The following is a 226,984-nucleotide window of genomic DNA, read 5'->3' on the forward strand; positions in this document are numbered from 1 at the left end:
GTCGGTGACCAGCGGCACGCCGTAGGTCTTGCCCTCGTACTGGGCCTGCTTGATCAGGTTGGGCTCGAACTTGTCCTGCTCGGCCAGGGCGTCGGTGCCGTCCAGCGGCAGGAAGAAGCCCTTCTTGGCGAAGGCCGGGGTCCAGCCGACCTCGGACCGCAGGATGTCCGGCGCGCCCTTGGAGCCGGCGGCGGTGTCGAACTTGTTCTGCGCCTGGTCGAAGGGCACGTTGACGTACTTGACCTTGATGTTCTTGTTGGCGGCCTGGAACTGCTCGACCAGGGCCTTGTACGTCGGCGCCTCATTGGTGGCGTTGGAGGTGTCCCACCAGGTGAGGGTCACCGGGCCCCCCGCCTTGCTGTCGCCGTCGTCGCTCCCGCCGCACGCCGTCGCCGTGAGGGCGAGGGACGCCACGAGCGCGGAGGCCGCTATGCCACGCCGCATGAGTTCTCCTTGAGGGTGAAAAGCCCGAGATTGCAGGGGCGGCCCCGTCTGCCGCCGCCCGCGTCGTGCCGACTGCGCCATTGCCGCGGCCGGGCGACTCGGAACGTAACAGCGTTGTAAGCGCCGCGAAAGACCTTGCAGAAAAAAAGTGCAAGAAGACGGCCGGGTTACCGTGTCGTGACCTGCGCCAGACCTTGTCGAAATACTGGTCTACCGCCGGTAGGCGGGTTGACGGACACTTGTGCAAGACTCTGCAAGCTCTTGCCGCGGGGGGCCGCCGCCGGGATCATCCCCTTGCGGCCGTGCGCCGGGCGGACCGTCCGGCGGGCACGAGCGACGACATGGCCATGACGGGCCACGAGGGGCAAGGAGCGCGATGACGCGGCAATCCACGGCGGGCCGTTCGGCCGCCCGCGCACGGCGTCCCGCCGGTGCGCCGGGCGCGGTTCGGCCGGTACAGTCCACAGGCGTGACCACACGGCTTGCGGACATCGCTGCGCAGGCGGGGGTGAGCGAAGCGACCGTCAGCCGGGTCCTCAACGGGAAGCCGGGCGTCGCCGCCACCACCCGCCAGTCCGTCCTGGCCGCGCTGGACGTGCTCGGCTACGAGCGTCCGGTGCGGCTCCGCCAGCGCAGCGAGGGCCTGGTGGGCCTGATCATCCCCGAGCTGGAGAACCCGATCTTCCCGGCGCTGGCGCAGGTCATCGGCCAGGCGCTGACCGGGCAGGGCTACACCCCGGTGCTGGCCACCCAGACCCCCGGCGGCTCCACCGAGGACGAGCTGACCGAGATGCTGGTGGACCGGGGGGTGGCCGGGATCATCTACGTCTCCGGGCTGCACGCCGACACCACCGCCGACATGCAGCGCTACGAGCGACTGCGCGCCCAGGGCGTGCCGTTCGTGCTGGTGGACGGGTTCTCGCCGAAGGTCCAGGCGCCTTTCATCTCCCCCGACGACCGGGCCGCGACCACCCTGGCGGTCACGCATCTGGTGTCGCTGGGCCACACCCGGATCGGGCTGGCGCTCGGGCCGAAGCGGTTCGTGCCGGTGCAGCGCAAGATCGAGGGCTTCGTCCGCGCGATGCAGGACCAGCTCGGGCTGGGCGCGGACCTGGTCGCCGAGGAGCTGGTGCAGCACTCGCTGTACACCCTGGAGGGCGGCCAGGCGGCGGCCACCGCGCTCATCGAGCGGAAGTGCACGGCCGTCGTGTGCGCCAGCGACATGATGGCGCTCGGCGCGATACGGGCCGCCCGGCAGCTCGGCCTCGACGTGCCCCGCGACGTGTCGGTGGTCGGCTTCGACGACTCGCCGCTGATCGCGTTCACCGACCCGCCGCTGACCACCGTCCGCAAGCCGGTCCCGGCCATGGGCCAGGCCGCGGTGCGCACGCTGCTGGAGGAGATCGGCGGCACACCCGCCCCGCACAGCGAGTTCGTCTTCATGCCGGAGCTGGTCGTGCGCGGGTCCACCGCCTCGGCGCCGGGCGAGCGTTCACGGGGCTGAGCCCCCGCCCCTGCCAGGCGTTTTCGCGCAGAACATGCGTGGGGGCACCGGCCTTGGGATGATCTGTCGAGCATCCCTTGTCTGGCAGACTTGGTAGCTATGAGTGACTCGACCGTGACAGGCCCGGACGGCCACCGCGACGAGGTGGCCGTACCGCGGACCGTCACGGGCCGGGGCGCCGGCGGGGCGCGGGCCCTGCGCGACCGGGTCCGCCGTCCCCGGCGCCCTCGGCTGTGGTTCGAGATCCTGCTGATCGGCGCGAGTTACTGGACGTACTCGCTCATCCGCAACGCCGTCCCGGAGCAGAAGCACGCGGCGCTGCGCAACGCGGACGCGGTGTGGTGGCTGGAGCACCATCTCGGCATCGCCGTGGAGGCGACCGTCAACCACGCGGCCGACTCGGTGGGTTGGCTGATCATCGGCATGAACTACTACTACGCCACGCTGCACTTCGTGATCACCATCGCGGTGCTGGTGTGGCTCTACCGCCGGCATCCCGAGCGCTACGCCCCCATCAGGCTGGTGCTGTTCGCCACCACGGGCGTGGCCCTCGCCGGGTACTACCTCTTCCCGCTCGCCCCGCCCCGGCTGATGCGCGGCGGCCACTTCATCGACACCGTGATGGTGCACCAGACCTGGGGCTCGATGGCCTCCGGCGACCTCAAGCACATGTCCAACCAGTACGCCGCGATGCCGTCCATGCACATCGGGTGGTCGCTGTGGTGCGGGCTGACGGTGTTCGCGCTGGCCTCGGTGCCGTGGGCGCGGGTGCTGGGGCTGGCCTACCCGGCGCTGACGCTGCTCGTCATCGTGTCCACCGCCAACCACTTCTGGCTGGACGCGGTGGGCGGGGTGTTGTGTCTCGCCTTCGGGGTGGGCGTGGCCCGGCTCTGGTACGGGGGGTGGCCGCAGGTGCCCAGGGCGGTGCTGGGTTCCGGGGCGGGTCAGCCTGCGGTTCAGGGGCCGGGTCAGCCCGCGTAGAACAGTTCGTCCACCACCGTCCGGGCCCGGCGGGCCGTACGGCGGTACGCGTCCAGCATGTCGCCGGCCCGGCCCTCGCCGTAGCCCAGGTAGCGGCCCACCGCCGCCAGTTCGCGGGACTCGGTGGGGAAGGTGTCGCCCGCCCTGCCCCGGACCAGCATCACGGCGTTGCGGACCCGGCTGGCCAGCACCCACGCCTCGTCCAGCACGGCCGCGTCCTCCGCGCCGATCAGGCCGGCCTCGCGGGCCGCCGCCAGCGCCTCGCGCGTCCTCGGGGTGCGCAGACCCGGCACCTCCCAGGCGTGCCGGAGCTGGAGCAGTTGGACCGTCCACTCCACGTCCGACAGGCCGCCGGGGCCCAGCTTGGTGTGCAGCTTGGGGTCGGCGCCGCGCGGCAGCCGCTCCGACTCCATCCGGGCCTTCAGGCGGCGGATCTCGCGTACCGCGTCCTCGTCCAGGCCGCGGGCCGGGTAGCGCAGGGGGTCGATCAGCGCCATGAAGCGGCGGCCCAGGTCCTCGTCGCCCGCGACCGGCTCCGCCCGCAGCAGCGCCTGCGACTCCCAGCCCAGGGACCATCTGCGGTAGTACGCCTCGTACGACTTCAGGGTGCGGACCAGCGGGCCGGACTTGCCCTCCGGGCGCAGGTCGGCGTCGATCAGCAGGGGCGGGTCGGCGCTGGGGAGCTGGAGCAGGCGGCGCATCTCGGCCACCACCTTGTTGGCGGCCTTCGCGGCCTCGTGCTCGTCCACGCCCTCCCTCGGTTCGTGCACGAACAGCACGTCCGCGTCGGAGCCGTAGCCGAGTTCGTGGCCGCCGAACCTGCCCATGCCGATGATCGCGAACCGGGTGGGGAGGGTGTCGCCCCAGGTCTCGCGGACGACCGCGCGGAGGGTACCGGCGAGGGTGGCAGCGGTGAGGTCGGAGATCGCGCTGCCGGTGCGGTCCAGGAGGATGCCCTCGTCGGGTTCGGCCGGGGTGGTTTCCGTGCCGTACGAGCCGACGATGTCCGCCGCGGCGGTGCGGAAGAGTTCTCGGCGTCTCACGCCTCGGGCGGCTGTCACGCCCTGTTCCGCGTTCTCCGCGCGGTTCACCGCCGCGGTGATCTCCTGTTCCAGCTGGGCCCTGCCTCGTGGTTCCAGGCCGCCCGCGTCTCCGTCGCCGAGGAGGGCCACGGCTTCGGGGGCGCGGAGGAGGAGGTCGGGGGCGAGGCGGCCTGCCGAGAGGACCCTCGCCAGGTTTTCCGCCGCCGCGCCCTCGTCCCGGAGGAGGCGGAGGTACCAGGGGGTCTTGCCCAGGGCGTCCGAGACCTTGCGGAAGTTCAGGAGGCCGGCGTCGGGGTCCGCCGAGTCCGCGAACCAGCCGAGGAGGACAGGGAGGAGGGTGCGCTGGATGGCCGCCTTGCGGGTCACTCCGGAGGCGAGGGCTTCCAGGTGGCGGAGGGCCGCCGCGGGGTCGGCGTAGCCGAGGGCCACCAGGCGTGCCCTTGCCGCTTCCGCGCTCAGCCTTGTCTCGCCGGGGGCGAGTTGGGCCACGGCGTCCAGGAGGGGGCGGTAGAAGATCTTTTCGTGCAGGCGGCGGACTACTCCTGTGTGGCGCTTCCATTCTCGGCGCAGGCCCGCTACCGGGTCCGTGCGGAGGCCGAGCGAGCGGCCGAGGCGGCGGAGGTCCTCTTCCGCTTCGGGGACCAGGTGGGTGCGGCGGAGTTGGAACAGTTGGATGCGGTGTTCCAGTTCGCGGAGGAAGCGGTATGCCTCGTCCAGGCGGGCGGCGTCTTCTCGGCCTACGTAGCCGCCGCTTGCCAGGGCTTGGAGGGCCTTCAGGGTGGTGCCGCTGCGCAGCGTCTGGTCCGTGCGGCCGTGGACCAACTGGAGCAACTGGACTGCGAACTCGACGTCTCTCAGGCCGCCTGGGCCCAGTTTCAGTTCCCTGTCGATCTCTGCCGGGGGGATGTTCTCCACCACCCTGCGGCGCATCTTCTGTACGTCCGGGACGAAGTTCTCGCGGTCCGCCGCTTGCCAGACCATCGGGGTCAGGGCGTCCGTGTATGCCTCGCCCAGTTCCTTGTCGCCTGCCACCGGGCGGGCCTTCAGGAGGGCCTGGAACTCCCAGGTTTTCGCCCAGCGCTGGTAGTAGGCGAGGTGGCTGCTCAGGGTCCTCACGAGGGGGCCGTTGCGGCCCTCCGGGCGGAGGTTCGCGTCCACCGGCCAGATCGAGCCCTCGATCGTGGTCTCCGAGCAGATGCGCATCATGTGGGAGGCGAGCTTTGTGGCCGACCTGAGTGCTTTGGTTTCGTCCGTGCCCTGGGTGGGCTCCGCTACGAAGATCACGTCCACGTCGGAGACGTAGTTCAGCTCTTGGCCGCCGCACTTGCCCATGGCGATCACTGCCAGGCGGCAGGCTTGGGCGTCCTGGGGGGCTTCGGCTTCCGCCATGGCCAGGGCTGCGCGGAGGGTTGCCGTTGCCAGGTCCGCGAGTTCCGCTGCCGTCTGGGTTACGTCCGTGGTGCCGCAGACGTCCCTCGCGGCGATGGAGAGCAGGCAGCGGCGGTACGCCACTCTTAGTTCCACCGGGTCCGTCGCTTCTGCCAGGCCGCGTTCGAACTCCGTCACTCCTGGGTGCAGGTCTCTTGGTTCGTAGGTGACCAGTTCCTGCCAGTCGTGGGGGTGGCGGGTCAGGTGGTCCGCCAGCGCTGCTGAGGCGCCCAGTACGCCCAGGAGGCGGTCGCGTAGAGGTTTCGCCGCGATCAGGGTGTCCAGGAGTTCCCGGTGGTCCGTCGGCGCCGGCTGGGCCTCCAGCAGTCTCACCAGGCCACGCAGGGCCAGGTCCGGGTCCGCCGTCGCGCCCAGCGCCTCCAGGAGGACCGGGTCCGCCTTCACCGGGGCCAGCTCGGGGCTGTCCAGCAGGCGTTCCGCTCCTGAGGGGTCCGTGAAGCCGTGCCGAAGCAGTCTGGTGAACGTACTGCTCCTGCGCCCCGGCGTCATCCGCGGCCTCCCCTCGGGATCGGTCCTGGCCAGAGCCTAACCGGGCCGCTGACCTCCGGTCGTTGCCGCGCCCCCGCGTCGTCGTGGGTCGGGGCCGCGCCGGGGGGTATCCGTCCTCGGTCCGGCGACTTGCGTTTCTACGATGCGTTCAACTTGCCTTTTCGCCGGCCGCTGCGGGCGGACACCCCCCGACACGTCCCCTTGCCGCCGTTTGCGGGTGCGGCGCGGTGGCGGGTCGTCGCGGTTTCGGGTTCCGTAGAGGGGGCTTGCCCCGGCCCGTTCTGGTCTACGGAGGAGTTGCCGCGTGGAGATGAGTCTTGCCCTGGTGGAGGGGATGGATATGCCCACTGGGACGCCGGTTCCTGGGTCTTATCACGGGCTTCAGTTGTGTGTTGCCGATGCTGATGCCGCTTATGCCGAGCTTCGGGGGCGGGGGCTTGAGGTGAGTGAGCCCGTGCGGTATTCGGAGCATGACGGGGGGACTTTTATGTACTTCCGCGATCCTGATGGTAATGGGTGGGCCATTCAGGAGTATCGGCGGCGGGCCGCTGAGCCGCTTCATCGGGTGCTCGCTCAGCTTGCCGCAGGGGAGGCGTCGTGAGCGGGGCCTTGAGTCGCGGGTCCGTTGCTACTCGGCTGCCTGCTCAGGATCTTGAGCGGGCTCGGCGGTTCTATTCCGAGAAGCTGGGGCTGGAGCCGTTCGACGAGCGGCCCGGTGGGCTGCTTTATCGGTGCGGGGATTCGTTCTTCGCGCTGTTTCAGTCCACCGGCTCCTCCCCCGGCACCTTTACTCAGATGGGGTGGGAGGTCGACGACCTCGAAGCCACCCTCGCCGAGCTTCGGGGGCGAGGAGTTGTCTTCGAGGACGTCGAGGCTCCTGGGTTTCGGACCGAGGGCGGGATTGCCGAAGTCCAGGGGAATTATCCGAGCAAGGGGGCTCGGGGGGAATGGGCTGCCTGGTTCCGGGACAGTGAGGGGAATTTGATCGGGATTGGGCAGCCCATTCGGTGAACTTCCCCGTTACAGGACCGGGAGGTTCTTGCGGAGTTCGAAGGCTGTTACCTCGCTCCGGTACTCCTCCCACTCCTGGCGCTTGTTGCGGAGGAAGAAGTCGAAGACGTGTTCGCCTAGGGTTTCCGCCACCAGGTCGCTGCGTTCCATCAGGGTGAGGGCCTCGCCCAAGTTCTGGGGCAGGGGTTCGATGCCCATCGCCCGGCGTTCCGCATCGGAGAGGGCCCAGACGTCGTCCTCGGCGCCCGGGGGGAGTTCGTAGCCCTCTTCGATGCCCTTGAGGCCGGCGGCCAGGAGGACGGCGTAGGCGAGGTAGGGGTTGGCGCCGGAGTCCAAGGAGCGGACTTCCACTCGGGCCGAGCCGGTCTTGCCGGGCTTGTACATCGGGACGCGGACCAAGGCCGAGCGGTTGTTGTGGCCCCAGCAGATGTACGAGGGGGCCTCGCCGCCCGCGCCCGCCGTGCGCTCCGAGCCGCCCCAGATGCGCTTGTAGGAGTTCACCCACTGGTTGGTGACCGCCGAGATCTCCGCCGCGTGCCGCAGCAGGCCCGCGATGAAGGAGCGGCCGACCTTGGAGAGCTGGTACTCCGAGCCGGACTCGTAGAACGCGTTGCGGTCGCCCTCGAAGAGGGAGAGGTGGGTGTGCATGCCCGAGCCGGGGAACTCCGAGAACGGCTTCGGCATGAAGGTCGCCTGGACCCCCTGCTCCAGCGCGACCTGCTTCATGACCAGGCGGAACGTCATGATGTTGTCGGCCGTGGAGAGCGCGTCGGCGTAGCGGAGGTCGATCTCCTGCTGGCCGGGGCCGCCCTCGTGGTGGGAGAACTCCACCGAGATGCCCATCGACTCCAGCATGGTGATCGCCTGGCGGCGGAAGTCCATGCCGACGTTCTGCGGGGTGTGGTCGAAGTACCCGGAGTTGTCCGCCGGGGTCGGCCGGCTGCCGTCCGTCGGCTTGTTCTTCAGCAGGAAGAACTCGATCTCCGGGTGGGTGTAGAAGGTGAAGCCCAGGTCGGAGGTGCGGGCCAGCGCGCGCTTGAGGACGTAGCGCGGGTCGGCGAAGGACGGGGAGCCGTCCGGCATCAGGATGTCGCAGAACATGCGGGCCGTACCGGGGGCCTCCGCGCGCCAGGGCAGGACCTGGAACGTGGACGGGTCCGGCTTGGCGATCATGTCGGACTCGTAGACGCGGGCGAAGCCCTCGATGGCCGAGCCGTCGAAGCCGATGCCCTCGTCGAACGCCTGCTCAAGCTCCGCGGGGGCCACGGCGACGGACTTGAGGAAGCCCAGCACGTCCGTGAACCACAGGCGTACGAACCGGATGTCGCGTTCCTCCAAGGTCCGGAGCACGAACTCCTGCTGCTTGTCCATCTTCCGCTTCCCCATCCTTGCTGGTCAGGCCGCCTGTCCGTGGTGCGACGGGAGGCGGTCGGCACCTGAGCATCCCACCACATCGGCGTTTCGCGCGCGTTGCGGACCTTGATCGGCCGGATGCCGGGGGACTGAACGTCCCGCGTACGCCGGGCGCACCTCTCCCCTGCCCATCTTGCATGCTCACCGCCCCCTCCGTAACGGGTGGCCGCGAGGCATGCGCTTTAATTGGTATCTGAGATGCCAATTAAAGGAGGAGCCCCGATGCTGTCCCCGTCTTCCGCCGCGACCGTCCGCGCCACCCTGCCCGCCGTGGGCGCGGCCATCGGCGAGATCACCGAGCGGTTCTACGCCCGGCTCTTCGCCGCCCACCCCGAGCTGCTGCGGAACCTGTTCAACCGGGGCAACCAGGCGTCCGGCGCCCAGAGGCAGGCCCTCGCCGGGTCCATCGCCGCCTTCGCCACGATGCTGCTGGAGCACCCGGACCAGCGCCCCGACGCCATGCTCGGCCGCATCGCGCACAAGCACGCCTCCCTGGGCATCGCCCCCGAGCAGTACGAGGTCGTCCACGAGCACCTCTTCGCGGCCATCGTCGAGGTGCTCGGCGACGCCGTCACCCCCGAGGTCGCGGCCGCCTGGGACGAGGTCTACTGGCTGATGGCCCGCACCCTGATCGGCCTGGAGCGCGGGCTGTACGAGGAGAGCGGCGGGAGCGGTACGCGCGAGTGGGAGGTCGTGGAGCGGGTCCCGGAGACGGCGGACGTGATCACCCTGCGGCTGCGCCCGGTGGACGGCGGGCCGGTGTCCGGGTTCCGCGCGGGGCAGTACGTGTCCGTGGGCGTCGACCTGCCCGACGGCGCGCACCAGATCCGCCAGTACAGCCTCTCCGGCGCCCCCGGTGCCGGGCTGCGGCAGATCAGCGTGAAGCGGATCGAGGGCGAGGTCTCCGCCTTCCTGCACGCGCACGCGGAGGTCGGTGACAAGCTCACGCTGTCCGAGCCGTACGGCGATCTCGTGCTGGAAGGCGGCTCCCGGCCCCTCCTGCTCGCCTCCGCCGGTATCGGCGTGACCCCGATGGTGGCGATGCTGGCCTCGCTCACGGCGGACGGCCACCCCGGCCCGGTCACCGTGGTGCACGGCGACCGCTCCCCCGCCGACCACGCCCTGCGCGCCGACCACGAGCTGTACGCGGAGAAGCTGGCCGACTCCGCCTGCCACTTCTTCTACGAGCGCGACGCGGCCGACGGCGCCCGTACCGGCCTGGTGGACCTGGCCGGCATTCCGGTGCCCTCCGGCACCCGTGCCTACCTGTGCGGGCCGCTGCCCTTCATGCGGGCGGTGCGGGCGCAGCTCATCGGGAAGGGCGTGGCCCCGGCCGACATCCACTACGAGGTGTTCGGGCCGGACCTCTGGCTGGCCAGCTAAGAGCCGGGCGGGCCGCTGGCTATGCCCAGCAGCAGGGGGCCGGTGGGGTCGGCGACCATGTCTCCCACCGTGACCGGGTCCAGGGCGGCGTAGAACGCCTCCTGGGCCCGGCGCAGGGCGCCGCGCAGGCGGCAGGCGGAGTTCAGGGGGCAGGGGGTGGGGCCCTCGCAGTCGACCACGTCGCCGTCGCCCTCGAAGACCCGGACGACCGCGCCGACGGAGGCGGTACGGCCCTGGTCGGTCAGGGCCAGTCCCCCGCCCCGGCCCCGGCGGGCCGCCAGCAGGCCGAGGTGCTGGAGTTCGGCGACGACCTTGGCGGTGTGGGTGTACGGCACGCCCATGTCCTCGGCCACCTGCCGGGTCGTGGGGCTGGCGTCGCCGCTCACCGCGAGCCGCATCAGGACACGCAGGGCGAGATCGGTGGAGCGCAACAGCCGCATACCGGAAGCGTAGGTAATACGCATCCTCGGTTCAAATTATCCGGTTGTCGCACCTGCCTGCCTGTGGCCCGTTCTCCCGATTACGATCAGCGGGCCTCACGACCGCTCCGCGGAAGGACACGCCCCATGGGTACCGACCAGCAGACCCCCGTCTCTCCGCGCGCCGCGCGCATAGAGGAGATGCGGCGCGCCGAGCGGGCCCGCGCCCGCCGCAACCGGGTGCTGGCCGTCGCCGCGAGCGTGGTGGTCGTCGCCGGGCTGGTCGTGGGCGGGGTGGCGCTGGTGCGCTCCCAGTCGGACTCGGGCGGCGGCAAGGACACGGCCGCCGACGCCAAGGGCGGCTCCGGGCACTTCACCACGGGCAAGGAGGGGGTGCGCACCTGGTCCGGCAAGCTGTCGCGGACCCACGTCAGCACCAAGGTGACGTACCCGATGCACCCGCCCGTCGGCGGGAACCACAACCCGGTCTGGCTCAACTGCAACGGTGACGTCTACCAGGAGCCGGTGCGGGACGAGAACGCGGTGCACGCGCTGGAGCACGGCGCGGTCTGGGTGACGTACACCGACCAGGCGAAGAAGGCGGACGTGGACGCGCTCGCGGCCAAGGTGAAGCGGACGCCGTACTCGCTGATGAGCCCGTACGCGGACCAGGACGCGCCGCTGATCCTGTCGGCGTGGGGGCACCAGGTGAGCGTCAAGGGCGCCTCCGACCCCGAGGTCGACAAGTTCTTCGCCGCCTATGTGCAGGGCAAGCAGACTCCGGAGCCGGGCGCCTCCTGCACCGGCGGGGTCATGAAGTGAGGCGCGGGTACGCCGGGTTGGCGGCCGGTGCCGCCGTGCTGGCGGTGCTGGGTGCCGGCGCGGCGGGATACGCGGTGGCCGGGGACCAGCCGTCCGCCTCCGTGAGGGTGCCGGGCGCGGAGTCGGCGGACGCCGGGTTCGCGCGGGACATGGCCGTGCACCATCAGCAGGCCGTGGAGATGTCGTATCTGGTGCGCGACCGCACCGGTGACGAGGAGGTGCGGCGGCTCGCGTACGACATCGCGCAGACCCAGGCCAACCAGCGCGGGATGCTGCTGGGCTGGCTGGATCTGTGGGGGCTGCCGAAGGTGTCCGCCGAGCCGCCGATGACCTGGATGGGCATGGGTGACATGCCGCCGGGGCAGGACGGCGCGCTGATGCCGGGCATGGCGACCAACTCCGATCTGCGCAAGCTGGGTTCACTGAAGGGGCGCGCGGCAGAGGTGTTCTACCTCCAGCTCATGACGGAGCACCACAAGGGCGGGGTGCACATGGCCGAGGGGTGTGTGGCCCGGTGTGCGGCGGGGCCGGAACAGCGGCTCGCGCGGGGGATGGTGGACGCCCAGCGGTCCGAGATCCGGCTGATGGCGGACATGCTCAAGAAGCGGGGCGCACACGCCCGTTCGTGACGGCTCCCGATTAAGTCAGCTCTTTTCACGGTTACTTGAGCTTCTCTTGACCTTTTGCTTCCCCTGACATGAACGGTTCATCGGCCAGAGTGGCCCCCATCGTGTGATCTCCACGCCGGTCGACACCGCCGCTTCACCGGCGCGCATCCGCGACGTACCGACCACGACATGCATGCGCAACGCATCGCAGGGGGTTCTATGAGATCCAACCGCGCCAAGACGCGCGCCGGTGTGAGCATGGCGGCGACGCTGCCGATGATCGCCGGGGCGCTGGCGCTCGGCATACCCGCGGCCCACGCGGACGGACCGGCGCGCAACGCGCTGACCGGCACCCGGCCGCTGTGGGCCACGGCGAACGCGGACAAGGGCGCCGCCGCCGACAGCGCCCGCGTCAACGCCCGCGTCTACCTGGCGGGGCGGGACGCGGCCGGGCTGGCGGCCTACGCCAAGGCCGTCTCCGACCCGTCCTCGCCGCTGTACGGCAAGCACCTCAGCGCCAAGCAGGCGCAGGCCCGCTTCGGGGCCACCAAGGCCCAGGTGACCGCCGTCAAGTCCTGGCTGAAGTCGGCCGGTCTGACGGTCACCGGGGTCACCGCGCACTACGTCTCCGTCTCCGGTGACGTGGCCGCCGCCGAGAAGGCGTTCGGCACCCAGCTCCACAACTACGCCAAGGGCAAGCACACTTACCGCGCCCCGGCGAAGTCCGCCTCCGCGCCCGCCTCGCTCAAGGGCGCCGTGCTCACCGTGTCCGGCCTGGACAACGCGCCGCACAAGTCGGACCACGACGAGCAACTGCCGCCGCCGGACGCGGTGTTCAAGAACGCCGGTCCGTTCTCGAGCTACTTCGGCTCGAAGACCGCGAGCAGCCTGCCGTCCGCGTACGGCCACAAGATCCCGTACGCGATCCAGGGTTACACCGGCAAGCAGCTCCGGCCGGCCTACGGCGCGGGCAAGTACACCGGCAAGCACGTGCGCATCGCCATCACGGACGCGTACGCCTCGCCGACCATCGCCTTCGACGCGGGCTCCTACGCCAAGAAGCACGGCGACGCGGCGTGGAAGACCGGCCAGCTCCACCAGGTGCTGCCGGCCGACTACACCAAGACCGAGGAGTGCGGGGCCTCCGGCTGGTACGGCGAGGAGACCCTCGACGTCGAGGCCGTGCACGCGGTCGCGCCGAACGCGGACGTCACCTACGTGGGCGCCGCGTCCTGCTACGACGACGACCTGCTGGACTCGCTCAGCAAGATCGTCGACAACCACCTCGCCGACATCGTCTCCAACTCCTGGGGCGATGTGGAGGGCAACCAGACGCCCGACCTGGCCGCCGCCTACGACCAGGTGTTCCAGTTCGGCGCGGTGCAGGGCATCGGCTTCTACTTCTCCTCCGGCGACGACGGCGACCAGGTCGCCGCCTCGGGCGTGAAGCAGGTCGACACCCCCGCCAACTCGGCCTGGGTGACGGCGGTCGGCGGTACCTCGCTGGCGGTCGGCAAGGGCGACACATACCAGTGGGAGACCGGCTGGGGCACCCAGAAGGCCAACCTGTCGGCCGACGGCAAGAGCTGGGACGCCTTCCCCGGCGCCTTCACCTCGGGCGCGGGCGGCGGCACCAGCAAGACCGTGCCGCAGCCGTACTACCAGCAGGGCATCGTCCCGAAGAAGCTGGCCACGGCCAACAACAAGGCCGGCAACCGCGTCGTCCCGGACATCGCGGCCATCGCCGACCCGAACACCGGCTTCCTGGTCGGCCAGACCCAGACCTTCCCGGACGGGACCCAGCGCTACAGCGAGTACCGCATCGGCGGCACCTCGCTGGCCGCGCCGGTGATCGCGGCCGTGCAGGCGCTGGCGCAGGAGGCGCGCGGCGGCAAGGCGATCGGCTTCGCCAACCCGTCGATCTACCAGCGGTACGGCAAGAAGGGCGTCTTCCACGACGTCACCGACAACCCGACGGGCTCCGGCCTGGCGGTGGCCCGTACCGACTTCGTGAACGGTCTGGACGCCTCGGGCGGCCTGGCCACCTCGGTGCGCGTCCTCGGCAAGGACAGCTCGCTGCACGCGGTCAAGGGCTACGACGACGTGACCGGCGTGGGCTCGCCCTCGAACGGCTACGTGCAGTCGTACAAGGGCCACTGACCGGCTTCGGCCGGTGACGGGGGCGTGGGGTGTCGGACACCTCACGCCCCCCATCGCGTCTTAGTGACGATTACACTGGCGGGGTGCCTCAACTTCGTCTCGCCCTGAATCAGATCGATGCCCGGGTCGGCGACATCGCCGGCAACACCGAGTCCGTCGTCCGCCGGGTCCGGCAGTCGGCCGAGGCGGGAGCGCAGCTGGTCGCGTTCCCGGAGATGGTGCTGACCGGGTATCCCGTGGAGGACCTCGCCCTGCGCTCGTCCTTCGTCGAAGCCTCCCGCGCCGCCGTGCGCTCGCTGGCCGCCCGGCTGGCGGAAGAGGGGCTCGGCGAGGTGCCGGTGGTCCTCGGCTACCTCGACCGCTCGGCGACCGCGCAGCCGAGATACGGCCAGCCGGCCGGTGCCCCGCAGAACGCGGCGGCCGTGCTGTACCGGGGCGAGGTGGCCCTCACCTTCGCCAAGCACCACCTGCCGAACTACGGCGTCTTCGACGAGTTCCGCTACTTCGTGCCCGGCGACACCATGCCGGTGATCCGGGTGCGCGGGGTGGACGTGGCCCTCGCCATCTGCGAGGACCTCTGGCAGGACGGCGGCCGCGTCCCCGCCGCCCGTTCGGCCCACGCGGGTCTGCTGCTCTCGGTGAACGCCTCGCCGTACGAGCGGGACAAGGACGACACCCGCCTGGAACTGGTCCGCAAGCGGGCCCAGGAGGCGGGCTGCACCACCGCCTACCTCGCCATGACCGGCGGCCAGGACGAGCTGGTCTTCGACGGCGACTCCATCGTGGTCGGCGCGGACGGCGAGGTGATCGCGCGGGCGCCGCAGTTCGAGGAGACCTGCCTGCTGCTCGACCTGGACCTGCCCGCCGCCGACCCGGACGCGCCCACGGGGGTCGTGGACGACGGTCTGCGCATCGACCGCGTGGTCCTCTCCACCGAGCCCGTGCCGTCGTACGAGCCGGAGTACCTCGGCGGCTACGCCGAGCGGCTGGACGACGACGCGGAGATGTACGGCGCGCTGGTGACGGGACTGCGGGCGTACATCACCAAGAACGGCTTCCGCTCGGTGCTGATCGGGCTGTCCGGGGGCATCGACTCGGCGCTGGTGGCCGCGATCGCGTGTGACGCGGTGGGCGCGGAGAACGTGTACGGGATCTCGATGCCGTCCAAGTACTCCTCCGAGCACTCCCGGAGCGACGCGGCCGAGCTGGCCCGGCGTACGGGGCTGCACTTCCGTACGGTGTCGATCGAGCCGATGTTCGACGCGTACATGGGCGCGCTGGATTTGAGCGGGCTCGCGGAGGAGAACCTCCAGTCCCGGCTGCGCGGCACGCTGCTGATGGCGGTGTCCAACCAGGAGGGCCAGCTCGTACTGGCACCGGGCAACAAGTCCGAGCTGGCGGTGGGGTATTCGACCCTGTACGGCGACTCGGTGGGCGCGTACGGCCCGATCAAGGACGTCTACAAGTCCTCGGTCTTCCGGCTCGCCCGCTACCGCAACCGCGCGGCCGAGGAGCGCGGCGAGACCCCGCCGATCCCCTCGAACTCCATCACCAAGCCCCCCAGCGCCGAGCTGCGCCCCGGCCAGGTCGACACGGATTCCCTCCCGGACTACCCCGTCCTCGACGCCATCCTCGACCTCTACGTCGACCACGACCAGGGCGCCGACGCGATCGTCGCCGCGGGCTTCGACCGCGACCTCGTCGTCCGCATCCTCCGCATGGTCGACACGGCGGAGTACAAACGGCGGCAGTACCCGCCGGGTACGAAGATCTCCCCGAAGGGCTTCGGGAAGGACCGGCGACTGCCGATCACCAATGGGTGGCGGGAGAGGGCGTAGGTATTCGGGGCGGGTACGCAGGCGGGAGCGGGCGTGCTCGGGCGGGGGCGCGAGCGGGTGTAGCTGGTCGGGGCGGGCGGCCGGAGCTGGCGTCGCTACGCCGGGTGGGTACGCAGGCGGGAGCGGGCGTGGCTGCTCGGGCGGAGGCGCGAGCGGGCGTGGCTACTCGGGGCGGGTGCGTAGGGCGGTGTCCAGCAGGCGGGTCAGTTCGCCCACCCGGCCGCCGCCGTCGGGGGCGGGCGGGTAGCGCCTGAGCACGTCGATGACTTCGGGTGTCGCCCGCCGCACGGTCCGCTCGAGGTGGCCGCTCTCCACGGCGGCCAGCTCGGCCGCCCTCGCCGCATGGGCCCCGGACCCGAGGATGTGCTTGACCTGCGTGGCCTTGGCCAGCGGATGCAGGTAGGCGGCCCCGGCCGCGGCCATCGCCGCCCGCGCGGCCTCCTGTCCAGCGGCGGTGTGCGCGCTCCGGGCCGCCTTGAGCGCCGCCCACGCCGTGTCGCGCAGCGCCTTCCCCCGTTCGCCGCCGCGCGCGAACGCCCAGGCGGCGGCGATGGCGTCGCGGGGCCGTGAGTCGTCGGGCTGATCGGCCTCGAAGATCCCGAGCACGGTCTCGGCGGAAGCGGCGGCGAAACCGGTGACCGCACGAAGATCGTCCTTGCTCAGCACGGCCTCCGCACTCATCGCCCCTCTTCCGGCGCCGACCGCCGGTCCGCGAGCCGGTCCTGATCGGCGGCGTTCCCGGTACGGGCCTCCGTGCGGTGCCCCCGTTCGAGGTAGTCCCGGACGATCAGCTCAACCGCGTCCTGCGGACTCTTCGTACCGGCCAGCAGCATGACCTCGATGGCCAGATCGGCGTCCAGACTGATGGTGACCTTCGCCATGACCCCTCCTGAACAGGCTTTCTGGGCAGCGTACTTGGGTGTGTGGACTTGCCGCGTTGTCGGCGCTCACGCAACCGGGGCGGGGGTGTGGGTACCGGTGGCGCCTCGGGCAAGTGCTCGCTGGGCCAGTGCCAGTCGGTCGATCGCCTGGGTCAGTCGGCCGGGCGGGAGGGTGTAGGGCAGTCGGATGTTGCGTTCGAACGCGCCGCCGATTCCGAAGCGTGGCCCGGCCGCGATGGTCACTCCGTGGTCCGGCGCGATCGCTGCCAGCCGTGAGCTGATGGGCTCGGGGAAGGTCGCCCACAGGGTGACGCCGCCGTCGGGTCGGCGGGTCCGGACCTCCGGCAGGTTCTCGGCGAGTGCCTCGCACAGTGCGTCGCGTTGCGAACGCAGTTGCCGGAGTGTGTCTGGGCGCCGGGTCTGGTGCTCGTTCAGGAGTACGGCCGTGGCGAGCTGTTCGACGACCGGGGTGCCGAGGTCCGTGGCGTGCCGGGTCTGCTGGACGCGTTCGAGGAGAGACGGGGTCGCCCGAATCCAGCCGATGCGCAGGCCGCCCCAGATGCTCTTGGACACCGAGCCGATGCTGATCGCGGTCGGCATGTGCAGCGCGAAGGGTTCCGGGCTTGCTCCCTCCAGGGCCAGGTCGGTCATGGTCTCGTCGACGACCGTGGGGCAGGCGAGCCGGAGCCTGGCGCGGGCGCTCGTGGGCATGCACAGCCCTGTCGGATTGTGGAAGTCCGGTATCAGGTAGGCCAGGTTCGCACTGCGGGCCGCTTCCTGGAGATGTGCGGTGTCCCAGCCGGAAGGCGTCACGGCGACCGCGAGCAGCCGGGCACGGGCCTCGGTGAACGTACTGATCGCATGCGGATAGGTCGGATGGTCGATCAGGACCCGGTCGCGCGGAGACAGAAGGGTACGCGCGAGAAGGGCGAGCGCGTGCTGCGCGCCATTGGTGATCAGGATGTGGTCGGGGGCTGTGGGCAGGGAGCGCCGCCGGTACCAGCCGGCCACCGCTTCCCGCAGCTCCGCGATGCCGTACCGGTCGTAGCCGTGCCGCTCGAAGTGCCGTGGCAGTTGTTCGAGCGCGGTCGCGAACGCGGTGTGGAGGATCTCGACGGGCGCGGGCGGAGCGGCGAAGGACAGGTCGATGGCCGACGGACCCGCGGCGCTCCTGCGCTCGGGCGGTGGGTCGTCGGGCAGCCGCACCGTCGCCCTGGCCCGTGCCCGGGTGGCGACGTATCTCTGATCGACCAGGGTGCGGTAGGCGGCACCGACGGTGGTTCTGCTGGTGGAGAGCGCGGTGGCCAGGTCACGCTCGCCCGGCAGGGCCGACCCGAGAGGGAGACGTCCGTCCAGGACCAGGAGCCGCAGCCGGTCGGAGAGGCGCTGATGCGCCGGCCCAGGCCCCTCCTGCCATGTCCCGAGCATGCGTGCCACGGCGTGCGCACTTACCTTCACGGCGCCAGCATAAGCAATCTGGCCATGGAATCGAGGTCCAGATGCTCGCAGGCTGGCCGCATGCCATCTCCCGCCTCCGCTGCGGACGTTCCTGTCCGGGCGCCTCATCACCAGCCTGTGCTCACCCGATTGAACGCGCTCGCCCAGTTCAGAGCGGGCCGTACGACGCGTCGCGTACTCCAGCTTCTGGTGGGCCTGGTGGGGTACGGGGCCGCCGTGATGACGCTCGTCCGGTCCGGGCTGGGAGCAGCCGGCTGGAATGTGCTGACCGAGGGCACCGCCACGACCCTCGGGGTCTCGTTCGGGTGGGCGACGAACCTCATCTCCCTGACGGTACTTCTGGCGTGGATTCCGCTGCGGGAACTGCCCGGCCTCGGCACACTTCTCAACGTCGCCGTCGTCGGCTTCGCCGCGGATGCCACCGCGGCCGTCCTCCCGCGCCCGCAGGGGACACTCACCGGGATCGCGTACCTCGTACTCGGCCTCGTCGCTCTGGCCTTCTTCGACGCGCTCTACCTCGGTGCGCAGTTCGGCTCCGGCCCCCGCGACGGGATCATGACCGGCCTTGTCCGGCTCACCCGCCTGCCCATCGCCGCGGTACGCACCGGCATCGACGTCGCTGTCGCCGGCGCCGGCTGGCTCATGGGCGGAACCCTCGGGGCCGGGACCGTGCTCGTCACGCTGTGCATGGGACCCCTCGTCGGCCTCTTCCTTCCCCGGGTGACGGTTCGCCTTCCCATCGGCGAGGCGGACGGCGGGCCCACCCGATGAACACTCCCCCTGTGAGAGGACGAAGATGACGCTGCTACTCGCCCAGATCAGTGATCTGCACCTGGACGGCAGCGAGCGGGCCACCCGGCGCGCCGAGCGCGTCATGGACCACCTGCGGGCCCTGCCTCGCCCGGTCGACGCGGTCCTGGTCACCGGGGACATAGCCGATCACGGCGAGGAGTCCGAGTACGAGCAGGCAGCCCGCATCCTGACGGCCCCCTTCCCGGTGCTCACCCTGCCCGGAAACCATGACGTGCGTACGGCCTACCGCAAAGCTCTGCTCGGCGAGGCGCCCGACGACGCTCCCTTCAACCGGCTGCACGACATCGCCGGGACCGCCGTGCTGATGTGCGACTCCAGCATCCCCGGCCGTGACGAGGGACGTCTCGACGCGGCGACGCTCGACTGGCTGGACACCACTCTCGCCGGCCTGCCACGGGACACCCCGGCACTGGTCGCCTTCCATCACCCACCGGTCGAACTCCACCACCCGTTCCTCGACTCCATCAGGCTGGAACAGCCCGGCCAACTCGCCACCCTGCTGGAGACGCACCCCCAGGTCGTCGCCGTCCTGACCGGCCACGCCCACACGGCGGCCGCCTCCACCTTCGCCGGCCGCCCCCTGATCATCGCCCCCGCGGTCACCTGGACCCTGAGAATGCCCTGGCAAGGCAACGACCTCACAGACCACGACCAGCCCCCCGGCATCGCCTTCCACGTCCTGCACGACGACGGACGCCTTACCACCCACTACCGGGTCGTGGTCTGAGAGAGGGACGCTTGGCGAAGTGACCGTCGCCATCGGCGAGTACGGGCGCTACTCGGCGATCCGGGACTGGGACCTGGGCGACGGAATCGAACCCGGCTACTTCTCCGGGCGCCCGAGCTGGTGGACGGTCCAGCCCGCCGCTCGCCAGGGCTCGGGGTCCAGGGTGGCGCGGCAGTCGACGAGGAGGGTGCTGGCCGGTCGGCCGGCCAGGGAGCGGGGGTCGGCCTGCCGGTACTCGGGCCACTCGGTGGCGAGTACGACGAGGTCGGCGCCGTCGAGGGAGTCCGCCAGGTGGTCGGTGTACTCCAGTTCCGGGTTGCGGACCATCGCCGTGGGCACGGCCTGCGGGTCGTGCACGGTGACGACCCCGCCCGCCTGCTGGAGAGCCTGGGCCAGGGCGAGGGCGGGGGATTCGCGGACATCGTTGGTGCCCGGCTTGAACGCGGCGCCCCACACGGTGATCCGGGCACCACTGACCGGCCGCTCGCCCAGGGCGCGGGTGATGAGCCCGAGGGCGACATCCGTACGCTGCTCGTTGATCACCTCCGCTGCCCGCAGGAGGGAGGCTGCGGCGTCTGCGCCCAGGGCCCGCGCGGAGGCGGTGAAGGCGCGTACGTCCTTGGGCAGGCACCCCCCGCCGTAGCCGATGCCCGGACGCATTCCCCCGCTGCCGATCCGCGGGTCGATGCCGAGGATGTCCACGATCCGGGCGACGTCGCCGCCCGCGGCCTCGCACATGTCGGCGACGGCGTTGATGTAGCTGATCTTCAGACCGAGGTACGTGTTCGCGGCGCCCTTGGCGAGTTCGGCGGTCTCCGGGTCCGTGATGAAGATCGGCACACCGGCGTCGATGATCCCGGCGTACACGGCGCGGATCGCCTTCTCGCCCTCGGCGGTGGTGACACCGGCGATGAGGCGGTCCGGGCGGAGGGTGTCCTCCACGGCGTGGCCCTCGCGCAGGAACTCGGGGTTCCACACGACCTCCACGCCCTTCCCCGCCGGGGCGAGCCGCTGGGCGAGGGCGATGACCTGCGCGGTGGTGCCCACGGAGACGGTGCTCTTGCCCACGATGGTGCAGGGGCGGCCAAGATGCGGGGCCAGCCGGCGGATCGTGCCGAAGACCTGCGCGGTGTCGTACGAGCGGCCGTCGGCGTCGATGGGGGTGCCCACGCCGATGAAGTGCAGCTCGGCGAAGCCGGCGGCCTCGCCCATGTCGGTGGTGAAGCGCAGGCGTCCGCTCGCGGTGTGACGGGTGAGCAGCTCCGGCAACCCGGCCTCGTAGATGGGGCACTCACCGGCGTTGAGCCGGTCGACCTTGGCCCGGTCGACATCCACGCCGATCACCTCGTGGCCGAGTTCCGCCATCGCCGCCGCGTGCGGGATGCCGAGGTGTCCACAGCCGATCACGGAAACGCGCATCGCAGTTCGTCCTCGTCTGGTCGGGGGCCCACCGGACTCGGCGGACCCCCGCACGCTATCGGCAGGACTGGACCGGGAGTTCCACGCCGAGTTGGCGGCACAGCTCGACCAGCGTGGGAATGGCCTCGGCCCGCACGATCACGTCGCCGTCCTGCGGGCCCTCCAAGGGGTAGGGCAGATATCGGCCGAACTCCTGAAGTCCCTCGGTGTCCACGAAGAACACCTTCATCCCCCGCTCCCGGGCACGCTTCTCGATCGACCGGCGGTCGGCGTGCAGACCGATCACCAGGAGTGCCTTGGCCTCGGCCAGGAGCGGTACGGGCGGGATCTTCTGGTCGTAGCGGCGTACGAAGCACTCGGTGAGCCCGGCTCGCGCGGCGAGCAGGTCGAAGTTGTGCTGGAACACCGGGCCCACCAGGTGCCCGGCGTCGTGCAGGGCCTTCAACGCATGGTGCGCGGCCGTCGGCCGGGCGAGGAAGCTCGCGCGGAACATCGCGACCAGTTCGTCCGTCTTCGCGGTGGCGTCGAGCAGCATCTCCCTGACCAGGGAGTCCTGCTGCGGGCTCAGGACAAAGGGGTGCGTCTCCTTCATGACGTCGTCGGTGCGCTCGGTGACCCGGTACACCCGGTGCAGGAAGTGCAGCGGGGGCACCCCGGCCTCGACACTCGTGCCGCAGCCCAGCTCGACCTGGAACGGCAGATGGTTCTTCAGTTCGCCCAGGTCGTCCGCGTACGTCGGGTTGCCGCGCCTGTCCCTGACGCGGATGCCGCCCGACAGCACGTTCCACGGCATCTGCCGGACGGTGCGCGTCACTTGGAAGTCCTCGGACACGAACACCACGTCCAACGAGCGGAACCCCTCGGGGGTGTCCCGCGAGGCACGCTCGTCCTGGGGGTGGACGTCGTAGGGGGTGACGGTGACCCGCAGGTCGCCCTTGGACCACACGTCGTCGCCCGTCTGCCGCCAGCGGCCCTCGGCGAGCCAGGCCCGCACGTCACTGCGGTACGCGTCGATCTCGGCTTTCGGGGCGCGTACCGACGCGTACAGGTACAGGTCGGCGAGGACCAGGCGCGGGACGGGGAAGGTGTAGTCGATGTCGAACCGGTAGCGGTAGTGGACGACGCGCCGGCGCCCGTTCTCGCCCTCGGTCCAGCCCGATTGCCCCGCGTTGGCCGGGTCCTGTGTCCGGCGCCAGACTCCCTCCTCGATCGCGCGGGGCCGCTCGCGGCCGGTGCCTGCGAAGTGCTCGTGCCAGGCCGCTTCCTGGCTCTCGTCGAGCTGATCGATCACGGGGTGGGGAAGGAACATCTCGTTCTCCTCGGTGGGTGAGTGACACCTCTGGGCGCTGTCCGAGGACATCACCGGCATGACGGCCGTGGTGATCGACTGGCAGGGCGTGCAAACGCCTTGCAGCATCTGCAAGTTCGGGCAGGAAACCTGCGGACGGCGTACACGCAGAGCCGCCGAGTCTCTACGGTGGGTGCCCGTACGGTGTCGGGTCTTCGCGCGGGAGAAGCCGGATGAACGCGGTTCGTCTCTGGGTGTCCGAAGAGGCCCGTTGCTGTGTGCGGCAGCAGGACCCCGGCGGACTGATCCGGATCGGCCGGGTGGGACGTGGCTGGCGTCTGGAAGACCTCGGTGCCCGGATCGGATGCTCGGCCGCCACCGTCTCCCGGCTGGAGCGAAGGGGACGGAAGGCCGACTTCGACATGCTCATGAGCGCTGCCAGGGCCGTGGAAATCCCGGCGCATGTCCTGGCTGCGTCACTCGGCTTAACCGGCTTTCCAGCGACTAGAGTTGCGCCGGACGGGCCACGCTGTGCCGAGGAGGACCCCATGCGCCGCCGCAGGTTGCTCACCGCCACCGGCCTGGCGGTTCCGGCTTCCCTTCTGGCGGGGGTGAGCGACGCGCTGGCGAGCATTCCCGATCCCACCGGGTCGCCCGTACCTCTCGACTCACGGCTTGCCGCCGCCCGCGGCCTCTTCGACGCCGGACAGAACGCCGAGTTGCTGCGCGTGCTGCCGGGTCTGCTCGCCGATGCCAGTCACGCCGCGTCACCCGCGCACGAGGAGCTGGCGCTCGCCCGCCTCTCGACCGCCTACAGTCTGGCCGGCCGGGTGCTGACGAAGGTCGGCCGCTACGGGGACTCCCGGCTCGCCGCGGATCGTGCGGCGCTGTACGCGGAGTGGTCGGGGTCGCCGCTCGCCGCTGCCGCCGCGGCTCGGGAGCTGAGCATCGTGCTGCGCCACCAGGACCAGCCCGCCGCTGCCGAGCGCCACATCCTCGATGCCGTGGCCAAGGTCGAGGAGACCGGGCTGCGTACGGACGCGCAGCGCTCGGCGTACGCGCAGATGCTGTGCACCACCTCGTACACCGCGGCACGCGCCGGGGCTCGTGACCAGGCCCTCACCATGATCCGCGACGCCGCGCTGGCCGCTCGCGCGCTTCCCGGCGTGTCCCCACGGGGGCGGCTCTTCCCCATCACCCCGGCAGCGGTGGACCTGTACTCCGTCGGCGTGCACTGGGCCCTCGGGGACGCGGGCGCCGCACTGGAGGCCGGCCGGGGGCTGCGCGAGGGGCAGTTCACCACCGCCGAGCGCAAGGGCAGGATGCACACCGACCTGGGGCGGGCGTGGTGGCAGTGGGGCAAGGCGGAGCAGACGGCCGCCGAACTGCTGTCGGCGGTACGGGTCTCTCCGGGCGAAGTCCGCGACCGGCCCGCGATCCGGCAGATCGTCAGCGACCTGCGGTCCCGACACCCGAAGGTGACGGGCGTACGCGAACTGGTGGCGGCCGCGGGCCCGGCGGAGTAGCCCGCCGAGCCCGGCACCCACAGGGCAGCCCGCCGGTAGGGGGAAGGGCCGGCGGGCTGCCCGTTGGTGGTGCGGCAGTGGCTAGTGGACGGAGTGTTCGTCGAGGGGGAACGTTCCGCCGACGACGTCCTCCGCGAAGGACTTGGCCGCGTCGCCCATGACCTCGCGCAGCGCCGCGTACTTCTTGACGAACTTCGGGACGCGGCCCGAGGTCAGGCCGAGCATGTCGGTCCAGACGAGGACCTGCGCGTCGGTGTCCGGGCCCGCGCCGATGCCGACCGTCGGGATGTGGAGGACACGGGTGACCTCGGCGGCCAGTTCCGCCGGGACCAGCTCCAGTACGACGGCGAACGCGCCCGCGTCCTGGACCGACTTCGCGTCGCGGAGCAACTGCTGGGCCGCCTCCTCGCCGCGGCCCTGGACCCGGTAGCCCATGGCGTTGACGGACTGCGGGGTGAGGCCGATGTGGGCCATCACCGGGATGCCGGACTCGACCAGCAGCCGGATCTGTTCGTGCGACCGCTCGCCGCCCTCCAGCTTGACCGCGCCCACCCCGGCCTCCTTGACCAGCCGGGTCGCCGAGCGCAGCGCCTGCACCGGGCCCTCCTGGTAGGAGCCGAAGGGGAGGTCGCCGACGATGAGGGCGCGGCTGGTGCCGCGTACGACGGCGGCGGAGAGCATGGTCATCTCGTCGAGCGTGACCGGCACGGTCGTCTCGTAGCCGAGGTGGCAGTTGCCCGCCGAGTCGCCCACGAGGAGGACGGGGATGCCGGACTCGTCGAAGACGGAGGCGGTCATCGCGTCGTAGGCGGTGAGCATGGGCCACTTCTCGCCCCGCTCCTTGGCGAGGGCGATGTCGCGGACCGTGATGCGGCGGGTGCCCTTTCCTCCGTACAGCGTCTTGCCGTCGGAGGGCTTCGTCTGGGCAGCCGAGAGCTGCGTCATGGCAACGGCTCCTTCAGTTCATCTCGAGGCGCCCTTTCGGCGTCCCCGGATCGTCTCCATGGTGGCACTTCGTGCCGGAGGTGGCCAGAGGGGCCCCACACCGGGCGTCCCGCCGCGCAATACCTCGGCAAAGGAATTCAGATACGAGACGGTGCCGTATTGAAATGGGCCTACGATCGGGCACATGACAACCTCCCCTGCCCCCCGGATACCGGAAGCCGTGCACCGGCGCCGCTGGGCGATCCTCGGCGTGCTGATGCTGAGCCTGCTCATCGTGGTGCTCGACAACTCGATCCTGAACGTCGCCATCAAGACCATCGCCACCCCGGCGCCCACCGGCCTGGGCGCCACGCAGAGCGAGATCGAGTGGGCGATCAACTCGTACACCCTGGTCTTCGCCGGCCTGCTCTTCACCGCCGGACTCATCGGCGACCGGCTCGGCCGCAAGAAGGTGCTGCTCGGCGGGCTCGTGGTCTTCGGCATCGGCTCCGCGCTCGCCGCCGAGTCCGGCTCGCCGGGCCAGCTGATCACCTACCGCGCGGTGATGGCCCTCGGTGCCGCCTTCGTCATGCCCGCCACCCTGGCCGTGCTGATGAACGTCTTCGAGCGCTCCGAGCAGCCCAAGGCCATCGGCATCTGGGCGGGCGGGGTGGGCCTCGCCATCGCCATCGGCCCGATCACCGGCGGCGCGCTGCTGGACCACTTCTGGTGGGGCTCGGTCTTCCTGATCAACGTGCCCATCGTGCTGATCGCCCTCGCCCTGATGGTCTGGCTGGTCCCCGACTCCCGCGACCCGAAGCCCGGCCGCCTGGACCCGGTCGGCGTGGTGCTCTCCGTGCTCGGCCTGGTCCTGCTGGTCTACGGCATCATCAAGGGCGGCGAGCTGGCCGACTTCACCGACGCGAAGGTGCTGGCCACGATCATCGCCGGTGTCGTCGTACTGATCGGCTTCGTGGTCTACGAGAAGCGCAGCGACCACCCCTCGCTGGACGTGACCTACTTCCGCAACAAGGTCTTCTCGGCCGCCATGGCCGCCATCGCGCTGGTCTTCTTCGCGCTGATGGGCGTCACGTTCTTCGGCGTCTTCTACACCCAGAGCGTGCGTGGCTACTCCCCGCTGGAGTCCGGTCTGCTGATGCTGCCGCTGGCCGCCGCCCAGATGATCTTCGCGCCGCGCGCCCGGCTGCTGGTCGACCGGTTCGGCAACCGGGCGACCACCACCGCGGGCATGCTGCTGATCGCCGCCACCCTGGCCGCGTTCGCCGGCTTCGAGGCGGACACGCCCATCTGGCTGCTGGAGGTCGTCTTCTTCCTCATGGGCACCGGCATGGCGCACATCATGACCCCGACCTCGGTCGTCATCATGCAGGCCCTGCCCCGCGAGAAGGCCGGCTCCGCCTCCGCGCTCAGCAACACCTTCCGCCAGGTCGGCGGCGCCCTCGGCATCGCCGTACTCGGCTCGGTGCTCGCCACCTCCTACCGCAACGGCATCGAGGGCAAGCTCGGCGCACTCCCGCCCGGCCTGCGCGACACCGCGGGCGAGTCCATCGAGGCCACCCTCGGCATCGCGGAGAAGCTCGGCCCGCGCGGCCAGGCCCTGGTCACCCCCGCCTACGACGCCTTCCTGCACGCCATGCACGTCACCGCGCTGTGGGGTACGGGCGTGGCGCTGATCGGTGCCGTCGTCGTCGCCGTGTTCCTGCCGGGCAGGCCCCCGGCGGCCGAGGCCGGCGAGCGCGAGCCGGAACTGATCAGTACCGGAGACTGAGTCACCCGGCGGGGGAGGCTGCCGCTGCGGGAGAATCCTCCGCAGCACACCGAGAGGACGACACAGACGTGAGCCTTGCCGCAGACCCGCCCGCGCAGCCCGCCCCCGCCCGGGGCAGGCCCCGCAGCGAGGCCGTGGAGCGCGCCATCATCGAGGGCGTGATGAAGCTCCTGGAGGACGGCGTACCGCTGGCCGACCTCTCCATCGAGCGGGTCGCCCGTACCGCCGGGGTCGGCAAGGCCACGATCTACCGCCGGTGGAGCGGCAAGGAGGAACTGTTCGTCGACGTCATGCGCGCCGCCGAACCCCCCGACCCGGAACTCCCCGGCACCTCCATGCGCGACGACCTCGTCGTCCTGCTGGAGACCCTGCGCCGCCGGGGACTGGCCAGCCGGTCCTCGGCGATCATGCACAACGTCTACGTCCAGGCGAAGTGCAGCCCCCGCATCTGGGCCGCGTACGAGGCGAGCGTCATAGCGCCCCGGCGGGCCCTCGCCCTGGACGTGCTGCGCCGGGGCCAGCGGGACGGGGAACTGCGGACCGACATCGACGCGGAGCTGGCCAACGACATGTTCGTCGGTGCCATGCTCGTACGCACCGTCCTGCGCCCCGACGCCGGCCTCCCGGAGGGGCTCGCGGAGGAGATCGTCGACACGCTGCTCGCCGGCCTACGGCCCGTCAGGCCCCCGGCGCCGTAGCCCGGATGTGCGGGTTTCGTCACAGAAACCCCGTGTGGAGGGCCTTTCCGGAACTGATCGCGCCGCCTCGCACGTCCTCGACTTCCGAACGGCCGTCATGGGACGGCGGAACGGAGCCCGGCATCCCCTAGGGTCGTACAGACACACGGGGGGATGACGGAGTGCACGGCAGGCAGTGAGGCACGGTATGGCGCAGCAGGCGTACATGACGGAGACGGACAACGGCGGCTCGGGGCCCGAGCGACCAGTGTCCCGGCTTCGGCGCCTGGCGCACCGCCTGTTCGGCGGCTGGCGCGGAGACCCGCACATCTGGCGGCGCGGGCTGGTCACCGCCGTGCTCGCGCTGCTGCTGGCACTGGTGATGGTGGTGCACTCGCGCATCCCGAACCGGCTCGGCAACCTGGGCAGCCTGATCGAGACCTTCCTGCCCTGGCTGGGCCTGGCGATCCCGGTGCTGCTGGTGCTGGGGTTCGTCCGCCGTTCCGCCACCGCGCTGATCGCGGTGCTGCTCCCGGCGATCGTCTGGCTGAACCTGTTCGGCGGGCTGCTGCTCTCCGACAAGTCGGGCACCGGCGGCGACCTGGTCGTGGCCACCCACAATGTGAACGCCGACAACCCGGACCCGGCCGCCACCGCCCGCGACGTCTCCGCCTCCGGCGCCGACATGGTCGCCCTGGAGGAGCTGCCCGCCTCCGCCGTGCCGGTGTACTCCTCCGCGCTCAAGGCCACCTACCCCTACCACTCGGTGGTCGGCACGGTCGGGCTGTGGAGCAAGTACCCGATGAGCCAGGTCGAGCCGGTCGACATCAAGCTCGGCTGGAAGCGGGCGATGCGGGCCACGGTCTCCACGCCGGACGGGCTGGTCGCGGTGTACGTCGCCCACCTGCCCTCGGTGCGGGTGAAGCTGGAGGCCGGGTTCACCGCCCGGCAGCGGGACAAGAGCGCCGACGCGCTGGGCGAGGCCATCGCGGACGAGACGCTCACGCGGGTGGTGCTGCTCGGTGATCTGAACGGCACGATGAACGACCGCTCGCTCAACGCCGTGACCTCCCAGCTCCGCTCCACGCAGGGCGCGGCGGGCAGCGGGTTCGGGTTCAGTTGGCCGGCCGCGTTCCCGATGGCCCGGATCGACCAGATCATGGTCAAGGGGGTCGAGCCGGAGAGTTCCTGGACCCTGCCGCGCACCGGCAGCGACCATCTTCCGGTGGCGGCTCGTGTGAAGCTCGACATGCCCTCGTAACCCGCAGGAATACTGGCCTTGAAAGACTTTGTTCCGTACGGGAACATAGAAGATTCCCCCTGAGCCCTGTACGGCACTTTCGTTCTGAGAGGTCCCCTCATGCCCCTGGCCCTGCTCGCCCTTGCCGTGGGCGCCTTCGGCATCGGTACCACCGAGTTCGTGATGATGGGCCTGCTGCCCGACGTCGCGGACGACCTGCACATATCCATCCCGACCGCCGGACACCTGGTCTCGGCGTACGCGCTGGGCGTGGTCATCGGCGCTCCGCTGCTGGCCGCGGTCACCGCCCGGATGTCCCGCCGCACGGTGCTGATCGGCCTGATGGCCGTGTTCGTCGCGGGCAACGCGCTCTCCGCGTTCGCCCCCGGTTACGAGTCCCTGCTCGCCGCCCGCTTCCTGAGCGGCCTGCCGCACGGTGCCTTCTTCGGCGTCGGCGCGGTCGTCGCCACCGGCATGGTCGCGCCGGAGCGCAAGGCCCGCTCGGTGTCCCTGATGTTCCTGGGGCTGACCGTGGCCAACGTCGCGGGTGTGCCCGTGGCCACGCTCATGGGCCAGCACATGGGCTGGCGGGCCACCTTCCTCGGGGTCAGCGCCATCGGCCTGGCCGCGATCGCCGCGCTGGCCCTGCTCATACCGCGCGACCACACCCACGCCACGGCGGCGGGGCTGCGTCACGAGCTGGCCGCGCTGAAGTCCCTGCCGGTGTGGCTGGCGCTCGGTACGACGGTCGCGGGCTTCGGCGCGCTGTTCGCCGCGTACAGCTACGTCACCCCGATGCTGACCGACTCCGCCGGGTTCGCCCCGGCCAGCGTGACGCTGCTGCTGGCGCTGTTCGGCGTCGGCGCGACCGCGGGCAACCTGCTGGGCGGACGCCTCGCCGACCACGCGATGCGGGGCACGCTGTTCGGCGGGCTCGCCGCGCTCGGCGTCGTCCTCGCGCTGTTCCCGGTGCTGATGCGCGCCGAGTGGAGTGCGGCCCTCGGAGTCGCCCTGCTCGGCATGGCCGCCTTCGTCACCGGCTCCCCCCTCCAGCTCATGGTCATGGAAAAGGCCGCCGCCGCCCCCTCCCTCGCCTCCTCCGCCAACCAGGCCGCCTTCAACCTCGCGAACGCCGGCGGCGCGTGGATCGGGGGCCTCGCCCTGGCAGCGGGCTTCGGCGCGACGTCGCCTGCGCTGGCGGGGGCGGTGCTGGCGGTGTTGGGCCTCGGTGTCGCGGGCGTCGCGTACGGGGTGGACCGACGGCGGGCGGGCGCGCCTGCGGGGCGGCTGGTGGCGGCACATGTTCCGGAGACGCAGGAGCAGGTGCACCGCTGATCCCCGCCGACTTACGGCTTGAGGCCCCGTTCATCCCTTTCCACAGGGGGTGTACGGGGCCTTCTGCATGCCAGGTGTCCTCAGGGTCGTCCAGTTTCGTGATGCGGAGGGGGCCGTATTGGCGAGGCCCGGCTCCGCTGGCGCGCGGGCCGCACGGCGCGCAGCGTTCAGTGCGCTTCCCCCCGGGTCCGTGGACGCGGTTCGCGGGGCGATCCGGGGTGCCATCGGTGACGTACTGGGCGAGGTGCCCGAGAGTGCCACCGGCTTCAGGCCGCACGTCTCGGTGGCCTACAGCGCGAGCGACGGTCCGGCCGCACCCGTTGAAGAAGCCCTCGCCGCACGGGAGTTCAGCCCCGCTAGGGCACGGGTGAGCAGCGCCGAGCTGATCGTCATCCACCGGGACAACGAGATGTACGAGTGGGAGACCTTCGCCACCGTGCCCCTGGGGTAGCGCGGATGTGTTTCAGCGGCCGACCACGGCGAGCAGGTCCATCAGACTGTCGATCCGCCAGTCGGCCGCCCCCTCGGCCTCCTGGTCGGCCCGCAGGTGGGCGGTGCCCGCGCAAGCGAGCGATAGCGCTCGGCTACGGGTGCAGCTTCTCGCCCCTCGTCAGCATCGCCACGTACTTCTCGATCCGGCGTGCCCGGGTCTCGGGTTTTTTGGCGTCCTGGACCCGGTACAGGATGGCGTAGCGGTTCTGGCGGTCCAGGTTTTCGAAGAACTGCGCCGCGGCCGGGGCGGCGGTCAGGGCTGTCAGGAGGTCGGTCGGCACGGTGGCGGTCTTCGTGCCGTCGTAGGCCGCCTCCCAGCGGCCGTCCGTCTTGGCGCGGTCGATCTCGGCCTGTCCCGGTGGGCGCATACGGCCCTGTTCGGTCAGGGCGGCCACCTTCTCCCGGTTGACCTTGGACCACTTGCTGCGCGGTGTGCGCGGGGTGAACCGCTGGAGCCACCACTGGTCGTCGAGCTTGGCCTTCTGGCCGTCGATCCAGCCGTAGCAGAGCGCCACCTCGAGAGCCTGGGCGTAGTCCAGCGCGACGACTCCGGGGGCCTTCCTGCGCAGCTTGAGCCAGATGCCGGGCGAGACGGCGTGGTTCTCGCCGAGCCATGCCTCGAATGCCTCGGCGGATACGAACGCGACGGTCTCCAAGTCCTGGGTCACCCGAGCAGCGAACCACACCCGTCCGATCGTCGTGACGCATTCGGCGCGGCCCGAATCCCGCCGCGAGTCTGCTCCTCGTCACGGACGCTGCCGTCACGAATCCAGCGCGCGGGGAGTCTCGAGCGTGACCATCCCGTCATCCTGCCCCGCTGTCGGCCGTCTGTCGGTGGATTGTCGGTGCCCCCTGGCACAGTCCTCCTCATGACGCGAATCGATGAGAACCCCGGCGGCGGCCGTTCCGCCGTGTCCGTGCGGGGGATGGTCAAGCACTACGGCGAGACCAAGGCGCTGGACGGGGTGGATCTGGAGGTCCGGGAGGGGACCGTGATGGGGGTGCTCGGGCCGAACGGCGCCGGGAAGACCACCCTCGTACGGATTCTGTCGACCCTGATCACCCCGGACGCCGGCGAGGCGCTCGTGGCCGGGTACGACGTGGTGCGGCAGCCCCGGCAACTGCGCCGGGTGATCGGGCTGACGGGGCAGTACGCCTCGGTGGACGAGAAGCTGCCCGGCTGGGAGAACCTGTACATGATCGGCCGGCTGCTGGACCTGTCCCGCAAGGACGCCCGCCGCCGCGCGGACGAGCTGCTGGAGCGTTTCTCCCTGACCGAGGCGGCCAAGCGCCCCGCCTCCACCTACTCCGGCGGCATGCGGCGGCGCCTGGACCTGGCCGCCTCCATGATCGGCCGCCCGCAGGTGCTGTTCCTGGACGAGCCCACCACCGGCCTCGACCCCCGCACCCGCAACGAGGTCTGGGACGAGGTGAAGGCGATGGTCGGCGAGGGCGTGACCGTGCTGCTCACCACCCAGTACATGGAGGAGGCCGAGCAGCTCGCCTCCGAGCTGACCGTGGTGGACCGGGGCAAGGTCATCGCCGGCGGCCGGATCGAGGAGCTGAAGGCGAAGGTCGGCGGCCGCACCCTGCGCGTACGCCCCGTCGACCCGCTCCAGTTGGAGCCGCTCGCCACCACGCTGGACGAGCTGGGCATCACCGGCCTGGCGACCACCACCGTGGACCACCAGACCGGCACCCTGCTGGTGCCGATCCTCAGCGACGAGCAGCTCACCGCGGTCGTCGGCGCGGTCACCGCGCGCGGCATCACCATTTCCTCCATCGTCACCGAACTCCCCAGCCTGGACGAGGTGTTCCTCTCGCTCACCGGCCACCGCGCCAGTGCCCCGCAGGACGCCACGCCCGCCGATTCCCGCGAAGAGGTCGCCGTATGAGCGCCACCACGACCGTCCCGCCCGTACCGCTCGCGGACTCCCGCATCACCCTGCGCGGCCACCTGCGGCACACCGGCGCCCTCGTCCGCCGCAACCTGCTGTGGATCAAGCAGGACCCGGAGTCGATGTTCGACGCGCTGCTGATGCCCGTCGTCTTCACCCTGCTGTTCGTGTTCGTGTTCGGCGGCTCCATCGGCCAGGCCCTCGGCGGCGGCCAGGAGCAGTATGTGCAGTACGTCATCCCCGGCATGCTGGCGATGATGAGCATGACGATGTCGCAGGGCGTCGGCACCGGGTTCAGCCAGGACTTCAACAGCGGGGTCATGGACCGGTTCCGCTCGCTGCCCATCGGCCGGGGCTCGGTGCTGTTCGCCAAGCTCGCGGTGGAGCTGGGCCGGATGCTGTTCGCCACGGCCGTGCTGATGGTCGTCGCCGTGCTGGTCGGCTTCGACATCACGAGCTGGCCGGGGCTGTTCGCCACCGTGGGACTTGCCACGCTGTTCGCGTCCTCGATCATGTGGGTCTTCCTCACCCTGGGCGTGGTGATGAAGAGCGCGCAGTCCGTGCAGGCGATGGGCTTCCTGGTGCTGTTCCCGCTCCAGTTCGGCTCGTCCATCTTCGCGCCGACCAAGTCGATGCCCGGCTGGCTGCAGGCGTTCACCGACTACAACCCGCTGTCCACGCTCGCCGACGCGGCGCGCGGTCTGATGGTCGGCGGCCCGGTCGCCCACGACCTGTGGGTCACGGTCGCCTGGTCGGTGGCGATCACCGCCGTGATGGCACCGGTCGCCATCCACAAGTTCCGCACCAAGACCTGACGTTCACCGACGCACAGTTCTCCGGTTCACTGTGAACCGGCTTCACACCAGGGCGGTGGCCTCCACGAGGGAGAGGCCACCGCCTTCGGCGTACGCGGCGCGGTACGCCGTCTCGTCGAGCACTTCACGGATACGCGCCGCGGCCCGGTCGTACGACCGCTGCTCCACCTGCGGCCGCAGATGCCCCTCCGGCATCAGGGCCGACGAGGCGCCCAGGCAGCGGGCGGCGTCCAGGGCGCGGGAGCCGTCGGGGACGAGGGCCAGGGCGAGCGCGGCGACGGTGAGGCAGACGGTCGGCATCTGCGGGACGACCACCTCGCACAGCGAGTCACCGGCCAGCTCCAGCGCCCGGCGCACGCCCTCCAGCGCGTGCTCGAAGTTCCCCTCCTCGGCGTCCAGCCAGGCTTCCTGCGCCAGGATCATGGTGTCGAAGACGATGAACCGGGAGAGGACGAACTCCTCGCGCAGCAGGGTGAGTTGAGCCCGCGCCTGGGCGGTGCGGCCGGTGGCCAGGAGCCAGGACGCGAGATGCAGCCGGGCCACCGGCATGGCCTCGCTGTGCCGGCCGTCCAGCTCGTGCACGACCTCGTGCAGCAGCCGTTCGCCGCGCTCCTCCTCCCCCGCCTCCATCAGCACGTTGCCGAGGCGGGCGCCGAGGACGGCCATCTGGGCGCGGGCGCCGAGGTGCTCGGCGTGCGCCATGGCGCCCTCGTAGTCGGCGGCGGCCTCCCGGTACATGCCCTTGCGCTCATGGGCCTCGCCGCGCGCGGACAGCGCCTCGGCCAGCCCCCAGTCGTCGCCGAGACGCCGGTAGATCTCCAGCGCCTCGTCCGCGTCGCGGGTGGCGTCGCCCGCCCAAGTGGCCCGGTTGGCCAGCAGGTTGGCGCGGGTCTGGAGGGCTCCGGCCAGCTCCCACTCGTAGCCGGGGGTCTCCCGGCAGGTGCGTACGGTGGCGTCGGTGATCTCGGGCAGCCGGCCCACGCCGTTGACGAGCATCTCCGCGAACCACCAGAGCATGCCGGGCGAGCGGCAGGTCTGCGGCAGGCCGGGGCGGTAGACCTCGGTGACGACGGTCAGCTTGTCCCGCGCCGCCGGGCTCTGCCACGCCTCCATGTCGGTGTCCATGCAGGCCAGATGGGCCAGATGCAGCCCGCGCCGGGCCTCGGCGAGGTCCTCGCCGGTGAGCGGGGGCGGGTTCTCGGTGCTGCGCCGCCACACCGGCTCGGCGGGCGCGGCCGGTTCCTTGAACGGGTCGGGGCCGAGTGCCATGACCTCCTCGCACCAGGCCCGTACCTCCAGGCGCTGGTCGCGCATCTGCCAGTACCAGAGCAGGGACAGCACCATGCACAGCCCCTCCTGCTCGTCACGCAGGGCGACGGCGTGGCGGAGGGCGGTGCGCAGGTTCTCGTACTCCACCTGGATGCGTTCGATCGCCTCGCGTTGGTGGCGGCCGCGCAGCAACGGGTCGGTGGTGCGGGCGAGTTCGCGGTAGTACGTGAGGTGGGCGCGCTCGGCGGCGGCGCGCTCGCCACTCTCGTCCAGCCGCTCGGCGGCGTACTCGGCGACGGTCTCCAGCAGCCGGTAGCGCATCCCGGAACCGGCCGAAGGGGCCGCCACCACCAGGGACTTGTCGACCAGGGAGCCCAGCGCGTCCAGCGCGACGGGCCCGCAGACGGCCTCGGCGGCGGCCAGGTCGCAGCCGCCCGCGAACACCGACAGCTTGCCCAGGACCTCGCGTTCGTCGGCGTCGAGCAGGTCCCAGGACCAGTCGACCACCGCGCGCAGCGTCTGCTGGCGGGGCAGTACGGTACGGCTGCCCGAGGTGAGCAGCCGGAACCGGTTGTCCAGCCGGTCCGCGATCTGACGTGGCGTCAGCATGCGCAGCCGGGCGGCCGCCAGCTCGATGGCCAGCGGCAGGCCGTCCAGGCGGTGGCAGATCTCGGCGCACGCCTCGGGGTCGTCGGCCACCGTGAAGCCGGGCCGGGCGGCCGCGCCGCGATGCCCGAGCAGCCGCAGCGCGACCGGCTCGGGCAGCGGCTCGACCGGACGCAGCAACTCCCCCGGTACGCCGAGCGGTTCGCGGCTGGTGGCGAGGACGGTGAGCTGCGGGCAGTCGGCCAGCAGACGTTCGGTGAGCCGGGCGGCGGCGTCCACGACGTGCTCGCAGTTGTCCAGGATGATCAGCATCCGGCGCCGTCCGCAGTGCTCCACCAGCCGCGCGACGGGGTCGCCCCAGCGGTCGGAGGCCGCGCGCACACTGTCGACGCCCGCGCCGTGCAGCACGGTCTCGCGGGCGCCGATGGCGGTGAGTACGGCCTGCGGTACGGCGTCGGGGTCGTCCACGGGCGCGAGTTCGGCGAGCCAGGCCCCGTCGGGCGCGGTGTCCCGGACCGCCTCGGCGGCCTCGATGGAGAGCCGGGTCTTGCCCGCGCCGCCGGGCCCGAGCAGCGTCACCAGGCGGGAGCCGGAGAGGTCGGCGCCGATGGCATCGATGTCGGACTCCCGGCCGACGAACGAGGTCAGCCGGGCGGGCAGGTTCCCCGGCGCGGGCCGGGGCGCGGCAGAAGCGGCAGACGCAGCCGGGGCGGGCGTCACCGGTTCGGGCCCGGTGTCCGCCAGCAGCTCGGTGTGCAGCGCGCGCAGCTCGGCGCCGGGGTCGGAGCCCAGCCGGTCGGCGAGGAGCTGCCGTACGTCCTCGTAGGCGGCCAGCGCCTGGGCGGTGCGGCCGGTGTCGCGCAGGGCGCGCAGCCGCAGGGCCTGCAGGGGCTCGTCCAGGGGGTGCTCGTCGCACAGCGCGGCCAGCTCGGGGAGGGCGGACTCGGCGTGGCCGAGGGCGAGCGCGGCGGTGTGCCGGGCGCGCAGCGCGTCCAGCCGGCGGGTCTCCCAGCGGGCGGCGTCGGCGGTGCGGTCGGGCAGGTCGGCGAGGACGGGCCCGCGCCACAGGGCGAGGGCGTCGTCGAGGAGGACGGCGGCCTTGGCGGGGTCGGCGTCGTCCAGGGCGCGGCGGCCGTCGCCGGTGAGCCGGTCGAAGCGGGCGAGGTCCACGTCGTCCGGGGCGGCGGTGAGCCGGTACCCGCCGTCGACGGAGGCGATGGCGTCGGCCCCGAGGGCCCGGCGCAGCCGCCCGACGAGCGCCTGGAGGGCGCCCGGCGCGTCGGCGGGCGGGTCGGCCCCCCACACCTCGTCGACCAGCACCCCGGCCGGTACGGTCCGCCCCGCGCGCAGCGCGAGCACCGTCAGCAGGGCGCGCAGCCGCGCGCCGCCGACGGGGACGGGGGTGCCGTCCGGACGGAGAGCCTGGGTGGTGCCGAGAAGCCGATAGCGCACGGGGTCCATTGTCCCTGGGGACGCGGCCCGGGCGCCTCCGGGTTTCACGGAGACGTGAACCGGCCCGCGCGCGGCCCGGAACCCGGGGGCGGGGCCGGGACGTTCCCCCCACATCACCGGTACGGTCGACCCCCAGCACTTATCCGTAGGCAGGAGCCCCATGACCACCGCCCTCTCGCGTGCCGGCGACCGCCGGATCAGTCCCGTGTTCGCCGGAATCGTGGCCATCGCGGCGGTGACGGGCTGGGCGACCTGGACGGGGTTCGCGGCGCAGCCGGGGCTCGCGGTGTTCCTGTTCGTGACGGCCGCGTGGATCGTCTCGCTGTGCCTGCACGAGTACGCGCACGCCCGTACCGCCCTGCACAGCGGGGACATCTCGATCGGTGCCAAGGGCTATCTGACGCTGAACCCGCTGAAGTACACGCACGCCCTGCTCAGCGTCGTACTGCCGGTGCTGTTCGTGATCATGGGCGGGATCGGTCTGCCGGGCGGCGCGGTGTTCATCGAGCGGGGCCGGATCAGGGGCCGCTGGCGGCACAGCCTGATCTCGGCGGCCGGTCCGCTGACCAATGTGCTGTTCGCGGCGGTGTGCACGGCGCCGTTCTGGCTGCACGCGCTGGACGGTGTCCCGCGCGACTTCCGGTACGCGCTGGCGTTCCTCGCGCTGCTCCAGGTCACGGCGGCGATCCTGAACTTCCTGCCGGTACCGGGCCTGGACGGCTACGGCGTGATCGAGCCCTGGCTGTCGAACGGGATCAAGCGGCAGGTGGAGCCGATCGCCCCGTTCGGCCTGCTGATCGTGTTCGCGCTGCTGTGGGTGCCCTCGGTCAACCGGGTCTTCTTCGACGTGATCTACGCCCTGCTGAGCGCGCTGGGCGTGGACGGCGCCTTCTCGGACTGCGGCTACTACCTGTACCGCTTCTGGACCGAGACCCCGCAGGTGTGCTCGGTCATCCCGTAGCGGAACCGGTGCCGGACTTGGCCCGCTCGCGCCGGATCGCCAGGAACGTCATGTTGGACGTCAGGCCCGCCAGCAGCACCCAGACGATCCCCAGCCAGCTCCCCTGGACGAAGGACACGACGGCGGCGGCCACGGCGAGCACGCAGACGGCGAGGGTGACGAGGGCGATGCGGGGCATGGGGTCGGCTCCTGTCGGGGGACACTGCTACGCCGACCAGTGTCCCCCATCGGGCCGGGCCGCTGTCACACGTCGGTGACGCGGAGCCCGGCGTGCGCCTTGTAGCGGCGGTTGGTGGAGATCAGGTTGGCGACCAGCCCCTCCACCTGGTGGGCGTTGCGCAGCCGCCCGGCGAAGACACCCCGCATGCCGGGGATGCGCCCCGCCAGAGCCTGCACGATGTCGGTGTCGGCCCGCTTGTCGCCGAGGACCATCACATCGGTGTCGATCTCGTCGATCTCCGGGTCCTCCAGGAGGACGGCGGAGAGGTGGTGGAAGGCGGCGGTGACGCGGGAGTCCGGGAGCAGCGCCTCGGCCTGCTGGGCGGCGCTGCCCTCCTCGACGGTGAGCGCGTAGGCGCCCTGCTTGTCGAAGCCGAGCGGGTTGACGCAGTCCACGACGAGCTTGCCCGCGAGGTCCTCGCGGAGCGACTTCAGGGTGTCGGCGTGGCCGTCCCACGGCACGGCGACGATCACGACGTCGCTGCGGCGCGCGGTCTCGGCGTTGTCCGCGCCCTCGACGCCGTGGCCCAGTTCCCCGGCGGCCGCGTGCGCGCGGTCGGCGGAGCGGGAGCCGACGATCACCTTCTGGCCGGCCTTGGCGAGCCGGTAGGCGAGGCCCTTGCCCTGCGGCCCGGTGCCGCCGATCACGCCGACGGTCAGCCCGGAGACGTCGGGCAGGTCCCAGGGGTCCTTGGCGGGGGCCTTCGCGGGGTCCTTGGCGGAACCGGTACCGCTCTGCTGTGCGCTGTCGCTGGAGGTCATGGGCCGACTCTACGTCCGCAGGGGCGCCCGTACCCGGCGAGGGTGGGCCGCGTCACGCGCTACCCGCAGGGGTGAACCGCGAGTGAACTGCGGTGCGGGAGTGACCGGTTGCGGCAGGATGCGGCCGCATGGACGCCGTACGGGTCGCGCTGCTGCGCGAAGTGCTCGCCGGGACCGAGTGGTTGGGCGCCACCCGGCGGTTCGCGGGGGTGCTGCGCGGCTCGGTGACGGCCCACGGCGGCGGCCTGCTGCTGGCGGGCACCGAGGAGTACGAGCCCTGGCACCTGGCCGCGCACCTGGTGGACGAGGCCGCCTGGTCCGGCACGCCCGAGCTGGCCCCCACCCTGGTCCGGCACCACGCCCGCCCCGGTGACCCGGCGCATCTGGCGGTGGGCCCCGGCCGGATCGCGGAGGCCCGGCGCGGCGAGACCCTGCTGGTGGTGGCGCCTCAGGAACCGGCCGAGCTGCTGGAGCGGGTGCACAGCGCGCGGCGGGCCGGGGTGACGGTACTGACGCTGGGGGCGGGCGGCGGCGAGCTGGCGGCGATGGCCCACGAGACGCTGGCGGTGCCGGACGGCGCGGAGCTGGACCTGGACAGCGTGCAGCACCTGGTGAGCGCGGCGGCCGGGGAGAACGCGGGGCCGCCCAGGGCCCGCCGGGGGTTCAGGGATCGGCTGTCCCGGCTGGCGGAGACGCTGACGGCACCACCCGCGGCACCCTGGTGAGCAACGCGAGGCCGCCCCCACCAGCGGCAGGGGCGGCCCGAAGGTCACGTGCAAGAGAGCTGTCTCAGTCCTTGTCGGACTCGTCGGCCGGGGTGTCGTGCCAGCGCGGGTCCGTCTCCCAGTCGACGTTGCGCTCGCGGGCGGTCTCCATCGCGTGGCGCGCCTCGTCCGGGGAGGCGTAGGGACCGAAACGGTCCTTGCCGGGACAGTCGGGGCCCTCCTCGACCTTCTTGTGCTCCAGGCAGTAGTACCATTCGCCCGGCTTGCCCTGGGTGCGCTTCTTGAACACGGACATCAACGGCTCCTCTCGCCACCCTCATGTTCCCTCATGCGCCGCTGGTTAGACTCGCTGGCATGTCTGGCCAGTCGCTGCTCGTACCAGGGGAGCTCTCCCCCACCCGCCCGGTGCCCGGGAACATCCGCCGCCCGGAGTACGTCGGAAAGCCCGCGCCCACGCCGTACACCGGTCCGGAGGTGCAGACGCCCGAGACGATCGAGGCGATGCGGACCGCCGGCCGGATCGCCGCGCGGGCCATGGCCGAGGCGGCGAAGATCATCGCCCCCGGTGTCACCACGGACCAGCTCGACAAGGTCGCGCACGACTACATGTGCGACTACGGGGCCTACCCGTCGACGCTCGGTTACCGGGGCTTCCCCAAGTCGCTGTGCACCTCGGTCAACGAGGTCATCTGCCACGGCATCCCGGACTCGACCGTGCTCCGGGACGGCGACATCGTCAACCTGGACGTCACCGCGTACATCGGCGGGGTGCACGGCGACAACAACGCCACGTATCTCGTCGGCGAGGTGGACGACGAGTCCCGCCTGCTGGTCGAGCGCACCCGCGAGGCGCTGAACCGGGCGATCAAGGCGGTCAAGCCCGGCCGCCAGATCAACATCATCGGCCGGGTCATCGAGTCCTACGCCAAGCGCTTCGGCTACGGCGTGGTGCGGGACTTCACCGGCCACGGCATCAACTCGTCGTTCCACTCCGGGCTGATCGTGCCGCACTACGACTCCCCGCACGCCACCACGGTCATCCAGCCCGGCATGACCTTCACCATCGAGCCGATGCTGACGCTGGGCACCCACGAGTACGACATGTGGGACGACGGCTGGACCGTGGTCACCAAGGACCGCAAGCGCACGGCCCAGTTCGAGCACACCCTCGTGGTGACGGACACCGGCGCGGACATCCTGACCCTCCCCTGAGGCGTCAGCGCTCCAGCACCACCCGGCCGCCGACCTCCACCCAGCCGTGCGGCTGGGGGGCGGTGAGGAGCTGGGAGCCGCGACCCTGGGTGATGTTGAGGGCGCGGCCCAGGCGGTCGGTGAGCAGCAGGGCCGCCGCGCCGGTCGCCTCGTCCTCGTCGATGCCGTCGCCCCGGCCGGGGAAGGCGCGGGCGCGCACCCGGCCCGCCGCCTCATCTTCCCAAGCCCAGGCGTAGAGCCACTCCCCCGGCGGCGGCACCTCCAGCGCGTCCACCTCGGCCGCGCTCGCGTACTGGCGCAGGGTGCGCGGCGGGGCCCACTCCGCGCGGGCCTCGATCCAGGTGAACTCGCCGTCCAGCCGGGTGCCGACCTCCCCGGCGGGCGTGACCAGTTCGGGTACGTCGAGCAGCCAGGCGGTGCCGACGCAGGGGTGGCCGGCGAAGGGCAGCCGGGAGGCGGGGGTGTAGATGTCGATCACTCCGCGCTCGGGGTCGTCCACGAACACGGTCTCGCTGAAGCCGAGTTTGGCGGCGAGCGCCTGCCGGTCGTCCCGGCCGGGCAGGAGCGAGCCCTCGCGGATGACGCCCAGTTCGTTCCCGTAGCCGCCCGAGGGGCCGCAGAAGACCCGGAGCACGTCGTAGTCAGTCACCGGTGCATTGAAGCATCGCGGGCGCTTGGGCTGCTCTTTGCTGTTGCTTGAGATCGTTTTTTGGGCGCCGACATCAAGTCGTGTCTGTGATCTTTTCGTGCCGTTCGAATCCGGTATCGGACGGGGACGGGCGGACTAAGGCTCGGGTAAGTTAGGCAAGCCTCACCAAACCGAATGGGCGGATTCGTGCCGTCCTGACCGCATGGAGCCCGTTATGCGAGCCGTCCGTCCGATCGCGATCGCCGCCACCGCGGCTGCCGCGCTGACCGCCCTGTCGGCGTGCACCGCCAAGAGCGACGCCAAGGACGGCGACGCCATCCAGGTCACCGCCGCCGACACCACGTGCGACACCTCCGCCAAGTCCGTGCCGGCCGGCCAGGTCACCCTGAAGATCGAGAACAAGGGCTCGCGCGCCACCGAGGTCGAGATCGTCTTCCCCGACGACCGGATCGTCTCCGAGAAGGAGAACATCGGCCCCGGCACCAAGTACACGCTGACCGCCGAGGTGAAGGCGGGGTCGTACGAGATCGCCTGCCGTCCCGGCATGAAGGGCCACGGCGTGCGGCAGAAGCTCGACGTGACCGGCTCCGGCAAGTCCGCCAAGCGGAACCCGGCGCTGGACGCGGCGGTCGCCGGGTACCGCCAGTACGCCCAGGACCAGGCCGACGAGACGGTCCCGCTCGCCGAGACCTTCGCCAAGGCGGTCCAGGCCGGCGACCTCGACGCCGCGAAGAAGGCGTACGCGCCCTCGCGGCTCGGCTGGGAGCGCACCGAGCCGGTGGCCGAGTCCTTCGGCGACATCGACCCCAAGGTCGACACCCGCGCGGACGGCCTGGAGGACGGCCAGAAGTGGACCGGCTGGCACCGACTGGAGAAGTCCCTCTGGCAGGACAAGAAGATCGGCGCCGGGGACAAGAAGCTCGCCGCCGAGTTGGTCACCGACCTGAAGGACTGGCAGCGCCGGGTCGGCAAGGCCGAGATCACCCCGACCTCCATGGCCAACGGCGCCAAGGAGCTGCTGGACGAGGTCGCCACCGGCAAGGTCACCGGCGAGGAGGACCGCTACTCGCACACCGACCTGGTCGACTTCAAGGCCAACGTCGAGGGCGCGCAGAAGGCGTACGAGCTGCTGAAGCCGGTCGCCGCCAAGAACGACTCCGCGCTCACCGGTGAACTGGACAAGCAGTTCGCGGCGTTGGACAAGCTGCTGGACAAGTACCGCCCCGCGAAGGACTCCTACGACTTCGTCTCCTACGACAGGGTCGGCAAGGACCAGCGCAAGGAGCTGTCCGACGCGGTGAACGCCCTGGCCGAGCCGCTGTCCAAGCTCGCGGCCGCGGTCGTCAAGTAGGCACGGGAGCAAGGGCGATGACCGAGAACGAGCGCGGCGGACCCTCGCGGCGCGCGCTGATCGGCTGGGGCGGTGCCGGGCTCGCGCTCGGCGCCGCCGCGGCGGGCGGCGGAGTGGCGCTGTCCGAGGGCAGCCTGGGCCTGGCGTCGGCGGCCCCGGACCATGCCGTCGCCTTCCACGGCACCCATCAGGCGGGCATCGCCACCCCGGTGCAGGACCGGCTGCACTTCGCCGCGTTCGACGTGAAGACCGAGAACCGCGCGGAGTTCGTCCAGTTGCTCAAGGACTGGACGGCGGCGGCCCGGCTGATGACCGCCGGGAAGCCGGTCGGCGAGGGCGCGTACGGCGGGCTCGCCGAGGCCCCGCCGGACGACACCGGCGAGGCGCTGGGACTGAGCCCCTCCCGGCTGACCCTCACGGTGGGCTTCGGGCCCTCCCTCTTCGAGCGGTTCGGCCTGGCCGACCGGCGTCCGGCCGCGCTGGCGGATCTGCCGAAGTTCCCCGGCGACAACCTGGACGCCGCCCGCACCGGGGGCGACCTCTGTGTGCAGGCGTGCGCGGACGATCCGCAGGTGGCGGTGCACGCCATCCGCAATCTGGCCCGCGTCGGCTTCGGCAAGGTCGCGGTGCGCTGGTCCCAGCTCGGGTTCGGCAAGACCTCCTCGACCACGCCGGACGCCCAGACCCCGCGCAACCTGATGGGCTTCAAGGACGGCACCCGCAACATCGCCGGCACCGAGACCGCCCGGCTGGACCAGCACGTCTGGGTGTCCGCGTCGGACGGGGACGCCAAGTCGGCCTGGATGACCGGGGGTTCGTATCTGGTCGCCCGGCGCATCCGGATGAACATCGAGACCTGGGACCGGACTTCGCTCCAGGAGCAGGAGGACGTGTTCGGCCGGGACAAGGGCGAGGGGGCGCCGGCCGGGAAGGCGAAGGAGCACGACGCGCCGTTCCTGAAGGCGATGAAGCCGGACGCCCATGTGCGCCTGGCCCACCCCGACTCCAACGACGGGATCACCATCCTGCGCCGGGGCTACTCCTTCACCGACGGCACCGACGGGCTCGGCCGCCTGGACGCGGGCCTGTTCTTCCTGGCCTACCAGCGTGATGTGCGCGAGGGGTTCATCCCGCTCCAGCGGCGGCTCGCCGCGCACGACGCGCTCAACGAGTACATCCAGCACGTGGGTTCGGCGGTCTTCGCGGTCCCGCCCGGTGTCCGTGACTCCCACGACTGGTGGGGCCGGGCGCTGTTCTCCAAGGAGGCGTAGTCCGTGTTCTCCAACTACCTGATCGGTCTGCGCGAGGGTCTGGAGGCGTCGCTCGTCGTCTGCATCCTGATCGCCTATCTGGTCAAGACCGGCCGCCGGGAGGCGCTGAAGCCGATCTGGACCGGCATCGCCATCGCCGTCGCGCTCGCCCTGGGCTTCGGCTGCGCGCTCGAATTCGGCTCCCAGGAGCTGACGTTCCAGGCGCAGGAGGCGCTGGGCGGCTCGCTGTCCATCGTCGCGGTCGGGCTGGTGACGTGGATGGTGTTCTGGATGCGGCGCACCGCCCGGCACCTCAGGTCCGAGCTGCACGGCCGTCTCGACGCGGCCCTCGCCATGGGGACGGGCGCGCTGGTCGCCACCGCGTTCCTCGCGGTTGGCCGGGAGGGGCTGGAGACCGCGCTGTTCGTCTGGGCGTCGGTGCACGCGGCGAGCGACGGCACTCCGCGCCCGCTGATCGGCGTCGCGCTCGGCATCGCCACGGCGGTGCTGCTGGGGTGGCTGTTCTACCGGGGCGCGCTGCGCATCAACCTGGCGAAGTTCTTCACCTGGACCGGCGGGATGCTGGTCGTGGTCGCGGCGGGCGTCCTCGCGTACGGCGTCCACGACCTCCAGGAGGCGGGCTGGGTGCCGGGGCTGACGAACCTCGCCTTCGACATCAGCGACACGATTCCGCCGGACAGTTGGTACGGGACGCTGCTGAAGGGTGTGTTCAACTTCCAGCCCGACCCCACGGTGGTCCAGCTCGTGGTGTGGCTGCTGTATCTGGTGCCGGTGCTGACGGTGTTCCTGCTGCCCGCCCGTGTGCCGGGGCGTACGGGCGAGCCGGCCGCCGGCGCCGCGAAGTAGGCGGCCCCTCGGGGGGTCGGGCGTTCCTCCCCTCCCGGTAGGGTTCGCCTCCGGGAAGGGGAAGGTGACGTCGCCTGATGAGCAGGGAACGCAGCGGTCGTGGGCCTCGCGGCCGGAACCGGCGGGCACGGATAGCGGCCTCGCTGGCCGTCTGCGCGCTGATGACCAGCGGGTGTGTCGTGGTGCACGGCGAGCGCGAGGTGCTGCCGGCGGCGAGCCGTTCGGAGGCGGCGCGTGCGCTGGCTCGCTTCACGGACGCGTACAACAAGGCCGACCGGGCCTACGACTCCTCTCTCGACGCCGGGTATGTCACGGGGGCGTTCGGGGCGATCGACTCCGCGCGGCTGAAGGCGGGGCACGCGAACAATCCGGGCGGGAACTCCCGCCATACTCCGCTGACGCTGACGGACGCGAAGTTCACCATTCCGGCGAAGGCGGGCTGGCCTCGGTGGTTCGTGGTGGACGCCCAGGGCAACAAGGGGGGTTCCGCGCGGTGGTTGATGGTGTTCGTGCGGGATGGGCTCGGCGAGGCTTGGCGGGTGGCGTATCTGACCCTCGTCCCTGCGGGGCAGGTGCCCAAGTTCCGGGTGGGGGCGGATGGTTGGGCCGAGGCCGTACCGGCCGCTGATCTGAGTGCGCGGTACGCGTCCTATCTGCGGGACGGCGGCAAGTCCTTCGCCGACGGCCCCAGCACGAGCGGCCTGCGTGCGGTCCGCGCCCAACAGGCCCGCAAGCCGGGGCTGGTACGGCAGTACATCGACGAGCCCCTCACCCGCGACACCTTCGCCCCCCTGGCCCTCCGCACGGCAGACGGCGGCGCGCTCGTCTTCTACGCCTCGCACCACTACGAAAAACGAACGGCTGCCGCCGGCACGTCGGTAGCCGTCCCCAACCGAGACGTCCAGGCCCTCACCAAGGGCGAGGTCAAACAGTCCCTGACCCTGGAGTTCATCGCCAACCAGGCAGCGATAGACCCTCCGGGCGAGGGGCCGGTATCGGTGCTGGGCCGAGTACAGGGCCTGACTGCCGCACAGGGCGAGTAGCGCGGGGTCTTCCCCCGTACAGCCCGTGCGGGTCGCGTGGTGGCCTCCCGGCCTTCGGCCGGATCGGATTCCCACCCGCACCACCCGTACAACTCTCGTCGCCGGGTGCGGGTGGCCCTGGTGGGGCGAAAGCAACATCGGCGGCTGCGGGCCCCGGACTGCCGGGCATCGGCCCGACTTTCGTCGTCGCGTGCGGGTGGGAACGCGGCCGGAGACCGGACACTTGTCGCCCCACCCCGCACCCGCCAACGGCGACTCCGCCCCACGGGGACCACCCGCACCCGACCACGAAAGCCGCACGGGCGGTGCGGGTGGGAACCCCATCCGGCCGAAGGCCGGATTTCTGCCGCCCCACCCGCAGCCGCCAACGGCGAGTCCGCCAGGCGGGGGCCACCCGCACCCGACCACCAAAGCCGCACGGGCGGTGCGGGTGGGAACCCCATCCGGCCGAAGGCCGGATTTCTGCCGCCCTACCCGCAGCCGCCAACGGCGACTCCGCCCCACGGGGACCACCCGCACCCGGCCACCAAAGCCGCACGGGTGGTGCGGGTGGGAACACGATCCGGCCGAAGGCCGGAGTTCTGCCGCCCCACCCGCAGCCGCCGACGGCGAGTCCGCCAGGCGGGGGCCACCCGCACCCGGCCACCAAAGCCGCACGGGTGGTGCGGGTGGGAACGCGATCCGGCCGAAGGCCGGAGTTCTGCCGCCCTACCCGCAGCCGCCGACGGCGAGTCTGCCCGGCGGGGGCCACCCGCACACGACGACGAAAGTTGTACGGGTGGTGCGGGTGGGAACCACGGTCCGGCCGGAGGCCGGGGCGGTCAGTGGCGAGAAGGCCAGGCTGTCGCTGCGTGGGGGTCGGGCTCCGTACCCGCGTGGCGGGCGCAGGCGTCTGTCAGAGACTCGAGCAGGGTCAGGGGCTCGGGGAGCGCGTGTTCCGGGCCCCGGACCCAGCGGACGCCGCGCGTCGGGGCGCCGGGGAGGCGGGCCGGGGGGACGAGGACGTAGGAGCCTCGGCAGTGCCAGCGCAGGCCGGGGTGTTCGTCCATCGTCTCGGGGTGACAGTCCAGCTCACACGGCCACCACTCGTCCTCGTCCTCGGGCGTACCCCGAGTCTGGGTGAAGAAGAGCATCCGCCCGTCATCACTCTCGGCAACCGGCCCGACCTCCACACCCTCACCGAGCAGCCGGTCGAGAGCAGCACGCCCGGCGTCCAGCGGAACATCAAGCACGTCGTTGGTCATCCCCGTCGCGGTGATGAAGTTGGCCTCGGGCTGATCCCGTACCCACCGCTCGACCTGCGCCCGATCCGTCGTCGACTGGGTCTGCCACGCGAAGGACACCGGATGCCGAGCGGGAGTCGGACAGCCGACCCGGTCACAGGAACACCCGTACCCCGGCGCGGGATACGCGGCAGGCGCCAACGGCAACCCCGCCCCGGCAGTGGCAACCAGCATCGCCTCACGGCCACCGTCGTCGGCGGCCTCGCCCTTGGGACGCCGTCCACGCAGCCACTGGGAGATCCTGCCCTGCCGGCCGGACCGGCCGCCGAACGTCGCGCTCATCTGTCCCCTCGCCTCGCTGTGGTGCGGACAGCATGCCTCATCGTCCCACCATCCTGCGCCGCGGGGAGCCCGAGCACGGATATGAAGGAACCTGGCGAGACATACCTCACAATGAAGGGGTATGCACGATTTTCCCCTTTCTTTGCCAGGGGAAGCCGCTCGGGAGGGCTACTCATCCCCCAGCGGCGGCCACGCATCGCCCCACTCGGCATCCCGCGCGGCCTTGTACAGATCACCGTGCCGCTTGGTGACGGTCGTGCGCCGCAACTGCTCACCCGCCTCGCACAGATCGAGCAACACCTGCCCCTTACGGATCTGCGGCCGCCGCACGACACGAGCGGGAGCCGGCTCGGCGGGCAGCCGCGTCGCCGCGACGTAACTGAACTTCTCGTCCTCGTACGCCAGCGAACCCCCCTTGACCTGCCGGTGCAGCGAGGAGCGGCTGACCCGCGCCGCGAAGTGGCACCAGTCGGTGCCCGGCACGATCGGGCACGGCGCGCTGTGCGGACACGGCGCGGCGACCCGGAACCCGGCCGCGATCAGCCGGTCACGGGCCTCGATGATCCGCTCGTACCCCGCCGGCGTCCCGGCCTCCACGATGACGACGGACCGCGCGGCAGCGGCGGCCGCGTCGACGAGGGCGGCACGGTCGGTCTCGGCCAGCTCGTTGAGGACGTACGACACGGTGACCAGGTCGGTCGACGGCAGCTCCAGCGCCGCCCCGATCCGGGCCCGCCGCCACTCGGCGTCGCGCAGCGCGGGGTGCGAACCGGCGATCTCCCGCCCGAGGGCGAGCGCGGGCTCGGCCCAGTCCAGCACGGTCACCGGACGTGCCCCGTCCCAGGTGGCGGCCACGGCCCAGGTCGCGGCGCCGGTCCCACCCCCGATGTCCACATGGCTCCCCGGCACCCACTCGGGCACCGCGTCCGCGAACGCCTCCAACGCCGCCCGCACCGCCTCGAACGTCGCCGGCATCCGGTACGCCGCGTACGCCGCCACATCGGCCCGGTCCCGCAGGATCGGCGCGTTCGTCGGGGTGTCCCCCCGGTAGTTGGCGATGAGCCGCTCGACGGCGGAGGCCGCCTGCCGAGGCGGCAACCCGTCCAGCACCCCGGCAAGGGTGGAGCGGAGCGTATCGGCGGCGGAGGCGGGGGCGTTCACCCGACGATTCTCTCAGGTGCGGCGAGCCACCCCCTAGGCGTCCCGTACCGCCTTGGCCAGGCGTGAGGCCAGGGCCGCTCGGGGGTGGCTGTCGGGTGGGCGGCGGACCGGGTGGACCGTGTTGGCCAGGAGGACGAGGAACGTGTCCGTGGAGGGGTCGAGGACCAGGGACGTGCCGGTGAAGCCCGTGTGGCCGGCCGCGCCGTGGCCCGAGAGGGTGCCCATGAACCACGGCTCGTCCAGCGCGAAGCCGAGGCCGGGTGGGGTGAGGAGGAGTTCGACGAAGTCGGGGCCGAGGATGCGGGCGGGCCCGTACGCGCCGCCCGCGAGCAGCGCGCGGCAGAAGACGGCGAGGTCGGGGCCGGTGGAGAAGAGGCCCGCGTGGCCCGCGACCCCGCCCAGCGCCCAGGCGTTCTCGTCGTGGACGACCCCCCGCAGCATCCCCCGGTCCGCCTTGGCCCAGGGCCGCCGCTGGTCCTCGGTGGCCGCCGCGTCGGGGCGGGGCCCGTACGAGGTCGCCGTCATGCCCAGCGGGCGGGTGATGCCGTCGGCGATGAGGACATCCAGGGTCCGCCCGGTGATCCGCTCCAGCACGAACTGCAGGAGCAGCATGCCGAGGTCGGAGTACAGGTACTCCCCCGGCTTCGACGTCGGCGGCTCCGCGCAGAGCCGGGCCAGGCGGGCGGTGAGGTCGGGGTACTCGTACAGCGGGAGTTCGGGCGCGAGTCCGGCGGTGTGGGTGAGCAACTGCCGTACGGTCACGCCGTGTTCGGATGCCCCGGTGAACTCGGGCAGGTACGCGCCCACGCGGGCGTCGATCCCGAGGGTGCCCCGCTCTATCTGCTGGAGCGCCGCGACGGACGTGAACAGCTTGGTGAGCGAGGCGAGGTCGAAGGGGGTGTCGAGGGTGACCGGTACCCGCCGGGCGGGCGGCAGTTCGACGCCCGTGCCGGACTTCGCGTCCCAGGCCGCGTACCGTACGGCCCACCCCGACGCCTCGGCTACCGCGATCACCGGCCCGCGCCCGGCCACCGCGACGGCACCGGCCGCCCAGGGGTGCGCCCCGGCGGTGAGGGCGTGCAGGTCGTCGGTGAGGCGGGCCATCCCCGCGGGGTCCAGCCCGGCCCGCTCGGGGGTGCCGGGACGGAGTCTCGGTGCGCTCAGTGGTCCCCTCCTCCTGGTCCTTCTGGTCCCTCCGGGCCCGCGCCCGCCTTCCAGGGACGGCACAGTCCCATGAAGCAGACGCCCGCGACCAGCGCGGCCGCCAACTGGACGACGGCCATCGGGACGGCGGTGCGCTCCCCGGCGATCCCGACGAGCGGGGAGGCGACCGCGCCGATGAGGAAGGAGGTCGTACCGAGCAGCGCGGAGGCGGAACCGGCGGCGTGCCGGGTGCGCAGCAGGGCGAGGGCCTGGGTGTTGGGCATGGTGAAGCCCATCGCCGACATCAGCACGAACAGCGCGGCGGCGACGGGCGCGAGCCCGACCTCGCCGAACACCCCGGTGGCCATCAGCAGCAGCGCGGTCGCGGCCAGCACGATCACCACGAGGCCGCAGCCGAGCACCCGGTCCAGCCGGACCCTCCCCACCAGCAGCTTGCCGTTGATCTGTCCGGCGATGACCAGGCCGACCGAGTTGAGCCCGAACAGCAGGCTGAAGGTCTGCGGGGAGGCGCCGTAGACCTCCTGGACGACGAACGGGGACGCCGAGACGTACGCGAACAGCGCGGCGAAGGCGAAGCCGCCCGCGAGGAGGTAGCCGGTGAAGGGCAGGTCGGCGAGGAGGCCGCGCATGGTGCGCAGGGACTCCTTCACCCCGCCCCGGTGCCGTTCGGCGGGCGGCAGCGTCTCGGGCAGCCGCAGCCAGACCAGCGCGGTGAGCACGGCCCCGATGCCGGTGAGGACGACGAACACGCCCCGCCAGTCGGTCACCCGGAGGATCTGCCCGCCGATCAGCGGGGCGACGATCGGGGCGACCCCGGATATCAGCATCAGGGTGGAGAAGAAGCGGGCCATGGCGACACCGTCGTACAGGTCGCGTACGACGGCCCGCGCGATGACGATCCCGGCCGCGCCCGCGAGTCCCTGCGCCAGCCGGAAGGCGACCAGTGTCTCGACGGTGGGCGCGAACGCGCACAGGGCGGTGGCGACGAGGTACACCGCGAGCCCGGTCAGCAGCGGGCGGCGCCGCCCCCACCGGTCGCTCATCGGGCCGACGACCAGTTGCCCGAGCGCCATCCCGGCCAGACAGGCGGTGAGGGTGAGCTGCACGGTGGCCGCGGGCGCGTGCAGGGTGCGGGTGACCTCCGGCAGCGAGGGCAGGTACATGTCCATCGCCAGCGGTGTGGTGGCGGTGAGCGCCCCGAGCAGGAAGGTGACGAGCACCCCCCGCGGCCGCTCCGCGACTCCGGCCACCCCTCCTGGAGCGGCCTCCACCCCCGGAACGGTCACGACATCCCGCTCACCCATACAACCCCTCCCAGCCAGAACCCCGGACGACGCCCACCATGGTCTCAGCTCGGGGAGGGTGTGGGGGACGTGTGTACGAAGGTCGCCGACGGTTCGGCGGAAGGCCGGCCTGTGCCACGCCCGTGGTGCGGGCCGCTCGGCGCACGCCCGCCGGAGGCGTCAGCGGCGGTGGCGGCCGCCCTGCGCTGCTTCGGCGGGGGCTCCCGCCGTAGCGGCCCGGCGGCGGCGCAGGATCGCCCAGGCGCCCGCGCCCAGCAGGGCCGCCGTGCCCGCCGCGCCCTCGGCGAGGCGGAGGGTGGAGGGGCCGGGCGGGGTGGTCGATGCGTGGGCGGAGTGTTCGGTCGGGAGGGGGCTGACGGTCGGGTGGGTGGGGTGCGGGCCGCCAGGGGTGGCGAGCAGGCCGACCGGCTCGGCCGCGCGGCCCGCGCCGAAGCCCCAGTCGAGGAGGGCGGCGGTCTGCTCGTACACCGCGTTACTGCCCTCGGCGGGGTGCATGACGGTGACCAGCAGGGTGCGACCCCCACGCGTGGCGGCGCCGGTGAAGGTGTTGCCCGCGTGGCTGGTGTAGCCGTTCTTGACGCCGAGCAGCCCCGCGTACGGCCGCAGCCCCCACGCCCCGGTGAGCAGGCGGTCGGTGTTCTGGATCTGGAAGGTCTTCTTGCCGCCCGCCGGGAAGTCGGCGGTACGCGTCCCGCAGTGACGCCGGAAGTCGACGTTCTTCAGCCCGGCGCGGGCGAACAGCGTGAGGTCGTACGCCGAGGAGATCTGCCCCTTGTGGTCGAAGCCGTCCGGGCTGACCACATGGGTGTCGAGGGCGTGCAGGTACTCGGCCCTGGCCTGCATCTCGGCGACCGTACGGGCGACCCCGCCGTTCATGTGGGCCAGCACATGCACCGCGTCGTTGCCCGAGCGCAGGAACACGCCTTGCCAGAGCTGCTCGACGGTGTACGTGGTCCCGGCCTGCACGCCGACGAGGCTGGACCCGGACGGTATGTCGGCGAGGTCGGCGTCGGTGACCCGGTACCGCTGCTCCGGCGCGAACTTGGGCAGCACGGTGTCCGCGAACAGCATCTTCAGCGTGGACGCGGGCGCGAGCCGCCGGTGCGCGTTGTACGACGCGAGCACCTCCCCGGTGTCCCGGTCGGCGACGAGCCACGCCTGCGCGGTGAGCTTCTTGGGCAGCCCGGCCGCCCGCACCTGGACCCCGCCGAGCCCGAGCCGCTCCCCGCCGACGACGCTCGTACCCCCGGATCTCGCCCCGGCGGCGGAGGCGGGGGTGGCGGTCAGGGGCACGGCGGCCGCCGCGAGACCGAGAAGGGCACGTCGGCTGAGCGGGGAACTTTCACGCACCCGGGGACCGTACACCGGCTCCGAACGGCCCTTACCCGGGGGAGGTGTATCCCCGGCCAGGACTTTGCACTCTTATGAAAGTCCGATGGCCCGATCGTGCGACCGCCGTCGCCGTCTTATGCCTGACCCGTCTCGAAACGCGAGATCCGACCGTCGTCGGCCACGGTGAACGTCCACCGGGTGCGCATCTCGCCCCAGGTGTCGTTGCGGTACCGGGCGACGAGCGCGCGCCCGCCACGGGACTCGTTGTCGACCTCCAGATGACCGTGGCTGGAGAAGATCTCCTGGTCGATCCAGACGGCGAGGTCGCGGTCGGCGCCGTCGTCGGCCATGGTCGCGCCGGGCGCGAGGAGGGACATGAAGCCTTCGCGGTCATGGGAGTTGACGGCGTGCACGAAGGCCCGTACGGCCGGGTCGCGCAGCTTGGCGGGCTGAATCGTCATGGCGTCAGGCTCACACCGCTCCCCGCGCCCTGCCACCGGGCGCCCCTCGCCATACCCCCGTCCGCACCACCCGGACGCCCGGTCCGGGAGGCCGGACGGGGTACCCGGTGCCACGGTGGACGCAAGGGAAAGGGAGTCACCATGACCTGTTACGACCGACGCGACGTGGGCCTGCTGCTGCTCCGGCTGAGCACCGGCGGCGTACTGGCCGCGCACGGCGCGCAGAAGCTGTTCGGCTGGTTCGGCGGCCACGGGCTGGTGGGCACCGGCCAGTTCATGGAGTCCGTGGGCTTCGCCCCGGGCAAGGCGAGCGCCACGGCGGCGGGCGTCGCGGAGGCGGGCGGCGGCGTCCTGCTGGCCCTCGGCCTCGCCACCCCCGTGGCGGGCGCGTCGGCGGCCGGCGCGATGGCCGGCGCGGCGGCCCTCCACGTCCCCAACGGCTTCTTCGCCCAGGAGGGCGGCTACGAGTACGCCGCGAGCCTCGGCCTGGCCGCGGCGGGCCTCGCCGTCACCGGCCCCGGCCGCCTCTCCCTGGACCACCTCCTCGGCCATGTCTTCGACCGAAACTGGATGGTCCCCGCGGCCCTCGGCGTCACGGCGGCGGCCACGGCGCTGGTGATCGGCGCCCGGAACCGGCGGCTGCGGGAGACGGTGATCACGGAGCAGGAAGTGCTGTTCGAGGAGTAGCGGCTCCGCCGGACGGCGGGCGACCGGTCACGCGCCCCTCACCCCTGCGCCGACGGCACGGGGGTGAGGGCGAGAAGCGTGGCCAGGCGGTCTTCGAGAGGGCCGGTGACGGTGTGGACGGGGGCGCCCGCCGTGCGGAGGGTGTCCAGCAGGAGGCGGTCCGACAGGGCGCGGAAGTGTTCGGCTATGGGCGGCGGGTCGTCGTGGAGCGGGAACTCGACGGGGAGGTGGACGAAGACGTCGTACGAGGCCAGCGCGCGGTGCAGGAACTCGCGGCCCAGATGGTCGAGCACGCTGCGGTAGGGGCTGTCGGCGTCGGCCGTCACGATCTGCGGTCCCGGGTCGGTGCCGGGGTGGAGGCCGACCGCGAGCCGGACCGTGGCGTAGACCCACTCATGCAGGAGGGAGCCGTCGGAGAGGAACCCCTCCGGGTGCGCGGCCTCGGCGAGGAGCCGCTCGGCGTGGCGGCGCACGACGAGTTGGACCAGCTCGGGTTCGGTGGCCTCCTCCAGCGACTTGGGCCGGCCGCCGGCCGGGTCCCGCATCGGGGTGCCGTGGGCGGCGGGCAGCCCGGTGCGGGCCGTGGCGGCGGTGATCAGAGTGGTCTTGCCGGCTCCGTAGGCGCCGACGACGGCGATCTTCACAGCATGGCTCCTGGCGGGGCGGGATTGGGTTCGGGCAGCGGTACGGCGGGGGGAGGGGATGGCTTGGGCAGCCGGTGCCAGCCGTGGTGAGCGGCGAGGCGCCGCAGGTCCGGGTCGTCACCGACGATCACGGCACGGTCGGTCAGGGAGAGCAGCGGGGCGTCGGAGACATGGTCGCCGTAGGCGATGGAGGAGGCCAGGTCGATACGCTGGGCGGCGGCCAGTTCCCGTACGGCCTCCGCCTTGGCGTTGCCGATCATCGGCTGGTGGGGGCGGTCGGCCAGCCGGCCGGTGTAGGTGCGGGAGACCGGGGTGATCTCGGGCTCGGTGCACAGCACGTGATGGGCGCCGATGTGTTCCAGAACGGGCAGGAGCATGGCGGGGAACGAGCCGGAGACCAGGACGACCTGGTAGCCGTCCCGGCGGTGGGTGTGCAGCGCGTCCAGGACGGGTTCGTGGAAGAAGCCGCCCCGGACCAGCTCGGCGCGGAACCACGCCTCGGCGACTCGGGTGATCTCGGCCGCGGGGGCGCCGGCCAGAAGCCGGAAGTAGGCGCGGTTGGTCTCCGTCCGGCTGATGCCGGCCGTGGTCATGGCTTTCAGGCGCTGCCGTTCCCGTACGGCGTCGTGCGGGGGCCTGCCCTGAGCCGCGTACCAGTAGGCCAGGAAGCGGAAGAGCGCGGCGCCGCGGGTCAGGGTGTTGTCGACGTCGAAGAAGGCCGCGGGGCGGTGATCGCTGGAGGTCATGGCGGGTCCTTCCCGGTGGAGGAACGCGGCCGGCCCGGTGGCGGGCCGGCCGCGTCGTGGACGGAAGGCCGGACGAGGAGACGGCGGGGTCAGACGCCGGCGCCCTTGGCCACCAGGAGTTCGGCGACCCCGGCGGCGGTGCCCGCCTCCTGGAGCTCGTCGTCGGCGACTTCTACGCCGTAGCGGCCGCTGAGGTCCACGGCGACCTCGACGAGGATGAGCGAGTCGAAGCCGATGAGTTCGAACTCCGTGTCGACGGCGGTGGTTTCGGCGGGGGCCTCGTACTTGTCGACGAGGAGGGCCAGGACCGCGTCGGCGAGGGCGGAGGCGGACGTGACGGAGTTGCTCATGGAACGGTGTTTCCTCTCCGGTTCGGTGTGGTGCACGGTTCCGGTGCGATGCGGGCGTCAGACGGGGACGATGTCCGGCCAGGTGAGGGCGGCGGAACCCCAGGTGAGGCCGCCGCCGAAGGCGGTGAGCAGCAGGCGCTCGCCGGTCCGGAACGTTCCTGCCGCCGCCGCGTCGGCCAACGCCAGGGGAATGGACGCGGCGGAGGTGTTGCCGACCTTGTCGATGTTGGTGACGGTCCGGCTCGCGTCGAGCCCGAGTTGTTCGGCCACGGCCCTGAGGATGCGGAGGTTGGCCTGGTGACCGACCAGGTGCCCGACCTGGTCCGCCTGCCAGCCGACGCTCTCGAGCAAGGTGCGCGAGGAGTCCGACATACGGCGGACCGCGTAGGCGAACACCTTCTTGCCCTGCATGGTGAAGTAGTGGTCGTCCTCGGCCGCGGGCAGCCCGCTGGAGCGCTGCCGGGAGCCGCCCGCCGGAATCCGGATGAGGTCCTTGCCGGTGCCGTCGCTGCCCAGGTCGAAGCCGAGCAGACGGCCCGGCTCGTCGCCGGCCCCACAGCCCAGTACGACGGCCCCGGCTCCGTCACCGAAGATCACGGAGGTGGTGCGGTCGTTCGGGCTGAGGATGGTGGAGTAGGTCTCGGCCCCGATGACCAGCGCCCGCTCGACCCGGCCCGCCCGGATGGCGTTGGCGGCCGCTTCGAGGGCGTAGACGAAACCGGAGCACACCGCCGCGATGTCGTACGCGGCGGCCTTCCCGAGTCCCAGCCGGGCCGCCACGTCGGGCGCGGTACCGGGGCAGAGATGGTCGGGTGTGGTGGTGGCGACGATGAGCAGGCCGACATCGGCGCCCTCGTCGAGACCGGCGGACTTCAGGGCCGCGCGGCCCGCCTCGGTGGCCAGATCGCCGGTGGACTGGCCGGGCGGGGCCCAGTAGCGCTCCCTGATGCCGGTGCGGGTGGTGATCCACTCGTCGGACGTCTCGAAGAGGGTGGCGAGTTCCGCGTTGGTGACGCGTCTCGACGGCAGATGGGCGCCGAGCCCGCGCAGGACGGCGTACGGCATGTGTTTCCCCCGAACTTTCCTGGATGGTGTCCTGTGCTGTGTCCTCGCTGTGGTGGCTCTGTTCTTCGGTGGATGTCGTGGCGCGTGCGGGGCTCGCGCGGCGGCCGGGTTCAGGCGGCGGCGCGGGCGATCTCCGACGTGGTGTCGATGAGCGCGTACTCGGCCTGGGCCTTCTCGATCGCCGCGTCGATGCTCATCACGGGCTTGAAGCCGTAGATGTCGATGATCTTCTGAAGGCGCTCGGGTATGGAGCCGCCCACCGTGTGGTAAGGGATGTTCAGCTCGTCCAGGGTCTTGAGCATCAGCTCGTCCGCGAGGGACCGGAAGCGCTCGTTGACGGGGCGGTGCCCGTCGGGGACGAGCGGGAACTCGATGGGCAGGTGGACGAAGGAGTCGTAGGTGGCGCGGGCGTGCTGCTTGGCGGGCACGGCCATCTGCGACAGGACCTTGCCGTAGAAGCCGATCTCCTCGCTGACCTCGATGGTGTCCAGGTTCACCGACTCGTTGGGGTTGATGCCGACCAGCACGCGTACGGTGCCGTACGCCCACTCGTGCAGCGAGGACCCGTCGGAGACGAAGCCGTCGGACAGGTGGGACTCGTTGACCGCGCGCTCCTGGTTGCGTCGCATGATCAGCATGATCAGCTCGGGCGGGGTGCACTCCTCCAGCGTCTTGCCGGGGATGGAGATGGGCAGCAGTTCCCGCATGGTCTTGGCGGCGGAACGGGGCAGGCCCGTCAGGTGCGAGACGGCCATCGTGGTGAGCGTCTTGCCGACGGAGTAGGTGCCTGCGATGGCGAGCTTCATAGGACTCTCCCGTGGTTGACGGACGGCGCCGGAGCTCTGGTGCCCGACTGCCGTGGGGTGGGGGCTGGTTCAGCCGGCGGACGGCGGCAGGCGGTGGGCCACCGAGCAGCCGACCGTGATGTCGGCGAGCTGCGCGGCGATGTCCGCGCGGCGCCAGGTCTCGCCGTGGCGGTTGTTGAGCAGGACGGCGTCGCGCAACTCCGCGCGCATGGGCAGCGGACCGCCGTCGGCGGTGGCGCGTGGCCGGTGCGGGGTGGTGGCCACCAGCAGCGTGCTGCGCATCCACAGGGTGTCGGAGGCGGCACGGGGCACCCGGTCCAGCTCGTACAGCAGGACCTGCCCGACCTGGAGGGCCGTCACGAAGGCGTCGACGAGGTGCACGGACGGCTGGTGGTCGCCCTCCATGCCGCCGAGCGTGCCGTCCGGGCCGCCGGTGAGGCGTACGTCGGCGGTGGCGACGTTGGTGTCCGGCCTGACCTGCATGCTCTCGACGCGCTGGGAACCGAGCCGGCGGGTGTCGCCGTAGCCGCCGTCGCGGACCACGGGCTCGGTGCGGGGCCGCTCGCCGGGACGGACGTCCGGGTGGTCGGCCTCCAGACGGATGCGCAGCGTGCCGACCTCGGCTTCGACGGCGGTACGGGCGCGGCCGGGCCGCGGGGCGGGCAGCCGGCCGGCGACGTACGCCCTGACCGGGAAGCCGGTCAGGTCCTCTTCCACCGGACGGGTACCGGCCTTGATACGGACGCGGGCGAGCCAGACCGTGGCCAGCTCCCGCTCGGTCAGCCCCAGATGGCCGGTGAGCAGCGCCTCGGTGAGCTGGGCGCCGAGCAGCAGGACGTCGACGGTGGACAGGTGCGGCCGCTGGTCGGTGTCGCCCTTGCGCGACCAGTCGCTCGGGTAGCCGACCCGCGCGGTGGCGGCCAGCCGGGGTGCGTCGGCGGCCGCGCCGTCCGCCTCGGGTGTGTGGAAGCCGGTGAGGAGGTGCCGGGCGCGTCTGTATCCCTCGCCGAAGAAGCGGCGTTCGGGGGCGCCCAGGTAGTCGGAGACGTCGGGGAGATAGGGGGGAGCGACGGGCAGAAGGGACGAGGCAGACTGAGCAGACATCGGGTTCCTTCCTTGTGCTCGGGGTGGCCGGGATGGCCGGTCGGGACGGGTGCGGGGCGGCGGGCCCCGCACCCGGTGGGCGGCCGGGGCGCCGGTTACGGGGTGACCGTGAGGCTGGGTTCCTCCTCGCCGTCACCGACGCGCACCGCGGCGAGGGAAGCGGGCTTCGCCGAGCGCAGCAGGACGCTGATGACGAGGGCGCTGGCGAGGACCACCAGGCCGTCGACGAGGATGCCGAAGGTGGTGCCGTCCAGGACACCGGCCACGGAGGCGACGCCGTTGTCCAGTTCCCCGTACTGCGAGGCGGCGACGGCGGACATCACCGGGATGCCGAGGGTGAAGCCGATCTGCTGGGTCATGGCGGCCAGACCGGTGGCCAGGCCCTGTTCGCGGTCCTCGATGCCGGAGGTGCCGACGACGGTGTAGGCGACGATCGCCAGGACGTGTCCGAACCCGCCGACGAACGTGGTGACCAGGACCGCGGCGATGCCCACGGTCTTGTCCTGGCCCAGCCAGAACAGCACGCCGGTCATCACGCCCTGCACGGCGAGGCCGAGGACCAGACTGCCCTTGGCGCCGGTACGGGCGATGATCTTCGAGGCGAAGGTGCCGCCGAGGAACGCGCCGAGTCCCAGGAAGCCGAACATCAGGCCCGTCTGGAACGGGGTGAGACCCAGCACCTGCTGGAGATAGAGGGTGAGCAGGAAGGAGAGCGCGGACTCCATGGAGAAGGTGGCCAGGCCACCCAGGTTGCCCCACTTGACGGAGTTGGCCTTCAGGATGCGCACCGGGGCGAGCGGCGCGGCGGCCTTCAGCTCGATCACGTAGAAGGAGATCAGCAGTACGGCGGCGACCAGCAGCGTGGCCCAGGTCTGCGCGGAGCCCCAGCCCTCGCGCTCGGCGCTGGTGACGCCGTACACGAAGGCGAGCAGGCCCGCGGTGACCGTGATCGAACCGGGCACGTCCAGCTTGGGCCGGTTCTCGGCCACCGAGTCGACGATCACCAGGGCGCCGCCGATGAACAGGGCCACACCGACCGGGACGTTGATGAAGAAGTCCCAGCGCCAGGAGAGCAGGTCGGTGAGCACACCGCCGAGGACCGCGCCACTGGCGAACCCCAGCGAGAGCAGCGCGCCGTTCAGCCCGAGCGCCTTGGTGCGCAGGGGGCCTTCCTCGAAGCTGGTGGTGATCAGCGCCATGCCCGACGGCGTGACGATCGCCGTGGCGAGACCCTGGAGCACCCGGGCCACGATCATCAGCTCGGGGCTGGTGGCCAGACCGCCGAGCAGCGAGGAGGCGGTCAGCAGCGCCATACCGACGAGGAAGAGCTTCTTACGGCCGATCAGGTCGCCGATGCGCCCGAAGAGCAGCATGAAGCCGGCGGCGGTCAGGGCGAAGGCGGTGGAGATCCACTGGAGACTGTCGAGCCCGAATCCGAGGTCAGAGCCGATCTCCGGCAGCGCCACGGTGAGGATGGAGAAGTCGACGGCGAACATGAACTGCGCGCCCAGCAGAACGACGAGGACCGTCTTCTGCTTCCCTGTCATGGAGAGCTCTGAGGAGTGTGTCTTCGGCATGGCCAGAAGCCTCACGCCGATCGCGATCACCAAACAGTGCGCGCTCAACATATTGGTCGCCGCCAACAGGCTCGGCCCCTCCCCCGTTCACTCCCGTCACTCCCGGGCCTGCCACCGGTAGCCGCCGTCGGTGACCTCGACCCGGCCGAAGACCACGTCGGCGAAGTGCCCGGCGTAACAGAGGGTGCCCGGCCGCGCGGCTTCCTCGAGTACGGCCCGGCGCGTGGCCACCGCCTTCTCGTCCGAACCGTCGAAGAACACCCGCCACTCGGGGTGCGCCGCCTGGGCGGGTGAGTGCAGCGCGTCCCCGAGCACCAGGACCCGGCGGACGCCGTCGTCCCCGGAGTCCTCGTCGGCGACCTCCACCACGTATCCCGCGTGGCCGCCGGTGTGTCCGGGCCACTCCCGGAGGGTGACTCCGGGGAACACCTCGCCGCCGTCCGGCACCGTACGGACCCGGCCCGCCGGGCTCGCCGGCAGCAGGCTGCCCGCCTCCCGCCACTCGGCCGCCGACAGCACGAAGGATGTGACGCCCTCGAAGTGGGCGCCGTCGGCCGCCAGCACCCAGCCGATGTGGTCGTCGTGCAGATGGGTGAAGGCGACGGTGTCCACGGCTTCCGGACGCACCCCCGCCGTCCCGAGCTGTGTGATCAGGTCGCCGCCCGCCAGCGCGCCCAGGGCGGGATGTGTCTGCGCCGCCTCCAGGCGTCGCGGGCCGAATCCGGCGTCGATCAGCAGGGACCGGCCCCGGTGCTCGACCAGCAGGCCGCCCACCGAGGCGACCAGGAAACCGTCGGGGTCCCGGTAGGGAGCGAGCGCGGCGAGGTCGTCCGGGCCGAGGCCGGAGAACCAGCCTTCCGGCCTCAACTGGACCATTCCGTCCGGGACATGGGTCAGCCGCCAGTCCCCGAAGGTGAGCGACCGCAGCGGCGAGGGACGTGTCAGCCGCTCGAGCGGCAGTACAGCAGACATGGCGAAGGCACTTTCGGCAGCGGGGAAGAGAGGGAGAAAGGAGAGAAGGAGGAGAAAGAAGGAAGGAGAGAAGAAGAGAGGCCGGGTTGTTCCGCCTGACCGGCGGGACAACCCGGCCCTCAGGCCGCGGAGCCTCTTACTTCGCGCGGCAGGGTGAGCCGCGACAGCGCTTGCTCGGCGCGGGTTCCGGGGACCGGCATGAACACGGTGAGCCGCAGTCCCAGCCGGGGGGTGAAGTCCAGTGTCGTCCGCCGCAGGGACAGCTCACCGGCCCGCGGGTGCTGGAGCAGGTCGATACCGCAGGAGTCCTCCTGCACCTCCTGCGCGTTCCACAGCTTCGCGAACTGCTCGCTGCGCGCGAGCAGCCGGTCCACCATCGCCTCCAGCAGGGGGTCGCCGGAATGGTTCGCGGTGTGCGCCCGGAACCGGGCCACCACCGTCGCCGCGTCCTGCTCCCAGTCCGGATACCGGTGACGTGTCTGCGGGTTGAGGAAGAAGTCCTCGACGAGGTTGCCGCGGCCGGAGTCCAGCGCGAGCAGTTCGCGGGCCGCGGCGTTCGCCACCACCACGTTCCACACCCGGTCGGCGATGTAGGCCGGGTTGGGCAGCCAGTTGTCGACGAAGGGCCTGAAGGACTCCCCGTCCGGTGCGGGCGAGGAGGCGAAGTGGGACGAGCCCAGACCGGCGAGGCGCCACACGTACTGGCGCTGGGTGTCGTCCAGGCTGAGGACCCGGGCGATGGCGAGGAGGACCTCGGCGGACACATTCTCGGCCCGGCCCTGCTCGATCCAGGTGTACCAGGACACTCCCACACCGGCCAGGAGTGCCACTTCCTCACGGCGCAGCCCGGGTGTTCTGCGCACTCCGGCCCGTGGCAGACCCACCTCGGTCGGGTTCACTTCGGCCCGGCGCACCTTCAAGAACTGTCCGAGTTCCTTTAATTGACGGCCAGTCGGCATGACTTCCCGCCCCTTTGTCCAGCCGTAGGTACTGAGATATACGCCACCTTACCCACCTGTCCCCCTGTCGTGCGCGGCACGTGACAGGGGTTACACCTCCATGGTCGGACACCGAGGTGCCCCTGGGGAAGGGGGACTTGAAGCACGGCATCGCCGCGCGGCGGCCAACGCGTCACGCGCTGTCACCTCCAGGTCCAGGTCGGACTCCGACTCGTGTGCGTCGTGGCGTCGATGACGCCCCCGTGCATGGAGGGTTCTAACCGGGCGGGCCAAAGCACGGCTTAAGAAGCAGCTCCGGCCCGGCCCCGCTCTTCCCCGGCGCCCCCTTAGCGCCCCTTTAGAGAGGTCGCCGACGATGGCGCGGACGTGGCCCGGCGGCTTCCCGCCGGCCGGGGGCGGCGGATCGCGTCCCGCGGGCGCGGAGCCTGGGAGGGCTGAACCGGTGACGACCGTCGATGACCGTGCTTCAGGGGCCGGAACCGTCCCGCCCTGCCTGCTGCCCTGGCAGCGGCTGCCGGACAGGGCGGCGATCCGGCTGCTGTGTTTCCACCACGCGGGCGGGGCCGCTTCCTCCTTCGCCCCCTGGCAGGCCGCGCTCGGTCCGGACATCGCGGTGGTCCCGGTGCAACTGCCGGGGCGGGAACGCCGGGTACGCCAGCCGCGGTTCCGCGACTTCGGCCGGCTGCTGGACGAGCTCGACGAGCAGCTCGACCCCCTGCTGGACGGGCACTACACGCTGTACGGGCACAGCCTGGGCGGTCTGATCGCCCATGAGCTGACCCGCCGCCGCGTGGCGACGGGCCGGCGCGCGCCGGAGCTGCTGATGGTGGGGGCGTGCGCGCCACCGCACCTGCCGCACTCCGCCGTCGCCCCGGAGAACGCCACCGACACTCAACTCATGTCATGGATGCGGGAGTTGGGCGGTGTCCCGGACAGTGTGGTGCGGCATCCGGAGTGGCTGCGGAGGTCCGTCGAGCTGCTGCGGGACGATCTGAGTCTGGTGCACAGCCACCCGCGTCGCCCCGCCGAGCCGCTGCCCGTGCCGCTGCGGGTGCTGGCCGCCGAGAGCGACCCGCTGCTGACACCGGCGCGGGCCCAGGAGTGGGCGCGGCACACCTCGTACGACTTCCGGACGCACATCCTGCCCGGCGGCCACTTCTTCCACCGGGAGCACCCCGAGGCCACGCTGCGGGTGATCTCCCGGCTGCTCCCGGTCGCCACCTGAGAAGAGATGAGCGAGGTCCGGCCGCCAGATGTCGAGGTTGTAAAAACAATGCTTCACAGACCGACCGAAGACAAAGACTTGGCCAAGAAAGCCGGTCGGGAATAGCCCGTTTCGCACGCCATCGATTGTTTTACCGCAGATAAAACCATCCCCTTCATTCGAACAACAGTCGTTATCGTGGAAGCGATTGAACAGTTCGGGGGAAAGGTTTCAGTCATTGTGGAAGCATCTTTGGCCACCACGGACACTCCACGAGCGGCATCGGTGCGCTGCGGTGAGTCACTGCGGCTCCTGCAGGCACTCCAGCGGGCGCGGGACGGCCACGGCGGGGTCGTCGAACTGCACGGGGACCCCGGGTCCGGGAAGACCCGGCTGCTGACCCAGCTCACGGCGGCGGCCCGGCACCAGGGAGTCCGGGTGCTCGACGGCCGCTGCTACCCGGCGGAACGGGACGCGTTCTGTGTCTTCACCCGGGCCCTCGGCGACCTGGTGACGTCGCAGCGGCTGGCCCGGCTCTCACCGGCCCACGCGGAACTGGTCCGGGCGGGACTGTGCGCCCGGCGCAACCGCACGGACCCCCCGCCCCAGCCGCTCCCGCTGTCCCAGGCGGTGCACGCCCTGCTGGCCGACGCCGCGGACGGCGGGCTGCTGCTGGTGCTCGACGACTTCCACTGGGCCGACCCGAAGTCCCTGGAGTTCGCCGACCACTTGGTGCGCTGGCCGCTCAGGGCGCCCCTCCTCATCGTCATCGCCCACCGGCCCAGGCAGGCCGGCCCGGCCCTGCTCAGCACACTCGCCTACGGCGCCGAGCAGGGCCGGGTGACCCGCGTCGGGCTGGGGCCGATCAGCCCGGAACAGGCGGCCCGGCTGCTGAACGTACGGCCCGACACCGGCTGGCTGCGGTCGGCGTATCCGGAGAGCCAGGGCAACATCCTGAATCTGCTGGTGCTCGGTGAGTCCGCGCCGCTCCGGCCCTCCCTGACCGCCGACCTGGTCACCGGCCGACTGGCCCCGCTCACCGCCGAGCTGGAGTTGCCGAACCCCGTCGAACGCCTCCTGGCCGAGTCCGCGGCGGTGCTCGGCGACCGCTTCACCCGCGAGGAACTGGCCCACGTCAGCGAGCTGCCCTACGACGAGGTGTGCGCGGCCGTCACCGGGCTGGTCCGGCTTGACATCCTGCGTCCGCTGCCCCACTCCGCCACCCAGTTCGTCTTCCGCCACCCGGTGCTGCGCGAGCTGGTGCGCGAGCGGACGGACCACTGCCGACGCCGGGGCGCCCACCGCAGGGCGCTGACCGTCCTCAACCGCCGCGCCGCCCCGGCGGCCGAACGTGCCGTGCACATCGAGCTGTCCGCCCACACCTTCACCCCGGAGGACCTGGAGACGCTGGCACGGGCCGGCAAGGAGGCGGCACTGAGCGCGCCCGAGGACGCCGTGCGCTGGCTGCTGCTCGCGCTGCGCGGCCTCGCCTCGGACGACGGCCCGCCGGGCCGGCTGCTCGGCCTGATCCCACCCCTGGCCCGGGCACTCCAGGCACTCCGGACGACCGGCCACCTCGACGACAACGAGGCGTTGCGGCACCTGCTCACCCAGGATGCCGGGATACCGCCGGACCAGGCGCACCACGCGGCGATACGCGTCTGTGTGCTGGTGGAGTGCCTGCACGGACGGTTCGCCGAGGCCGACGCGTTGCTGCGCTCCGAACTCACGCGGGCGGGCTCCGCCGCCGACGCGGATCTGCGCGCCCGGCTGACGATCTTCCGGGGCATCGTGTCGTCCCTGTGCAACGACGGCGAACTGGCCTCCCTCGCCTCCGCCGCGCTCCGGCTCGCCCGCTCCGGTGGCCGGGAGGCGACGCTGGCGGGCGCGCTGTCGCTGCACGCCCTCGCCGAACTGACCGCCGGCCGCACCGCGCGGTCCGTCACCGCCTACGACGCCGCGGTCCGGCAGTTGGACAAGCTCCCGAACGCCGAGATGCGTCCGCACCCGGAGTACCTCGCCCTGCTCGGCTGGTGCGCCCTGCTGCTGGGGCGGCCGCAGGAGGCGGAGTCCCGCTACACACGCGGTATCGCCGTCTCGACGGGCCGCTCCCCCGACATCCTGCTCCCCGCGCTGCTCAGCGGACTCGCCGAGGCCCAGCTACGACAGGGCAGGCTGAACAGCGCGCGGCGCTTCGCCGCCGACGCCGCGGACCTGGCCGGCCACCTGGGCGCGGACCGGCTGCGGGCCTACGCGATGGCCCAGGAGGCCCTCTGCGTCACCTACGCGGAGCCACCGGGCAGCAGCCGCGCCTCGGCCCGTACGGAGGAGGCGCTGCGGGCCCTGCACCACTGGAACGACACCTGGCATTCCCTGGCCGTGCTGACGGTCGCCGAATCCCTTCTGCTCCAGGGCAGTCAGGAACGCTGCCTGGGCCTGCTGCTCGATCTGGGCGCCCCCGACCTCGGCACCCTGAGCCCTCCGCTACGGCCCCGGGCCTACGAGCTGCTCGCCCTGGCCTCGGTCTCCAGCGGCACCCGCGCCGCGCTGTGGGCCGAGCGCGCCCACCGGGTGATGAAGGTCTGTCCGCTGCCGCACACACGGGCCTACGCGCTCCTGGCCCGCGGCCATGTGCTCACCCAGCAGAACGAGCCGGCTGCGGCGATCACCGCCTACCGGAAGGCCGAACGGCTCTTCGACGGGGCGCAGTTGAGGCTCCAGAGCCTGCGCGCGGCCGTCGGGACCGCCCGGACGGCGAGTTCCGGCGCCCGGCCCGAGGAGGCGGAAGGGCTGTGGACCGCCGCACGGGAACTGGCCGATCACTGGCACGTGCCGCTCTTCGCCCAGCTTCCGCCGGGCAGCCCCCAGGAGGGCCCCGACCTCGCCCCCCTGACCCGGCGCGAGCTGGAGGTGGCCCGCCTGGTCGGCGCCGGCCGACGCACCCGCGAGGTCGCCGAGACCCTGCGGGTGAGCCCGCGCACGATCGAGGTCCACCTCTCCCGCATCTACCGGAAACTGGAGATCGGTTCCCGGGCGGAGCTGGCCAGGCTGATGGCCGTACGTATTTCTACTGATGCACGCACACAGGCTTCCTGAGAGGCTGAAATCAGCTCTACGAGCACAGCGCGGGATAGGGCCGAAATGGACGCACCTTCAGTCGGAGGAAATATTCCGGAAACATTCGGCCGGCAGGACGACGATTGCAGTGGAAATCTTCCGGAGCCCCCCACCAGGAAGGCAGCGTCATGCGATTCGAGATCTTGGGAAGCCTGCGCATCACCGACGGCAAGGACGTCTTCACGGTCACCGCTCCGAAGATGGAGGCCCTGCTCGCGGCCATGGTGGTGCGGGCCGGCGATGTCGTCTCCATGGACCAGATGTGCACCGAGATCTGGGGTGACGCGCCCCCGCGCCGTGCCGTCGCCACTCTGCACGTCTACATATCGCAGCTACGCAAGCTGCTCGGCGGCGCGGACCGGGGCCACGGTCCGATCGTGACCCGGTTCCCCGGTTATGTCCTGGAGCTCGGTGACGGCAGCCTGGACGCACACGAGTTCCAGCGGCTGGCCGGGCAGGCCCGGGCCGCGTTCTGCGCCGGGCGGTATCAGGACGCCTCCGTGGCCTGCGGCCGGGCACTCGCGCTGTGGCGCGGCACGGTGCTCGGCGAGTTGCGCGGCGGCCCCATCGTGGACGAGTTCGCGACCTGGGCCGAGGAGACCCGGCTGGAGTGCGTCGAGCTGGGCAACGAGGCGGACCTGATGCTGGGGCGGCACCGCGAGCTGGTGGGGCCGCTGTACGCGCTGGTGAACAAGCATCCGCTGATCGAGGCGTTCCACCGACAGCTCATGCTCGCGCTGTACCGCTCCGACCGGCGGGCCGACGCCCTGCGCGCCTTCCAGCGGGTGAGGTCCGTGCTCGACCGCGAGCTGGGCATCACGCCGTGCCGGTCCCTGCACGAGCTGCACCAGCAGATCCTGGCCGACGACGAGTCGAGGGTGCCCGCGGCGGCGTGAACCGCCCCCGGCCGGTGTCCTGTCCGCTGTTGGGTCCTCACCCCGCCGAGACGAGGTCCAGCAGGCTCCCGGCCAGGTCGAGGGTGTGGTCGACCGTGCCGGCCACGAAGGTGAAGTCGACGAACACCTCGGACGCGGGCAGCACCGAGCGCATCCTCAGCACCTCCTGGGCGACCACCGTCACCGGTGTGCCGGCGGCCACGTTGACCCGCAGGATCACCCCGATCCCGGCCGGGTCCCGCCCGGCCTCCTCGGCCGCGTGCCGGACGGTCGCCCACCCCTCGGTGAGCTGCGCCGCCGGAAACGCCTCCGGCGCCCACCACACCGGCATCCAGCCGTCGGCCCGCGCACCGACCCGCCGCAACGCCCGTCGTCCGAACGCGCCGAGATAGACCGGGGGATGCGGCCGTTGCACCGGCTTGAGCCCGACGTGGCCGGCCGGGATCGTGAACAGCGGGCCCCGGTGCTCCACGGGGTTCGTCGTCCACCAGGCCATGAGCACGTCCAGCAGTTCGTCCAGCCGCGCACCGCGCCCGTCGAACGGCACCCCCGCGGCCTGGTACTCCTCGGGCGACCAGCCGCTCCCGAACCCGGCGACGAGCCGGCCGCCGCTGGCCACGTCGATGCTGGCGAGCGCGCGGGCCAGCAGCGCGGGCGGGTACCACGGCGCGTTGATGCCGCTGCTGCCCAGCCGGACCTCGCCGGTGACCGCCGCCGCGACCGCGAGGGCCGCGAGCGGGTCGGCCGCCACCCGGAATTCGTCCGGAATGGCGGGGGAACCGGGCGAATATCCGACACTCGGGTCCACCGGGGTCAACAGTCGGTCGCCGACCCAGAGGCTGCTCGCACCGAGTTTCTCCGCGTCGGCGGCGAACCGGGCGATCCCGTTCACCTCGTTGGCCGCCGGACCGAATGTCGGAAGACCGAAACCCAAACGCATATGTCCGCTCCACCCGCTCTGGAATGTCATCGGCAAGGAAAACGCGAGAACGCACCGGAATCCTTCCGGTGGCTTCATCCACGTTAGGCGAGCGGAATGCGGTGCTCCAGAGCGCGATGCCCCCCCTGCCGCCGGCACTGGTGGTGCGACCCATAGGAGAAACTGACTCCCCCCTGTGGCGCCACCCAGCCCATATATTCGTTCGGACGGCGAATCATCCATGACGGACAGGGGATTTGATGCACACGGATCGACTTAAATTCGGTGCGTTTCTGGCACCGTTCCACCCGCTGGGCGAGGACCCCACCCTTCAGTTCGAGCGGGACCTGGAATTGATCGAGCTGTTCGACCGGCTCAACTACGATGAATTCTGGATCGGCGAACACCATTCGCTGGGCTGGAACAGCATCGGCGTCCCGGAACTGTTCGTGGCCGCCGCCGCCGAGCGTACGCGCCAGATCAAACTGGCCACCGGTGTGATGACCCTGCCGTACCACCACCCGTTCATGGTGGCCACCCGTGCCATGCATCTCGATCATCTGACCCGTGGCCGCTTCATCCTCGGGGTCGGGGCGGGCAGCAGTCCGGTGGACGCGCACATGCTCGGCCGCGAGTGGGGCGAGATGCGCCGCATGTTCGGCGAGTCCCTGGAGGCGGTCGTGGAACTGCTCCACGGAGACCAGCCGGTCACCAGGAAGACCCCGTGGTTCACACTTCAGGACGCCAAGCTCCAGCTCGCGCCGTACCGGGCGGGCAAGGTGGAGATCGCGGCCGCGAGCGTCGCCTCGCCCCACAGCGTGCGGCTGTCCGGCCAACTCGGCATCAGCACCGTCTCGTTCGGCGTGTCACGCCCCGGCCACCGGCCCCCCGACATGAAGACACAGTGGCGGTACGCCGAGGAGGCCGCCGCGGAGCACGGCAGGACGGTCGACCGGCGGAACTGGCGGATCACGCTGCCGATCCACGTCGCCGAGACGCGGAAGCAGGCCATCGACGACGTCCGCGCCGGTTACCAGCGCTGGGCCTACGAGTACTGGGGTGATCTGCGCGGGCTCGACGTGAACATCCCCGGCGTCGCGCCGGAGAACGCGATCGAGGCGGCGATCGAGGCCGGCAGCGCCCTCGTCGGGTCGGTCGAGGACTGCGTGGCGGGCATCCGGCGCATGCAGGAGGAGACCGGCGGCTTCGGCACTCTCCTGGTGTATCTCCAGGACTGGGCCGATCCGGAGCGGACCAGGCGCAGTTACGACCTGCTGGCCCGCTATGTGGCTCCCCACTTCACCGGTTCGGCGCGCCCGCTGGCCGAGTCCGCGCGGTGGTACCAGGAGAACCGCGACCTGTTCGGCGGCAAGCTCACCCTGCCCGATCACGGAGCGCGCCCGCGTGGCGCGGCGGCCGGCTGAGCGATCGTCAGCGAACGCCGCTGCCGCACCGGGCGATGTTCGCACCGGTGCGGCGGCGGACGGTCAGGCGGTGGCGGCCTCACGCTGTTCGGCGCGGGCGATCATCAGCCACGCGCCGACGGCGGCGGCGAGATACGCGACGCCGATCACCGCGAAGCACAGCGCCGGCCCACGGTTCCAGTCCGAGACGGTGCCGAGTACGACGCTCATCACGGCGATGCCCACGAGCGTGCCGATCTGACGGTTGGCGTTGAGCACCGAGCCGGCCGCGTTCGCGTGCTCGGGGCCGGCGGCGTCCACCAGGGCCGCGGTCATCCCCGGGGAGATGATGCCGGCGCCGATGTTCGCCAGGCCGACGGCGACCGCCAGCACCCAGTAGGGCGTCTCCTCGGACACGGTGACCATGGTCAGCGAGGAGACGCCGGCGACCAGCAGGAAGACCGTCAGCAGTGCCCCGTTGGAGAACCGTGCGGAGATGCGCGAGTAGACGACGTTGGCCAGCGGGAACCAGATCGTCATCGGCAGCAGTTCGAGCCCGGCCTGGAAGGGGGTGGCCCCACGGGCGTGCTGGAGATACAGGCTCAGCATGAACATGCTGCCGTACAGCGCGAGATTGAAGAGGAAACCCACCAGGTTCGCGCCGGCGAAACTCGGCCGGCTGAACAGGCTCCAGGGCATGACCAGGTTGTCGGCGCGGCGTTCGCGCACCAGCAGCGAACCGGCGGCGACCACCAGCACGGCATACGACGCCAGCATCCCGCCGGCCCCCCAGCCGAGCCGCGGTCCCTCGATGAGCGCGAAGCTCAGGGCGGCGAGCGCCACGATCCACAGGACATGGCCGGGCACCGCCAGTTTGGTGGCACGCACCTCGGAGGGGGCGATGAAGCGCTTGGTCAGCAGCATGCCGATGATGCCGATGGGCAGGTTGATGACGAAGATGCTCTGCCAGCCGAACGCGCTGACCAGGAGTCCGCCCACGGTCGGGCCCAGGCCGGCGGAGGTGGCCACGATCGCCGACCACAGGCCCAGCATCCGGGTGCGCTCCCGCTTCTCCGGGAACGAGAACACCAGAAGGGACAGCGAACTCGGCATGAAGAGCGCGGCTCCCACGCCCTGGAGGAGACGCGCGGCGATCAGCACGGCCGCGTTCGGCGCGAGCGCGCAGCCGAGGGAGGCCACGAAGAAGACGGCCATGCCCCCCAGGTAGACGTTCTTCGCGCCGAGGCGGTTGGCCAGGCCGCCGGCCAGCAGCAGCAGCGAGCTGAAGACCAGGACGTATCCGTCCACGATCCAGGTGAGTTCCGGCAGCGAGGCGTGCAACTGCTCCTGGATCGCCGAGCCCGCGACGTTGACGACGGTCACGTCCAGGGCTGCCATGACGAAGCCGGTGGCGAGGGCGGTCAGCCGCAGTGCCGGTGGCACGGCCCGTTGATCCGGTGTCACCTCACCGGGCAACGGCACTGCTGGGGACTCAGCACGGGGCATCGTTCTCTCCTCCGGGAGGGCTCGCTGGGGCGAGGAACGACCGCAGACCACCGACGACCGCGGCCGGGGATCTCTCCCCGTGTCCATTGAAACCATAATGACGATGACGGTCAAACTTGATGGCCATCATCGTATGACTGCTGTCGTACGATGAAGGCGCCACGCCGGAACGCAGGGAGGCCGAGTCACGTGACCGCACAGTCCACCGAGCGCATCACCGATCACCTCGCCGCCGAGGACATCGCGCTCCAGGGCGTACTGGAGGCGCTGGCCGACCCGGTGCGGCGCAGCATCGTGCGTCAACTCGCCGACTCGGAGCGGAACATGGCGTGCGGGACCTTCGACATCCATGTCACGCGCTCCACCAGCACGCACCACTTCAAGGTGCTGCGGCGTGCCGGAATCCTCCGGCAGCAGTACGAGGGCACGGTGAAGACGAACTCGCTGCGCCGTGCCGACCTGGACCGGGCCTTCCCCGGCCTGCTCGACGCGATCATCGAGGCGGCCCGGCGCGAGGCGGACCGGTAGCCGATCCGCCCGGGCCCGTCCCCCGGCTCCCGGCGCTCACCCGGCCCGGTCGCCGGGGAGCTGGGTCGGCATGTAGAGCATGAGCAGCGGCTCGGACCTCTGGTGCAGACCCATGACCACATGGTGGAAGGCCGCCCTGCGGCCGGGGGCGGGCCGCACCTCGACGGTCGCGATCCCCGTGTCCCGGGTCTCGTGCCGCGCCCACAGCCGGTCGAAGTCCGGACTGGCGGAGCACAGCCTGCGCGCCAGGAGTTCGAAGTTCGGATCGTCGAGGAAGCGCACGGCCTGGACGCGGAACTGGCCGACCAGGCGGCTCGCCACGTCCAGCCAGTGGGGGTAGCGGCTCCGGTTCAGGCCGTCGGTGAAGAACGACCAGAGGTAGTTGGAGCCCGTCTCCTGCACACCGAGCAGCGTGCGCGCGGGGGCGTTGCTGACCAGGACGTTCCAGTACCGGTCGGCCACGAAGGCCGGAGCCGGCTGCCACCCCTCGACGGCGAGCCGGAGCCGGGCCAGCTCCTCCGGGGTGACTTCCTGGCGGGCGGCCGGCGGGTTCACCCCGGCCAGCAGATACAGGTGCGCGCGCTCGGTGCGATCCAGGTTGAGCGCCTTGCTGACCGCGTCGAGCACGTCCTCGGACACCTTGATGTCCCTGCCCTGTTCGAGCCACGTGTACCAGGAGGCGCTCACCCCGGCCAGCACGGCGACTTCCTCGCGCCGCAGCCCCGGCGTGTTCCGGCGCCCGCCCACCGTCAGCCCGACGTCTCCGGGCGAGAGCCGCGCCCGGCGGGACCGGAGGAAGTGGCGCAGCGCGGCCCGCCGCTCTCTGCCCGCGTCTCTGACGTTCCTGGTCTCCTCCTGGACCGAGGCGACACCGCTACCCCTCATTCAAGCCACCCTTCACACACGAAGAACCAGTCCGAGTCACCGGGAACGGCTGTTCAGAAGGCGAGGATCAGACGCCCCCGGACCCCGCCGGCCTCCAGGCGCCGGTGAGCTTCGGGAGCCCTCTCCGGAGCGAGTACCTCCGCGGTGCGCAGGGTCAGTACGCCCTTCTCCGCCAGGGCGGCGAGCTCCTCCAGCGCGGGGCGCGTGGCGGGATGCGTCAGCACCAGGACCCCTTGGACGGTGATGCCGCGCTCCGAGGCCAGCTCGTGGGGGCGGCACTTGACGAACTGGCCGCCGTCCTTCACCACGCCCAGGGCGTCGGCGCCGATGACGGCGGCGTCGACGATCGCGTCCGCCCCCTCGGGAACCGCGGCGCGATAGGCGCCGGCGAGATCGGCGGTGGCCTCGGCACGCGGTACGACCAGGTCCGCGCCCAGCCCATGGACCAGGTCACGGTCGCGCGCGGCGGCGTCGGCGACGACGCGGAGCCCTCGGTGCTTGGCGAGTTGCACCACGTACCCGCCCAGCGCGCCCGTCGCTCCGGTGACGGCCAGCGTCGCCGCTTCGGGCAGGTCGAGGAGGGAGAGGGCCAGGTTCGCGGTGAGCCCGTTCATGGGCAGGCCGGCGACGTCACGGAGGTCGAGCCCCCGGGGCGCGGCGACGACCTGGTCGCGGGGCACCACGACGTACTCCGCCTGGGCTCCGCCCCCGGCGTGGAAGGGGTTGACGAATGCCATGACCGGCTCACCGACCCCGAGGTCGACACCGTCACCGACCGCGTCGACGACTCCGGAGGCGTCCATGCCGGGGGTGTGGGGCGGCTCCTGCCCGGCCATGGCGGCGGCCAGATCCCCCGCACGCAGCAGCAGGTCGGTGGGGTTGACCGCGGCGGCGGTGACCCGCACACGGACCTGTCCCGGACCGGGGACGGGCAGGGGGCGGTCGACGACCTTCAACACATCGGGTCCGCCGAACTGTTCGAATCCGACAGCGCGCATGATGCGGGTTCCTTTCACGAATCGGCTCAGGGGTCGTACGGAGGGGGGTGCCCGGCCGGCGATGCGGTGGCCGCGGTCAGAGTGCGGCGGTCCCCATGAAGCGGGGTCTCTGTGCGTCCGGGAACGCGGCGGGAGTGGTCAGCCGCTTCACGGTCATGCGCTGGAAACCCGAACCGGGCCTGGTCAAGCCGGACATGACCACGATGATTCACCGAGTGGCGGAACCGAACCAGTTCGCAGATGTCATATTGGCAGCACCAACACGAACGAGGCGCGGGTGTGGTGGTGTTGCTCCCAGGTGGACGGCAACCGGCACAGACTCGCCCTCTCCGCCCGCTGGTCCAGCTCCTACGCTTTCCCCATGCGCGATCGACCGCCGTACGACTGTGCGGCGGTTACCTTCTCATGAGGAGAGCGATGGCGACTCGTCCGGATGTCCCGGCCTTCGACTCGGCGCACTTCCGCCGGGTGCTCGGACACTTTCCGACCGGTGTGGTGGCCGTCTCGGCGATCGACGGGGACGAACCGGTCGGTCTGACCGTGGGTTCCTTCACATCGGTGTCACTGGAGCCGCCCATGGTCGGCTTCTTCCCCAGCGCGACCTCCACGAGCTGGCCCCGTATCGAACGAGCCGGGTCCTTCGTGGCCAACGTGCTGGCGGAGCACCAGGCGAACCTGTCCGCGGTGTTCGCGGCGAGTGGCGGCGACAAGTTCGGCCGGCTCGGCTGGCACCGGGGGGTCACCGGCGCCCCGATCCTCGACGGTGTCGCCGCGTGGATCGAATGCGAGGTGGCGGATGTCGTCCCGGCCGGCGACCACCTCTTCGTCCTGGGCCGCGTACTCGATCTGGCGGTCGCCGGTGATCCCCGCCCGCTGGTCTTCTTCCAGGGGGACTACGCGCGACTGGCCGGGCAGTGAGGCGGGTGGATCGTCCGGCCGGGCCGGGCGTGGAAAAGCGGCAGACGAGTCGGGCTGTACGCCGGGTTCTGTACCGGGGGCCCTCGCGGGCGTCCCGGTGACGGCCATCCATCTAGGGCCGGTGTTGCCACCGGCCTCGTGCGGTCTACCCGCGGACTCGGGCGGGCAGCCCTCGGTCGTCCGCGCAGAAACACCGGGGTGTTTCCTTTTGACCTTGCTCCGGGTGGGGTTTACCTAGCTGCCCAGGTCACCCTGGGCACTGGTGGTCTCTTACACCACCGTTTCACCCTTACCCCGCGCCGAGGCGCGAGGCGGTCTGTTTTCTGTGGCACTGTCCCGCGAGTCGCCTCGGGTGGCCGTTAGCCACCACCCTGCCCTGTGGAGCCCGGACGTTCCTCGGGAAGCCCCGTAAGGGACTCCACGCGGCCGTCCGCCCGGCTCGTCTGCCGTGCCGACCATGGTACCGGGCCGGACGGGCGGCACGGACCGGCGGCCGGGGCCCGTACGCTGGCGCGGAGGCCGAGAACGCCGAGAAGAAGGAGTCCGTCCGTGCTGGTCCTGCTGCCCCCGTCGGAGGGAAAGGCGCCCTCGGGCCGGGGTGCCCCGCTGAAGCCCGAGTCGCTGTCCCTGCCCGGTCTCGCCGCCGCCCGGCAGGCCGTGCTCACCGAACTGGTCGAGCTGTGCGCCGGGGACGAGGAGAAGGCGCGCGAGGTGCTGGGGCTGAGCGAGGGGCTGCGCGGCGAGGTCGCCAAGAACGCCGGGCTGCTCACGGCCGGCGCCCGCCCGGCGGGCGAGATCTACACCGGTGTCCTCTACGACGCCCTCGGCCTGGCCACCCTCGACCCCGCCGCCAAGCGCCGCGCGGCCCGCTCGCTGCTGGTGTTCTCCGGCCTCTGGGGCGCGATCGGCGTCACCGACCGCATCCCCTCCTACCGCTGCTCCATGGGCGTCAAGCTGCCCGGTCTCGGCGCGCTGGCCGGGCACTGGCGGGCCCCGATGGCCGAGGTGCTGCCCGAGGCGGCCGGGGACGGGCTGGTGCTGGACCTGCGCTCCGCCGCGTACGCCGCCGCCTGGAAGCCCCAGGGCGAGGTCGCGGGGCGCACCGCGACGGTACGGGTGCTGCACGCGCCCACCCGCAAGGTGGTCAGCCACTTCAACAAGGCGACCAAGGGCCGTATCGTCCGCGCGCTGCTCACCGAGGGCGTCGCGCCGAAGGACCCCGCCGAGCTGGTCGTCGCGCTGCGGGACCTCGGGTACGAGGTGGAGGCGGCGGCGCCCGAGAAGGCCGGGAAGCCGTGGGCGCTGGACGTGCTGGTGGACGAGGTTCACTGAGGCTCGCATTGCAGCATGTGCAACGTTCGTTGCGCACACTGCTTCCCCTGGGCACGATGGCGTCCATGACCTCACCCGCGCCCTCCCCCGCCTCCGTACTGGACCTCGCGCCCGTCCTCCCCGTCGTCGTCCTGGATGACGCCGCCGACGCCGTGCCGCTGGCGCGGGCGCTGGTCGCCGGGGGGCTGCCCGCGATCGAGGTCACGCTGCGTACGCCGGCCGCGCTGGACGGCATCCGGGCCATCACCGAGCAGGTGCCCGAGGCGGTGGTGGGCGCCGGGACGGTGATCACGCCGGAGCAGGTGGGCCGGTGCGTGGCGGCGGGGGCGCGGTTCCTCGTCTCCCCCGGCTGGACCGAGTCGCTGCTCGCCGCGATGCGGGAGGCCGGGGTGCCGTTCCTGCCGGGGGTGTCGACCACCTCGGAGGTGGTGGCGCTGCTGGAGCGCGGGGTGCGCGAGATGAAGTTCTTCCCGGCCGAGGCGGCGGGCGGTACGGCGTATCTGCGATCCCTCGCCGGACCGTTGCCCGACGCCCGCTTCTGTCCCACGGGCGGCATCGCGGAGGCCAGTGCGCCGGAGTATCTGGCGCTGCCCAACGTGGGCTGCGTGGGCGGCAGTTGGATGGTCCCGGCGGACGCGGTGGCCGCCGGGGACTGGGCCCGGATCGAGGAGCTGGCGCGGGGTGCGGCGGGGCTCAGGGACGCAGGTGGGACGTGTCGTTGAACAGCCGTACGCTCGCGTTGCCGTCGGCGTAGTACGCCACCGCCGACAGCGAGGCGGCCGACAGTTCCATTCGGAAGAGGGACTCGGGCGGGGCGCCCAGGGCGAGGCGCAGCAGGGTCTTAATCGGGGTGACGTGGGTGACCAGCAGGACCGTACGGCCCGCGTACTCGGCGACCAGCCGGGCGCGGGCCTCCTCGATGCGCTCGGCGGTCTCCGCGAAGCTCTCGCCGCCGCCGGTGGGGCGTACCTCCGGATCGCCGAGCCAGGCGGTCAGATCGTCCGGGTGGCGCTCGCGGACCTCCCCGAAGGTCAGCCCCTCCCAGGCGCCGAAGTCGGTCTCCCTGAGCCCGTCGTCGACGCTCACGTCCAGTCCGAGCCGGGCGGCGACGATCCCGGCGGTCTCCCGCGTACGCGCCAACGGCGAGGCGACGACCGCCTGTACGGTCCCCCGCCGCGCCAGCGCCCCCGCCACCAGCCGCGCCTGCTCCCGCCCCACCTCCGACAGCGCGGGATCACTCCCCCCACTCCCGGAGAACCGCTTCTGCGGAGTCAACGGCGTCTCCCCGTGCCGCAACAGCACAAAGGTCGCCGGCGCCCCGAGATCGGGAGCCGCACTCCAGCCGGGCGAGGAGGTGGCGGCAGAGGCGACGGTACGGGCGGCACGGGCGTCGCTCTGCGCGGCATCGGCCGACTCCACCGGCTCGGAAGCGGGCGCGGACCGCCCCTGGGCCAGAGCCGCCCGCGCGGCCGCCGCGCCTGCGCGGGCATCGCCGGGCGGACCCTCGGGGTCGACGACAACCGGTGCCCGGGGCGTCCACGTCTCGCCCCTCGCCCCCGCGTCCATCGCCTCGTTGGCCAGGCGGTCGGCGTGCTTGTTCTGCTCGCGGGGTATCCACTCGTAGGTGACGCGGCCGGGTGGGAAGACGGCGCGGGCCTGGGTGGCCAGGGGCTTCATGTCGGGGTGCTTGATCTTCCAGCGGCCCGACATCTGCTCGACGACCAGCTTGGAGTCCATGCGGACGGCGACCCGCGCCTCGGGGTCGAGGGCGTGGGCGGCGCGCAGGCCGGCGAGGAGACCCCGGTACTCGGCGACGTTGTTGGTGGCGACGCCGATGAACTCGGCGGCCTCGGCCAGGGTCTCCCCCGTGGCCGCGTCGCTCACGGCGGCCCCGTACCCCGCCGGGCCGGGGTTGCCCCGCGACCCGCCGTCGGCCTCGACCACGAACTCCCGCACGCCGAACGCTCCTTACAGACCCGACTCCGACGTGCGCACCAGGATGCGGTGGCAGTTCTCGCAGCGGACCACCGCGTCCCGCGCGGCCGCGCGGACCTCGCTCAGCTCGGTGATCGCCAGCTCCTGGCGGCAGCCCTGGCAGGTACGGGCGTACAGCTTGGCCGCGCCGATCCCGCCGCCCTGGACGCGCAGCCGGTCGTACAGCTTGAGCAGATCGGCCGGGACCGAGGCGGAGACGACCTCGCGCTCCTTGGTCACGGCGGCAGCCTCGTCGTCCAGCTCGCGGAACGCGGCGTCGCGGCGGCCGGTGGCGTCGTCGGACTTGGCCTGCACGGAGGCGACCCGTTCGGTCAGCTCGGCGACCCGCGCCTGCGCGGCCTCGCGGCGCTCCATGACCTCGAGGACGACGTCCTCCAGGTCGCCCTGGCGCTTGGCGAGGGAGGCGATCTCGTGCTGGAGGCCGGTGAGGTCCTTGGGCGAGGTGACCATGCCGGAGTCCAGGCGCTGCTGGTCACGGGTGGCGCGGCGGCGCACCTGCTCCACGTCCTGCTCGGCCTTGGTCTGCTCGCGGGCGCAGTCGCTCTCCTCGGTCTGCGCGGCCACCAGCAGGTCGCGGAGCTGGACGAGGTCCTTGCCCAGCGTCTCGATCTCGGCGTGCTCGGGGAGCGACTTCCGCTTGTGCGCGATCTGCTGGAGGCGGACGTCGAGGGCCTGGACGTCGAGGAGTCGGATCTGGTCGGCGGGCTCGGCGTTCAGTTGGGGGCTCCCATGGGGCTAGTGGTGACGGGGGACGCCGCGTGGGCGGTCCAGGGGTCGGTGACCGTCTTGGACACGTGGACCCGAAGGCCCCAGCCGTGACGGTCGGAGATCTGGTCGAGTTCGGCCGCGGCCAGCTCGCACCAGGGCCACTCGGTGGCCCAGTGGGCGGCGTCGATGAGCGCGAGCGGGCGCTCTCCGACGGACGCGGCGAACTCGGATGCCGGGTGGTGGCGCAGGTCGGCGGTGAGGAACGCGTCCACACCGGCCGCGCGGACCCGGTCGAAGAGGCTGTCGCCGGAGCCGCCGCTGACGGCGACCGTACGGACGACGGCGTCGGGGTCGCCGGCCACCCGGATGCCCTGCGCGGTGGCGGGCAGCCGCTCGGCGGCGCGCTCGGCCAGCTCGCGCACGGTCAGCGGGTGGTCCAGCTCGCAGATCCGGCCCAGCCCCCGGCGTCCGTCCGGGTCGTCCGGGTCGGGTACGAGGGGGCCGGTGACCCGCAGGTCCAGCGCGCCGGCGAGGGCGTCGGAGACTCCGGGGTCGGCCTTGTCGGCGTTGGTATGCGCGACGTGCAGGGCGATGTCGTTCTTGATCAGCGTGTGCACGACCCGGCCCTTGGGGGTGCCGGCCGCCACCGTGGTCGTCCCCCGCAGATAGAGCGGGTGGTGGGTGACGAGGAGGTCCGCGCCGAGCCGTACGGCCTCGTCGACGACCTCTTGCACCGGGTCCACGGCGAACAGGACGCGGGTGACCTCCTGGCCGGGGTCGCCCGTGACCGTGCCGACCGCGTCCCAGGGCTCGGCCCGCTCGGCGGGCCACAGGGTCTCCAGCGCGGCGATGACTTCAGACAGACGGGGCACGAGGAAAGGCTACCTGTCCGGCCAGGGGAGGCCGTACCGCGTACGGCGGCCCCGGGCCGGTACGCCCACACCCGCCCTTTCCTCAGAGGAATCGCTTCTGCGCCACCCGTATGTGTGAAGTGGTCCGGACCCGGCCCCCGCCTGTGCGTACGAAAACTAGCTTCGTCGCCGGAGGTGACCGAACCATGACGGCCTGTGCGATCGAATCCCCGTCGACCGGCGCGGAACACGAGGCGCCCACGACGCGGTACGCCATCACGGCGGACGGCGCGTACGCGGCCCGGCTGGCGCCGGCCGGGGAGAGCTGGTTCCCGGAGCGCTGGACGCTGGACGGACCGGAGCCGTACGCGGTGCCGCTGCCCGGCGGGCAGCCGGAGGAGCCGGGCACGGAGGTGCAGCCGATGGGGGACGGGCGGGTGCTGATCCACCGCCTGGTGGAGCGGCGGCACTCCTTCTCCCTGCTGTACCCGACCGGGCCCGGTACGGGTGAGCTGGCGGTCGGCGCGGTGGAGTGCGGGTCCGACACCTACGTCACGCTGTTGCCGCCCGCGCCGGGGGGCGAGCGGGCGTACGCGCTCGCGGTGTGCGAGACGTCCACGGCGGTGTGGCTGGTGGCCGGGGGCGCCGCCGGGCCGGAGCGGGTGGCCGAGGTGCCGGGGCGGTGCTCGGGCGGGGTCTGGCTGGAGCGGGCGGGGCGGATGCTGGCGCTCGACCGGGAGCTGGGGGGCCGGACCAAGACGGTCGTGGTGGACCTGGGGCGGGACGGGGAGGTGTCGCCGCTCCTCGAGATCGCGCCCGACAGCGACGACCGGCTGCTGCTGGCCGACCCCGACAGCGGGCTGGTGGTGATCTCCTCGGACGCGGCCTCGCCGGGGCAGGAACGATTGGGCTGGGGCGTGCTGGGCAGCACTCTGCCGGTCCGCTTCCCCGCCGCGCTGCGGCTGCCGGACTGCACGGTGACCCCCTTCGCCATCCAGCCGGGGCAGGTCCTGACCCCGGAGACCTGCGCGGTGGCCCTCCGGGTGGACGGCCCCCTCGGCACCTGGATCGCCACCTGGCACCCGACCGACCGCCAGGCCCGCCACCTCCCGGCCCCGCAGGGCTGGCTGGCGGGCTCCGGCGTATGGACCCCGGAGGGCGTACTGCGCCTGCCGTACTCGACTCCCCAGACCGCGTGCGGAGTAGCCGAACTGACCCCTCCGACGGCGGCCCCCGCCGAGCCTCCGAAGACGGAGGAACCGGAGGCCCCCCGCCCGGTCCCCCTGCAGAAGGCCCCGCTCGCCAAGGCGGCCGCCGAGTAGCGGCCCCGGGGCCCGCCGCCCGCCTGGACCCCGGCCCCCGGGGGTTGGTTAGACTCTCCCGGCTGCAAGACGATCATGTTGACGGGGTGAATGCTTCCGATGACCGAGACCAGCACGACGCAGCCGCTGTCCGCGCCCGCGGATTCCGGGGTCTACCAGCCGGAATCCGTCTCCGCCGAGGCGGACGGGCACGGGCGGCACCGGGGACCGGTCGCGGACCGGGACGGGGAGAGCGCCCCCAGCGGGCGCCATCGCCGCCCGGGCGGCGGGACCGCCGGGACGGCTGCCTGATCGATACGGCGAGGGGCGGGGCACGGGCCACAGGGCTCGTACCCCGCCCCTTCGTCATGTCCGGCCGTGACATTTGTACTGCCGGAGTCCGTACGTACGCCTCTGCCCGCGGCGGCGCCCCGCTCCTACCGTCGTAGGCATGACACAGACGCGAGCGGCCCGGCGCGGGCAACGGTTCTCGTTCCCTACGCTGGAACGTCGTCCCGCCGGCCGGCCGGACGCGGTGGAGCGGGAGAGGCCGAAGGACACGGACATGACGTGGTGGGCGCGGGCACGGCGGCGGCGCTCGGCGAGGTGTGCGCGGGGCGCCGACCACGCGGGGCCCCCGCCGACCGGCTTCGCGCTGCTGCCCTGGCTGCTGATGGGGCTGGGCTCGTTCTCCAACCTGCTCCAGGGCAAGGCGGAGAACCCGTGGATCGGCGGCCTGGGCCTGTTCGTGTTCAACTCGCTCTACGTCTACGTCACGTTCCGCGCCTTCCACCGCGAGAAGCGCCAGTCCCTCTCGACCCGGCTGGCCCTGCTGACGATGGGCCTGGTGACCACGGGCCTCGCGGTCGGCTACGGCGGCAACTGGCTGCTGTTCTTCCCGCTGCTCGGCCTCGCCACCGGCGCCACCCTGCGTGGCCGGCACCTCGGCCGGATCGGCCTGCTGCTCGCGGCGTACGCGGCTGTCCTCGCGGGCCTGCGCGAGGGCTGGCGGGAGGCGCCGAACATCGGGTACGCGACCTTCCTTTCCTGCATGGTCACGGCGGCGATCCTCAGCCTCTCGGAGGCGGTACGCGAACTGCGGGCCGCGCGGGAGGAGTTGGCACGGCGGGCGGTGGAGAAGGAACGGCTGCGCTTCTCCCGCGATCTGCACGACCTGCTGGGCCACACCCTCTCGGTGATCGTGGTGAAGTCGGAGGCCGCGCGGCGGCTGGCCGGGCGGGACCTGGACGCGGCGCTGGCGCAGATCGGGGACATCGAGTCGGTGGGCCGCCAGGCGCTGACCGAGATCCGCGAGGCGGTGACCGGCTACCGCGAGGGCAGCCTGTCCACCGAGCTGACCCGCGCCCGCTCGGCACTGGCGGCGGCGAGCGTGGAGCCGGTGGTACGGCAGTCGGGGGCGCCCCTGGCCCCGCAGACCGAGGCCCTGCTCGGCTGGGTGGTGCGCGAGGCCGTGACCAACGTGGTCCGGCACAGCCACGCCACCCGCTGCGAGATCACGGTGGAGAGCGCGGAGGAACGCGTCCGCCTCACCGTGACCGACAACGGCACCGGCACGCCCGTCACGACCACCGGCGGCACCGGCCTGACGGGCCTCACCGAACGCCTCTCCGCAGCAGCCGGCTCCCTGACAGCGGGCCCGGCGCCGGCGGGCGGCTTCACGGTGACGGCAGAACTCCCGGCGACCCCGTCCACAGCGGACGCGGTCCCGGTAGCCCTGGAGTCCTGACGGCCCGGCGCCCCCTCGTTACCCTGACGCCGTGCATAAGATCCGGCTTCTCCTCGCCGAGGACCAGGGCATGATGCGGGGCGCCCTGGCCCTGTTGCTGGGGATGGAGGACGACATCGAGGTGGTCGCTCAGGTGGCCGCGGGGGACGCGATCGTGGCGGCCGCCGTCGAGCACCGGCCGGATGTGGCGCTGTTGGACATCGAGTTGCCGGGGCTGAGCGGTCTTGACGCGGCCGCGTTGCTGCGGGAGCGGGTGCCGGGGTGCCGGGTGCTGATCCTGACCACGTTCGGGCGGCCGGGCTATCTGCGCCGGGCGATGGAGGCGGGGGCGGCCGGGTTCCTGGTGAAGGACGGGCCGGTGGAGGAACTGGCGCAGGCGGTGCGCCGGGTGCTGGCCGGGGAGACGGTGGTCGACCCCGTACTGGCGGCGGCCGCCCTGAGCGCCGGACCGAACCCCCTCACGGCGAGGGAGTGCGAGGTGCTGACCGCCTCGGTCGACGGCGCGACGGTCGCCGACATCGCCGCCCGGCTGCACCTCTCGGAGTCCACCGTCCGCAACTACCTCTCCTCGGCGATCGGCAAGACCGGCACCCGTAACAGGGCCGAGGCCGTACGGGAGGCCCGGCAGCGCGGCTGGCTGTGACCAGGAACAGAGACAAGCACTGACACCCGGTCAGAAACCCATCTCTCGGTCAAGGATTCATTAGCGTCCCGAAGCAACGGAATAGTTTCCCGTGCATACGAGGTTCACCCTGCACGTATTCACGCGGGAGGACCCCATTTCCATGACCCACACCACGCCCGACCACGCCGGCCGGAAGGCGGGCGGGGCCGTAGTCCCGGTGCTCGCCTTCGCGGGCATCGTGGTCGCGGTGATGCAGACCCTGCTCGTGCCGGTCATCAAGGACCTGCCGCAACTGCTCGGCACCGCGCCGAGCAACGCGACCTGGGTCCTCACCTCCACCCTGCTCTCCGGCGCCGTCTCCACCCCGATCATGGGCCGCCTCGGCGACCTGTACGGCAAGCGCCGGATGCTGATCCTCAGCCTGTCCGTGATGGTGGCCGGCGCGCTGGTCAGCGCGGTCACCAGCCAGTTGCTCCTGATGATCGTGGGCCGCACCCTCCAGGGCTTCGCCATGGGCGCGATCCCGCTGGGCATCGGTCTGATGCGCGACATGCTCCCGCGTGAGCGGCTCGCCTCCGCGATGGCGCTGATGAGCTCCTCGATCGGCGTCGGCGGCGGACTCGCGCTGCCCGCCGCCGCCCTGGTCGCCCAGCACACCGACTGGCACGCCCTGTTCTACGGCGCCGCGGGCGTGGGCGTACTCGCCATCGGCCTGACCCTGCTGGCCGTCCCCGAGTCCCCGGCCCGCGCCAAGGGCTCCTTCGACTACCCCGGCGCCGCCGGCCTCTCCGCCGGTCTGGTGCTGCTCCTGCTGCCCATCACCAAGGGCAGCGACTGGGGCTGGTCCTCCGGCACCACGCTGGGCCTCTTCGGCGCCGCGCTCGCCGTCCTGCTGCTGTGGGGCGTGTACGAGCTGCGCATACCGGCCCCGCTGGTCGACCTGCGCACCACCGCCCGCCGCGAGGTACTGCTCACCAACCTCGCCTCGATCATGGTCGGCGTCAGCTTCTACGTCGTCTCGCTGGTCCTCCCCCAGTTGCTCCAGCTCCCCACCGCCACCGGCTACGGCCTGGGCCAGTCGATGGTGGTCGCCGGTCTGTGCGTGGCCCCGCTGGGCCTGACGATGATGTTCACCGCCCCGGTCTACGCCCGCCTCTCGGCCCGCTACGGACCCCGGACGACCCTGATCATCGGCCTGCTGGTCATCGCGGTGGGCTACGCGGGCGGCCTCGGCCTGATGCACGCCGCCTGGCAGACGATCATCACCTCGGTGGTCCTCGGCGCCGGCATCGGCCTGGCGTACTCCTCGCTGCCCGCGCTGATCGTGGGCGCGGTCCCGGCCTCCGAGACGGGTGCCGCCAACGGTCTCAACACCCTGATGCGCTCCATCGGCACCTCGGTCTCCAGCGCCGTCATCGGCATGGTGCTGGCCAACACCGCGCACGACCTGGGCGGCGGGGTCGCGGTGCCGACGATGCACGGGTTCCGGGTGTCGTTCCTGATCGCCACGGCCGCCGTGCTGGTGGGCCTGGCGCTCGCGGTGTTCCTGCCGCGCACCCCGCGTCCGGCCGCGCAGCACACCCAGTTGCGGGCCAGCAGCGAGGAGGACGCGGTGCTGGAGCGTGCCGAGGAGGTGCTGCGCGGCTTCCGTGGCCGGGTGCTGGACGCCTCCGGCGCCCCGGTGGCCCGCGCCAAGGTGACGCTGATCGACCGCCGGGGCCGCCAGGCCGGCTCCACCCTCTCCGGCCACGACGGCGGTTACGCCCTCCCGGTGCCGTCCGAGGGCCCGTACGTCCTGGCCGCCCGCGCCGCCGGACACGGCCCGCTGGCCTCGGCGGCGACGCACGCCGGGGACGAGCGCCCGGTCGAGCTGGACCTGCCGCTGCCGGGCGAGACCGTCACGGCGTAACCCGTACAACTCCCCCACCACCGCACCCCCCACCCGGCTCCGGGCGGGGGGTGCGGCAGCATGAGGCGCCGAGAAGGACGTACGACGAGAGGAACCCCCATGCCCGCGGCACCCAAGCCGGAGATCCTGGCCGCTTTCGAGGCCGCGAAGGGGTTCATGCCCGTGGACGAGGGGCTGGCGCTGTACGCGGCGGCGGTGGAGGCCGGGCGGCTGGGGCTGCCGCTGCTGGAGGTCGGCACCTACTGCGGGCGCTCCACCGTGCTGCTCGCGGACGCGGCCCGCGAGGCGGGGGTCACCGCGCTCACCGTCGACCACCACCGGGGCAGCGAGGAGCAGCAGCCGGGCTGGGACTACCACGACCCGGAGACCGTCGACCCCGAGGTCGGCCTGATGGACACGCTGCCCGCCTTCCGCCGCACCCTGCACCGGGCGGGCCTGGAGGACCATGTGATCGCGCTGGTCGGCCGCTCCCCGCAGGTCGCGAAGGTGTGGAACTCCCCCGTGGCGCTGGTGTTCGTCGACGGCGGCCACACCGACGAGCACGCGAACGCCGACTACGAGGGCTGGGCCCCGCACCTCGCCCCCGGCGGCCTGCTGGTCATCCACGACGTGTTCCCGGAGCCGGAGGACGAGTTCACCGGCCAGGCGCCCTACCGGGTGTACCTGCGCGCGCTGGCGTCGGGCGCCTTCGCCGAGGTCTCCGCGACGGGCTCGCTGCGGGTGCTGAAGCGCACCGGGGACGGTATCTGACGTACCGTCAGAGGTGCGCGGGCCGGGCCGGTCGGGTCCGTTAGGGTGGCTGCGTGTCGTACGAAGGCCCGGAAGACGAAGCCCCCCAGCCGCGCTCCCGGCGCGCGCTGACCCTCACGTTCGCCGCGCTGGTGCCGGTCGCCCTGCTCGGCTGGCTGGGCTGGTCGGCGCTCGGCGACGAGCCGGACCGCCCGGCGAGCGCCGCGAGCCCGTCGGCGTCCGCGGCGCCGGGCGGCACGAGCAGTCCCTCGCCGAGTGCGGGTTCCCTCGCCGGGAAGGTCGTGGTCATCGACCCCGGCCACAACACGGGCAACTTCCAGCACACCGCCGAGATCAACAAGCAGGTCGATGTCGGCAACGGCAAGAAGGAGTGCGACACCACCGGCACCGCCACCAATGCCGGTTATCCGGAGGCCAAGTTCACGCTCGACCTCGCCCACCGGCTGCGGGCGCTGCTGGAGAAGCAGGGCGCCACGGTGAAGCTGACGCATGACGGCGACCGCAAGTGGGGGCCGTGCGTGGACGAGCGGGCCCGGATCGGCAACACCGCCCACGCGGACGCGGCGATCTCGCTGCACGCGGACGGCTCGGCCGAGGGCAACCGGGGCTTCCATGTGATCATGCCGGGCGCGGTGCACGCGGGCGGCGCGGACACCCGGCCCATCGTCGCCCCCTCCAAGAAGCTGGGCGCGCGGGTCGCGAGCGGCTACCGCCACGCCACCGGTGAGCCCTTCTCCAATTACCTGGGCGACGGCACCGGGATGGTCACGCGCACGGACCTCGGCGGTCTCAATCTGTCAACGGTTCCGAAGGTGTTCATCGAGTGCGGGAACATGCGGGACAAGTCCGATGTGGCCCTGCTGACCAGCGGTCCCTGGCGGCAGAAGGCCGCTCAGGGGATCTCTGAGGGAATCGTGAGTTTCCTGCACGAGTCGTGACCGCAGGGCGAAACCGTCCGCACACCGGATCACGCGGACGGTACTGTCTACGGACGACGAGACGACCTACGAAGGACCTGATGAAGTGAATATCCGATCCCTCACCAGAGGCGACGGCGTGGTGATCGGAGCGGCGCTGCTGCTGCTCATCGCGTCGTTCTTCGACAACTTTTCGTACGACGACCTTGCCGGCGACGTCGACATGCCGAACCTCTGGGAGAGCGGCCCGGTCCTGCTCAGCGTCGTCCTGGCAGGTCTGATCGCCGCCGGGCTCGTCGTCGCCGCCCGCGCGCTGCCCCAGCCCCGCAAGGTCGCCGGTCTTGAACTCGGCGCCTTCGGCGTGGCGTTCGCGGTGTTCGCCGCGTGGAGCGCGCTGGGCAATGTGATCGACCCGGTCGGCGGCCTGGACAACATCGCCGCCGGCTCCAAGTCGCCGAGCGCGGGCACCGGTCTGATCCTGGCGCTGGTCGCCACGCTGATCCTGGCGGGCGCCGCCGTCGCCACCCCGCTGGTCCCGGCGCTACAGGCCCCGCTCATCCCGGCGCCCAAACCCGCCGCCCCGCAGCCCTACGGCGCGCAGCCGCCCCAGGGTTACGGCTACCCCGGTGCCCCGGCCGCGTCCTTCGGCGGCGGCCAGCCGCAGCAGGCCCAGGCGTTCGGCCAGGGTGCCCCGCAGGGCGCTCCGGCGCCCCAGCAGCAGGCGCCCGCCGCGGACTTCTCGCCGTTCTGGTTCGCCGTGCCGGTGACCCGTCCGCTGTTCGCGGAGGACGGCTCGCCCAGCCCGGTCGCCGAACTGGCCCCCGGTACCTGGTACCTGGCGGTCGAGCAGCGCGGTGCCGCGCTGCTCGCGCAGACCCAGGACGGCCGCCGTGGCGTCCTCCAGGACACCTCGGGCATCCAGCGCGGCTGAGCCCCGAAGCTGTCACCTGCGGCCCCTCGCCCTTACCGGGCGGGGGGCCGCAGTCGTGTCAGCCCTTGGAGAGGTCCGAGGAGGAGGGCACCTGGTCCTTGACCGGTGCGCCCGCGCTCGCGCCCGCGCTCTTCACCTTGTTGATGGTGTCCTCGAAGGCGCCCATCGCGTCGGTGTCGCCGCCGCGCAGCTTGGACGGCAGGTTCTTCAGGCTCTCGATGCCCGCGGTGAGCGGGGCCAGCGCCTTGGTCAGGGTGGGGTCGCCCTGGGCGTTCTTCTGGGCGGCCTTGAGCCGGTTGTAGGCGAAGGCACCGGCGAGGCCGGCCTTGACGAGGGCCACCTTGCGGCCGTCGGCGCCCTTCTTGAAGGTGCCGGCCCGCCAGGGCTTCACGATCCACTGGTACGTCGCCCCGGCCGCGAGGCCCGCGTTGGCGACGAACCGGGTCTTGGCGAGCTTCTGGTGTTCGGCGGAGGTACTGGGGCTCGGGGAGGCCGCGGCGGGGGTCTTGGTGCTGGTCTTGTCGTCCCTGCCGCAGGCGGCGGTACCGGCCAGCAGGGCGCAGCACAGGATGAGCGCCACCCAGGTGCGGCGCAGCGGAACGGGCACGCGGTCCTCCGGACGTGATTCCCCGAGCGGGTGTCTCTGGTCCGAAGCCTCGCCCGCCCTCCCGGCCGCCGCCAGCCGGGAGGCCCGTACGGGTCGTCGGGCCCGGTATTACGGGCCTGTGGCCGGTTTCAGCGGGCGTCCGGCGGCAATTCGAACACCATGTCTCGATACCACTCAGGCACCAACCAGGCCGGCCGTGTCATCGCCGTCGTAGCGGACGTGATGGCCCTCATCCTCGGTCTGTGGATCTTGATGTACCTGTTGGACGCGAACCGGGGCAACACCCTGGTCGAGTTCGTCCATGACACGGCCTCCTGGCTGGCCGGCTGGTCCCACGACCTCTTCACCTTCGACGAGGCATGGGCCCGCGTCGTCGCCGGCTACGGCTTGGCCGCCGTGGTCTACCTCTTCATCGGCCACGCCATCGCCGGCCGCATGCACCGCTGACGCCGGCGCACGAACCGGGGGGCGAGTGACGCCCGCTCACCCCCCGGCCGTTACGGCTCTGCCGCCGTGTCAGCCGCCTCGCGTGGTGGCCGACTGCAACACCGTGCATCGGGAGCTCCACGACGGCAGGTCGTGCCGGACCTGGTCGAGTTCGTTCCCCGGGTAGGCCGGTGGCGCCGGGGAGAGCCCGGGGACGTCCAGGACGTAGAAGTCGGCGCGCTCTCCGCTCACCGAGTGCTCCCCGTCGGGGAAGAACTCCAGCTCCAGCCGGAACCCGCCGTCGGCGCCGGTGGCAACCCGGCTGGACATCACGGAGAACGCCATCAGCTTCTGCTCCTGCGGCGATCCGCTCTACTGGAACGACTTCAGCCCGTGGACCACGAGCAGAGCGGCGTTCCCGTCCGGGAACCACTCCGCCGTGCGCGTGTCGAAGAGCAGCGCCGCACGGTTCGCGGTCGGACAGACGCGGGCGTCCAGGAGCTGCGCGTCGAACAGGGCGTCCGGCTCCCTCAACGGGTCCCGGTCGGCGGGCTGCGGAGCCTCGCGGTGCTCCTCGGACGTGAAGAGGTCTTCTATACGGAGCATCGGATCTCAGGACGACGGTGGGGGCCGGACGGACCTGCCGTTCGACCGGGGGGGGAGGGAGTCCTAGTCGCAGCAGTCGGGGTCCAGGCCGCGGGGTAGGAGGTCGCCGCCGAAGACGGCGCCGGTCGCGTCGTGGCCGCCCAGGGCGGCGACCGCGAGCAGGAGCGAGCCGGCGGTCCAACTGGTCAGTTCCCGGGGCCAGATGGCGTCGTCGTCGAAGACGTAGCCGGTCCAGTACAGGCCGGACTCGTCGTCGCGCAGGTGCTGGATGGACTGGAGGATCTCCAGCGCGCGGTCGGACTCGCCCATCGCCCAGAGGGCCAGGGCGAGTTCGCAGGACTCGCCGCCGGTCACCCAGGGGTTGGGGACGACGCAGCGCACGCCCAGGCCGGGCACGACGAAGCGGTCCCAGTTGGCCTCGACGCGTTCCTTGGCCTCGGCACCGCTGACAGCGCCGCCGAGGACGGGGTAGTACCAGTCCATCGAGTACTGGTTCTTGTCGAGGAACCGCTCGGGGTGCCTGCGGATCGCGTGCCGCAGCGCGCCCACCGCCAACTCCCAGTCGGGCTGCGGTTCTTCGCGCTGGTCGGCGATGGCGAGCGCGCAGCGCAGGGCGTGGTGGACCGAGGAGCTGCCGGTGAGCAGGGCGTCCGCGGTGGGGGTGCCGTCCTCGGCGCGCCGCCAGCCGATCTCGCCGCCGGGCTGCTGGAGCCGGAGCACCCATTCGACGGCCGCGTACACGGTGGGCCACATCCGGTCCAGGAACGTGTCGTCCCCGGTGGACAGGTAGTGGTGCCAGACGCCGACGGCTATGTAGGCCACGAAGTTGGACTCGCGGGCGCGGTCGGTTATGTCGTCGTGGGCGCCGTCGGCGTAGGCGGCGTACCAGGAGCCGTCCTCGTTCTGGTGGTCGGCGAGCCAGCGGTAGGCGCGCTCGGCGGCCGCGTGCTCCCCGGCCGCGTCGAGGGCCATGGCGGCCTCGGTGTGGTCCCAGGGGTCGAGGTGGTGGCCGCGGAACCAGGGGATCGCGCCGTCGGGGCGCTGCACCGCGAGGATGCCCCGGACGGTGTCGGCGGCCTGCTCGGCGGTGAGGACCCCGGTCAGTACGAGGTGGTCGGTCCGGGGCGTGGTCACGGGGCGTCCGTCCCGGCCTCGTCGAGGCGGGGCAGGTGCGGCTTGGTGGCGTAGGCGACGAAGCTCTTGCCGATCAGCGGGTTGAGCGCCTGCTCGGCCACGCGGGTGGCCAGCGGCTTCTTCATGATGTCCCAGACCAGCAGCTTGTGGTACGCCCGCACCGGCAGCGCCTTGTCGTTGTCGACGCCGAAGGCGCACTTGAGCCACCAGTACGGCGAGTGCAGGGCGTGCGCGTGGTGGGTGCCGTACGGCTTGAGGCCGGCGCCGCGCATCTTGGCGAGGAGTTCCTCGGCGCGGTAGATGCGGATGTGGCCGCCCTCGACCTCGTGGTAGGCGTCGGACAGCGCCCAGCAGACCTTCTCGGGACCGTACCGGGGCACGGTGACGGCTATCCGGCCGCCGGGCTTGAGGACGCGGACCATCTCGGCGAGGACGCCCTTGTCGTCGGGGATGTGCTCCATCACCTCGGAGATGATGACGACGTCGAAGGACTCGTCGGGGAAGGGCAGCGCGAGCGCGTCGCCCTCCATCGCGGTGGCGGTGGCGCCCTCGGGGGCCTCGCCGGCCTCCTTCATCGCCGCGAACCACTTGGCGACCTCGCGGATTTCCTCCGCGTTCTGGTCCAGGGCCACGACCCGGGCGCCGCGCCGGTAGCACTCGAAGGCGTGCCGGCCGGCCCCGCAGCCGAGGTCCAGGACACGGTCGCCGGGGGCGAGCGGGAACCGGGAGAAGTCGACGGTCAGCACGTGGCCCTGCTTTCGGAGGAGCTTTCGGAAGGTGCGGCGACACTCGCCGCGGCGGCGACGGGACGGCCGGGGACGGCTGCGGGAAGGGGTCCGACGCGCGGGCGCGCCCGGTCGATCTCCTCGCGGTAGCGGGCCACGGTGCCCTCGGCCGCACGGGCCCAGGTGAAGCGGGCGAGCACCCGCTCGCGGCCGGCCGCGCCGAGCCGGGCGCGCAGTTCACGGTCGCCGAGCAGCCGGGTCAGGGCGGCGGCGAGCGCGCCCGCGTCACCGGGGGGTACGGCCAGGCAGGTCTCGCCGTCGGTCCCGGCGACCTCGGGGATGGCGCCGCCGGTGGTGGCGACCAGCGGGGTGGCGGTGGCCATGGCCTCGGCGGCGGGCAGCGAGAACCCCTCGTACAGCGAGGGCACGCAGGCGACTTCGGCGGAGCGGATCAGGTCGACCAGCTCGGCGTCGGAGATGCCCTTGACGAACTCGACGGCGTCCTCGAGGCCGTACCGCTCGATGGCCTGGGCGACCGGGCCCTCCTCGGGGCGCTTGCCGACGACGACGAGGTGGGCGTGCGGCTGTTCGGCGCGCACCTTGGCGAGGGCCTCGACCAGGAACACCAGGCCCTTGAGGGGCACATCGGCGCTGGAGGTGGTGACGATCCGGCCCGGTATCTCGGGCACGGCCGGATTCGGCGCGAACAGGGTGGTGTCGGCGCCGATGTGCACGACGTGCACCCGCTCCTGGCGTACGCCGAGGTGGTCCACGATCTCCGCGCGGGAGCTGCCGGAGACGGTGAGCACGGAGGGCAGCCGGCGGGCGACGCGCTTCTGCATCCGGGTGAAGGCATACCAACGGCGCACCGAGAGGCGGCGCTTGAGGTCCTCGGCGGCGTCGAGTTCGAGCTGCCGGTCGACGGTGATGGGGTGGTGGATGGTGGTGACCAGGGGGGCGCCGAGGTCGCCGAGCAGGCCGTAGCCGAGCGTCTGGTTGTCGTGGACGACGTCGAACTCACCTCTGCGGGCGCGCAGTTGGCGTCCGGCGCGCAGGGAGAAGGTGAGCGGCTCCGGGAAGCCGCCGGTCCACATGGTCGCCACTTCCAGCGCGTCGACCCAGTCCCGGTACTCGCCCCGCCCCGGCGTACGGAAGGGGTCGGGCTGGCGGTAGAGGTCGAGGCTCGGCAGCTCGGTGAGGCTCAACCGGCCCGCGTAGTCGTCGTGTTCGTCGAGCACGGGGTAGGGCTGGGAGCCGATGACCTCCACCCGGTGGCCCAGGCGGGCGAGTTCACGGGAGAGGTGGCGGACATAGACGCCCTGGCCGCCGCAGAACGGGTTGCCCTTGTAGGTGAGGAGCGCGATGCGGAGCGGTCGCTCGCCGTCGGCGGCGGTGCCCGGGGGAGCCGCCTGACTGGCCTCAGCGGTCACTCTGGGCCCCCTTCTGCCTGCACGGTCCCGCGAGACTACGACGGGACGACAATCCGGAACAAGTTTCAGACTTGATCATCCAAGAGGCTCTGAATCTACCGGCAGGTAGGGGCGCTGTGAGCAGTGGATCAGGTGATTCACGCCACGACCGGCGGCTTTGCGGCCCCCGGTAAAGTGGCGTGGTCGTCATACACCCGTACGGGGGGAAGCCGGTGCGATTCCGGCGCTGACCCGCAACCGTCATCCGGCGCCCCCGGGCCCGGTGAGCCGGAACGCCCCGACGGGAGGTTGACCGGCTCACGTGCGGGGCGCTGTGCCCCGCACGGCACCGTCGAGGCATACGGGGCCGGGCCGCCGGGGTGGTTCCCGTGCGCGTCGGCTCCTCGCAGGAGAGGCAGTCGCCGACCATGAACGTCCGCCGCAGTGCCGCGGCTCTCGCCGCCATAGGCGTGCTGGCCGCAGCCGCGCCCGCCACGGCCGCCCCGTCCCCGAAGGCGACGGTCCCGGCCGGGCTGTTCGGCAAGGGCGACCCCACGTACGACGGCGTCTGGCGCCAGTCCCTCGCCCTGCTCGCGCAGCACACCGCCGGTGAGAAGCCCGCGGACCAGGCCGTGACGTGGCTGACCGGCCAGCAGTGCGCCGACGGCGGTTTCGCCTCCTTCCGCGCCGACACCGGCAAGCCGTGCGGCGGCAAGGGCGCGCAGACGGACACCAACAGCACGGCCGCCGCCGTCCAGGCGCTCGCCGCGCTCGGCGGCCACGAGGACGTGACCGGCAAGGCCGTCACCTGGCTGAAGGCTCAGCAGAACAAGGACGGCGGCTGGGGCTACTCCCCCGGCGGCCCGAGCGACACCAACTCCACCTCCGTCGTGGTGGGCGCGCTGGCCGCCGCAGGGGAGAAGCCGGCCGGGCTGCGCGGCAAGGGCAAGACCCCCGACGACGCGCTGGCTTCGTTCGCCGTGCCCTGTGCCCAGAAGGGCGGCGGCGCGCTCGCCTTCCAGCCGGACAAGAAGGGCGAGCTGGAGGCCAACGCGGACGCCACGGCCGCCGGTGTGCTCGGCGCGCTCGGCAAGGGCTTCGTCGTGGAGTCCGGCAAGGCCCGCGACAAGGCCCCCGCCTGTGCCTCCGACGGCAAGGCGACCCCGGCCCGCCTGGCCGACAACGCCTCCGCGTACCTCATCGGCGCCGTCTCCAAGTCCGGCCACCTGATGTCCGCGATGCCCGGCGCCGAGAACCAGCCCGACTTCGGCAACACCGCCGACACCGTGGTGGCGCTGGCCGCCGACGGCTGGACCGAGCAGGCGAAGAAGCCGTACGCCTGGCTGGAGAAGAACGCCGCGAAGTGGGCGGAGCAGAGCGGCCCGGCCGCCTACGCCCAGCTCGTCCTGAGCGCGCACGCCATCGGCGCCGACCCGCACGACTTCGGCGGGACCGACCTGGTCCGCGCCCTGGACAAGCTGGGCCCGGCCCCGGCGAAGCAGGCCGCCGCCCCGGAGAAGAAGGCCACCGAGAAGTCCGGCAACAGCGTGTGGTGGATCATCGGCGTGGGCCTGGTCGCCGGTATCGGCGTCGGCTTCCTGTTCAGCGGCCGGAAGAAGAACCGCCCGTGACCTCGGTCCGCCGTGCCGCGGCCCTGCTGGTCGCGTCCCTCCTCGTCCTCGCCGTTGCCGCCGAGGCGCAGGCCGCCGGATACCGGTACTGGTCCTTCTGGGACCGCTCCGGCGACCGGTGGACGTACGCCACCCAGGGCCCGGCCTCCGAGCGTCCCGACGACGGCTCGGTGCAGGGCTTCCGGTTCGCGGTCAGCGCGGACTCCTCGGACGCCAACCGGCCGCGCGGCGCGGCGGACTTCGGCTCGATCTGCGCGAAGACACCCGCGAAGGCGGGCACCAAGCGGGTCGCACTCGTCCTCGACTTCGGCACCAGGGCCGACGCCCCCTCCGGGGAGACCCCGCCGGCCACGCGTACGGTCTGCGCCCGCGTCGCCCCCGACGCGAGCACCGCCGAGGCCCTGGCCGAAGCGGCCAAGCCGCTGCGCTACGACAGCAACGCCCTGCTGTGCGCGATCTCCGGGTATCCGGCGCGGGGCTGCGGGGAGCAGGTGGCGGCCGACGAGAAGCCGTCGGGCAAGCAGGCCGCTCCCAAGGACGACGGCCCCTCCCTGGGCCTCCCCCTCGGCATCGGCGTCGTCGCCGTGCTCGGCGGGGCGGCGTTCTGGCAGGCGCGGCGGCGCCGGAATGCCTGACACCGGCGTCCGCGCCGCCCGTACCGCCGTGCCCGTCCGCAGGCGGGCACGTTTCGAACTGCACCCCGGCGCCTGGTGGTTGTGGTCGCTGGGGCTCGGCACGGCCGCCACCCGCACCACCAACCCGCTGCTGCTCGCCCTGCTGATGGCGGTGGCGGGCTATGTGGTGGCGGTCCACCGCTCCAGCGCGCCGTGGGCCCGCTCGTACACGGCGTTCGCCAAGCTGGCCGTCGCCGTGCTGCTGATCCGGCTGGCGTTCACGGCCGTGCTCGGCTCGCCGGTGCCGGGGACGCATGTGCTGTTCACGCTGCCCGAGATCCCGCTGCCCGCCTGGGCGCAGGGCATCCGGCTGGGCGGACCGGTGTCGGCGGAGGCGCTGCTGTTCTCCGGCTACAACGGCCTGAAACTGGCGGCCCTCCTGGTCTGCGTCGGCGCCGCGAACGCCCTGGCCAGTCCGGCCAAGCTGCTCAAGTCGCTGCCGGGCGCGCTGTACGAGGCGGGGGTGGCGGTGGTGGTCGCGCTGACCTTCGCGCCGCATCTCATCGCCGACGTACAGCGGTTGCGTGCCGCCCGCCGCCTGCGCGGGCGCCCGGACCGGGGGGTGCGGGGGCTGTTCCAGGTCGGACTCCCGGTGCTGGAGGGCGCGTTGGAGCGCTCGGTCGCACTGGCCGCCGCGATGGACGCGCGCGGCTACGGCCGTACCGCCGAGGTGCCCGCGCCGGTGCGCCGGACGACCACCGCGCTCACCCTGGGCGGACTGCTCGGGGTCTGCGCGGGCACCTACGGGCTGCTCACCGCCGAGGGCGGGGTGTACGGGATGCCGCTGCTGCTCGCCGGGGCGCTGGCCGCGCTCGCCGGGCTGCGCCTGGGCGGCCGGCGCTCGCCGCGCACCCGGTACCGGCCGGCGCCGTGGGGGGTGCGGGCGTGGCTGGTGGCGGGGTCGGGCGCGGCCGTCGCCGCGCTGCTCGCGCTGGCCGCCGTACGCGATCCGGGCGCGCTCAATCCCGGTGTCGTCCCGCTGGCCGCGCCCGCGCTGCCGCTGTGGCCGGCCGCCGCCATCCTGCTGGGCCTGCTGCCCGTGCTCGTCGTACCCCAGGACCGCAAGGAGCCGTCGTGATCCGCTTCGAGGACGTCGCCGTCACCTACGACGGCGCGGCCGAACCGACCGTCCGGGGCGTGGACTTCGAGGTGCCCGAGGGTGAACTCGTGCTGCTCGTCGGGCCGTCCGGGGTGGGCAAGTCGACGATCCTGAACGCGGTCAGCGGACTGGTCCCGCACTTCACCGGGGGCACCCTGCGCGGCCGGGTCACGGTGGCGGGCCGGGACACCCGCACCCACAAGCCGCGCGAACTGGCCGACGTGGTCGGCACGGTGGGCCAGGACCCGCTCGCGCACTTCGTGACGGACACCGTGGAGGACGAACTCGCCTACGGCATGGAGTCGTTGGGCCTCGCTCCCGAGGTGATGCGGCGCCGGGTGGAGGAGACGCTCGACCTGCTGGGCCTCGCCGATCTGCGGGACCGTTCCCTCGGCACCCTGTCCGGCGGGCAGCGCCAGCGGGTCGCCATCGGCTCGGTGCTCACCCCGCACCCCCGCGTCCTGGTCCTGGACGAGCCGACCTCGGCGCTGGACCCGGCGGCGGCGGAGGAGGTCCTCGCGGTCCTGCAACGTCTGGTGCACGACCTGGGCACCACGGTCCTCATGGCGGAACACCGGCTGGAGCGGGTCGTCCAGTACGCCGACCAGGTCGTGCTGCTGCCCGCGCCCGGTGCTCCCCCGGTCCTCGGCGCCCCGGCCGAGATGATGGCCGTGTCCCCGGTGACACCCCCGGTGGTCGAGCTGGGCCGGCTGGCCGGCTGGAGCCCCCTGCCGCTGACCGTCCGGGACGCGCGGCGCAGGGCGGGGCCGCTGCGGGAGAGCCTGGCCGATCTCATCAGGGAGGAGCGGAGTTTCGCCCGAGCCGCCGTCCCGGCACCCCGCCGCCGTTTCCGGCGCGCAGCCGCCCCCGCCGAGCCGCAGGTAGCCGAGGTCCGGGAGCTCGCCGTACGCCGGGGCCGGGTCGACGCGCTGCGCGGTGTGGACCTCACCGTCGCCCCCGGCGAGACCGTCGCCCTGATGGGCCGCAACGGCGCCGGAAAGTCCACCCTGCTCGGCTCCCTGGTCGGGCTCGTCGCGCCCACCTCCGGTTCCGTCCAGGTCGGCGGGGCCGCCCCGCACCGGCTGAAGCCCGCCGAACTGGTGCGCCGGGTCGGCCTGGTGCCGCAGGAGCCGCGCGATCTGCTGTACGCCGACACGGTGGGCGCCGAGTGCGTCGCCGCCGACAAGGACGCGGACGCCGCCCCCGGCACGTGCCGGGCGCTGGTGACGGAGCTGCTGCCCGGCATCACCGACGACACCCACCCCCGCGACCTCTCCGAGGGCCAGCGTCTCGCCCTCGCGCTCGCCGTCGTCCTGACGGCGCGCCCCCCGCTGCTCCTGCTGGACGAGCCGACGCGCGGCCTGGACTACGCGGCCAAGGCCCGCCTGGTCGCCGTGCTGCGCGGGCTGGCGGCCGAGGGGCACGCCCTGGTGCTGGCCACGCACGACGTGGAGCTGGCCGCCGAGATCGCGCACCGGGTGGTGCTGCTGGCGGACGGCGAGGTGATAGCCGACGGCGCCACGGCCGACATCGTGGTCTCCTCCCCCTCCTTCGCACCCCAGGTCACCAAGATCCTGGCCCCGCAGCCCTGGCTGACGGTGTCCGAGGTACGGAAGGCGCTGGCATGAGCCGTATAGCCGTCCACGCCGTCCGGCTCGGTCCCCGGTCCGTCGCCGCGCTCGTGCTGGTCGGCGCGGTCGGGGTGGCCGCGTTCGGGTGGCCGTTCCTCGCGCCGCCGGACTCGCAGGTCAGCGCGCATGCCGAGGACGCGCCCTGGCTGTTCGCGGGGCTGCTGGTGCTGCTGGTCGCGGTGGTGGCGGCGACCATCTCGGAGTCGGGGCTCGGTCCCAAGGCTGTCGCCATGCTGGGGGTGCTCGCGGCGACGGGGGCGGCCCTGCGGCCGATCGGCGCGGGGACGGCGGGCATCGAGCCGATGTTCTTCCTGCTGGTGCTCAGCGGGCGGGTGCTCGGGCCCGGCTTCGGGTTCGTACTGGGCTCGGTGACGATGTTCGCGTCCGCGCTGCTGACCGGCGGGGTCGGGCCGTGGATGCCGTTCCAGATGCTGGCGATGGGCTGGTTCACCATGGGCGCGGGGCTGCTGCCGGGCGCCGCCCGCCTGCGCGGGCGTTCCGAGCTGGCACTGCTCGCCTGTTACGGCTTCCTCGCGGCCTTCGCCTACGGGACGATCATGAACCTGGCGGGGTGGCCGTTCATGGGGACCATGGCCTCGAACATCTCCTTCGACCCGCACGCGGCCGTCCCCGCCAACCTGGCCCGCTTCCTCGCCTACTGTCTGGCCACCTCCATGGGCTGGGACCTGGGCCGGGCCGTCTGCACGGTCGTCCTCACCCTGACCCTCGGCCCGGCCGTGCTGCGTGCCCTGCGCCGGGCGACCCGCCGGGCCGCCTTCGAGACGCCGGTCACCTTCGAGGCGCCCGGTGCGTGAGGCAGCCCATATGACCGAGGTCACCTACGGCCTCGGATCGTAGACCTTTCTGTCCTTTATGCACCTTCTTGCAGCACCGCTGACCTGCACTTTGAGAGGCCGGTCACACAAGGGGGCACTCCCGGCGGTCCGGCCACAACTAGTAAAAGGGGGGATTGCGGACGTTTCGGAAGCTTGCTTCTCTGGAGGCCGTCGCCTGGCGCCACGGTCCTCAACGGCCGCGGCGCCGACGCATGCGGCCACCACGCGGAGCGTGCTGGAACGCGAACGGCGACCCGTCGTCCCCAACGTAAGAGGTTTTCGTGTCGTTCTCCGCCATCCGCCGCATCGCTTCTCCGAAGAAGGCCGTCACCGTGGCCGCCCTGGCCGCCGGTGTCGCCGGTGTCGCCCTCGGCACCGCCCCCGCCCAGGCCGCGACGAACCCGTCGCCGTCCTCGGCGCAGTCCGTCGCGCACAAGATGATCCCGGACTCGGCGCAGTACAACGCGTTCAGCAAGATCGTCGAGCACGAGAGCGGCTGGAACGTCTCCGCCAAGAACAGCTCCTCCGGCGCGTACGGCCTGGTGCAGGCCCTCCCGGCCTCCAAGATGTCCTCGGCCGGTTCCGACTGGAAGACCAACCCCGCGACCCAGATCAAGTGGGGCCTGGACTACATGAACTCCCGCTACGGCAGCCCCGTCCAGGCGTGGAACTTCTGGCAGGCCAACGGCTGGTACTGAGCCGCCCCCCTTCCTTCCCCTTCTTCGCGCACCCTCGCCACCGCTCGGCGAGGGTGCGCGCGTATGTCCGCACCCCCGTGGTCCACTGGTCCGGCCCCCGCCCGCCCGACCGGAGGACGCGATGCCGAGGACGATGCGGCTCCCGTGGGTCCTGCTCGTACTGACCGTGGTGAGCGGGCTGATCGACGCGGTCGGCTATCTGGGCCTCGGCCGCGTCTTCACGGCCAACATGACCGGCAACGTAGTCATCCTCGGCTTCGCCGCCGTCGGCGCCCCCGGCTTCTCCGTACCGCTCACGGCCACCTCGCTGGGCTGCTTCCTGATCGGCGCGGCAGCGGGCGGCCGCCTCACCGCCCGCGTCCGGCGCGCGACCCGGCCGACCCTGATCGTGGAAGCCCTGCTGGTAGGCGCCGCGGCGGCCATCGCCCTGACCTGGCCCGAACGCCCCGGCACCCGCTACGCCCTGATCGCCCTGACCGCGCTCGCCATGGGCCTACGCAACGCCACCGTCCGCGCCCTGGGCGTCCCCGACCTCACCACCACCGTCCTCACGATGACCCTGACGGGCCTGGCCGCCGAGTCCCGCCTCGGCAGCGGCACCGCGAACCGCTCCCCCCGCCGCACGGCCGCAGTCGTGTCCATGTTCGCAGGCGCCTGCCTGGGCGCCTGGCTGGTCCTCCACCATGGCTTGGGCATCCCGCTGTTGCTTGCCGCCGTGGCGTCGGCGGTACTGGCGGTCCTGGCCCCGGACGGCGAGTGAGCCGCACCCCCGCTAATCCCGGCAGCCCTCAGCCGAGCCGGGGCCCGGCTCGCGTACGTAGACCACCACCTGGGCGCCCCACACCCGCACCCGCTCGCACTCCTGGAAGTGCTCCCGCAGCGTCCGGCGCTTGACCGACTCCTGCGGAAACGGGTCGAGGGGCTGGCCCTCCGGGTCGGTGAGGGCGATCACGCGGGACGCGGCCAGGAGGTGGGAGCGGATGGTGGCTGAAGGGAGTTCCGTGCCCTCGAGGGTGTGGGAGGCGGCCGGGGAACGGGCCAGGGCCAGGTCGTCCAAGCGGGCGTACACCGTGGGATACGACAGCAGCCATTCGCGGCGGCGGGACGGGAGGAACAGTACGCCGTCGCCGGGGCGGGACAGCTTCCGTACGGTGTCGGCGACCGCCACCACGTCGTCCTTGCGGCTCTCCGGGGTGCGGACCGACAGGGACGCGGGGAGCAGGACCACGGCCAGCACGCAGGCGGCGATCCTGCCGAGGTGCGCCGGTAAGCGGTCCAGCGCGAGGCCGCCGAGTAGGGCCAGGCCCGCCAAGGCGTACAGGACGTACCGGTCGACGTACCACGGCTTGAGCAGGGAGGCGGTGATCAGCAGGCCGGGCGGGACGATCAGCAGGGGCAGGGCGAGGGCGGTCACCGTCCGGTCGGCCAGGACGCGGCTCAGTAGTAGGCCCAGCGCCGATACGGCGAGGAACGCGAGCCACATGGCTGCGCTCGGGCGGCCCAGCCAGCCGAGTTGCCGGTCGGCCTGCCGGGCGCTGACCACCGCCAGGGGAGCCACCGACATCAGTACCCCGGCTGCCGCCACAGCCCATCTGCGCCACGGCACCCCCAGCAGCCGCAGCGTCACCGCGTGGGCGCACAGCACCAGTGCGGCGAACTCGTGCACCCAGCACGCGACCGCCAGCACCATCCCGTACCCCACCCACCGCCCGCGCAGGAAGAGGTACGTCGCCCAGACCACACCGGCGGTGACGAGGGCGTACGACCGTCCCTCCTGTGCGTACTGCTGCGTCGCCGGGAAGAGGGCGAACAGCACGCCCGCGAGGACGCCGGTCCGGGGGCCGGCGAGACGGGTGCCGAGGGCCCCGACCCCGGCGGCGGCGAGGGCGGTGGCCAGTACCGAGGGCAGGCGGAGGGCGACCAGACCGCCGTCCCAGAGGGCGAAGACGGCGTGCATGAGCAGGTAGTAGAGGCCGTGCACGGCGTCGATATGGCCCAGCAGCGCGAGGAGTTGGCCGAGCGGGCGGTGGGCGACCTGGTAGGTGACGGACTCGTCGCGCCACATGCTGCTCTGGCGGGTCAGGCCCCACAGCCCGAGGGCCGTGGCGAGTACGGCGGGCACGAGTACCGGTGCCGTGGTGCGCCGCTCCGGAGCGCGGGGCGGCGCGAGCGGGCGGTCCAGGTCTCGCGTCGGGGCGTTCACCGCCTCAGCCGGAGGTGACCGACTGCGACTGTTCCTGCGGCTTGCGCGGCCCCGGCGGCCGTCCGATCTCACCGGAGGCGGCGATTCCCCGGGGCCCGACCAGCACGTACGTGAGCGCGAAGCCGCCGCCCACCACCAGTGCCCCGCCGACCGCGTCCAGCACCCAGTGGTTGGCCGTGGCCACGATCGCCGTGACGGTGAACAGCGGATGCAGCAGCCCCAGCCCCTTCATCCACCAGCGCGGCGCGAGTACCGCGATGACCACCCCGCACCACAGCGACCAGCCGAAGTGCAGCGAGGGCATCGCCGCGTACTGGTTGGTGATCGCGGTCATCGCGCCGTAGTCCGGATTGGCGAGGTCCTGCGCGCCGTGCACGGTGTCCACGAAGCCGAGCCCCGGCATCAGCCGCGGCGGAGCCAGCGGGAACAGCCAGAAGCCGATCAGCGCGAGGAACGTGGCGAAGCCGAGGGAGGTCCGGGCCCAGCGGTAGTCGACCGGGCGGCGCCAGTAGAGGACGGCGAGCACGGTCAGCGGGAGGACGAAGTGGAAGGACTCGTAGTAGAAGTCGAGGAACTCCCGCAGCCAGCCCACCTGGACGACCGCGTGGTTGACGGCGTGCTCGATGTCGATGCGCAGGACCCGCTCGGCGTCGAGCACCAGCCGCCCGTGGTGCTCGGCGGTCGCGCGCCCGAGTTCGTTGCTGCCCCCGGTCGCCGCGAGCCGCACCTGCGCGTAGGCGGCGTAGGTGACCCGGATGAGCAGCAGCTCCAGCAGCAGATTGGGCCGGGTGAGCGCGCGCCGCAGGAACGGCAGCAGCGGTACGTGCCTGAACCGGGCCGGGACCTGACGGGCGTACGCGGTGGGCGCCGGGACGTCGTAGTACGGGGAGCTGCACGGCAGGAAGGGGACGGCGGTCGCGGCGGCCAGGGCGGCGAGGAGAACGAGGTTGTCCCGCAGCGGGTACAGCACCGGCGTGTTCGGCAGCATCATCGTCGCCGGGAGCGTGGTCACCAGGACCACCGCGACCGGCCAGACGGTACGGTCGGCGGCCCGCGTCCCGACCCGGCCGACCACCGCGAGCAGCACCCAGAGGAGCTGGTGCTGCCAGGTCGTCGGGGAGACGGCGACGGCCGCGCACCCGGTGACGGCGACGGCGAGCAGGAGCTGCCCGTCACGGGCGTAGCCCACGGCCCGGCGCAGCGCGAGCACGGCGACGGCCGCGCCGAGCAGCAGGAAGAGCGCGATCTCCAGCGGTCCGCTGAGCCCGGACCGGAGCAGGGCGCCGTGCAGGGACTGGTTGGCGAGCGCGTCGGCGCTGCCGCCGAGGCCGACGCCCGCCATGTGGTGCACCCAGTAGGTGAGGGAGTCGCCCGGCATCGCGGCCCAGGCGAGCAGGGTGCCCCCGGCGAAGGTGGCGGCGGCGCTGAGCGCGGCCCGGCGGCGGCCGGTGAACCAGAGCAGCGGGGCGAAGAGCAGCACCGTCGGCTGGAGGGCGGCGGCCAGGCCGACCAGCACGCCCGAGGTGCGTTCGCCGCGCACGCTGAAGCAGCCCAGCAGGACGAGCAGGACCGGGATCACGCTGGTCTGGCCGAGCCACAGGGTGTTGCGGACCGGCAGCGACAGCATGAGGAGGCTGATGGCGACCGGGGCGGCCAGCAGGGCGGTACGGCGCCCCACGGGCCGGGGCAGCGCGCGGGCGACGACCAGGCCGAGGGCGACCACCAGCAGCAGGGTGCCGAAGGTCCAGCCCCAGCCGAGGGCCTGTTCGGCGGCGCGGGTGAGCGGCTTGAGGACCAGGCCGGCGAAGGGGGTGCCGGTGAACCGGGTGGAGTCGTACAGGGAGCCGTTGACGTGCAGGACGCCCTCGGGGCCGACCCAGGTCTCCAGGTCGGTGAGGCGCTGCCCGCTCGGGGTGGTGAGGACGAGGGCCATCTGCCGGGCGGCGAGGATCGCGGCGACCGCCCACAGGGCGAGTCTGGCGGCGCGCAGCCGGGCTCTGGGGCCGGCTCCGGCCGTCGTCAGGGTGTCCGCCGACCGTCCGCCGTGCTCCACGTCCACCACGCCTCGTGGCCTCCCGCCCCATCGCGTCACCGGATGTCCGTCCCCCATTTGTCCGGATGACGATAGTCCGAAGGGGGTGCGGTTTCCGCTCCGGAGCGCGATATGGATCACATTTTTGCTGCGGATCATGCTCGGCGAACAGGGCAGACGTACCAGCGTAGACGCGGTTTCTTTGCAGAACGCAACGTTCCGCGCACAGGACGTAAGGGGCTGAAACTCTCCTATCGTCGTATTTCTGCCTGACGCACGTCATCGCCGTCGTCCGTCCGGCGTTGCCCGTGTCCCCGTCGAAAGGCAGGCGAGTTCCGTTTTGGCCGCCACCGCTGTCAGTCCCCGTCCGAAGTCTCTTCGGACCCCGAAGGCCCAGGCAGAGCCCACGGTCACCGACCCCGCGCTCGTCAAGCGCGCCGTCAAGGCGGCTGCACTCGGCAACGCCATGGAGTGGTTCGACTTCGGCGTCTACAGCTACATCGCCGTGACGCTGGGCAAAGTCTTCTTCCCTTCCGGGAACGCGACTGCACAGCTCCTCTCGACGTTCGGCGCCTTTGCCGCGGCCTTCCTCGTCCGTCCCCTCGGCGGTATGGTCTTCGGCCCGCTGGGCGACCGGGTGGGGCGCCAGAAGGTCCTTGCCGTCACGATGATCATGATGGCGGCGGGCACGTTCGCCATCGGCCTGATTCCTTCGTACGCCTCCATCGGTGTCGGCGCCCCGCTGCTGCTGCTGGCGGCCCGGCTGGTGCAGGGCTTCTCCACCGGCGGTGAGTATGCCGGTGCCTCGACCTTCATCGCCGAGTACGCGCCCGACAAGAAGCGCGGCTTCCTCGGGAGCTGGCTGGAGTTCGGCACGCTCGCCGGTTACATCGGCGGCGCCGGTCTGGTCACGCTGATGACGGCCCTGCTCTCCAGCGACGACCTGCTCTCCTGGGGCTGGCGCATCCCGTTCCTGATCGCCGGTCCGATGGGCATCATCGGTCTGTACCTGCGGATGCGCCTGGAGGAGACCCCGGCGTTCGCCGCCGAGGTCGAGAAGGCCGAGAACAACCGGCCGAAGGTGCCGCTGCGCGAGATGGTCGCGGGCCAGTGGCAGTCGCTGCTGCTGTGCATGGGCCTGGTGCTCGTCTTCAACGTCACCGACTACATGCTGCTGTCGTACATGCCGAGCTTCCTCACCAGTGAGCTGAAGTACGACGAGACGCACGGTCTGCTGGTCGTGCTCGGTGTGATGGCGCTGATGATGATCGTCCAGCCGTTCGCGGGCGCCCTGACCGACCGCGTCGGCCGCCGTCCGGTGATCGCCGCGGGCTGTGCGGGCTTCCTGTTCCTGTCGATCCCGGCCCTGCTGCTGATCCGCCAGGGCAGCCTGCTCGCCGTCGCGCTCGGCATGGGCGCGCTGGGTCTGCTGCTGGTCTGCTTCACCGCCGCCATGCCGGCCGCGCTCCCGGCGCTGTTCCCGACCCGCGTCCGCTACGGCTCGCTGTCGATCGGCTTCAACGTCTCGGTGTCCCTGTTCGGCGGTACGACCCCGCTGGTGGTCACCGCGCTGATCGGGGCGACCGGCAACCTGATGATGCCCGCGTACTACATGATGGCGGCCGCCGTCATCGGTGGCTTCGCGGTGTGGCGCATGAGCGAGTCCGCCGGCCGTCCGCTGCCGGGTTCGCCGCCCGCGGTGGAGGCCAAGCAGTAGGGCTTCTTCTCCGGGCGAGGTGGGCGCGGGAACCGTACGTACGGTTCCCGCGCCCACTTCTGTCTGTCCGGGGGCACCATGGACCCTGGCAGAGGCTTTGAGCGGACACTCGGGAAAGGCAGCACACGCATGAGCGAGTCGCAGCGGTGGGACGACGTCGACCTCTACTTCACCAGCCGGCTCGCGCCGGACGACGACGTCCTGCGGGCCGCGCTGCGCGACTCGGAGGCGGCCGGGCTGCCGTCCATCGCGGTGACCCCGACCCAGGGCAAGTTCCTCCAGCTCCTCGCGCAGATCCAGGGCGCGCGTACGGTGCTGGAGATCGGCACCCTCGGCGGGTACAGCACCATCTGGCTGGCGCGCGCCCTCCCCGAGGACGGCCGCGTGGTCACGCTGGAGCACAGCCCGAAACACGCCGACGTGGCCGTCCGCAACATCGCTCGCGCGGGCCTGGACCGGATGGTCGACGTACGGGTCGGCCCGGCCCTGGAGTCCCTCCCCAACCTCGCCGACGAGAACCCGGCCCCCTTCGACCTGGTCTTCATCGACGCCGACAAGGCCAACAACCCGCACTACGTCGAATGGGCCCTCCGCCTCACCCGCACCGGCAGCCTCATCATCCTCGACAACGTCGTCCGCGACGGCCACGTGGCCGACCCCACCAGCACCGACCCCGCCATCACCGGCACCCGCACCGCCATCGACCTCATCGCCGACCACCCCCGCCTGACGGGCACCGCCCTCCAGACGGTGGGCAACAAGGGCTACGACGGCTTCGCACTGGCACGGGTGGTGGGCTGACCTCGGCGCGGGGGCGGGAGCCCGCCAACGCGAGCGGCCCGGCCACCCCGCTGAGCCGGGTACACCGGTCGGCCGACAGAGCGCCGATGCGCCCGGCGGACAGCCTGGCCCCCAGGGCCGACAGCACCGGCCCGCCGTCAGCGCCCTGGGGTCCTGACGGCGGGAACGCCGTCCGCACGACCCGGCCGACCTCGATCCCGGCACTCACGCCGCACGGGCGCCCGGCGGGCAGCCAGCCCCGCAGGAGCCGGGGGCGGGTCGACCGACAGCGCACCGGTGCGCCCGGCGTACGCCTCCAAGGCCACGGGCCCCCGGCCAGGGGAACCACCCCGCTGTGGCATCTCAGCACCGCCCCCGGCGAAAGCCTGGCCCACAAAGCCGACAGCGGCACGGAACGCCGTTCCCACGCGAACCCGCCGACCTCCGGCTGAGGACCCGCTCGGCACAGGCGTCCCCGCAATGCCCCGGAGGGGACACCTCACCTCGCGGAACGGAGGGCCCCCTCATCCCTACGCCGGCGGCAGCCACGCCTCATCGCTGAGCAGGCGGCAGCTACACCTCGCCAAGCCGCCGGCAGCTACACCTCGTGGTAGAACCCCACGTTCACGCTGCGCGGAGCCGTGCGGTCCTGGATGACGACCTCGCCGGAGGCTCCTCGGGGGAGGCGGACGGAGCCGCCGTAGGGGACGGTCTGGGCGTATTCGCCGACCGTGAGGCGGACCTCGGAGGAGGGGTCGGGCTGGGAGCCGTGGAGCCAGGAGAGCTGCCAGCCGCCGTCGGGGCCGCAGAGGAACTCCAGGTGGACGCGGGAGACGAAGAGCCAGTCCTCCGGGGTGACCAGCCGGCACACCGCGCCGTCCCGGCCCACGCGGAGCGCCGCGCCCGGTTCGCTGGGTGCCTCGGCCATGGTCATGCCGGCCGTGGCACCCGCTTCCTCGCTGGAGACGGCGGCCATGGTGAGTTCGAGCACGCGTGTTCCCCCTGAAGCCCCTTGGCGCGGACCCCTGATCGCCGCACCGCCGCCGCATGATAGAACGCCCGGCTCGTCCACGTCCGGCACAATGGGGGGCATGACCGAGCGAAAGCCACCGGGTGTCCCGTTCGAGTCCTGGGTCGACCACCAGATCAACGCCGCCCAGCGCCGGGGCGAGTTCGACGCGCTGCCCGGCACCGGCGAGCCCCTGCCCGCCGGCCTGGACTCCGCGTACGACGAACTCTGGTGGGTCAAACGGAAGATGGCCCGCGAGGGCCTGGCCGTACTGCCCCCGTCGCTCGCCCTGCGCAAGGAGGCCGAGGACGCCCTCGCCGCGGCGTACGCGGCACCCTCGGAGCGTGCCGTCCGGGAGATCATCACGGCCGTCAACGTCAAGATCAAGGACATGATGTTCCGGCCCCCGCCGGGCCCGCCGCTGGGCAAGAAGCCGTACGACGTGGACGAGGTCGTGGCCGAGTGGCGGCGCCTGAGGGCCACCGGCGCCTGAAACCCGCTTGCCCGCGCCCCGCGCCCCGGCTGGGATGGCCCGCATGACGACGTGGACCATCGCCCCGGAGCCGTACGACTCCCCCGTGGCCGCCGCCCTCTGGCGGGCGTACTACACCGAGGTCAGCGACCGCTGGTACCTCCTCCACGAGGGACACCGCACGGACCCGGCCGAGCTGGAGCGGGAGATCGCGGCCCGCACCGGCGCCGAACTCGCCCTGCCGACAGGCGAGTTGCTGGTGGCGCGGTACGGAGGTGAACCGGCCGGCTCGGCGGGCGTACGGCTGCTCGCCCCGGACACCGCGGAACTGACCCGCGTCTTCCTGTACGAGCACACGCGCGGCCGGGGCGGCGCCACCCCCCTGGTCCGCGCCGCCGAGGACGCCGCCCGCGCCCTGGGCGCCCGCCGGATGATCCTGGACACCCGCACCGACCTGGTCGAGGCCCGCACCCTGTACGCCCGGCTCGGCTACACCGAGACGGAACGGCACAACGAGGACCCGTACGCCGAGCACTGGTTCACCAAGGACCTCAGCCCGGCTTCCGCACCTGCGGCCGCTCCCGCTCGGAACCGCACAGCTCGGCGGTGAGTTCCTTCACCAACTGCACCAGATCCGTGGGCCGTCCGGGCTCCCACCAGTCCCCCAGCAGCTCGGAAAGCGAGTCCTCGCGGGCCTCGGCCAGCCGCCCGGCGACCTCCGCGCCGGCAGGGGTGAGCGACAGCTCCAGCCCGTCGCGCGCGGCGAGCCGCCGCTCCTCGACCTGCCGGGCGGCGGCCAGCACCGTACTGAGCGGCACGGGAGCGCGCTCGGCGAGGACGTACGGCTCCACGGACCCGTACTTGCGCATCCGCAGCAGCATCCAGCTCGCGGCGGGCAGCAGGTCGTACCCGGCGCGGGCGGTGATCTCCTCGTAGATCTCCCGCCGCCCCTCGCGGGTGCCGAGCGTGGACAGCGCGCGGCACACCTCCTCGTAGGAGGAGCGGTGGACGGGGTTGGGCGGGATGGTCTCGGAGGCGTCCGGCGCGGTGACCGAGCCGCGCAGCCGGTCCTCCTTGAGGAACCAGGCCAGCACGAAGCCGAGGAACGCGACGGGGGCGGCGTAGAGGAAGACGTCGGTGATGGACGAGGAGAAGGCGTGCAGCGCGGCCGGCCGCAGCGGGGGCGGCAGCGCGCCGATGCCGCGCGGGTCGGCCTCCAGCGCGTCGGGCGAGACGCCGGGCGGCAGCCGGACGCCCCGGAAGGCTTCCGCGAGCTTGTCGCCGAGGCGGCCCGAGAAGACGGTGCCGAAGATGGCCACGCCGAAGGAGGCGCCGATGGAGCGGAAGAAGGTGGCGCCGGAGGTGGCGACGCCGAGGTCCTCGTAGGAGACCGCGTTCTGCACGATGAGGATGAGCACCTGGAGGACGAGGCCGAGTCCCAGGCCGAAGACGAAGAAGTACAGGCTCATCTCCAGCGTGGAGCTGTGTTCGTCGAGCTGGTGCAACAGGAGCAGGCCGAGCGCGGTGACGGCGGTGCCCGCGACCGGGAACACCTTCCAGCGCCCGGTGCGGCTGACGATCTGCCCGGAGACGGTCGAGGTCAGCAGCAGTCCGACCACCATCGGCAGCATGTGCACGCCGGACATGGTGGGCGAGATGCCGTGCACGATCTGGAGGAAGGTCGGCAGGTAGGTCATCGCGCCGAACATCGCGAAGCCGACAATGAAGCTGATCACGGCAGCGAGGGTGAAGGTGCGGATGCCGAACAGCTTCAGCGGCAGCACCGGCTCGGCGGCCCGCCGCTCCACCGCGACGAACGCGACCGCGAGCAGTACGCCCAGCACGGCGAGCCCGATGATCTGCCCCGACGCCCACGGCCAGGTCGTCCCGCCGAGCGAGGCGACCAGCACCAGGCAGGTGGCGACGGAGGCGATCAGCAGGGTGCCGAGGTAGTCGATGGTGTGCCGGGAGGTGCGGCGCGGGATGTGCAGCGCGGTGGCGATGACGACGAGCGCGACGATGCCGATGGGCAGGTTGACGTAGAACACCCAGCGCCAGCTCAGTTGCTCGGTGAACAGCCCGCCGAGCAGCGGCCCGAGCACGCTGGTGGCACCGAACACGGCCCCGAACAGCCCCTGGTACCGGCCGCGTTCACGGGGCGGGACGATGTCGCCGACGATCGCCATCGACAGCACCATCAGCCCGCCACCGCCGAGCCCCTGCAACGCCCGGAACCCGATGAGCTGCGGCATGTTCTGCGCCATCCCGCACAGCGCGGACCCGATCAGAAAGATCACAATGGCGAGCTGGAACAGCCGCTTCCGCCCGTACTGGTCCCCCAGCTTCCCCCACAGCGGGGTCGCCGCGGTCGACGCCAGCAGATACGCCGTGACGACCCAGGACAGATGCTCAAGACCACCCAGATCACTGACAATGGTCGGCAACGCCGTAGACACGATCGTCTGATCCAACGCGGCCAGCAACAGCCCGAGCAACAGGGCCCCGATGGACACGAGCACACTCTTGTCGACCCGCTCCCCCCGGCGCACCCCTTCGGCAGCACCATGCGTATCCAGGGCCATGAAGACCTCCCGAGGCTCGTCTGCCCGGCTTCCATGGTCGGGGGTGGGGGCGGTTACGGCCTGTTGGGGGCGGTGACGGAGGAGGCCCCCGGGGCTGCGGAACCGTGGGTCAGGCGGGGCAGGCGGGCGGGCGTGGGGTACGGCCGTATGGGGGACGGGCAGGTGCTGGAGCCGGCCGGTGCCTCAGGGGTTCCTGATCGAGGCCAGGATGTCGGACGCGCCTTGGGCAAGGAGGTCGGTCGCGACGCAGGTGCCGAGTTTTTCGGGGCTGTCGGCCGGGGCCTGGCCGGTGGCTGTGAGCTGGTGGGTGCCGTTCAGGGAGGTCACGGTGGCGGAGAGGTGGAGGAGGCCGTCGGGGGCGATGCGGGCCCGGGCGCCTACCGGGACGGAGCAGCCGCCGTGGAGTTCGGCGAGGAGGGCGCGTTCGGCGCGTACGCAGGCGTCGACCTGCGGGTCGCCGGTCGGCGCGAGGAGTTCGGCGGCCGGGGAGGCGGCGCGGACCTGGATGCCGAGGGCGCCCTGGCCCGGGGAGGGGGGAAAGACGGCGGGGTCGAGCACCTCGTGAACCTCCGGCAGCAGGCCGAGGCGGTTCAGGCCCGCTGCGGCGAGGACTACGGCGTCGAGGCCGCCCCTGGTCGTACGGGCGAGCCTGCCGGGGACGTTGCCCCGGATCGGCACCACGTCGAGGTCAGGGCGCAGGGCGAGGAGCTGAGCGACGCGCCTCGGGGCGCCGGTCCCGACCTTGGCACCCTTCCGCAGACCCTTGAGTGTCGATCCGCACAGCACGTCGCGTACGTCCTCGCGCGGGCCGGGAGTCGTCAGCAGGAGCGTGTCCTCGTGCACGGAGGTGGGGAGGTCCTTGAGCGAGTGGACGATCACGTCGACCCGCCCGGTCACGAGGGCCGCCTCCTGGTTGGTGGAGAAGGCGCTCCCGCCGGCCGTCCTGGCGACCTCGGCGAGGGTCGGGGTCACGCGGTCCTGGTCACCGCCTTCGAGGATGACCTCGCGCTTGAACGTCACACCGGGAAAGCGTACGGCGATCGGCGCGAGCCACTCCGCGACCTGGGTCCGGGCCAGCCTGCTGGCTCGGGAACCGATGCGCACGACGTCGGCCATTCGGGTCAACTCCTCGCCCTGACAGGCTGGTTGGCGACCCATCGTACGTCCGTGGGGACCATGCGTTTTCCGACAGAACGTCACCAAAGGCGGCCCCTCGGGCTCAGCTCACGGTGAGCTGGATACGCCCGTCGGGCAGCGCCTCGACCCGTACCTCGGTCAGGTCCCGCACCGTCACATCCGGCCCGTGCTGCGCGGCGCGCGGGCCGACGCCCACCACGCGCATGCCGGCCGCGCGGCCCGCCGCGATGCCCGCGCCGGAGTCCTCGAAGACCACGCAGTCCGCGGGGTCGATGCCGAGTTCCGCGGCGCCCTTGAGGAAGCCCTCGGGGTCGGGCTTGCTGGCGCCGACGGACTCGGCGGTGACGCGGATCGCGGGGAGAGGGAGGCCGGCGGCGGCCATCCGGGCGGTGGAGAGGGCGACGTCCGCGGAGGTGACCAGCGCGTGCGGGGCGCCGGTGAGGGCGGCGAGGAACGCGGTCGCGCCGGGGACCTCGATCACGCCGTCCATGTCGGCGGTCTCCTCGGCGAGCATGCGGGCGTTGTCCGCGAGGTTCTCCTCGACCGGGCGCTCCGGCAGCAGCAGCGCCATGGAGGCGTGACCCTGCCTGCCGTGTACGACGCTCATCACCTCGTCGCCGTCGAGCCCCTGGGCGGCGGCCCAGCGCCGCCAGATGCGCTCGACCACGGCGTCGGAGTTGACGAGCGTGCCGTCCATGTCGAGCAGGAGGGCGCGGGCGGTGAGAACGGTGGCCATCGGCAGCTCCAAAGACGCGAGGGCCCCGATCGAGGGGCCCTATGGGGACAGGGCGTCCGGCGGGGTTCCCTGTCGGGGACAAGGCGGCCCCGCCCGCCGGTCAGGGGAAACGGGCGGGAGCCACTTTGTTCCTCCACGGTACAAAACGCGGACCACATCCCGCCACCACGCCTCCGGGCGAGGGCCTCGGGCGGAGGCGCGGAGCCGGGGCGGGGGCCGGGTCGGCGGAGCCGGGGCGGGGTCCGGTCGGCAGAGCCGGGCACGAGGCCGGGGTGGCAGAGCCGAGCGCGGACGCGTGGCCGGGGGCGGGGGCGGGGGCGGCAGCGCCGAGCGCGGACGCGTGGCCGGGTGACCGCCGGACACTCCCAGCCACCCGCACGCCCACTGGTCCGGCGCGGGCCCTATCCCCCGTCCCACCGCAGCCCGCGCTCACCCGCACTCGACCCGCCAGGCAGGCCCCAGCCGGCGGCACAGCTCGAACCCGGGGCCCGCCCCAACCGCCCCCTCGACCAGCACCCCGCGCTCCCCCGCCGGCCAGGCGCGCGCTAGCCCGCGATCGCCTCGTACAGACTCCACACGCCCAGCCCGATCATCAGCAGCGCCGCGATCTGGGTGATCAAGCGGAGCGGCACCCGCTTCATCAGGGCCTTGCCGCCGACGATGCCGAGGCCGGCGACCGCCCAGAGGCCGAGGACCGCGCCGAGGCCGACGGAGAGGGGGTCGTCGTAGCGGGCGGCGAGGTTGGCGGTCATGATCTGGGTGAGGTCACCGAACTCGGCGACCAGGATGAGCATGAAGCCCGTACCCGCGACCCTCCAGAAGGACTGGTTCGCGGGCTTCTTGATCTCCTCCTCGCCCTCGTCCTTCTTCAGCAGCAGCACGGCCGCGCCGCCGAGGAAGAGGACACCGGTGAGGGCGTGCACGATCTGCTGCGGCAGCAGGGTCAGCACGCTGCCCGCCGCGACGGCGAGTACGACATGCACCAGGAAGGCCGCGGCGACACCGGCGAAGACGTACGACGCGCGGTAACGGGCGCCGAGGACGAGACCGGCGAGCGCGGTCTTGTCCGGCAGTTCGGCGAGGAAGATGACGCCGAAGACGAGCGCCGTCACGGTAATGCTGATCAAGGTTCCTCAATCGGTCGGGGCCGCCCCGCCGAGGGTGCGCGTTCCACGCGTGAGACACCTCGGCACGGCAGCACACTGGGCACCCGCGCCTGGGGGCACGGGCGTGCACTGCTTGCCGAAGGTCTCGCTGGCGGGTCCCACGGGATTCCGCCTCCGGGCGCCGGCTCAGGCTCGCTGAGCAGTATGTCGACGGTCCGGCGAAGAGCTACTCCCCTTCTGCACCGTCCATCGTACGGGACGTGAAAGTTCCGTCCTGAACCTTGTCGTGTCATGAACGCGTCACTAGCTTCTTACCGGGCGCTCACCCCACCGCAACGCCACCTGGCGAGCATTCCCCTGCCCGCGCCTCAACACTCCTACCCCACAAGGGAGTTCACATGTTCCGCATGTCCCGTTCGTCCCGGTTCTACGCGCGTCGACGCCTCGGTGTCGTCGCCGCGGCCACCGGTCTGCTCGCCTCCGCCGCCCTGCTCAACTCGCCGGCCGCCTCGGCCGCCCTGCCCACCCCGGTCAGCGGCGCCACCGCCCGGAGCTACCTCTCCCAGCTCACCGTGGCCACCGAGAACCGCACCGGCTACAACCGGGACCTGTTCCCGACCTGGATCACCATCAGCGGCACCTGCAACACCCGCGAGTACATACTCAAGCGGGACGGTACGAACGTCACGACCGACTCCGCCTGCGTGGCGACCGGCGGGAGCTGGTACTCCCCGTACGACGGCGCCACCTGGGGCGCGGCCTCCGACGTGGACATCGACCACCTCGTGCCGCTGGCCGAGGCGTGGGACTCCGGCGCGAGCAAGTGGACGACGGCGCAGCGGCAGGGCTTCGCCAACGACGTCACCCGGCCGCAGCTCCTCGCGGTCACGGACAACGTCAACCAGTCCAAGGGCGACCAGGACCCGGCGACCTGGATGCCGAGCCTCACGTCGTACCGGTGCACGTACGTCCGGGCGTGGGTGCAGGTGAAGTACTACTACAACCTCTCGGTGGACTCGGCGGAGAAGAGCGCGCTGACGAACTACCTGTCGGGCTGCTGAGGCGACCCGCCAGCTCTACGGCTCGTCCTGGCCTCCCGGCCGGGGCGGGCCGTCGTCATTTTCCGATCATGGCCGAATGTTGAACTTGCAAGTATGAGTGAGGCATACCTAACCTGGGCCCTCCCCTAACGAGGAGACCTCCCCCCATGTCCGCACGTCTCAACTCCGCCCAGCCGTACGCGCTCGGGCTCTTCCGCATCGTCATCGGCCTGCTGTTCGCCGTGCACGGCGCCGCCTCGCTCTTCGGCGTCCTCGGCGGCGCGGCGGGCACCCACGGCGGCACGATCGCCGCCGGCAGTTGGCCCGGCTGGTACGCGGCCGTCATCCAGCTCGTCGCCGGCGCCCTGGTCCTCCTGGGGCTCGGCACGCGTGGCGCCGCCCTGATCGCCTCCGGCTCCATGGCCTTCGCCTACTTCGACGTCCACCAGTCGGCGGCCCTCTGGCCCATCCAGAACGGCGGCGAGTTGTCCGCCCTCTTCTGCTGGACCTTCTTCCTGCTGATCTTCACGGGCTCGGGGGCGTTCGGACTGGACCGGGTGGTGGCGTCGCGGCGGGTGGCTTCGGCGGAGGGCGAGCGAGCGCGGGAGCCGATAGCGGCCTGACGTCCGGCGCCCCGCCTACTCCGTCACCCAGCCGAAGGGCACCGTGAAGCAGGCGACGCGGGTGGTGCCGTCTCCCGGCCTGTCCTGGATCACCACGGAGGCGGCCTCACCGCGCCGGAGTCCCCACGTGTGCCGGTCGGTCGCGGCGCCAGTGCCCTGCGCGTCGGTGGTGAAGTCGAGGCGGACCTCGTTGTCGTCGGCGGTGCCGGGCTGGTTCCGGTAACGGGGGCCGGCGTCGGCGGGGAGGGTGCCGCAGGGGTGCTGGTGGACGGAGGCCCCGAAGGAGTGATGGGGGCGTGCGCCGGTGATGCGCAGGTCGATCCTGGTAGCACCACCCGTACCGGTGTGCTGGCGTACCCGGATGGAGGCGGCGGCCGGGACATAGGACTGGTCGTACGTCACCGCTGCGGACGGGATGAAGGCGGCGGGCGGGGCGAACCGGCCCTCGGCGTCGACGGTGTAGCCGCTGGCGGTGCCGCCCAGCAGCAGCGCCGCCGTCACCGCGCTCAGGGTTGCCGGCATGGAGCACACCTTCTTTCCCGTGTTCGTGTGAGTCCCCCACACGTTGGTACGGGACATGCGCTCCGGCCGCCCTGTGGGCGCGGCGCACGGGTGAAGGGCGGCATACGGGTATGACGGCTCGGCTCTTACGGCTCGGCCATCGTGAACATGTTGTGATGATCACTTGATCCCCCCATGAACCTCCTGCCACCGGTCAGGCGTACGCTGTATGGCTGTAATCGGGGGAACGACGGGGAGTAATCGTGCTGGAGAGCGTGGGGTCGCTGGCGGCCGGTCCATGGATCTATGCCGTGGTGGCCGTCTCGGTCCTGCTCGACGTCTTTCTGCCGGTGCTGCCGAGCGGCGTCCTGGTCGTCGCGGCGGCCACCGCGGCGGCGGCCGGTACGGGTGCTGCGGCGGGGCAGGTCCCGCATGACGTGCCGGACATCCTGGTACTGATCCTGCTGGCGACGACGGCCTCGGTACTGGGCGATCTGGTCGCGTACCGGCTGGCCTGGCGCGGCGGTGAGCGGCTGGACCGCGCCATCGCCCGCTCCCGGCGGCTGACCAACGCGCAGGAACGTCTCGGCGAGGCGCTCTCACGCGGCGGCGGCGCCCTGGTCGTCCTCGCCCGCTTCGCCCCCGCCGGCCGCTCCGTCGTCTCCTTCTGCGCAGGCGCCGCCCACCGCCGCGCCCGCGACTTCATCCCCTGGTCCGCCCTCGCCGGCCTCTCCTGGGCCGCCTACAGCACAGCCCTCGGCTACTACGGCACCCGCTGGCTCGGCACGGCCTGGCTGGCCACGGCAGTCTCGATCGCGGCCCTCACGGGGGCGGGCGCCGCGGCGGCGTACCTGATGCGGCGACGGCCGGCGGAGTCCTGAGTCGGCGCCGCCCAGGGCGGGGGCAGAGGTCGGCACAGACGTACACGGGGGCGGCGGCGCCCGTACCGGTATCCACGTTGATCTCCAGTGGCTCGCCCTTGATGAGCTTGCCGCAGCGCGCACAGATCATCCGCAGTCACCCACCCGTTCCATACGACGCACGCGCTTTTGCAAGCGGTCGAGGCCACGCCCGATCTCGCACTCGGTGAAGCGAGCCGTGTCGGTGCACAGAGAACAGGCGGGCACGTGAGCGAAGAGCGCCTTGCAGGCGTGATCGGCGAGGCAGGGACCGCATGCCTGGGGAAACCAGTGCTGCCCACCCTCCATGACCCGCTCGCCGAGATCGATGGCGACGGCCAAGGTCAGCGATCCGCCGCCCCATACGCACGCGCGTCCGGTGACCCGTTCCTCGGGGAGGGTGCCGGGGTCCGGGAGCGCCAGGTGCGGCAGCAGTTCGGCGGGGATGTCTGCGGGCGGCCGCCCCGTTGGCGTGGCACCAGCAGTGGCGCGTCGGTACATCTCGGCTCCGTTCAGTCGGCAGTCAGGTCTCGTGATGGTGATGCGTATCGCCAGGACGTAGGAACCTCCGCCATATCCCACTTCAGGACGTCCTAGGTGAGGTAGAACGTCCCTGTCGGATTCCGGGAGAGGAGGACCCGAAGTTGCCGAATGAACGGCTACGCGCAGCCATCGCCGCTGGAGGCTGGACGCACGAGGCGCTCGGGCGGAAGGTAGGCGTCGATCCGAAGAGCGTTGAGCGCTGGGTGAACAAGGACCGCGTGCCGCGTCAGGCTGCGGCTCTGCGTGCGGCTGAACTACTCGGCGAGGACGTCCACGCGCTGTGGCCGGCACTTCGGCAGCCGAGGAGAGCACGGGCGATCAGCCCTGAACTGGTCGCCCTGTACCCGCGCCGTGCCGACCTGCCGATAGCGGCTTACATCGAGCTGTTCGCACAGGCACGGGAGCAGATCGACGTTCTCGTGTACGCCGGAGTCTTCCTGCACGAGGGCTACCCGCGGCTCAATGAACTACTGGAAGAACGGGCGGCAGCAGGGTGCGCCGTGCGGATCGCGGTGGGTGACGCCGACAGTTCGGCCGTACAGCAACGCGGCCAGGAGGAGCAGTTCGGGCACGGTATCGAATCCAGGTCACGCCTCGCCCTCATGCACTACCGGCCGCTGATCACCGTTCCTGGCGTGCAGGTCCGCACCCACGCGACAACGCTGTACAACTCGGTCTACCGGGCGGACGACCAAATGCTCGTCAACGGCCACGTGTTGGGAGTCAACGCCTACGGGGCACCTGTCTGGCACCTCCGACGCGTAGAGGACGGCGGTCTCTTCGACACCTACGCAGCCAGCTTCGATGCCGTGTGGAGCACGACCCAGACCGTGGAGGAATAGCCGTGTCCCGCCGCACTGAGTACTACGACGACCCCGACGCCCCCACCCCCAACAGCCTCGTGGTCGCGGCCTCCGCTGTTGTGACCGACAGCCAAGGGCGGGTGCTGCTTCAGCGGCGGCGGGACAGTGGGCTGTGGGCGTTGCCCGGGGGCGGCATGGAGATGACGGACTCGCTGCCCGGCACCGCTGTGCGCGAGGTGAAGGAGGAGACGGGGCTGGACGTGGAGGTGACGGGGCTCGTCGGGACGTACACCGACCCTCGGCATGTGATCGCCTACAGCGACGGGGAGGTGCGCCGGCAGTTCAATGTCTGTTTCCGGGCACGTCTGGTCGGCGGGGAGCTGGCCCTCTCCGACGAGTCCACCGAGTTGCGGTGGGTCGCGCCCGGTGAGATCGCGGAGTTGCCGATGCACCACACGCAGCGGCTGCGGCTGCGGCATGCCTTCGAGGAGCGTGCCGAGCCCTACCTCGGCTGAGGCTACTGCTCCTCGTGCGCGTGCTTCAGTTTCGCGCGGGCCTGGACTCGGTCCGGCGCCGCTATTTCGGTCCAGTAGCGGTGGCCGGTGATGAAGACGGCGAGTTCGTGTTCGCGGCGGCGGAGTTTTTCGACCTCGGCCTGTTCGTCGGCGGTCCAGCCGGGGGACGCGGGGCGTTCGATCTTGCGCCAGCCGGTGTCGTCGGTGAAGCCGTCCAGCGGCTCGACCGACCAGGGCAGCCGCTTGAGCAGGGCCGACAGCTCGGCCCTGATCTGATGCAGCTCCTCCTGCCCGGCGAGCAGGTCACTGGGGAATCCATGGGACGCAGACACACGGCAATGGTACGCCTGTTCGATTTCCAGTAGCGAGCTACGCCGGGCAGTTCATTCGAACGAGTGGCCTCAGACGCCGGCGCCGCCCAGCTCCCTCACCAACCGCGCCGTCACCGGCACCGCCACCCCGTGCCGTTCCGCCGCACGCAGCAACGCCCCGCCGATCGCGTCGAGTTCGAGGGCGCGACCCGCCTCCGCGTCCCGTTGCATCGAGGACTTCGCCGCCGCCGGGAACAGGTCGTAGCGGGCGAGGGCCCCGGCCGGGTCCGCCGGGACGCCGCAGGCGCGGGCGACCGCCGCCGTCTCGGCCACCAGGGCCTCCAGCTCCGCGCGGTACCGCGTACGGGCCTCGCCGATCGGCACCCCGTACCGCGTCGTGAGCAGGGCGAACGGGGCCAGGAACGCCATCTTGGCCCACAGGGCCGCCGTCTCGTCGTCCACCACACGCGCCGTCACCCCGGCCCCCGTGAGGGCCGAGGCCAGGGCGTCGAGGCGGGGCCGTACCGTCGCCGCGCCCGCGAGGTCGATCTCGGTGAAGGGGCTGCCGTGTTCGATCACCACACCCTCGCCGTCCCCGCCCTGGACGCGGGTGGACTCCACCCGGATCGTCACGGGGGCGACCAGCTCGGGCGCGTACCGCGTACGCAGCGACGCCGGGTGTTCGACGCCGTTCAGCAGCGGCACGACCAGGGCGTCCCCGAGTACGGCGGGCGGTACGCGGGTCAGGGCGGCGTCCAGCGTGGTGTGCTTGACGGTGATCAGGCAGGCGTCGACCGGCTCGCGCAGCTCGGTGTCCGCCTCCACGCCCGCGTGAAAGTCCCCGAACTGCCCGCTGCGCACCTGGATTCCGTCCCGGCGCAGCACCTCCGCCGTACCCTCCCGCGCCAGGCAGATGACCCGGTGCCCGGAACGGGACAGCAGCGCGGCGAGAAGTCCGCCGATGCCGCCGGGACCGAGTATCGCCACCGTGGGCCTGCTCGTCATGAACGTGTCCTCTCCTACGGTCGGCCCCGACATCCGGTGGCCGCCTCGCGCCGATCATCCTTCACGCGCGCCCCGGCTGGAGGAGACTTGAGACATGTGCCGGAGTATCAAGACGTTGCGGCCGCCCGTGTTGCCCGGTGAGGCCACCGAGGACGACATCCGCGCCGCCGCGCTGCAGTACGTACGCAAGGTCTCGGGCTTCCGCGCCCCCGCCGCCCACAACCGCGAGGCGTTCGACCACGCGGTGGACGCCGTCACCCAGGCCACGGCGGAGCTGCTGGGCAGCCTGGAGGTACGGGGGCGGCCGGTACGGGAGGAGCCGGTCGGCGGATAGCCGCGAAGAGCGGATGGCCGTGAAAAACGGCCCCCCGGACACTCCCGGAGGGCCGCCGCAAGCCTCTGGCCTGCCACTTCACACGGTGGGCGCGGACGGTTTCGAACCGCCGACATCCTGCTTGTAAGGCAGGCGCTCTACCCCTGAGCTACGCACCCGTGGTCCGGGCACGTGGCCGGGACGAGTCGACAGCCTACCTTGCCCCGGGCGGTGCCCCGCAAACCCTGGAAGAGGCGCGGGCGGGGGTGAACTGACCGGGCCGTGTGTTCGTCTTCAACGGGTGGGAGAATGACACCACCCAGGGCCAACCGCAGCACGGGAGAGGGATGTGACGGCGACACCGGGCACGTCAGCAGCGCAGACCCACCCGCACCCGCCGTCCCCCGCGCGCGACGCCCTCACCCTGCTGAGCCTCCCCGTGCTGGCCGCGCTCACCATGGCGTCCGCGTTCGCCGGCGGCGGCACCCGGCGCTGGTTCGGCGGCCGCGCCGAGAGCCAGCGGGCCGAGGCACAGGCGGCCAAGGACGCCGCGGCGGCCGCGTTCTACGAGCTGGACACCGCCCAGCGCGACCTGCGCATCTCCATCGAGACCATCTCCGCGGTCGACGACTCCCCCGCCGCCCGCCGTACCGTCGCCGACTTCGAGGCGCTCGGCCGGCGCATAGACGAGGCGAGCCAGACGTACATCCAGGCCGTCGACGCCCAGGATCTCGACCGCGACGACCTCGACGCGGCCACCGCGAACCGCGCCCGTACCGAGCTGACCGCCGCGAAGGACGAGCTGGTGCGGGTCAAGGGCGAGCTGGACCGCTTCGCCACCTCCCTCGGCCCCCTCCTCGGCAGCGCCGAGACCCGGCTCGCCCGGCTCGCGCCCGCGGTCGAGCGCGCCCGGCAGGCCCTGCTCGGCGCGAGCAACGCCCTGGACGCCGTACGCGAGAAGCGGCTGAACGCCGACGACCTGGCCGCCCGCCTCGCCGCCCTCTCCCCCGAGCTGACCCGGCTCAACCAGGGCGCCGGACAGCACGGCGTGGCGGCCACACTGGAGCGGGCCGAGCGGGTGCAGCGGGAGGCCGGGGCGATCCGGGCCGAGGCCGAGCGGCTGCCGGAGCGCGCCGCCGAGATCGACCGCCGCCTGGTCAGCCTGAGCACCCGCGCCCAGGCCCTGACCACCCGCAGCGGCCAGGTCGAGCCGGTGCTGAGCGAGCTGCGGCGCCGGTTCTCGGCCGCCTGCTGGCAGGACCTCCAGCACGTCCCCGAGCAGGCCGCCGAGAACGTCCACCAGGCCGAGCGCAAGCTGACCGAGGCCCGCGCCGCGCGGGAGGCCCAGCGCTGGCCGGACGCCACCTCACTGCTGTCGACCGTACGGGCCCTGCTGAACACCACCGACGAGGCGGTGTCGGCGGCCGGGGACCGGCTGACCAGGCTGAACGCCGTCCAGAAGGACCCCCGGCAGGAGATCGAGCGGACCCGGTTCGCGCTCCGGGACGCCCAGCGGCTCGCCATGACCGGCCGCAGCGCGCCCGACCCCCGGCACGCCCGTCCGCTGGACGAGGCGGTGGCCCGGCTGGACCGCGCGGTCGCCACGCTGGACAGCGGCCGGCACCCCGACTACTGGCACTTCCTCACCGAGACCGAGGCCGTACGGAACACGGTCGCGCGCGTCGTCGCGCAGATCCGCGAGGAGCGCGGCGGCCCCGCCCAGTGAGCCCGCCCGGCGGCGCCCCTGTTGCCGGTGCGTGTGGTGCTGGCGAGTATTGAGGGGTACGGGACGGCCTCCGCACGCGCCCCCAAGGAGGCGACATGGCCGCACACGCAGTGCACTCGCGCGACAAGCAGTCCACCCGGCGCCGCACCGTGTTCGACGAGCATCTGCCCGTCGACCACAAGCTGAACGCCGTCTACCGCATCGGCGCGGGCCTGATCGGGCTGTTCCTGCTGGTCTTCGGCATCCTCGGCCTGGTCGGCCACATCGGTGCCTTCAACGTCGGCAGCGACACGGTCGCGGGCCTGAACACCAACGGCGCGCTGAGCATCCTCTCCATCTGCGTCGGCGTGATCCTGCTGGCCGGGATGGTGATCGGCGGCAACTTCGCCTCGACCCTGAACATGGTCTTCGGCGTGCTGTTCATCCTGAGCGGCTTTCTGAACCTGGGTCTGCTGGACACCGAGAACAACTTCCTGGCGTTCAAGATCCAGAACGTGTTCTTCACCTTCATCGTCGGCCTGCTGCTGATGACCTTCGGCATGTACGGCCGGGTCGGCTCGTCCCTCCCGCACGACAACCCCTACTGGCGCTCCCGGCACCCCGAGGCCGAGCACGAGGACCCGGTCCTCACCACCCCGGACAAGCGCGCCGTCACCGGGCCGGACACGAAGCCCGAGTGACTCCCCCACACGCCGGGTCCGGCGGCTAACCTGTGCGCATGCCTCGCTACGAGTACCGCTGCCGGACCTGCGGCGACACCTTCGAACTCAGCCGCCCCATGGCGGAGTCCGCCGCGCCCGCCGCCTGCCCCGAGGGCCACGACGACACGGTCAAGCTGCTGTCGGCGGTGGCCGTCGGCGGCTCCTCCGCCGCCCCGGCCCCCTCGGGCGGAGGCGGCGGCGGTGGCTGCTGCGGGGGCGGCTGCTGCGGCTGAGCAGCAGGTGAAAACGGCACCGGTCATCCGGTGCCGTTTCGCTGCCCGCCGTACTCCTACGCCGGAAGCCGCGCCGGGACCACCGCGCCCCGCGCCACCCGCAGGAACTCGCGGGTGATCCGCTCCCCCGCCAGCACCCCCCGCTCGGCCACCGCGCCGATCATGGGCGCGGTCCAGCCGCTGTCGGCCAGCTCGCCGTGGCCGGGGCGCCAGCCCCGGTCGGCGGCCAGCAGCAGGTCGGCGTCCAGATGCGAGTCCCCGGCCGCGAGCGTCAGCTCGGCGCCGGTGCGCCGGGCCACCTCGCGCACCGCCGCGCCCTTGGTGAGCGGCTGCGGAACGGCGTAGATCTTGCGGCCCTGGAGCGACACCGTCCAGCCGCGCTCCCCGGCCCACTCGGCCAGCTCGCCCACCCACTCCTCGGGCAGCAGCTCCCGCTCGACCACCAGGTAGGCGAACAGGTCCTCGGCCACCCGCTGCTTGCGCAGCCAGACCGGGTCGGAGGTCCGGCGCAGATGGTCGTTGATCTCGGCGAGCGGCGCGCACTCGTCGGCGAGCCGGGCCAGGACCGAGGCGTGCCAGTCCCGGTCGGTGACGCCGTCGACCAGGAGATGGCCGCCGTTGGCGCAGATCGCGTACCGGGCGGGCGGGCCGGGCAGGTTGATCCGGTTGTACTGGGTACGGGTCCGGGTGGTCGTCGGTACGAACACCGCCGCGTCCGCCAGCTCGGTCAGCAGGGCGGCCGCCGTCTCCGTCATGAAGGACAGCGGACGGGCCTCGTGCACCTCCACGCAGAGCAGCCGGGGCGCGCGGGCGTCGGGCATGGTGAGGGCGAGGGCGCCCGCCGAGTAGATCAGCGTGCGGTCGAGGTCGCTGGCCACCAGTACCGTCATCAGACGTTCACCGCCCGGCCGTCGGCACCGGTCGCACCGCGCGTGTACTTAGGGTGGATCAGCCCGACGCAGGTGTACGGCAGGTCGTCGACCTCCTCCACCGGCACCCCGCGCTGTTCGGCGAGCAGCCGGACGTGGTCGAGGTCGGCGCCCGCGCCCGCCTTGGCGAGGATCTTCCAGGGCACCCGGCGCAGCAGCACCCGGGTGGTCTCCCCGACGCCGGGCTTGACCAGGTTCACGTCGTGGATGCCGTACTCCTCGCTGATCCGCTCCACGGCCCGCCAGCCCTCCCAGGTCGGGGTGCGGTCCTCGGCGAGCAGTTCCTTGACGGCCGCGTCCACCTCGTCGCGGACCTCGGGGAAGCGGGCGGAGATGGCGTCGAGGAAGGCCACCGACACATCGGCGTCGGCCAGTTCGCGGTAGAACTTCGCGCCGTGGAAGTCGTCCGGGCCGACCAGGTCGGCGCGGAGCACGGTACGCGATATCAGGCCGGAGACCGTGGAGTTGAGGCAGGCGGAGGGTATGAGGAAGTCGTCGCGGGTGCCGTAGGTGCGCACACAGGAGCCGGGGTCGGCGAGGACGGCGATCTCCGGGTCGAAGCCGGTGACTCCCTCGGCGCGCTCGAACTCCTCGATGGCGGCGGCCAGTTCGCGGGTGATGGCACCCTTGCCGGTCCAGCCGTCCACGAAGACGACGTCACGCGGGTCGTGGTGCGCGGCCAGCCAGCGCAGGGCGTTGGCGTCGATGCCCCGGCCCCGGACGATCGAGACGGCGTAGTGCGGGAGTTCGACTCCGTACCGCTGCTCGGCCCAGCGGCGCATGAGGACGCCGACGGGTGTTCCGGCGCGGGCGAGGGAGACCAGGACCGGGGTGCCGCCGCGCTCGGTGAGCACGGTCTCGGTGACCACGCCGACCGCGCGGGCGATCCGGTCGGCGGAGGTGTCCAGGGCGGCGTGGAAGAGGGCCTGGTAGCGCTCGCTGGGCTGGTACTCGACCGGCAGCGACTCCGCGTAGTGCGCGCCGCCGTTCTGCACGGCCTCCTCGCGCTCCTCGGTGGGCGCCTCCAGGCTGACCGAGGAGAGATCCTGGAGCAGCCAGCCGACCTCGTCGGGGGCGTACGAGGAGAAGGCGGGGCCGCGGAGGGGCTCGGGCAGCATGGCCGGCCTTTCGGGAAGGTGGGGCTCGTGGGCGGGCACGACCGCGAGCAGGACGTGCGGGGCGTGCGCCGCGAGCCGGGCGAGCAGGCCGTCCGGGGCGTGCAGGGCGGGGGTGTCGGCGGCGGAGTCGACGACGGCGACCACGGTGTCGAAGCCCGCGCCCGCGACGTTGTACGCGTACCGCTCGCCGGGGCCGTCCGCCGGGTCGTCGTGGGCGGGGAAGGCGAGCCGGGTGCGTATCGCGTAGCCGGGGTCGTCCACGGCGAGGACGGGTGAGCGGGTGGTGGTGGAGTAGCGCACCTCGGCCGGGACGGTCCGCTCCAGCTCGGCCGCGAGCCGCAGCGGGGCGTACATCAGCTCCTCGAAACCCAGCACCAGCACCCGGCGGGAGCCGTCGGGCAGCGCGTCGGCGATCCGGGCGGCCATGCCGGGCAGCGCGGCCTCCAGCCGGGCGCGGTGGGCCGGGGTGAAGCCGTGCCGTCCGCCGTCGGGCAGCCCGGCCGGCCAGCCCAGCTCGACCCGCCGCACCTCGCCGCCCGGCACCGGGCCGGGCGCGGCGTCGGCCCGCTCGTGCTCCGCGACCAGCGCCTGCCCCTTCTCCAGCACGCCCTCCGGCAGCCGTACGCTCCCGGAGGCGGCCGCGACCAGGTCGACGCGGGCGCCGATCCCGGCGGCGAACCGGTCCAGTTGGGCGGCGTCCTCGGCGGAGCGCATGTCGACCAGGGCGACGACCACGTAGCGATCCCGGGGGTGGTGGGCGTGCAGCTCGCGGATGGTGTTCAGGACGGTGTTGCCGGTGGAGAACTCGTCGTCCACCAGCACCAGCGGGCCGTCCCCGGCCAGCAGCGCCGGGTCCTCGGGGAGCAGCAGGTGGGAGGTGGCGTGCGAGTGGGACTCCTCGAAACCGCCGGCCGGGGTGACCCCGGTGACCGGGCGGCGGGTGGAGTGGAGATACGGGGCGAGGGCGAGGCCGTCCGCGACCGAGTGGCCGAGGCCGGTGGCGGTCTCCGCGTACCCGAGGACGACCGCGCGGGCCGCCTCCGCGTCCCCGAGCAGGGCGCGGACCCGGTGGCCGAGGCGGACCCCGTGGCCGTGGACCACGGCGGGCGACTGCGGGACGTGCTTGCCGAGCACCTTCGAGACCAGCAGATGGGCCCGCTTGGGGTTGCGGCGCAGCGCCATCCCCAGCAGGTCGGTCAGGCGCTCGTCGCCCTCCAGTTCGACACCGAGTCGCCGGGCGACCCAGGTGCCGGACCAGACGCCGTCGTTCACTGCGTTTCTCATGCGTTCCTTGCGGCTCGGGGGTGGAGAGAGGTGGCTCTTTGTACGGGGAAGGGGGCTCAGCCGGTCACGCCGGCGGTGAGCAGGTCCACGAAGCCGACGTCCTCGTTGGCCACCCCGAAGACCTCCGCGCGCAGCAGGGTCCGCTCGGCCCAGGCGCGGTGCGGCTTCACCTCGTTCATCTTGTTCGTGTACGCGGACCTCAGGACTCCGCCGCCGTCGCTGTCCGGCCGGAGGATGTCCGCCGCGTCGCTGAACTCCTCGTGGCTGACCACGGAGAGCGCGTGCACGGGAAGCACATGGGAGGGATGGATGCAGGTCTTGCCGAGCAGACCGTTGGCCTGGTCCAGGGAGATCTCCCGCAGCAGGCCGTCCATGGCGTGTTCGATCAGCTTCTCGCGCAGTCCGACGGCGCGCACCTCCAGGAAGGGGCTCGTCCTGAGCTGCGGCTTGAAGACGCGCTCGGGGACCCGGAAGTACTCCCACACCGGCCCGGTCACGGTGAACCCGCTGCCGTCGGCCCGGCCCAGCATGTTGACCACGTCACCGATGACGGAGGCGACGATCTGGACGTCGTACGCGGTCATGTCGGGGGCACGGCGCAGGCCGTAGGAGGAGCAGAAGTCGGTGACGCCCAGGCGCAGCGCGAGGACCCGGTCGCGGTACTTGCCGACCGCGCGGGCGATGCCCTCCAGGGTCTCCACGCGGGACTCGCGGTAGAGCAGCTCGGGCGACTCCAGCACCGGCATGGCGAAAAGCCGCCGTCCGCAGGCGGTCTCGGCCGCGCTCAGCGCCTCCAGGAAGGGGACGCCCCGCTCCTCGGTGAACTTGGGCAGCACGAATCCGGACAGCAGCCGGACGCTGTCACCGAGGCGCCGGACCAGGTCGGGGATCTGGTCGGGCGTGCGCACCCGGACGAACAGCAGCGGCGGCTCGGCGCCGGTCCGGGCGTTGAGGGCGTCCAGCTCGGCGAACTGCCGGACCAGGTTCTCCTCCCCTGCGGGCACGTCCTCGTCCGCGATGGAGTCCTCCAGGCACAGCACCATCGAGACGACACCGCCGGCCGTCTGCTTGACGATGTCGGCGGCGAGCCGGGGCCGGGTGGCCGGGCTGTACAGGGTGGCCCCGAGGCCCGCCGAGAGCAGCCTGGCCGGGGAGTCGGCGGTGAAGGCGCACGGCTCCTGGTGGAAGAGACGCTCCCGCGTTTCTGGGGCGATGTGCCCGAAATGACGCATAGGACTCCCTCAAGGCGCGCCGAGTCTGTGATTGCCGTGTCTGTGATTTCCGCAAAGGGTGGCCGGTAATAGTACGTAGAGACGCATGTCCGGGGTTCCCGGCCGGCATGAATTTCCGGTTACCCGCCCGTGTCGGGCGGAACACCCCCCGCATTGTCGTGACCAGGACGGAGAAGGCAGGATGACCGCATGACGCACGCGATGCTGAAGGGGTCGAACGTCCCGCTGGACGCCGCCGCGGTACGGGCGGTGCTGCGCTGGACACCGGGACAGGACGTCCCCGAGGTCGACGCCTCCGCGCTGCTGCTGGGCCCGGACGGCCGGGTGCGCTCGGACGAGGACTTCGTCTTCTACAACCAGCCCCGCCACCCCTCCGGCGCGGTGTGGGGGCTCGGCCGGAAACCGGTCGCCGGGGGCCTGACCGACACCATCCAGGTGGACCTGGCCAGGGTCGAGTCCGGGGTGGACCGCGTCCTGCTGGTGGCCTCCGCCGACGACGTCCCCTTCGACCGCGTCCCGTCCCTGAGTGTGCTGGTCTACGACGCCTCGGTGGCCGACGCCGAGCCGCTGGCCCGGTTCGAGGTGAAGCCGGAGACCGGCGCGGAGACGGCGCTGATCTGCGGCGAGCTGTACCGGCGCGGGGACGCCTGGAAGTTCCGCGCGCTGGGCGAGGGCTACTCCAACGGCCTGGAGGGGCTCGCCACCGACTTCGGCATCTCGGTGGACGAGTCGGAGGCGGCGGCCGAGGAGCCGCGCCCGCACGAGTCCAGGTCGGTGCCGCTCCCCCCGGAGCAGCCCGTACCGCTGCCGCCGCTGCCCGCCCAGCCGCCGGCCTACGGCTATCCGCAGCCCGTCTCCGCCCCGCAGCCCGCGTACGGCTATCCGCAGCCCGCCTCCGCGAGCCAGGCCACCTACGGCTACCCCCAGTCCGTCCAGACGCAGGCGCCGCCCGCCTACGGCTACCCCCAGCCCCAGCCGGTGCCCGCCGCGGCCCCGCTGGACCCGGACTTCCGGCTGCCGCCGCAGGGACCGCAGTTCCTCGGGCGCTAGGCGGGCCCGCTCACCGGTCCGCCTTGGTCTTGTAGCCCCGGCCCCAGGTCAGGCCCCAGCCGTACAGGCGGTCCAGCTCGCCCTGGAAGCCGTAGACGAACTTCACCTCGCGGCGCACCATCAGTTCGCCCTTCACGTTCTCTATCAGCACCACCGCGCACGAGCGGGCCTGCGGATGGCGTTCGTCCAGGCCGATCTCGATGCGCGGGCCGTTGCTCGGGTAGAGCGTGACCACGGCGTGGGTGCGGTCGAAGGCCGGGGTCTGGTCGTAGATGTACACGAAGACCAGCAGGCGTTTGATGGCGTCCCGGTGGTCCAGGTTGACGTACATCGTCTCGCCCGAGGCGGAGCCGAACCGGTCGTCGCCGCTGAGCTTGACGTAGGGCGGGGCGTTGACGTCGCCCAGGTAGCCGCCGAGGGGCTGGACGACGCCCTTGGTGCCGTCGGCGAGTTCGTAGAGGCAGCCGAGGTCCAGGTCGACGTTGACCATGCTCTGGCCGTGGCCCATCACTTCCGGTGGTTTCAGTGCCTTGAAGGGATGCCGGAAGAGGCTGCCGCGCTGGGGGCCGCCGAAGTCGGAGGTGCGCATCCGCCAGGTCAGGTTGACCCGGAGGTTGCCGGTGGCCGCGCCCTGTTTGGTGAGGGACACCTGCTGGTGCCGCTTGGTCAGTTCGATCGCGTTGGACCCGGAGCTGCCCGAGTCGAAGTCGGCGGTGCGGCCGCCCAGCAGTCCGTCGAGAAATCCCATGTCCGCCCCCCTGGAGAAAAGTCGTCGGGGCGGCCGACCCGAGTCGGCCGCCCCAGTCGAAGCGTTCCTCACCGAGCGGGGTGCCACACCCCGCCACGTCCCCGATCTTGCCCCTAGGGGGCCGCCGGACCCGGGCCCTCAGACCCCGGAGGAGATCTCCGTCTTCTCGCTCGACCCGGCATCGCCGCCGGCCGCCGCGAGGGCGCGGTTGCGGCGGACCGAGGACCAGAAGGACGCGGCGATCAGGACGACGCCGACCAGGCCGGTGATGACCTCGTTGATCTGGTACTGGATGGTGACCATGAGGATCACGGCCAGGGCGCCGATCGCGTAGTGGGCGCCGTGCTCCAGGTAGACGTAGTCGTCCAGGGTGCCCTGGCGGACCAGGTAGACGGTGAGCGAACGGACATACATCGCGCCGATGCCGAGGCCCAGCGCCATCAGGACGATGTCGTTGGTGATGGCGAAGGCGCCGATCACGCCGTCGAAGGAGAAGGACGCGTCCAGGACCTCCAGGTACAGGAACATGAAGAACGCGGCCTGGCCGGCCAACTGCACCGCCGAGCGTGGCTTGCCGGAGCGGGCGGCCTCCTCCTCGGCCTCGTGCTCGGCTTCCTCCTCGGCCTCCAGCTTGTCCTCGAAGTACCCGGAGAGACCGCCGACGACCATGTACGTGATCAGACCCGCGATGCCCGCGATCAGGACCGTCTGGGCCTTGTCGACATGGGCGCCGCCGTGCTGGTGGGCGTGGGTGGCGAAGGTGAAGGAGGTGATCAGCAGGACGATCATGGCGATGCAGACCGACAGCATGTCGACCTTGCCGAGCTTGGCCAGCGGCCGCTCGATCCAGCGCAGCCACTGGATGTCCCGGTCCTCGAAGATGAAGTCGAGGAAGATCATCAGCAGGAACATGCCACCGAACGCGGCGATGGCCGGGTGGGCGTCGGTGACCAGTTCCTGATAGCGGTCCTTGTTGTTCAGCGCGAGATTGACGGCCTCGATCGGGCCCATCTTGGCGCTGATGGCGACGATGACGACGGGGAAGACCAGCCGCATGCCGAAGACCGCGATGAGCACGCCGACGGTGAGGAAGATCTTCTGCCAGAAGGCATTCATCTTCTTCAGGATTCCGGCGTTGACCACCGCGTTGTCGAAGGACAGCGAGATCTCGAGGACGGAAAGGATCGCCACGATGCCGAAGCCCTGCCACCCCCCGTAGAAGACCGCCGCGACCAGGCCGATCGCGGTGATCGCGAAAGACCAGCCGAAGGTTTTCAGAAGCACTGGCTACCCCATCATCTTCTGGGGGCCCCTCCCAGACGCTGTCTGAGGGAGGTCTCCCCCGCCGCCGTACCCGGCTTTACGAAACGTTGACTCCGAAGTCTAGAGCGATGCCCCGAAGTCCGGACGCGTACCCCTGTCCGACCGCACGGAACTTCCATTCGCCCTGATACCGGTAGAGCTCGCCGAAGATCATGGCCGTTTCGGTGGAGGCGTCCTCGCTGAGGTCGTAGCGCGCGAGTTCCTGGTCGTCGGACCGGTTGACCACCCGGATGAAAGCGTTGGCGACCTGGCCGAAGGACTGGTTGCGCTCGTCCGCCATATGGATCGAGACGGGGAAAATGATCTTCTCGCACTGCGGCGGCACCTGCGAAAGGTCCACCAGAATCGATTCGTCGTCGCCCTCGCCCTCACCGGTGAGGTTGTCGCCGGTGTGCTCCACCGAGCCCTCGGGGCTGGTGAGCTGGTTGTAGAACACGAAGTACTCGTCCCCGAGCACCCGGTTCCCGGCGCCGCACAGCAGGGCGCTGGCGTCCAGGTCGAAGGGGGCGCCGGTGGTGGAGCGGGCGTCCCAGCCGAGCCCGATCATGACGTTGGTGAGATTCGGCGCGGCCTTGGAGAGGGAGACATTGCCTCCCTTGGCGAGCGTGACACCCATGCTGATCCTCCCCTGTGGTGTTCCTGGTTCTCCTGCGCCACCGGCGCCGCCCGCAAACGCGGAACGGCGCCGGAGGAGGTGCGAGCCGTACGGCGTCAGACGTTGACGCCGAAGTCCTGGGCGATGCCGCGCAGGCCCGAGGCGTAGCCCTGGCCGATGGCGCGGAACTTCCACTCCGGGCCGTTGCGGTACAGCTCGCCGAAGACCATGGCGGTCTCGGTGGAGGCGTCCTCGCTGAGGTCGTAGCGCGCGAGTTCCTGGCCGCCGGCCTGGTTGACGACGCGGATGAAGGCGTTGCGGACCTGGCCGAAGGACTGCTGGCGGTTCTCGGCCTCGTAGATCGAGACCGGGAAGACGATCTTCTCCACGTCGGCCGGGACGGCGGCGAGGTCGACCTTGATCTGCTCGTCGTCGCCCTCGCCCTCACCGGTGAGGTTGTCGCCGGTGTGCTCGACCGAGCCGTCGGGGCTCTTGAGGTTGTTGAAGAAGATGAAGTTCTGGTCGCTGCCGACCTTGCCGACGTTGTTCAGCAGCAGTGCGCTGGCATCGAGGTCGAAGTCGGTGCCGGTCGTGGTGCGCACGTCCCAGCCCAGACCGACGATGACGGCGGTCAGGCCGGGAGCCTCCTTGGTCAGCGAGACGTTGCCACCCTTGCTGAGGCTGACTCCCACGGGTCCTCCATGTGGTGTCCAGGGGCCGACAGCCCCGTAGTGCATCGGATATGGGATCAACGTGCCGATCCTAGTGACGGGTTCCCGCGGCGCGCGGGGCCCTCACAGGGTGTCGAGCGCCTTCACGTAGTCGGTCAGGTCACGGGCGTCGGGCAGGCCGTTGACGACGGTCCAGCGCACGGTGCCCGTCTTGTCCAGGATGAAGGTGCCGCGCACGGCGCACCCCTTGTCCTCGTCGAAGACGCCGTAGGCGCGGCTGACGTTGCCGTGCGGCCAGAAGTCGCTGAGCAGCGGGTACTCCAGGCCCTCCTGCTCGCCGAAGACGCGCAGGGTGTGCATGGAGTCGTTGGAGACGGCGAGCAGCTCGGTGTCGCGGTCGGTGAACTGCGGCAGGTTGTCACGCAGTTCGCACAGCTCACCGGTGCAGACGCCGGTGAAGGCGAAGGGGTAGAAGAGCAGCACCACGTTCTTCTCGCCCCGGAAGTCGGAGAGCCGCACGGTGCGGCCGTGGTTGTCCTTCAGTTCGAAGTCGGGTGCCTCGTCGCCGACCTGGAGCGCCATCGTCCTGCATCCCTTCGCTGAGCCGTACGGGTGAGCGCGGGTCACTCGCCCGGTCCCACCCTACGCAGCGATCACGCCGGGACCGCCGGGCGGACCGGGGAGTCCCGGCCCGCTCGGCGCGGCGATGACGCGTTCTTTCTAACGCTTGCCGGACTTGGCGGCCTTCGGCGTCGCCAGACGCGAGCCGCTCCAGTCCTTGCCGACGCTGACGCTCTTCGAAGCGGTCAGCCCTGCGGTGGTTGCGGCCTCCGAGATGTCGCTCGGCTCCACGTACCCCGTACGGCCGGTCTTCGGCGTCAGAAGCAGGATGGCGCCGCCCTCTTCGATGTACGTGGTGGCATCCACGAGTACATCGGTGAGGTCTCCGTCGTCATCACGGAACCACAGCACAACGGCGTCGGCCACGTCGTCGTATTCCTCGTCCATCAGGTCGCCTTCGACGGCTTCCTCGATGGCCTCGCGGAGCTCCTGATCGACGTCCTCGTCGTAGCCGATCTCCTGGACCACCTGTCCGGGCTGGAACCCCAGCCTGGCGGCAGGGTTCGTCCGCTCCTCCGCGTGGTCCGCGGTCGCGCTCACGGGTTGCCTCCTGATCATGTCTTGGTGAATATCTGAGCCACGCGCGTGCGCGAAGCATTGGCCGTAGTCCACACGGGCGGGACGGATCGCGCAAGTACCCGGCCCTCCTGACCGCCGAAACGGTGACGTTCCGGGCCGCTTCGCCGCCACTCCTGGCACCGTATCCCGTTTCCCCGAGAACCACATCACACCGATGTGCCCCTTATGCGCACTTCGGAATCATCCGTCGATACGCCCATCGAACAACTTTGCCATGCCCGTCACGCCCCGGGCGTATCGTCATGATTTGAACGGTCCGGCGAGAGCAACGGGGGAACCAGTGGATGACGTATCACGTTCCCCAGGTACACGATGGGGAACGGTGTAGGCAGGTCCCTCCGACAGGTAAGGAACAGCGTGGCTTCCGGTTCCGATCGCAATCCGATCATCATTGGCGGCCTTCCGAGTCAGGTTCCTGACTTCGATCCCGAGGAAACGCAGGAGTGGCTCGACTCCCTCGACGCCGCCGTGGACGAGCGTGGCCGGGAGCGGGCCAGGTATCTCATGCTGCGGCTGATCGAACGGGCCCGCGAGAAGCGCGTGGCCGTGCCCGAGATGCGCAGCACGGACTACGTCAACACGATCCCCACCAAGAGCGAGCCGTTCTTCCCCGGCAACGAGGAGATCGAGCGCCGCATCCTCAACGCCACCCGCTGGAACGCGGCCGTGATGGTCTCGCGGGCCCAGCGCCCCGGCATCGGCGTGGGCGGCCACATCGCCACCTTCGCCTCCTCCGCGTCCCTCTACGACGTGGGCTTCAACCACTTCTTCCGGGGCAAGGACGGCGGTGACGGCGGCGACCAGGTCTTCTTCCAGGGCCACGCCTCGCCCGGCATCTACGCCCGCGCGTACCTGCTGGACCGGCTCTCGGAGAACCAGCTCGACGGGTTCCGCCAGGAGCACTCCAAGTTCCCGGACGGGCTCTCCAGCTATCCCCACCCGCGCTCGATGCCGGACTTCTGGGAGTTCCCGACCGTCTCGATGGGCCTCGGCCCGCTCGGCGCGATCTACCAGGCCCGGATGAACCGGTACATGGAGGCGCGCGGCATCGCCGACACCTCCGGCTCGCACGTGTGGGCGTTCCTCGGCGACGGCGAGATGGACGAGCCGGAGTCGCTGGGCCAGCTCTCCATCGCCGCCCGCGAGGGGCTGGACAACCTGACCTTCGTGGTCAACTGCAACCTCCAGCGGCTCGACGGCCCGGTGCGCGGCAACGGCAAGATCATCCAGGAGCTGGAGTCGCAGTTCCGGGGCGCCGGCTGGAACGTGATCAAGCTGGTGTGGGACCGGAGCTGGGACCCGCTGCTGGCCCAGGACCGGGACGGCGTGCTGGTCAACCGGATGAACACCACCCCGGACGGCCAGTTCCAGACGTACGCCACCGAGTCCGGCGCCTACATCCGGGACCACTTCTTCGGTGACGACCACCGGCTGCGCGCCATGGTCGAGAACATGACCGACGACCAGATCCTGCACCTCGGCCGCGGCGGCCACGACCACCGCAAGATCTACGCGGCGTTCAAGGCGGCCAAGGAGCACAAGGGCCAGCCGACGGTGATCCTGGCCAAGACGGTCAAGGGCTGGACGCTGGGCCCCAACTTCGAGGGCCGCAACGCCACCCACCAGATGAAGAAGCTGACGGTCGACGACCTCAAGGGCTTCCGCGACCGGCTGCACCTGCCGATCTCCGACCGCGAGCTGGAGTCCGGCGCCCCGCCGTACTACCACCCCGGCCGGGACTCGGAGGAGATGCAGTACATGCACGACCGGCGCAAGTCGCTCGGGGGCTACGTGCCCACGCGCGTCGTGCGCTCCAAGCCGCTCGCACTGCCGGACGAGAAGGCGTACGCGAGTGTGAAGAAGGGGTCGGGTCAGCAGTCCATCGCCACCACCATGGCGTTCGTACGGCTGCTGAAGGACCTCATGCGGGACAAGGAGATCGGCAAGCGGTTCGTGCTGATCGCGCCGGACGAGTACCGCACCTTCGGCATGGACTCGTTCTTCCCGAGTGCGAAGATCTACAACCCGCTCGGCCAGCAGTACGAGTCGGTGGACCGCGAGCTGCTGCTCGCCTACAAGGAGTCCCCCACCGGCCAGATGCTGCACGACGGCATCTCCGAGGCGGGCTGTACGGCCTCCCTCATCGCGGCCGGCTCGGCCTACGCCACCCACGGCGAGCCGCTGATCCCGGTGTACGTCTTCTACTCGATGTTCGGTTTCCAGCGCACCGGCGACCAGTTCTGGCAGATGGCCGACCAGCTCTCGCGCGGTTTCGTCCTGGGCGCGACCGCCGGCCGCACCACCCTGACCGGTGAGGGCCTCCAGCACGCGGACGGCCACTCCCAGCTCCTCGCCTCCACCAACCCGGCCTGTGTGGCCTACGACCCGGCGTACGGGTACGAGATCGCGCACATCGTCGAGGACGGGCTGCGGCGGATGTACGGCGGGGACGAGCAGCACCCGCACGGCGAGGACGTCTTCTACTACCTCACCGTCTACAACGAGCCGATCCAGCACCCGGCCGAGCCGGACCGCGTCGACGTCGAGGGCATCCTCAAGGGCATCCACCGGCTGAGTGAGGGCTCCGGCGGGTCGATCCCGGCGCAGATCATGGCGTCCGGTGTCGCGGTGCCGTGGGCGCTGGAGGCGCAGCGGATTCTCGCCGAGGAGTGGGACGTCCGGGCGGACGTCTGGTCGGCGACCTCCTGGAGCGAGCTGCGGCGGGAGGCGGTGGCCTGCGAGGAGCACAACATGCTGCATCCCGAGGAGGAGCAGCGGGTGCCGTTCGTGACGCGGAAGCTCGGCGGGGCGGAGGGGCCGTTCGTGGCGGTGTCCGACTGGATGCGGTCGGTGCCGGATCAGATCGCGCGGTGGGTTCCCGGTCCCTATCAGTCACTCGGGGCTGACGGGTTCGGGTTCGCGGACACGCGGGGCGCGGCTCGGCGGTTCTTCCACATCGACGCTCAGTCGATCGTGGTGGGGGTGCTGACGGAGTTGGCGAAGGAGGGGAAGGTTGATCGGTCTGTGCTGAAGCAAGCCATTGACCGGTACCAGTTGCTGGATGTGAAGGCGGCTGCGCCAGGAGCCGCCGGCGGGGACGCGTAGCGCGACTGCGGGTGCGCTGTGGCTGGTCGCGCAGTTCCCCGCGCCCCTGAAAAGGCCGGGCGGCCAAGCCGCCCGGCCTTTTCACGGTGCGTCAGATATGGCCCACTCCTGCGCCTGCCTCGGCGTTGACGCCTCGGCGGGTCAAAAGGGCTACCAGGATGGCGACCGCCGCCACGCCTGCCGCTACCAGGGACGCCAGGCTCATGCCGGAGATGAAGGTGTCGTGGGCTACGTCGGTGACCTTGGCGATGATGGCCGGGGGCATCTGGTTGGTGACCGGGGCTACGCCTACCTGGACGGCCTGGGACGCCTGGTCGAGCTGGGTGGGGGTCAGCGGGGGGAGGCCCGCGCCGGTCCAGTTGCCCGCCAGGTCGCTGTCGACCTTGGAGGCCATGACGGCGCCGAGTACGGCGGTGCCGAGGCTGCCGCCGATCTGCATGGCCGCCTGCTGGAGACCGCCCGCCACGCCGGAGAGGGCCATCGGGGCGTTGCCGACGATGACCTCGGTGGCGCCCACCATGACCGGGGCGAGGCCGAGGCCGAGCAGGGCGAACCAGATCGACATGGTCGCGCTGCCGGTGTCCGCCTTCAGGGTGGACATGCCGTACATGGCGACCGCGGTGAGCGTCATGCCGCCCGCGAGCGGGATGCGCGGGCCCAGCTTGGTGATGGCGAAGCCGGCCAGCGGGGAGCCGACGATCATCATGCCGGTGAGCGGGAGCAGGTGCAGACCGGCGTCGACCGGGCTGAGTCCGTGCACGTTCTGCAGATAGAAGGTGACGAAGAACAGGCCGCCCATGAAGGCGATGGCCATCATCACCATCAGCACCACACCGGCCGACAGCGGCACCGAGCGGAACAGGGCGAGCGGGATCAGCGGTTCCGCGACTCGCGTCTCCCACCAGGCGAAGACCACGAAGAGCAGCGCCGAGGCGCCGATGAAGCCCCAGGTGCGGCCGTCGCCCCAGCCCCAGGTGGGAGCCTTGATCAGCGCCCAGACCAGGCAGAACATGGCGCCGGACAGCAGCGCGATGCCGAGCAGGTCGAAGGAGCGCGGGGCGTTCTCCGCGCGGTGGTCGAGCAGGATCAGCGTGCCGAGCAGCAGGGCGAGCAGGCCGACGGGCACGTTGATGAAGAACACCGACTGCCAGTTGACGTGCTGGACCAGCACACCGCCGAGGATCGGGCCGCCGGCGGTGGAGGCGCCGATGACCATGCCCCAGATGCCGATCGCCATGTTGAGCTTCTCGGCCGGGAAGGTGGCCCGCAGCAGGCCGAGGGCGGCCGGCATCAGCAGGGCGCCGAACAGGCCCTGGAGGACCCGGAAGGTGACGACCATCGGGATGCTGTCGGACAGGCCGATGGCGCCGGAGGCCAGCGCGAAGCCGGTCACGCCGATGAGGAAGGTCTGCCGGTGCCCGAAGCGGTCACCGAGCTTGCCCGCGGTGATCAGGGCGACCGCGAGGGCGAGGAAGTAGGCGTTGGTGATCCACTGCACGTCGGAGAAGCTCGCGTGCAGGTCCTTGGCGATGGCCGGGTTGGCGATGGCCACGATGGTGCCGTCCAGGGCCACCATCATGACGCCCACGGCGACGGTGATCAGGGTGAACCAGGGGTGCCCGCGCAGTCCCGAGGAGGGCCGCGGCGACGCATCGGTGGGTGACCCGTCCTCCGGTCCCGTCTTGTCGATGGTGGTCTGACTAGTCATGTAATGAGGCTAGTGACAGTCGCTGACAGTTGACAAACGCATTCACAAGTCAGCGGCTGACATATGACCAGGGTTCACCCGACCGCATACTCTGATCTGGAAGGACGTACAGGGAGAGGCCATGGAGACGCTGCGCGAGCGCAAGAAGCGGCGTACCCGCGAGGCGCTGGTGCGCGCCGCCCTCGAACTGTTCACCACCCAGGGGTACGAGCGCACGACCGTCGACGAGATCGCCGAGGCCGTCGACGTCTCGCAGCGCACCTTCTTCCGCTACTTCGCGGGCAAGGAGGACGCGGCCTTCGCCGTGCAGGAGATGACGGAGGCCCACTTCGTGGCCGCCGTACAGGCCCGGCCGCCGCACGAGCCGCCGATGGAGGCGCTCCGGCAGGCCATGCTGGAGGGCTGGGACGACATACGGGAGACCGTGGAGTCGGTCGTACCGGTCGAGCTGTACCTGCGGATGTACCGCATGATCGAGTCCACGCCCGCGCTGCTCGCCGTCCATCTGCGCCGGTCGGCGGCGACCGAGCAGACCATCGCCGGGCTGCTCGCGGAGCGCGAGGGCGTGGACGTGGACGCCGACCCCCGGCCGAGGCTCGCGGTGGCGGTGTTCGCCGGGGTGATCCGGGTCACCGAGCGGCAGTGGAGCACCGGGGACGACTTCAGCCTGGCGGCCATCCGGTCGCTCACGGCGGCGTACCTCGATCAGGTGGGTCCGGCGCTGACGGGGAACTGGCGCGCGGCCTGAAATCGTTGGCGGAACGGACGAGATCGTTTAGAAAGATCGTTCGTGTCCCGGCCTCCGGCACACGAAACGTGATCCCCGCCACTCGATTGACCCGAGACCCTTCCGTTCTCCTAGTGTGTCCTCCCAGTGACTTCCTTCGGCATTCCCCCTCAGCTCAGCGTATGGCGCACCCTGCTCGCCCTGGCCGTCGTGTTCGTGATGCTCGCGACCACCGGCTGGACGGCCCAGCACGCCCACCGTGAGTCGACCGCGCTGCGGTCGTCCCTGGCCGCGTGGGTACGCGACAGCGTGCACGGCAAGCCCCTGCCGGACCCGGCGAAGACCGCCCCGGCCGGGCTGGCCCGCTTCTTCGGCTCGCTCACCGCCTACGACCGCCACGACCTGGCGAACCGCTACCCGCTGGCGGTGGGCAACATGAACGGCGCTCCCGTCGGCTTGCGCTACGAGGCCAACCGGGTGGCGCTGGAGCGGGAGCGGGATGTCGAGGCGCGCCGGGTGCACGACAACCGGCTCAGTACCGCCGGCCAGCAGGACGCGGCCCGCCGGATGCACCGGTACGAGGCGCTGATGCGGCCCGAGCGGCACATCCTCGCCTTCGACCCCGAGGGTTCGGGCCGGATCGCCGAGGTCTTCGGCGACCTGCGCCGCGCCCAGCGGATCTCCGTGGTGGTACCCGGTGTCGACACCGACCTGCTGACCTTCGAGAAGTCCTACCGCCCCTACAGCGCCCCGGTCGGCATGGCCAAGTCGCTGTACTCCGCCGAGCGGCAGGCCGCGCCCGCGACCCGTACCGCCGTGATCGCCTGGGCCGACTACACCGCGCCCGCCGGACTCGGGGTGGACGCGGCGACCGCGATGCGCGCGGTGGACGGCGCCGTGCGGCTGAACGCGCTGCTGCGCGGGCTGCCCGGCCGGGCCGAGGTGTCGATGTTCTGCCACAGCTACGGCTCGGTGGTCTGCGGGGTCGCCGCGCCCGGCATGCCCCGCCGGGTCAGCGATATCGCGGTGGCCGCGAGCCCCGGTATGCGGGTGGCCAGCGCCGCGCACCTGAACCGCACCGCGCGGGTGTGGGCGATGCGGGACGCCACCGACTGGGTGCAGGACGTGCCGTACCTGGAGGTCGGCGGGCTCGGGCACGGTGCCGACCCGGTGTCCCGCGGGTTCGGCGCGCGGGTGCTGTCCTCGCGCGACGCGCAGGGGCACGCCGGTTATTTCCAGCCGGGCACGGACAGCCTGCGCAACCTCGCCGAGGTCGGCGTGGGGGCGTACGGCTCGGTGACGTGCGCCCGCGCGGACGAGGCGTGCCGGGCGGACGTGCCGGACGCGCCCGCCGCGGGACGCGCGTAGAAACAGCAGGAAGTGCGGTCCGCGCGGGTGGCGACGGAGGGACAAGTGCCGCATACGATGAGCCGCATGGGTGACGTACTGGCGGGTTTTCATGCCGTCTGGGAGTTCGACTCAGACTCCGTGCTCATCCGGTACGAACGGGGGATACGCACACCGAAACTCTTCCAGGCGCTCGGTGAACGGCGGGTGCCGCTCGCCGCGCTGGAGGGCGTGAGCCTGGCCGAGGGCAAGCGGGGCACGGTGGTGCTGCGCCTTCAGCCGCGCGCCGGAGCCGACCCACTGCTGGAGGCGGCGGCCGGCCAGCTTCCCGAGGGCCTGGACCCGTACCGGCTGGTGCTGCCGGCCGACCGGGAGGTGCTGGCCGAGTACTACGCCGACGAGCTGAAGGCCGCGCTGACCGGGTCCGGTCCCGCAGACCGGTATCTCATCGGCGCCCCCGAGGCACCGCTCCGCTTCAAGGCGTACGACGGGAAGGCGTCCTTCGACGGGACGTCGGTGCGTTTCCGCTGGTCGTGGACGGGGGCGTCGTCGGCTAAGTGGAAGGCGGGCGACCAGAGGTTCGCGGTCGCGGACCTCGGCGGGGTGGAGTGGCGCTCACCGGAGGCGTTCGAGGGGTATCTGCGGCTGCTGCCGAACGACCCCGCCGGCGCCGATCCGGTGCCCCCGGACCAGGACGCGGCGACCGTGGTCTTCGGGCTCGGCTACGGGCCGGTGCACGAGTCGCTGCCGTTCGCGGCGGCCGTCCTCGCGGCGGTACGGACTCGGGGTGCCGTACCCGCGATCCCGGCCGCCGCGCCCCGGCGGGACCCGGCCGACATCGCGGAGCGCATCCGCCACCTGGGCGAGCTGCACCAGGCCGGTCTGGTGACCGACGAGGAGTTCTCCGCGAAGAAGGCCGAGCTGCTGGCGGAGTTGTGACTACTGCTCCCGGCCCGCCGAGGTGAACGTCATGTCGGCGTACCGGTCGCCCGCGACGTGCGCGGCGATCGGCTCCAGCAGGGCCAGCTCCTCCTCGGTGAGGACGAGGTGGGCGGCACCGGCGTTCTCGGTGACCCGCTCGGCCTTGCGGGTGCCCGGGATCGGGACGACCGCGAGGCCGTACACCGCCGCCCGCTGGTGCACCCAGGCCAGCGCGACCTGGCCGAGGGTCGCGCCGTGTGCCTCGGCGACCCGGCCCACCGGCTCCAGCAGGGCCGCGTTGGCGGTCGCGTTGTCGCCGGTGAAGCGGGGCTGGGAGCGGCGGACGTCGCCGTCGGTCAGCTCCTTGGCGGCGTCCGTGAAGGCGCCGGTGAGGAAGCCCCGGCCCAGCGGGGAGTAGGGCACCAGGCCGACGCCCAGTTCGCGGGCGGCCGGAACGACCCGCTCCTCGATGTCCCGGCTGAACAGGGACCACTCGGACTGCACGGCGGCGATGGGGTGGACGGCGTGCGCGGTGCGCAGTTCGTCCGCGGTGACCTCGCTCAGCCCCAGGTGCTTGACCTTGCCCTCGCGCACCAGGTCGGCCATGACGCCGACGGTCTCCTCGATGGGCACGTTCACATCGCGGCGGTGCATGTAATAGAGGTCGATCACATCGACGTCGAGCCGCTTGAGGCTGTCTTCCACGGCCTGGCGGATGTAGGGGGCGTCGTTGCGGATGATCCGCTTGCTCGGGTCGTCCGGCGGGATGGACAGGGCGAACTTGGTGGCGATCACCACCTCGTCGCGGTGGGCCTTGAAGAAGGGGGCGAGGAAGCGCTCATTCTCCCCGGCGCCGTAGGCGTCCGCCGTGTCGTACAGGGTCACGCCCAGGTCGAAGGCACGCTCCAGTGCGGCCCGCGACTGCTCGGCGTCGGCCGGGCCGTAGGCGAAGTTCATGCCCATGCAGCCGAGGCCCTGGACGCTGGTCTCCGGGCCGGTCTCGCCGAGGCGTACGGCCGGCATCGTGCGGTCGGTCATCGGGTGGTCCCCTCCGTGGCGTAAAAACCGATCTTCAGGTCGAGCACGGCGAGCGTGTCGCGCAGCTCGTCGATGCGGGCGAGCACGTCCCGGCGGGTGGACTCCAGCAGCTCCCGCCGCTCGTGGTAGGTGCTCTCCCCCTGCCGCACCAGCTCGGCGTACCGGACCATGTCGGCGACCGGCATGCCGGTGAGCCGCAGCTTGGTGACGAAGACCAGCCAGTCCAGGTCGCGGTTGGTGTAGCGGCGCTGGCCGGTGTGCGAGCGGTCGACGTGCGGCATCAGACCGATCCGCTCGTACCAGCGCAGGGTGTGCGCGGTCAGCCCGGTGAAGGCGACGACCTCACTGATCGTGTACCGGTCCTGCCCGTCGGGCCGGGGATGGCGCGGCGGAGGACCGGCACAGATGTCCTGGCCGGCCGCCACCCCTTGCGTGGTCTGCATCACCGTCATGCCCTCAACGCTATGACCTTCGAGCGCACTCCAAGCAAGCGGTATCCGGCAGAAATGACCAGGACGAGAGACAGGACCGGACGCTAGCGTGCCGCGCATGAGCCTCGTACGCCGGGCCCTGCCCGAGGACGCGCCGGAAGTGCTGCGCCTGCGCCAGGTGATGCTCGACTCCGTCTCCGGGGGCGGTGACGCCGGGACCTGGCACGCGGAGTCCCTGCCGGCCCTGCGCGCCCGGCTGGCCGACCCGGACGGCACCTTCGCCGCCTTCGTGGTGGACCACCCGGAGCGGCCGGGGGCGCTGGCCGCGCTCGCGGTGGGGACCGCCGAGTACCGGATCGGGCGCGAGTCCAATCCGCGGGGCGTGGTCGGCTTCGTGTTCAGCGTCGCCACCGATCCCGGTACCCGGCGCCGGGGGTACGCCCGTGCGTGCATGGACGGGTTGCTGGGCTGGTTCCGCGAGCGGGGTGCCCGGCAGATCCAGCTCACCGCCTCCGCCGACGCCCGCCCGCTGTACGAGGCGCTGGGGTTCAAGCCCAAGCCCGACCCCTTGATGGAGCTGCGGCTGTGAGGCGCATAGGGTCGCCGGTATGTCGTTGCAGAGCCTGGTGTTGATCGAGAACTGGCCCGTCCCCACCGCCGCCGCGGGGGTTGTGCGGGCCGACGGGACCGTGGTGGGCACGCACGGTCCGGTGGACCACCGCTTTCCGCTGGCCTCGGTGACCAAGCCGCTGGCCGCCTACGCGGCGCTGGTCGCGTACGAGGAGGGGGCCGTCGAGCTGGACGAGCCCGCCGGGCCGCCCGGGGCCACGGTCCGCCATCTGCTGGCGCACACTTCCGGGCTGGCTTTCGACGAGCACCGCACGATGTCCGCGCCCGGCGAGCGGCGGCTGTACTCCAACGCCGGGTTCGAGCAGCTCGGCGACCACGTCGCCAAGGCCACCGACATCCCCTTCGCCGAGTATCTGCGCCAGGCGGTGCTGGAGCCGCTGGGCATGACCTCGACCTCGCTGGAGGGCTCGCCCGCCAAGGACGGCGTCTCCACGGTGGCGGACCTGCTGCGCTTCGCGGCCGAACTCCAGGCACCGCGCCTGCTGGACCCCAGGACGGTCGCGGAGGCGATGACCGTGCAGTACCCGGGTACCAAGGGCGTACTACCGGGATACGGCCACCAGAACCCCAACGACTGGGGCCTCGGCTTCGAGATCCGGGGCGCCAAGTCCCCGCACTGGACCGGGAGTTCCTCCTCCCCGCGCACTTTCGGCCACTTCGGCCAGTCCGGCACCTTCCTGTGGACCGACCCGGACGCCCAGGTCGCCGCCGTCGCCCTGACCGACCGCGCCTTCGGGCCCTGGGCCATCGAGGCGTGGCCGGTGTTCACGGACGCGGTGCTGGCGGAGGTCCGGGGCTGACCCCTAGGGGCCCATCTCCCACACCAGCAGCTCCGCCGCCGTCACCCCCACCGCCGCGAGCCCCTCGGCGCCGGTGATCCGGGCCGAGTCGCCGGGGCCCAGCGTCTCCCCCGCGAGGCCCACCTCGCCGCGCACCACATGGACGTAGAGGTGCGCGGCGTCCGGCACCGCCGTCCGCTCCCCCGCCGCCAGCCGCCGCACATGCAGCATCGCGCCGGCGCCGGGCAGCGCGTACGGCGTGGAGTCGGCGATGCCCGGCACCACCTCGTACGACGGCTCCCCGCCGGGCTTCAGCGGGGCCAGCCACATCTGGACGAAGGTCAGCGGGACCGTGCCGTCGTTGCGCTCGACGTGCCGGACGCCCGCGGCCGCGCTGAGGTGCTGTACGTCACCGGGGCGGACCACGCTCTCGTGGCCGGCCGAGTCCCGGTGGGTCAGCTCGCCCTCGACGACCCAGGTGACGATCTCGGTGTGACTGTGCGGGTGCTCGTCGAACCCGGCGCCGGGCGCGAGCCGTTCCTCGTTGCAGGCGATCACCGCGCCGAAGCGCAGGTTCGCGGGGTCGTAGTGCGGCCCGAAGGACAGGGCGTGCCGGGAGTCGATGCCCGCCTCCGGGTCTCCTCCGTGGTAACGCTCAGCGGCGCGCCGTACCTCCATCACGCCCCCACGGTAGTGCGCGCGGCGCCCGTGCCGCAGGCATGTACCGGCCGGTGCGGAAGAGCGAGACGGACCCGGCGGCACATGCGCGCGTCCCGATAAGGCAGTCTTGTCCACGTGCCCGAACCCGAATCCCACCACAGCGACCCCGCGGTACCCGCCGTCCACCCGCACACCGCGACCCTGCGGCGGCTGGAGAAGTCCTCGGGGAGTCTCGCCGCGCAGGCCATCGCGCGGATGGACGACACCCTGCCGTGGTACCGGGCCATGCCCCCGGAGAACCGGTCCTGGATCGGGCTCGTGGCGCAGGCCGGCATCGCCGCCTTCACCGAGTGGTTCCGGCACCCCGAGGCGCCCCAGGCCATCTCGACCGACGTCTTCGGCACCGCCCCCCGAGAGCTGACCCGCGCGATCACGCTGCGCCAGACCGTGGAGATGGTGCGCACCACCATCGAAGTCATGGAGAGCGCCATCGACGAGGTGGCCGCACCCGGCGACGAGCGCGTGCTCCGCGAGGCGCTGCTGGTCTACGCCCGCGAGATCGCCTTCGCCACCGCCCAGGTCTACGCCCAGGCCGCCGAGGCACGCGGTGCCTGGGACGCCCGGCTGGAGTCGCTGGTGGTGAACGCGGTGCTCAGCGGCGAGGCCGACGAGGGCGCGGTGAGCCGGGCGGCGGCCCTCGGCTGGAACTCGCCGGAGCACGTCTGCGTGGTGCTCGGCACCGCCCCGGACGGCGACAGCGAGCTGACCGTGGAGGCGATCCGGCGGGCCGCCCGGCACGCCAAGCTCCAGGTGCTCACCGGCGTGCTCGGGGACCGCCTGGTGGTGATCGCCGGGGGCAGCTCGGTGCAGCCGCTGAACGTGGCCAAGTCGCTGATCGGGCCGTTCGCGGCGGGCCCGGTGGTGGCGGGGCCGGTCATGCACGACCTCCAGGCCGCGACCCGCTCCGCGCAGGCCGCGGCGGCCGGACTGAAGGCGTGCACCGCCTGGCAGGACGCGCCCCGGCCGGTGCTGGCGGACGATCTGCTTCCGGAGCGCGCGATCGCGGGTGATCCCAGTGCGCGCGAGCAGTTGGTGGAGGAGATCTACAGACCGCTGGAGGAGGCGGGCTCGGCGCTGCTGGAGACCCTGAGTGTCTACCTGGAGCAGGCGAGCAGCCTGGAGGGCGCGGCGCGGATGCTCTTCGTTCACCCGAACACCGTGCGCTACCGGCTCCGACGTGTGACTGACGTCACCGGTTGGTCGCCCTCCGATGTACGATCCGCGTTCACGTTGCGGATCGCCCTGATCCTGGGGCGGCTCACCGATGGGGAGTCCCAGCCCTAGCCTTTTGTCGGGGGCCCACAAAAGCCTTCCGTGTTCTTCGTCCCTGTCCCCACGGGCGGCTTCGGCCGTCTCCAAGAGAGAGTGTGAGAGTGCTCGTACTCGTCGCTCCCGGCCAGGGCGCCCAGACGCCCGGCTTCCTGACCCCCTGGCTCGAACTCCCCGGTGCCGCCGACCGCGTCGCCGCGTGGTCCGACGCCATCGGACTGGACCTCGTCCACTACGGGACGCAAGCCGACGCGGACGCGATCCGCGACACCGCCGTGGCCCAGCCGCTGCTGGTCGCCGCCGGTCTGCTGTCCGCCGCGGCACTGGGTGACATCGCGCCGGGCGCGGTCGCGGGCCACAGCGTCGGCGAGATCACCGCCGCCGCCTTCGCGGGCGTGCTGGACGACGTCGCCGCCCTGAACCTGGTGCGCAAGCGGGGTCTGGCCATGGCCGACGCCGCCGCGATCACCGAGACCGGCATGTCGGCGCTGCTCGGCGGCGACCCCGAGGTCTCCGTCGCGCACCTGGAGAAGCTGGGCCTGACCCCGGCCAACATCAACGGCGCCGGCCAGATCGTCGCGGCGGGCACGCTGGAGCAGTTGGCCGCGCTGGCGGAGGACAAGCCGGAGGGCGTCCGCAAGGTCGTCCCGCTGAAGGTGGCCGGCGCCTTCCACACCCGCCACATGGCGCCCGCCGTCGAGACGCTGGCCAAGGCCGCGGCCGAGCTGGCCCCGGCGGACCCGAAGCTGACCTACGTCTCCAACAAGGACGGCCGTACGGTCGCGTCCGGCGCCGAGGTGCTGGAGCGGCTGGTCGGCCAGGTCGCCAACCCGGTCCGCTGGGACCTGTGCATGGAGACCTTCAAGGAACTGGGCGTCACCGCGCTGATCGAGGTGTGCCCCGGCGGCACGCTGACCGGCCTGGCCAAGCGCGCACTGCCCGGTGTACGGACGCTCGCCCTGAAGACCCCCGAGGATCTCGACGCGGCGCGCGCGCTCATCGCCGAGACCGCGACTCCTGCCGCTGACGCGGCGGGCGCCTGACAAGGAGTCCATGCCAATGGCGAAGATCAAGCCCAGCAAGGGCGCCCCGTACGCGCGCATCCTCGGGGTGGGCGGCTACCGCCCGACCCGGGTGGTGCCCAACGAGGTGATCCTGGAGACGATCGACTCCTCCGACGAGTGGATCAGGTCCCGCTCCGGGATCGAGACCCGGCACTGGGCGGGCCCGGACGAGACGGTCGCCGCGATGTCCATCGAGGCGGCCGGCAAGGCGATCGCCGACGCGGGCATCGCCGCCGACCGGATCGGCGCCGTGGTGGTCTCCACCGTCTCGCACTTCAGCCAGACCCCGGCCGTGGCCACGGAGATCGCGGACAAGCTGGGCACCGACAAGGCCGCCGCGTTCGACATCTCGGCGGGCTGCGCGGGCTTCGGCTACGGCCTGACCCTCGCCAAGGGCATGGTGGTGGAAGGTTCCGCCGAGTACGTGCTCGTCATCGGCGTGGAGCGGCTCAGCGACCTGACCGACCTGGAGGACCGCGCGACGGCCTTCCTGTTCGGTGACGGCGCGGGCGCGGTCGTGGTCGGCCCGTCCCAGGAGCCCGCCATCGGTCCCACGGTGTGGGGCTCGGAGGGCGACAAGGCCGGCACCATCAAGCAGACCGTCCCGTGGGACCGTTTCCACGTGGGGGACGTCACCGAACTCCCCCTGGACAGCGCGGGGAACATCAAGTTCCCGGCGATCACGCAGGAGGGCCAGGCGGTGTTCCGCTGGGCCGTGTTCGAGATGGCGAAGGTCGCCCAGCAGGCGCTGGACGCGGCCGGGATCTCCTCGGACGACCTGGACGTCTTCATCCCGCACCAGGCCAATGTGCGGATCATCGACTCGATGGTGAAGACTCTGAAGCTGCCGGAGCATGTCACGGTCGCCCGTGACATCCGTACCACCGGCAACACCTCGGCCGCGTCGATCCCGCTCGCCATGGAGCGGCTTCTGGCGACCGGCGAGGCCAAGAGCGGCGACACGGCGCTCGTCATCGGATTCGGGGCGGGTCTGGTCTACGCCGCCACGGTCGTTACCCTCCCCTAGGCACTCCGTGCCGGACCACCTGGTCCGATACGGGAAAATTGCCACCTCATTGTCTGAACATCGAAGAAGGAGAGCGCCTGACATGGCCGCCACCCAGGAAGAGATCGTCGCGGGCCTTGCCGAGATCGTGAACGAGATCGCCGGCATCCCCACCGAGGACGTCCAGCTCGACAAGTCCTTCACGGACGACCTCGACGTCGACTCCCTGTCCATGGTCGAGGTCGTCGTCGCCGCCGAGGAGCGCTTCGACGTGAAGATCCCCGACGAGGACGTCAAGAACCTGAAGACCGTCGGTGACGCCACCGACTACATCCTCAAGCACCAGGGCTGAGTCACCCCTCGGTCCTAGCTGCTAGGCCCCGCCACCCGGCGGTGGCGCCGTAGATCCCGCATCTGTTGGAGAAAGAATTCCCGTGAGCCCGACCAATCGCACCGTGGTCGTCACCGGTATCGGCGCAACCACACCGCTGGGTGGCGACGCAGCTTCCACCTGGGAGGCCATGCTGGCCGGCCGGTCCGGCGTCAGCCGCCTCGAGCAGGAGTGGGCGGCCGAGCTGCCGGTCCAGATCGCCGCGCAGATCGCCGTCGAGCCGGGTGAGATCCTCCCCCGGCCGCAGGCCCGCAAGCTGGACCGGTCGGCGCAGTTCGCGCTGATCGCCGCTCAGGAAGCCTGGAAGGACGCCGGTTTCACCGCCAAGGCCGGTGAGGACCAGTCCGTGAACCCCGACCGCCTCGGCGCGGTCATCGCCTCCGGCATCGGCGGCGTGACGACCCTCCTCGACCAGTACGACGTGCTGAAGGAGAAGGGCGTACGCCGGGTCTCCCCGCACACCGTGCCGATGCTGATGCCCAACTCCCCGGCGGCCAACGTCGGGATCGAGCTGGGCGCGCGCGCCGGTGTGCACACCCCCGTCTCGGCCTGCGCCTCCGGCGCCGAGGCCATCGGGTACGCGATCGAGATGATCCGCACCGGGCGTGCGGACGTGGTGGTCGCCGGTGGTACCGAGGCCGCCATCCACCCGCTGCCCATCGTCGCCTTCGGCAACATGATGGCGATGTCCAAGAACAACGACGACCCCGAGGGCGCGTCCCGCCCCTACGACTCGGGCCGTGACGGCTTCGTGCTCGGTGAGGGCGCCGGTGTGATCGTGCTGGAGTCCGAGGAGCACGCCAAGGCGCGCGGTGCCCGGGTCTACGCCGAGGCGATCGGCCAGGGCATCTCGGCCGACGCGCACCACATCACGCAGCCGGAGCCGTCGGGCAACGGCATCGCGCAGGCGCTGCAGAACCTGCTGGACTCGACCGACCTGAAGCCGGCGGAGATCGTGCACGTGAACGCGCACGCGACGTCGACGCCGCAGGGCGACGTGGCCGAGGTCAAGGCGCTGCGGAAGGTCTTCGGCGACGACGTCGACCACATGGCCATCTCCGCGACCAAGTCGATGACGGGTCACCTGCTGGGCGGCGCGGGCGGTATCGAGACCGTCGCGTCCATCCTGGCCCTGGTGAACCGCAAGGCCCCGCCGACGATCAACGTCACCGAGCTGGACCCCGAGGTCAACGCGGACGTCGTCGTGGGCGAGCCGAGGGCTCTGCCCGAGGGCCGCATCGCGGCGCTGAACGACTCGTTCGGCTTCGGCGGCCACAACGTGGTGCTGGCTTTCCGCACCATCTGACCTGAAGCACCGAGAAAGGCCCCCACCGACCGGTGGGGGCCTTTCTCGCGTACAGGCGCGTTACGGCGGTTCACACCACCTGGTGGAGCCAGCGGACCGGGGCGCCCTCGCCCGCGTGGCGGAAGGTTTCGAGTTCGTCGTCCCAGGGCTTGCCAAGGAGCTTGGAGAGTTCGGCCTCCAGGTCGCTCTCGCCCTGGCGGCTGCGCTGGAGGGCGGCGCGCAGGCGGTCCTCGGGGATGAGGATGTCGCCGTGGATGCCGGTGACGGCGTGGAAGATGCCGAGTTCGGGGGTGCAACTGTAGCGCTCGCCCTCGGCGGCGGCGGAGGGCTCGGCGGTGACCTCGAAGCGGAGCAACTGCCAGCCGCGCAGCGCGGAGGCCAGCTTGGAGGCGGTGGCCGCCTCGCCCTGCCAGGAGAATTCCGAGCGCCAGGTGCCGGGGGCGGCGGGCTGCCTGATCCAGTCCAGGCTGACGCGCGTGCCCAGCACCCCGGCGATGGCCCACTCGACATGCGGGCACAGCGCGCGCGGCGCGGAGTGCACGTACAGAACTCCACGTGTCGTCACCGGAACCTCCGGGCTGAGCGGGACATCTTGCGGGCTGGTCGAGCGGCCATGACGCGACGGCCGCGTTGATGGCGAGGCTACCTTGCGGGGATGCAAGGAGTGTGACGTACCGTCGGTCCCGGTGCCAGGAAACCTCTCCCATTCACCCAGGGGGACGCTTGTACGGGGGTGTGCCGTTCCAGCGGGGGCGGACGGGAACCCGCGCACGTTGTGATGAGTGGGCGCACCGGCGGTCGGTGCGCGAAGGAGCGAGGAGACCTGCGGGGATGCGGAAACCAGGCCACCGGGCGCGGGCCGTCCTCGCCGTGCTCGCGGCGGCCGTGCTGGCGAGCGGCTGTGACTCCATCCGGGGCGGCGACGGAGGTACGGGCGTGTCCCGGCCGTCCGCCAGGCCCTCCCCGGTGTGGAACGTCCACCCGGACTCGGTCGCGGCGGTGGGCGACTCCATCACCCGTGGCTTCGACGCCTGCCAGGTGCTCGCGGACTGCCCCGAGGTGTCCTGGGCGACGGGCGCGGACACCGGCGTGGACAGCCTCGCGGTACGGCTGCTGGGGCGGCAGGGCGCGGCCGAGCGGGGCTGGAACTACGCGGTGACCGGCGCCCGGATGGCCGACCTGCCCGGCCAGATGGCCGAGGCGGTGCGGCGCCGCCCGGAGCTGGTGACAGTGATGGTGGGCGCCAACGACGCCTGCCGGTCCTCGGTGTCGGCGATGACCCCGGTGGCGGACTTCCGCGCGGACTTCGAGCGCTCGATGGCGACGCTGCGCAAGAAGCTGCCCAGGACGCAGGTGTACGTGGCGAGTGTGCCGAACCTGTTGCGGCTGTGGTCGGAGGGCCGGGCCGATCCGCTGGGCAAGGAGGTGTGGAAGCTGGGCATCTGCCCCTCCATGCTGCGCGGCGCGGACGACCTGACCGAGGCGGCGACGGTGCGCCGGCAGGAGGTCCAGCACCGGGTGGAGGCGTACAACACGGTGCTGGCCGAGGTGTGCGCGAAGGACGAGCGCTGCCGTTCCGACGGCAACGCGGTCTTCGACTACCGCTTCGGCACCGGGCAGTTGAGCCAGTGGGACTGGTTCCACCCGAGCCGGGACGGTCAGGCCCGGCTCGCGGAGATCGCGTACCGGACGGTCACAGAGCACAGACCGTGACCTAAGGTTTCCCACATGGGCGAACTTTTCGGCACACTTTCCGACGGGACCCCGGTGCACCGCTGGACGCTCGAGCGCGGTGGGGTACGGGTCCGGGTGCTGTCGTACGGCGGGATCGTGCAGTCGGCCGAGGTGCCGGACCGGGAGGGGCACGCGGCGGACGTGGTGCTCGGGTTCCCCTCCGTCGAGGGCTATGTGGACCATCCGGGCCCGTATCTGGGCGCGTTGGTGGGCCGGTACGCCAACCGGATCGCGGGCGGCCGCTTCCCGCTGGACGGGCGGACGTACGCGCTGGCCCGCAACAACGGGCCCAACTCGCTGCACGGCGGCGACCGGGGCTTCGACCGGTACGTGTGGGACGCGGAGCCGGTGGAGCACGGGGTGCGGCTCAGCCGGGTCAGCCCGCACGGCGAGGAGGGCTTTCCGGGGCGTCTTGAGGTCTCGGCGACGTACACGCTTCAGGAGTCGGGTGCGCTGCGGATCGCCTACGAGGCGGTGACGGACGCGCCGACGGTCGTGAACCTCACCAACCACTCGTACTTCAACCTCGGCGGCTCGGGGCACGCGGGCGGTCATGAGCTGCGGCTGGCCGCCTCGCGGTACACGCCGGTGGACGAGGGGCTGATCCCGGTGGGCGAGCCGGTGGACGTGACGGACTCGCGCTTCGACTTCCGCGTCTCCCGCAAGGTCGGCTCGGGGTACGACCACAACTACGTGCTGGACAAGGGCGTCACGGCGGAGGCCGAGGAGGTGGCCGAGCTGTACGACCCGGCGTCGGGGCGGGTGCTGACGGTGGCGACGACCGAGCCGGGCATCCAGCTCTACACCGCCGACCATCTGGGCGCCCCGTTCGCGCCGGGCGACGGAATCGCGCTGGAGACCCAGCACTTCCCGGACTCCCCCAACCGCCCGGACTTCCCCACCACCCGGCTGGAGCCGGGCGAGGTGTACCGCTCCGCGACGGTGTACGGCTTCGGGACGCGCTGAGCCGCCCCGGACAGTATTCAGCCCCGGTCCGGGTGTCAGGTTCCGGGACCGGGGCTGATGTCGACGGTAATCCGCCGCGGGTGGCCGGGGGCGCCGGATCGGGGGTGCGGGCGGGTTCTCCTACGAACCCTTCACGCCCGTGTCACGACTTCGCCTTCTGGGCCGCCGGGCCGGGCTCAGGCGGTGACCGGCCGGTCGCTCTCCGGCTGCTCCTCGGCGAGGGGTTCACCGAGGAGGTCGCGGGTCAGCAGGGTGGCGCCCGCGACCGCGCCGGGCATCAGGAACACCGCGACCACGGGGACCAGGAAGGCGAGGCCCAGCGGGACGCCGAAGCCCCAGGCCAGCATCTTGCGAGAGCGCAGCAGGGCGAGGCGGGCGCGCAGGTCGACGTCCCGGCGCTGGAGGGCGACGGAGGTGAGTTCCTCGGTGAGGAAGAACCCGGTGACGAAGAAGCCGAGGACGGGGACGACGGTCTGGCCGACCACGGGCAGGAAGCCGAGCGCGAAGAGCAGGATGCCCCACACGCAGGCCCGTACCAGGATGCGCAGGCTGTCGCGGGCGGAGATCCACAGGTCGCGCCACATCGGCCGGTCGGAGCTGGGCGCGGTGCCGTCGGGCGAGACGTCGGCGTCGGTGCGCTCGGAGAGGCTCTCGTAGAAGGGCTGGCCTATGAGCAGGGTGGCCGCGGTGAAGGTGAGGACGGCCAGCAGCAGGGCGAGCGCGAACAGGACGACGGTGAGGAAGCCCCGGAAGACGCCCTGCCAGGGGCTGGACCAGTCGTCGGCGAACGGGGTCGCCCAGGTGACGGCGTCGGAGCCCCACACGCCGAGCGCGACCAGCACCGCCACGTAGAGGACGAGGGTGATCAGGCCGGGCAGCAGGCCGAAGCCGTACTGCCGGCCGTGCTGGGCCACCCACCGCTGGCCGTTGAGGAGATGACGGAACCCCACCCCGAGATCGCGCATGGCGGGGACTTTACCCGCAGCCGCCGGTTTCAGGCTGCGCGGGTTTCAGGCGTCGCGGGTTTCAGGCGCCGAGCATCCGGCGGAGCAGGTCGCGCAGGGAGGAGCGTTCGGCGGTGGAGAGGCCGGCGAGGGGTTCGCGGGCGAAGTGCAGGCCCTCGCGGAGGTCGCGGGCGACCCGCACGCCCTCCTCGGTGGCCGCGGCGAGCTTGACCCGGCGGTCGGCGCTGTCGGGGCGGCGCTCGACCAGGCCGCGCGACTCCAGCCGGTCCACGATCCCGGTCACATTGGACGGCTCGCACTTCAGCCGCTGGGCGAGCTTGCGCATGGGCAGCGGCTCCAGGGCGAGGAGGCTGAGCAGGCGGGCCTGCGGTCCGGTGAGCGCGTGGCCGGCCGCGGCCTCCTCGTAGTCCGCGTGGAAGCGGGCCACGACGTCGCCGATCAGCTCGACGACCTCCATGGTCAGGGGGTCGGCGGCGCGGTGACGCGCGGGGGGACGCGGCGGCTGGGTGGACATGCGGTCCAGGATACCGGGTTACTTGACATCATGAAATATTCAGGCGCATGGTTGTTTCAGGTACTGAAGTAGTTTGAGGAAGAAGGTCGCCTTAAATGTCCGACTCCCCCGCCCTTCCCGCCGTGAGCCGTGAGTGGCAGTTGCTCGAGCGTCCCGTGGGCTGGCCGAAGCCCGAGGACTTCGCGCTGGTCGAGGTGCCGATGCCGGAGCCCGGCGAGGGCCAGGTGCTGGTACGGAACGAATACCTCTCAGTGGACCCGTACATGCGGGGCCGGATGAGTGCCGCGAAGTCCTACGCCGCCCCGTACGAGCTGGGTGAGCCGATGCAGGGCGGCGCGGTGGGCGTGGTCGTCGCCTCCGACGTCGACGGCATCGAGGCCGGCGACCATCTGCTGCACTTCCTGGGCTGGCGCGAGTACGCGGCGGTGGACGCCGGGCAGGCCGTCAAGGTCGACCCGGACGCCGCGCCGCTCTCCACCTACCTCGGGGTGCTCGGCATGACCGGCCTGACCGCGTACGCCGGTCTGCTGCGCACCGCCGGGTTCAAGGAGGGCGACATCGTCTTCGTCTCCGGCGCGGCCGGCGCGGTGGGCAGCCAGGTCGGCCAGCTCGCCAAGCTCAAGGGCGCCTCGCGGGTCATCGGCTCGGCCGGGTCCGACGAGAAGGTGCGGCTGCTGGTCGACGAGTACGGGTTCGACGCCGCGTTCAACTACAAGGACGGCCCGGTGGGCGAGCAGCTCCGCGAGGCCGCGCCGGACGGCATCGACGTGTACTTCGACAACGTCGGCGGCGACCACCTCCAGGCCGCCATCGCCGAGCTGAACCTGCACGGCCGGATCGCCATCTGCGGCGCGATCTCGGTCTACAACAACACCGAGCCCGCCCCCGGCCCGAACAACCTCGCCCGGCTGATCCAGACCCGCGGCCGGATCGAGGGCTTCCTGGTCGGCGACCACTACGACCTCCAGCCGGAGTTCGTCCGCGAGATCGCGCCCCTGGTCGCGTCGGGCAAGCTGAAGTACCGCGAGACGGTCGTGGACGGCATCCAGAACATGGTGGAGGCGTTCCTCGGGGTGCTGCGCGGGGACAACACCGGCAAGATGATCGTCAAGCTCTGACCGGTGAGGTCGTCGGACCTCGCGGAGGCCGCACCCTGGACGTGGGGTGCGGCCTCCGCCGTGTCTCAGCCCTTCAGTGCCGCCTCGTGGACGGCGGCGGCCAGCCGGTCGTTCTCCGGGGCCGCGCCGCCGGGGTAGGCGAAGCGGCGGCGGGTGTAGCCGTAGGCGAGCCCGGCGCGCGGGTCGGCGAACGCCTGCGCGCCGGACGCGCCACAGTGGCCGACCGTGCCGGCGCCGAGGAAGGAATGCCAGGTCTCGGCCGTGCACTCGAAGCCCAGGCCGAACACCGCGTGCGAGCGGCACACCAGGTCGTGTCCTGCCGAGTGCGGCTGGCCGAACTCGGCGAGGGTGTCGCTCTTGAGCAGCGGCGCCTTCTCGTCCACCTCGCTGATCATCGCCGCGTACATCCCGGCCAGGCCGCGCGCCGAGGCGACGCCGCCCACGGAGGCGGGGCCGCTCGCGCGCACGGCGCGGTCGTTGGGCAGCGACTCCAGGTCGGTGGGGGTGGGGGCGTGCTGGTTCCGGGCGATGGACGGCAGGGTGTGCGGGCCGGTGCGGCGCAGTTCGGCCTCCGCCTGCTGGGCGGGGGTCGGCAGCATCGGCTGGGTGGCGCGGAAGCGGGGCTCGCGGGAGGCGGGCAGGCCGAGGTGGAAGTCCAGCCCGTAGGGGGCGCGGACGCGCTCCTCGTACAGCTCCTGGACGGTGTGGCCGGTGGCCCGGCGGACCACCTCGCCGGTGAGGGCGCCCATGGTCAGCGCGTGGTAGCCGAAGGCGTTGCCGGGGCGCCAGAAGGGGCGCTGGTCGGCGAGGCGTTCGGCGAGCGCGCGGTCGTCGGCCAGCTCGGCCGGGCTGAAGCCGGTGTCGGTGCCGACGAGTCCGGCGCGGTGGGCGAGGAGGTCGCGCAGGGTGAGGGTGCTCTTGCCCTCGACGCCGAACTCGGGCCAGTAGTAGGTGACCTTGCGGTCCAGTTCGAGGGTGCCGTCCTGTACGAGGAGGGCCGCGACCAGGTGGGCGGCGCCCTTGGTGCAGGAGAAGACGCCGTACAGCGAGCCGGCGTCGACGCCGTCGCCCGCCCACAGGTCGACGACCCGGCGGCCGTCCACGTAGGCGCACAACTGGCCCTCATAGTCCGGCTGTTCACCGGCGACGAAGGCGGCGAACTCCTCCCGCACCGCCTCGTACCCCTCGGCGACGGTGCCCTGGACGGTGCTGTCCTGTGTCATCCGGTTCTCCTCAACTGAGCCGCTGCTCGCTGCTCCTCCTCGCACGGCGCCGGGTCCGGCCGGCGCATTCCGAGGTCGTGTACGGCGAGATGTACCTGTTCGACTCAACCGCCGCAGGGCCCGGTTGGTGTCACCGTTGCCCCGGATGGCGTACTGCACGGGGTTCGTATGACCGGTGGGGGGAGGCGGGCGGGCGGCCGGGTCGTCGGGGTCGCCTACCCGTGGGCCGGCCGCTCACCACATGTCGGGGCACGTGTCCCCTAGCTGCACCACCACAGGAAGCGGTCGCAGGTCTTGGTGGGGGTGGGCTCCGGGGCGGGCTTGGTCGTGGTGGGGGCCGCCGTGGGGGTGGGGGTGGGCTTCTGCGGGGCCGGGTCGGCCGGGGCGGGGGCCTCGGAGTGCTGGGGGGTGGTGGCAGGGCTGTCGGTGGTGGGGTTCACCGTCGGGGACTCGGATGCCTTCTTCGTGGGGGACGCGGAAGGGGAGGCGGAGGGGGAGTCCGATGCGGAGGCGGAGGTGCTGGGGGTGGTGGACGTGCCTGCCGTGGTGTCGGTGAGGGGGGCGCCCGACTGGGCCGGGGAGACCGAGGCGGAGCCGCCGTCCGGGGAGGCGTCGCTGGAGGCCGGGCGGTCGAAGGAGAAGGGGGCGTCGGCGCCGAGTTCGGCGAGGCTCAGGGCTGCTGCCGCGAGGACGAAGCCGGTGGCGATGAGGAGGGTGCGGCGTCTGCGGCGGCGGTGGGCGGCAGCTTTGCGGTCGCGGCGGCTGCCGTCGGGGGCGGGGTCGTCGGAGTCCGGGTCGCCGTAGGGGTCGTCGGCGTCTGGGGAGTCCGTGGGGTCCGTGGAGGCGGCGGAGGCCGTGGGGGGCTCGTAGGTGCCGCGCCGGTCGGCCTGGCGGGGGACCTTCGGGGGTTCGGGGGCGGCCGGGGGGCCGGGGGTCGGGGCGCCTCCCCCGGAGGGGGCGGCGGGGGCGTCCTGCCCGTAAGGGGAGGCGGCCGGGGCAGCCTGCCCGTAAGGGGCGGCGGAGGCATCTTCCCCGTAGGAGGCGGCCTGGCCGTCCTGCCCGTAGGGGGTGGCGGGGCCGTCCTGCCCGTAGGGGGCGGCCGGGCCGTCCTGCCCGTAGGGGGTGGCGGGGGTGCCTTCCCCATAGGGGGCGGCCGGAGCAGCCAGCCCGTAGGGGGCGGCCTGGCCGTCCTGCCCGTAGGGGATGGCGGGGGCCCCTTCCCCGTAAGGGACCGCCGGGGCGCCTTCCCCGTAGGGGGCGGCCGGGGTCGCCTGGGGGCTCCGCCCGTACGGGTCCGCCGAACCGCCGGAGGCACTCGCCGGCCCGACGGCGGTCAGGGCGGGCGCGCCGCAGCCGGGGCAGGCGAGGGCGCCGTTGAGGTGCCGTCGGCACGGGTGGCAGTAGTCCATGACGCGGGAAGACTAGATTCCACTCGGGTCCCGTTCCTAGGTGCCGCTGTGAAGGTTTGGTGCGGGAGAGACGCCTGCGTACACGCCTTTGCCGGAACCGTTACGTGTTCGACCCATTGACACCCCCCGCGCGCCCTCCCTACTGTCACGCCAGCATTTCGAACGCATGACGAAATTTCGAACACCGAGGGGTGGACGGGCGTGCGTATCACCGGAATCAGCACCCATGTGGTCGGCACACCGTGGCGGAATCTGACCTATGTGCAGGTCCACACGGACGAAGGGCTCACCGGTGTCGGGGAGACCCGCATGCTGGGCCACACCGACGCCCTGCTCGGCTACTTGCGGGAGGCCGAGGCCAACCACATCGCGGGCTCGGACCCGTTCGCCGTGGAGGACCTGGTCCGCCGGATGAAGTACGGCGACTTCGGCCGGGCCGGCGAGATCGTGATGTCCGGCATCGCGGTGGTCGAGATGGCCTGCTGGGACATCAGGGGCAAGGCGCTCGGCGTACCGGTGTGGCAGTTGCTCGGCGGAAAGGTCACCGACCGCGTCAAGGCGTACGCCAACGGCTGGTACACCACCGAGCGCACCCCGGAGGCGTACCACGAGGCGGCCCGCGCGGTCGTGGCGCGGGGCTACCGGGCCCTGAAGATCGACCCGTTCGGCACCGGCCACTTCGAGCTGGACCACGAGCGCACCCGGTACGCCGTCTCCCTGATCGAGGCCGTACGGGACGCGATCGGCCCGGACACCGAGCTGATGCTGGAGATGCACGGCCGCTTCTCCCCCGCCACCGCGATCCGCCTCGCCCGCGAACTGGCGCCCTTCGACCCGGCCTGGCTGGAGGAGCCGGTACCGCCGGAGAACCTGAAGGCGCTGCAGAAGGTGGCCGCCAAGGTGGACATACCCGTCGCCACCGGGGAGCGGATGCACGACCGGATCGAGTTCCGGGAGCTGTTCGAGAGCCAGGCGGCGGACATCCTCCAGCCCGACGTCGGCCACATCGGCGGCATCTGGGAGACCCGCAAGCTGGCCGCGACCGCCGAGACCCACTACCTGCTGCTCGCCCCGCACAACGTGGGCGGCCCGGTGCTCACCGCCGCGTCGCTCCAAGTCGGCTTCAGCACACCGAACTTCAAGGTCCTGGAGCACTTCAACGACTTCGCGGACGCCGAGATCAAGACGGTGGTGAAGGGCGCCCCCGAGGTGGTCGACGGCTACTTCCACCTCTCCGACGCCCCCGGCCTCGGCGTCGAGCTGGACACCGACGCGGCGGCCGAATTCCCGCAGCAGCAGGCCCGGTTCGACCTGTGGGCCGAGGGCTGGGAGCGGCGCCGGCCGAAGGTGACGAAGTGAGCGTCCAGGTGGTGGTGGAGGCGCCGGGCACGCACCGGCTGGAGCCGCACACGCCTCGTACGCCCGGCCCCGGCGAGGCGCTGGTCGCCGTGCACGCGGTGGGCATCTGCGGCAGCGACCGCGAGCTGTACCGGGGCAACCGCCCCGCGCCGTACGTGCGTTACCCCGTGGTGCCCGGCCACGAGTGGTCCGGCACGGTACGCGAGGTGGGCACCGGGGTGCCGGAACACCTGGTCGGCCGCAAAGTGGTCGGCGAGGGCTTCCGCAACTGCCAAGTGTGCGCCCGCTGTCACGCGGGCGAGACCACGCTCTGCGAGGCGGGGTACGAGGAGACCGGCTTCACCCACCCCGGAGCGACGGCCCCCACCCTCACCCTCCCCGCCCGGCTGCTGCACCCCCTGCCCGACGACGCCGACCTCACCGCGGCCGCCCTGCTGGAGCCCGCCGCCTGTGTCGCGGCCGCCGCCCTGCTCGCCGACGTCCGGCCCGGTGAGCGGGTGGCGGTGGTCGGCACGGGGACGCTCGGGATGCTCGCGGCGCGCTTCCTCGCGGCGGTCTCCCCCGCCGAACTGCTGGCGGTGGGCCTGGACCGCGAACGCGAGGCCCTGGCAAAGGAGTTCGGCGCCACCGGCTTCGCCGTGAGCGGCCCCGAGCTGCCCGGCGGCTATGACGTGGTGATCGAGGCCGCGGGTTCCGCCGAGGCGGCGGTCACGGCCGCCGCACTGCTCCGGCGCGGCGGGCGCCTGGTCCTGACCGGCATCCCGGCGCCGGGCGCGGCGGGCCTGGACCCGGCCGACCTCGTCCTGCGGCGGCTGGAGGTACGGACCGTCTTCGGGGCACCCCCGGCCGCCTGGGCGCACGCGGTCCGGCTGTTCGGCGCCGGGCGGCTGGACCCCCTGCCCCTGGTGTCGCACCGGCTGCCGCTGACCGAGTTCGCGCGGGCGGTCGAGACCAACGGGCCCGGAAAGGTGCTGTTGCTGCCCTGACCTGGGCGTACGCGTCCCCTAGGGGCTCGTACGCCCGAAGATCCGAACCCTGTCCGGCATACCGAACACGAAAGGCAGCCCGTGACCGACCTTTCCGCCCCGGCAGTCCGCAGGCCCGGTGAGCAGGCGCTCGCCGCTCTGGGGCTGGCCGCGCCCGCGCCCGACCCCGCCGACGCCTCCCCGTACCGCTTCCCGGGCGGCGGGAGCTGGCGTACCGAGATCCCGTCGTGCGAGGGGCCCGAGGCGCTGGCCGTCGTGCTGGCCGAGGCGGCGCGGCTGGAGGTGCCGGTGCACCGGGTCAGCCAGGGCAGCGGCGTCTGGATGCTCACGGACGCCGAGATCACCGAAATGGCCGGGGCGACCCGCGAACGCGGCATCGAGCTGTGCCTGTTCACCGGGCCACGCGGCACCTGGGACACCGGTGGCGCGGTGCGCTCCGACTCGCGCGGCGGCGGCCCGCGCGCCCGGGGTCACGACGCGGTCGCCGGCTGCGTGGAGGACGCGGTGCGCGCGACCGAACTGGGCGTGCGCTGCCTGCTGGTGGCCGACGAGGGCGTGCTGTGGGCGCTGCACCGGGCGCGGGAGTCGGGGATGCTCCCGGCGGACACCACGCTGAAGGTCTCCGCACTGATCGGCCCGGTCAACCCGGTCTCCTACGCGGTGTTCGAGCGGCTGGGCGCCGACTCGATCAACGTGCCCAGTGATCTCACCCTCGCCCATCTCACCGAGATCCGCCGGGTGTCCGGCGCCCCCATGGACATGTACATCGAGGCGCCGGACGACCTCGGCGGCCAGGTACGGATGTACGAGGTGGCCGAGCTGATCCGGCGCGGCGCCCCGCTGTACCTGAAGTTCGGCCTGTCGAAGGCGCCCGGCATCTACCCCTGGGGCGCCCACCTCCGGAGCGTCGCCCTGGACACCGCGCGGGAACGGGTGCGGCGCGGCCGGCTGGTGCTCGACCTGCTCGCCCGGCACGGCGCCGACGGCGGCATGGCCCCGCTCGGCACCCGCCTCCCCGGCCCGCTGCACCGCTTCCCTACGACCGCGTGACCCGTACGACCCCGCACCACCGCACGGCCCGACCCGCTCAACGCCGAGACACCCAACGCCGAGACGAACAAGGACGGTTCCCCATGCGCGACCGGTACACCGCACGCCCCCGCAGAGTCGCCCTCGCCGCGACCGCCGTACTCGCCCTCACCCTGACCGCCTGCGGGCAGAGCGGGGAGGGCGGGAGTGAGGACAAGGGGGGTGACGCCAAGGGAGGCACCATCGGCGTCGCCATGCCGACCAAGTCCTCCGAGCGCTGGATCGCGGACGGCGCCAACGTCGTCAAGAACCTGCGCGCCAAGGGCTACCAGACCAAGCTGGTGTACGGCGAGGACGACCCGGACCAGCAGGTCGCCCAGATCGAGAACCTGATCACCCAGGGCGTCAAGGGCCTGATCATCGCGGCGATCGACAACAAGTCCCTGAACAACGTGCTCCAGGAGGCCGCCGACGCGCACATCCCGGTCATCGCCTACGACCGGCTGATCCTCGGCACCAAGAACGTGGACTACTACGCCTCGTTCGACAACGAGAAGGTCGGCGAGCTGCAAGGCACGTACATCACCCACAAGTTGGGGCTGGACAGCGGCAAGAAAGGGCCGTTCTCCCTGGAGTTGTTCGCCGGGTCCAACGACGACAACAACACCAAGTACTTCTTCGGCGGCGCGATGAAGGTGCTCCAGCCGTACATCGACAAGAAGCAGCTCGTGGTGAGGTCCGGGCAGACCTCGCTCAACCAGGTCACCACGCTGCGCTGGGACGGCACCACCGCCCAGCACCGCATGGAGGACCTGCTGACCTCGGCGTACCGCTCCGGCCGGGTGGACGCGGTGCTCTCGCCGTACGACGGCATCTCGATCGGCATCCTGTCCGCGCTGAAGTCGGACGGGTACGGCTCGAAGGGCAAGCCGCTGCCGGTCGTCACCGGGCAGGACGCGGAGCTGGCGTCGGTGAAGTCGGTCATCGCCGGGGAGCAGACGCAGACCGTCTACAAGGACACCCGCAAGCTCGCCGAGGTCGCCGCGAACATGGTGGACGCGACCCTGAACGACAAGAAGCCCGAGGTCAACGACTCCAAGACCTATGACAACGGTGCCAAGGTCGTGCCCGCCTATCTGCTCCAGCCGGTCAGCGTCGACAAGGGCAACTACCGCGAGGTCCTGGTCGACGGCGGCTACTACACCGAGTCCCAGCTCAAGTGATGGCCGGCTCCCCCAGCACGGCCGGGCCCGTGCTCGAGATGCGCTCGATCGTCAAGACGTTCCCCGGCGTCAAGGCCCTCTCCGACGTCACCCTGACCGTCCGGCCGGGCGAGGTGCACGCCATCTGCGGGGAGAACGGCGCCGGGAAGTCCACCCTGATGAAGGTGCTCTCCGGGGTTCATCCGTACGGCAGTTACGAGGGCGAGGTGCTCTTCGAGGGCGAGGAGTGCCGGTTCAAGGACATCCGGGCCAGTGAGCGGCAGGGCATCGTCATCATCCACCAGGAGCTGGCGCTGGTGCCGTATCTCTCCCTCGCGGAGAACCTGTTCCTCGGCAACGAGCACGCCCGGCGCGGTCTGATCGACTGGACGGAGACCCTGCGGCACGCCACGAAGCTGCTGCGCCGGGTCGGCCTGGACGAGCATCCGGAGACCCGCGTCGCGGACATCGGCGTCGGCAAGCAGCAGTTGGTGGAGATCGCCAAGGCGCTGGCGAAGTCGGTACGGCTGCTGATCCTGGACGAGCCGACGGCCGCCCTGAACGACGAGGACAGCGGCAAACTCCTCGATCTCATCCTGGAGTTGAAGGCCCAGGGCATCACCTGCATCGTGATCTCGCACAAGCTGAACGAGATCCGCCGGGTCGCCGACTCGGTGACCGTGCTGCGTGACGGCCGCTCGGTGGAGACGCTGGACGTGCGGGCGCCGGGGACCACCGAGGAGCGGATCATCGCAGGCATGGTCGGCCGCGACCTCGACCACCGCTTCCCCGAACGCCCGCCGCATAGGGCGGAGTTGGGTGCGGCTCCGGCGCTGGAGGTGCGCGGCTGGACCGTACGGCATCCGATCGACCGGCAGCGCAAGGTCGTCGACGACGTGTCGATCGAGGTGCGGCGGGGTGAGATCGTCGGCATCGCCGGGCTGATGGGCGCGGGCCGCACCGAGCTGGCGATGAGCGTGTTCGGCCGCTCCTACGGCCGGTACGCGGGCGGCACGGTGCTCAAGGACGGCCGGGAGATCCGCACCCGGACCGTGGCGGAGGCGGTGGGGCACGGGATCGCGTACGTCACCGAGGACCGCAAGCACTACGGGCTCAACCTCATCGACACCGTGCACCGCAATGTGTCGCTGACGGCGCTCGGCAAGGTGGCCCGGCGCGGGATCGTGGACGAGCACGCGGAGCGGCGGGCGGCCGAGGAGTTCCGTACCGCCATGAACATCAAGGCGCCGACCGTGCTGGAGCCGGTGGGCCGGCTGTCCGGCGGCAACCAGCAGAAGGTCGTCCTCAGCAAGTGGATCTTCGCGGACCCGGACGTGCTGATCCTGGACGAGCCGACGCGGGGCATCGACGTGGGCGCCAAGTACGAGATCTACACCGTGATCGGGCGGCTCGCGGCCGAGGGCCGGGCAGTGGTCTTCATCTCCTCCGAGCTGCCCGAGCTGCTCGGCATGTGCGACCGGATCTACACCATGGCCGCCGGCCGGCTGACCGGCGAGGTGCCGCGGGCCGGGGCCACGCAGGAAGCGCTGATGCGCCTGATGACCAGAGACGAAGAGGTGACGCCATGAGCGCGGACGTGACGGCCCCGGCCCCGCCGGAGCGCGGCGGGCCGCCCGCCGGGCCGGGCGTGCTCCGGCTGATGCTGGACGGCCTGCGCCGCAACATGCGCCAGTACGGGATGGTGATCGCGCTCGGCCTGATCGTGGTGCTGTTCGCGGTGTGGACCGACGGGGACCTGCTGCTGCCGCGCAACGTCTCCAACCTGGTACTGCAGAACAGCTACATCCTGGTACTGGCGATCGGGATGATGCTGGTGATCATCTCGGGGCACATCGATCTGTCGGTGGGCTCGCTGACCGCGTTCGTCGGGGCGTTCCTGGCGGTGCTGAACGTACGGCACGACGTGCCCTGGCCGCTGGCACTGGTGCTGTGCCTGCTGGTGGGCGCGGCGGCGGGGGCGGTACAGGGATATCTGATCGCCTATCTCGGTATCCCGTCGTTCATCGTGACGCTCGCCGGGATGCTGCTGTTCCGGGGGCTGACGGAGATCCTGCTGAAGGGGCAGACCCTGGGGCCGTTCCCGGACGGGCTGCAGAAGATCGGCAACGGCTTCCTGCCCGCGTTCGGCCCCGACACCGACTACCACAATCCGACCCTGCTGCTGGGGCTGGTGCTGATCGCGGCCGTGGTCTGGCAGGAGGTCCAAGGCAGGCGCAGACAGCGGGAGTTCGCGCTCCAGGTGCCCCCGCTGCGGCTGTTCGCGCTGAAGCTGGCCGCGCTGGTCGCCGCGATCCTCGCCCTGACCCTGCTGCTCGCCAGCTACAAGGGTGCCCCGATCATCCTGATCGCCCTCGGCGCGCTGGTCGTCGGATACGGGTATCTCATGCGCAACGCGGTCTTCGGCCGGCATGTGTACGCGATCGGCGGCAACCTGCCCGCGGCGAAGCTGTCCGGGGTGAAGGACAAGAAGGTCACCTTCCTGGTCTTCCTGAACATGGGCGTCCTCGCGGCGCTGGCCGGACTGGTGGTCGCCGCCCGGCTGAACGCGGCCTCGCCGAAGGCGGGCGTCAACTTCGAACTGGAGGCCATCGCCTCGTCGTTCATCGGCGGTGCGTCCATGAGCGGCGGGGTCGGCACGGTGCTCGGCGCGATCATCGGCGGGCTGGTGCTCGGGGTGCTGAACAACGGGATGAACCTGCTGAGCGTCGGCACCGACTGGCAGCAGGTGATCAAGGGGCTCGCGCTGCTGCTGGCGGTCGGCTTCGACGTCTGGAACAAGCGCAGGTCGGGGGCGTGAGGGGCGTACGCCGGGTGAAGGAGGTCACAGCACGGGCGAGTTGAACACCACCCCCGAGTCCTCCGTATGCATGGGTGGCCCGCGTCCCCCGCGCGGGCCACCCTTCGACGGAGGTCCCCTTGCCTGACAACGTCACCTCGTTGTTCCGCAGCACCGCCGCGCACAGCCCTTCGATGGCGGCGCTGGTGCGGGAGAGCGACGGTACGGGTCCGGTGGACTTCTGCATCCCGTGCAACCCCTACTTCCCGACGCCGGCGATGTTCGAGGAGATGGCGTCCCGGCTGCGCGAGATCATCACGTACTACCCGAGCGGGGCCGACACCATCACGGCCGAGCTGTGCCAGTTGCTCCAACTCCCGCCGCAGTGTGTGGCGATGGGGAACGGGTCGACCGAGCTGATCACCTGGATCGACCATCTGCTGGTCCGCGAGTCGCTGGCGGTGCCGGTGCCGACCTTCGGCCGCTGGACCGACCAGCCGATGGAGACGGGCAAGCGGGTCGACATGTTCCCGCTCCAGGAGGCCAACGGGTTCGCGCTGGACCTCGGGCGGTACGCCGAGTTCATCCGGGCGCGGGGGACTCGGGTGGCGGTCCTCTGCAACCCCAACAACCCCGACGGGGGCTTCCTGCCCCGGCAGTCGGTGGTGCAGTTCATGGACGCGATGGCCGACCTGGACCTGGTGGTGATCGACGAGTCGTTCCTGGAGTTCGCGGACGCGGAGGCGGAGCCGAGTGTGGTGCAGGAGGCGATGCTGAGACCCAACGTGATCGTGCTGCGCAGCCTCGGCAAGAACTTCGGGCTGCACGGCATCCGGTTCGGGTATCTGGTCGCCAACCCGGGCCTGGCGCACAAGGTCCGCTCGATGCTGCCCAAGTGGAACCTCAACTCCTTCGCGGAGTACGTGGTGTTCATGCTGAAGCAGCACGGCGCCGAGTACACGCAGAGCCTGCTCCAAGTGCGGCGGGACCGGCTGGAGATGGCCGGCCAGTTGTCGGCGCTGCCGGGGCTCACCGTCTATCCCTCGCAGGGCAACTTCCTCTTCGTGCGCCTCCCGCTGGGCGCCGAGGGCACCGTGGTCCGGGACCGGCTGCTCACCGAGCACCGGATTCTGGTCCGCGAGTGCGGCAACAAGATCGGTTCGTCCAGCCGCTTCCTGCGGCTCGTGGTACGCCCCGAGACCGATGTCCACCGCCTGGTGGCGGGCCTGGAGCAGGTCCTCTACGAGCCCGCCGTACCAGAGCTGGGCTACAGCTCCGGCACGGCGGCGGTGGACCGCCTGGTCGGCGAGACGAACGGCGCCGGAGCCCGGCTGACCGCCACCTCCGGCTCCCCCGTCATCGCCGCCGCCCTGGCCGCCGGTACCGGTATGCCGCTCCCCGCCGCCCCACCCCCCCAGGGCGCCGGGATACCGGTACCGGCGGCCCAACCGGGCCCTGCACCTCAGCAGATCCCCCAGCAACCGGCACCCGTGGCACCCCCGTCCCCGATGGCACCCCCACCCGTCCCGGCCCCCGCATCCCCGTACCCGGCACCGGCCGCAGCGGCCGCCGCCCCCACGCCCATGCCCGCCCAGGCCCCCGCTCCCGCCGCCGCCCTGGGCCCCACCCCACCCGGCGTCCCCGCACGCGGGGGCCTCACAGCCGCCCAGGTACGCGGAATGACCGCCCCGCCCACCCCGGCCACCCCCGACTTCGCCCCGGCCTCCCCCTCCGGCTGGCCCAACGCCCAGAGCTGGCCGAACGCGGCGGGCGCGGGGGCACCGGCGCCGATGGGCTAGCGCGGCCGCGCGGTACTCGCCGCCGCCCGGCACCCGCCCAAGTGGGCCGACCGCCTGCACGTCCACCCGGCAGGCACCGGCACGCCCGCTCCGAGCACCCCCGCCGAGACCGCACACGCCCGCGCGTGCCTCCGGTACCCCTCTGCCCGGCACCCGGACACACCCGCCCGAACCGGGCCGATCAGCACCGCTGCCCACCCGCACCCTGATCCGCCGTCACCCCCACCAGGGCCCGCACACGTCAGTACCAGCATCGGCATCCCTCCGCCCCGGCCCCCGAACCCACCGACACCCGCGCCCTGATCCCCCGTCGCCCCCTTCCGAGGGCCCCGTACGCCAGTGCGACCCCCCGTACCCCCGCGCTTTCCCCCCACCTCACCGCCCCGCCATCCCCCCGTACCGGTTGATTCACCCCCGCCCCGAGCCCCCACGGTCCGCCGGGAGCTGACGGGCCATGGAGAATGGCACTGCCACGCTTCTATGGGGGCCGACCGGAGGACGACCTTGGCGCTCAGCAGACGTACTTTCAGTGCCCTGACCGGCTGTGCCGCGCTCGGGTTCGCCATGGGCGGGAGCGGGGGGCCGGGGGCGCCCTCGGCGTTCGCGGCGAGAGGGGTGCCCACCGGGCCGGCGCCCGCGGCGCCGCGGGCGGACGGGCGGCGGCACACCGTGGGGTACGACCCGTACTCGCTGCTGGTGGACGGCCGGCGGCTGGTGGTGTGGTCGGGCGAGATGCACCCGTTCCGGCTGCCGAGCCCGTCGCTGTGGCGGGACGTGCTGCAGAAGATGCGGGCGCACGGCTTCAACGCGGTCAGCGTGTACGTCTCCTGGAACTACCACTCCCCCGCCCCCGGCCGCTTCGACTTCACCGGCGTCCGGGACCTGGACCTGTTCCTGCGCACGGCCGCCGAGACCGGTCTGTACGTCATCCTGCGCCCCGGCCCGTACATCAACGCCGAGGTCGACGGCGGCGGTTTCCCCGGCTGGCTGACGGTGACCCAGGGCACCGCGCGCACCGCCGACCCCACCTATCTGCGGCACGCCGACGCATGGCTGACGCAGGTGAACCGGATCGCCCGCAGGCACCTGTACACCCGGGGCCGGGGCACGGTCCTGCTGTACCAACTGGAGAACGAGTACGACTCCCACGTCACCGAGCCGACCGGCCGGGCGTACATGTCCCACCTGTACAAGAAGGTGCGGGCGGACGGCATCGACGTACCCCTCTTCCACAACGACAAGGGCCGCAACGGCTATTGGACGCCGGACTCCTTCGACACCGGTGGTGAGGAGGGCGGTTACCTGTACGGCTTCGACGGTTATCCCTCGCCCTCCCAGAACCCGCCGGACTGGGGAAAGTTCGGGAAGGGCGGCCCGACCGGGGGCTCCACCGCCTCTCCGAACACCCCCGGCTTCACACCGGAGTTCGGCGGCGGCTGGTTCGACCCGTGGGGCGGTGCCTGGTTCGACGGCAAGGGGTACCCGGAGGCGCGGCGCACCCGCGACTCGGCGTACGAACGCCGCTTCTACCTGACCAACCTGGCCAACGGCCTCACCCTGCACAACGTCTACATGACGTTCGGCGGCACCAGTTGGGGCTGGCTGCCCGCGCCGGTGGTCTACACGTCGTACGACTACGGCGCGGCCATCGACGAGGCCCGCAACGTCACCCCGAAGATGGCACCGATGCACCAGCTCGGCCATCTCCTCCAGCGCGTACCGGACTTCGCACGGCTGGACCGGGCCTCTGACGTGAAGGTGGCGGGGCTGAAGGTCTACCACCTGGCCAACCCGGACACCGGCGCGCATGTGTACGTCACCCGCAACGACGGCACCGAGCCGGTCACCGCCGAGCTGCCGACCAACACCGGGAAGCTCCGCATCACCGTCCCCGCCCGCGACGCCCGCATGCTGGCGACCGGGCTCCGCCTCGGCAAGCGGAAGATGAAGCACAGCACCGCCCAGCCGGTGATGAGCGTGACGGCCGGCGCACGGGACGTCGCCGTGTTCGCCGGCCGCCGGGGTGACATGGCGGACCTGGTGCTGGACTGCCCGCAGGAGCCGGACGTCACCCGGCTGGACCCCGAGGCCGGCTGGGCGTACGAAGGCGGAGAACTGCACGTCAGCGCCCCGCTCGGGGAGGCCGGGCTGAGCCGGGTGCTGGTCACCGGCGGCGAGACCGAGACCCCGCTGGTGCTGCTCTTCGCGGACGACGACACCTCGATGCGCGTCTTCCCGTACGACACCGCCGCCGGGACCCTGGTGGTGTACGGCCCCGCGCTGCTGCGCCACGCCGAGGTGCACGGCTCGGAGGTGCGGCTCACCGGCGACCTGGACGGCGAGTCGGTGCTGGAGGTGTGGGGCCCGCGCGGCGTCGACACCCTGGTGTGGAACGGCCGCCGGGTGCCGACCCGGACCACCCTCTCCGGCAGCCTGATGACCACCGCCCCGCTGCCCGGTGTGCCCGAGGTCCACCTCCCGGAGCTGACCGGCTGGCGCATGCGCACCGAGAACCCGGAGGCGGGCCCGAGCTTCGACGACTCCGGCTGGCGCCGGGCGGACCGTACATCCTCGTACAGCACCACACCGGTGCCCAAGGGCGGCCCGGTGCTGTTCGCGGACGACTACGGGTTCCACTACGGGGATGTCTGGTACCGGGGTACGTTCACCGGCAGTACCGGTATCGAGTCGGTCCAGCTCTCTTACAGTTCCGGTACCCAGGGCCTGTTGATGGCCTGGCTGGACGGGGAGCCGCTGGGCACCCACCGGCTACCGGTACCGGACAAGACGACCACCATCCGCAAGGGCACCTGGGAGGCGACGGCCACCTTCCCGGTCCGCCCGGAGCTGCGCTCCCCCGGCCGCCATGTGCTGTCGGTCCTGGTACGGCGCATGCAGCACGACCAGGACGGCAAGGGCGACGACACCCACAAGGCGGCACGCGGTCTGACCTCGGTGTCCTTCACAGGGGCCGCACCGAGGGTGTCCTGGCGGCTCCAGGGCGAGCGGGGCGTGGACCCGGTACGCGGGCCGCTGAACACCGGTGGCCTGTACGGGGAGCGGGAGGGCTGGCACCTGCCCGGCCTCAGCGACCGGGACTGGGAGCCGGTGACCTTCCCGAGGGAGGAGCGGCGGCAGGGCGTCACCTGGTACCGCACCACCTTCCGGCTCTCGGTGCCGGGCGACGTGGACGCCTCGGTGGGGCTGCGTCTTGAGGACGATCCGTACCGGGCCTACCGGGCGCAGATCTTCCTCAACGGCTGGAACATGGGGCAGTACATCAACAACGTGGGTCCACAGCACACCTTCGTGCTGCCGAACGGCATTCTGCGCACACGTGGCACCAACACACTGGCGCTGGCGGTGCTGTCGGAGTTCACCACACTGTCCGGTCCGGGCACGGTGGGCCTGACCCTCATGGGCGCCGCCGCGGGCGGCCTCCCGGTGACTCCGGTGCCCTCTCCCGGCCATTGAACGGCCGTACGCGCACGGGTGGTTCTCGGTTGAACCACAGCCGCTGATCCGCATGACGTGGACACACCCGTGCGCGTACGCTCGGACGGTCCGGCGACGGCGTCGGGGCGAAGGAGGAGAGGGCGGCACATGGTCAGCGCGGACGCACGGGCGCGAGCGGCACGACTGGCCGCCCGGCTGCGCCCCTCCCGTCCGGCCCGTACGATGCGCGCCCTGGCCAGGGAACTCGCTGCCGAAGTGGCCCAGTTGCCGGAACCCCCGACCGACGTGCGCGGGGTGTGCCGTGCCCTGTGCGCCGCGATGAGCACCCGGCGCGGCGGGCGGCCGGTTGAGCTGCGGTTCGAGCGCTTCCCGGACGAGATCGAGGTCACCGGGCTGTGGGTGGAGTTCCAGGACTTCGACCTCGTCATCGTGGAGGAACGCGCCGAGGCCGTACAGCAACTCGTCATCCTGGGCCACGAGTTGTGGCATCTGCACGCCGGGCACCGGCACCACCCGGCCCTCGGCCCGGCCACCCTGGCGCTCGCGGACGGGTCCGGCTGGGAGGGGACCGCGCTGACGGTGGCCGCCCGTGACGGCTCCCGCGAGGCCGACGAGGCCGCCGCCGAGGACTTCGGCCACCGCCTGGCCACCCTGTTCCGCCCTCAACTGGGGCGCTCCGCCGAGCCCTTGGACCTCGTACAGCGTTCCCTCGGTTATCGCGGCCGGGGCGGGGCCGCGCGGTGAGCGCAGCGGTCATGGAGCCCGCCGCCACCCTGCGGGACTTCTCGATCTCCTTCTGGATTCCCACGGCGGTGCTGGGCATCGCCCTGGTGATCAAGCTGCCCACGATCATCCGGCTGTGGCGGGACCCGCTGCTGCGCGCGGTCGGCGGTCTGCTGCTGCTGGCCTGCGCCGTCTTCGTGTTCTGCTCGCCGTCCACCATCGCGCGGGTGAACCGGCTGACCGGGGTGCCCAACATCTCGGCGCCCTGGTGCTATTCGCTGCTCACCGCGTTCTGCGGCTCCTGTCTGCTGCTGATCATCACCTGGCGCAACGGCCCCGACCGCTCGGCGGTCACCCGGCGGGCCCGGCGCTGGGTGGTCTCGGTGTACAGCGGCGTGATCGTCGTGCTGTGGCTGCTGTTCCTGCTGGCCGACGTGCCGGTGGAGCGGCTGCGGGACCTGGACACCTACTACGCCACCACCCCGTTCATGCGCGAGGAGATCCTGCTCTACCTCTGCGCGCACGCCCTGGCCTGCCTGATCACCGCCCGGCTGCTGTGGAACTGGGTGCGCGCCGAGGGGCTGGACGCCTGGCTGCGCTGGGGGCTGAAGCTGCTCGGCGCGGGCTACGTCCTCAACCTGATCTTCGACGCGGTCAAGCTGGTCGCGGTGGGCGCCCGCTGGGCCGGCGGTGACCTGGACTGGCTGAGCACCGACCTCGCGCCGCCGGTCGCCGCCCTGTCGGCCATCCTGATCGCGGTCGGCTTCATCCTGCCGCACGCCGGCCAGTACGCGAGCGACCGCTGGCGGGTCCGCCTCGCCCACCGCCAACTGCGCCCGCTGTACGTGCTGATGCGCACCTCGGCCGGGTCGGGCGTGCCCTTCGTGCTGCGGGCGACGCCGGAGCTGCGGCTGACCCGGCGCGAGACGTTCATCCGGGACGTGCTGCTGCCGCTGGCCCGGCACCTCGACACCGCCCTCGGCGCCCGTGCGTACGAGGCGGCCCTCAGTCTCGGCCACCCGCCGGAGCGGGCGCGGGCGTTGGCCTCGGCGGTGACCATCCTGGACGCGGTCGAGGCGAAGGCCCGGATGCCCGAGCCGCCCGCGACGGCGACCGCGCCCGACACCACCGACCTGCTCCAGGAGATCGGGCCCGTCTCCCGTGCCCTCCGCCGTCCCGACGAGATCGCGGCGGTCCGTGCCCGTGCGGCCGCCGACCCAGCAGAGAGCGTTGCCGCACATGAGTGAAGTGAAGCCCACGGCCGTCGTGCTCGGCGGCTCCCTGGCCGGCATGCTCGCGGCCCGTGCCCTGGCCGCGACGGGCGCCCGCGTCACGGTGGTGGAGCGGGACGCGCTGCCCGCCGGGCCCGAGCCGCGCAAGGGGCTGCCGCAGGCCCGGCACGTCCACCAGTTGTGGTCGGGCGGTGCCCGTGCGCTGGAGGAGCTGCTGCCGGGCGCGCAGGACGCGTTGAGCGCGGCCGGGGTGCGCCGGGTGCCGATGACCACGGACATGGTGGCGCTGTCGGCGCACGGCTGGTACCGGCGCTGGCCCGAGTCGGCGTTCATGCTGCCGGCCGGGCGGGATCTGCTGGACTCGGTGGTCCGGGACCTGGTGCGGGCGGACGGCGCGATCGAGCTGCTGGACCGCACCGAGGCCGTCGCCCTCACCGGCACCGGCCGCGCGGTGACCGGGGTACGGGTGCGCGCCGCCGGCACCGAACGCACGCTGAACGCCGACCTGTTGGTGGACGCCACCGGACGCGGCTCCCGTGCCGCCCACTGGCTGGCGGGGCTGGGCCTGCCCGAGCCGGAGCGCCGGGAGGTCGACTCGGGGCTGACGTACGCCAGTCGGCTGTTCCGGGCGCCGGAGGGGGCGCGGGACGGCTTCCCGGTGGTCAACATCGAGCCGGATCAACGGGGTTCGCGCATCGGGCGCGGTGGGGTGCTGCTGCCCATCGAGGACGGCAAGTGGCTCGTCACCCTGATCGGCGCCCGGACCGACGAACCGCCGTCCACCGGGGCCGAGTTCCTCCGGTACGCGCACGAGGAGCTGCGGCACCCGCTGATCGGGGAGTTGCTCACCCACGCCGAACCCCTGACGGATGTCACGGTCACCCGGACGACCGCCAACCGGCGCCTGTTCCATGAGCGGTTGACCGAGTGGCCCGAGGGGTTCGTCGTGCTCGGTGACGCCCTGTGCGCGCTCAACCCGGTGTACGGGCACGGCATGTCGGTGGCGGCCCTCTCGGCGCTGGCCCTGCGGGACACCGTGCTCCGGCGGGGCGGGCTCGGCACACCCGGTCTGGCCCGGCGGGCGCAGCGCGCGGCGGGCCGTACGGTGCGGACCGCCTGGGACCTGGCGATCGGCGCCGACGTCTTCTACCCCGGCGCCACTCCGACCGGCCCCACGGTCCGGGACCGGCTGGTCTCCGCGTACGTCGGCCGGCTGCTGCGCACGGCCACGGGCAACGGCCGGGTCGCGCGCCGGGTGACCGACGTGACCTCGCTGGAGGCGGGCGCGGAGGCGCTGCTCGCCCCGCGCATGCTGCTGGCCGCCGCCGTGGGCCCGCTGCGCCCGCCGCTGCCGGGACCGCCGCTGACGGCGGAGGAGCGGAAGGCGGCGGGACTCACCTAGGCCGTGCCAATAGGGCCTAGGGGGTGGCTCGGCTAGCCCGCGAACGGCGGCTGCGGCAGCCCCTCCCCCGCGCCCGGCACCACCAGCACCGAGCCCGAGAGGGCCGTGGGCGCGGTGAGGCCGACGCGGGCGGTGGTGACGTACAGGTCCCGCAGGCCGGGGCCGCCGAAGGCGCAGGCGGTGGTGCGCGGGACGGGGAGCCGGACCTCCCGGTCCAGGGCGCCGGAGGGGGTGTAGCGGCGGACCGCTCCCCCGTCCCACAGCGCCACCCACACGCACCCGGCCGCGTCGACCGTCAGCCCGTCCGGGAAGCCCGCGCCGTCCTCGACGACGGCCAGGGTGCGCCGGTCGCGGACGCCCGTGCCGTCGTAGTCGAAGACGTCGACGCGCCGGGTGGGGCTGTCGACGTAGTACATCAGGGTGCCGTCCGGGCTCCAGCCGATGCCGTTGCTCACCGTGGCGTCGGAGAGGATCGGCTCGGCGGTGCCGGCGCCGGTGAGGCGGGTCAGGGTGCCGCCGCCGGGGGTTTCGTCGTAGCGCATGGTGCCGGCCCAGAGGGAGCCGTCGGGGGCCACGGCCGCGTCGTTGGCGCGGCGGCCGGGGACCGGGTCGCGGTGCAGCCAGCGGAAGGTGCCGTCGGGGTCCAGGAGGGCAACACCGTCGCGGAGGTTGAGCACCAGGCCGCCGTGGGCGCGGGGTTTGGCGGCGCCGATGTGCTGGCCGGTGGTGCGGACCGTGCGGCGGCCGGTGGCGGGGTCGTAGGTGTGGACGCGGCTGCCCAGGACGTCGACCCAGAGCAGGCGGGCGGTGGCCGGGTCCCAGGTCGGGCCCTCGCCCAGCTCCGCCTCGGCCGCGACGGCGACCTCGTAGCCGCTCACGCCGCCTCCCGGTGGCCGAGGCGCTCGGAGAGTTCGGCGGCGCCCTTGACGGCGAGCGCCTCCAGCTCGGTACGGCGTTCCTCGCTCCAGCGGACCGTGGGCACCGAGATGGACAGCGCGGCGACGACCCGCCCGGTGCGGTCGCGGACCGGGGCGGCGACGCAGCTCACGTCCGGGTTGGACTCCCGGCGCTCCACCGCGACACCCCGGCGCCGGATCTCCGCCAGCGCGTCGCGGAGTTGGCCGGGATCGGTGAGGCTGTCCGGGGTCATCGCGGCCAGTTCGGCACCGTCGGGGACACGTGCGGCCAGCTCCGGCGCGGGCAGCGAGGCCAGCAGCATCTTGCCGACGGCCGTGCAGTGCGCGGGCAGCCGGCGCCCGGCGGCGGAGACCATGCGGACGGCGTGCGTGGAATCGACCTTGGCGATGTAGATGACGTCGGTGTCCTCCAGCAGCGCCACATGAACCGTCTCGTCACAGGTCTCGGCGACGGTACGGGCCACCTCCCGGCCCTCGGCGGCGAGGTCGAGCTGCTCGGCGTACCGGCTGCCGAGCTGGTACGGGCGGACGCCGAGCCGGTACCGGCCGGGCTGTCCTGGTACCGGTACCAGGTAGGAGCGGGCGGCGAGGGTGGTGACCAGCTCGTGCACGGTGGTGCGCGGGAGGCCGAGTCTGCGCACGATGTCCGGCGCGGAGAGCGTGCCGTCCCCGTCGAGGAACAGCTCCAGGATGTCGAAAGCCCGCGTCACGGCGGGCACGAGGCGTCCCACGTCCGGCCTCCTTGCCTGCTCTACGGGTATGGCGACCCGTGTTCGATACCCCGACCGGCGACCGGTGGGGCGAACACAGGCTAGCCACAGCGAGTCGGACGGGCAACGGCCGTCCGCGCGCCCGGCACCATGGAGGACATGGCTCGTGACTTCTCCCTGGTGCTGCTGCGCCGCATGGCCGACCACAATCCGGAGCTGGCCCAGGACGCCCGCAGGCGGCTCGGCGCCTCCGCGACCGAGATGCGGGAGGCGAACAAACACTGGCAGGCGATGGCCCGTTCTCCCAGGTCACGCCCGGCCGTATCCCGGTACCGGGCGGTGCTGGGCGAGCCGGAGTCGGTCGAGCCGCGCCGGGTCGGCGACCTGGGGTGCGAGGCATGGCGGTGGCCCCTGTCCCTCTGGCCGGACCTGCGCTTCGAGCTGCTGGTCGGGCCGGGCGGGGCGGTCCTGACCGAGTGGCTGGTGCGTGCCCCCGGCGCCCCGGCGCCCGAACTGCGCACGCTGGAGGACCTCACCCCGTGGTCCTGCACCCTGGAGGAGGTGGCCCGCGCCTTCGCCCCGGCCCGCCCGATCCAGGGCACCGCTCCGACCCGCCAGGCCCTGGCCTTCACCGCGCCGGACCGGGACGGGGTACGGCACGAGATGGCCGCCGAGTTCACCTGGGGGCTGCTCCAGCGGACCGCGCTGCGGGACTGAGCCTCAACTGCCCTGCGCCGCCTCGATGATGAGCCGGGCTATACGGGGCCGGGACTCGGGGTGCAGGTCCAGGAAGAGGTGGGGCTCGATGAGTTCCAGCTCCAGCACGCAGGGCTGCCCGTCCTCGCCGTCGATGAGGTCGACCCGGCCGTAGAGCAGCCGCTCGGCGCCGCCGGGTACGGCCGCCAAGGCCCGCTCGGCCACGTCCAGTTCAGCGGCGGTCGGCTGCCACTTCTCCAGCTTCGGGTGGGCGGTCTTGGCGGCGTCGAAGGGCGTGCCGGAGACCAGGACGGCACCCTTGCGGCTGGCGTGCAGCAGGCGGCCGCCGAAGAAGTGCAGCGCACGCTCGCCGTGTTGGTCGACGGCCCGCATGTAGGGCTGGACCATCGCGGTGAGGCCCTCGGCGTGCATGTGCGCCAACTGCCGTACGGCCGACTCGCGTTCCTCGGGCGTGTACCGGGCCGCGTACCGGGCTCCCGCTCCCGAGGCGGGCTTGATCACGTACTCGTGCCCGGTCGGCAGGTCGGGTTCGGCGCCGGGCGGGAGGTAGTGGGTGGGGACCGTCGGCACACCGGCCGACGCCAGTTCGCCGAGGTAGTGCTTGTCGGCGTTCCAGTGGACCACGTCGGCCGGGTTGAGCAGCAGGGTGAGCGCGTCGACCCGGTCCACCCAGGCCAGAAACTCGGCGGGGCGCCAGGTGTAGTCCCAGGTGGAGCGGATGAGCACGAGGTCGTAGCCGGCCCAGTCGGCGTCCGGGTCGTCCCAGAACCGGGCCTCCGCGTCGGCACCCGCCGCCCGCAACTCCGCGACCAGGCCCGCCAGATCGGGGTCCTTGCTGGGCGCGGTGCCGGGGTCGTAGGTGGCGAGGGCGATACGCGGCACGGCGGGCTCCCTGGTCGTCTGCGTCGGCTCGGTGATCGCGAGGCTAGCAACCGCCCCGGGAACCGGCACACCCCTGTTGACCTTCCCCTTCGGTGAAGCCCCAGCATCGGTGGCGAAGCGAGGAACCGGCCTTCGAAGGAGCCTGGACGGACATGGATCTGCTGACCATCGGCGCGTTCGCCAAGGCGTCCGGGCTCTCCCCCAAGGCCCTGCGGCTCTACGACGAGCTGGGCCTGCTGCGCCCCGCCCGCGTCGACCCGTACACCGGCTACCGCTACTACGCCGTCGCCCAGTTGGACCGGGCCCGGCTGGTGGCGTGGCTGCGGCGGCTCGGCATGCCGCTGGCCCAGATCCGCGCGGTGTCCGTCCTGAGCGGGGCGGACGCGGCGCGGGAGGTCCGGGCGTACTGGGCGCGGGTGGAGGCGGAGACGGCCGTGCGGCGGGATCTGGCCGCGTTCCTCGTGACCGAGTTGACCGAGGCACCGAGAGAGGGAACCACCATGCTGGAACTGCGCTGCGCCGCCCACTCCGACCGGGGGCACATCCGCCCCGCCAACCAGGACACCGTCTACGCCGGCCGCCGGCTGCTCGCCGTGGCCGACGGCTTCGGCCCGGCGGGGGCGCCCGCCAGCGGGGCCGCCGTCGAGGCGCTGCGGTTCCTCGACGAGGAGGACGGGTCGCGACCGGGCAACGTGCTGAACCTGCTGGCCGACGCCGTACGGGGCGCGGGCGATGCCGTACGGGACATCACGGAGGGGGCGGAGGACGCGGGCACCACGCTGACCGCGCTGCTCTGGACGGGCTCGCGGCTGGCCCTGGCGCACATCGGGGACAGCCGGGCCTATCTGCTGCGCGAGGACGGGCTGTTCCGCATCACCCACGACCACAGCGTGGTCCAGTCCCTGCTGGACGAGGGCCGGCTCACCCCGGCGGAGGCCGAGAGCCACCCGCAGCGGTCGCTGCTGCTGAAGGTTCTGGGTGCCGACTCCGACCCTGACCTCCGGCTGCACGAGGCCCTCCCCGGCGACCGCTACCTGCTCTGCTCGGACGGTCTGACCGGGGTCGTCCCCGACGACCGGATCAGGGAGCTGCTGGCCGCCGCCCCGGACCCGGAGACGGCCGTACGGTCGCTGGTCGACGCGGCGAACGCGGCGGGCGGTCCGGACAACGTGAGCTGTGTGGTCGGGGACGTGGTGTCCCCCGTGGGGTAGGAAGGAGCTGTCGTACCCGGCAGCGAAGGAGTCCCGCGTGTCCTCCCTGTTCCCCGCCCTGACGGACCCCCGGACGGCCGGAAGGACGGCGCTGCGCTTCGGCGCGCGGTCGCTGTCGTACGCGGAACTCGCCTCCGCCGCCGGGGCGGTGGCCGGGCGGCTCGTGGGCCTCGGCCGGGTCGCGGTGTGGGCGACGCCCGAGCTGGAGACCGCCGTGGCGGTGACCGGGGCGCTGCTCGCGGGGACGGCCGCCGTGCCGCTCAACCCGAAGTCGGGGGACGGGGAGTTGGCGCACATCCTCGCCGACAGCGACCCGGCGCTGGTGCTGACCGCGCCCGGCGCCGGACTCCCGCCCGCCCTCGCGGACCTGCCCCGGCTGGAGGTCTCCGGCACCGGGCCGGTCCCCGAGGACACCTACGGGGACGAGGACCCGGCGCTGATCGTCTACACCTCCGGCACCACCGGCCCGCCCAAGGGTGCCGTCGTTCCGCGCCGGGCGCTCGCCGCGACCCTGGACGCGCTGGCCGACGCCTGGCACTGGACCGGGGACGACGTGCTGGTGCACGGGCTGCCCCTGTTCCATGTGCACGGGCTGGTGCTGGGCGTCCTCGGCCCGCTCCGGCGCGGCGGCTCGGTGCGCCACCTGGGCCGCTTCTCCCCCGAGGGCGTGACCCGCGAGCTGAACGACGGCGCGACCATGGTCTTCGGCGTGCCCACCATGTACCACCGGCTGGCCGAGGCCCTGCCGGCCGACCCCGAGCTGGCGAAGGCGCTCGGCCGGGCCCGCCTGCTGGTCTCGGGCTCGGCCGCGCTGCCCGTCCACGACCACGAGCGGATCGCGGCGGCGACCGGGCGCCGGGTGATCGAGCGGTACGGCATGACGGAGACCCTGATGAACACCTCCGTACGCGTCGACGGCGAGGCCCGCGCGGGCACGGTCGGCGTGCCGCTGCCCGGCGTGGAGCTGCGGCTGGTGGAGGAGGACGGCACCGAGCTGACCGCGCGGGACGGGGAGAGCGTGGGCGAGATCCAGGTACGCGGCCCGAACCTGTTCACCGGGTATCTGAACCGGCCCGACGCGACCGGGGCCGCCTTCACTCCCGACGGCTGGTTCCGCACCGGGGACGTGGCGGTGCGGGAGGCCGACGGGTACGTACGGATCGTCGGCCGGAAGGCCACCGACCTGATCAAGAGCGGGGGGTACAAGATCGGGGCGGGCGAGATCGAGAACGCGCTGCTTGAGCACCCGGCGGTCGCGGAGGCGGCCGTCACCGGGGAGCCGGACGCGGACCTGGGCGAGCGGGTGGTGGCCTGGGTGGTGCCGTCGGACCCCGAAGCGCCGCCCGCACTTGCGGAGTTGGCCAACCATGTGGCCGCCCGGCTGGCCCCACACAAGCGGCCCCGCGTACTGCACCTGCTCCCCGCCCTCCCCCGCAACGACATGGGCAAGATCATGAAGCGGGCGCTGACACCCCCGGAGCCGCTGACACCCCCGGCCCGCTGACACTCCCGGCCCCCGAGGGCCAGCCCGACACGGCATAGGCGCGCCGAAACCCCCCATTCAGCGGCGCCCCGCCCGGCCCCCTCCAGAAGGCACCCGCGCCGGTGCCCGCGCAGGATTCCAGTGAGGCCCGCCGAATCCGGCGGCCCGCCCATGGTCAGCGCACTCGGGAGGAACTGCCGTGACCGTCAGCCTGGAGCAGTTGAGCCGCTGCCACTTCGCCGTCGACCTGGGCGCGGCCCGCACCCGCGTCTATGTGAAGGGCGCCGGACTCGTCGTCGACCAGCCCTCGGTGGCGGCCGTGAACACCCGTACCGGCGCGCTCATCGCGGTCGGTGACTTCGCGGAGCAGATGACCGGGCGCACCCCGCAGTACATCCGGGTGGTGCGGCCGGTGTCCGGTGGCACGGTGGTCGACATCGAGATGGCGCAGCGCATGCTGCGGCATCTGATCGGGGACCGGATGCGCCGCGCCCTGCGCCGCAAGCCCCGGCTGCGCGCGGCGGCCTGCACCCCGCACGAGGCCGACCCGCTGGCCCGCCGGGCGACGATCGAGACGCTGGTCGGGCTCGGCGCGCGCCGGGTGGAGCTGGTGGACACCCTGATCGCGGCGGCCGTCGGCTGCGGGCTCCCGGTGGAACGCCCCGAAGCCTCCATGATCATGGTGTGCGGGGCGGCCGCCACCCAGGTCGCGGTGCTGTCGCTGGGCTCGATCGTCACCGCCGAGCGGATTCCGGTGGGCGGTGAGGCGGTGGACCGGGCGATCGTGCAACACCTGCGGCACGAGCACGAGTTGATGCTGCCCAGCCAGTCGGTGCGCCCGCTGCAGATCGCCCTCTCCGACAACGGCCTCACCCCGCAGGGCCCGGCGTCCACCGAGATCCACGGCCGGGACGTGGCCACGGGCCTGGCCCGCAGCGTACGGGTGGACACGGCCGCGATGCGCGACGCGATCCACACCCCGCTGCTGGCCGTCCTCGACGGCATCGGCAAGGTGCTGCGGGACTGCCCGCCCGACCTGGTGGCCGACCTGGTGGACCGGGGCATCATGATGGTCGGCGGCACCGCGCTGCTGCCGGGTCTGGACAAGATGCTCCAGGAGGCCATCGGCATCCCGGTGCACATCGCGGAACGCCCCGACGTCTGTGCCGTACAGGGCCTGGGCGAGATGCTGGAGGGGCGGATCGCCCCGCTGGTCCTGACCCCGCTGGCCGCCTGAGGCCCGCGCCGGGTCTCAGTAGGGCAGGACGCGCCCCGACGGCGTCCTGCGGTCGATCTCCTGGCCCCGCGGAGCCGCTGGCCGACGACTGACCCGCACTCGAATCTGACGCTCCACGTCACCCTCCTCCCAACCGACACCGAACACCGGTAGGAGGACGGTGCCCAGAACGCGACCGCCCCAAGCCCGCCCGGCCAAAAGAATGCGATCACCCCGTTCCCCGGCCCCACCGCCGGGGAACCGGCACACCCGCCACACAACCCCCGTACACACCCCTTGCATTAGAGTGCTGTCACTTCGTACGCCCGCCGCCCCTGAGCCGGACGGCCGCCGTACCGGAAGTCACATCGTTCGCCCCGCGCCGCGCCGTCCGCGCGCCGTGGGGCATGAGCATCTGGGGTGGGGATGTCCAGCCATCGGCTGTCCAAGAAGAGTCGTTACATCGCCTGGGCCACCGCCGGTGTCGCGGTCGTCGCCGGGGCCGGCGTCGCGGCGCAGGTGTCCAGCGCGGCCACCGTCTGGCCCGCGCAGAAGACCTTCACCGGCCGCGCCTTCGACACCTGCACCGCGCCGTCCGCGGCCGCGATGAAGGCGTGGAAGACGGGCTTCTACGGCGCCGCCGCCGTCTACATCGGCGGCAAGAACCGCGGCTGCGCCCAGCCGAACCTCACCGCGTCCTGGGTGAAGACGGTCAACTCCCAGGGCTGGAAGCTGATCCCGCTCTACGTCGGCGCCCAGCCGCCCTGCCAGAAGAGCGCCAACCCGGAGAAGATGACCACCACCAACGCGACCTCCCTCGGCGCCACGGACGCCAAGGACGCGGTGGCCAAGGCGTCGGCGCTCGGCATGAAGGCGGGCAGCGCGATCTACCTCGACATGGAGCCATACGACACCACGGACAAGGCGTGCAACAACGCCGTGCTGTCGTACGTCCGTTCCTTCACCAAGACGCTGCGCGGCAAGGTGTACCGGGCGGGCTACTACGGCTTCACCAGCTCCAGCGCGAAGGCCGTGGCGACCGCCACCGACAAGACCGACCTGCCGGGCAACCTCTGGTACGCCCTGTGGGACCAGCAGAACACCACCACGGCCGACTGGCCCTGGGACCCCAAGGCGTTCACCAACCACAGCCGCGCCCACCAGTACATGGTGAACAGCCAGGAGTCGCGCGGCGGTTACACGATCACGGTGGACCGCAGCGCGTGGGACGCGCCGGTGGCGATCGTCGGCTAGCGGGACGCGAACGGCCGCAACTACCTGTGCTGCCTAGAGATTGAGCGTGACGGCCGCCCCGATGCCGCCCAGGCCGAGGGCGACGGCGGCCGGCCACCAGCCGCCCCGGCCCCAGGGGAAGAAGCGGTCGAGGGCCAGGCGGCCGGGGCCGGTGGCGGCGATGCCGAGGGCGACGACGGCGATGCAGAGGTTGTACTCGAGACCGCCGTCGGACGCCCACAGGCCGTGCTGGGCCGTGACCAGCGCCATGGCGTTGATCATGACGCCGATCAGCGCGGCGCAGGCCAGGGGCGTCAGCAGGCCGACGGCGAGGCCGAGGCCACCGACCAGTTCGGACAGTCCCGCGATGGTCGCGAAGACCTTGCCCGGCCGGTAGCCGATGGCTTCGAACCCCTTGCCGGTCGCGGTGAGCCCCTGGCCGCCGAAGATCCCGAACAGCTTCTGGGCCCCGTGGGCCGCCATCACCAGACCGAAGGTCACTCTGATGAGCAGCAGGCCCCAGTCGGCGGCGGAGCCGAGCGTGGCACGGGCGGGACGGTCGGTACGCGTAGTGGTCATGGGCGATGCTCCGAAGGCCCCCCACCTGAATCGGAAGGTACGGGCGGCTCCCCCCGCACGTCCCTTCCCAGGCTATTAGCGTCCGGCCTGCAGCGCGCCCCAGGTGGCGGGTCCGACCTGACCGTCGACGCCGAGCGAGCGGCTGGTCTGGTAGTCCCGTACCGCCTGCTGGGTGCCCGAGCCGAAGTCGCCGTCCGCCGTGACCGTCCGCCCGAGCGCGGCGGTCAGGGCCCGCTGGAGGCGCTGGACGGCGGCGCCGGTGCTGCCCTGGCTGAGCGCGGGCGTGGTGCCGGCCGAGAGCAGCGCGGTCCAGGTACGGGCGCCCACCACACCATCGGCGCTCAGGCCGCGGGCCTTCTGGAAGGCGGTCACGGCGGAGGTGGTCTTGGTGCCGAAGCTGCCGTCGACGGTGCCCGCATCGAAGCCGGCCGCGTTGAGCAGCGACTGCGCGGCCGAGACCTGGGCGCCGGTGGAGCCGGAGCGCAGGGTGTCGTACGACGGGAAGCTGAGCTGGACCTCGCCGCCGCCGGTGCTGCCGCCGACCAGTTGCATGTAGTAGGTCCAGTTCCAGTTCGGACCGGGGTCGGTGTGGTCGTTGCCGGGCACCTCGGAGTGGCCGACGATGTGCGCGCGGTCCTTGGGGATGCCGTAGCGGGCGCAGATGGAGGCGGTCAGCGCGGCGGAGGAGCGGTACATCGCGTCGGTGAACCAGCTCGGGTTGTCGATGTACCCCTCGTGCTCGATGCCGACGCCGGTGGCGTTGCCGGAGCGGGCGTGCCAGGCGGTGTCCTTCTCGCGCACGGTCTGGGTGATCTGGCCGTCCGAGGAGCGCACCACGTAGTGCGCGCTGACCTGCGCGGACGGGTTCTGGAACCAGCTAATGGTCCCGGCGTACGAGCCCTGCGTGACGTGGATGACGACCTTGCTGATCGCCGCCGTGCGGCCGACCGCGTAGTTGGCCGCGTTGGCCGGGACCCAGAGGGCGGAGGGGTAGTCGGGGCTCTGCGCGGCCGGGGCGAGGGCCGATCCGTAGGCCCCGCGCTCGGGGGTGACCTTGCGCGCCGGGAGGGTCAGCTTCTCGCCGCCCTCGGCTCGGGCGGTGACGCCCTGGGCGAGGAAGGTGTAGACAGTGTCGGCGTAGAGCCGGGCGGTGGTGGGGTCGGTGGCGCCGCCGTACCGGGCGAGGAGCGGGTACCAGGTGTCGGTGTCGCGGCGCTCGGCCTGGCTCAGTCCGGCGTGGTCGGCGTAGGAGCGCAGGACGGCGGCGCCGCCGCGGATGTTGGCGGCGGTGTCGGTGCGCAGTTCGCGGGCGGTGTCGCCGGTGAGGCGGGAGGCCAGCTCCAGGGTGTGCTGGTCGGGGTTGCTGACCAGGTGCATCACGCCGTAGCCGCCCGCCTGGCTGGGCTGGCCGTGGTGGCCGTCGAGGTGGGTCTCGCTGTAGCCGAGGGCGATCAGGAGGTCGCGCGGGACGCCGTACTCGGCCGCGGCGCTGCTGAAGGCGTGGGCGACGGGGCCCTCGGATCTCGCCGTACGGGGCGCGGCTGCGGCGGGCTGCACGGTGGCGGCGAGCACGGCCAGGGTGCCGAGGCCGGCGAGGGCCGCGCGGGCCAGGGGTATGCGGGGCATGGGGGTGTGACCTTCCGGGTGGGGGCGGTACTGGGATGGGCGGGGCGCGGTACCGGGATGGGCAGGGTGGTACCGGGATGGGCAGGGCCGTTACCGGGATGCGCGCGGCGGTACCGGGATGAGCAGGGCCGGTACCGGGATGCGCGCGGCGGTACCGGGATGAGCAGGGCCGGTACCGGGATGCGCGCGGCGGTACCGGGATGGGCAGGAGCCGGGGACCTCGTGCGGTCCCCGGCCCCGGGCTGCGGCGGGTCAGATGGTGCCGCTCTCCCACCACCAGGCGCGGCCGAGGTCGGCGCGGCTGTCGACGTGCTGGTGGTCGACGTCGTACCGCTCCAGGCCGGAGAAGCCGCAGGTCTCGGCCTTCTGGTAGACGGTGCGGTTGGCGACGCCGGGCACGTCGAGGTCGGCGGCGGTGCCGTAGAGGTGCATGCTGTCGCTGGCGCCACCGATCTCGGCGTTGTGCGCGATGCTGCGGAAACCGGAGTTGACGGTGATCGGCACGTTGCCGAGCTTCTTGCGCAGCGCCTCCAGCTTGTACATGGCCCGGCGGGCATTCTCCTTGACGGCGGCCGCGCTCACCTTGCCGCCGTTGAAGTTGCCGCTCGAACGGTCGTAGAACTCGCTCCAGTTGAAGTGCGCGGTCGAACCGTCCGACTGCTCAAGGGCGTTGAGCTGGGCCTGGGTGGCGGGCCCGGCGCTGCCGTCGACCGAGAGTCCGTACGCGGCCTGGAAGCGGCGTACCGCGGCGGCCGTGCCGGGGCCGAAGTCGCCGTCGATGCTCACCCGCGAGTGCGAGGCGGAGTCCGCGGCCCAGCCGGCCACCCGGATCTGCAGCTCGGTCACGTCGGCGCCGGTGGCGCCCTGGTTCATGGTGCGCGTCCAGTTGTACGCCTGCGCGCTGCCCGAGAGCAGAACGGGCCCGGCGAAGACGCCCGCGGTGGCGGCGAGGGTGCCGCGCAGGACGGTGCGGCGGTTCGGCGAGAAGGTCATCGTGAACTCCCTTGTATTTCCGGTCAGAAGGCGTCTGCGGTCAGAAGGCGAGCTGGAACGGGACGTTCTGGGCGTCGGTGTCGTAGGCGTGCACGCGGAGCTTGAAGCGGGTGCCGTCCTTGACGTCGGTGGCGACGGTCGCCCACTGGGGGCCGAACGTCGAGTAGGTGTTGTCGTGGTTGCACAGCGTGGTGTGGTCCACGAAGACGATGCAGGCGTCCAGGAAGCCGGTGGCCGAGCTGCTGAGCTTGATGTTGATGTCGGAGCAGCGCGAGGTGGTGGTGTAGGTGCCGTACTCGACCGCGGCGGTGGAGTAGCGGTAGGTGAGGGACTTGGCGCCGCCGTAGCAGGAGGTGGCGGCGGCCTTCGCGGGCTGGGCGACGGCCGGTGCGGTGGCGCCTGCGGCGAGCAGCGCGGTGGTGGCGGCGAGGATGGCCGCGGTTCTCCGGGTGCGGGTCATGGTGGGTCCGATCACTTGAGGGGGCCCTTGGGTGAGGGCCCTTACGGGTGTCAGAAGGCGATCTGGACGCGCGCGGAGGAGCCTTCGAGGTCGACGCCGAGGGGCACGGTGAACTTGCTGCCGTCCTTGACGTCGGTGGCGATGGTCTTCCAGCTCCGGCCGGCCTTGGTCCAGTAGTTGCACTCGCCGACGCGGGTGAACTTCACGCAGGCCCAGACGAATTCGGCGTCACCGCCGACCATGCGGAGGTTGATGTCGGCGCAGCGGGAGGTGGTGGTGTAGGGGCCGAACTCGACGGCGTCGCCGTAGCTGACGGTGACGGCGCCGCCGTAACAACTGGTGGCCGCCGCCGAGGTGTTGGCGGGGGCGGCCGACGCGGTGGCAGGCGCCGAGACGGCGAGGGCCGCGAGCAGGGCCGCCACCGCGGCCGGGTGGGTGAGGATCTTCGCCATCGGGTTCCTTCGGGGTGCGGAAGGTGCGGGTGGTACCTCGGGGATCGGTGCGGCGGAGCGAGTTCATGCTCCGGTGTGCGCTTTCGGCTGTCATGCTCATTCGAACAGGGTGAAATGACGCCGGTGGAAAGGGTGTTGAGCGTGCTTCGCTTCCATTTCTCGGCCGAGGATCTGGCCAGGACACGGGTCGCCGCCGCCCCGCACGCCCTGTGGGAGATCGCCGCGAGCCTCCACCGTTTCCAGACACCGGCCGGCCGCTGGGCCTACGCGCACTGGTACCGCACGGCCCGCGAGCGGTTACGGGAGGCGGGGCTGGAGAGCGCGGTACGGCAGCTCCTGCTCCCGCTGTATCCGCGCGCGTCGTACTGGCCGGACTTCCTCACCCCGCTGGAGGGCGCGGCCGGACTGGAAGCGGGGCTGAAGGCGATCCTGGCGACGCCCCCGGCCCAGGTGACGGCGGAACTGGCGGCGCTGGCCCGGATCAGACGCGTACCCCCGCACCTCGCCCGGCTGCCGGAGAAGGGGCCGCGCACCGAGCTGGTGAGCGTCCTGCGCGCCTACCACCGCGCGGTGATCGAGCCGCACGAGGAGTGGATGCACGAGGGCGTGCACACCGAGCGCGTACGGCTGGCCCGGCACTCCCTGGACGGCGGCACCGAGGGCCTGTTGAGCGGCCTGGGCCCGGCGGTGCGCTGGCGGCACCCCCGGCTGGAGATCAGCACGTACCCGACGGAGCTCGACATCCGCCTCCAGGGGCGGGGCCTGCTGCTGATCCCCTCGTACTTCTGCTGGAAGGGCCCGGTCTCCCTGGCCGACCCCGCCCTCCCCCCGGTCCTCGCCTACTCCCTCCACCACGAGCCACCCCGCCCGACGGCGGGCTCACCCTCCCTGGAGATCCTCCTGGGCCGGGCCCGCGCAAGGGTCCTCCGCGCCACCGCCGCCGGCGCCACCACCACCGAGGCCGCCCGCCGCGCCGGCGTCACCCCCGCCACCGCCACCCACCACACCACCGCCCTCCGAGACGCCGGCCTCATCACCAGCCACCGCCACGGAAACTCGGTCATCCATACGCTGACGTTGCTGGGGGCGACGATGGTGAGCCGGAATGTGCGGGAGGCCGACGGGTGAAGCAGTGCCGGGCGGCCCGCGATTGAAGATCCCGGATCACCTCCGGAGACGCCCCTAACGCATCCGCCGCGAGACGGAGTTCATCGTTCAGGGTCCGCCCGGTGTGCAGCGGCACGTCGGAGTTGAAGGCGACGGGAACCCCTGCCTCCAGGAACGCGGGGAGCGGGTGAGCGGCCGGTCCGGGGACGGCGCCCAGGGCCACGTTGGAGGTCAGGGAGACCTCCAGCAAGATCCCGTCCCGTGCCATCCTCCGCAACAGGGCGGAGCTGGTGGCTGCCGACACCCCGTGGCCGATGCGCTGGGCGCCCAGTACGTCGAGGGTCCGCCAGATGTGCTCCTCCGGGCCGAACTCGCCCGCGTGGACGGTCCGTCCGAGCCCTGAGTCGGCCGCGGCGCGGAAGAGAGGCACGGCAGGTCGTACGTCGGGGTGTGGGATCTCGTCGCCGGCGAGATCGACGCCAGTGAACACCGGCGGCAGTTCGGCGATCCGCTCGGTGACCATGGCGAGAAATGGTGCGGGGCTGTCCCGGTTGACGAGCAGGACGGCCCGCACCACGGGGGCGCGCAGGTGCGCCAGGCAGTCCTGGACGGTGTCGGTGAACTCCTGCCAGGTCATGCCGTCCCGCAGGAAGCGGCGCGGCGAGACGCGCAACTCCGCGTGGTCGACTCCCTGTTCGCGCTGCTCGGTGTGTACGTCGGCGAGGAAGCGCCGGAGGTCCTGGGCCGTGACGGGAACAGCGTCCGCCCGGTCCACCCGGTGCGCCTCGAAGAACAGGTGACGGTCGCCGAAGTCCCGCCCGGGCATGCCGAGTTCGCGCCGCTTGCGCTCCTCGGGTTCGAGGTGGAGGTGCAGATGGGGCAACACCGGCGTACGGCCGACCGGGGCGGGGGACGGAATCACTCCGCCTTCCTCAGCCAGAATTTGACCCAGCGCTGTATGTCCTCGGAGGAATCCTGTTCCTCCTCGACCCAGGACCGTACGACCTCGAACCGTGCCTGCCGGGCGAGCGTGACCAGGTCATCGATACGGTAATAGAAGAAATGCCGGAGAAATGCAGTGTCGGCCCCTATAGGCAAAGAGGCGTGCCCCTCTCCTTCCTTGACCGAAATGTGTGCGACGCCTCCAGGGCGCAGTACGCGATGGAATTCGGCCAGCGCCCTGAGTAATTGCGCCGACGGCAGATGAAGAAGCACCGCCGAGCACCAGACGCTGCCCATCGATGCACCGGCCAGCGGAAGGGCCCGCACATCACCGCTCACCTTGTGGACGCGGGGATGATCCGGTGCCAGGCCGAGCAGGGGCAGGCAGGCGTCCAGGGCGATCACGTCCTTGCCCGCGTCCGCGAAGGCCGCCGCATCGCGCCCGGCCCCCGAACCGGCGTCCAGCAGCGGTCCCTCGTGGGAACGGGCGAAGGCGACGATGTCCTGCGGCATCGACGAACCGGCGGCGAAGCGGCGGGTCCGTTCCGCGTAACCGGCAGCCGCGGCCCCGTAGGCGAGGAGGGTCTCGCGCATCTGCTGCTCCTCGGGTGAATCCGCCGCTCCGCCCAGCCGCCGGGCGGTGTCCGCGCAGTGATCGAGGAAGGGGAAGGCCGCCCAGTCCCACAGGTGGGGCCGCTCCAGCGTTTCCGACCAGACGCGGCGCGCGAACTGCGAGGGGAGATCAGGATCGGCCAACAGGTACACCTCGTCACGTTTCCATGTGCAGAAATAATAGTTTTCCCCGCGTCGCGCGGTGTCAACGACATCGGCGAACTCGGAGCTTTTCCGACTTCCCGGCGCCACGAACCGGGCAGAATGCGCCGGGTTGAGAAGCGGGAATATATGGAGGTGCGAATGTACGATGCAGGACCCGCCTCCGCCGTCGGTCGCACCGGAGGAGCCGTGCTCGACCAGGACGGTGGCGTGGCCGAGTTCCTTCTCGATCAGGCCGGCGTACCGCCAGGCGACGGAGAGCGCCTCGGCCAGTTCCCCGGCAGGCAGTTCGCCGAGGCTCGCGGTGTGCCGGTGCGGCACGATCAGCGCGTATCCCGGCAGCAGCGCGCCGAGTCCGGCCAGGACGTCGACCCCGCCGGTGCGCCGGATCAGGCGCGAGAAGCCCCGGCGCCGGACGCGCAGGCCGCCCCGCGGGGCCCGCTCCGGAACGAAGCTTCCGGTGGCGTGCGCCCCGAACGCGCTTACCTCGTCGCACATTTCACAGGGGGCGTCCTCCTCGGCCGACAGCAGGGCAAGCCCCTCCCGTAACCCACGGCGCGTGCCGGCATTCATCCGCTCGCCCCGGCCCGCGCGGCCCGCCGGTCCCAGATGACCTGGAAGACCATCAGCAGCACCGGGAAGATCAGAGCGGTGAGAAAGTCCTTCACGGAGAACTTCCCGGCGAGGAGCAGGGCCACGGGGACCCCGGTCGTCACGGCCGCGACGAGCCACAGGGCGAGCACGACCTTGCGGTTCCTGACCCAGTCGAACAACGCGTTCTGGATCAGCAGCCGTCTCGTCAGATCCTGGGCCACGTCCTCGCTCTGGACGATGGCACAGCCGGGGAAGAGCAGGGCCGCCTTGGCTCGTGGCGTGGAGAGGATGGCCGAGCGTGCCGAGGACAGGGCCGAGACGAAGGGCCACAGTGCCCACACCGACGGTCTCATCGGGCTGCGCGGGAGTTCCCAGTGGCCTCCCTCGAGCTGGGTGTCCATGATCGCGTTGACCGAGTCGAAGACCTTCTTCTGCAACGGGTCGACCACTCCGGTCGAGAGGATCGCGGAGAGGGCCAGCGGTCCGGCGAAGTGGGGCAGCGAGTTCTGGAAGACGGCCTGGATGTCGCCGTCCGCGTAGGGAACGTCGTACTCCTCCACCGTCGTGCTGCGCTCGACGTGGATGCCGGGCTCGATGCGTTCCAGCAGCCACTCCGCCGTCTGACGCATGGTGTTGGCGCTGAGTGCTCCGGGTGTCCGGGACAGCGCCAGCAGGGCGACGCTGGTGTGCAGCATCGTGGGCTCGGCGCCGGGGGTGGGGCCCCAGGCGGGGGTGCGGGCGTTCTGCCCGTCGATGAGCCAGCGCTGCGCCCCGGCCAGCGCGTCCGTCCCCGCCCCGCTCTCCTGGAGCGCCAGCATGTTCAGCGCGGTGTGGAAGACGCGGGAGGGCTGCCCGAGATAGGAGCCCCAGCCGAAGTCGACGTTCTGGTTCGCCCGGAGCCATTCCGCGCCACGTGCCAGCGCCTCACCACCCAGCACCCCGGTGCCCGGCCTGCTGAGCGCGCGTACCACCCACGACGTGGCCTCCGCGATCGGGAACCCGTTCGTCGTACGGACCGACCAGCCCCCGTCGGTGCTGTCGTCCGACGCCCGCTGCTGACTCAGCAAGTAGGCCACCACGTCAGGCGTCCGTTCGAACCGGACCCCGGCCACGCTGAAGCAGAACAGCCCCACGGCCGACGCGGTGACCCCCGGGCTCGGATCGTCCAGGTAGTGGTACCAGCCCGCCGCTCCCCGCACCGTACGGAAGTTGTGACGCAGACAGCCGAGCGCATGGTCGATGCTCGCCGTGAGGCCGGTACCTGATAATTCCGCGGTCGCGCGCACTGTCCAGTTCCCCCCGGTCGGCTCGGCCCCCGCATGAAGCGCCCCACCGGGCGCGCACCGGAATCGGTGCGAGGAGTATGCCCGTCCGGGCGGAAGGCGACACGGCCCCCTCGGGCTGGGCCGAAGGCAGTCATAGGGAGTTGGCGTTCATCTGGTTTTCATCTGGTGGGACGGGTGCCGTGGGGCCAGGCTGGGTTGGCGCGTACATGCTCATGCCGCATCGCCCACGCCCCCGCTCCTCACCGGAGGTCAGCAGTGTCCGGCAGAAACGTCCCTCGTCGCGGCCGTGCCGCCGTGGCGTCCGCTCTCGCTCTCGTCGCCGCCGCGGCCGGGCTGTGGTCGGGGGTCGGCGGGTCCTCGCCCGCCCAGGCCGCGGCCGCCGTCCCGACCCCGGACCACACGGTCGTCGTGGTCTTCGAGAACCACGCCTACAGCCAGGTGATCGGCTCGTCCAGCGCGCCGTACATCAACTCGCTGCGCACCGGCGGCGCGAGCCTCACCGCGTCCTACGCCGAGACCCACCCCAGCCAGCCCAACTACTTCGCCCTGTTCTCCGGTTCGACCCAGGGCATCACCGACGACAGTTGCTACACCCCCGGCTTCTCCTCCGCGCCCAACCTCGCCTCCGAGCTGATCGGCGCGGGCAAGTCGTGGGCCAGCTACAACGAGACGCTGCCCAGCCAGGGTTCGACCACCTGCAGCAGCGGCGACTACGCCCGCAAGCACAACCCGTGGTTCGGCTTCAGCAACGTACCCACGTCCAGCGCCAAGATGTTCACGCAGTTCCCGACGGACTACTCGACGCTCCCGCAGGTGTCGTTCGTCGTCCCCAACCTGTGCAGCGACATGCACGACTGCTCGGTGTCGACGGGTGACACCTGGCTGAAGAACAAGCTGGGCGCGTACGCGAGTTGGGCGAAGACCCACAACAGCCTCCTCGTCGTCACCTTCGACGAGGACAACCGGCTCAGCGGCAACCGCATCCCGACGGTGCTGTACGGGCAGCGCGTGACGGCGGGTTCGACTTCGTCGACCACGTACAACCACTACGACCTGCTGCGCACGCTGGAGGACTTGCACGGCCTGCCGCACGCCGGCAACGCCGCCTCCGCCAAGGACATCACCGGCATCTGGACTCCGTGACATGTACGTAGCGGACAGCCGCGCGACGGCGTCCGCGGCGGACGCCGTCCGGCCCCGGGCCGGGCGGCGCCTCACCGCGGTCGCGCCCACCGTGCTGGCGCTCGGCACGGTCAGCCTGATCACCGACGTCTCCTCGGAGATGGTCACCGCCGTGCTCCCCTTGTACCTGGTGGCGGGCCTCGGTCTGTCCCCGCTGGGCTTCGGGCTGCTCGACGGCATCTACAACGGCGTCTCGGCGCTGGTCCGGCTGGCCGGCGGCCACCTCGCCGACCGGGGCGGCGGGCGCCACAAGTGGGTGGCGGGCGCCGGGTACGCCCTGTCGGCGGCCTGCAAGCCCCTGCTGCTGGTGGCCCAGACGCTCACCCCGATCGGCCTGGTACTGGCCCTCGACCGCACCGGCAAGGGCCTGCGCACCGCCCCGCGCGACGCGCTGATCTCCCTGTCCAGCACCCCCGCGACCCGCGGCCGCGCCTTCGGTGTGCACCGGGCGATGGACACGGCGGGCGCGCTGCTCGGTCCGCTGGCCGCGTTCCTCGTCCTGCGCGCCACGGTCGACGGCTACGACGCGGTCTTCACCGTGAGCTTCTGCGTGGCGGTGGTGGGGGTCCTGGTACTGGTGCTGTTCGTACCGGGAGGCGCGGCCGCTCCCGTCGCCCAGAGCGCCACCCGTACGACCCTGCGCGCCGCCTTCGCCCTGCTGCGCCGCCGGGACCTGCGGCGCATCACCGTCTGCGCCCTGCTGCTCGGCCTCGCCACGGTCAGCGACTCGTTCGTCTACCTGCTGCTGCAACGTCGGCTCGGCGTACCGGACCGCTGGTTCGCACTGCTGCCCCTCGGCACGGCGGCGGCCTTCCTGCTGCTGGCGGTGCCGCTGGGCCGGATCGCCGACCGGGTGGGCCGCTGGCGGATGTTCCTCACCGGCCACCTCACCCTCCTCCTGGCATACGGCCTGCTCCTCTCCCCCTGGCACGGCCCCGCCCTGCCGTACACCGTCCTCCTCCTGCACGGCGCCTTCTACGCGGCGACCGACGGCGTACTGATGGCGGCGGCCGCCGACACCGTGCCCCCGGAACTCCGCTCGTCCGGCCTCGCCCTGGTCCAAACAGGCCAGGCCCTGGCCCGCTTCACCTGCTCACTGACCTTCGGCGCGGCGTGGACGGCGTGGGGGGACCGCACGGCTCTGGCCGGGTCGGCCGTGGCGCTGGCGGTGTGCGGGCTGGTGGCGCTCGCCTTGCGGCCGATCGCCCCGGAGAGTCCGGCATGAACCTGCGTGCCCGCGTTCTGGTCCTGGTACCGGCGCTGCGCAGCCTGGTAGCCGGCGCCCTGCATCCCGGTACTGGCGAGGCCGGGAGCCCCTGCGTTCCCGCACCCTGATCCTGGTACCGGCACTGCGCGGCCTGGTAGCCGTCGCCCCGGGTCCCGGTACTGGCGAGACCGGCATGCCCCCGGGTGCCCCCGTCGCCGTCGCCCCACATCCCCGACCCTCGAAAGGCCCGCATGACCCTCCGTTCCCGCGTCCTGATCCTGGTATCGGCGCTCGTCGTCCTGGTAGGTGTCGCGACGGCATCCGTGCTGCACGCGTCCGCGCGGGCCGAGCGGCGCGACCAGGCCCGCCCGGACGGCCCACGGATCACCGCCGGACGGCTCACGCTGACCGGAGGCAACCCCCGCGTCGTCTTCCGGAACATGGCATGGGGCCCGCACCGCGACGAGCTGGTGTCGGCCCCGGCGGACGACCCGTCGGGCCCGCGCACCGCGTCCGGCGTCAAGTGCCTCCGCTTCTACGCCGCTTCGGGCACCGGAGTCTGCCTGCAAGCGGTGCACGGGCCGGTGCAGGACACCTACCGCGCGGTGATCCTGGACGCGAGGCTGAAGGAGCGGGCACGGTACGACGTACCGGGCATCCCCTCGCGCGCCCGGGTCTCCCCCAGTGGCCGGTTCGCCGCCTGGACGGCGTTCGTGGGCGGCGACTCGTACGCCGGTACCGCCTTCTCCACCCGGGCGGCGATCGTCGACACTCGTACGGGAAGGCTGACCCCCACCCTGGAGGCGTACCGGATCGTCAAGGACGGCCGGCCCTACCGCGCGGCGGACGTGAACTTCTGGGGCGTCACCTTCGCGGCCGACGACCGCACCTTCTACGCCACCATAGCGACGCACGGCAGCACCTACCTGGTCCGCGGCGACCTGCGCACCCGCACGCTCACCACCCTGCACCCGAACGTCGAGTGCCCGTCCCTCTCCCCGGACGGCACCCGCATCGCCTACAAGAAACGCGTCAAGAGCGCCCCGAAGGACGCCCCCTGGCACCTGTACGTCCTGAACCTGAGCACCGCCCGCGAGACCCCCCTCGCCGAACCCCGCAGCGTGGACGACCAGTTGGTCTGGCGCGACAACCACACCCTGATCTACGCCCTCCCCGGCGACTACGGCGCCGACCTCTACACGGTCCCGGCCGACGGGAGGGGCAAGGCCCACCGCGTGGCAACTGCCGCAGTGTCTCCGGCGTACGTCGACTAGCCCCGACCAGGACGGTGTCCAGGACGAGGCCGGCGCCGACCGTCCCCCGTGGTTCGTTGCTCATGAGGGCGCGGGTGTGGTGCAGGCCGACGAGCATCTCGAAGATCACCAGCGCGTCGACGCCCTCCCGGACACCGCGACGTCACCGCTTCGCGCGAGATCCGAGGGTTCTTGGACGTGCCCGGCCGGCGATGCCGACGCGGCCCGCCGACGCTTCGGGCGAGCATGGGGCGAGCAGACGCTCTTGGGGCCCCTCTCAAGGAGACCCGTACTGCCGAAGTCTGACGCTCCGCCGCAGGTGAGAACGGCGTTACGGCGGAGCGCGAAGGTGGGGCGGGTGGGACTCGAACCCACGGCCGACGGATTATGAGTCCGCTGCTCTAACCGGCTGAGCTACCGCCCCTCGCGGCGTGTCGCGTACAACTGTGCGCGCCGTCTGCCGCAGCATAGCCGCTCATACGATCTCCTGCTTCGGATGGTCGGCTTCCGCGCTGCTTCCCTGACCTGGAACGACGCTCCCCGCTCGCTCAGAGACTCCCGGACATGAAAAAGGACCCCGCAGGGTCCTCGTCCACCGTCCTCGTCCAACGCGCTCCCCCGACTGGACTCGAACCAGTAACCTGCCGGTTAACAGCCGGCTGCTCTGCCAATTGAGCTACAGGGGATCGAAGCTCCCCCGACTGGACTCGAACCAGTAACCTGCCGGTTAACAGCCGGCTGCTCTGCCAATTGAGCTACAGGGGATCGCTTCGTCTGCATCGAACGCATCCACCTGGGTATTCGCCAGGGGGCGGGCGCTCGCTGCGACACATACATTAGCGCAAGCAGGGGGGTGCTCCGCCAATCGGTTCGCCTCCGGCGCCGGCACCGCACCACAGACCCCCGTCAGGGACTACGCAAGGAAGGGTGGCCCACATGCGCTACCGGCTCACGTTCGTCGCCGGACTGGCCGTCGGATACGTACTCGGAGCACGCGCCGGCCAGCAGCGCTACGAGCAGATCAAGAAGGCCGCTCGCGGGGTCGCGCAGAACCCCGCCGTGCGCAACTCCGCCGAGACCGCCGCCCAGCAGGGCAAGGTCTACGCGGGCAAGGCACTGCACACGGTCAGCGAGAAGGTCGGCGATCACGTCCCCGAGTCGTTCACCGACCGCGTTCGCTCCCGCCTGGGCCGCAACGGCCACGGCCGGCCGGCCGAGGACGACTGGGGCACCAGCCACCCCTGAACCGGCCACCCCACGCACGTGCCCCCTGAAGCGCGGCTCCAGGGGGCACCGGCGTACCGGCGGGAGCAGTCCGCGCACTGCGGCAGAATTTGAGCCATGGGGATAGTCGCCGGGTTGGACAGTTCGCCCGCATTCACTCGCATCGTGGTCTGCGACACGGACACGGGGGCCGTGCTGCGTCAGGGGTACGCCCCGCATCCGCTGGACGTGCCGGACGGCGCCCCGCGCCCCAGTGACGTCGACCCGCAGGCGTGGCTGCTCTCCCTGGGGGAGGCGGCGGGCGGCGGGCTGCTGGAGGGCGTGCAGGCCATCGGCGTCTCCACGCAGGCGGGCGCCGTGGTCCCGCTGGACGCCCAGGGCAACACCGTGCGCCCCGCGATGGCCGGGGCCGACAAGCGGGCCCAGGTGGCCGCCGCCGACCTGATCGACGCGCTCGGCAGCCGGGAGGCGTGGGCGCAGGCGGTGGGCTGTGTGCCGCAGGCCGCCCGGCCGGTGACCAAGCTGCGCTGGCTGGCGAAGAACGAGCCGGAGAACGCCAGCCGTACCGCCGTACTGCTCCAGGCGCACGACTGGCTGGTGTGGCAGTTGCTGGGGCGGCCGGTGCGCCGGACCACCGACCGGGGCGGCGCCTCGGGCACCGGGTACTGGTCCGCCGCCACCGGCGCCTACCGGCCCGACCTGGTCGAGCTGGCGCTCGGCCACCAGGTGGCGCTGCCCGAGGTGATCGGCCCGGCCGAGGCCGCGGGCACCACTCCGGAGGGGCTGCTGATCTCCGCCGGTACGGGCGAGACGATGGCCGCCGCGTTCGGCCTCGGGATCGGCCTGGGCGACGCGGTGGTCTCACTGGGCGCCTCCGGGTCGGTGATGGCCGTGCACACCGAGGCCCTGGCCGACCAGACCGGGATGATCACCTCCCTCGCCGACGCCACCGGCATGCACCTGCCGGTCGTCACCACGCTGAACGCCGTACGGGCCCTGCGCGGCACCGCCGAACTGCTGGGCCTGCCCGACCTGGAGGCCCTCTCCGAGCTGGCGCTGCAGTCCACCCCCGGCTCGCACGGCCTGGTCCTGCTGCCCTACCTGGAGGGCGAGCGCACCCCCAACCTGCCGCACACCGCGGGCACCCTGGCCGGGCTGCGCCGGGAGTCGATGAAGGCCGTGCACCTGGCGCGGGCCTCCTTCGAGGGCATGCTGTGCGGGCTCGCGGACGCGCTGGACGTGCTGCGCGGCCGGGGGGTCGCGGTGCGCCGGATCTTCCTGCTGGGGCAGGCCGCCGAGCTGCCCGCCGTACAGGCCATGGCGCCGTCGCTGTTCGGGGTGCAGGTGGTCGTGCCGCAGCCCGCCGACTACGCGGCGATCGGCGCCGCCCGCCAGGCCGCGTGGGCCCTCGGGGCCGCGCAGGGGACCCTGGACCCGCGTACCCCGCCCGCCTGGCACGGGGCGGCCGCGCAGGTGCTGGAGCCCGGTGACGATCTGGCCGTGGGGCAGGCGGTGCGCCAGCAGTACGTGGCGGTGCGGGAGCAGACGCATCCGGGGGCGTTCCGGCCGTAACCGTACGTACCGGACGGAGCCGGCGGGGCACCCGATGGGTTAATCGGTTGAGGTAACACCGGTGGAGTGCCCGACGATAGGGCCATGGGCGGTTTCACCGCCCCACCGCCGACTCCGAGAGACAAGCGTGCTCATACGACTTCTGCGGACCTGTCTCAGGCCCTACAAAAAACCCATCGCCCTGCTGGTGCTGCTGCAGCTCCTCCAGACCAGCGCCACGCTGTACCTGCCCACCCTCAACGCGCACATCATCGACAACGGTGTCGTGAAGGGTGACACGGGTTACATCCTGACGTTCGGCGCCCTGATGATCGGCATCTCGCTGGTCCAGGTCGTCTGCAACATCGGTGCCGTGTACTTCGGCGCCCGCACCGCCTCCGCGCTCGGCCGGGACCTGCGTGGCGCGGTCTTCGACCGGGTGCAGTCCTTCTCCTCGCGGGAGCTGGGCCACTTCGGCGCGCCGTCGCTGATCACCCGTACGACCAATGACGTGCAGCAGGTCCAGATGCTGGTCCTGATGACGTTCACGCTGATGGTGTCGGCGCCCATCATGTGCGTCGGCGGCATCGTGCTGGCCCTCGGGCTCGACGTGCCGCTGTCGGCCGTGCTGATCGCGGTGGTGCCGGTGCTGGGCATCTGCGTGATGCTGATCGTGCGCCGGCTGCGGCCGCTGTTCCGGTCCATGCAGACCCGGCTGGACACCGTGAACCGGGTGCTGCGCGAGCAGATCTCCGGCAACCGCGTCATCCGCGCCTTCGTCCGCGACGAGTACGAGCACGGGCGGTTCGGCAAGGCCAACGGCGACCTGACCGAGATGCAGCTCGCCACCGGGCGGATGCTGGCGCTGATGTTCCCCATGGTGATGACCGTGGTGAACGTGTCGTCCATCGCCGTGGTGTGGTTCGGCGCGCACCGGATCGACAGCGGCGGGATGCAGATCGGTGACCTGACCGCGTTCCTCGCCTATCTGATGCAGATCGTCATGTCCGTGATGATGGCCACCTTCATGTTCATGATGGTGCCGCGCGCGGAGGTGTGTGCCGAGCGCATCCAGGAGGTGCTGGGCACCGAGTCCAGTGTCGTGCCGCCGGCTGAGCCGGTCACCGAGCTGCGCGGGCGCGGACACCTGGAGATCCGGAACGCGGGCTTCCGCTATCCGGGCGCCGAGGAGCCGGTGCTGCGCTCCATCGACCTGGTGGCCCGCGCGGGCGAGACCACTGCCGTGATCGGCTCGACCGGCAGCGGCAAGTCGACCCTGCTGGGCCTCGTCCCCCGGCTGTTCGACGCCACCGAGGGCGAGGTCCTGGTGGACGGCGTGGACGTCCGCGAGGCCGACCCGGCCCTGCTGGCCCGCACCGTGAGCCTGGTCCCACAGAAGCCGTACCTGTTCGCCGGCACCGTCGGCAGCAACCTGCGCTACGGCAAGCCGGACGCCACCGACGACGAGCTGTGGGCGGCACTGGAGACCGCGCAGGCCAAGGAGTTCGTGGAGCGGCTGGAGGGCGGTCTGGAGGCGCCGATCTCGCAGGGCGGCACCAATGTGTCGGGCGGTCAGCGCCAGCGTCTGGCCATCGCCCGCACGCTGGTCCAGCGCCCGGAGATCTACCTCTTCGACGACTCGTTCTCCGCGCTCGACTACGCCACCGACGCGGCGCTGCGCGCGGCGCTCGGCCGGGAGACGGCGGACGCCACCGTGGTGATCGTGGCCCAGCGGGTGGCGACCATCCGCGACGCGGACCGGATCATCGTGCTGGACGAGGGCCGGGTGGTGGGCTCCGGCCGCCACCACGAGCTGATGGCGGGCAATGAGACGTACCGGGAGATCGTGCTCTCCCAGCTGACGGAAGCGGAGGCCGCCTGATGGCCGGTCCCATGGGACGCATGATGGCCGGGGGCGGCCCCGACCAGCGGTCGATGGACTTCAAGAACTCGGGCAAGCGGCTGGTGTCCCAGTTCCGGCCCGAACGGGGCACCATCTTCGGGCTGCTGGCCTGCGTGGTGATCAGCGTGGGGCTGAGCGTGATCGGCCCGAAGATCCTGGGCAAGGCCACCGACCTGGTGTTCGCCGGCATCGTGGGCCGGCGGATGCCCGCGGGGGCGTCCAAGGAGCAGGTGCTGGACTCGCTGCGCGCGCGGGGCCAGGGCTCGGTGGCGGACATGCTGCGCAGCACCGACTTCACGCCCGGCCAGGGCATCGACTTCGACGCGGTCGGCCGGGTGCTGCTGCTGGCGCTCGGGGTCTTCCTGGTCGCGGGTCTGCTGATGGCGGTGGCGACCCGGCTGGTGAACCGGGCCGTGAACCGCACGATGTACCGGCTGCGCGAGCAGGTGCAGGCCAAGCTGTCGCGGCTGCCGCTGTCCTACTTCGACAAGCGGCAGCGCGGTGAGGTGCTCTCCCGCGCCACCAACGACATCGACAACATCGGGCAGACGCTCCAGCAGTCGATGGGCCAGCTGATCAACGCGGTGCTGACCATCATCGGCGTGCTGGTGATGATGTTCTACGTCTCCTGGCTGCTGGCGCTGGTCGCGCTGGTGACGGTGCCGCTGTCCTTCGTGGTGGCGACGAGGGTCGGCAAGCGGTCCCAGCCGCACTTCGTGCAGCAGTGGCGCACCACCGGCACGCTGAACGCCCACATCGAGGAGATGTACACCGGGCACACCCTGGTGAAGGTGTTCGGCCGCCAGGAGCAGTCGGCGAAGCAGTTCGCCGAGCAGAACGACGAGCTGTACGAGGCCGGGTTCAAGGCGCAGTTCCACAGCGGGGTCATGCAGCCGCTGATGATGTTCGTGTCCAACCTGAACTACGTGCTGGTCGCCGTCGTCGGCGGGCTGCGGGTGGCCTCGGGCACGCTGTCCATCGGTGACGTGCAGGCGTTCATCCAGTACTCCCGCCAGTTCTCGATGCCGCTGACCCAGGTCGCCTCCATGGCCAACCTGGTGCAGTCCGGGGTCGCCTCGGCGGAGCGGGTGTTCGAGCTGCTGGACGCCGAGGAGCAGGAGGCGGACCCGGTGCCGGCGACGCGTCCCGCCGAGCGGCGCGGCCGGGTGGAGCTGGACCACGTGTCCTTCCGGTACGACCCGGAGAAGCCGCTGATCGAGGATCTGTCGCTCACCGTGGAGCCGGGCCAGACGGTGGCCATCGTCGGCCCGACCGGCGCGGGCAAGACCACGCTGGTCAACCTCCTGATGCGGTTCTACGACGTCACGGGCGGCCGGATCTCGCTCGACGGGGTGGACATCCGCACCATGTCCCGCGACGACCTCCGCGCCGGGATCGGCATGGTCCTCCAGGACACCTGGCTGTTCGGCGGCACCATCGCGGAGAACATCGCCTACGGGGCCTCGCGGGACGTCACCCGCGGGGAGATCGAGGAGGCCGCGCGGGCCGCCCACGCGGACCGGTTCGTCCGTACGCTGCCCGAGGGGTACGACACGGTGATCGACGACGAGGGGACGGGGGTCAGCGCGGGTGAGAAGCAGCTCATCACCATCGCGCGGGCGTTCCTCTCCGAGCCGGTGATCCTCGTGCTCGACGAGGCGACGAGTTCCGTGGACACGCGGACCGAGGTTCTCATCCAGAAGGCGATGGCCAAACTGGCCGACGGCCGCACCTCGTTCGTCATCGCCCACCGTCTCTCCACCATCCGGGACGCGGACACGATCCTGGTGATGGAGAACGGCGCGATCGTGGAACAGGGCGCGCACGCGGAGCTGTTGGCGGCGGACGGGGCGTATGCGCGGCTGTACAAGGCCCAGTTCGCGCAGGCGGTAGCCGAGGTCGACTGAACCGGGGCGGGGGTGGGCGCACTTGCCCGCGTTGGCGGGGTGCCGCTGCGCCCACCCGTGCCGCCCCAAGCGGCACGACTGCCCGCAGCTCAGGGGGAGTCAGTCCAGATAGCCCCGGAGTTGGTCCGCGTACGCGTGATCCCGGAGCTTGCTCAAGGTCTTGGACTCGATCTGGCGTATCCGCTCGCGGGTCACCCCGAACAGCCGGCCGATCTCCTCCAGTGTGCGGGGGCGGCCGTCCGCCAGGCCGTACCGGAGTTGGACCACCTTCCGCTCCCGCTCCCCCAACGTCGACAGCACAGCCTCCAGATGCTGCCGTAGCAGCAGAAACGCGGCCGATTCCACGGGACTTGCCGCGTCCCCGTCCTCGATGAGGTCACCGAGGGCGACCTCGTCCTCCTCCCCCACCGGCGCGTGCAGAGACACCGGTTCCTGCGCCAGGCGCAACACCTCACGCACCCGCTCCGGAGGGAGTTCGAGATGGGCCCCCACCTCCTCGGGGGTCGGCTCATACCCCCGCTCCTGCAACATGCGCCGCTGCACCCGGACGACCCGGTTGATCAGCTCCACGACATGCACCGGCACCCGTATCGTCCGGGCCTGATCCGCGAGCGCACGCGACATCGCCTGCCGGATCCACCACGTCGCGTACGTCGAGAACTTGTACCCGCGCGCGTAGTCGAACTTCTCCACCGCGCGGATGAGGCCGAGGTTGCCCTCCTGGACGAGGTCGAGCATGGTCAGCCCGCGCCCCACGTACCGCTTGGCGACGGAGACGACGAGGCGCAGGTTGGCCTCGATGAGGCGGCGCTTGGCCATGCGGCCCATGACGACGATCCGGTCGAGGTCGAGCGCGAGCCCGCTGTCGAGCACGGGCGTGGTGCCGAGCTTCTCCTCGGCGAAGAGGCCGGCCTCCACCCGGCGGGCGAGTTCGACCTCCTCGGCGGCGGTGAGCAGGGGGATGCGGCCGATCTCGCGGAGGTACTGGCGGAACAGGTCGGCGGAGGGGCCGCCGCTCTCGGTGCGGGAGGCGCCGCGCACGGGCGTCACGGGCTCGTCGTCGCCGGTCAGCGCCTCGGCGGGCGGCTCGGGGGCGTCCTCCGGAGTGGATTCCGGGGCCGTCGCCGGGTCGCCATGGCTCTGCGCGGGCACGGCCCCTAGCAGGCCCGGCTCGGCACCGCCGTGGGCGCTACGGGCCATCTGCGTGAGGGTGTGGGTCTGCACGGGGGCGACCTCCAGGATGATCGCTGCTCCGGGGGGGGTGTGCGGCAGCGGCGCGGCGGAGCGCGAAGTCGACGGCCTGCGCTCCGGAGACTCGGGCACCGCCCCCAGTGTGGGGTACGACACATCTTCGCCACGAGAGTCGTGCGGTGACTTTTTGCTTCCGGTCCGTGACCGCGTGGTGATCCTGAGGCGCTGGGGCGCCTAGAGAGCGGTCGGACCCTCGTGCTGGAGTGCCCGGTCGTACCGGGTGAGCACCATCATCTCGTTCTGCACGGCCGCCGACTGGGCCGGATCGGTGTTGCCGAGGCGGGTGAGGGTGGACTGCAGCTCGGTGAGGCGGCGGGTGACGGCACGGCGCCTGATCTGCACCAGCACCATGCCCGCGTACGTCTCGTCCACCGTGCGGCGCATGATCGTCTCCACGGCCAGCTCGGTGACCATGGCCCGGACGGTGTCGTCGGGAGCGGCCTCGCGGACGCGGACGACGTACTCCTGGGGGTCCTGGGTGCCGAACTCGGCGCCGCCGGCCTCCGCGATGGCCTGGCGGACGGCCGCGTACGGGGGTGCGGTGAACTCGTCCAGGCCGTAGGCGTCGAAGGCGGGAGAGACCAACTCCGGGCGCTGTAGGGCGAGTTTGAGGAGTTCGCGCTCGGTGGCGTAGACCGGGTTGCGCAGGGTGAGGGCGGGGCCGCCGGTGGCGCGGGGCGCGGCCTCCCAGCTCTGCTGGGGGGCGCGGGACTGCGTCTGCGGGGCGGCGCCGCCCTTGCCGCCTCGGTCGCGGGCCCAGCGGGCGAGCTGGGCGACGCGCTTGACGACGAACTGGGTGTCGAGGATGCCGAGCATGCCCGCGAGGTCGACCGCGACCTCGTGCTGGGCGCCGCTGTTCTTGATCCGGGCGACGACCGGCGCGGCCTCGTCCAGGGCGGCGGCGCGGCCGGCCGGGGTGTCGAGGTCGTAGCGGGCGACGATCTGGCGCAGCGCGAACTCGAAGAGCGGGGTGCGGGGTTGGACCAGGTCGGCCACGGCCTCGTCGCCCTTGGCGAGGCGGAGTTCGCAGGGGTCCATGCCGTCGGGCGCGACGGCGATGTAGGTCTCGGCGGCGAACTTCTGGTCGTCCTCGAAGGCGCGCAGCGCGGCCTTCTGTCCGGCCGCGTCGCCGTCGAAGGTGAAGATCACGCGGGCCGAGCCGTTGTCCATCAGCAGCCGGCGCAGGATCTTGATGTGGTCGCCGCCGAAGGCGGTGCCGCAGGTGGCGATGGCGGTGGTGACCCCGGCGAGGTGGCAGGCCATGACGTCGGTGTAGCCCTCGACCACGACGGCCCGGCTGGACTTGGCGATCTGCTGCTTGGCCAGGTCGATGCCGTACAGGACCTGGGACTTCTTGTAGATCGCGGTGTCGGGGGTGTTGAGGTACTTGGGCCCGTTGTCGGACTCGTAGAGCTTGCGGGCGCCGAAGCCGACGACCTCGCCGCCGATGTCCCGGATGGGCCACATCAGGCGGCCCCGGAAGCGGTCGATGGGGCCCCGGCGGCCGTCCTGGGCGAGGCCGGAGAGGATCAGTTCCTTGTCGCTGAAGCCCTTGCCGCGCAGATAGCGGGTGAGGTGGTCCCAGCCCTGGGGGCTGTAGCCGACGCCGAAGTGGACGGCGGCGGCCTGGTCGAAGCCGCGCTCGGCGAGGAAGACCCGGCCGGTGTCGGCCTCGGGGCTGGTGGCGAGCTGCTCGGCGTACCACTGGGCGGCGATCTTGTGGGCCTCGACCAGGCGGATGCGCTCGCCGCGCTGGTGGGCGGGGTTGTAGCCGCCCTCCTCGTAGCGCAGGGTGATGCCGGCCTGGCCGGCGAGGCGCTCGACGGCCTCGGAGAAGGAGAGGTGGTCCACCTTCATCACGAAGGTGATGGTGTCGCCGCCCTCCTGGCAGCCGAAGCAGTGGAAGAGTCCCTTGCTCGGGCTGACCTGGAAGGACGGCGACTTCTCGTCGTGGAAGGGGCAGAGGCCCTTGAGGTTGCCGCCGCCCGCGTTGCGCAGCTGGAGGTACTCCGAGACCACGGCGTCGATCGGGACCGCGTCCCGTACCGCCTTCACGTCCTCGTCGTTGATCCGTCCTGCCACGGATGAATTCTACGGGGGTCCGGGGACACTCCCCGCGCGCCCGGTCCTCACGGCACCAGGCTCGCGAGCGGGACGTGGGGGTCGGCGAGGGCCTCCACGTCCACCTCGGCGCCGGAACGGATGAGGCGCTGGATGTGTTCTGTGACGTCCCACACGTTCACGTTCATCCCGGCGAGCACCCGGCCCTCGCGCACCCAGAAGGCGATGAACTCGCGCTTGCCTGCGTCGCCCCGGAGGACGACCTGGTCGTAGGAGCCGGGGGGCGCCCAGCCGCTGTACTCCAGCCCCAAGTCGTACTGGTCGGAGAAGAAGTAGGGCACGCGGTCGTAGGTGACGTCCTGGCCGAGCATCGCGCGGGCCGCCGCCGGGCCGCCGTTCAGGGCGTTGGCCCAGTGCTCGACGCGCAGCCGGCCGCCGAGGAGCGGGAAGTTCGCCACGTCACCGGCGGCGTGGATGTCGGGGTCGGAGGTGCGCAGGCGCTCGTCCACCACGATGCCGCCGCCCACCGCCGGGTCGGCCAGCTCCAGCCCGGCCGCCTCGGCGAGGGCCGTACGCGGGGCGGCGCCGATGGCGGCGAGCACGTCGTGCGCGGGGTGTTCCTCGCCGTCGTCGGTGCGGGCGGCGAGGACCATGCCGTCCTGGCCGATGATCTCGGTGAGCCGGACCCCGAAGTGGAAGCGGACCCCGTGCTCTCGGTGCAGCTCGGCGAAGAGGTTGCCCAGCTCGGGGCCGAGGGCGCCGTACAGCGGGGCGGGCTCCGGTTCGATCACGGTGACCTCGGCGCCGTACTCGCGGGCGGCCGCCGCGACCTCCAGGCCGATCCAGCCGGCGCCCGCGATCACCAGGTGGCCGTTGTCCCGGCCGAGGGCGGCCAGCACCCCCTTGAGACGCTCGGCGTGGGCGAGGCGGCGCAGGTGGTGGACGCCCGCGAGGTCGGTGCCGGGGACGTCGAGGCGGCGGGGTTCGGCGCCGGTGACGAGCAGCAGCTTGTCGTAGCGGATCAGGGTGCCGTCGTCGCCGAGGCGGACGGTCCGGGCCGCGCGGTCGATGGCGTCGACGGTCTGGCCGAGGTGCAGCTCGATGTCGTTCCGGGCGTACCAGGCGGGCTCGTGGACGAAGACGCTGTCGCGCTCCTCCTTGCCGAGCAGGTGTCCCTTGGACAGCGGCGGACGCTCGTAGGGGTGGTCCAGCTCGTCGCAGATCAGTATCACGCGGCCGGTGAACCCTTCCGCGCGGAGCGTCTCGGCCGCTTTGGCTCCGGCGAGCCCGCCTCCGACGATGACGAACGTCTGATCCGCGTCGACCACTTGATGCCTCCTCGTAACGATGCACCGCTATCAGGCTTCAGGCGAGCGTCCCGCACGCGGCGTGGTGCGGGAAGAGGGGGTGACCGGAAACGGGCCACCCCCCGTCATTTTCCCGCTACATATGCCCGGTGAGCCTGGCGTGCAGGGTGCGGGCGGACGCGTCGGTCAGCGAGGCGATCTGGTCCACGATGACCCGCTTGCGCGCCTGGTCGCTCTCCGCCTCGTCGAACAGCGCCCTGAACTGCGGTTCCAGCCCCTCCGGCGCGCGCAGGGTGAGCGCCTCGGCCAGCTCGGCGACGACGATGCGCTGATCGGCGCGGAGCAGTTCCTGCTCGGCCCGCTGCATCACGTACCGGTCCGCGACCGCCTTGAGCACCGCGCACTCCATGCGCGCCTCGCGGGGTACGACGAGTTCGGCGCCGTACCGCGTGAGGCGGCCGGTGCCGTGGGCGGCGCGGGTGGCGGTCTCGGCGGCGAGGCAGAAGCGGCCGATGAGCTGGCTGGTGGCGTCCTTGAGCCGGGCCTGGGCGCCCGCGGTGCCGTCGTAGCCGTGCGGCCACCACTCCTGGTCCAGGAGCCGGTCGAGGGCCTCGGCGAGTTCGGCGGGGTCGGTGTCCGCGGGGACGTAGCGGCCGATGGCGACCTCGAAGACCGCCTCCCGTTCGGGGTCGGCGTGCAGGCAGCCGGGGTCGACGTGGCCGGCGTGCAGGCCGTCCTCGACGTCGTGCACCGAGTACGCGACGTCGTCGGCCCAGTCCATGACCTGCGCCTCGAAGCAGGTGCGGGTGCCGGGGGCCTCCTTGCGGACCCAGTCGAAGACGGGGCGGTCGTCGTCGTAGACGCCGAACTTGGGGGACGCCGGGTCGGTGGGGTGGGTGCCGCGCGGCCAGGGGTACTTGGTCGCGGCGTCCAGGGTGGCGCGGGTGAGGTTGAGGCCGACGGAGCCCTCGGGGGTGAAGCGCTTGGGCTCGATGCGGGTGAGGAGCCTCAGGGACTGGGCGTTGCCCTCGAAGCCGCCGATGTCGTCCGCGAACTCGTTCAGCGCCTGCTCGCCGTTGTGGCCGAAGGGGGGATGGCCGAGATCGTGCGCGAGGCAGGCGGCTTCGACCAGGTCGGGGTCGCAGCCGAGGGCCGCGCCCAGCTCGCGGCCGACCTGGGCGCACTCCAGGGAGTGGGTGAGGCGGGTGCGGGGGGTGGCGTCCCACGCCGGGGTGCGGGTGCCGGGCGTGACGACCTGGGTCTTGCCCGCGAGGCGGCGCAGCGCGGCGGAGTGCAGGATGCGGGCGCGGTCGCGCTGGAAGGCGGTGCGGCCGGGGCGTTTGTCGGGTTCGGGTGCCCAGCGTTCGACGGAGGTCGGGTCGTAGGCCGAGGGGTGTGCGGTGCCTTCCATGCCTCGACAGTAAGCGCCGGTACGGACATCGCGCGGCAGGGGTGACGGAATTGTGGCGGTGTGCGGGGGTTGAGCAGGGGGCGAGTGGTGGTCGAGTGAACCACACGGCCGCGATTCACGTCCTCCGGTACGGGACCGGACACAGGGGGCGGGATGAGGATCGGCCGACCGAGGCTGCCGCGTACGGTGCGGGGGCGCCGACGGCTGGTGCGGGGCGTGGTCGGGGGGTGCGTGCTGGCCCTGCTGCCGTCGACCTGGCTGTACGTCTCCACGGCGGACCGGCTGCGCACGGCTGCGGACGTGCCGCGCACCGAGGTCGCGGTCGTCTTCGGCGCGGGCCTGTGGAACGGCGGCCCGTCCCCGTACCTGGCCCACCGCCTGGACGCGGCCGCCGGCCTGTACCGCGCCGGCCGCATCAAGGCGGTCCTGGTGACGGGCGACAACAGCCGCGAGGACTACGACGAACCGAGCGCCATGCGCGCCTACCTCAGCCGCCACGGCGTCCCCGCCGAACGCATCGTCAGCGACTACGCGGGCTTCGACACCTGGGACTCCTGCGTCCGCGCCCGCCGGATCTTCGGCGTCCACCGGGCCGTCCTGATCAGCCAGACCTTCCACATCCGCCGCGCGGTCGCCCTCTGCGAGGCGGCGGGCGTCTCGTCGTACGGCCTCGGTGTGAACGACAAGCACGACGCCACCTGGTACTACGGAGGCACCCGCGAGGTCTTCGCGGCGGGGAAGGCGGCGCTGGACGCGGCGTTCCACCCGTCCCCGGAGTTCCTGGGGCCACGGGAGCGGGGTATCCAGCGGGCGTTGGCGAGCGCCCCTTAGGCCGCCGGTCCTCTAGTCGCGGGTCCCCTGGTCGCGGGTCCCCTAAGGGATCTCCACGTGCCGTCACGCCCCGTAGGGGATCTCCACGAGAACGCCATCAGGCCCCCCGAAGGCGCTATGGACATGACATGTCATGCCCTCTTAAATCTCTAGGACATCAGCGCCACCCCCACGCCTCGCGCCTCACCCAAGGAGACCGATGAGCCGGATACGGCAGCACGTCCGCGGGTCCCGTCGTCTTGCCACCGCCACTGCCGCTGCGGCGGCGGCGACGTTGCTGGTCACCGCCCTCTCCCCCGCCGCCCAGGCCGACGCCGGGCCGAAGCGGGCGACCACGCTCGCGGACGCGGCCTCCCTGCTCGTGGCGCATGCCGCGAGCCTCGGCCTCACCTCCGACCAGGGCACCAGTGTCCGGGACGTGATCGTCGACAAGGACGGTACGCAGCACGTCCGTTACGACCGCACCTACCACCAACTCCCTGTGCTCGGCGGGGACTTCGTGGTGCACCTGAACTCCGGCGGCGGCTATCGCGGCGCCGACCGCGCCACCCGTACCGCGCTCGAACTGCCTACGGTCACCCCGAAGTTGCCCGGTTCGAAGGCCGCCGGGATCGCGGTGGACGCGCTGCGTTCCGCCAGCCCCCGGAAGCTGACGCAGGCGAAGGCCAAGCCGGAGCTGGTCGTCGACGCCCTGCACGGCAAGCCGAGACTGGCCTGGCGGACCAACGCGGTCGGCCTGGACACCCTGGGCAACCCGGTGGGCCGTACCGTGCTGACCGACGCCCGCACCGGCGCCCGTATCGACGCCTGGGACAGCATCGAGACGGCCGCCGGCGACGGCAAGTCGCTGTACAGCGGGACGGTTCCGCTTCAGACCACCCAGTCCGGGTCGTCGTACCAGCTCAAGGACGCCACGCGCGGCAACACGTACACCGGTGACGCGGCCAACAAGACCGACCTGTGCATCCTCGGGATCTGCCTGAGCCGCGCCCCCTCGACGGTGTTCACCGACGCCGACAACCACTGGGGCACCGGTGCCACCGCCGACCGTGCCTCGGCGGCCGTCGACGCCCAGTACGGCACCGACCAGACCTGGGACTACTACAAGGACGTCCACGGCCGGAACGGCATCGCGGGCGACGGCAAGGGCTCGTACAACCGCGTCCACTACGGCAGCAACTACAACAACGCCTTCTGGGACGACAGTTGCTTCTGCATGACCTACGGCGACGGTGACGGCACCACCTTCGGCCCGCTGGTCGCGCTGGACGTGGCCGGGCACGAGATGACGCACGGCGTCACCTCCAAGACGGCCGCGCTGACGTACTCGGGCGAGTCCGGCGGCCTGAACGAGGCGACCTCGGACATCCTCGGCACGATGGTCGAGTGGCACGCGGACAACGGCACCGACAAGGGCGACTACCTCATCGGTGAGCGCATCGTGAAGCCCGGCTTCGGCAAGGCCGCGCTGCGCTTCATGGACAAGCCCTCCAAGGACGGCAACTCGGCCGACTACTGGTCCAGTTCGCTCGGCAACCTGGACGTGCACTACTCCTCCGGCGTCGCCAACCACTTCGCGTACCTCCTCGCCGAGGGCAGCGGCGCGAAGACCATCAACGGTGTCTCGTACGACTCGCCGACGGCGGGCGGTCAGTCGGTGACCGGCATCGGCCGGGACAAGGTCGGCAAGATCTGGTACCGGGCACTGACGGTGTACATGACCTCCTCCACCAAGTACGCGGGTGCCCGCACGGCGACCCTGAACGCGGCGAAGGACCTGTACGGGGCCGGGAGCGCGGAGTACAACGCGGTCGCGGCGGCGTGGAGCGCGGTGAACGTGAATTAGTAGGTTGAGTGATGGCTGACGGTGCGTCGGGCTTCCGGCGCACCGTCTTCGCGTTCCCCCCGGCCGCACGCCATTCGTGTGCACTTGGCGCTCTGTCCCTGATGTGCCCCTGACCTGCTGTTACGTCGTGCCGCCTCACCCGTGCGGGGGCGGCGGGCGCCACCCGTTCACCGCAGCGAGGGCTCCGGCTCGGGAGGCGGGCGGGGCGCGGTGGCCTTTACCTCGGAAGGGCAGGGGCACGTCCCCCGCATCACACGAGTGAAGGACACGAGTCGGACAAGCTCTGGGGAGCACCATGCGACGCACCGCCCGTCTGCTGACCGGTACCACGCTGGCCGTAGCCGCGGCCGGGCTCGGCACCGTTCCGGCCCACGCGGACGCGGCGCGGCTGACGCCCGCGCGGGTCGGCAGCCTCCAGGTGTACCCGTCCACCGCGCTGCCCGGCAGCCAGGTCACGGTGAACACGGCGGCCTGCGGGGAGAAGGGCGCGGCGGTCGGTGACGCGGGGGCCGTGGGCGCGGGGACGTTCGCGCTGGCGCCGACCACGCACGAGGGCGAGGCGATCGGACAGTTCCAGGTACCGGCGGGGGCGCAGCCGGGTACCTACGAGATCGTCGCGCGGTGCGCGGAAGGCGAGAAGCAGGTCACCGGGGACCTGAGGGTGACCATGGCCGGGGCGCACGGGCAGGTGCAGCCGCACGGCAGTGTGAAGACGGGAGTCGGCGGCGCCCTGGGCCCCGGTCCCTTGCAGACCACGGCGGGTGTGGCGGCTCTGGCCGTCGCCGCCGCGGGCGGTACCTGGCTCCTGCATCGCCGGGCGAGAGGCGACGGGATCTGACGGACACCCTCCGCTGTCCGTCGCCGGTACCGCGAAGCCCGCCCCCTAAGGGTCCGATGCCCCTCGTGACCCTTAGGGGGCGGGCCTTCCCCCAAGGGTCGTCTCCGGGAAGGGGCCCCCATGCGCAGGATCGGCGACACCGCCATAGCCGCCGTCACGGTGGTCGCGCTCGGTACCGGTGTCTGGCTGCTCGGTACCAGTACCGGTACCGGTACTCCCCCGCAGCCGTCCGCCGCCGAGGGCCGCCCCGATCCTGGTGGTGAACGCGGCGGCGCCCCTCCCCTGATGGCGTCCCCGCCCACCCGTATCCGCATCCCCGCGATCCGGGTGAACGCTCCCCTGATGGGCCTCGCCCTGACCTCCTCGGGCAGCCTGGACGTCCCTCCCCCCGCCGAGAAGAACCTCGCCGGCTGGTACGAGGCCGGCACCACCCCCGGCGACACCGGCACCGCCGTCGTCGCCGGCCACGTCGACAACACCCAGGGCCCCGCCGTCTTCTACGACCTCGGCGCCCTCAAGCGCGGCACCACGATCGAGGTCGACCGCGAGGACGCGACGACGGCGGTCTTCACGGTGGACGCGGTGGAGGTGTACTCGGCGAAGAACTTCCCCGACGAGAAGGTCTACGGCGCCTCGTCCCGCCCCGAACTCCGGGTGATCACCTGCGGGGGCGGGTACTCCAAGTCGACGGGGTATCAGGGGAATGTGGTGGTGTTCGCGCACCTGACGGGCGCGCACGGCACCTGACGGCCCGCGCCGGTCAGTCGATGCCGGAGCGCTCCACTCCCGTCACGATCCACCGCTGGAAGACCAGGAAGACCACGAGCAGCGGCAGGATCGACACGGCCGCCGCGACGAACAGTTCGTGCAGCCGGATCACCTGGGCGGTGGTGAAGGACGACAGGGCCACCTGGACCGTCCAGGCGCTCTGGTCCTGGCCGATGACCAGCGGCCACAGGAACGAGTTCCAGGCGCCGAGGAACACGATGGTGCCGACGGCGGCGAACACCGGCCGGGCGTTCGGTACCACGATCAGCCAGTACGTACGCCAGTATCCGAGCCCGTCGACCTGCGCCGCGTCCTCCAGCTCCCTGGGGAACCCGAGGAAGTACTGGCGGAAGACGAAGCAGGCGAACGCCGAGAACAGGGTCGGCACGATGAGGCCGCGCAGGGTGGAAATCCAGCCGAGCGAGGACACCAGCACGAAGCTGGGCACGAAGGTGACGGCGGCCGGGATCAGCAGGGTGCCGAGGATGCCGTAGAAGACCTTGTCCGCGTGCCGGTAGGGGATGCGGGCGAGGCCGTAGCCCGCGAGGGAGGCGAGCAGGAGGGTGCCGAGGGTGGTGGCGACGGCGATCAGCGCGGAGTTGAGCAGGGAGCGGGCGAAGGGGACGGAGGTGTCCGCGAACAGCTCGTGGACGTTGTCCCAGCGCAGCTCGTGCGGGAAGAAGGTCCACTCGGGCGAGGTGATGTCCCGCTCGGTGGACAGGCCGTTGCGGAGCAGCAGGTAGAAGGGGATCAGGAAGAGCAGCGCGAGCGCGATCAGCACGGCGAGCCTGAGGGCGCGGCCGGCCCGTACGAGGGCGTCATCCATCGGCGTCGGTCCTCCCGAGCTTCAGCCAGCGCGCCTGGGCGACGGTCACCACGGCGATGACCAGCGCGAGGATCACGGCACCGGCGCTGCCGAGTCCCAGGTTCTGCCCCTGGCCGAGGGCGGTGTAGTAGAGGTAGACGAGCGGGGGCCGGGCGTAGGGCGGGTAGCCGCGGGCGTCGGAGAGCAGGTTGTAGAACTCGTCGAACGCCTGGAAGGCGTTGACGACGAGCAGCAGCACCACCGCGACGGAGGTGGCGCGCAGTTGGGGCAGGGTGATGTGGCGCAGTACGGTCCAGCCCGGCCGGGCGCCGTCCACGGCGGCGGCCTCGTACAGCGCCGGGTCGATGCGCTGGAGCCCGGCGAGGAAGAGGATCATGTAGAAGCCGGCCTGGAGCCAGAGCCGTACCGTGATGAGGACCAGCCAGTACCAGGGTGGGTCGGGGGTGGCGAGCCAGGCGACGGAGTCGGCGCCGAACCAGCCGAGGACGGTGTTGGCGAGCCCGAACCGCACCCCGCTGAAGATCGACATCTTCCAGACCAGGGCCGCGACGACATAACTGCACGCGGCCGGCAGGAAGAACACCGACCGGAAGAAGGCGCGTGCCCAGTGGACCCGGTTGACCATCAGGGCGAGGGTCAGGGAGACCACGTAGGTGGTGGGCACGATGAACGCGGTGAAGACGAGGAAGGTCTTGAGACTGTCCCGGAAGGCGTCGTCCCGCAGCATCGCGGTGTAGTTGTCGAGGCCGACGAAGTGCGTGGGCGTGACGGTGTTGTGCGCGTCGAAGAAGCTGAGGCCGACGCTCCACAGCAGCGGGACGTAGGTGAACAGGGCGAGTCCGGCGGCGAAGGGGCCGACGAAAACCCAGAACCACAGCGCTGACCGGTGCTTCACCGCTTCTTCTTCACCCGGTCGAGTTCGGCGCTCACCTTCCGTACAACGGCCCGCACTTCGCTCTCCGGATTGGCGCCGCCCTTGATGATCCGGACCAGGGCGTCCTGGTAGGCCGTCTGGTTCGCGGGGGTCCACAACAGGGGCTGGGCGTGGCCGTGTTCGGTGGTGAAGCGGACGGCGTCGGCGGCAGGGCCGGACCGCAGCTTGGCCGCCTTGCGGGCGAGGGAGATGCGGGCCGGTATGTGGAAGCCGTAGGAGAGGGCGAACTCCTCCTGGTAGTCGGTGCGTTCGACCCACAGCCACTTCACGTACTCCTTGGCGGCCGCCCGGTGCCGGCTGCGCGCGCTGACGGCGGAGCCGTACGCGCCGACGGGGACGGCGGGGGCGCCGTGCGGGCCGTCCTTGGGGAAGGGCAACACCCCGAAGTCGTCGCCGAGTTCCTTGCTGATCTGGGGCAGCGCCCAGAGGCCGGACCACTGCATGGCGGTGAGTCCCTGGAGGAAGGCGGCGGGGTCCGACCAGTCGGTGGGGGCGCCGAGGAGGAGGGACTTGTCGGCGTACAGGTGGTGGAGTTTGCCGAGGGTGCGGGCGGCGGCGGGGTCGTCGAAGCCGACCTTGCCGTCGTCGGTGACGAGTTGAAGTCCGGCTGCGTTGAGGGGGGTTCCGGAGAGGACGCCCGCGCCGCCGTCGTTGCCGAGGAAGAGGCCCTTGACCTTGGCGGTGGTGAGCCGCTTGGCGGCGTCGATGAGGGCGTCCAGGGTGGTGGGCGGCTCGACACCGGCGGCCTTCAGCAGGCTCTTGCGGTAGTAGAGCATCTGCATGTCGATGACCTGCGGGATGCCCCAGATCTTGCCGTCGTACGTCTTGGGGGTGAGCACGGCGGGGTTGAAGTCGTCCTTCACCCCTTCGAGCAGGTCGGTGAGATCGACGACCTGGCCGCCCTGGATCTGGTCGAGCGATGGACTCCCCTCGAAGACGTCCGGCCCGGAGTCGGTGAGCAGCGCGGCGGCGGTCTGCCGGTCGTAGTCCCCGGGCCGCCACTGCACACTGACGTCGGCCTTGTCGTACCCCGCGGCATACCGCTTGACGGCCTGCTCGGTACCGGCCTCCCCGTACTGGTGGTACCACTGCGCCAGCCTGGTACCACCCTTGCTGTCCCCGCGCCCGGTGTTGCCCCCGCAGGCGGCCAGCAACCCGACGCCCGCCCCCGCACCCAACAGTCCCCTACGACTGACCGCCATCTGAGCACCTCCTCGCTTCCGTCATCGATGCCCGGCCCGGCGATCAACGATGCGGGACGAGTACGAAGAGGGTGTTGCGACGGTGTGTCACCCCTGGGGGCGACCTTCCGTGCGGTGGCTCGTTGTGCCTGTCGTACGAAAGGAGAGCTGATGGTCGGCTCGTCGCACGAGGCGCTGCACCGCATCTTCCAGAAGGACCCGGCCCTGCTGACCCGGGCGTTGCAGCGGGTGCTGCACGTACCGTTCCCGGAGCCCCGCGAAATCGCCGCGCTGAACGTGGATCTCACCGAGATCGAGCCGGTGGAGCGCCGCGTGGACACGCTGTTGCGCGCGGAGACGGATGAGGGCACGTACCTGCTGGTGGTCGAGTCCCAGGGCAAGGTGGACGACCGCAAGCGGGGCAGTTGGCCGTACTACCTGTCGTACCTGTACGAGAAGTACCGCTGCGAGCCCGTGCTGATCGTCATCACCCAGAACAGCGCGACCGCCCGCTGGGCCGCTCAGCCCATCCGCCTCGGCTTCCCCGGCTGGCACTCGCTGACCGTCCGGCCGTTGGTGCTGGGCCCCGACAACGTCCCGGTGATCACGGACGAGCATCAGGCGGAACGGGACGTACCCCTCGCGGTGCTTTCCGCCATGACACACGGACGCGGACCGCGAGCCGCGCCCATACTGGAATCACTCGCCACCGCCCTGAAGACCATCGACCCGGACAGCGCCGCGGTCTTCGTACAGTTCGTCGACTCATGCCTGGCCGATCCCCAGGCGAAGCAGATGTGGAGGGACCTGATGACCGCGATCCAGTACTTCTGGCGCCATCCGCTGGCGGAGCAGGTACGGGAGGAGGGGCGGGAGCAGGGCTTGGCGGAGGGCCGCGAGCAGGGCCGGGCCCAGGCCAAGGCGGAGATGGTGCTGCGCGTGCTGGAGTGGCGGGGGATTCCCGTACCAGAGCACGTCTCCGAGCGCGTGATCGCTTGCGACGACCCGAACCAACTCGAACTCTGGGCGCAGCGGGCCGTACGCGCGACCTACGCCGAAGACCTGTTCACCGAGGAGTGACCTGACAGGTCCGTCCCGGACTGCACGGCGGGGCGGCCCGTGGCTTTGGCCAAATGGGACCGCCCCCTCTGCGTACTTCGGGGTACGGGGTGGGAATGACCGATGGACATCCGCGTGAGCGTGGAACGCAGACCGGCTGGAGAGGCCGCGCGTGGCTGCGCTACCTGGTGATCTTCTGTGTATCCGCGCCTTTCTACGGGTTGGGCGCCGTGGTGTCTCACGCGTGGGTGCACACGCCGTGGGAGTCCGCTGTGGCGATGGCCGTCGTACTGGCGGTGTTCGTACCGGTCGCCGTCCTGTGGTCCACCAGTCGAACCCGAAGCGGTGGAGGGGACCGATGACCTCGAGGCGGTGGAGCCGGGAGCCGTTGGTGAGGATCTGGATCAGCATCCCGGAGCGGTGAGCGAACGTGTACGCATCCGCGAAGTCACGGTCGATCAGCGACTCACCGCCGGTGAACTGGACCCACAGAAGCCCGACTTCCCACAGCAGGTGCAAGAGCCGGACCTTGTCCTGCCAGGGCAGTCCCTCGAACTTCCGCTCCGCGGGGCAGCAGCGCTCGCAGTTGAAGTTGCAGCCCTTGTTGATCTCGTACGTGGCCCGGCCGTAGCCGAGACCGGTACCGGCGCGTACGAGGACGGCGTCACGCATCACCGCGTCCGCCAGGTCCACGCTCCAGGCCGTTCGGGCATGGTCGAGGAGCCAGGTCGGCAGAGGGTTGCTGCTCTCGGCGGTCGATGCCAGCTCTTCGTAGAGGGCCCGGGAAATACGCATTCCGCCCTTGGAGCCGGGGCGGGCGATCAGGAAGGTTCCGTTGTACGGGCTCGCGATCAACTGGCGCATGGGGCCTCCCCCTGCGTGCCCTCCCAGGTGTGCTGCTCGGCATGATCGGCGAACAGACAGCAGCCCTCCCCGCCGAGCTCCGGGCAGTCCGGGAGTACGACGAGTTCCGCCTCGCTCATCCCGTGCCAGCGGAGCCACAGCGCGGTCCCGCGCATGCCGTCGTCGCCGAGGAGACCGAAGTGGTCACCGTCATGCGTGGACAGTTGGCACTGCACCGCTCTGTCGACGTGATCACCAGTCAGCTCTTCCTGGGCTTCCCGCATCAAGTCGAGGGGCACCCTGCGCCAGTGAACGCACCGCATCACGACACCGTCCAGAAGGATTTGGCGGAGTAGCAGGCCACCCCGAACCGGAACCGTTCCGCCGTGCGGCGGTGCGGTTTGCGCCTCCAGACTGGACCGGTGGACCGGTCCAGTCAAGGATGAACCTGGACTTGATGAACGGGGAAGTATGTCCCAGCAGCTCAAGGCACTTGATGAAGCATCAAGTGCTGGTGAGAGTAGGCGGCGGGCTTTCGCTTCAGAGGTTCTTCTACATCGCGTAGGTGTCTACCTGTTCGAAGAGCGAGGCAGGAGTAACACCCTCCTCGCAGACCAGCGGGCGCCCCTCCTGGTCGCGCGCCGTGTGCAGGAGGACCGCGACAGCACTGCCCTCCTCGACCCCCAGCCGCTCCGCCTCAACCTCAGTGGCGAGCCGCACGGTGATCACGTCGACTCCTTCAGCCGGGAAACGCCCGGTCTGCCGACGGACATAGCGAGTCGTGCCCTCGGCGATGGGCGCGGCACCGGACAGCCGGGGTGCCGCCTCCGCGATCTCGGGAGGGAACCACGCCTCCACACAGCTATGGGGGCTCCCATCGGGGAGTTGGAGAACCCGGACGCGCCGAAGAGCCAGTACGCCGGGCGCCAGCCCCAGCGCTTCTGCAACGCGCGCAGGCGGTTCGGCCCAGTCGGGCACCCCGACCCGCAGGAAGGGCATCCCACCAAGGATGCGGGTCGACCCGGCCCGACGAGCGCCGGCGGCCCTCGCCACGGGGGTCTCCGTCACCACGAAACCGGTCCCCTGCTTGGCCACCACCACGCCGTCGTTGCGGAGCACGTCCACAGCCTTGATGGCGGTGGCCCGCGACACGCCCCACTGCTCTGCCAGGTCTCGGCCGGACGGGATGGTCTCGCCGGGGGCGAACTCCCCAGCGGCGATGCGGGCCCGGAGCGACTCGGCGATCTCCTCGTACTTCAGAACAGCCATGGCTTCCTCTACCTCGCGCGCTGGACTGGTCCACCGGTACACACGATACTGCGAGCATGTCGAAACTCGAATTGGCCCCCTCCGTGATGCGGTTCTACGGCGAGACGGTGAACGAGGACGACCGCCTGCGCACATCGGCAGACGGACGGATGGAGCTGGCCCGGACCCAAGAGCTTCTCCGACGCTTCCTCCCCCCGGCGCCGGCACGTGTACTCGACGTGGGTGGGGGCACCGGCGTTCACGCCGAATGGCTGGTGAAAGACGGCTACGACGTGACACTGGTGGACCCGGTCCCCCGCCATGTCGAGACCGCGTCAGCCGTGTGCCCGGCGGTCGTAGGAGACGCACGCGACCTGAACGAGCCGGACGACAGTTTCGATATTGTGCAGCTTCTTGGGCCGCTGTATCACCTACCGAATCCCGAGGACCGGCGCACTGCGCTGGCGGAAGCCCAGCGCGTGGTGAAGCCGGGTGGGGTAGTCGCAGCAGCAGCCATCAACCGGTACGCGTCGCTTTTCGAGCACGTGACGTACGCCCACCTCCACAAAGAGCGAATCCGTGACTCCGTCTCAAAGATTCTAGAGACGGCCGTCTATGACGGCGCGCGAGGGTTCACCCTGTCCTACTTTCACAGGGCTGAGGAACTAGCTTCGGAGCTGGTTACGTCCGGACTGACTGACGTGCAGGTCTTCGGAATTGAGGGCCCCGCGTGGTCTCTGGTGAAGGTGGCGGAGCAACAGCCGGGCGAAGGACCAACCAATGAGCTGGTTGCGTCTGCCATGGAAGCGGCCCGCATGGCCGAACCCTACCCAGAGTTGCTTGCCGCCAGTTCGCATCTACTGGCCGTGGGAAGGGCCCCTTCTGGCATCGACCTCTGATGTCAACGGTGGTGAGCACTTACGAAGCAGCCCTTGTCGCGCAGCCCATCTAGCGCTGGCAGCGCGGGCAAACTTTCATCAAGTGCCCGCGCATGGCGCGGGCGCACGCCGCCCCTGCGGCTGGGGCGGCCAGCTCCACGGCTTTAGGCAGCCAATTCGGCACGAGCCCAAAGCCTCCCCACCGACCTACGAGTACTTCAGTTACTTCAGTAACCCGTCGTTCCGCCGTGTATGATCCCTGGGATCTCAACCACGCGCGACAGGAGGCCCCATGAGCAGCGGTATATCCTCAGACACTGTCAAGCATTTGGAATTTCTGCAAGCCGTGATTACTCGACTAAACCAAACCGCATTCCTTATTAAGGGTTGGGCGATGACGCTGACTGCCGGAGTCATCGGCCTAGCGGCAAGCCAGGGAGACCTAAGGATATGTGGCGCCGGCCTCGTACCTGTGTCCTCGTTCTGGCTCCTCGACTCGTACTTCCTTCGGCAGGAGCGAATGTATCGGCGTCTTTATGACGCTGCCCGCCGACCTGATGGATCGGTCGAGAACTTCTCCATGGACGCAACCCCCTATAAGACACAGGTCCCTTTCAGGGGCGCGGCGTTTTCACCGCTACTGCTGCTTTTTTACGCGACCTCAGTCGTAACGCTACTGGCCTTGACGATCCTGGCATTTACCCTTTGACGACACAGGTCACCGCTCTTGCAGCATACGGGTGAGAATGGCAGAGTGAGTGTTTGCCTGCCCCGTTAGATCCCCATCCGGATCAAACGTCAGATACCCTAGATCCCTAACGGGGTCCGTTGGGGACGGCGGGATTTTACTGGACCAAATAGGTATCACCTCTCCATCTTGATACCTATTCTTATACTGGCTCACTTCGAACAGTGTCCACCGCTTCTTGCCGTACATTTCCCCGAGCACTGCAATGACGAAGCGAGACCCGGAGGCATATATTGGCCCCATATAGGTCTCCACGTCTTGCCCCAGGAATCTATGCTGCTCAGCCATGTCGTAGAACACGGCATGGCCAAGGTCCTCAAGCGCATCCCTGAGCGCGTCCGCGTAGCCCCGGTCTTCACCTGCGAAGGAAAGCGCAAAATCATAGCTCTCTTCGTAGTCCACCTTTGTGAAGCCGACATCGCGCACAAACTCAGGCCACGAAATGTTTCGCAAGTAGAAGATCAGCATGGGATTTTCTACGGAAAGAACTCGGGTATCTGGATCAAAGTGTAGAATCTCTGAGATTCCTTCACTGTTCGCCAGATTTTCTAGATATCCCCGTTCAGAGACAAGGCCCACACTGGCTTTTTCTGCCGGATGCTTTCGCATCTCATCTTGAATGGAGATGCTCCATGAGTCAGATTCAGCCAGCCATTTCAGGATGTGCAGGTAAGGCGCCCTGCCGCTCGGCCGGAACTTGGTGCCGCGTGCGAAACTACGAACGATGTCCCCAAAACGCTCACGCTGCCGTGCCACTACTCGCCTTTGGATAGCCGCGAACGACGTGGTCACCTCAACGACGGTACCTGGCCGCTCTAGAATTTCGGCCTGCACACACGCGTCCATGCAGAGAAGTTGCGCTAGATAAAAGCTACCTCGCGCCTTTTCGACGATAAGATCCTTCGCGGAAAGCTTTACGTTAAGCGCCTCTTCTCCGGCGTTCACAAGCTCAGCGATCTTCGAGTCGGGTTCGACCTCGAAGCGGATCACATCAATACGATTCGAGAGATCCGGCGATGCTTTAATGAGCGACCGGCCAGCCTCATTGATTCCAATGATTACCAGCTTCCTTCCGGCGTCTTCAGTGTCAGCCATGATCTTCAACATGTCGGAGATCTGCGACTTGACTGAATCGTGCAGGCGATGGAAGTCATCGATTACGACAGTACCAAATTTGCCGAGGTCGTGAAGCAGCTCGATATACTCAACGTCTTCCGAAGATCGCGCTGAGAGCTGCACCACCTCTTCATCCATATTCGTTTCCCGCAAAGCCTTGCTTACAGCCGTGCTTTTTCCGATTCCGGAGGGACCCTCTACGATGACTCCACGCCCAGGGGACCGAAGAGCCACCACTAGATGGCTGTACTCAGAAGGCTTGACGAACGTGTGCGTCGGCACCCCTGAAATCTTGAAGACGTCTTCGACCCGAGTCTGAGACATGCTGGCTCCGCATATCGCTAAGAAGGTATCGCCCGAGGGCTGGCTGTGCGGTCCCCCAGAGCGTAGCGGTTGGGACGATGGTTCATACAAGAGAACTGGATGCCCGCCGTAACTGGCCGCGAAGCGGGCTCGGTTCTTCATGCCTGCCGGGACTGCACGAGCGCCCTCCCAGGCCATCCTCGGGCCGTGGAAGGGCGTTCTGCGGTGACCAACGTCGACAACTACCGACAGCGCGGCAGCAGGTCAGAACGCTGATCGATAAGGCAGCGCAGGTCACGGCCGCCGATGGTCAGTTGTGGCTGTAGAGAACGGCCGCAGGGGCCCCCTGGCGACCGCCCCCGAGCGTGACACGCCCAAGCCGCACTCCCAGGGCACAACCAGGGCACAACAACTCCGCGCAGGTTCAACGGCAGCCAACGCCAGCAAACCCCGTTTGGCCTGGTCAGCGCCGTAGCTTGACAGTTTCCCCCACCCCATGCCCAAAGAGGCGGCACCCCCGCACAGGGTGCCGCCTCTCTTTTGGTGCCGGGGCCCGTCGGCGATCGGTGGTGAGGGTCGGGGACCGACGACGGGCTCCGGGGCTCAGCGGTGGTCGCTGCCCGTCGACTGGGTGGCCGCGCGGCCGGCTTCCAGGCGGGCTACCGGGATGCGGAACGGGGAGCAGGAGACGTAGTCGAGGCCGACCTCGTGGAAGAAGTGGACGGACTCCGGGTCGCCGCCGTGCTCGCCGCAGACGCCGAGCTTGAGGTCGGGACGGGTCGAACGACCGGCCGTGGCCGCCGACTTGACCAGCGAGCCCACCCCGTCCTTGTCGATCGTCTCGAACGGGCTGACACCGAAGATGCCCTTCTCCAGGTACGCCGTGAAGAACGATGCCTCCACGTCGTCCCGGCTGAAGCCCCACACCGTCTGCGTCAGGTCGTTCGTGCCGAAGGAGAAGAACTCCGCCGCCTCGGCGATCTGGCCGGCGGTCAGCGCGGCGCGCGGCAGCTCGATCATGGTGCCGATGGCCAGCTTCAGCTTCGTACCCGTAGCCGCCTCGACCTCCGCGATGACCTGGTCGGCCTCCTCGCGGACGATCTCCAGCTCCTGGACCGTACCGACCAGCGGGATCATGATCTCGGCGCGCGGGTCGCCCTTGGCGGTCTTGCGCTCGGCGGCCGCCTCCGCGATGGCGCGGACCTGCATGGTGAACAGGCCCGGGATCACCAGGCCGAGACGCACACCGCGCAGACCCAGCATCGGGTTCTGCTCGTGCAGCCGGTGCACGGCCTGGAGCAGGCGGAGTTCGTTCTCGTGCGGCTCCTGCCGGGACTCGGCGAGGGCCACGCGGACCGACAGCTCGGTGATGTCGGGGAGGAACTCGTGCAGCGGCGGGTCGAGGAGACGTACCGTCACCGGCAGCCCGTCCATCGCCTCGAACAGCTCCACGAAGTCCTGCTTCTGCAACGGGAGTAGCTGCTTCAGCGACTCCTCGCGCTCCGTCTCCGTGTCGGCCAGGATCAGCCGCTCCACCAGCTCACGCCGGTCCCCGAGGAACATGTGCTCGGTACGGCAGAGCCCGATGCCCTGCGCCCCGAACCGCCGGGCCCGCAGCGCGTCCTCGGCGTTGTCGGCGTTGGCCCGTACCCGCAGCCGGCGCTTGCGGTCGGCGAAGGCCATCATGCGGTGCACGGCCTCGACCAGCTCGTCGGCGTCGTCGGCGCCCGGGTGCATCCGGCCCTCGAAGTACTCCACCACGGGCGAGGGCACGACCGGCACCTCACCGAGGTACACCTTGCCGGAGGAGCCGTCGATGGAGATGACGTCGCCCTCCTCCACCACATGCCCGCCCGGCACGATCATCCGGCGCCGCTTGGTGTCGACCTCCAGCTCCTCCGCGCCGCAGACGCAGGTCTTGCCCATGCCGCGCGCGACCACGGCCGCGTGGGAGGTCTTGCCGCCGCGCGAGGTGAGGATGCCCTCGGCGGCGATCATGCCGTCCAGGTCGTCGGGATTGGTCTCCCGTCGTACCAGGATGACCTTCTCGCCCGAACGGGACCACTTGACCGCGGTGTACGAGTCGAAGACCGCCTTGCCGACCGCCGCGCCCGGCGAGGCCGCGATGCCCCGCCCGACCTGCTCGGCCCGCGCGTCCTCGTCGAAGCGGGGGAACATGAGCTGCGCCAACTGCGCGCCGTTGACCCGCTGGAGCGCCTCGGTCTCGTCGATCAGGCCCTGGTCCACGAGCTGGGTGGCGATACGGAACGCCGCGCCCGCGGTGCGCTTGCCGACGCGGGTCTGGAGCATCCACAGCTTGCCGCGCTCGATGGTGAACTCGATGTCGCAGAGATCCTTGTAGTGGTTCTCCAGGGTCTCCATGATCTGCATGAGCTGGTCGTACGACGCCTTGTCGATGTTCTCCAGCTCCGCGAGCGGCACGGTGTTGCGGATGCCCGCGACCACGTCCTCGCCCTGGGCGTTCTGGAGGTAGTCGCCGTAGACACCCTGGTGCCCGGAGGCGGGGTCCCGGGTGAAGGCGACGCCGGTACCAGAATCAGGGCCGAGATTGCCGAAGACCATGGAACAGACGTTGACCGCGGTGCCCAGGTCGCCGGGGATGCGCTCCTGGCGGCGGTAGAGCTTGGCGCGGTCGGTGTTCCAGGAGTCGAAGACCGCGTGGATCGCGAGGTCCATCTGCTCGCGCGGGTCCTGCGGGAAGTCCCGGCCGGCCTCGGTCTTGACGGTCTTCTTGAAGGCGGTGACCAGCTTCTTCAGGTCGGCCGCGTCCAGCTCGGTGTCGACCTGGACGCCCTTGGCCTCCTTGGCCTTCTCCAGCGCGTCCTCGAACAGCTCGCCGTCGACGCCGAGGACGGTCTTGCCGAACATCTGGATGAGGCGCCGGTAGGAGTCCCACGCGAAGCGCTCGTCGCCGGCCTGCTTGGCCAGGCCCTTCACCGACTTGTCGGAGAGGCCGATGTTCAGGACGGTGTCCATCATGCCGGGCATGGAGAACTTGGCGCCCGAGCGGACCGAGACCAGTAGCGGGTCGTCGGCCTGGCCGAGCTTCTTGCCCATCCGCTGCTCCAGCGCGTCGAGGTGCGCACTCACCTCGTCACGCAGTGCCGGGGGCTCCTGGCCGCTGTCGAGGTAGACCTTGCACGCCTCGGTGGTGATGGTGAAGCCGGGAGGGACCGGCAGCCCGAGGTTGGTCATCTCGGCGAGGTTGGCGCCCTTGCCACCGAGCAGGTCCTTGAGGTCCTTGTTGCCCTCGGTGAAGTCGTAGACGAACTTCGCTACGTGAGGCTCTTTGTTTTCCGACACGGGTCTCGACTCCTTGAGGCCACGGTGGCTGCCCTGACGGCGAGGAACATACCCAGATCGAAGGCGCCTTGGTACGTCCAGTCGTGCGTCATAAGCCTGTAACCAGCCGTCTGCCACAGGATCTAAAGCAAAGGCATGGCAAGGCCAGGGCCACGCGAGTGTTCACTTCTTGAACGGATGAGCGGACACTGACGCCGCATCCTGCTCATATGAGCGGTGATCGACACGATTGATTTCGATCATTGAACGCCGACGGGGTGGCACCGAGTGCCACCCTTTGGAGAAGTGCAGCCGCTCAAGATCCGCTCATCTGAGCGCGACCCTTATCAAGGGTGGCGAGAATCACGCTGCCACACGGCACCGGATTTCACCATGCGGACGCCGTTCCGGGCCGGAAACCGGGGCGTCACACACCGAGCGCGGTGAGCCGTTCCTCCACCCGCTCCGGGGCGTACAGGTGCTCCACGACCAGCGCGCCCGCGCCGATCAGCCCCGCCCGCTCCCCCAGCCGCGCGGTGAGGACGTCGAGGTGGGCGGTGGAGCGGGGCAGCGCCCGCTGGTAGAGCAGTTCACGCACCCCGGTCAGGAACGGTGTCCCGGCGAGATCGCCCGCGATCATGAGTACACCGGGGTTGAGGAGGGTGACGACCGTCGCCAGTACGTCCCCCACCTGGCGCCCGGCCTCCCGTGCCAGGGCCGCCGCCTCCGGGTGCCCGGCGGCCAGCAGGTCCCGTACGTCCGAGCCGGACGCGGCCGGCACGCCCGCATCCGTCAGCCGACGGGCCACCGCGCCGCCGCTGGCGACGGCCGCGAGACAGCCGTACGAGCCGCAGCGGCACAGCGCCTCGGTGCCGACCCGGATGTGCCCGAGGTCGCCCGCGCCGCCGTCCACACCCCGGTACAGCGCGCCGTCCACCACTACTCCGGCGCCGATACCGGTACTGACCTTGACCAGTACAAACGCGCGGCAGTCCTGGTATCCGGTGCGCTGCTCCCCGTATGCCATCAGGTTGGCGTCGTTGTCCACGAATACCGGGGCGATACCAGGATCAGTACCAGTACCAGTACCAGTACTGGTACCGGCACCGGTACGGGTGTGCTCGCTGAAGGCGCGGGAGAGGCGGCCCCGTATGTCGTAGCCGTCCCAGCCGGACATCATCGGCGGCTGGACCACCCGCCCGGTCTCGCTGTCCACCGGGCCCGGCACGCCGAGGCCGATCCCGCAGACCGCCTCCGGAACGTGGCCGGTCTCGGTGAGCAGCTCGGCGAACCAGCGGCCCAGCCCGTCCAGGACCACCTCGGGGCCGTCCTCCACCACCAGGGCGCCGGCGCGTTCGGCGAGGATCTCGCCGGTCAGGGTGAGCAGGGCCGCGCGGGCGTGCCGGGTGTCGAGGTCGGCGGCGAGGACCACGGCGTGCGAGCCGTCGAACTCCAAGGTGATGGCCGGGCGTCCGCCGAGCGGGGAGTCCACCGGGCCGCCCGCGCCCTCGCGCAGCCAGCCCGCCCGGAACAGCCGGTCCAGGCGCTGGCCGACCGTGGCGCGGGAGAGGCCGGTCATCTGCTGGAGGGCGCCGCGTGTGACGGCCCGTCCGCTGCGCACCAGGTCGAGCAGGTCACCGGCGCTCGTCTGAGCGCTGCCCCTGGCCGTCCTGCCGGGCTTTCCGGTCATGCCACCCCCTTGTGTTCCTCAAGTTTGCATTACATATTGAGTTTTGCGTGTTAAATAGGCGTAACCCTGCGATAGACACAACCGAACCAGGTCGGCCGGACGTCTTCGGGGAGCCCCGAGTGGATCGCACTGCCCAGCTCACGGCCCGTGTCACCGGGCGCGGGATCGCATACGATTCGTCCTCCACCGCGCCCCCGGGCGCATCACTGCACGTCAGGGCCGCCCGCGTGCTGGCGGCCAACTGGACGGGTACCTCTACGGTCCCCTCCCGGTACCTGTATCCGCACCAGTGGTCCTGGGACTCGGCGTTCATCGCCATCGGGTTACGGCACCTGTCGCCGCTGCGGGCGCAGACGGAGCTGGAGACGCTGCTCGCGGCGCAGTGGGAGGACGGGCGGGTGCCGCACATCGTCTTCTCCCCCTCCGTGCCGCTCGACGCCTACTTCCCCAGCCCCGACTTCTGGCGCTCCTCCACCGCCGGGCGGGCCGCGGGCGCCCCGCGCACCGTACAGACGTCCGGCATCGTGCAACCACCCGTGCACGCGCTGGCCGCGTGGCTGGTGCACCGGGCCGACCCCGGCCTGTCGTGGGCGCGCGGTTTCCTGGCGCGGGTGTATCCCCGGCTGGCCGCCTGGCACCGGTATCTGCTGCGCCGCCGGGACCTGGGCGGGGGCGGGCTGGTGTCGGTGGTGCACCCGTGGGAGCAGGGTATGGACAACAGCCCCTGTTGGGACGGGCCGTTGGCCCGCGTCACCCCGGCCCCGGCCCACTCCTTCCGCCGCGCCGACCTCGCCCACGGGGCCCCCGAGGACCGGCCGACCGACCTGGACTACGGGCGGTACGTGTGCCTCGCGGCCGACTACCGGGACGGCGGATACGCGGACAGCGACGAGGAGTTCGCGGTGGCAGACGGCCAGTACGGGCGCCATGTGCGGGAGTTCGCCGTGGAGGACCCGTCCTTCAACGCCCTGCTGATCGCCTCCGAGCACGCACTCGCCCGTATCGCCGCCGAGTTGGGCACCCCCGGTACCGCCCGGCACGCCCGCGCCGAGCGGCTGACGGCGGCTCTGGTGGAGCGGCTGTGGGATGACGCGTCCGGGATGTTCCTGTGCCGGGACCTGCGCGGCGGCCTGATCCGCGAGCGGAGCGTGTCGGGCCTCGTCCCGCTGCTGCTGCCCGGCCTCCCCCGCGAGGTGGCCGGCGCGCTGCTGCGCACCCTGCGCGGACCGCATTTCGCGGCGCGCACCGGGCTCGTACCCAGCTACGACCTGCGGGGACCGGCGTTCGAGCCGAACCGGTACTGGCGCGGACCGGCGTGGTTCAACACCGCCTGGCTGGTGGAGCGCGGGCTGCGCGCGCACGGCGAGAAGGCGGCGGCCGACGCCCTGCGCACCGGCTTCCTGCGCGCGGCCGGGGACTCCGGGTTCGCGGAGTACGTCGACCCGGACACCGGCGAGGCGTGCGGGGCGCCGGGGTTCGGCTGGACCGCCGCGCTGACGCTGGACCTGCTGCACGACATGGACGGGGCTATGGAGACAGGGGAAGAGGGAGGGGACCGGGGATGACTCAACTGCTCGTAAGAGGAGCCACGTTCGCCGCCGTGGGCGACCGGGGCGACATCAGCGGGGTGCGCGGGGGCGGCCAGGTGGAGGGGCTTTTCGTCCGCGACGCACGGCACTTGAGCCGCTGGCAGCTCACCGTGGACGGCGCGGTACCGGAGGTGCTGAAGCCGGTCGGGGAGGGCGACACGGCACGGTGCGTACTGGTGCCGCGCGGCGGACGCCAGGAGCCGCCCGCGTACACGCTGTGGCGTGAACAGGCCGTGGGCGACAGCTCGTTCGTGGAGTCGGTGCGCATCACCGGCAATCGCCCTACGGCCACCACGGTACGGATCGCGCTCACTGTCGACGCCGACTTCACCGACCAGTTCGAACTGCGCTCCGACCACCGCACGTACGTCAAGGCGGGTGCCGTGCGCAGTCGCCAAGTGCTGGACGACGGGATTGAGTTCGGTTACCGGCGCGGTGAGTGGCGGTCCTGTACGACCATCACCGCCGACCCGGCTCCGGAGGCGGTGGAGGAGACCGGTACCGGTGCCCGGCGGCTGGTGTGGACGCTCGAACTCGCCCCGCACGGCGAGGCGGAGCTGCTGCTGCGGGTGGTGGCCCGCCCGCACGGCGACCGGCATGCGGTGCGCGTACCTCGTTCCCCGACCGCCGTGAGCGGTGAACTCCGTGCGGCAGAAGAGGAGTTCATGGAGGGCGTCGCTTTCCCCACCGCCTGGCCGGAGTTGGCGGCCGCCTGTGTGCGCGGGCTGTCCGATCTGGCCGCGCTCCAGGTGCCGGCGCGGGGTCCGGACGGGGAGGGGCTGCGGGTGCCGGCCGGGGGCGCGCCCTGGTTCCTCACGCTGCTCGGCCGGGACGCCCTGCTGACCTCGCTGTTCGCCCTGCCGTACCGCCCGCGGTTGGCCGCCGCCACGCTTCCCGCCCTGGCCGCCACTCAGGCCACGGCCGAGAGTTCCTCCCCCGTCACCCAGCCCGGCAAGATCGTGCACGAGGTCCGGCACGGCGAGCTGGCCCACTTCGGGCAGGTGCCGTACGGGCGTTACTACGGCTCGGTCGACGCCACCCCGCTCTTCCTGGTCCTGCTCGGCGCCTACACCGAGCGCACCGGAGACGCGGCCCTGGCCCGGCGGCTGGAGCCGCACGCCCGCGCGGCGGTCGGCTGGATGCTGGACCACGGCGGGCTGACCGCGCGCGGCTACCTCGTGTACCGCGCCGACGAGGGCGGCCTCGCCAACCAGAACTGGAAGGACTCCCCCGGCGCCATCTGCCGCGCCGACGGCACCCGGCCGAGCGGCGCGGTGATGGCGGCGGGCGCGCAGGGGTACGCGTACGACGCACTGCGCCGTGCGGCGTGGCTGGCGCGGACGGTGTGGGACGACGGGACGTACGCGGCGCTGCTGGAGCAGGCGGCGGCCGACCTGCGCGACCGCTTCCAGCGGGACTTCTGGCTGCCCGAACAGGGGTTCCCCGCCCTGGCGTTGGACGGCGACGGCCACCGCATAGACGCACTCGCCTCGGACGCCGGGCATCTGCTGTGGTCGGGGCTGCTGGACAAGGAGTACGGGGAGGCCGTCGGACGCCGGCTGCTGGAGCCGGACTTCTTCTCCGGCTGGGGCGTCCGTACGCTCGCCGCCGGCCAGGCCGCCTACCACCCGCTCTCCTACCACCGGGGCTCGGTCTGGCCGCACGACAACGCGCTCATCACCCTCGGCCTCGCCCGCTACGGGCTGCACGACGAGGCCCGCGCGGTGGCCCGTGGTCTGGTGGACGCGGCGGCCTCCGCCGGGCACCGGCTTCCCGAAGTGCTGGCGGGTTACGGGCGTGATACCCACCCGGAGCCGGTACCGTACCCGCACGCGTGTGTGCGGGAGTCCCGTTCGGCTGCCGCGCCGCTCGCCCTGCTCACCGCGGTCGGGGGCGCCTGAGACCGGCCTTGACCGGGCGTTTGCCCGGTATTTGCCGTAGGCCGTGAACACCGGCCCGCGGCGGACCGTACGGAAGGACGGCGGGCCAGGCGGACCGGCCTCCAACGGCCCTGCCCAGCCTCCCC

General features: G+C 71.6%; 206 protein-coding genes, 4 tRNA genes, 1 other RNA gene and 1 pseudogene (1 of these 212 only partly in view). 112 read left to right on the plus strand and 100 right to left on the minus strand.

The window, feature by feature from the left end; all coding sequences use genetic code 11:
* Positions 1–444 carry the beginning of an extracellular solute-binding protein gene (locus E5083_RS12125; protein WP_135785646.1) on the minus strand. Its footprint begins 831 nt before the window's first position, so 444 of the gene's 1,275 nt are visible here — the first part of the coding sequence; its start codon is at positions 442–444; its stop codon lies off the left edge, out of view.
* 469 nt (positions 445–913) lie between these two features.
* On the opposite strand from E5083_RS12125, the gene E5083_RS12130 reads away from it, so the two are divergent.
* The gene (locus E5083_RS12130; protein ID WP_135785647.1) at positions 914–1,948 is read left to right on the plus strand and encodes a LacI family DNA-binding transcriptional regulator; all 1,035 of its coding nucleotides are present in this window, start codon (positions 914–916) and stop codon (positions 1,946–1,948) included.
* A 99-nt stretch (positions 1,949–2,047) separates the two neighbouring features.
* The gene (locus E5083_RS12135; protein ID WP_135785648.1) at positions 2,048–2,929 is read left to right on the plus strand and encodes a phosphatase PAP2 family protein; all 882 of its coding nucleotides are present in this window, start codon (positions 2,048–2,050) and stop codon (positions 2,927–2,929) included.
* Here E5083_RS12135 and E5083_RS12140 read toward each other — a convergent pair.
* Complete coding sequence (locus E5083_RS12140; protein WP_135785649.1) at positions 2,917–5,910, minus strand: bifunctional [glutamine synthetase] adenylyltransferase/[glutamine synthetase]-adenylyl-L-tyrosine phosphorylase; 2,994 nt, start codon at positions 5,908–5,910, stop codon at positions 2,917–2,919. The two genes, E5083_RS12135 and E5083_RS12140, sit on opposite strands and share 13 nt — an antisense overlap.
* Before the next feature lie 313 nt (positions 5,911–6,223).
* On the opposite strand from E5083_RS12140, the pseudogene E5083_RS12145 reads away from it, so the two are divergent.
* Both E5083_RS12145 and E5083_RS12150 read left to right on the plus strand, forming a co-directional pair.
* Positions 6,224–6,511 (plus strand): annotated as a pseudogene (locus E5083_RS12145) (VOC family protein); the annotation flags it as partial.
* The gene (locus E5083_RS12150; protein ID WP_135785650.1) at positions 6,508–6,921 is read left to right on the plus strand and encodes a VOC family protein; all 414 of its coding nucleotides are present in this window, start codon (positions 6,508–6,510) and stop codon (positions 6,919–6,921) included. The pseudogene E5083_RS12145 and the gene E5083_RS12150, both read left to right, overlap by 4 nt.
* 9 nt (positions 6,922–6,930) lie before the next feature.
* Here the strand turns inward: E5083_RS12150 and E5083_RS12155 are convergent, their stop codons facing one another.
* Positions 6,931–8,292, minus strand: a complete 1,362-nt coding sequence (locus E5083_RS12155; protein WP_030807800.1) for a glutamine synthetase family protein — start codon at positions 8,290–8,292, stop codon at positions 6,931–6,933.
* A gap of 264 nt (positions 8,293–8,556) precedes the next feature.
* Between E5083_RS12155 and E5083_RS12160 the strand changes: the two genes are divergently transcribed.
* Complete coding sequence (locus E5083_RS12160) at positions 8,557–9,717, plus strand: globin domain-containing protein (RefSeq protein WP_135785651.1); 1,161 nt, start codon at positions 8,557–8,559, stop codon at positions 9,715–9,717.
* Here E5083_RS12160 and E5083_RS12165 read toward each other — a convergent pair.
* Entirely contained in the window at positions 9,714–10,157 is a 444-nt protein-coding gene (locus E5083_RS12165) for an RrF2 family transcriptional regulator (RefSeq protein ID WP_135785652.1), read from the minus strand. The two genes, E5083_RS12160 and E5083_RS12165, sit on opposite strands and share 4 nt — an antisense overlap.
* Before the next feature lie 126 nt (positions 10,158–10,283).
* On the opposite strand from E5083_RS12165, the gene E5083_RS12170 reads away from it, so the two are divergent.
* From E5083_RS12170 to E5083_RS12185, 4 genes are all read left to right on the plus strand, one after another.
* The gene (locus tag E5083_RS12170) at positions 10,284–10,958 is read left to right on the plus strand and encodes a DUF3105 domain-containing protein (RefSeq protein WP_135785653.1); all 675 of its coding nucleotides are present in this window, start codon (positions 10,284–10,286) and stop codon (positions 10,956–10,958) included.
* Positions 10,955–11,587 carry a DUF305 domain-containing protein gene (locus E5083_RS12175; protein WP_135785654.1) on the plus strand — a complete coding sequence of 211 codons (633 nt, stop codon included), beginning with the start codon at positions 10,955–10,957 and terminating at the stop codon, positions 11,585–11,587. The genes E5083_RS12170 and E5083_RS12175 overlap by 4 nt, the downstream gene beginning before the upstream one ends.
* A gap of 198 nt (positions 11,588–11,785) precedes the next feature.
* The gene (locus E5083_RS12180) at positions 11,786–13,726 is read left to right on the plus strand and encodes a S53 family peptidase (protein ID WP_135785655.1); all 1,941 of its coding nucleotides are present in this window, start codon (positions 11,786–11,788) and stop codon (positions 13,724–13,726) included.
* Between the two features lie 83 nt (positions 13,727–13,809).
* Complete coding sequence (locus E5083_RS12185; protein WP_167513521.1) at positions 13,810–15,564, plus strand: NAD+ synthase; 1,755 nt, start codon at positions 13,810–13,812, stop codon at positions 15,562–15,564.
* 162 nt (positions 15,565–15,726) lie between these two features.
* On the opposite strand, the gene E5083_RS12190 is transcribed toward E5083_RS12185, so the two are convergent.
* The 3 genes from E5083_RS12190 to yczR form a co-directional block, all read right to left on the minus strand.
* Positions 15,727–16,245 (minus strand): putative immunity protein, encoded by a 519-nt coding sequence (locus E5083_RS12190; protein ID WP_135785657.1) that lies wholly within the window; start codon positions 16,243–16,245, stop codon positions 15,727–15,729.
* Positions 16,242–16,445, minus strand: coding sequence for a hypothetical protein (locus E5083_RS12195; RefSeq protein WP_135785658.1), 204 nt, complete (start codon positions 16,443–16,445; stop codon positions 16,242–16,244). The genes E5083_RS12190 and E5083_RS12195 overlap by 4 nt, the downstream gene beginning before the upstream one ends.
* A gap of 66 nt (positions 16,446–16,511) precedes the next feature.
* Entirely contained in the window at positions 16,512–17,903 is a 1,392-nt protein-coding gene (yczR, locus tag E5083_RS12200) for a MocR-like transcription factor YczR (RefSeq protein WP_135785659.1), read from the minus strand.
* 117 nt (positions 17,904–18,020) lie between these two features.
* Between yczR and yczE the strand changes: the two genes are divergently transcribed.
* Both yczE and E5083_RS12210 read left to right on the plus strand, forming a co-directional pair.
* Positions 18,021–18,674, plus strand: coding sequence for a membrane protein YczE (yczE, locus tag E5083_RS12205; RefSeq protein ID WP_244317481.1), 654 nt, complete (start codon positions 18,021–18,023; stop codon positions 18,672–18,674).
* 25 nt (positions 18,675–18,699) lie between these two features.
* Positions 18,700–19,443: a phosphodiesterase gene (locus tag E5083_RS12210; RefSeq protein ID WP_135785660.1), complete on the plus strand. Its 744-nt coding sequence runs from the start codon at positions 18,700–18,702 to the stop codon at positions 19,441–19,443.
* Between the two features lie 96 nt (positions 19,444–19,539).
* Here the strand turns inward: E5083_RS12210 and E5083_RS12215 are convergent, their stop codons facing one another.
* Both E5083_RS12215 and E5083_RS12220 read right to left on the minus strand, forming a co-directional pair.
* Complete coding sequence (locus tag E5083_RS12215) at positions 19,540–20,862, minus strand: UDP-glucose dehydrogenase family protein (RefSeq protein WP_135785661.1); 1,323 nt, start codon at positions 20,860–20,862, stop codon at positions 19,540–19,542.
* Positions 20,863–20,917: 55 nt separating this feature from the next.
* The gene (locus tag E5083_RS12220; protein ID WP_135785662.1) at positions 20,918–22,171 is read right to left on the minus strand and encodes an SIR2 family protein; all 1,254 of its coding nucleotides are present in this window, start codon (positions 22,169–22,171) and stop codon (positions 20,918–20,920) included.
* Between the two features lie 212 nt (positions 22,172–22,383).
* Here E5083_RS12220 and E5083_RS12225 point away from each other — a divergent pair, with 212 nt between their 5' ends.
* Complete coding sequence (locus E5083_RS12225; RefSeq protein WP_135785663.1) at positions 22,384–23,676, plus strand: helix-turn-helix domain-containing protein; 1,293 nt, start codon at positions 22,384–22,386, stop codon at positions 23,674–23,676.
* A gap of 81 nt (positions 23,677–23,757) precedes the next feature.
* On the opposite strand, the gene panB is transcribed toward E5083_RS12225, so the two are convergent.
* Positions 23,758–24,621: a 3-methyl-2-oxobutanoate hydroxymethyltransferase gene (gene panB, locus E5083_RS12230; RefSeq protein ID WP_135785664.1), complete on the minus strand. Its 864-nt coding sequence runs from the start codon at positions 24,619–24,621 to the stop codon at positions 23,758–23,760.
* A 184-nt stretch (positions 24,622–24,805) separates the two neighbouring features.
* On the opposite strand from panB, the gene E5083_RS12235 reads away from it, so the two are divergent.
* The 5 genes from E5083_RS12235 (at position 24,806) to E5083_RS12255 (ending at position 30,092) form a co-directional block, all read left to right on the plus strand.
* The gene (locus E5083_RS12235; protein WP_208754034.1) at positions 24,806–26,389 is read left to right on the plus strand and encodes an MFS transporter; all 1,584 of its coding nucleotides are present in this window, start codon (positions 24,806–24,808) and stop codon (positions 26,387–26,389) included.
* Between the two features lie 68 nt (positions 26,390–26,457).
* Complete coding sequence (locus E5083_RS12240; protein ID WP_208754035.1) at positions 26,458–27,087, plus strand: TetR/AcrR family transcriptional regulator; 630 nt, start codon at positions 26,458–26,460, stop codon at positions 27,085–27,087.
* 187 nt (positions 27,088–27,274) lie between these two features.
* Positions 27,275–28,327, plus strand: a complete 1,053-nt coding sequence (locus tag E5083_RS12245; RefSeq protein ID WP_135785665.1) for an endonuclease/exonuclease/phosphatase family protein — start codon at positions 27,275–27,277, stop codon at positions 28,325–28,327.
* Positions 28,328–28,426: 99 nt separating this feature from the next.
* A complete protein-coding gene (locus E5083_RS12250; protein ID WP_135785666.1) occupies positions 28,427–29,641 on the plus strand; it encodes an MFS transporter in 1,215 nt (404 codons plus the stop codon).
* A 190-nt stretch (positions 29,642–29,831) separates the two neighbouring features.
* Positions 29,832–30,092, plus strand: a complete 261-nt coding sequence (locus E5083_RS12255) for a 2'-5' RNA ligase family protein (protein WP_341869867.1) — start codon at positions 29,832–29,834, stop codon at positions 30,090–30,092.
* Between the two features lie 133 nt (positions 30,093–30,225).
* Here E5083_RS12255 and E5083_RS12260 read toward each other — a convergent pair whose 3' ends face one another.
* Positions 30,226–30,819 (minus strand): YdeI/OmpD-associated family protein, encoded by a 594-nt coding sequence (locus E5083_RS12260; RefSeq protein ID WP_135785668.1) that lies wholly within the window; start codon positions 30,817–30,819, stop codon positions 30,226–30,228.
* Positions 30,820–31,002: 183 nt separating this feature from the next.
* Between E5083_RS12260 and E5083_RS12265 the strand changes: the two genes are divergently transcribed.
* Complete coding sequence (locus tag E5083_RS12265) at positions 31,003–32,028, plus strand: ATP-binding cassette domain-containing protein (protein ID WP_167513522.1); 1,026 nt, start codon at positions 31,003–31,005, stop codon at positions 32,026–32,028.
* Positions 32,025–32,846, plus strand: coding sequence for an ABC transporter permease (locus E5083_RS12270; RefSeq protein ID WP_135785670.1), 822 nt, complete (start codon positions 32,025–32,027; stop codon positions 32,844–32,846). Before E5083_RS12265 ends, E5083_RS12270 begins: the two co-directional genes overlap by 4 nt.
* A gap of 42 nt (positions 32,847–32,888) precedes the next feature.
* Here the strand turns inward: E5083_RS12270 and E5083_RS12275 are convergent, their stop codons facing one another.
* Complete coding sequence (locus tag E5083_RS12275; protein ID WP_135785671.1) at positions 32,889–36,182, minus strand: AfsR/SARP family transcriptional regulator; 3,294 nt, start codon at positions 36,180–36,182, stop codon at positions 32,889–32,891.
* A 151-nt stretch (positions 36,183–36,333) separates the two neighbouring features.
* On the opposite strand from E5083_RS12275, the gene E5083_RS12280 reads away from it, so the two are divergent.
* Entirely contained in the window at positions 36,334–37,134 is an 801-nt protein-coding gene (locus tag E5083_RS12280) for a site-2 protease family protein (protein WP_135785672.1), read from the plus strand.
* On the opposite strand, the gene E5083_RS12285 is transcribed toward E5083_RS12280, so the two are convergent.
* Together E5083_RS12285 and npdG are read right to left on the minus strand one after the other, a co-directional pair.
* Positions 37,124–37,312, minus strand: coding sequence for a hypothetical protein (locus E5083_RS12285; protein WP_135785673.1), 189 nt, complete (start codon positions 37,310–37,312; stop codon positions 37,124–37,126). The two genes, E5083_RS12280 and E5083_RS12285, sit on opposite strands and share 11 nt — an antisense overlap.
* A gap of 65 nt (positions 37,313–37,377) precedes the next feature.
* A complete protein-coding gene (gene npdG, locus E5083_RS12290) occupies positions 37,378–38,115 on the minus strand; it encodes an NADPH-dependent F420 reductase (protein WP_135785674.1) in 738 nt (245 codons plus the stop codon).
* A 128-nt stretch (positions 38,116–38,243) separates the two neighbouring features.
* Between npdG and E5083_RS12295 the strand changes: the two genes are divergently transcribed.
* A complete protein-coding gene (locus tag E5083_RS12295) occupies positions 38,244–38,840 on the plus strand; it encodes a hypothetical protein (protein ID WP_135785675.1) in 597 nt (198 codons plus the stop codon).
* A 64-nt stretch (positions 38,841–38,904) separates the two neighbouring features.
* Here E5083_RS12295 and E5083_RS12300 read toward each other — a convergent pair whose 3' ends face one another.
* Positions 38,905–39,135: a hypothetical protein gene (locus tag E5083_RS12300; RefSeq protein WP_135785676.1), complete on the minus strand. Its 231-nt coding sequence runs from the start codon at positions 39,133–39,135 to the stop codon at positions 38,905–38,907.
* Positions 39,136–39,194: 59 nt separating this feature from the next.
* On the opposite strand from E5083_RS12300, the gene map reads away from it, so the two are divergent.
* On the plus strand, positions 39,195–40,052 hold the full coding sequence (gene map / locus E5083_RS12305; protein ID WP_135785677.1) for a type I methionyl aminopeptidase: 858 nt from the start codon (positions 39,195–39,197) through the stop codon (positions 40,050–40,052).
* A gap of 4 nt (positions 40,053–40,056) precedes the next feature.
* On the opposite strand, the gene E5083_RS12310 is transcribed toward map, so the two are convergent.
* Positions 40,057–40,701, minus strand: coding sequence for a PhzF family phenazine biosynthesis protein (locus E5083_RS12310; RefSeq protein ID WP_135785678.1), 645 nt, complete (start codon positions 40,699–40,701; stop codon positions 40,057–40,059).
* Positions 40,702–40,915: 214 nt separating this feature from the next.
* Here E5083_RS12310 and efeO point away from each other — a divergent pair, with 214 nt between their 5' ends.
* The 4 genes from efeO to E5083_RS12330 all read left to right on the plus strand — a co-directional run bounded on the left by efeO (position 40,916) and on the right by E5083_RS12330 (position 45,212).
* Complete coding sequence (gene efeO / locus E5083_RS12315; protein ID WP_135785679.1) at positions 40,916–42,052, plus strand: iron uptake system protein EfeO; 1,137 nt, start codon at positions 40,916–40,918, stop codon at positions 42,050–42,052.
* Positions 42,053–42,069: 17 nt separating this feature from the next.
* Positions 42,070–43,323, plus strand: coding sequence for an iron uptake transporter deferrochelatase/peroxidase subunit (efeB, locus tag E5083_RS12320; RefSeq protein ID WP_135785680.1), 1,254 nt, complete (start codon positions 42,070–42,072; stop codon positions 43,321–43,323).
* 3 nt (positions 43,324–43,326) lie between these two features.
* The gene (efeU, locus tag E5083_RS12325) at positions 43,327–44,169 is read left to right on the plus strand and encodes an iron uptake transporter permease EfeU (protein WP_135785681.1); all 843 of its coding nucleotides are present in this window, start codon (positions 43,327–43,329) and stop codon (positions 44,167–44,169) included.
* A gap of 77 nt (positions 44,170–44,246) precedes the next feature.
* Positions 44,247–45,212 carry an SCO2278 family lipoprotein gene (locus tag E5083_RS12330; RefSeq protein WP_135785682.1) on the plus strand — a complete coding sequence of 322 codons (966 nt, stop codon included), beginning with the start codon at positions 44,247–44,249 and terminating at the stop codon, positions 45,210–45,212.
* A gap of 821 nt (positions 45,213–46,033) precedes the next feature.
* Here the strand turns inward: E5083_RS12330 and E5083_RS12335 are convergent.
* The 6 genes from E5083_RS12335 to E5083_RS12360 form a co-directional block, all read right to left on the minus strand.
* Complete coding sequence (locus E5083_RS12335; protein ID WP_135785683.1) at positions 46,034–46,777, minus strand: bifunctional DNA primase/polymerase; 744 nt, start codon at positions 46,775–46,777, stop codon at positions 46,034–46,036.
* A gap of 168 nt (positions 46,778–46,945) precedes the next feature.
* Entirely contained in the window at positions 46,946–47,938 is a 993-nt protein-coding gene (locus tag E5083_RS12340; RefSeq protein WP_135785684.1) for a small ribosomal subunit Rsm22 family protein, read from the minus strand.
* Positions 47,939–47,971: 33 nt separating this feature from the next.
* Positions 47,972–49,165, minus strand: a complete 1,194-nt coding sequence (locus tag E5083_RS12345; protein WP_425276717.1) for a serine hydrolase domain-containing protein — start codon at positions 49,163–49,165, stop codon at positions 47,972–47,974.
* The gene (locus E5083_RS12350; RefSeq protein ID WP_135785685.1) at positions 49,099–50,406 is read right to left on the minus strand and encodes a multidrug effflux MFS transporter; all 1,308 of its coding nucleotides are present in this window, start codon (positions 50,404–50,406) and stop codon (positions 49,099–49,101) included. The genes E5083_RS12345 and E5083_RS12350 overlap by 67 nt, the downstream gene beginning before the upstream one ends.
* 159 nt (positions 50,407–50,565) lie before the next feature.
* The gene (locus E5083_RS12355; RefSeq protein WP_135785686.1) at positions 50,566–51,756 is read right to left on the minus strand and encodes a D-alanyl-D-alanine carboxypeptidase family protein; all 1,191 of its coding nucleotides are present in this window, start codon (positions 51,754–51,756) and stop codon (positions 50,566–50,568) included.
* A 116-nt stretch (positions 51,757–51,872) separates the two neighbouring features.
* Entirely contained in the window at positions 51,873–52,199 is a 327-nt protein-coding gene (locus E5083_RS12360) for a nuclear transport factor 2 family protein (protein ID WP_135785687.1), read from the minus strand.
* 141 nt (positions 52,200–52,340) lie between these two features.
* Between E5083_RS12360 and E5083_RS12365 the strand changes: the two genes are divergently transcribed.
* Positions 52,341–52,886 (plus strand): DoxX family protein, encoded by a 546-nt coding sequence (locus E5083_RS12365; RefSeq protein ID WP_135785688.1) that lies wholly within the window; start codon positions 52,341–52,343, stop codon positions 52,884–52,886.
* 38 nt (positions 52,887–52,924) lie between these two features.
* On the opposite strand, the gene E5083_RS12370 is transcribed toward E5083_RS12365, so the two are convergent.
* The 9 genes from E5083_RS12370 to E5083_RS12410 form a co-directional block, all read right to left on the minus strand.
* Positions 52,925–53,530 carry an AAA family ATPase gene (locus tag E5083_RS12370; protein WP_135785689.1) on the minus strand — a complete coding sequence of 202 codons (606 nt, stop codon included), beginning with the start codon at positions 53,528–53,530 and terminating at the stop codon, positions 52,925–52,927.
* Positions 53,527–54,276, minus strand: coding sequence for an HAD family hydrolase (locus E5083_RS12375; protein ID WP_135785690.1), 750 nt, complete (start codon positions 54,274–54,276; stop codon positions 53,527–53,529). Before E5083_RS12375 ends, E5083_RS12370 begins: the two co-directional genes overlap by 4 nt.
* An 89-nt stretch (positions 54,277–54,365) precedes the next feature.
* Positions 54,366–54,626 (minus strand): acyl carrier protein, encoded by a 261-nt coding sequence (locus E5083_RS12380; protein ID WP_135785691.1) that lies wholly within the window; start codon positions 54,624–54,626, stop codon positions 54,366–54,368.
* Between the two features lie 57 nt (positions 54,627–54,683).
* A complete protein-coding gene (locus E5083_RS12385) occupies positions 54,684–55,691 on the minus strand; it encodes a beta-ketoacyl-ACP synthase III (RefSeq protein WP_135785692.1) in 1,008 nt (335 codons plus the stop codon).
* A gap of 110 nt (positions 55,692–55,801) precedes the next feature.
* On the minus strand, positions 55,802–56,497 hold the full coding sequence (locus E5083_RS12390) for an AAA family ATPase (protein WP_135785693.1): 696 nt from the start codon (positions 56,495–56,497) through the stop codon (positions 55,802–55,804).
* 69 nt (positions 56,498–56,566) lie between these two features.
* Positions 56,567–57,601 (minus strand): AvrD family protein, encoded by a 1,035-nt coding sequence (locus tag E5083_RS12395; RefSeq protein WP_135785694.1) that lies wholly within the window; start codon positions 57,599–57,601, stop codon positions 56,567–56,569.
* Positions 57,602–57,696: 95 nt separating this feature from the next.
* Complete coding sequence (locus tag E5083_RS12400) at positions 57,697–59,148, minus strand: MFS transporter (RefSeq protein ID WP_135785695.1); 1,452 nt, start codon at positions 59,146–59,148, stop codon at positions 57,697–57,699.
* Between the two features lie 126 nt (positions 59,149–59,274).
* On the minus strand, positions 59,275–60,150 hold the full coding sequence (locus E5083_RS12405) for an MBL fold metallo-hydrolase (protein WP_135785696.1): 876 nt from the start codon (positions 60,148–60,150) through the stop codon (positions 59,275–59,277).
* Positions 60,151–60,269: 119 nt separating this feature from the next.
* The gene (locus tag E5083_RS12410) at positions 60,270–61,109 is read right to left on the minus strand and encodes a helix-turn-helix domain-containing protein (protein WP_135785697.1); all 840 of its coding nucleotides are present in this window, start codon (positions 61,107–61,109) and stop codon (positions 60,270–60,272) included.
* 442 nt (positions 61,110–61,551) lie between these two features.
* Between E5083_RS12410 and E5083_RS12415 the strand changes: the two genes are divergently transcribed.
* The 3 genes from E5083_RS12415 (at position 61,552) to E5083_RS12425 (ending at position 66,326) form a co-directional block, all read left to right on the plus strand.
* Positions 61,552–62,334, plus strand: a complete 783-nt coding sequence (locus E5083_RS12415) for a thioesterase II family protein (RefSeq protein WP_167513523.1) — start codon at positions 61,552–61,554, stop codon at positions 62,332–62,334.
* Positions 62,335–62,565: 231 nt separating this feature from the next.
* Positions 62,566–65,409, plus strand: a complete 2,844-nt coding sequence (locus tag E5083_RS12420; protein ID WP_135785699.1) for a helix-turn-helix transcriptional regulator — start codon at positions 62,566–62,568, stop codon at positions 65,407–65,409.
* Between the two features lie 149 nt (positions 65,410–65,558).
* Positions 65,559–66,326: an AfsR/SARP family transcriptional regulator gene (locus E5083_RS12425; RefSeq protein ID WP_135785700.1), complete on the plus strand. Its 768-nt coding sequence runs from the start codon at positions 65,559–65,561 to the stop codon at positions 66,324–66,326.
* A gap of 37 nt (positions 66,327–66,363) precedes the next feature.
* Here E5083_RS12425 and E5083_RS12430 read toward each other — a convergent pair whose 3' ends face one another.
* Entirely contained in the window at positions 66,364–67,266 is a 903-nt protein-coding gene (locus E5083_RS12430; protein ID WP_135785701.1) for a TIGR03619 family F420-dependent LLM class oxidoreductase, read from the minus strand.
* Between the two features lie 239 nt (positions 67,267–67,505).
* On the opposite strand from E5083_RS12430, the gene E5083_RS12435 reads away from it, so the two are divergent.
* Positions 67,506–68,669 carry an LLM class flavin-dependent oxidoreductase gene (locus tag E5083_RS12435; protein ID WP_135785702.1) on the plus strand — a complete coding sequence of 388 codons (1,164 nt, stop codon included), beginning with the start codon at positions 67,506–67,508 and terminating at the stop codon, positions 68,667–68,669.
* Positions 68,670–68,732: 63 nt separating this feature from the next.
* Here the strand turns inward: E5083_RS12435 and E5083_RS12440 are convergent, their stop codons facing one another.
* Entirely contained in the window at positions 68,733–70,091 is a 1,359-nt protein-coding gene (locus E5083_RS12440; RefSeq protein WP_244317484.1) for an MFS transporter, read from the minus strand.
* Positions 70,092–70,304: 213 nt separating this feature from the next.
* On the opposite strand from E5083_RS12440, the gene E5083_RS12445 reads away from it, so the two are divergent.
* On the plus strand, positions 70,305–70,682 hold the full coding sequence (locus E5083_RS12445) for an ArsR/SmtB family transcription factor (protein WP_135785704.1): 378 nt from the start codon (positions 70,305–70,307) through the stop codon (positions 70,680–70,682).
* Between the two features lie 36 nt (positions 70,683–70,718).
* Here the strand turns inward: E5083_RS12445 and E5083_RS12450 are convergent, their stop codons facing one another.
* Complete coding sequence (locus E5083_RS12450; RefSeq protein WP_135785705.1) at positions 70,719–71,567, minus strand: helix-turn-helix transcriptional regulator; 849 nt, start codon at positions 71,565–71,567, stop codon at positions 70,719–70,721.
* A 53-nt stretch (positions 71,568–71,620) separates the two neighbouring features.
* Positions 71,621–72,565: an NADP-dependent oxidoreductase gene (locus tag E5083_RS12455; RefSeq protein ID WP_135785706.1), complete on the minus strand. Its 945-nt coding sequence runs from the start codon at positions 72,563–72,565 to the stop codon at positions 71,621–71,623.
* Between the two features lie 417 nt (positions 72,566–72,982).
* Between E5083_RS12455 and E5083_RS12460 the strand changes: the two genes are divergently transcribed.
* A complete protein-coding gene (locus E5083_RS12460; RefSeq protein ID WP_167513524.1) occupies positions 72,983–73,483 on the plus strand; it encodes a flavin reductase family protein in 501 nt (166 codons plus the stop codon).
* A 41-nt stretch (positions 73,484–73,524) separates the two neighbouring features.
* On the opposite strand, the gene rnpB is transcribed toward E5083_RS12460, so the two are convergent.
* Positions 73,525–73,925: RNase P RNA component class A (gene rnpB / locus E5083_RS12465), an RNA gene on the minus strand.
* A 107-nt stretch (positions 73,926–74,032) separates the two neighbouring features.
* Between rnpB and yaaA the strand changes: the two genes are divergently transcribed.
* Together yaaA and E5083_RS12475 are read left to right on the plus strand one after the other, a co-directional pair.
* Positions 74,033–74,815, plus strand: coding sequence for a peroxide stress protein YaaA (gene yaaA / locus E5083_RS12470; protein WP_135785708.1), 783 nt, complete (start codon positions 74,033–74,035; stop codon positions 74,813–74,815).
* 65 nt (positions 74,816–74,880) lie between these two features.
* Positions 74,881–75,537 carry a bifunctional 4-hydroxy-2-oxoglutarate aldolase/2-dehydro-3-deoxy-phosphogluconate aldolase gene (locus E5083_RS12475; RefSeq protein WP_135785709.1) on the plus strand — a complete coding sequence of 219 codons (657 nt, stop codon included), beginning with the start codon at positions 74,881–74,883 and terminating at the stop codon, positions 75,535–75,537.
* Here the strand turns inward: E5083_RS12475 and E5083_RS12480 are convergent.
* From E5083_RS12480 to E5083_RS12490, 3 genes are read right to left on the minus strand one after another with little or no spacing between them, the layout of a single operon-like run.
* A complete protein-coding gene (locus E5083_RS12480) occupies positions 75,509–76,771 on the minus strand; it encodes a bifunctional RNase H/acid phosphatase (RefSeq protein ID WP_135785710.1) in 1,263 nt (420 codons plus the stop codon). The two genes, E5083_RS12475 and E5083_RS12480, sit on opposite strands and share 29 nt — an antisense overlap.
* 12 nt (positions 76,772–76,783) lie before the next feature.
* Positions 76,784–77,527, minus strand: coding sequence for a zinc ribbon domain-containing protein (locus E5083_RS12485; RefSeq protein ID WP_135785711.1), 744 nt, complete (start codon positions 77,525–77,527; stop codon positions 76,784–76,786).
* Positions 77,524–78,390, minus strand: coding sequence for a Nif3-like dinuclear metal center hexameric protein (locus E5083_RS12490; protein WP_135785712.1), 867 nt, complete (start codon positions 78,388–78,390; stop codon positions 77,524–77,526). The genes E5083_RS12485 and E5083_RS12490 overlap by 4 nt, the downstream gene beginning before the upstream one ends.
* Before the next feature lie 185 nt (positions 78,391–78,575).
* On the opposite strand from E5083_RS12490, the gene E5083_RS12495 reads away from it, so the two are divergent.
* The 8 genes from E5083_RS12495 (at position 78,576) to E5083_RS12530 (ending at position 86,549) form a co-directional block, all read left to right on the plus strand.
* On the plus strand, positions 78,576–79,691 hold the full coding sequence (locus tag E5083_RS12495; RefSeq protein ID WP_135785713.1) for a hypothetical protein: 1,116 nt from the start codon (positions 78,576–78,578) through the stop codon (positions 79,689–79,691).
* A 99-nt stretch (positions 79,692–79,790) separates the two neighbouring features.
* Entirely contained in the window at positions 79,791–79,982 is a 192-nt protein-coding gene (locus E5083_RS12500; RefSeq protein ID WP_135785714.1) for a hypothetical protein, read from the plus strand.
* Between the two features lie 253 nt (positions 79,983–80,235).
* Positions 80,236–81,417 carry a sensor histidine kinase gene (locus E5083_RS12505; RefSeq protein ID WP_135785988.1) on the plus strand — a complete coding sequence of 394 codons (1,182 nt, stop codon included), beginning with the start codon at positions 80,236–80,238 and terminating at the stop codon, positions 81,415–81,417.
* A 31-nt stretch (positions 81,418–81,448) separates the two neighbouring features.
* Positions 81,449–82,060 carry a response regulator transcription factor gene (locus E5083_RS12510; protein WP_135785715.1) on the plus strand — a complete coding sequence of 204 codons (612 nt, stop codon included), beginning with the start codon at positions 81,449–81,451 and terminating at the stop codon, positions 82,058–82,060.
* Between the two features lie 142 nt (positions 82,061–82,202).
* Entirely contained in the window at positions 82,203–83,951 is a 1,749-nt protein-coding gene (locus tag E5083_RS12515; protein ID WP_135785716.1) for an MFS transporter, read from the plus strand.
* A 99-nt stretch (positions 83,952–84,050) separates the two neighbouring features.
* Positions 84,051–84,701, plus strand: a complete 651-nt coding sequence (locus tag E5083_RS12520) for a class I SAM-dependent methyltransferase (protein ID WP_135785717.1) — start codon at positions 84,051–84,053, stop codon at positions 84,699–84,701.
* Positions 84,702–84,754: 53 nt separating this feature from the next.
* The gene (locus E5083_RS12525) at positions 84,755–85,639 is read left to right on the plus strand and encodes an N-acetylmuramoyl-L-alanine amidase (RefSeq protein WP_135785718.1); all 885 of its coding nucleotides are present in this window, start codon (positions 84,755–84,757) and stop codon (positions 85,637–85,639) included.
* An 85-nt stretch (positions 85,640–85,724) separates the two neighbouring features.
* Positions 85,725–86,549 carry a DUF5336 domain-containing protein gene (locus tag E5083_RS12530; RefSeq protein WP_135785719.1) on the plus strand — a complete coding sequence of 275 codons (825 nt, stop codon included), beginning with the start codon at positions 85,725–85,727 and terminating at the stop codon, positions 86,547–86,549.
* A gap of 58 nt (positions 86,550–86,607) precedes the next feature.
* On the opposite strand, the gene E5083_RS12535 is transcribed toward E5083_RS12530, so the two are convergent.
* The gene (locus E5083_RS12535; protein ID WP_135785720.1) at positions 86,608–87,156 is read right to left on the minus strand and encodes a hypothetical protein; all 549 of its coding nucleotides are present in this window, start codon (positions 87,154–87,156) and stop codon (positions 86,608–86,610) included.
* A gap of 159 nt (positions 87,157–87,315) precedes the next feature.
* On the opposite strand from E5083_RS12535, the gene E5083_RS12540 reads away from it, so the two are divergent.
* The gene (locus E5083_RS12540) at positions 87,316–87,603 is read left to right on the plus strand and encodes a hypothetical protein (RefSeq protein WP_086695702.1); all 288 of its coding nucleotides are present in this window, start codon (positions 87,316–87,318) and stop codon (positions 87,601–87,603) included.
* 69 nt (positions 87,604–87,672) lie between these two features.
* On the opposite strand, the gene E5083_RS12545 is transcribed toward E5083_RS12540, so the two are convergent.
* From E5083_RS12545 to E5083_RS12565, 5 genes are all read right to left on the minus strand, one after another.
* Positions 87,673–87,927 carry a hypothetical protein gene (locus E5083_RS12545; RefSeq protein WP_135785721.1) on the minus strand — a complete coding sequence of 85 codons (255 nt, stop codon included), beginning with the start codon at positions 87,925–87,927 and terminating at the stop codon, positions 87,673–87,675.
* Between the two features lie 27 nt (positions 87,928–87,954).
* Positions 87,955–88,188: a hypothetical protein gene (locus tag E5083_RS12550; protein ID WP_135785722.1), complete on the minus strand. Its 234-nt coding sequence runs from the start codon at positions 88,186–88,188 to the stop codon at positions 87,955–87,957.
* A 63-nt stretch (positions 88,189–88,251) separates the two neighbouring features.
* A complete protein-coding gene (locus tag E5083_RS12555) occupies positions 88,252–89,322 on the minus strand; it encodes a prenyltransferase/squalene oxidase repeat-containing protein (protein ID WP_135785723.1) in 1,071 nt (356 codons plus the stop codon).
* Complete coding sequence (locus tag E5083_RS12560) at positions 89,319–90,068, minus strand: class I SAM-dependent methyltransferase (RefSeq protein ID WP_135785724.1); 750 nt, start codon at positions 90,066–90,068, stop codon at positions 89,319–89,321. The genes E5083_RS12555 and E5083_RS12560 overlap by 4 nt, the downstream gene beginning before the upstream one ends.
* Positions 90,062–91,477, minus strand: coding sequence for a glycosyltransferase family 4 protein (locus E5083_RS12565; RefSeq protein ID WP_135785725.1), 1,416 nt, complete (start codon positions 91,475–91,477; stop codon positions 90,062–90,064). The genes E5083_RS12560 and E5083_RS12565 overlap by 7 nt, the downstream gene beginning before the upstream one ends.
* A 407-nt stretch (positions 91,478–91,884) precedes the next feature.
* Here E5083_RS12565 and E5083_RS12570 point away from each other — a divergent pair, with 407 nt between their 5' ends.
* The 7 genes from E5083_RS12570 (at position 91,885) to E5083_RS12600 (ending at position 98,785) form a co-directional block, all read left to right on the plus strand.
* Complete coding sequence (locus E5083_RS12570; protein ID WP_135785989.1) at positions 91,885–93,087, plus strand: SCO2321 family membrane protein; 1,203 nt, start codon at positions 91,885–91,887, stop codon at positions 93,085–93,087.
* Positions 93,084–93,722 carry an SCO2322 family protein gene (locus E5083_RS12575; protein WP_135785726.1) on the plus strand — a complete coding sequence of 213 codons (639 nt, stop codon included), beginning with the start codon at positions 93,084–93,086 and terminating at the stop codon, positions 93,720–93,722. The genes E5083_RS12570 and E5083_RS12575 overlap by 4 nt, the downstream gene beginning before the upstream one ends.
* Positions 93,715–94,839 (plus strand): energy-coupling factor transporter transmembrane component T, encoded by a 1,125-nt coding sequence (locus E5083_RS12580; RefSeq protein WP_135785727.1) that lies wholly within the window; start codon positions 93,715–93,717, stop codon positions 94,837–94,839. The genes E5083_RS12575 and E5083_RS12580 overlap by 8 nt, the downstream gene beginning before the upstream one ends.
* Entirely contained in the window at positions 94,836–96,488 is a 1,653-nt protein-coding gene (locus E5083_RS12585) for an ABC transporter ATP-binding protein (RefSeq protein ID WP_135785728.1), read from the plus strand. The genes E5083_RS12580 and E5083_RS12585 overlap by 4 nt, the downstream gene beginning before the upstream one ends.
* Entirely contained in the window at positions 96,485–97,306 is an 822-nt protein-coding gene (locus E5083_RS12590) for an ECF transporter S component (RefSeq protein ID WP_135785729.1), read from the plus strand. Before E5083_RS12585 ends, E5083_RS12590 begins: the two co-directional genes overlap by 4 nt.
* Before the next feature lie 302 nt (positions 97,307–97,608).
* Positions 97,609–98,025: an aggregation-promoting factor C-terminal-like domain-containing protein gene (locus tag E5083_RS12595; protein ID WP_135785730.1), complete on the plus strand. Its 417-nt coding sequence runs from the start codon at positions 97,609–97,611 to the stop codon at positions 98,023–98,025.
* Between the two features lie 121 nt (positions 98,026–98,146).
* Positions 98,147–98,785: a YoaK family protein gene (locus E5083_RS12600; protein WP_244317487.1), complete on the plus strand. Its 639-nt coding sequence runs from the start codon at positions 98,147–98,149 to the stop codon at positions 98,783–98,785.
* A 12-nt stretch (positions 98,786–98,797) separates the two neighbouring features.
* Here E5083_RS12600 and E5083_RS12605 read toward each other — a convergent pair whose 3' ends face one another.
* Entirely contained in the window at positions 98,798–100,228 is a 1,431-nt protein-coding gene (locus E5083_RS12605; protein ID WP_244317488.1) for a glycosyltransferase family 39 protein, read from the minus strand.
* Positions 100,229–100,232: 4 nt separating this feature from the next.
* Positions 100,233–102,290, minus strand: coding sequence for a bifunctional glycosyltransferase 87/phosphatase PAP2 family protein (locus tag E5083_RS12610; protein ID WP_167513525.1), 2,058 nt, complete (start codon positions 102,288–102,290; stop codon positions 100,233–100,235).
* A gap of 310 nt (positions 102,291–102,600) precedes the next feature.
* Between E5083_RS12610 and proP the strand changes: the two genes are divergently transcribed.
* Positions 102,601–103,977 carry a glycine betaine/L-proline transporter ProP gene (proP, locus tag E5083_RS12615; protein ID WP_135785732.1) on the plus strand — a complete coding sequence of 459 codons (1,377 nt, stop codon included), beginning with the start codon at positions 102,601–102,603 and terminating at the stop codon, positions 103,975–103,977.
* A gap of 129 nt (positions 103,978–104,106) precedes the next feature.
* Positions 104,107–104,778: an O-methyltransferase gene (locus E5083_RS12620; RefSeq protein WP_135785733.1), complete on the plus strand. Its 672-nt coding sequence runs from the start codon at positions 104,107–104,109 to the stop codon at positions 104,776–104,778.
* Between the two features lie 577 nt (positions 104,779–105,355).
* Here the strand turns inward: E5083_RS12620 and E5083_RS12625 are convergent.
* Positions 105,356–105,748 carry a hypothetical protein gene (locus E5083_RS12625; RefSeq protein ID WP_030808015.1) on the minus strand — a complete coding sequence of 131 codons (393 nt, stop codon included), beginning with the start codon at positions 105,746–105,748 and terminating at the stop codon, positions 105,356–105,358.
* A gap of 100 nt (positions 105,749–105,848) precedes the next feature.
* On the opposite strand from E5083_RS12625, the gene E5083_RS12630 reads away from it, so the two are divergent.
* Positions 105,849–106,259, plus strand: coding sequence for a DnaJ family domain-containing protein (locus E5083_RS12630; RefSeq protein WP_135785734.1), 411 nt, complete (start codon positions 105,849–105,851; stop codon positions 106,257–106,259).
* 43 nt (positions 106,260–106,302) lie between these two features.
* Complete coding sequence (locus tag E5083_RS12635) at positions 106,303–106,848, plus strand: GNAT family N-acetyltransferase (RefSeq protein ID WP_425276718.1); 546 nt, start codon at positions 106,303–106,305, stop codon at positions 106,846–106,848.
* Here E5083_RS12635 and E5083_RS12640 read toward each other — a convergent pair.
* The 4 genes from E5083_RS12640 to E5083_RS12655 all read right to left on the minus strand — a co-directional run bounded on the left by E5083_RS12640 (position 106,790) and on the right by E5083_RS12655 (position 111,820).
* The gene (locus E5083_RS12640) at positions 106,790–108,820 is read right to left on the minus strand and encodes an MDR family MFS transporter (RefSeq protein ID WP_135785735.1); all 2,031 of its coding nucleotides are present in this window, start codon (positions 108,818–108,820) and stop codon (positions 106,790–106,792) included. The genes E5083_RS12635 and E5083_RS12640 overlap by 59 nt on opposite strands.
* Before the next feature lie 183 nt (positions 108,821–109,003).
* Entirely contained in the window at positions 109,004–109,936 is a 933-nt protein-coding gene (gene hemC, locus E5083_RS12645; protein ID WP_135785736.1) for a hydroxymethylbilane synthase, read from the minus strand.
* 103 nt (positions 109,937–110,039) lie between these two features.
* Positions 110,040–110,693: an HAD-IA family hydrolase gene (locus E5083_RS12650; RefSeq protein ID WP_135785737.1), complete on the minus strand. Its 654-nt coding sequence runs from the start codon at positions 110,691–110,693 to the stop codon at positions 110,040–110,042.
* A 545-nt stretch (positions 110,694–111,238) separates the two neighbouring features.
* Positions 111,239–111,820, minus strand: a complete 582-nt coding sequence (locus tag E5083_RS12655) for a TMEM165/GDT1 family protein (RefSeq protein ID WP_135785738.1) — start codon at positions 111,818–111,820, stop codon at positions 111,239–111,241.
* A gap of 386 nt (positions 111,821–112,206) precedes the next feature.
* Between E5083_RS12655 and E5083_RS12660 the strand changes: the two genes are divergently transcribed.
* Both E5083_RS12660 and E5083_RS12665 read left to right on the plus strand, forming a co-directional pair.
* The gene (locus tag E5083_RS12660; protein ID WP_135785993.1) at positions 112,207–112,860 is read left to right on the plus strand and encodes an HNH endonuclease family protein; all 654 of its coding nucleotides are present in this window, start codon (positions 112,207–112,209) and stop codon (positions 112,858–112,860) included.
* Positions 112,861–113,006: 146 nt separating this feature from the next.
* Positions 113,007–113,462 (plus strand): DoxX family protein, encoded by a 456-nt coding sequence (locus E5083_RS12665; protein WP_135785739.1) that lies wholly within the window; start codon positions 113,007–113,009, stop codon positions 113,460–113,462.
* A gap of 15 nt (positions 113,463–113,477) precedes the next feature.
* On the opposite strand, the gene E5083_RS12670 is transcribed toward E5083_RS12665, so the two are convergent.
* Positions 113,478–113,984 carry a superoxide dismutase family protein gene (locus tag E5083_RS12670; RefSeq protein WP_135785740.1) on the minus strand — a complete coding sequence of 169 codons (507 nt, stop codon included), beginning with the start codon at positions 113,982–113,984 and terminating at the stop codon, positions 113,478–113,480.
* 242 nt (positions 113,985–114,226) lie between these two features.
* On the opposite strand from E5083_RS12670, the gene E5083_RS12675 reads away from it, so the two are divergent.
* On the plus strand, positions 114,227–114,844 hold the full coding sequence (locus E5083_RS12675) for a DedA family protein (RefSeq protein ID WP_135785741.1): 618 nt from the start codon (positions 114,227–114,229) through the stop codon (positions 114,842–114,844).
* Between the two features lie 126 nt (positions 114,845–114,970).
* Here E5083_RS12675 and E5083_RS12680 read toward each other — a convergent pair whose 3' ends face one another.
* Entirely contained in the window at positions 114,971–115,363 is a 393-nt protein-coding gene (locus tag E5083_RS12680) for a hypothetical protein (RefSeq protein ID WP_135785742.1), read from the minus strand.
* Between the two features lie 143 nt (positions 115,364–115,506).
* On the opposite strand from E5083_RS12680, the gene E5083_RS12685 reads away from it, so the two are divergent.
* Entirely contained in the window at positions 115,507–116,247 is a 741-nt protein-coding gene (locus E5083_RS12685) for a helix-turn-helix domain-containing protein (RefSeq protein WP_135785743.1), read from the plus strand.
* Positions 116,248–116,249: 2 nt separating this feature from the next.
* The gene (locus tag E5083_RS12690; RefSeq protein WP_135785744.1) at positions 116,250–116,723 is read left to right on the plus strand and encodes an NUDIX hydrolase; all 474 of its coding nucleotides are present in this window, start codon (positions 116,250–116,252) and stop codon (positions 116,721–116,723) included.
* Between the two features lie 2 nt (positions 116,724–116,725).
* Here E5083_RS12690 and E5083_RS12695 read toward each other — a convergent pair whose 3' ends face one another.
* Positions 116,726–117,055 (minus strand): hypothetical protein, encoded by a 330-nt coding sequence (locus E5083_RS12695; protein ID WP_135785745.1) that lies wholly within the window; start codon positions 117,053–117,055, stop codon positions 116,726–116,728.
* A 69-nt stretch (positions 117,056–117,124) separates the two neighbouring features.
* Positions 117,125–118,039, minus strand: coding sequence for a ketopantoate reductase family protein (locus E5083_RS12700; protein WP_135785746.1), 915 nt, complete (start codon positions 118,037–118,039; stop codon positions 117,125–117,127).
* Between the two features lie 94 nt (positions 118,040–118,133).
* Between E5083_RS12700 and E5083_RS12705 the strand changes: the two genes are divergently transcribed.
* Positions 118,134–118,373, plus strand: a complete 240-nt coding sequence (locus E5083_RS12705; protein ID WP_135785747.1) for a DUF2277 domain-containing protein — start codon at positions 118,134–118,136, stop codon at positions 118,371–118,373.
* Positions 118,374–118,459: 86 nt separating this feature from the next.
* On the opposite strand, the gene E5083_RS12710 is transcribed toward E5083_RS12705, so the two are convergent.
* Positions 118,460–118,531, minus strand: a tRNA-Val gene (locus E5083_RS12710).
* Positions 118,532–118,701: 170 nt separating this feature from the next.
* On the opposite strand from E5083_RS12710, the gene E5083_RS12715 reads away from it, so the two are divergent.
* From E5083_RS12715 to E5083_RS12725, 3 genes are all read left to right on the plus strand, one after another.
* Positions 118,702–120,078 carry a coiled-coil domain-containing protein gene (locus E5083_RS12715; protein ID WP_135785748.1) on the plus strand — a complete coding sequence of 459 codons (1,377 nt, stop codon included), beginning with the start codon at positions 118,702–118,704 and terminating at the stop codon, positions 120,076–120,078.
* Between the two features lie 95 nt (positions 120,079–120,173).
* Positions 120,174–120,758, plus strand: a complete 585-nt coding sequence (locus tag E5083_RS12720; protein ID WP_135785749.1) for a DUF4383 domain-containing protein — start codon at positions 120,174–120,176, stop codon at positions 120,756–120,758.
* Positions 120,759–120,796: 38 nt separating this feature from the next.
* The gene (locus tag E5083_RS12725) at positions 120,797–121,012 is read left to right on the plus strand and encodes an FmdB family zinc ribbon protein (RefSeq protein WP_135785750.1); all 216 of its coding nucleotides are present in this window, start codon (positions 120,797–120,799) and stop codon (positions 121,010–121,012) included.
* A gap of 56 nt (positions 121,013–121,068) precedes the next feature.
* Here E5083_RS12725 and E5083_RS12730 read toward each other — a convergent pair whose 3' ends face one another.
* The 3 genes from E5083_RS12730 to E5083_RS12740 are packed head-to-tail and all read right to left on the minus strand — an operon-like array spanning position 121,069 to position 125,575.
* The gene (locus tag E5083_RS12730; RefSeq protein ID WP_135785751.1) at positions 121,069–121,902 is read right to left on the minus strand and encodes an HAD family hydrolase; all 834 of its coding nucleotides are present in this window, start codon (positions 121,900–121,902) and stop codon (positions 121,069–121,071) included.
* Positions 121,902–124,343, minus strand: a complete 2,442-nt coding sequence (locus tag E5083_RS12735; protein WP_135785752.1) for a phosphoribosyltransferase — start codon at positions 124,341–124,343, stop codon at positions 121,902–121,904. The genes E5083_RS12730 and E5083_RS12735 overlap by 1 nt, the downstream gene beginning before the upstream one ends.
* Before the next feature lie 56 nt (positions 124,344–124,399).
* A complete protein-coding gene (locus E5083_RS12740) occupies positions 124,400–125,575 on the minus strand; it encodes an HpcH/HpaI aldolase/citrate lyase family protein (RefSeq protein ID WP_135785753.1) in 1,176 nt (391 codons plus the stop codon).
* A gap of 189 nt (positions 125,576–125,764) precedes the next feature.
* On the opposite strand from E5083_RS12740, the gene E5083_RS12745 reads away from it, so the two are divergent.
* Complete coding sequence (locus E5083_RS12745) at positions 125,765–126,625, plus strand: TerD family protein (RefSeq protein ID WP_135785754.1); 861 nt, start codon at positions 125,765–125,767, stop codon at positions 126,623–126,625.
* Between the two features lie 10 nt (positions 126,626–126,635).
* Here the strand turns inward: E5083_RS12745 and E5083_RS12750 are convergent, their stop codons facing one another.
* The 6 genes from E5083_RS12750 to E5083_RS12775 all read right to left on the minus strand — a co-directional run bounded on the left by E5083_RS12750 (position 126,636) and on the right by E5083_RS12775 (position 131,123).
* On the minus strand, positions 126,636–127,373 hold the full coding sequence (locus tag E5083_RS12750) for a TerD family protein (protein ID WP_135785755.1): 738 nt from the start codon (positions 127,371–127,373) through the stop codon (positions 126,636–126,638).
* Positions 127,374–127,511: 138 nt separating this feature from the next.
* Positions 127,512–128,657, minus strand: coding sequence for a DUF475 domain-containing protein (locus E5083_RS12755; RefSeq protein ID WP_135785756.1), 1,146 nt, complete (start codon positions 128,655–128,657; stop codon positions 127,512–127,514).
* A gap of 76 nt (positions 128,658–128,733) precedes the next feature.
* On the minus strand, positions 128,734–129,312 hold the full coding sequence (locus tag E5083_RS12760) for a TerD family protein (protein ID WP_135785757.1): 579 nt from the start codon (positions 129,310–129,312) through the stop codon (positions 128,734–128,736).
* A gap of 95 nt (positions 129,313–129,407) precedes the next feature.
* Complete coding sequence (locus E5083_RS12765) at positions 129,408–129,983, minus strand: TerD family protein (RefSeq protein WP_135785758.1); 576 nt, start codon at positions 129,981–129,983, stop codon at positions 129,408–129,410.
* 102 nt (positions 129,984–130,085) lie between these two features.
* Complete coding sequence (locus E5083_RS12770) at positions 130,086–130,544, minus strand: peroxiredoxin (RefSeq protein WP_135785759.1); 459 nt, start codon at positions 130,542–130,544, stop codon at positions 130,086–130,088.
* 138 nt (positions 130,545–130,682) lie between these two features.
* Positions 130,683–131,123, minus strand: a complete 441-nt coding sequence (locus E5083_RS12775; RefSeq protein WP_018545328.1) for a DUF3052 domain-containing protein — start codon at positions 131,121–131,123, stop codon at positions 130,683–130,685.
* A 396-nt stretch (positions 131,124–131,519) separates the two neighbouring features.
* On the opposite strand from E5083_RS12775, the gene aceE reads away from it, so the two are divergent.
* Positions 131,520–134,267 carry a pyruvate dehydrogenase (acetyl-transferring), homodimeric type gene (gene aceE, locus E5083_RS12785; protein WP_135785760.1) on the plus strand — a complete coding sequence of 916 codons (2,748 nt, stop codon included), beginning with the start codon at positions 131,520–131,522 and terminating at the stop codon, positions 134,265–134,267.
* A 91-nt stretch (positions 134,268–134,358) separates the two neighbouring features.
* On the opposite strand, the gene E5083_RS12790 is transcribed toward aceE, so the two are convergent.
* On the minus strand, positions 134,359–135,975 hold the full coding sequence (locus E5083_RS12790) for an MFS transporter (RefSeq protein ID WP_135785761.1): 1,617 nt from the start codon (positions 135,973–135,975) through the stop codon (positions 134,359–134,361).
* Between the two features lie 121 nt (positions 135,976–136,096).
* On the opposite strand from E5083_RS12790, the gene E5083_RS12795 reads away from it, so the two are divergent.
* The 3 genes from E5083_RS12795 (at position 136,097) to E5083_RS12805 (ending at position 138,988) form a co-directional block, all read left to right on the plus strand.
* Positions 136,097–136,723 carry a TetR family transcriptional regulator gene (locus tag E5083_RS12795; protein WP_135785762.1) on the plus strand — a complete coding sequence of 209 codons (627 nt, stop codon included), beginning with the start codon at positions 136,097–136,099 and terminating at the stop codon, positions 136,721–136,723.
* 126 nt (positions 136,724–136,849) lie between these two features.
* Positions 136,850–138,070 carry an alpha/beta hydrolase gene (locus E5083_RS12800; RefSeq protein ID WP_135785763.1) on the plus strand — a complete coding sequence of 407 codons (1,221 nt, stop codon included), beginning with the start codon at positions 136,850–136,852 and terminating at the stop codon, positions 138,068–138,070.
* 66 nt (positions 138,071–138,136) lie between these two features.
* Positions 138,137–138,988, plus strand: a complete 852-nt coding sequence (locus tag E5083_RS12805; protein ID WP_135785764.1) for a DUF4429 domain-containing protein — start codon at positions 138,137–138,139, stop codon at positions 138,986–138,988.
* On the opposite strand, the gene E5083_RS12810 is transcribed toward E5083_RS12805, so the two are convergent.
* Positions 138,989–140,008 (minus strand): aldo/keto reductase, encoded by a 1,020-nt coding sequence (locus E5083_RS12810; protein WP_135785765.1) that lies wholly within the window; start codon positions 140,006–140,008, stop codon positions 138,989–138,991.
* On the minus strand, positions 140,005–140,460 hold the full coding sequence (locus E5083_RS12815; RefSeq protein WP_135785766.1) for a MerR family transcriptional regulator: 456 nt from the start codon (positions 140,458–140,460) through the stop codon (positions 140,005–140,007). The genes E5083_RS12810 and E5083_RS12815 overlap by 4 nt, the downstream gene beginning before the upstream one ends.
* 97 nt (positions 140,461–140,557) lie before the next feature.
* Between E5083_RS12815 and E5083_RS12820 the strand changes: the two genes are divergently transcribed.
* Both E5083_RS12820 and E5083_RS12825 read left to right on the plus strand, forming a co-directional pair.
* Entirely contained in the window at positions 140,558–141,028 is a 471-nt protein-coding gene (locus E5083_RS12820) for a GNAT family N-acetyltransferase (protein WP_135785767.1), read from the plus strand.
* Positions 141,029–141,047: 19 nt separating this feature from the next.
* On the plus strand, positions 141,048–141,869 hold the full coding sequence (locus E5083_RS12825; RefSeq protein ID WP_135785768.1) for a serine hydrolase domain-containing protein: 822 nt from the start codon (positions 141,048–141,050) through the stop codon (positions 141,867–141,869).
* Positions 141,870–141,872: 3 nt separating this feature from the next.
* Here the strand turns inward: E5083_RS12825 and E5083_RS12830 are convergent, their stop codons facing one another.
* Positions 141,873–142,526 carry a pirin family protein gene (locus E5083_RS12830; protein ID WP_135785994.1) on the minus strand — a complete coding sequence of 218 codons (654 nt, stop codon included), beginning with the start codon at positions 142,524–142,526 and terminating at the stop codon, positions 141,873–141,875.
* A gap of 117 nt (positions 142,527–142,643) precedes the next feature.
* Between E5083_RS12830 and E5083_RS12835 the strand changes: the two genes are divergently transcribed.
* The 5 genes from E5083_RS12835 to fabF all read left to right on the plus strand — a co-directional run bounded on the left by E5083_RS12835 (position 142,644) and on the right by fabF (position 147,604).
* Positions 142,644–143,852 (plus strand): PucR family transcriptional regulator, encoded by a 1,209-nt coding sequence (locus E5083_RS12835; protein WP_135785769.1) that lies wholly within the window; start codon positions 142,644–142,646, stop codon positions 143,850–143,852.
* Between the two features lie 89 nt (positions 143,853–143,941).
* Entirely contained in the window at positions 143,942–144,880 is a 939-nt protein-coding gene (locus E5083_RS12840) for an ACP S-malonyltransferase (RefSeq protein WP_135785770.1), read from the plus strand.
* 16 nt (positions 144,881–144,896) lie between these two features.
* Complete coding sequence (locus tag E5083_RS12845) at positions 144,897–145,928, plus strand: ketoacyl-ACP synthase III (protein WP_135785771.1); 1,032 nt, start codon at positions 144,897–144,899, stop codon at positions 145,926–145,928.
* 82 nt (positions 145,929–146,010) lie between these two features.
* Entirely contained in the window at positions 146,011–146,259 is a 249-nt protein-coding gene (locus tag E5083_RS12850) for an acyl carrier protein (RefSeq protein ID WP_135785772.1), read from the plus strand.
* Positions 146,260–146,341: 82 nt separating this feature from the next.
* Positions 146,342–147,604: a beta-ketoacyl-ACP synthase II gene (gene fabF, locus E5083_RS12855; RefSeq protein WP_135785773.1), complete on the plus strand. Its 1,263-nt coding sequence runs from the start codon at positions 146,342–146,344 to the stop codon at positions 147,602–147,604.
* 70 nt (positions 147,605–147,674) lie between these two features.
* Here the strand turns inward: fabF and E5083_RS12860 are convergent, their stop codons facing one another.
* Complete coding sequence (locus E5083_RS12860) at positions 147,675–148,169, minus strand: DUF3145 domain-containing protein (protein ID WP_031179712.1); 495 nt, start codon at positions 148,167–148,169, stop codon at positions 147,675–147,677.
* Between the two features lie 266 nt (positions 148,170–148,435).
* Between E5083_RS12860 and E5083_RS12865 the strand changes: the two genes are divergently transcribed.
* Positions 148,436–149,317: an SGNH/GDSL hydrolase family protein gene (locus tag E5083_RS12865; protein WP_135785774.1), complete on the plus strand. Its 882-nt coding sequence runs from the start codon at positions 148,436–148,438 to the stop codon at positions 149,315–149,317.
* Between the two features lie 15 nt (positions 149,318–149,332).
* Complete coding sequence (locus tag E5083_RS12870; protein WP_135785775.1) at positions 149,333–150,304, plus strand: aldose epimerase family protein; 972 nt, start codon at positions 149,333–149,335, stop codon at positions 150,302–150,304.
* Between the two features lie 176 nt (positions 150,305–150,480).
* Here E5083_RS12870 and E5083_RS12875 read toward each other — a convergent pair whose 3' ends face one another.
* A complete protein-coding gene (locus tag E5083_RS12875; protein WP_135785776.1) occupies positions 150,481–151,269 on the minus strand; it encodes an EI24 domain-containing protein in 789 nt (262 codons plus the stop codon).
* Between the two features lie 61 nt (positions 151,270–151,330).
* Positions 151,331–151,783, minus strand: coding sequence for a MarR family winged helix-turn-helix transcriptional regulator (locus E5083_RS12880; protein ID WP_135785777.1), 453 nt, complete (start codon positions 151,781–151,783; stop codon positions 151,331–151,333).
* Positions 151,784–151,878: 95 nt separating this feature from the next.
* Between E5083_RS12880 and E5083_RS12885 the strand changes: the two genes are divergently transcribed.
* Positions 151,879–152,901 (plus strand): NADP-dependent oxidoreductase, encoded by a 1,023-nt coding sequence (locus E5083_RS12885; RefSeq protein WP_135785778.1) that lies wholly within the window; start codon positions 151,879–151,881, stop codon positions 152,899–152,901.
* Positions 152,902–152,966: 65 nt separating this feature from the next.
* On the opposite strand, the gene E5083_RS12890 is transcribed toward E5083_RS12885, so the two are convergent.
* Together E5083_RS12890 and E5083_RS12895 are read right to left on the minus strand one after the other, a co-directional pair.
* Positions 152,967–154,124: a serine hydrolase domain-containing protein gene (locus E5083_RS12890; RefSeq protein WP_135785779.1), complete on the minus strand. Its 1,158-nt coding sequence runs from the start codon at positions 154,122–154,124 to the stop codon at positions 152,967–152,969.
* 260 nt (positions 154,125–154,384) lie between these two features.
* Entirely contained in the window at positions 154,385–155,533 is a 1,149-nt protein-coding gene (locus E5083_RS12895) for an SCO2400 family protein (protein ID WP_135785780.1), read from the minus strand.
* 201 nt (positions 155,534–155,734) lie between these two features.
* On the opposite strand from E5083_RS12895, the gene E5083_RS12900 reads away from it, so the two are divergent.
* The 11 genes from E5083_RS12900 to E5083_RS12950 all read left to right on the plus strand — a co-directional run bounded on the left by E5083_RS12900 (position 155,735) and on the right by E5083_RS12950 (position 171,518).
* Positions 155,735–156,892 carry a mandelate racemase/muconate lactonizing enzyme family protein gene (locus E5083_RS12900; protein WP_135785781.1) on the plus strand — a complete coding sequence of 386 codons (1,158 nt, stop codon included), beginning with the start codon at positions 155,735–155,737 and terminating at the stop codon, positions 156,890–156,892.
* Positions 156,889–157,878, plus strand: coding sequence for a zinc-dependent alcohol dehydrogenase (locus E5083_RS12905; protein WP_135785782.1), 990 nt, complete (start codon positions 156,889–156,891; stop codon positions 157,876–157,878). The genes E5083_RS12900 and E5083_RS12905 overlap by 4 nt, the downstream gene beginning before the upstream one ends.
* Positions 157,879–157,959: 81 nt before the next feature.
* Positions 157,960–158,928 carry a hypothetical protein gene (locus tag E5083_RS12910; protein ID WP_135785783.1) on the plus strand — a complete coding sequence of 323 codons (969 nt, stop codon included), beginning with the start codon at positions 157,960–157,962 and terminating at the stop codon, positions 158,926–158,928.
* An 83-nt stretch (positions 158,929–159,011) separates the two neighbouring features.
* Complete coding sequence (gene chvE, locus E5083_RS12915) at positions 159,012–160,130, plus strand: multiple monosaccharide ABC transporter substrate-binding protein (protein WP_135785784.1); 1,119 nt, start codon at positions 159,012–159,014, stop codon at positions 160,128–160,130.
* Complete coding sequence (gene mmsA, locus E5083_RS12920) at positions 160,130–161,698, plus strand: multiple monosaccharide ABC transporter ATP-binding protein (protein WP_135785785.1); 1,569 nt, start codon at positions 160,130–160,132, stop codon at positions 161,696–161,698. The genes chvE and mmsA overlap by 1 nt, the downstream gene beginning before the upstream one ends.
* Positions 161,695–162,927 (plus strand): multiple monosaccharide ABC transporter permease, encoded by a 1,233-nt coding sequence (gene mmsB, locus E5083_RS12925; protein WP_135785786.1) that lies wholly within the window; start codon positions 161,695–161,697, stop codon positions 162,925–162,927. Before mmsA ends, mmsB begins: the two co-directional genes overlap by 4 nt.
* Before the next feature lie 119 nt (positions 162,928–163,046).
* Positions 163,047–164,705: a pyridoxal phosphate-dependent aminotransferase gene (locus E5083_RS12930; RefSeq protein ID WP_135785787.1), complete on the plus strand. Its 1,659-nt coding sequence runs from the start codon at positions 163,047–163,049 to the stop codon at positions 164,703–164,705.
* Positions 164,706–165,209: 504 nt separating this feature from the next.
* Positions 165,210–168,179 carry a beta-galactosidase gene (locus E5083_RS12935; protein ID WP_135785788.1) on the plus strand — a complete coding sequence of 990 codons (2,970 nt, stop codon included), beginning with the start codon at positions 165,210–165,212 and terminating at the stop codon, positions 168,177–168,179.
* A gap of 129 nt (positions 168,180–168,308) precedes the next feature.
* Positions 168,309–168,905 carry a toxin-antitoxin system, toxin component family protein gene (locus E5083_RS12940; RefSeq protein ID WP_208754036.1) on the plus strand — a complete coding sequence of 199 codons (597 nt, stop codon included), beginning with the start codon at positions 168,309–168,311 and terminating at the stop codon, positions 168,903–168,905.
* Positions 168,906–168,916: 11 nt separating this feature from the next.
* A complete protein-coding gene (locus E5083_RS12945; protein WP_135785996.1) occupies positions 168,917–170,131 on the plus strand; it encodes an MAB_1171c family putative transporter in 1,215 nt (404 codons plus the stop codon).
* The gene (locus E5083_RS12950) at positions 170,124–171,518 is read left to right on the plus strand and encodes an NAD(P)/FAD-dependent oxidoreductase (RefSeq protein ID WP_135785789.1); all 1,395 of its coding nucleotides are present in this window, start codon (positions 170,124–170,126) and stop codon (positions 171,516–171,518) included. The genes E5083_RS12945 and E5083_RS12950 overlap by 8 nt, the downstream gene beginning before the upstream one ends.
* A gap of 32 nt (positions 171,519–171,550) precedes the next feature.
* On the opposite strand, the gene E5083_RS12955 is transcribed toward E5083_RS12950, so the two are convergent.
* Both E5083_RS12955 and E5083_RS12960 read right to left on the minus strand, forming a co-directional pair.
* The gene (locus tag E5083_RS12955) at positions 171,551–172,396 is read right to left on the minus strand and encodes an SMP-30/gluconolactonase/LRE family protein (RefSeq protein WP_135785790.1); all 846 of its coding nucleotides are present in this window, start codon (positions 172,394–172,396) and stop codon (positions 171,551–171,553) included.
* Positions 172,393–173,166, minus strand: coding sequence for an IclR family transcriptional regulator (locus E5083_RS12960; RefSeq protein ID WP_135785791.1), 774 nt, complete (start codon positions 173,164–173,166; stop codon positions 172,393–172,395). Before E5083_RS12960 ends, E5083_RS12955 begins: the two co-directional genes overlap by 4 nt.
* Before the next feature lie 138 nt (positions 173,167–173,304).
* Here E5083_RS12960 and E5083_RS12965 point away from each other — a divergent pair, with 138 nt between their 5' ends.
* The gene (locus E5083_RS12965; RefSeq protein ID WP_208754037.1) at positions 173,305–173,862 is read left to right on the plus strand and encodes a hypothetical protein; all 558 of its coding nucleotides are present in this window, start codon (positions 173,305–173,307) and stop codon (positions 173,860–173,862) included.
* Between the two features lie 3 nt (positions 173,863–173,865).
* Here the strand turns inward: E5083_RS12965 and E5083_RS12970 are convergent, their stop codons facing one another.
* Positions 173,866–174,744 (minus strand): ATP-grasp domain-containing protein, encoded by an 879-nt coding sequence (locus E5083_RS12970; protein WP_135785793.1) that lies wholly within the window; start codon positions 174,742–174,744, stop codon positions 173,866–173,868.
* Between the two features lie 152 nt (positions 174,745–174,896).
* Between E5083_RS12970 and E5083_RS12975 the strand changes: the two genes are divergently transcribed.
* The 4 genes from E5083_RS12975 (at position 174,897) to E5083_RS12990 (ending at position 179,908) form a co-directional block, all read left to right on the plus strand.
* The gene (locus E5083_RS12975) at positions 174,897–175,955 is read left to right on the plus strand and encodes a MerR family transcriptional regulator (protein WP_135785794.1); all 1,059 of its coding nucleotides are present in this window, start codon (positions 174,897–174,899) and stop codon (positions 175,953–175,955) included.
* 37 nt (positions 175,956–175,992) lie between these two features.
* The gene (locus tag E5083_RS12980) at positions 175,993–177,459 is read left to right on the plus strand and encodes an acyl-CoA synthetase (protein WP_135785795.1); all 1,467 of its coding nucleotides are present in this window, start codon (positions 175,993–175,995) and stop codon (positions 177,457–177,459) included.
* Between the two features lie 178 nt (positions 177,460–177,637).
* Positions 177,638–178,675: a rod shape-determining protein gene (locus tag E5083_RS12985; RefSeq protein ID WP_135785796.1), complete on the plus strand. Its 1,038-nt coding sequence runs from the start codon at positions 177,638–177,640 to the stop codon at positions 178,673–178,675.
* A 405-nt stretch (positions 178,676–179,080) separates the two neighbouring features.
* On the plus strand, positions 179,081–179,908 hold the full coding sequence (locus tag E5083_RS12990) for a glycoside hydrolase domain-containing protein (RefSeq protein WP_135785797.1): 828 nt from the start codon (positions 179,081–179,083) through the stop codon (positions 179,906–179,908).
* 33 nt (positions 179,909–179,941) lie between these two features.
* Here the strand turns inward: E5083_RS12990 and E5083_RS12995 are convergent, their stop codons facing one another.
* From E5083_RS12995 to E5083_RS13015, 5 genes are all read right to left on the minus strand, one after another.
* Complete coding sequence (locus E5083_RS12995) at positions 179,942–180,466, minus strand: DoxX family protein (RefSeq protein WP_135785798.1); 525 nt, start codon at positions 180,464–180,466, stop codon at positions 179,942–179,944.
* Between the two features lie 75 nt (positions 180,467–180,541).
* Positions 180,542–182,092 (minus strand): N-acetylmuramoyl-L-alanine amidase, encoded by a 1,551-nt coding sequence (locus E5083_RS13000; RefSeq protein WP_135785799.1) that lies wholly within the window; start codon positions 182,090–182,092, stop codon positions 180,542–180,544.
* Between the two features lie 252 nt (positions 182,093–182,344).
* Positions 182,345–183,085, minus strand: coding sequence for a D-Ala-D-Ala carboxypeptidase family metallohydrolase (locus E5083_RS13005; protein ID WP_135785800.1), 741 nt, complete (start codon positions 183,083–183,085; stop codon positions 182,345–182,347).
* A gap of 40 nt (positions 183,086–183,125) precedes the next feature.
* On the minus strand, positions 183,126–183,545 hold the full coding sequence (locus E5083_RS13010) for a hypothetical protein (RefSeq protein ID WP_135785801.1): 420 nt from the start codon (positions 183,543–183,545) through the stop codon (positions 183,126–183,128).
* 50 nt (positions 183,546–183,595) lie between these two features.
* Entirely contained in the window at positions 183,596–183,997 is a 402-nt protein-coding gene (locus E5083_RS13015; protein WP_135785802.1) for a hypothetical protein, read from the minus strand.
* A gap of 141 nt (positions 183,998–184,138) precedes the next feature.
* Here E5083_RS13015 and E5083_RS13020 point away from each other — a divergent pair, with 141 nt between their 5' ends.
* Positions 184,139–185,125, plus strand: coding sequence for a helix-turn-helix domain-containing protein (locus E5083_RS13020; RefSeq protein WP_135785803.1), 987 nt, complete (start codon positions 184,139–184,141; stop codon positions 185,123–185,125).
* Here the strand turns inward: E5083_RS13020 and E5083_RS13025 are convergent.
* The 3 genes from E5083_RS13025 to E5083_RS13035 are packed head-to-tail and all read right to left on the minus strand — an operon-like array spanning position 185,058 to position 188,700.
* Positions 185,058–186,026, minus strand: coding sequence for an amidohydrolase family protein (locus tag E5083_RS13025; RefSeq protein WP_135785804.1), 969 nt, complete (start codon positions 186,024–186,026; stop codon positions 185,058–185,060). The genes E5083_RS13020 and E5083_RS13025 overlap by 68 nt on opposite strands.
* The gene (locus tag E5083_RS13030; protein ID WP_135785805.1) at positions 186,023–187,393 is read right to left on the minus strand and encodes a methyltransferase domain-containing protein; all 1,371 of its coding nucleotides are present in this window, start codon (positions 187,391–187,393) and stop codon (positions 186,023–186,025) included. The genes E5083_RS13025 and E5083_RS13030 overlap by 4 nt, the downstream gene beginning before the upstream one ends.
* Complete coding sequence (locus tag E5083_RS13035) at positions 187,390–188,700, minus strand: prenyltransferase/squalene oxidase repeat-containing protein (RefSeq protein WP_135785806.1); 1,311 nt, start codon at positions 188,698–188,700, stop codon at positions 187,390–187,392. Before E5083_RS13035 ends, E5083_RS13030 begins: the two co-directional genes overlap by 4 nt.
* Positions 188,701–188,955: 255 nt before the next feature.
* On the opposite strand from E5083_RS13035, the gene E5083_RS13040 reads away from it, so the two are divergent.
* The 3 genes from E5083_RS13040 (at position 188,956) to E5083_RS13050 (ending at position 192,363) form a co-directional block, all read left to right on the plus strand.
* A complete protein-coding gene (locus E5083_RS13040; RefSeq protein ID WP_135785807.1) occupies positions 188,956–189,843 on the plus strand; it encodes an alkaline phosphatase family protein in 888 nt (295 codons plus the stop codon).
* Position 189,844: 1 nt separating this feature from the next.
* The gene (locus E5083_RS13045) at positions 189,845–191,107 is read left to right on the plus strand and encodes an MFS transporter (RefSeq protein ID WP_208754038.1); all 1,263 of its coding nucleotides are present in this window, start codon (positions 189,845–189,847) and stop codon (positions 191,105–191,107) included.
* A 233-nt stretch (positions 191,108–191,340) separates the two neighbouring features.
* Entirely contained in the window at positions 191,341–192,363 is a 1,023-nt protein-coding gene (locus tag E5083_RS13050) for a TolB family protein (RefSeq protein ID WP_135785808.1), read from the plus strand.
* 329 nt (positions 192,364–192,692) lie between these two features.
* On the opposite strand, the gene E5083_RS13055 is transcribed toward E5083_RS13050, so the two are convergent.
* The 3 genes from E5083_RS13055 to E5083_RS13065 all read right to left on the minus strand — a co-directional run bounded on the left by E5083_RS13055 (position 192,693) and on the right by E5083_RS13065 (position 193,107).
* Positions 192,693–192,766: transfer RNA gene (locus E5083_RS13055), tRNA-Ile, on the minus strand.
* Positions 192,767–192,955: 189 nt separating this feature from the next.
* Positions 192,956–193,028: transfer RNA gene (locus E5083_RS13060), tRNA-Asn, on the minus strand.
* Between the two features lie 6 nt (positions 193,029–193,034).
* A tRNA-Asn gene (locus tag E5083_RS13065) sits at positions 193,035–193,107 on the minus strand.
* A 171-nt stretch (positions 193,108–193,278) separates the two neighbouring features.
* Between E5083_RS13065 and E5083_RS13070 the strand changes: the two genes are divergently transcribed.
* The 4 genes from E5083_RS13070 to E5083_RS13085 all read left to right on the plus strand — a co-directional run bounded on the left by E5083_RS13070 (position 193,279) and on the right by E5083_RS13085 (position 198,927).
* Positions 193,279–193,587, plus strand: a complete 309-nt coding sequence (locus E5083_RS13070) for a YtxH domain-containing protein (RefSeq protein ID WP_135785809.1) — start codon at positions 193,279–193,281, stop codon at positions 193,585–193,587.
* Between the two features lie 96 nt (positions 193,588–193,683).
* A complete protein-coding gene (locus tag E5083_RS13075) occupies positions 193,684–195,138 on the plus strand; it encodes a xylulokinase (protein WP_135785810.1) in 1,455 nt (484 codons plus the stop codon).
* A 127-nt stretch (positions 195,139–195,265) separates the two neighbouring features.
* Complete coding sequence (locus E5083_RS13080) at positions 195,266–196,999, plus strand: ABC transporter ATP-binding protein (RefSeq protein WP_135785811.1); 1,734 nt, start codon at positions 195,266–195,268, stop codon at positions 196,997–196,999.
* On the plus strand, positions 196,999–198,927 hold the full coding sequence (locus E5083_RS13085; protein ID WP_135785812.1) for an ABC transporter ATP-binding protein: 1,929 nt from the start codon (positions 196,999–197,001) through the stop codon (positions 198,925–198,927). The genes E5083_RS13080 and E5083_RS13085 overlap by 1 nt, the downstream gene beginning before the upstream one ends.
* A 99-nt stretch (positions 198,928–199,026) precedes the next feature.
* Here E5083_RS13085 and E5083_RS13090 read toward each other — a convergent pair whose 3' ends face one another.
* The 4 genes from E5083_RS13090 to E5083_RS13105 form a co-directional block, all read right to left on the minus strand.
* Positions 199,027–200,259, minus strand: a complete 1,233-nt coding sequence (locus E5083_RS13090; RefSeq protein WP_425276721.1) for an RNA polymerase sigma factor — start codon at positions 200,257–200,259, stop codon at positions 199,027–199,029.
* Between the two features lie 93 nt (positions 200,260–200,352).
* Positions 200,353–202,260, minus strand: coding sequence for a DNA primase (gene dnaG / locus E5083_RS13095; RefSeq protein WP_135785813.1), 1,908 nt, complete (start codon positions 202,258–202,260; stop codon positions 200,353–200,355).
* Positions 202,261–202,307: 47 nt separating this feature from the next.
* The gene (locus tag E5083_RS13100; RefSeq protein ID WP_135785814.1) at positions 202,308–203,567 is read right to left on the minus strand and encodes an NAD(P)/FAD-dependent oxidoreductase; all 1,260 of its coding nucleotides are present in this window, start codon (positions 203,565–203,567) and stop codon (positions 202,308–202,310) included.
* Positions 203,568–203,682: 115 nt separating this feature from the next.
* Complete coding sequence (locus E5083_RS13105; protein WP_135785815.1) at positions 203,683–204,957, minus strand: deoxyguanosinetriphosphate triphosphohydrolase; 1,275 nt, start codon at positions 204,955–204,957, stop codon at positions 203,683–203,685.
* 153 nt (positions 204,958–205,110) lie between these two features.
* Here E5083_RS13105 and E5083_RS13110 point away from each other — a divergent pair, with 153 nt between their 5' ends.
* The 4 genes from E5083_RS13110 to E5083_RS13125 all read left to right on the plus strand — a co-directional run bounded on the left by E5083_RS13110 (position 205,111) and on the right by E5083_RS13125 (position 209,219).
* Entirely contained in the window at positions 205,111–205,788 is a 678-nt protein-coding gene (locus E5083_RS13110; protein WP_135785816.1) for a SanA/YdcF family protein, read from the plus strand.
* A 199-nt stretch (positions 205,789–205,987) separates the two neighbouring features.
* On the plus strand, positions 205,988–207,634 hold the full coding sequence (locus E5083_RS13115; RefSeq protein ID WP_135785817.1) for a M4 family metallopeptidase: 1,647 nt from the start codon (positions 205,988–205,990) through the stop codon (positions 207,632–207,634).
* A 295-nt stretch (positions 207,635–207,929) separates the two neighbouring features.
* Positions 207,930–208,472, plus strand: a complete 543-nt coding sequence (locus tag E5083_RS13120) for a hypothetical protein (RefSeq protein WP_135785818.1) — start codon at positions 207,930–207,932, stop codon at positions 208,470–208,472.
* Between the two features lie 120 nt (positions 208,473–208,592).
* Entirely contained in the window at positions 208,593–209,219 is a 627-nt protein-coding gene (locus tag E5083_RS13125) for a class F sortase (protein WP_135785819.1), read from the plus strand.
* A 13-nt stretch (positions 209,220–209,232) separates the two neighbouring features.
* Here E5083_RS13125 and E5083_RS13130 read toward each other — a convergent pair whose 3' ends face one another.
* Genes E5083_RS13130 through E5083_RS13140 form a run of 3 tightly spaced genes read right to left on the minus strand, consistent with a single transcriptional unit; the run spans position 209,233 to position 212,202 of the window.
* On the minus strand, positions 209,233–210,066 hold the full coding sequence (locus E5083_RS13130; RefSeq protein WP_135785820.1) for a carbohydrate ABC transporter permease: 834 nt from the start codon (positions 210,064–210,066) through the stop codon (positions 209,233–209,235).
* Positions 210,059–210,961, minus strand: a complete 903-nt coding sequence (locus tag E5083_RS13135; protein WP_135785821.1) for a carbohydrate ABC transporter permease — start codon at positions 210,959–210,961, stop codon at positions 210,059–210,061. The genes E5083_RS13130 and E5083_RS13135 overlap by 8 nt, the downstream gene beginning before the upstream one ends.
* On the minus strand, positions 210,958–212,202 hold the full coding sequence (locus E5083_RS13140; protein WP_208754039.1) for an ABC transporter substrate-binding protein: 1,245 nt from the start codon (positions 212,200–212,202) through the stop codon (positions 210,958–210,960). The genes E5083_RS13135 and E5083_RS13140 overlap by 4 nt, the downstream gene beginning before the upstream one ends.
* 150 nt (positions 212,203–212,352) lie before the next feature.
* Between E5083_RS13140 and E5083_RS13145 the strand changes: the two genes are divergently transcribed.
* A complete protein-coding gene (locus tag E5083_RS13145; RefSeq protein ID WP_135785822.1) occupies positions 212,353–213,261 on the plus strand; it encodes an RpnC/YadD family protein in 909 nt (302 codons plus the stop codon).
* An 872-nt stretch (positions 213,262–214,133) separates the two neighbouring features.
* The gene (locus E5083_RS32135; protein WP_167513527.1) at positions 214,134–214,439 is read left to right on the plus strand and encodes a hypothetical protein; all 306 of its coding nucleotides are present in this window, start codon (positions 214,134–214,136) and stop codon (positions 214,437–214,439) included.
* Between the two features lie 196 nt (positions 214,440–214,635).
* Here E5083_RS32135 and E5083_RS13160 read toward each other — a convergent pair whose 3' ends face one another.
* Positions 214,636–215,352 carry a GntR family transcriptional regulator gene (locus E5083_RS13160; RefSeq protein WP_135785824.1) on the minus strand — a complete coding sequence of 239 codons (717 nt, stop codon included), beginning with the start codon at positions 215,350–215,352 and terminating at the stop codon, positions 214,636–214,638.
* Between the two features lie 56 nt (positions 215,353–215,408).
* Here E5083_RS13160 and E5083_RS13165 point away from each other — a divergent pair, with 56 nt between their 5' ends.
* Positions 215,409–216,230, plus strand: a complete 822-nt coding sequence (locus E5083_RS13165) for a class I SAM-dependent methyltransferase (protein WP_135785825.1) — start codon at positions 215,409–215,411, stop codon at positions 216,228–216,230.
* Positions 216,231–216,927: 697 nt separating this feature from the next.
* On the opposite strand, the gene E5083_RS13175 is transcribed toward E5083_RS13165, so the two are convergent.
* From E5083_RS13175 to E5083_RS13185, 3 genes are all read right to left on the minus strand, one after another.
* Positions 216,928–218,211 (minus strand): TIR domain-containing protein, encoded by a 1,284-nt coding sequence (locus E5083_RS13175; RefSeq protein WP_167513528.1) that lies wholly within the window; start codon positions 218,209–218,211, stop codon positions 216,928–216,930.
* A gap of 768 nt (positions 218,212–218,979) precedes the next feature.
* A complete protein-coding gene (ppdK, locus tag E5083_RS13180; RefSeq protein ID WP_135785828.1) occupies positions 218,980–221,700 on the minus strand; it encodes a pyruvate, phosphate dikinase in 2,721 nt (906 codons plus the stop codon).
* A gap of 406 nt (positions 221,701–222,106) precedes the next feature.
* Positions 222,107–223,369 carry an ROK family transcriptional regulator gene (locus tag E5083_RS13185; protein WP_135785829.1) on the minus strand — a complete coding sequence of 421 codons (1,263 nt, stop codon included), beginning with the start codon at positions 223,367–223,369 and terminating at the stop codon, positions 222,107–222,109.
* A gap of 119 nt (positions 223,370–223,488) precedes the next feature.
* Between E5083_RS13185 and E5083_RS13190 the strand changes: the two genes are divergently transcribed.
* Both E5083_RS13190 and E5083_RS13195 read left to right on the plus strand, forming a co-directional pair.
* Entirely contained in the window at positions 223,489–224,934 is a 1,446-nt protein-coding gene (locus E5083_RS13190) for an MGH1-like glycoside hydrolase domain-containing protein (RefSeq protein ID WP_135785830.1), read from the plus strand.
* Positions 224,931–226,859 carry an amylo-alpha-1,6-glucosidase gene (locus tag E5083_RS13195; protein ID WP_135785831.1) on the plus strand — a complete coding sequence of 643 codons (1,929 nt, stop codon included), beginning with the start codon at positions 224,931–224,933 and terminating at the stop codon, positions 226,857–226,859. The genes E5083_RS13190 and E5083_RS13195 overlap by 4 nt, the downstream gene beginning before the upstream one ends.
* Positions 226,860–226,984 lie beyond the last annotated feature (125 nt).

It is taken from the genome of Streptomyces bauhiniae (assembly GCF_004784475.1).
Classification (GTDB): domain Bacteria; phylum Actinomycetota; class Actinomycetes; order Streptomycetales; family Streptomycetaceae; genus Streptomyces; species Streptomyces seoulensis.

Excerpts from the sequence above, each read along its gene's own strand:
- E5083_RS12135 (WP_135785648.1), top strand. The coding sequence starts at position 2,048 with ATGAGTGACTCGACCGTGACAGGCCCGGACGGCCACCGCGACGAGGTG.
- E5083_RS12140 (WP_135785649.1), bottom strand. The coding sequence starts at position 5,910 with ATGACGCCGGGGCGCAGGAGCAGTACGTTCACCAGACTGCTTCGGCAC.
- E5083_RS12155 (WP_030807800.1), bottom strand. The coding sequence starts at position 8,292 with ATGGACAAGCAGCAGGAGTTCGTGCTCCGGACCTTGGAGGAACGCGAC.
- E5083_RS12160 (WP_135785651.1), top strand. The coding sequence starts at position 8,557 with ATGCTGTCCCCGTCTTCCGCCGCGACCGTCCGCGCCACCCTGCCCGCC.
- E5083_RS12165 (WP_135785652.1), bottom strand. The coding sequence starts at position 10,157 with ATGCGGCTGTTGCGCTCCACCGATCTCGCCCTGCGTGTCCTGATGCGG.
- E5083_RS12170 (WP_135785653.1), top strand. The coding sequence starts at position 10,284 with ATGGGTACCGACCAGCAGACCCCCGTCTCTCCGCGCGCCGCGCGCATA.
- E5083_RS12180 (WP_135785655.1), top strand. The coding sequence starts at position 11,786 with ATGAGATCCAACCGCGCCAAGACGCGCGCCGGTGTGAGCATGGCGGCG.
- E5083_RS12190 (WP_135785657.1), bottom strand. The coding sequence starts at position 16,245 with ATGAGTGCGGAGGCCGTGCTGAGCAAGGACGATCTTCGTGCGGTCACC.
- E5083_RS12195 (WP_135785658.1), bottom strand. The coding sequence starts at position 16,445 with ATGGCGAAGGTCACCATCAGTCTGGACGCCGATCTGGCCATCGAGGTC.
- E5083_RS12210 (WP_135785660.1), top strand. The coding sequence starts at position 18,700 with ATGACGCTGCTACTCGCCCAGATCAGTGATCTGCACCTGGACGGCAGC.
- E5083_RS12215 (WP_135785661.1), bottom strand. The coding sequence starts at position 20,862 with ATGCGCGTTTCCGTGATCGGCTGTGGACACCTCGGCATCCCGCACGCG.
- E5083_RS12220 (WP_135785662.1), bottom strand. The coding sequence starts at position 22,171 with ATGTTCCTTCCCCACCCCGTGATCGATCAGCTCGACGAGAGCCAGGAA.
- E5083_RS12225 (WP_135785663.1), top strand. The coding sequence starts at position 22,384 with ATGAACGCGGTTCGTCTCTGGGTGTCCGAAGAGGCCCGTTGCTGTGTG.
- panB (WP_135785664.1), bottom strand. The coding sequence starts at position 24,621 with ATGACGCAGCTCTCGGCTGCCCAGACGAAGCCCTCCGACGGCAAGACG.
- E5083_RS12235 (WP_208754034.1), top strand. The coding sequence starts at position 24,806 with ATGACAACCTCCCCTGCCCCCCGGATACCGGAAGCCGTGCACCGGCGC.
- E5083_RS12245 (WP_135785665.1), top strand. The coding sequence starts at position 27,275 with ATGGCGCAGCAGGCGTACATGACGGAGACGGACAACGGCGGCTCGGGG.
- E5083_RS12250 (WP_135785666.1), top strand. The coding sequence starts at position 28,427 with ATGCCCCTGGCCCTGCTCGCCCTTGCCGTGGGCGCCTTCGGCATCGGT.
- E5083_RS12265 (WP_167513522.1), top strand. The coding sequence starts at position 31,003 with ATGACGCGAATCGATGAGAACCCCGGCGGCGGCCGTTCCGCCGTGTCC.
- E5083_RS12270 (WP_135785670.1), top strand. The coding sequence starts at position 32,025 with ATGAGCGCCACCACGACCGTCCCGCCCGTACCGCTCGCGGACTCCCGC.
- E5083_RS12275 (WP_135785671.1), bottom strand. The coding sequence starts at position 36,182 with ATGGACCCCGTGCGCTATCGGCTTCTCGGCACCACCCAGGCTCTCCGT.
- E5083_RS12280 (WP_135785672.1), top strand. The coding sequence starts at position 36,334 with ATGACCACCGCCCTCTCGCGTGCCGGCGACCGCCGGATCAGTCCCGTG.
- E5083_RS12285 (WP_135785673.1), bottom strand. The coding sequence starts at position 37,312 with ATGCCCCGCATCGCCCTCGTCACCCTCGCCGTCTGCGTGCTCGCCGTG.
- npdG (WP_135785674.1), bottom strand. The coding sequence starts at position 38,115 with ATGACCTCCAGCGACAGCGCACAGCAGAGCGGTACCGGTTCCGCCAAG.
- E5083_RS12295 (WP_135785675.1), top strand. The coding sequence starts at position 38,244 with ATGGACGCCGTACGGGTCGCGCTGCTGCGCGAAGTGCTCGCCGGGACC.
- E5083_RS12300 (WP_135785676.1), bottom strand. The coding sequence starts at position 39,135 with ATGTCCGTGTTCAAGAAGCGCACCCAGGGCAAGCCGGGCGAATGGTAC.
- map (WP_135785677.1), top strand. The coding sequence starts at position 39,195 with ATGTCTGGCCAGTCGCTGCTCGTACCAGGGGAGCTCTCCCCCACCCGC.
- efeO (WP_135785679.1), top strand. The coding sequence starts at position 40,916 with ATGCGAGCCGTCCGTCCGATCGCGATCGCCGCCACCGCGGCTGCCGCG.
- efeB (WP_135785680.1), top strand. The coding sequence starts at position 42,070 with ATGACCGAGAACGAGCGCGGCGGACCCTCGCGGCGCGCGCTGATCGGC.
- E5083_RS12330 (WP_135785682.1), top strand. The coding sequence starts at position 44,247 with ATGAGCAGGGAACGCAGCGGTCGTGGGCCTCGCGGCCGGAACCGGCGG.
- E5083_RS12335 (WP_135785683.1), bottom strand. The coding sequence starts at position 46,777 with ATGAGCGCGACGTTCGGCGGCCGGTCCGGCCGGCAGGGCAGGATCTCC.
- E5083_RS12350 (WP_135785685.1), bottom strand. The coding sequence starts at position 50,406 with ATGGGTGAGCGGGATGTCGTGACCGTTCCGGGGGTGGAGGCCGCTCCA.
- E5083_RS12360 (WP_135785687.1), bottom strand. The coding sequence starts at position 52,199 with ATGACGATTCAGCCCGCCAAGCTGCGCGACCCGGCCGTACGGGCCTTC.
- E5083_RS12365 (WP_135785688.1), top strand. The coding sequence starts at position 52,341 with ATGACCTGTTACGACCGACGCGACGTGGGCCTGCTGCTGCTCCGGCTG.
- E5083_RS12375 (WP_135785690.1), bottom strand. The coding sequence starts at position 54,276 with ATGACCTCCAGCGATCACCGCCCCGCGGCCTTCTTCGACGTCGACAAC.
- E5083_RS12380 (WP_135785691.1), bottom strand. The coding sequence starts at position 54,626 with ATGAGCAACTCCGTCACGTCCGCCTCCGCCCTCGCCGACGCGGTCCTG.
- E5083_RS12385 (WP_135785692.1), bottom strand. The coding sequence starts at position 55,691 with ATGCCGTACGCCGTCCTGCGCGGGCTCGGCGCCCATCTGCCGTCGAGA.
- E5083_RS12390 (WP_135785693.1), bottom strand. The coding sequence starts at position 56,497 with ATGAAGCTCGCCATCGCAGGCACCTACTCCGTCGGCAAGACGCTCACC.
- E5083_RS12395 (WP_135785694.1), bottom strand. The coding sequence starts at position 57,601 with ATGTCTGCTCAGTCTGCCTCGTCCCTTCTGCCCGTCGCTCCCCCCTAT.
- E5083_RS12400 (WP_135785695.1), bottom strand. The coding sequence starts at position 59,148 with ATGACAGGGAAGCAGAAGACGGTCCTCGTCGTTCTGCTGGGCGCGCAG.
- E5083_RS12405 (WP_135785696.1), bottom strand. The coding sequence starts at position 60,150 with ATGTCTGCTGTACTGCCGCTCGAGCGGCTGACACGTCCCTCGCCGCTG.
- E5083_RS12410 (WP_135785697.1), bottom strand. The coding sequence starts at position 61,109 with ATGCCGACTGGCCGTCAATTAAAGGAACTCGGACAGTTCTTGAAGGTG.
- E5083_RS12425 (WP_135785700.1), top strand. The coding sequence starts at position 65,559 with ATGCGATTCGAGATCTTGGGAAGCCTGCGCATCACCGACGGCAAGGAC.
- E5083_RS12430 (WP_135785701.1), bottom strand. The coding sequence starts at position 67,266 with ATGCGTTTGGGTTTCGGTCTTCCGACATTCGGTCCGGCGGCCAACGAG.
- E5083_RS12435 (WP_135785702.1), top strand. The coding sequence starts at position 67,506 with ATGCACACGGATCGACTTAAATTCGGTGCGTTTCTGGCACCGTTCCAC.
- E5083_RS12445 (WP_135785704.1), top strand. The coding sequence starts at position 70,305 with ATGAAGGCGCCACGCCGGAACGCAGGGAGGCCGAGTCACGTGACCGCA.
- E5083_RS12450 (WP_135785705.1), bottom strand. The coding sequence starts at position 71,567 with ATGAGGGGTAGCGGTGTCGCCTCGGTCCAGGAGGAGACCAGGAACGTC.
- E5083_RS12455 (WP_135785706.1), bottom strand. The coding sequence starts at position 72,565 with ATGCGCGCTGTCGGATTCGAACAGTTCGGCGGACCCGATGTGTTGAAG.
- E5083_RS12460 (WP_167513524.1), top strand. The coding sequence starts at position 72,983 with ATGGCGACTCGTCCGGATGTCCCGGCCTTCGACTCGGCGCACTTCCGC.
- E5083_RS12475 (WP_135785709.1), top strand. The coding sequence starts at position 74,881 with ATGACCTCACCCGCGCCCTCCCCCGCCTCCGTACTGGACCTCGCGCCC.
- E5083_RS12495 (WP_135785713.1), top strand. The coding sequence starts at position 78,576 with ATGACGGCCTGTGCGATCGAATCCCCGTCGACCGGCGCGGAACACGAG.
- E5083_RS12500 (WP_135785714.1), top strand. The coding sequence starts at position 79,791 with ATGACCGAGACCAGCACGACGCAGCCGCTGTCCGCGCCCGCGGATTCC.
- E5083_RS12505 (WP_135785988.1), top strand. The coding sequence starts at position 80,236 with ATGACGTGGTGGGCGCGGGCACGGCGGCGGCGCTCGGCGAGGTGTGCG.
- E5083_RS12515 (WP_135785716.1), top strand. The coding sequence starts at position 82,203 with ATGACCCACACCACGCCCGACCACGCCGGCCGGAAGGCGGGCGGGGCC.
- E5083_RS12520 (WP_135785717.1), top strand. The coding sequence starts at position 84,051 with ATGCCCGCGGCACCCAAGCCGGAGATCCTGGCCGCTTTCGAGGCCGCG.
- E5083_RS12540 (WP_086695702.1), top strand. The coding sequence starts at position 87,316 with ATGTCTCGATACCACTCAGGCACCAACCAGGCCGGCCGTGTCATCGCC.
- E5083_RS12545 (WP_135785721.1), bottom strand. The coding sequence starts at position 87,927 with ATGGCGTTCTCCGTGATGTCCAGCCGGGTTGCCACCGGCGCCGACGGC.
- E5083_RS12550 (WP_135785722.1), bottom strand. The coding sequence starts at position 88,188 with ATGCTCCGTATAGAAGACCTCTTCACGTCCGAGGAGCACCGCGAGGCT.
- E5083_RS12570 (WP_135785989.1), top strand. The coding sequence starts at position 91,885 with ATGAACGTCCGCCGCAGTGCCGCGGCTCTCGCCGCCATAGGCGTGCTG.
- E5083_RS12580 (WP_135785727.1), top strand. The coding sequence starts at position 93,715 with ATGCCTGACACCGGCGTCCGCGCCGCCCGTACCGCCGTGCCCGTCCGC.
- E5083_RS12590 (WP_135785729.1), top strand. The coding sequence starts at position 96,485 with ATGAGCCGTATAGCCGTCCACGCCGTCCGGCTCGGTCCCCGGTCCGTC.
- E5083_RS12600 (WP_244317487.1), top strand. The coding sequence starts at position 98,147 with ATGCCGAGGACGATGCGGCTCCCGTGGGTCCTGCTCGTACTGACCGTG.
- E5083_RS12620 (WP_135785733.1), top strand. The coding sequence starts at position 104,107 with ATGAGCGAGTCGCAGCGGTGGGACGACGTCGACCTCTACTTCACCAGC.
- E5083_RS12630 (WP_135785734.1), top strand. The coding sequence starts at position 105,849 with ATGACCGAGCGAAAGCCACCGGGTGTCCCGTTCGAGTCCTGGGTCGAC.
- E5083_RS12635 (WP_425276718.1), top strand. The coding sequence starts at position 106,303 with ATGACGACGTGGACCATCGCCCCGGAGCCGTACGACTCCCCCGTGGCC.
- E5083_RS12640 (WP_135785735.1), bottom strand. The coding sequence starts at position 108,820 with ATGGCCCTGGATACGCATGGTGCTGCCGAAGGGGTGCGCCGGGGGGAG.
- hemC (WP_135785736.1), bottom strand. The coding sequence starts at position 109,936 with ATGGCCGACGTCGTGCGCATCGGTTCCCGAGCCAGCAGGCTGGCCCGG.
- E5083_RS12650 (WP_135785737.1), bottom strand. The coding sequence starts at position 110,693 with ATGGCCACCGTTCTCACCGCCCGCGCCCTCCTGCTCGACATGGACGGC.
- E5083_RS12660 (WP_135785993.1), top strand. The coding sequence starts at position 112,207 with ATGTCCCGTTCGTCCCGGTTCTACGCGCGTCGACGCCTCGGTGTCGTC.
- E5083_RS12665 (WP_135785739.1), top strand. The coding sequence starts at position 113,007 with ATGTCCGCACGTCTCAACTCCGCCCAGCCGTACGCGCTCGGGCTCTTC.
- E5083_RS12670 (WP_135785740.1), bottom strand. The coding sequence starts at position 113,984 with ATGCCGGCAACCCTGAGCGCGGTGACGGCGGCGCTGCTGCTGGGCGGC.
- E5083_RS12680 (WP_135785742.1), bottom strand. The coding sequence starts at position 115,363 with ATGTACCGACGCGCCACTGCTGGTGCCACGCCAACGGGGCGGCCGCCC.
- E5083_RS12700 (WP_135785746.1), bottom strand. The coding sequence starts at position 118,039 with ATGACGAGCAGGCCCACGGTGGCGATACTCGGTCCCGGCGGCATCGGC.
- E5083_RS12705 (WP_135785747.1), top strand. The coding sequence starts at position 118,134 with ATGTGCCGGAGTATCAAGACGTTGCGGCCGCCCGTGTTGCCCGGTGAG.
- E5083_RS12720 (WP_135785749.1), top strand. The coding sequence starts at position 120,174 with ATGGCCGCACACGCAGTGCACTCGCGCGACAAGCAGTCCACCCGGCGC.
- E5083_RS12725 (WP_135785750.1), top strand. The coding sequence starts at position 120,797 with ATGCCTCGCTACGAGTACCGCTGCCGGACCTGCGGCGACACCTTCGAA.
- E5083_RS12730 (WP_135785751.1), bottom strand. The coding sequence starts at position 121,902 with ATGACGGTACTGGTGGCCAGCGACCTCGACCGCACGCTGATCTACTCG.
- E5083_RS12735 (WP_135785752.1), bottom strand. The coding sequence starts at position 124,343 with ATGAGAAACGCAGTGAACGACGGCGTCTGGTCCGGCACCTGGGTCGCC.
- E5083_RS12740 (WP_135785753.1), bottom strand. The coding sequence starts at position 125,575 with ATGCGTCATTTCGGGCACATCGCCCCAGAAACGCGGGAGCGTCTCTTC.
- E5083_RS12745 (WP_135785754.1), top strand. The coding sequence starts at position 125,765 with ATGACGCACGCGATGCTGAAGGGGTCGAACGTCCCGCTGGACGCCGCC.
- E5083_RS12750 (WP_135785755.1), bottom strand. The coding sequence starts at position 127,373 with ATGGGATTTCTCGACGGACTGCTGGGCGGCCGCACCGCCGACTTCGAC.
- E5083_RS12760 (WP_135785757.1), bottom strand. The coding sequence starts at position 129,312 with ATGGGTGTCACGCTCGCCAAGGGAGGCAATGTCTCCCTCTCCAAGGCC.
- E5083_RS12770 (WP_135785759.1), bottom strand. The coding sequence starts at position 130,544 with ATGGCGCTCCAGGTCGGCGACGAGGCACCCGACTTCGAACTGAAGGAC.
- E5083_RS12790 (WP_135785761.1), bottom strand. The coding sequence starts at position 135,975 with ATGACTAGTCAGACCACCATCGACAAGACGGGACCGGAGGACGGGTCA.
- E5083_RS12795 (WP_135785762.1), top strand. The coding sequence starts at position 136,097 with ATGGAGACGCTGCGCGAGCGCAAGAAGCGGCGTACCCGCGAGGCGCTG.
- E5083_RS12805 (WP_135785764.1), top strand. The coding sequence starts at position 138,137 with ATGGGTGACGTACTGGCGGGTTTTCATGCCGTCTGGGAGTTCGACTCA.
- E5083_RS12810 (WP_135785765.1), bottom strand. The coding sequence starts at position 140,008 with ATGACCGACCGCACGATGCCGGCCGTACGCCTCGGCGAGACCGGCCCG.
- E5083_RS12815 (WP_135785766.1), bottom strand. The coding sequence starts at position 140,460 with ATGACGGTGATGCAGACCACGCAAGGGGTGGCGGCCGGCCAGGACATC.
- E5083_RS12820 (WP_135785767.1), top strand. The coding sequence starts at position 140,558 with ATGAGCCTCGTACGCCGGGCCCTGCCCGAGGACGCGCCGGAAGTGCTG.
- E5083_RS12825 (WP_135785768.1), top strand. The coding sequence starts at position 141,048 with ATGTCGTTGCAGAGCCTGGTGTTGATCGAGAACTGGCCCGTCCCCACC.
- E5083_RS12830 (WP_135785994.1), bottom strand. The coding sequence starts at position 142,526 with ATGGAGGTACGGCGCGCCGCTGAGCGTTACCACGGAGGAGACCCGGAG.
- E5083_RS12845 (WP_135785771.1), top strand. The coding sequence starts at position 144,897 with ATGGCGAAGATCAAGCCCAGCAAGGGCGCCCCGTACGCGCGCATCCTC.
- E5083_RS12850 (WP_135785772.1), top strand. The coding sequence starts at position 146,011 with ATGGCCGCCACCCAGGAAGAGATCGTCGCGGGCCTTGCCGAGATCGTG.
- E5083_RS12865 (WP_135785774.1), top strand. The coding sequence starts at position 148,436 with ATGCGGAAACCAGGCCACCGGGCGCGGGCCGTCCTCGCCGTGCTCGCG.
- E5083_RS12870 (WP_135785775.1), top strand. The coding sequence starts at position 149,333 with ATGGGCGAACTTTTCGGCACACTTTCCGACGGGACCCCGGTGCACCGC.
- E5083_RS12875 (WP_135785776.1), bottom strand. The coding sequence starts at position 151,269 with ATGCGCGATCTCGGGGTGGGGTTCCGTCATCTCCTCAACGGCCAGCGG.
- E5083_RS12880 (WP_135785777.1), bottom strand. The coding sequence starts at position 151,783 with ATGTCCACCCAGCCGCCGCGTCCCCCCGCGCGTCACCGCGCCGCCGAC.
- E5083_RS12885 (WP_135785778.1), top strand. The coding sequence starts at position 151,879 with ATGTCCGACTCCCCCGCCCTTCCCGCCGTGAGCCGTGAGTGGCAGTTG.
- E5083_RS12890 (WP_135785779.1), bottom strand. The coding sequence starts at position 154,124 with ATGACACAGGACAGCACCGTCCAGGGCACCGTCGCCGAGGGGTACGAG.
- E5083_RS12895 (WP_135785780.1), bottom strand. The coding sequence starts at position 155,533 with ATGGACTACTGCCACCCGTGCCGACGGCACCTCAACGGCGCCCTCGCC.
- chvE (WP_135785784.1), top strand. The coding sequence starts at position 159,012 with ATGCGCGACCGGTACACCGCACGCCCCCGCAGAGTCGCCCTCGCCGCG.
- mmsA (WP_135785785.1), top strand. The coding sequence starts at position 160,130 with ATGGCCGGCTCCCCCAGCACGGCCGGGCCCGTGCTCGAGATGCGCTCG.
- mmsB (WP_135785786.1), top strand. The coding sequence starts at position 161,695 with ATGAGCGCGGACGTGACGGCCCCGGCCCCGCCGGAGCGCGGCGGGCCG.
- E5083_RS12940 (WP_208754036.1), top strand. The coding sequence starts at position 168,309 with ATGGTCAGCGCGGACGCACGGGCGCGAGCGGCACGACTGGCCGCCCGG.
- E5083_RS12945 (WP_135785996.1), top strand. The coding sequence starts at position 168,917 with ATGGAGCCCGCCGCCACCCTGCGGGACTTCTCGATCTCCTTCTGGATT.
- E5083_RS12950 (WP_135785789.1), top strand. The coding sequence starts at position 170,124 with ATGAGTGAAGTGAAGCCCACGGCCGTCGTGCTCGGCGGCTCCCTGGCC.
- E5083_RS12965 (WP_208754037.1), top strand. The coding sequence starts at position 173,305 with ATGGCTCGTGACTTCTCCCTGGTGCTGCTGCGCCGCATGGCCGACCAC.
- E5083_RS12975 (WP_135785794.1), top strand. The coding sequence starts at position 174,897 with ATGGATCTGCTGACCATCGGCGCGTTCGCCAAGGCGTCCGGGCTCTCC.
- E5083_RS12990 (WP_135785797.1), top strand. The coding sequence starts at position 179,081 with ATGTCCAGCCATCGGCTGTCCAAGAAGAGTCGTTACATCGCCTGGGCC.
- E5083_RS12995 (WP_135785798.1), bottom strand. The coding sequence starts at position 180,466 with ATGACCACTACGCGTACCGACCGTCCCGCCCGTGCCACGCTCGGCTCC.
- E5083_RS13000 (WP_135785799.1), bottom strand. The coding sequence starts at position 182,092 with ATGCCCCGCATACCCCTGGCCCGCGCGGCCCTCGCCGGCCTCGGCACC.
- E5083_RS13005 (WP_135785800.1), bottom strand. The coding sequence starts at position 183,085 with ATGACCTTCTCGCCGAACCGCCGCACCGTCCTGCGCGGCACCCTCGCC.
- E5083_RS13010 (WP_135785801.1), bottom strand. The coding sequence starts at position 183,545 with ATGACCCGCACCCGGAGAACCGCGGCCATCCTCGCCGCCACCACCGCG.
- E5083_RS13015 (WP_135785802.1), bottom strand. The coding sequence starts at position 183,997 with ATGGCGAAGATCCTCACCCACCCGGCCGCGGTGGCGGCCCTGCTCGCG.
- E5083_RS13030 (WP_135785805.1), bottom strand. The coding sequence starts at position 187,393 with ATGAATGCCGGCACGCGCCGTGGGTTACGGGAGGGGCTTGCCCTGCTG.
- E5083_RS13045 (WP_208754038.1), top strand. The coding sequence starts at position 189,845 with ATGTACGTAGCGGACAGCCGCGCGACGGCGTCCGCGGCGGACGCCGTC.
- E5083_RS13050 (WP_135785808.1), top strand. The coding sequence starts at position 191,341 with ATGACCCTCCGTTCCCGCGTCCTGATCCTGGTATCGGCGCTCGTCGTC.
- E5083_RS13070 (WP_135785809.1), top strand. The coding sequence starts at position 193,279 with ATGCGCTACCGGCTCACGTTCGTCGCCGGACTGGCCGTCGGATACGTA.
- E5083_RS13075 (WP_135785810.1), top strand. The coding sequence starts at position 193,684 with ATGGGGATAGTCGCCGGGTTGGACAGTTCGCCCGCATTCACTCGCATC.
- E5083_RS13085 (WP_135785812.1), top strand. The coding sequence starts at position 196,999 with ATGGCCGGTCCCATGGGACGCATGATGGCCGGGGGCGGCCCCGACCAG.
- E5083_RS13105 (WP_135785815.1), bottom strand. The coding sequence starts at position 204,957 with ATGGAAGGCACCGCACACCCCTCGGCCTACGACCCGACCTCCGTCGAA.
- E5083_RS13110 (WP_135785816.1), top strand. The coding sequence starts at position 205,111 with ATGAGGATCGGCCGACCGAGGCTGCCGCGTACGGTGCGGGGGCGCCGA.
- E5083_RS13115 (WP_135785817.1), top strand. The coding sequence starts at position 205,988 with ATGAGCCGGATACGGCAGCACGTCCGCGGGTCCCGTCGTCTTGCCACC.
- E5083_RS13120 (WP_135785818.1), top strand. The coding sequence starts at position 207,930 with ATGCGACGCACCGCCCGTCTGCTGACCGGTACCACGCTGGCCGTAGCC.
- E5083_RS13125 (WP_135785819.1), top strand. The coding sequence starts at position 208,593 with ATGCGCAGGATCGGCGACACCGCCATAGCCGCCGTCACGGTGGTCGCG.
- E5083_RS13130 (WP_135785820.1), bottom strand. The coding sequence starts at position 210,066 with ATGGATGACGCCCTCGTACGGGCCGGCCGCGCCCTCAGGCTCGCCGTG.
- E5083_RS13140 (WP_208754039.1), bottom strand. The coding sequence starts at position 212,202 with ATGGCGGTCAGTCGTAGGGGACTGTTGGGTGCGGGGGCGGGCGTCGGG.
- E5083_RS13145 (WP_135785822.1), top strand. The coding sequence starts at position 212,353 with ATGGTCGGCTCGTCGCACGAGGCGCTGCACCGCATCTTCCAGAAGGAC.
- E5083_RS13160 (WP_135785824.1), bottom strand. The coding sequence starts at position 215,352 with ATGGCTGTTCTGAAGTACGAGGAGATCGCCGAGTCGCTCCGGGCCCGC.
- E5083_RS13165 (WP_135785825.1), top strand. The coding sequence starts at position 215,409 with ATGTCGAAACTCGAATTGGCCCCCTCCGTGATGCGGTTCTACGGCGAG.
- E5083_RS13175 (WP_167513528.1), bottom strand. The coding sequence starts at position 218,211 with ATGGATGAAGAGGTGGTGCAGCTCTCAGCGCGATCTTCGGAAGACGTT.
- E5083_RS13185 (WP_135785829.1), bottom strand. The coding sequence starts at position 223,369 with ATGACCGGAAAGCCCGGCAGGACGGCCAGGGGCAGCGCTCAGACGAGC.
- E5083_RS13195 (WP_135785831.1), top strand. The coding sequence starts at position 224,931 with ATGACTCAACTGCTCGTAAGAGGAGCCACGTTCGCCGCCGTGGGCGAC.